General features: G+C 59.8%; 207 protein-coding genes, 1 tRNA gene and 7 pseudogenes (2 of these 215 running past the window's edge). 93 read left to right on the forward strand and 122 right to left on the reverse strand.

The features are described from left to right. On the forward strand, positions 1-329 hold the 3' portion of the coding sequence (locus tag NKK52_RS17520) for a response regulator transcription factor (protein WP_023669946.1). Its footprint begins 40 nt before the window's first position; only the last 329 of its 369 coding nucleotides appear in the window; its start codon lies beyond the left edge, outside the window; its stop codon occupies positions 327-329. Positions 330-414: 85 nt separating this feature from the next. Here the strand turns inward: NKK52_RS17520 and ctrA are convergent, their stop codons facing one another. Then, on the reverse strand, positions 415-1110 hold the full coding sequence (gene ctrA, locus NKK52_RS17525) for a response regulator transcription factor CtrA (RefSeq protein WP_006203583.1): 696 nt from the start codon (positions 1108-1110) through the stop codon (positions 415-417). Between the two features lie 449 nt (positions 1111-1559). Here ctrA and NKK52_RS17530 point away from each other — a divergent pair, with 449 nt between their 5' ends. After that, positions 1560-1937 (forward strand): flagellar export protein FliJ, encoded by a 378-nt coding sequence (locus tag NKK52_RS17530; protein ID WP_023669945.1) that lies wholly within the window; start codon positions 1560-1562, stop codon positions 1935-1937. Between the two features lie 119 nt (positions 1938-2056). Here NKK52_RS17530 and NKK52_RS17535 read toward each other — a convergent pair whose 3' ends face one another. After that, positions 2057-2446: a winged helix-turn-helix transcriptional regulator gene (locus NKK52_RS17535; RefSeq protein WP_023683627.1), complete on the reverse strand. Its 390-nt coding sequence runs from the start codon at positions 2444-2446 to the stop codon at positions 2057-2059. Between the two features lie 92 nt (positions 2447-2538). Between NKK52_RS17535 and NKK52_RS17540 the strand changes: the two genes are divergently transcribed. Then, complete coding sequence (locus tag NKK52_RS17540; RefSeq protein ID WP_023683626.1) at positions 2539-3468, forward strand: NADP-dependent oxidoreductase; 930 nt, start codon at positions 2539-2541, stop codon at positions 3466-3468. A 67-nt stretch (positions 3469-3535) separates the two neighbouring features. On the opposite strand, the gene sciP is transcribed toward NKK52_RS17540, so the two are convergent. Beyond that, positions 3536-3811 carry a CtrA inhibitor SciP gene (gene sciP / locus NKK52_RS17545; protein WP_023683625.1) on the reverse strand — a complete coding sequence of 92 codons (276 nt, stop codon included), beginning with the start codon at positions 3809-3811 and terminating at the stop codon, positions 3536-3538. A 257-nt stretch (positions 3812-4068) separates the two neighbouring features. On the opposite strand from sciP, the gene mnmA reads away from it, so the two are divergent. Then, positions 4069-5259, forward strand: a complete 1191-nt coding sequence (mnmA, locus tag NKK52_RS17550; RefSeq protein ID WP_023683624.1) for a tRNA 2-thiouridine(34) synthase MnmA — start codon at positions 4069-4071, stop codon at positions 5257-5259. A gap of 64 nt (positions 5260-5323) precedes the next feature. On the opposite strand, the gene NKK52_RS17555 is transcribed toward mnmA, so the two are convergent. Further along, positions 5324-6283 carry a Gfo/Idh/MocA family protein gene (locus tag NKK52_RS17555; protein WP_023683623.1) on the reverse strand — a complete coding sequence of 320 codons (960 nt, stop codon included), beginning with the start codon at positions 6281-6283 and terminating at the stop codon, positions 5324-5326. Positions 6284-6518: 235 nt separating this feature from the next. On the opposite strand from NKK52_RS17555, the gene NKK52_RS17560 reads away from it, so the two are divergent. Then, positions 6519-6595: transfer RNA gene (locus tag NKK52_RS17560), tRNA-Met, on the forward strand. Here the strand turns inward: NKK52_RS17560 and NKK52_RS17565 are convergent. Next, positions 6552-8180 carry a recombinase family protein gene (locus NKK52_RS17565; protein ID WP_084633984.1) on the reverse strand — a complete coding sequence of 543 codons (1629 nt, stop codon included), beginning with the start codon at positions 8178-8180 and terminating at the stop codon, positions 6552-6554. The two genes, NKK52_RS17560 and NKK52_RS17565, sit on opposite strands and share 44 nt — an antisense overlap. Continuing rightward, positions 8131-8379, reverse strand: a complete 249-nt coding sequence (locus tag NKK52_RS17570; RefSeq protein ID WP_156939271.1) for a hypothetical protein — start codon at positions 8377-8379, stop codon at positions 8131-8133. The genes NKK52_RS17565 and NKK52_RS17570 overlap by 50 nt, the downstream gene beginning before the upstream one ends. A gap of 424 nt (positions 8380-8803) precedes the next feature. On the opposite strand from NKK52_RS17570, the gene NKK52_RS17575 reads away from it, so the two are divergent. Then, on the forward strand, positions 8804-9274 hold the full coding sequence (locus NKK52_RS17575) for a Ros/MucR family transcriptional regulator (RefSeq protein WP_023683620.1): 471 nt from the start codon (positions 8804-8806) through the stop codon (positions 9272-9274). Between the two features lie 132 nt (positions 9275-9406). Here the strand turns inward: NKK52_RS17575 and NKK52_RS17580 are convergent, their stop codons facing one another. Continuing rightward, on the reverse strand, positions 9407-10324 hold the full coding sequence (locus tag NKK52_RS17580) for a LysR family transcriptional regulator (RefSeq protein WP_352629466.1): 918 nt from the start codon (positions 10322-10324) through the stop codon (positions 9407-9409). A gap of 341 nt (positions 10325-10665) precedes the next feature. Between NKK52_RS17580 and NKK52_RS17585 the strand changes: the two genes are divergently transcribed. The 3 genes and pseudogenes from NKK52_RS17585 (at position 10666) to NKK52_RS17595 (ending at position 13645) form a co-directional block, all read left to right on the forward strand. Next, on the forward strand, positions 10666-11415 hold the full coding sequence (locus NKK52_RS17585) for an ABC transporter permease (protein ID WP_352629469.1): 750 nt from the start codon (positions 10666-10668) through the stop codon (positions 11413-11415). 52 nt (positions 11416-11467) lie between these two features. Continuing rightward, positions 11468-12300 (forward strand): annotated as a pseudogene (locus NKK52_RS17590) (transporter substrate-binding domain-containing protein); the annotation flags it as partial. Between the two features lie 91 nt (positions 12301-12391). After that, positions 12392-13645 carry a CapA family protein gene (locus NKK52_RS17595; protein WP_352629472.1) on the forward strand — a complete coding sequence of 418 codons (1254 nt, stop codon included), beginning with the start codon at positions 12392-12394 and terminating at the stop codon, positions 13643-13645. A gap of 16 nt (positions 13646-13661) precedes the next feature. On the opposite strand, the gene NKK52_RS17600 is transcribed toward NKK52_RS17595, so the two are convergent. After that, positions 13662-14255 (reverse strand): helix-turn-helix domain-containing protein, encoded by a 594-nt coding sequence (locus NKK52_RS17600; RefSeq protein WP_023685828.1) that lies wholly within the window; start codon positions 14253-14255, stop codon positions 13662-13664. Positions 14256-14326: 71 nt separating this feature from the next. Here NKK52_RS17600 and NKK52_RS17605 point away from each other — a divergent pair, with 71 nt between their 5' ends. The 3 genes from NKK52_RS17605 to NKK52_RS17615 all read left to right on the forward strand — a co-directional run bounded on the left by NKK52_RS17605 (position 14327) and on the right by NKK52_RS17615 (position 17388). Further along, complete coding sequence (locus NKK52_RS17605) at positions 14327-14563, forward strand: helix-turn-helix domain-containing protein (RefSeq protein WP_031204478.1); 237 nt, start codon at positions 14327-14329, stop codon at positions 14561-14563. Between the two features lie 1017 nt (positions 14564-15580). Then, entirely contained in the window at positions 15581-16213 is a 633-nt protein-coding gene (locus NKK52_RS17610) for a type I restriction endonuclease (RefSeq protein ID WP_023685830.1), read from the forward strand. A gap of 41 nt (positions 16214-16254) precedes the next feature. Further along, positions 16255-17388, forward strand: coding sequence for a type I restriction-modification system subunit M (locus tag NKK52_RS17615; RefSeq protein WP_245263175.1), 1134 nt, complete (start codon positions 16255-16257; stop codon positions 17386-17388). 147 nt (positions 17389-17535) lie between these two features. Here NKK52_RS17615 and NKK52_RS17620 read toward each other — a convergent pair whose 3' ends face one another. Continuing rightward, on the reverse strand, positions 17536-17901 hold the full coding sequence (locus tag NKK52_RS17620; protein WP_023685832.1) for a hypothetical protein: 366 nt from the start codon (positions 17899-17901) through the stop codon (positions 17536-17538). A gap of 282 nt (positions 17902-18183) precedes the next feature. Between NKK52_RS17620 and NKK52_RS17625 the strand changes: the two genes are divergently transcribed. Next, positions 18184-18534: a hypothetical protein gene (locus tag NKK52_RS17625; protein WP_156939317.1), complete on the forward strand. Its 351-nt coding sequence runs from the start codon at positions 18184-18186 to the stop codon at positions 18532-18534. A 319-nt stretch (positions 18535-18853) separates the two neighbouring features. Here NKK52_RS17625 and NKK52_RS17630 read toward each other — a convergent pair whose 3' ends face one another. The 3 genes from NKK52_RS17630 to NKK52_RS17640 form a co-directional block, all read right to left on the reverse strand. Further along, positions 18854-20185 carry an HlyD family type I secretion periplasmic adaptor subunit gene (locus NKK52_RS17630; protein WP_023685835.1) on the reverse strand — a complete coding sequence of 444 codons (1332 nt, stop codon included), beginning with the start codon at positions 20183-20185 and terminating at the stop codon, positions 18854-18856. Then, positions 20185-21789 carry an ATP-binding cassette domain-containing protein gene (locus NKK52_RS17635; RefSeq protein WP_198031553.1) on the reverse strand — a complete coding sequence of 535 codons (1605 nt, stop codon included), beginning with the start codon at positions 21787-21789 and terminating at the stop codon, positions 20185-20187. The genes NKK52_RS17630 and NKK52_RS17635 overlap by 1 nt, the downstream gene beginning before the upstream one ends. A gap of 107 nt (positions 21790-21896) precedes the next feature. Then, positions 21897-23477 (reverse strand): hypothetical protein, encoded by a 1581-nt coding sequence (locus NKK52_RS17640; protein WP_023685837.1) that lies wholly within the window; start codon positions 23475-23477, stop codon positions 21897-21899. 271 nt (positions 23478-23748) lie between these two features. On the opposite strand from NKK52_RS17640, the gene NKK52_RS17645 reads away from it, so the two are divergent. The 6 genes from NKK52_RS17645 to NKK52_RS17670 all read left to right on the forward strand — a co-directional run bounded on the left by NKK52_RS17645 (position 23749) and on the right by NKK52_RS17670 (position 32336). Then, positions 23749-25875, forward strand: a complete 2127-nt coding sequence (locus NKK52_RS17645; protein ID WP_198031555.1) for an ATP-grasp domain-containing protein — start codon at positions 23749-23751, stop codon at positions 25873-25875. Positions 25876-25918: 43 nt separating this feature from the next. Continuing rightward, positions 25919-26398 carry a hypothetical protein gene (locus NKK52_RS17650; protein WP_156939318.1) on the forward strand — a complete coding sequence of 160 codons (480 nt, stop codon included), beginning with the start codon at positions 25919-25921 and terminating at the stop codon, positions 26396-26398. A gap of 281 nt (positions 26399-26679) precedes the next feature. Continuing rightward, a complete protein-coding gene (locus tag NKK52_RS17655) occupies positions 26680-27828 on the forward strand; it encodes a cyanophycinase (RefSeq protein ID WP_198031556.1) in 1149 nt (382 codons plus the stop codon). Positions 27829-27871: 43 nt separating this feature from the next. After that, positions 27872-30010 carry a CapA family protein gene (locus NKK52_RS17660; RefSeq protein WP_084634071.1) on the forward strand — a complete coding sequence of 713 codons (2139 nt, stop codon included), beginning with the start codon at positions 27872-27874 and terminating at the stop codon, positions 30008-30010. A gap of 175 nt (positions 30011-30185) precedes the next feature. Beyond that, a complete protein-coding gene (locus NKK52_RS17665) occupies positions 30186-31067 on the forward strand; it encodes an alpha/beta fold hydrolase (protein WP_156939319.1) in 882 nt (293 codons plus the stop codon). 63 nt (positions 31068-31130) lie between these two features. Next, positions 31131-32336, forward strand: a complete 1206-nt coding sequence (locus tag NKK52_RS17670) for a Tad domain-containing protein (protein ID WP_023685843.1) — start codon at positions 31131-31133, stop codon at positions 32334-32336. Positions 32337-32948: 612 nt separating this feature from the next. On the opposite strand, the gene NKK52_RS17675 is transcribed toward NKK52_RS17670, so the two are convergent. The 3 genes from NKK52_RS17675 to NKK52_RS17685 form a co-directional block, all read right to left on the reverse strand. Further along, positions 32949-34361, reverse strand: coding sequence for a hypothetical protein (locus tag NKK52_RS17675; protein ID WP_156939320.1), 1413 nt, complete (start codon positions 34359-34361; stop codon positions 32949-32951). Then, positions 34351-35556 carry an MFS transporter gene (locus NKK52_RS17680; protein ID WP_023673783.1) on the reverse strand — a complete coding sequence of 402 codons (1206 nt, stop codon included), beginning with the start codon at positions 35554-35556 and terminating at the stop codon, positions 34351-34353. The genes NKK52_RS17675 and NKK52_RS17680 overlap by 11 nt, the downstream gene beginning before the upstream one ends. A 106-nt stretch (positions 35557-35662) precedes the next feature. Then, the gene (locus tag NKK52_RS17685) at positions 35663-36550 is read right to left on the reverse strand and encodes a helix-turn-helix transcriptional regulator (protein WP_031204483.1); all 888 of its coding nucleotides are present in this window, start codon (positions 36548-36550) and stop codon (positions 35663-35665) included. A gap of 274 nt (positions 36551-36824) precedes the next feature. Here NKK52_RS17685 and NKK52_RS17690 point away from each other — a divergent pair, with 274 nt between their 5' ends. Both NKK52_RS17690 and NKK52_RS17695 read left to right on the forward strand, forming a co-directional pair. After that, the gene (locus tag NKK52_RS17690; protein ID WP_031204484.1) at positions 36825-37820 is read left to right on the forward strand and encodes a class I SAM-dependent methyltransferase; all 996 of its coding nucleotides are present in this window, start codon (positions 36825-36827) and stop codon (positions 37818-37820) included. 11 nt (positions 37821-37831) lie between these two features. After that, positions 37832-38767 (forward strand): LysR family transcriptional regulator, encoded by a 936-nt coding sequence (locus NKK52_RS17695; protein WP_084634072.1) that lies wholly within the window; start codon positions 37832-37834, stop codon positions 38765-38767. A 57-nt stretch (positions 38768-38824) separates the two neighbouring features. Here the strand turns inward: NKK52_RS17695 and NKK52_RS17700 are convergent, their stop codons facing one another. The 11 genes and pseudogenes from NKK52_RS17700 to trbB form a co-directional block, all read right to left on the reverse strand. Continuing rightward, positions 38825-39052: a DUF2274 domain-containing protein gene (locus tag NKK52_RS17700; protein ID WP_023716200.1), complete on the reverse strand. Its 228-nt coding sequence runs from the start codon at positions 39050-39052 to the stop codon at positions 38825-38827. Position 39053: 1 nt separating this feature from the next. Further along, positions 39054-40298 (reverse strand): TraB/TrbI/VirB10 family type IV secretion system protein, encoded by a 1245-nt coding sequence (locus NKK52_RS17705; protein WP_023685850.1) that lies wholly within the window; start codon positions 40296-40298, stop codon positions 39054-39056. Next, entirely contained in the window at positions 40295-41434 is a 1140-nt protein-coding gene (gene trbG, locus NKK52_RS17710; protein ID WP_245263174.1) for a P-type conjugative transfer protein TrbG, read from the reverse strand. The genes NKK52_RS17705 and trbG overlap by 4 nt, the downstream gene beginning before the upstream one ends. Continuing rightward, positions 41431-42112 (reverse strand): annotated as a pseudogene (trbF, locus tag NKK52_RS17715) (conjugal transfer protein TrbF). The gene trbG and the pseudogene trbF overlap by 4 nt, the downstream one beginning before the upstream one ends. 2 nt (positions 42113-42114) lie before the next feature. Continuing rightward, positions 42115-43476: a P-type conjugative transfer protein TrbL gene (gene trbL, locus NKK52_RS17720; RefSeq protein ID WP_352629486.1), complete on the reverse strand. Its 1362-nt coding sequence runs from the start codon at positions 43474-43476 to the stop codon at positions 42115-42117. A 1-nt stretch (position 43477) separates the two neighbouring features. Then, positions 43478-43873, reverse strand: a complete 396-nt coding sequence (gene trbK-alt, locus NKK52_RS17725) for a putative entry exclusion protein TrbK-alt (RefSeq protein WP_023685981.1) — start codon at positions 43871-43873, stop codon at positions 43478-43480. Positions 43874-43883: 10 nt separating this feature from the next. Next, positions 43884-44642, reverse strand: coding sequence for a P-type conjugative transfer protein TrbJ (gene trbJ, locus NKK52_RS17730; protein ID WP_023808388.1), 759 nt, complete (start codon positions 44640-44642; stop codon positions 43884-43886). After that, a complete protein-coding gene (gene trbE, locus NKK52_RS17735; protein WP_352630530.1) occupies positions 44639-47092 on the reverse strand; it encodes a conjugal transfer protein TrbE in 2454 nt (817 codons plus the stop codon). The genes trbJ and trbE overlap by 4 nt, the downstream gene beginning before the upstream one ends. A 14-nt stretch (positions 47093-47106) precedes the next feature. After that, positions 47107-47403 (reverse strand): VirB3 family type IV secretion system protein, encoded by a 297-nt coding sequence (locus NKK52_RS17740; RefSeq protein ID WP_023694928.1) that lies wholly within the window; start codon positions 47401-47403, stop codon positions 47107-47109. Beyond that, the gene (locus tag NKK52_RS17745) at positions 47403-47735 is read right to left on the reverse strand and encodes a TrbC/VirB2 family type IV secretion system protein (protein ID WP_023694927.1); all 333 of its coding nucleotides are present in this window, start codon (positions 47733-47735) and stop codon (positions 47403-47405) included. Before NKK52_RS17745 ends, NKK52_RS17740 begins: the two co-directional genes overlap by 1 nt. Then, positions 47732-48748 (reverse strand): P-type conjugative transfer ATPase TrbB, encoded by a 1017-nt coding sequence (trbB, locus tag NKK52_RS17750; protein ID WP_031204538.1) that lies wholly within the window; start codon positions 48746-48748, stop codon positions 47732-47734. The genes NKK52_RS17745 and trbB overlap by 4 nt, the downstream gene beginning before the upstream one ends. Positions 48749-49006: 258 nt before the next feature. On the opposite strand from trbB, the gene NKK52_RS17755 reads away from it, so the two are divergent. Then, positions 49007-49135 (forward strand): hypothetical protein, encoded by a 129-nt coding sequence (locus tag NKK52_RS17755; protein WP_023685976.1) that lies wholly within the window; start codon positions 49007-49009, stop codon positions 49133-49135. A gap of 228 nt (positions 49136-49363) precedes the next feature. On the opposite strand, the gene NKK52_RS17760 is transcribed toward NKK52_RS17755, so the two are convergent. The 21 genes and pseudogenes from NKK52_RS17760 to NKK52_RS17865 form a co-directional block, all read right to left on the reverse strand. Beyond that, positions 49364-49681, reverse strand: coding sequence for a helix-turn-helix domain-containing protein (locus NKK52_RS17760; protein WP_023685975.1), 318 nt, complete (start codon positions 49679-49681; stop codon positions 49364-49366). After that, positions 49678-50052 carry a type II toxin-antitoxin system RelE/ParE family toxin gene (locus NKK52_RS17765; protein WP_023685974.1) on the reverse strand — a complete coding sequence of 125 codons (375 nt, stop codon included), beginning with the start codon at positions 50050-50052 and terminating at the stop codon, positions 49678-49680. The genes NKK52_RS17760 and NKK52_RS17765 overlap by 4 nt, the downstream gene beginning before the upstream one ends. A 168-nt stretch (positions 50053-50220) precedes the next feature. Then, the gene (locus NKK52_RS17770; protein ID WP_023685973.1) at positions 50221-50673 is read right to left on the reverse strand and encodes a ribbon-helix-helix domain-containing protein; all 453 of its coding nucleotides are present in this window, start codon (positions 50671-50673) and stop codon (positions 50221-50223) included. Between the two features lie 7 nt (positions 50674-50680). Next, positions 50681-52666 (reverse strand): conjugal transfer protein TraG, encoded by a 1986-nt coding sequence (locus tag NKK52_RS17775; protein WP_023685972.1) that lies wholly within the window; start codon positions 52664-52666, stop codon positions 50681-50683. A gap of 26 nt (positions 52667-52692) precedes the next feature. Further along, positions 52693-54432 carry a relaxase/mobilization nuclease domain-containing protein gene (locus tag NKK52_RS17780; protein WP_031204536.1) on the reverse strand — a complete coding sequence of 580 codons (1740 nt, stop codon included), beginning with the start codon at positions 54430-54432 and terminating at the stop codon, positions 52693-52695. 243 nt (positions 54433-54675) lie between these two features. Beyond that, a pseudogene (locus NKK52_RS17785) lies at positions 54676-55448 on the reverse strand (lytic transglycosylase domain-containing protein). Between the two features lie 3 nt (positions 55449-55451). Beyond that, entirely contained in the window at positions 55452-55787 is a 336-nt protein-coding gene (locus tag NKK52_RS17795) for a DUF736 domain-containing protein (protein ID WP_023685968.1), read from the reverse strand. A gap of 69 nt (positions 55788-55856) precedes the next feature. Then, on the reverse strand, positions 55857-56402 hold the full coding sequence (locus NKK52_RS17800) for a S26 family signal peptidase (RefSeq protein ID WP_352629495.1): 546 nt from the start codon (positions 56400-56402) through the stop codon (positions 55857-55859). Then, on the reverse strand, positions 56399-56920 hold the full coding sequence (locus tag NKK52_RS17805; RefSeq protein ID WP_023685966.1) for a DUF2840 domain-containing protein: 522 nt from the start codon (positions 56918-56920) through the stop codon (positions 56399-56401). The genes NKK52_RS17800 and NKK52_RS17805 overlap by 4 nt, the downstream gene beginning before the upstream one ends. Next, a complete protein-coding gene (locus NKK52_RS17810; protein WP_023685965.1) occupies positions 56917-57159 on the reverse strand; it encodes a hypothetical protein in 243 nt (80 codons plus the stop codon). Before NKK52_RS17810 ends, NKK52_RS17805 begins: the two co-directional genes overlap by 4 nt. Beyond that, the gene (locus NKK52_RS17815; RefSeq protein WP_023685964.1) at positions 57156-58316 is read right to left on the reverse strand and encodes a replication initiator protein A; all 1161 of its coding nucleotides are present in this window, start codon (positions 58314-58316) and stop codon (positions 57156-57158) included. Before NKK52_RS17815 ends, NKK52_RS17810 begins: the two co-directional genes overlap by 4 nt. 17 nt (positions 58317-58333) lie before the next feature. Then, the gene (locus tag NKK52_RS17820; RefSeq protein ID WP_023685963.1) at positions 58334-58615 is read right to left on the reverse strand and encodes a helix-turn-helix transcriptional regulator; all 282 of its coding nucleotides are present in this window, start codon (positions 58613-58615) and stop codon (positions 58334-58336) included. Between the two features lie 141 nt (positions 58616-58756). Continuing rightward, positions 58757-59302, reverse strand: coding sequence for a DUF2285 domain-containing protein (locus tag NKK52_RS17825; RefSeq protein WP_023685962.1), 546 nt, complete (start codon positions 59300-59302; stop codon positions 58757-58759). Next, complete coding sequence (locus NKK52_RS17830) at positions 59274-59522, reverse strand: transcriptional regulator domain-containing protein (RefSeq protein WP_084634080.1); 249 nt, start codon at positions 59520-59522, stop codon at positions 59274-59276. The genes NKK52_RS17825 and NKK52_RS17830 overlap by 29 nt, the downstream gene beginning before the upstream one ends. A gap of 134 nt (positions 59523-59656) precedes the next feature. Further along, positions 59657-59917, reverse strand: a complete 261-nt coding sequence (locus tag NKK52_RS17835) for a DNA -binding domain-containing protein (RefSeq protein ID WP_023685961.1) — start codon at positions 59915-59917, stop codon at positions 59657-59659. 175 nt (positions 59918-60092) lie between these two features. Continuing rightward, complete coding sequence (locus NKK52_RS17840) at positions 60093-60443, reverse strand: DUF736 domain-containing protein (protein ID WP_245263177.1); 351 nt, start codon at positions 60441-60443, stop codon at positions 60093-60095. Positions 60444-61088: 645 nt separating this feature from the next. Beyond that, complete coding sequence (locus NKK52_RS17845; RefSeq protein ID WP_023685959.1) at positions 61089-62432, reverse strand: hemolysin family protein; 1344 nt, start codon at positions 62430-62432, stop codon at positions 61089-61091. A gap of 480 nt (positions 62433-62912) precedes the next feature. After that, positions 62913-63629, reverse strand: coding sequence for a HoxN/HupN/NixA family nickel/cobalt transporter (locus NKK52_RS17850; RefSeq protein WP_023669894.1), 717 nt, complete (start codon positions 63627-63629; stop codon positions 62913-62915). Positions 63630-63649: 20 nt separating this feature from the next. Continuing rightward, entirely contained in the window at positions 63650-64294 is a 645-nt protein-coding gene (locus tag NKK52_RS17855) for a DUF1007 family protein (RefSeq protein ID WP_023685958.1), read from the reverse strand. A gap of 87 nt (positions 64295-64381) precedes the next feature. Next, a complete protein-coding gene (locus tag NKK52_RS17860) occupies positions 64382-64909 on the reverse strand; it encodes a hypothetical protein (protein WP_023685957.1) in 528 nt (175 codons plus the stop codon). 154 nt (positions 64910-65063) lie between these two features. After that, positions 65064-65876 carry a class I SAM-dependent methyltransferase gene (locus NKK52_RS17865; RefSeq protein ID WP_023685956.1) on the reverse strand — a complete coding sequence of 271 codons (813 nt, stop codon included), beginning with the start codon at positions 65874-65876 and terminating at the stop codon, positions 65064-65066. 204 nt (positions 65877-66080) lie between these two features. On the opposite strand from NKK52_RS17865, the gene NKK52_RS17870 reads away from it, so the two are divergent. Continuing rightward, the gene (locus NKK52_RS17870) at positions 66081-66674 is read left to right on the forward strand and encodes a TetR/AcrR family transcriptional regulator (RefSeq protein ID WP_156939323.1); all 594 of its coding nucleotides are present in this window, start codon (positions 66081-66083) and stop codon (positions 66672-66674) included. A gap of 63 nt (positions 66675-66737) precedes the next feature. On the opposite strand, the pseudogene NKK52_RS17875 reads toward NKK52_RS17870, so the two are convergent. From NKK52_RS17875 to NKK52_RS17890, 4 genes and pseudogenes are all read right to left on the reverse strand, one after another. Then, positions 66738-67933, reverse strand: a pseudogene (locus tag NKK52_RS17875) (IS256 family transposase). Positions 67934-68249: 316 nt separating this feature from the next. Next, complete coding sequence (locus NKK52_RS17880) at positions 68250-69287, reverse strand: Cj0069 family protein (RefSeq protein ID WP_031203999.1); 1038 nt, start codon at positions 69285-69287, stop codon at positions 68250-68252. 86 nt (positions 69288-69373) lie between these two features. After that, entirely contained in the window at positions 69374-70789 is a 1416-nt protein-coding gene (chrA, locus tag NKK52_RS17885) for a chromate efflux transporter (RefSeq protein ID WP_023683315.1), read from the reverse strand. Between the two features lie 17 nt (positions 70790-70806). After that, positions 70807-71784, reverse strand: a complete 978-nt coding sequence (locus NKK52_RS17890) for a chromate resistance protein ChrB domain-containing protein (RefSeq protein ID WP_023683316.1) — start codon at positions 71782-71784, stop codon at positions 70807-70809. Positions 71785-72355: 571 nt separating this feature from the next. Here NKK52_RS17890 and NKK52_RS17895 point away from each other — a divergent pair. Beyond that, positions 72356-73330: a Fe-Mn family superoxide dismutase gene (locus tag NKK52_RS17895; protein ID WP_031204003.1), complete on the forward strand. Its 975-nt coding sequence runs from the start codon at positions 72356-72358 to the stop codon at positions 73328-73330. Continuing rightward, entirely contained in the window at positions 73327-73797 is a 471-nt protein-coding gene (locus tag NKK52_RS17900) for a chromate resistance protein ChrB domain-containing protein (RefSeq protein WP_023669885.1), read from the forward strand. The genes NKK52_RS17895 and NKK52_RS17900 overlap by 4 nt, the downstream gene beginning before the upstream one ends. 34 nt (positions 73798-73831) lie before the next feature. Here NKK52_RS17900 and NKK52_RS17905 read toward each other — a convergent pair whose 3' ends face one another. From NKK52_RS17905 to NKK52_RS17945, 9 genes are all read right to left on the reverse strand, one after another. Beyond that, positions 73832-74815, reverse strand: a complete 984-nt coding sequence (locus tag NKK52_RS17905) for an oligopeptide/dipeptide ABC transporter ATP-binding protein (protein WP_023683318.1) — start codon at positions 74813-74815, stop codon at positions 73832-73834. After that, the gene (locus NKK52_RS17910; protein WP_023683319.1) at positions 74808-75818 is read right to left on the reverse strand and encodes an ABC transporter ATP-binding protein; all 1011 of its coding nucleotides are present in this window, start codon (positions 75816-75818) and stop codon (positions 74808-74810) included. The genes NKK52_RS17905 and NKK52_RS17910 overlap by 8 nt, the downstream gene beginning before the upstream one ends. Further along, positions 75815-76726, reverse strand: coding sequence for an ABC transporter permease (locus tag NKK52_RS17915; RefSeq protein WP_023669882.1), 912 nt, complete (start codon positions 76724-76726; stop codon positions 75815-75817). Before NKK52_RS17915 ends, NKK52_RS17910 begins: the two co-directional genes overlap by 4 nt. Positions 76727-76730: 4 nt before the next feature. Further along, positions 76731-77672 (reverse strand): ABC transporter permease, encoded by a 942-nt coding sequence (locus tag NKK52_RS17920; RefSeq protein ID WP_031204005.1) that lies wholly within the window; start codon positions 77670-77672, stop codon positions 76731-76733. A 28-nt stretch (positions 77673-77700) separates the two neighbouring features. After that, positions 77701-79263 carry an ABC transporter substrate-binding protein gene (locus NKK52_RS17925; protein ID WP_023683322.1) on the reverse strand — a complete coding sequence of 521 codons (1563 nt, stop codon included), beginning with the start codon at positions 79261-79263 and terminating at the stop codon, positions 77701-77703. 130 nt (positions 79264-79393) lie between these two features. After that, positions 79394-79834, reverse strand: coding sequence for a YqaA family protein (locus NKK52_RS17930; RefSeq protein WP_023683323.1), 441 nt, complete (start codon positions 79832-79834; stop codon positions 79394-79396). Positions 79835-79843: 9 nt separating this feature from the next. Further along, the gene (locus NKK52_RS17935; RefSeq protein WP_023683324.1) at positions 79844-81166 is read right to left on the reverse strand and encodes an MFS transporter; all 1323 of its coding nucleotides are present in this window, start codon (positions 81164-81166) and stop codon (positions 79844-79846) included. Positions 81167-81230: 64 nt separating this feature from the next. Next, the gene (locus NKK52_RS17940; RefSeq protein ID WP_023683325.1) at positions 81231-82571 is read right to left on the reverse strand and encodes a cation diffusion facilitator family transporter; all 1341 of its coding nucleotides are present in this window, start codon (positions 82569-82571) and stop codon (positions 81231-81233) included. Positions 82572-82579: 8 nt separating this feature from the next. After that, the gene (locus NKK52_RS17945) at positions 82580-82861 is read right to left on the reverse strand and encodes a metal-sensing transcriptional repressor (RefSeq protein WP_023669876.1); all 282 of its coding nucleotides are present in this window, start codon (positions 82859-82861) and stop codon (positions 82580-82582) included. A 103-nt stretch (positions 82862-82964) separates the two neighbouring features. Here NKK52_RS17945 and NKK52_RS17950 point away from each other — a divergent pair, with 103 nt between their 5' ends. Genes NKK52_RS17950 through NKK52_RS17960 form a run of 3 tightly spaced genes read left to right on the forward strand, consistent with a single transcriptional unit; the run spans position 82965 to position 84819 of the window. Then, positions 82965-83354, forward strand: coding sequence for a hypothetical protein (locus NKK52_RS17950; RefSeq protein ID WP_023683326.1), 390 nt, complete (start codon positions 82965-82967; stop codon positions 83352-83354). A 48-nt stretch (positions 83355-83402) separates the two neighbouring features. Beyond that, complete coding sequence (locus tag NKK52_RS17955; RefSeq protein WP_031202371.1) at positions 83403-84137, forward strand: HupE/UreJ family protein; 735 nt, start codon at positions 83403-83405, stop codon at positions 84135-84137. A 34-nt stretch (positions 84138-84171) separates the two neighbouring features. Beyond that, positions 84172-84819 carry a hypothetical protein gene (locus tag NKK52_RS17960; protein WP_023683328.1) on the forward strand — a complete coding sequence of 216 codons (648 nt, stop codon included), beginning with the start codon at positions 84172-84174 and terminating at the stop codon, positions 84817-84819. Positions 84820-85029: 210 nt separating this feature from the next. Here NKK52_RS17960 and NKK52_RS17965 read toward each other — a convergent pair whose 3' ends face one another. Then, positions 85030-86100 carry an NAD/NADP octopine/nopaline dehydrogenase family protein gene (locus NKK52_RS17965; RefSeq protein WP_031202372.1) on the reverse strand — a complete coding sequence of 357 codons (1071 nt, stop codon included), beginning with the start codon at positions 86098-86100 and terminating at the stop codon, positions 85030-85032. A 231-nt stretch (positions 86101-86331) separates the two neighbouring features. Here NKK52_RS17965 and NKK52_RS17970 point away from each other — a divergent pair, with 231 nt between their 5' ends. The 8 genes from NKK52_RS17970 (at position 86332) to NKK52_RS18005 (ending at position 92952) form a co-directional block, all read left to right on the forward strand. Then, the gene (locus NKK52_RS17970; RefSeq protein WP_023669872.1) at positions 86332-87303 is read left to right on the forward strand and encodes a LysR family transcriptional regulator; all 972 of its coding nucleotides are present in this window, start codon (positions 86332-86334) and stop codon (positions 87301-87303) included. After that, positions 87300-88769 carry an NAD(P)-binding domain-containing protein gene (locus NKK52_RS17975; RefSeq protein WP_023686266.1) on the forward strand — a complete coding sequence of 490 codons (1470 nt, stop codon included), beginning with the start codon at positions 87300-87302 and terminating at the stop codon, positions 88767-88769. Before NKK52_RS17970 ends, NKK52_RS17975 begins: the two co-directional genes overlap by 4 nt. Then, positions 88766-89248: a CMD domain-containing protein gene (locus tag NKK52_RS17980; RefSeq protein WP_023669870.1), complete on the forward strand. Its 483-nt coding sequence runs from the start codon at positions 88766-88768 to the stop codon at positions 89246-89248. The genes NKK52_RS17975 and NKK52_RS17980 overlap by 4 nt, the downstream gene beginning before the upstream one ends. Beyond that, positions 89245-89808 (forward strand): peroxidase-related enzyme, encoded by a 564-nt coding sequence (locus NKK52_RS17985; protein WP_023669869.1) that lies wholly within the window; start codon positions 89245-89247, stop codon positions 89806-89808. Before NKK52_RS17980 ends, NKK52_RS17985 begins: the two co-directional genes overlap by 4 nt. A gap of 57 nt (positions 89809-89865) precedes the next feature. Further along, positions 89866-90606 (forward strand): amino acid ABC transporter ATP-binding protein, encoded by a 741-nt coding sequence (locus tag NKK52_RS17990; protein ID WP_023669868.1) that lies wholly within the window; start codon positions 89866-89868, stop codon positions 90604-90606. Positions 90607-90630: 24 nt separating this feature from the next. Further along, positions 90631-91458, forward strand: coding sequence for a transporter substrate-binding domain-containing protein (locus NKK52_RS17995; RefSeq protein ID WP_023669867.1), 828 nt, complete (start codon positions 90631-90633; stop codon positions 91456-91458). A 67-nt stretch (positions 91459-91525) separates the two neighbouring features. Further along, positions 91526-92242, forward strand: a complete 717-nt coding sequence (locus tag NKK52_RS18000) for an amino acid ABC transporter permease (protein WP_023686267.1) — start codon at positions 91526-91528, stop codon at positions 92240-92242. A 17-nt stretch (positions 92243-92259) separates the two neighbouring features. Next, positions 92260-92952, forward strand: coding sequence for an amino acid ABC transporter permease (locus NKK52_RS18005; protein WP_023669865.1), 693 nt, complete (start codon positions 92260-92262; stop codon positions 92950-92952). A 277-nt stretch (positions 92953-93229) separates the two neighbouring features. On the opposite strand, the gene NKK52_RS18010 is transcribed toward NKK52_RS18005, so the two are convergent. The 6 genes from NKK52_RS18010 to NKK52_RS18035 all read right to left on the reverse strand — a co-directional run bounded on the left by NKK52_RS18010 (position 93230) and on the right by NKK52_RS18035 (position 100024). Beyond that, positions 93230-94234 (reverse strand): ABC transporter ATP-binding protein, encoded by a 1005-nt coding sequence (locus NKK52_RS18010; protein ID WP_023683333.1) that lies wholly within the window; start codon positions 94232-94234, stop codon positions 93230-93232. Continuing rightward, on the reverse strand, positions 94227-95255 hold the full coding sequence (locus NKK52_RS18015; RefSeq protein ID WP_031202375.1) for an ABC transporter ATP-binding protein: 1029 nt from the start codon (positions 95253-95255) through the stop codon (positions 94227-94229). Before NKK52_RS18015 ends, NKK52_RS18010 begins: the two co-directional genes overlap by 8 nt. After that, positions 95252-96127, reverse strand: coding sequence for an ABC transporter permease (locus tag NKK52_RS18020; protein WP_023683335.1), 876 nt, complete (start codon positions 96125-96127; stop codon positions 95252-95254). The genes NKK52_RS18015 and NKK52_RS18020 overlap by 4 nt, the downstream gene beginning before the upstream one ends. A gap of 2 nt (positions 96128-96129) precedes the next feature. Next, complete coding sequence (locus NKK52_RS18025) at positions 96130-97068, reverse strand: ABC transporter permease (protein WP_023686269.1); 939 nt, start codon at positions 97066-97068, stop codon at positions 96130-96132. A gap of 64 nt (positions 97069-97132) precedes the next feature. After that, a complete protein-coding gene (locus NKK52_RS18030; RefSeq protein ID WP_031202376.1) occupies positions 97133-98695 on the reverse strand; it encodes an ABC transporter substrate-binding protein in 1563 nt (520 codons plus the stop codon). A 171-nt stretch (positions 98696-98866) separates the two neighbouring features. Further along, on the reverse strand, positions 98867-100024 hold the full coding sequence (locus NKK52_RS18035) for an NAD(P)/FAD-dependent oxidoreductase (protein WP_081727304.1): 1158 nt from the start codon (positions 100022-100024) through the stop codon (positions 98867-98869). Between the two features lie 227 nt (positions 100025-100251). Between NKK52_RS18035 and NKK52_RS18040 the strand changes: the two genes are divergently transcribed. Continuing rightward, entirely contained in the window at positions 100252-101262 is a 1011-nt protein-coding gene (locus tag NKK52_RS18040; RefSeq protein ID WP_023683339.1) for an ornithine cyclodeaminase family protein, read from the forward strand. 4 nt (positions 101263-101266) lie between these two features. Further along, positions 101267-102403, forward strand: a complete 1137-nt coding sequence (locus tag NKK52_RS18045; RefSeq protein ID WP_023683340.1) for an aminotransferase class V-fold PLP-dependent enzyme — start codon at positions 101267-101269, stop codon at positions 102401-102403. A 39-nt stretch (positions 102404-102442) separates the two neighbouring features. On the opposite strand, the gene NKK52_RS18050 is transcribed toward NKK52_RS18045, so the two are convergent. Both NKK52_RS18050 and NKK52_RS18055 read right to left on the reverse strand, forming a co-directional pair. Next, positions 102443-102898 (reverse strand): RidA family protein, encoded by a 456-nt coding sequence (locus tag NKK52_RS18050; protein WP_245261772.1) that lies wholly within the window; start codon positions 102896-102898, stop codon positions 102443-102445. Between the two features lie 40 nt (positions 102899-102938). Further along, entirely contained in the window at positions 102939-103907 is a 969-nt protein-coding gene (locus tag NKK52_RS18055; RefSeq protein WP_023683342.1) for a LysR family transcriptional regulator, read from the reverse strand. Between the two features lie 684 nt (positions 103908-104591). Between NKK52_RS18055 and NKK52_RS18060 the strand changes: the two genes are divergently transcribed. From NKK52_RS18060 to NKK52_RS18085, 6 genes are read left to right on the forward strand one after another with little or no spacing between them, the layout of a single operon-like run. Further along, entirely contained in the window at positions 104592-106163 is a 1572-nt protein-coding gene (locus NKK52_RS18060) for an ABC transporter substrate-binding protein (RefSeq protein WP_023686273.1), read from the forward strand. Between the two features lie 21 nt (positions 106164-106184). Further along, positions 106185-106517: an ABC transporter permease family protein gene (locus NKK52_RS18065; RefSeq protein ID WP_352629518.1), complete on the forward strand. Its 333-nt coding sequence runs from the start codon at positions 106185-106187 to the stop codon at positions 106515-106517. After that, on the forward strand, positions 106514-107119 hold the full coding sequence (locus tag NKK52_RS18070) for an ABC transporter permease (protein WP_352629521.1): 606 nt from the start codon (positions 106514-106516) through the stop codon (positions 107117-107119). Before NKK52_RS18065 ends, NKK52_RS18070 begins: the two co-directional genes overlap by 4 nt. After that, positions 107116-108036, forward strand: a complete 921-nt coding sequence (locus tag NKK52_RS18075; RefSeq protein ID WP_023683345.1) for an ABC transporter permease — start codon at positions 107116-107118, stop codon at positions 108034-108036. Before NKK52_RS18070 ends, NKK52_RS18075 begins: the two co-directional genes overlap by 4 nt. Continuing rightward, entirely contained in the window at positions 108033-109022 is a 990-nt protein-coding gene (locus tag NKK52_RS18080) for an ABC transporter ATP-binding protein (protein ID WP_023683346.1), read from the forward strand. Before NKK52_RS18075 ends, NKK52_RS18080 begins: the two co-directional genes overlap by 4 nt. 5 nt (positions 109023-109027) lie before the next feature. Further along, positions 109028-109999 carry an ABC transporter ATP-binding protein gene (locus tag NKK52_RS18085; RefSeq protein ID WP_031198302.1) on the forward strand — a complete coding sequence of 324 codons (972 nt, stop codon included), beginning with the start codon at positions 109028-109030 and terminating at the stop codon, positions 109997-109999. Positions 110000-110155: 156 nt separating this feature from the next. Here the strand turns inward: NKK52_RS18085 and NKK52_RS18090 are convergent, their stop codons facing one another. Next, a complete protein-coding gene (locus NKK52_RS18090) occupies positions 110156-111355 on the reverse strand; it encodes a trans-sulfuration enzyme family protein (RefSeq protein WP_023683349.1) in 1200 nt (399 codons plus the stop codon). A 741-nt stretch (positions 111356-112096) separates the two neighbouring features. Continuing rightward, complete coding sequence (locus NKK52_RS18095) at positions 112097-112972, reverse strand: LysR substrate-binding domain-containing protein (RefSeq protein ID WP_023686274.1); 876 nt, start codon at positions 112970-112972, stop codon at positions 112097-112099. Between the two features lie 416 nt (positions 112973-113388). Between NKK52_RS18095 and NKK52_RS18100 the strand changes: the two genes are divergently transcribed. Continuing rightward, positions 113389-114789: a M20/M25/M40 family metallo-hydrolase gene (locus tag NKK52_RS18100; protein WP_023683351.1), complete on the forward strand. Its 1401-nt coding sequence runs from the start codon at positions 113389-113391 to the stop codon at positions 114787-114789. Between the two features lie 1339 nt (positions 114790-116128). On the opposite strand, the gene NKK52_RS18105 is transcribed toward NKK52_RS18100, so the two are convergent. From NKK52_RS18105 to NKK52_RS18125, 5 genes are read right to left on the reverse strand one after another with little or no spacing between them, the layout of a single operon-like run. Continuing rightward, positions 116129-116512, reverse strand: a complete 384-nt coding sequence (locus NKK52_RS18105) for an acyl-CoA thioesterase (protein ID WP_081731284.1) — start codon at positions 116510-116512, stop codon at positions 116129-116131. 41 nt (positions 116513-116553) lie between these two features. After that, entirely contained in the window at positions 116554-117489 is a 936-nt protein-coding gene (gene kce, locus NKK52_RS18110) for a 3,5-dioxohexanoate:acetyl-CoA acetone transferase (protein WP_023683354.1), read from the reverse strand. A 31-nt stretch (positions 117490-117520) separates the two neighbouring features. Next, the gene (locus NKK52_RS18115; protein WP_023683355.1) at positions 117521-118627 is read right to left on the reverse strand and encodes an ABC transporter ATP-binding protein; all 1107 of its coding nucleotides are present in this window, start codon (positions 118625-118627) and stop codon (positions 117521-117523) included. Further along, positions 118627-119364, reverse strand: a complete 738-nt coding sequence (locus NKK52_RS18120) for a GntR family transcriptional regulator (protein ID WP_023683356.1) — start codon at positions 119362-119364, stop codon at positions 118627-118629. Before NKK52_RS18120 ends, NKK52_RS18115 begins: the two co-directional genes overlap by 1 nt. Then, a complete protein-coding gene (locus NKK52_RS18125; RefSeq protein ID WP_023686277.1) occupies positions 119364-120698 on the reverse strand; it encodes an aspartate aminotransferase family protein in 1335 nt (444 codons plus the stop codon). The genes NKK52_RS18120 and NKK52_RS18125 overlap by 1 nt, the downstream gene beginning before the upstream one ends. A gap of 121 nt (positions 120699-120819) precedes the next feature. On the opposite strand from NKK52_RS18125, the gene NKK52_RS18130 reads away from it, so the two are divergent. From NKK52_RS18130 to NKK52_RS18160, 7 genes are all read left to right on the forward strand, one after another. After that, the gene (locus NKK52_RS18130; protein ID WP_023683358.1) at positions 120820-121875 is read left to right on the forward strand and encodes an ABC transporter substrate-binding protein; all 1056 of its coding nucleotides are present in this window, start codon (positions 120820-120822) and stop codon (positions 121873-121875) included. Between the two features lie 115 nt (positions 121876-121990). After that, positions 121991-123106 carry an ABC transporter permease gene (locus NKK52_RS18135; RefSeq protein ID WP_198031496.1) on the forward strand — a complete coding sequence of 372 codons (1116 nt, stop codon included), beginning with the start codon at positions 121991-121993 and terminating at the stop codon, positions 123104-123106. Continuing rightward, on the forward strand, positions 123103-123912 hold the full coding sequence (locus tag NKK52_RS18140) for an ABC transporter permease (protein ID WP_023683360.1): 810 nt from the start codon (positions 123103-123105) through the stop codon (positions 123910-123912). The genes NKK52_RS18135 and NKK52_RS18140 overlap by 4 nt, the downstream gene beginning before the upstream one ends. Then, complete coding sequence (locus NKK52_RS18145) at positions 123909-125087, forward strand: M20 aminoacylase family protein (RefSeq protein ID WP_023683361.1); 1179 nt, start codon at positions 123909-123911, stop codon at positions 125085-125087. Before NKK52_RS18140 ends, NKK52_RS18145 begins: the two co-directional genes overlap by 4 nt. Next, positions 125087-126520, forward strand: coding sequence for an NAD(P)/FAD-dependent oxidoreductase (locus tag NKK52_RS18150; RefSeq protein WP_023683362.1), 1434 nt, complete (start codon positions 125087-125089; stop codon positions 126518-126520). Before NKK52_RS18145 ends, NKK52_RS18150 begins: the two co-directional genes overlap by 1 nt. Positions 126521-126523: 3 nt before the next feature. Then, positions 126524-126886: a EutQ-related cupin domain-containing protein gene (locus tag NKK52_RS18155; protein WP_023683363.1), complete on the forward strand. Its 363-nt coding sequence runs from the start codon at positions 126524-126526 to the stop codon at positions 126884-126886. Between the two features lie 413 nt (positions 126887-127299). Next, positions 127300-128199, forward strand: a complete 900-nt coding sequence (locus NKK52_RS18160) for a LysR family transcriptional regulator (protein WP_198027037.1) — start codon at positions 127300-127302, stop codon at positions 128197-128199. Here NKK52_RS18160 and NKK52_RS18165 read toward each other — a convergent pair. The 10 genes from NKK52_RS18165 to NKK52_RS18210 form a co-directional block, all read right to left on the reverse strand. Beyond that, positions 128183-128887, reverse strand: a complete 705-nt coding sequence (locus NKK52_RS18165) for a peroxiredoxin-like family protein (RefSeq protein ID WP_023686283.1) — start codon at positions 128885-128887, stop codon at positions 128183-128185. The genes NKK52_RS18160 and NKK52_RS18165 overlap by 17 nt on opposite strands. A gap of 30 nt (positions 128888-128917) precedes the next feature. After that, complete coding sequence (locus tag NKK52_RS18170) at positions 128918-129124, reverse strand: hypothetical protein (protein ID WP_210164782.1); 207 nt, start codon at positions 129122-129124, stop codon at positions 128918-128920. 54 nt (positions 129125-129178) lie between these two features. Continuing rightward, positions 129179-130573, reverse strand: coding sequence for an NAD(P)/FAD-dependent oxidoreductase (locus tag NKK52_RS18175; protein WP_023683366.1), 1395 nt, complete (start codon positions 130571-130573; stop codon positions 129179-129181). A 39-nt stretch (positions 130574-130612) separates the two neighbouring features. Further along, entirely contained in the window at positions 130613-131770 is a 1158-nt protein-coding gene (locus NKK52_RS18180; protein WP_023683367.1) for a patatin-like phospholipase family protein, read from the reverse strand. A 22-nt stretch (positions 131771-131792) separates the two neighbouring features. After that, entirely contained in the window at positions 131793-132575 is a 783-nt protein-coding gene (locus tag NKK52_RS18185) for a 3-hydroxybutyrate dehydrogenase (RefSeq protein ID WP_023686285.1), read from the reverse strand. 370 nt (positions 132576-132945) lie between these two features. Continuing rightward, positions 132946-133410: a DUF302 domain-containing protein gene (locus NKK52_RS18190; RefSeq protein ID WP_023683370.1), complete on the reverse strand. Its 465-nt coding sequence runs from the start codon at positions 133408-133410 to the stop codon at positions 132946-132948. A gap of 99 nt (positions 133411-133509) precedes the next feature. Beyond that, positions 133510-134712: an MFS transporter gene (locus tag NKK52_RS18195; RefSeq protein ID WP_023686286.1), complete on the reverse strand. Its 1203-nt coding sequence runs from the start codon at positions 134710-134712 to the stop codon at positions 133510-133512. Positions 134713-134803: 91 nt separating this feature from the next. After that, positions 134804-135286, reverse strand: a complete 483-nt coding sequence (locus NKK52_RS18200; protein ID WP_023683372.1) for a cupin domain-containing protein — start codon at positions 135284-135286, stop codon at positions 134804-134806. A gap of 192 nt (positions 135287-135478) precedes the next feature. Further along, positions 135479-136393, reverse strand: coding sequence for a LysR family transcriptional regulator (locus tag NKK52_RS18205; protein WP_023683373.1), 915 nt, complete (start codon positions 136391-136393; stop codon positions 135479-135481). Between the two features lie 237 nt (positions 136394-136630). Continuing rightward, a complete protein-coding gene (locus NKK52_RS18210) occupies positions 136631-137062 on the reverse strand; it encodes a hypothetical protein (protein WP_245261696.1) in 432 nt (143 codons plus the stop codon). Positions 137063-137138: 76 nt separating this feature from the next. Between NKK52_RS18210 and NKK52_RS18215 the strand changes: the two genes are divergently transcribed. The 5 genes from NKK52_RS18215 (at position 137139) to NKK52_RS18235 (ending at position 140811) form a co-directional block, all read left to right on the forward strand. After that, positions 137139-137978, forward strand: a complete 840-nt coding sequence (locus NKK52_RS18215) for a patatin-like phospholipase family protein (protein WP_031204019.1) — start codon at positions 137139-137141, stop codon at positions 137976-137978. A gap of 229 nt (positions 137979-138207) precedes the next feature. Further along, on the forward strand, positions 138208-138477 hold the full coding sequence (locus tag NKK52_RS18220) for a BufA1 family periplasmic bufferin-type metallophore (RefSeq protein WP_023683376.1): 270 nt from the start codon (positions 138208-138210) through the stop codon (positions 138475-138477). Between the two features lie 45 nt (positions 138478-138522). Continuing rightward, on the forward strand, positions 138523-139551 hold the full coding sequence (gene bufB / locus NKK52_RS18225) for an MNIO family bufferin maturase (RefSeq protein ID WP_023686289.1): 1029 nt from the start codon (positions 138523-138525) through the stop codon (positions 139549-139551). Further along, complete coding sequence (locus NKK52_RS18230) at positions 139538-140323, forward strand: HvfC/BufC N-terminal domain-containing protein (protein ID WP_023683378.1); 786 nt, start codon at positions 139538-139540, stop codon at positions 140321-140323. The genes bufB and NKK52_RS18230 overlap by 14 nt, the downstream gene beginning before the upstream one ends. A gap of 11 nt (positions 140324-140334) precedes the next feature. Continuing rightward, complete coding sequence (locus tag NKK52_RS18235; protein WP_023686290.1) at positions 140335-140811, forward strand: DoxX family protein; 477 nt, start codon at positions 140335-140337, stop codon at positions 140809-140811. 355 nt (positions 140812-141166) lie between these two features. On the opposite strand, the gene NKK52_RS18240 is transcribed toward NKK52_RS18235, so the two are convergent. The 3 genes from NKK52_RS18240 to NKK52_RS18250 all read right to left on the reverse strand — a co-directional run bounded on the left by NKK52_RS18240 (position 141167) and on the right by NKK52_RS18250 (position 144051). Beyond that, a complete protein-coding gene (locus NKK52_RS18240) occupies positions 141167-142525 on the reverse strand; it encodes a chloride channel protein (RefSeq protein WP_031204020.1) in 1359 nt (452 codons plus the stop codon). 188 nt (positions 142526-142713) lie between these two features. After that, positions 142714-143013 carry a hypothetical protein gene (locus tag NKK52_RS18245; RefSeq protein WP_023683381.1) on the reverse strand — a complete coding sequence of 100 codons (300 nt, stop codon included), beginning with the start codon at positions 143011-143013 and terminating at the stop codon, positions 142714-142716. A gap of 132 nt (positions 143014-143145) precedes the next feature. After that, the gene (locus NKK52_RS18250) at positions 143146-144051 is read right to left on the reverse strand and encodes a LysR family transcriptional regulator (RefSeq protein ID WP_023683382.1); all 906 of its coding nucleotides are present in this window, start codon (positions 144049-144051) and stop codon (positions 143146-143148) included. Between the two features lie 172 nt (positions 144052-144223). On the opposite strand from NKK52_RS18250, the pseudogene NKK52_RS18255 reads away from it, so the two are divergent. The 5 genes and pseudogenes from NKK52_RS18255 (at position 144224) to NKK52_RS18275 (ending at position 148861) form a co-directional block, all read left to right on the forward strand. Next, positions 144224-145299, forward strand: a pseudogene (locus NKK52_RS18255) (class I SAM-dependent methyltransferase). 42 nt (positions 145300-145341) lie between these two features. After that, positions 145342-145641, forward strand: a complete 300-nt coding sequence (locus tag NKK52_RS18260; protein WP_023686292.1) for a putative quinol monooxygenase — start codon at positions 145342-145344, stop codon at positions 145639-145641. Positions 145642-145783: 142 nt separating this feature from the next. After that, positions 145784-146422 (forward strand): DUF1326 domain-containing protein, encoded by a 639-nt coding sequence (locus NKK52_RS18265; protein WP_023683386.1) that lies wholly within the window; start codon positions 145784-145786, stop codon positions 146420-146422. Between the two features lie 9 nt (positions 146423-146431). Then, positions 146432-147310: a DUF2182 domain-containing protein gene (locus NKK52_RS18270; protein WP_023683387.1), complete on the forward strand. Its 879-nt coding sequence runs from the start codon at positions 146432-146434 to the stop codon at positions 147308-147310. Between the two features lie 105 nt (positions 147311-147415). Then, complete coding sequence (locus NKK52_RS18275) at positions 147416-148861, forward strand: adenylate/guanylate cyclase domain-containing protein (RefSeq protein WP_023686294.1); 1446 nt, start codon at positions 147416-147418, stop codon at positions 148859-148861. Positions 148862-149175: 314 nt separating this feature from the next. Here NKK52_RS18275 and NKK52_RS18280 read toward each other — a convergent pair whose 3' ends face one another. From NKK52_RS18280 to NKK52_RS18295, 4 genes are all read right to left on the reverse strand, one after another. Continuing rightward, entirely contained in the window at positions 149176-150888 is a 1713-nt protein-coding gene (locus NKK52_RS18280) for a recombinase family protein (RefSeq protein ID WP_023683389.1), read from the reverse strand. Next, on the reverse strand, positions 150885-151016 hold the full coding sequence (locus NKK52_RS18285; RefSeq protein ID WP_023796138.1) for a hypothetical protein: 132 nt from the start codon (positions 151014-151016) through the stop codon (positions 150885-150887). The genes NKK52_RS18280 and NKK52_RS18285 overlap by 4 nt, the downstream gene beginning before the upstream one ends. Before the next feature lie 465 nt (positions 151017-151481). After that, the gene (locus NKK52_RS18290; protein ID WP_023823367.1) at positions 151482-152009 is read right to left on the reverse strand and encodes a helix-turn-helix domain-containing protein; all 528 of its coding nucleotides are present in this window, start codon (positions 152007-152009) and stop codon (positions 151482-151484) included. A 95-nt stretch (positions 152010-152104) separates the two neighbouring features. Continuing rightward, the gene (locus NKK52_RS18295) at positions 152105-152749 is read right to left on the reverse strand and encodes a hypothetical protein (protein WP_023823366.1); all 645 of its coding nucleotides are present in this window, start codon (positions 152747-152749) and stop codon (positions 152105-152107) included. 119 nt (positions 152750-152868) lie between these two features. Between NKK52_RS18295 and NKK52_RS18300 the strand changes: the two genes are divergently transcribed. The 7 genes from NKK52_RS18300 (at position 152869) to NKK52_RS18330 (ending at position 159708) form a co-directional block, all read left to right on the forward strand. Then, positions 152869-153114, forward strand: coding sequence for a helix-turn-helix domain-containing protein (locus NKK52_RS18300; RefSeq protein ID WP_031199205.1), 246 nt, complete (start codon positions 152869-152871; stop codon positions 153112-153114). 461 nt (positions 153115-153575) lie between these two features. Further along, entirely contained in the window at positions 153576-154292 is a 717-nt protein-coding gene (locus NKK52_RS18305) for a pentapeptide repeat-containing protein (protein WP_023683394.1), read from the forward strand. Positions 154293-155421: 1129 nt separating this feature from the next. Next, the gene (locus tag NKK52_RS18310; RefSeq protein WP_155923210.1) at positions 155422-156084 is read left to right on the forward strand and encodes a hypothetical protein; all 663 of its coding nucleotides are present in this window, start codon (positions 155422-155424) and stop codon (positions 156082-156084) included. Then, positions 156081-157448, forward strand: coding sequence for a hypothetical protein (locus tag NKK52_RS18315; protein ID WP_031199203.1), 1368 nt, complete (start codon positions 156081-156083; stop codon positions 157446-157448). The genes NKK52_RS18310 and NKK52_RS18315 overlap by 4 nt, the downstream gene beginning before the upstream one ends. Positions 157449-157455: 7 nt before the next feature. Further along, on the forward strand, positions 157456-158775 hold the full coding sequence (locus NKK52_RS18320; RefSeq protein ID WP_156939264.1) for a hypothetical protein: 1320 nt from the start codon (positions 157456-157458) through the stop codon (positions 158773-158775). A 10-nt stretch (positions 158776-158785) separates the two neighbouring features. After that, on the forward strand, positions 158786-159223 hold the full coding sequence (locus NKK52_RS18325) for a hypothetical protein (RefSeq protein ID WP_023683397.1): 438 nt from the start codon (positions 158786-158788) through the stop codon (positions 159221-159223). A 74-nt stretch (positions 159224-159297) separates the two neighbouring features. After that, positions 159298-159708 (forward strand): hypothetical protein, encoded by a 411-nt coding sequence (locus NKK52_RS18330; RefSeq protein WP_155923208.1) that lies wholly within the window; start codon positions 159298-159300, stop codon positions 159706-159708. A 100-nt stretch (positions 159709-159808) separates the two neighbouring features. On the opposite strand, the pseudogene NKK52_RS18335 reads toward NKK52_RS18330, so the two are convergent. Beyond that, positions 159809-160658, reverse strand: a pseudogene (locus NKK52_RS18335) (transposase family protein); the annotation flags it as partial. 251 nt (positions 160659-160909) lie between these two features. Here NKK52_RS18335 and NKK52_RS18340 point away from each other — a divergent pair. The 6 genes from NKK52_RS18340 to NKK52_RS18365 all read left to right on the forward strand — a co-directional run bounded on the left by NKK52_RS18340 (position 160910) and on the right by NKK52_RS18365 (position 168438). After that, positions 160910-161584 carry a hypothetical protein gene (locus NKK52_RS18340; RefSeq protein WP_023683402.1) on the forward strand — a complete coding sequence of 225 codons (675 nt, stop codon included), beginning with the start codon at positions 160910-160912 and terminating at the stop codon, positions 161582-161584. A gap of 425 nt (positions 161585-162009) precedes the next feature. Further along, complete coding sequence (locus NKK52_RS18345; protein ID WP_156939265.1) at positions 162010-162408, forward strand: hypothetical protein; 399 nt, start codon at positions 162010-162012, stop codon at positions 162406-162408. A 955-nt stretch (positions 162409-163363) separates the two neighbouring features. Then, the gene (locus NKK52_RS18350; RefSeq protein ID WP_196813573.1) at positions 163364-164509 is read left to right on the forward strand and encodes a C40 family peptidase; all 1146 of its coding nucleotides are present in this window, start codon (positions 163364-163366) and stop codon (positions 164507-164509) included. Positions 164510-165088: 579 nt separating this feature from the next. After that, entirely contained in the window at positions 165089-166096 is a 1008-nt protein-coding gene (locus tag NKK52_RS18355) for a nucleoid-associated protein (RefSeq protein ID WP_031199201.1), read from the forward strand. Beyond that, positions 166089-167297, forward strand: coding sequence for a hypothetical protein (locus NKK52_RS18360; protein ID WP_023683408.1), 1209 nt, complete (start codon positions 166089-166091; stop codon positions 167295-167297). Before NKK52_RS18355 ends, NKK52_RS18360 begins: the two co-directional genes overlap by 8 nt. A 112-nt stretch (positions 167298-167409) precedes the next feature. Continuing rightward, positions 167410-168438, forward strand: coding sequence for a hypothetical protein (locus tag NKK52_RS18365; protein ID WP_156939266.1), 1029 nt, complete (start codon positions 167410-167412; stop codon positions 168436-168438). Positions 168439-168611: 173 nt separating this feature from the next. Here NKK52_RS18365 and NKK52_RS18370 read toward each other — a convergent pair whose 3' ends face one another. The 3 genes from NKK52_RS18370 to traA form a co-directional block, all read right to left on the reverse strand. Further along, the gene (locus tag NKK52_RS18370) at positions 168612-169562 is read right to left on the reverse strand and encodes an IS630 family transposase (RefSeq protein ID WP_280800227.1); all 951 of its coding nucleotides are present in this window, start codon (positions 169560-169562) and stop codon (positions 168612-168614) included. 84 nt (positions 169563-169646) lie between these two features. Next, complete coding sequence (locus tag NKK52_RS18375; RefSeq protein WP_032885734.1) at positions 169647-169862, reverse strand: helix-turn-helix transcriptional regulator; 216 nt, start codon at positions 169860-169862, stop codon at positions 169647-169649. 128 nt (positions 169863-169990) lie between these two features. Next, positions 169991-173038 carry a Ti-type conjugative transfer relaxase TraA gene (gene traA, locus NKK52_RS18380; protein ID WP_023683411.1) on the reverse strand — a complete coding sequence of 1016 codons (3048 nt, stop codon included), beginning with the start codon at positions 173036-173038 and terminating at the stop codon, positions 169991-169993. Positions 173039-173210: 172 nt separating this feature from the next. On the opposite strand from traA, the gene NKK52_RS18385 reads away from it, so the two are divergent. Next, positions 173211-173537 (forward strand): conjugal transfer protein TraD, encoded by a 327-nt coding sequence (locus NKK52_RS18385; RefSeq protein WP_023823357.1) that lies wholly within the window; start codon positions 173211-173213, stop codon positions 173535-173537. A 1-nt stretch (position 173538) separates the two neighbouring features. Continuing rightward, positions 173539-173778, forward strand: a complete 240-nt coding sequence (locus NKK52_RS18390) for a conjugal transfer protein TraD (protein WP_023683413.1) — start codon at positions 173539-173541, stop codon at positions 173776-173778. A gap of 260 nt (positions 173779-174038) precedes the next feature. Here the strand turns inward: NKK52_RS18390 and avs3b are convergent, their stop codons facing one another. Further along, positions 174039-174806 (reverse strand): AVAST type 3 anti-phage protein Avs3b, encoded by a 768-nt coding sequence (gene avs3b / locus NKK52_RS18395; RefSeq protein WP_050591973.1) that lies wholly within the window; start codon positions 174804-174806, stop codon positions 174039-174041. Positions 174807-174813: 7 nt separating this feature from the next. Further along, positions 174814-181119 (reverse strand): AVAST type 3 anti-phage nuclease/ATPase Avs3a, encoded by a 6306-nt coding sequence (gene avs3a, locus NKK52_RS18400; RefSeq protein WP_023683415.1) that lies wholly within the window; start codon positions 181117-181119, stop codon positions 174814-174816. A gap of 183 nt (positions 181120-181302) precedes the next feature. Here avs3a and NKK52_RS18405 point away from each other — a divergent pair, with 183 nt between their 5' ends. Continuing rightward, complete coding sequence (locus tag NKK52_RS18405; protein ID WP_155923206.1) at positions 181303-182475, forward strand: hypothetical protein; 1173 nt, start codon at positions 181303-181305, stop codon at positions 182473-182475. Between the two features lie 16 nt (positions 182476-182491). Here the strand turns inward: NKK52_RS18405 and NKK52_RS18410 are convergent, their stop codons facing one another. Next, complete coding sequence (locus NKK52_RS18410) at positions 182492-183148, reverse strand: hypothetical protein (RefSeq protein WP_155923204.1); 657 nt, start codon at positions 183146-183148, stop codon at positions 182492-182494. A 123-nt stretch (positions 183149-183271) separates the two neighbouring features. Here NKK52_RS18410 and NKK52_RS18415 point away from each other — a divergent pair. Then, positions 183272-183497: pseudogene (locus NKK52_RS18415) on the forward strand (hypothetical protein); the annotation flags it as partial. A 535-nt stretch (positions 183498-184032) separates the two neighbouring features. On the opposite strand, the gene NKK52_RS18420 reads toward NKK52_RS18415, so the two are convergent. Continuing rightward, entirely contained in the window at positions 184033-184779 is a 747-nt protein-coding gene (locus NKK52_RS18420; protein ID WP_023683420.1) for a hypothetical protein, read from the reverse strand. Positions 184780-184975: 196 nt separating this feature from the next. On the opposite strand from NKK52_RS18420, the gene NKK52_RS18425 reads away from it, so the two are divergent. After that, positions 184976-187147, forward strand: a complete 2172-nt coding sequence (locus NKK52_RS18425; protein ID WP_031204031.1) for a nuclease-related domain-containing protein — start codon at positions 184976-184978, stop codon at positions 187145-187147. A 21-nt stretch (positions 187148-187168) separates the two neighbouring features. Here NKK52_RS18425 and NKK52_RS18430 read toward each other — a convergent pair whose 3' ends face one another. The 3 genes from NKK52_RS18430 to NKK52_RS18440 all read right to left on the reverse strand — a co-directional run bounded on the left by NKK52_RS18430 (position 187169) and on the right by NKK52_RS18440 (position 189743). Further along, a complete protein-coding gene (locus NKK52_RS18430) occupies positions 187169-187969 on the reverse strand; it encodes a TIGR02391 family protein (protein WP_023683422.1) in 801 nt (266 codons plus the stop codon). Between the two features lie 168 nt (positions 187970-188137). Continuing rightward, positions 188138-189091: a hypothetical protein gene (locus NKK52_RS18435; protein WP_155923202.1), complete on the reverse strand. Its 954-nt coding sequence runs from the start codon at positions 189089-189091 to the stop codon at positions 188138-188140. 106 nt (positions 189092-189197) lie between these two features. Continuing rightward, positions 189198-189743, reverse strand: coding sequence for a DUF6650 family protein (locus tag NKK52_RS18440; RefSeq protein ID WP_156939267.1), 546 nt, complete (start codon positions 189741-189743; stop codon positions 189198-189200). 272 nt (positions 189744-190015) lie between these two features. Between NKK52_RS18440 and NKK52_RS18445 the strand changes: the two genes are divergently transcribed. The 3 genes from NKK52_RS18445 (at position 190016) to NKK52_RS18455 (ending at position 193397) form a co-directional block, all read left to right on the forward strand. Further along, positions 190016-191758, forward strand: coding sequence for a UvrD-helicase domain-containing protein (locus tag NKK52_RS18445; RefSeq protein ID WP_198031497.1), 1743 nt, complete (start codon positions 190016-190018; stop codon positions 191756-191758). Continuing rightward, positions 191755-192777, forward strand: coding sequence for a UvrD-helicase domain-containing protein (locus NKK52_RS18450; RefSeq protein WP_023683428.1), 1023 nt, complete (start codon positions 191755-191757; stop codon positions 192775-192777). The genes NKK52_RS18445 and NKK52_RS18450 overlap by 4 nt, the downstream gene beginning before the upstream one ends. A gap of 164 nt (positions 192778-192941) precedes the next feature. Continuing rightward, positions 192942-193397: a Ros/MucR family transcriptional regulator gene (locus tag NKK52_RS18455; RefSeq protein WP_081726813.1), complete on the forward strand. Its 456-nt coding sequence runs from the start codon at positions 192942-192944 to the stop codon at positions 193395-193397. A 477-nt stretch (positions 193398-193874) separates the two neighbouring features. On the opposite strand, the gene NKK52_RS18460 is transcribed toward NKK52_RS18455, so the two are convergent. The 3 genes from NKK52_RS18460 to NKK52_RS18470 all read right to left on the reverse strand — a co-directional run bounded on the left by NKK52_RS18460 (position 193875) and on the right by NKK52_RS18470 (position 198228). Further along, entirely contained in the window at positions 193875-195029 is a 1155-nt protein-coding gene (locus NKK52_RS18460) for a GNAT family N-acetyltransferase (protein WP_023683429.1), read from the reverse strand. After that, a complete protein-coding gene (locus NKK52_RS18465) occupies positions 195026-196018 on the reverse strand; it encodes a sterol desaturase family protein (RefSeq protein WP_023737711.1) in 993 nt (330 codons plus the stop codon). The genes NKK52_RS18460 and NKK52_RS18465 overlap by 4 nt, the downstream gene beginning before the upstream one ends. A gap of 203 nt (positions 196019-196221) precedes the next feature. Next, the gene (locus NKK52_RS18470) at positions 196222-198228 is read right to left on the reverse strand and encodes a heparinase II/III family protein (protein ID WP_023683431.1); all 2007 of its coding nucleotides are present in this window, start codon (positions 198226-198228) and stop codon (positions 196222-196224) included. Between the two features lie 16 nt (positions 198229-198244). On the opposite strand from NKK52_RS18470, the gene NKK52_RS18475 reads away from it, so the two are divergent. Further along, positions 198245-199486, forward strand: coding sequence for a glycoside hydrolase family 5 protein (locus NKK52_RS18475; protein ID WP_031197597.1), 1242 nt, complete (start codon positions 198245-198247; stop codon positions 199484-199486). Positions 199487-199708: 222 nt separating this feature from the next. After that, positions 199709-201598 carry an asparagine synthase (glutamine-hydrolyzing) gene (gene asnB, locus NKK52_RS18480; RefSeq protein WP_023713988.1) on the forward strand — a complete coding sequence of 630 codons (1890 nt, stop codon included), beginning with the start codon at positions 199709-199711 and terminating at the stop codon, positions 201596-201598. A gap of 18 nt (positions 201599-201616) precedes the next feature. On the opposite strand, the gene NKK52_RS18485 is transcribed toward asnB (NKK52_RS18480), so the two are convergent. Next, positions 201617-202735 carry a glycosyltransferase gene (locus NKK52_RS18485; RefSeq protein ID WP_031197598.1) on the reverse strand — a complete coding sequence of 373 codons (1119 nt, stop codon included), beginning with the start codon at positions 202733-202735 and terminating at the stop codon, positions 201617-201619. A 168-nt stretch (positions 202736-202903) separates the two neighbouring features. Here NKK52_RS18485 and NKK52_RS18490 point away from each other — a divergent pair, with 168 nt between their 5' ends. After that, positions 202904-204343, forward strand: coding sequence for a lipopolysaccharide biosynthesis protein (locus NKK52_RS18490; protein ID WP_023683435.1), 1440 nt, complete (start codon positions 202904-202906; stop codon positions 204341-204343). Between the two features lie 40 nt (positions 204344-204383). On the opposite strand, the gene NKK52_RS18495 is transcribed toward NKK52_RS18490, so the two are convergent. From NKK52_RS18495 to wecB, 3 genes are read right to left on the reverse strand one after another with little or no spacing between them, the layout of a single operon-like run. After that, positions 204384-205187 carry a WecB/TagA/CpsF family glycosyltransferase gene (locus NKK52_RS18495; protein ID WP_023713989.1) on the reverse strand — a complete coding sequence of 268 codons (804 nt, stop codon included), beginning with the start codon at positions 205185-205187 and terminating at the stop codon, positions 204384-204386. After that, positions 205184-206521, reverse strand: a complete 1338-nt coding sequence (gene wecC, locus NKK52_RS18500; RefSeq protein WP_023683437.1) for a UDP-N-acetyl-D-mannosamine dehydrogenase — start codon at positions 206519-206521, stop codon at positions 205184-205186. The genes NKK52_RS18495 and wecC overlap by 4 nt, the downstream gene beginning before the upstream one ends. Further along, complete coding sequence (wecB, locus tag NKK52_RS18505; protein WP_023683438.1) at positions 206514-207668, reverse strand: non-hydrolyzing UDP-N-acetylglucosamine 2-epimerase; 1155 nt, start codon at positions 207666-207668, stop codon at positions 206514-206516. The genes wecC and wecB overlap by 8 nt, the downstream gene beginning before the upstream one ends. 353 nt (positions 207669-208021) lie before the next feature. Between wecB and NKK52_RS18510 the strand changes: the two genes are divergently transcribed. Next, positions 208022-209317: a glucosamine inositolphosphorylceramide transferase family protein gene (locus NKK52_RS18510; RefSeq protein WP_245263090.1), complete on the forward strand. Its 1296-nt coding sequence runs from the start codon at positions 208022-208024 to the stop codon at positions 209315-209317. Positions 209318-209359: 42 nt separating this feature from the next. Here the strand turns inward: NKK52_RS18510 and NKK52_RS18515 are convergent, their stop codons facing one another. After that, entirely contained in the window at positions 209360-210565 is a 1206-nt protein-coding gene (locus NKK52_RS18515) for an acyltransferase family protein (RefSeq protein WP_156939268.1), read from the reverse strand. 227 nt (positions 210566-210792) lie between these two features. On the opposite strand from NKK52_RS18515, the gene NKK52_RS18520 reads away from it, so the two are divergent. From NKK52_RS18520 to NKK52_RS18540, 5 genes are all read left to right on the forward strand, one after another. Further along, positions 210793-212052 (forward strand): VpsF family polysaccharide biosynthesis protein, encoded by a 1260-nt coding sequence (locus NKK52_RS18520; RefSeq protein ID WP_023683442.1) that lies wholly within the window; start codon positions 210793-210795, stop codon positions 212050-212052. Between the two features lie 218 nt (positions 212053-212270). Beyond that, complete coding sequence (locus NKK52_RS18525; RefSeq protein WP_031204038.1) at positions 212271-213869, forward strand: GumC family protein; 1599 nt, start codon at positions 212271-212273, stop codon at positions 213867-213869. Position 213870: 1 nt separating this feature from the next. Further along, positions 213871-214977 (forward strand): glycosyltransferase, encoded by a 1107-nt coding sequence (locus NKK52_RS18530; RefSeq protein WP_023683443.1) that lies wholly within the window; start codon positions 213871-213873, stop codon positions 214975-214977. Between the two features lie 169 nt (positions 214978-215146). Then, positions 215147-215875 carry a N5-glutamine methyltransferase family protein gene (locus NKK52_RS18535; RefSeq protein ID WP_023683444.1) on the forward strand — a complete coding sequence of 243 codons (729 nt, stop codon included), beginning with the start codon at positions 215147-215149 and terminating at the stop codon, positions 215873-215875. Further along, the gene (locus NKK52_RS18540; protein WP_023683445.1) at positions 215872-216987 is read left to right on the forward strand and encodes a hypothetical protein; all 1116 of its coding nucleotides are present in this window, start codon (positions 215872-215874) and stop codon (positions 216985-216987) included. The genes NKK52_RS18535 and NKK52_RS18540 overlap by 4 nt, the downstream gene beginning before the upstream one ends. 69 nt (positions 216988-217056) lie before the next feature. On the opposite strand, the gene nadE is transcribed toward NKK52_RS18540, so the two are convergent. Genes nadE through asnB (NKK52_RS18560) form a run of 4 tightly spaced genes read right to left on the reverse strand, consistent with a single transcriptional unit; the run spans position 217057 to position 221852 of the window. Beyond that, positions 217057-218061 carry an NAD(+) synthase gene (nadE, locus tag NKK52_RS18545; protein WP_023683446.1) on the reverse strand — a complete coding sequence of 335 codons (1005 nt, stop codon included), beginning with the start codon at positions 218059-218061 and terminating at the stop codon, positions 217057-217059. Beyond that, the gene (locus NKK52_RS18550) at positions 218058-219605 is read right to left on the reverse strand and encodes a class I adenylate-forming enzyme family protein (RefSeq protein WP_023683447.1); all 1548 of its coding nucleotides are present in this window, start codon (positions 219603-219605) and stop codon (positions 218058-218060) included. Before NKK52_RS18550 ends, nadE begins: the two co-directional genes overlap by 4 nt. Positions 219606-219628: 23 nt before the next feature. Next, the gene (locus NKK52_RS18555; protein ID WP_023671787.1) at positions 219629-219892 is read right to left on the reverse strand and encodes an acyl carrier protein; all 264 of its coding nucleotides are present in this window, start codon (positions 219890-219892) and stop codon (positions 219629-219631) included. Between the two features lie 22 nt (positions 219893-219914). Further along, positions 219915-221852 carry an asparagine synthase (glutamine-hydrolyzing) gene (gene asnB, locus NKK52_RS18560; RefSeq protein WP_023725130.1) on the reverse strand — a complete coding sequence of 646 codons (1938 nt, stop codon included), beginning with the start codon at positions 221850-221852 and terminating at the stop codon, positions 219915-219917. A gap of 627 nt (positions 221853-222479) precedes the next feature. Here asnB (NKK52_RS18560) and NKK52_RS18565 point away from each other — a divergent pair. Next, on the forward strand, positions 222480-223349 hold the full coding sequence (locus NKK52_RS18565) for a hypothetical protein (protein ID WP_023683449.1): 870 nt from the start codon (positions 222480-222482) through the stop codon (positions 223347-223349). Between the two features lie 207 nt (positions 223350-223556). On the opposite strand, the gene amaB is transcribed toward NKK52_RS18565, so the two are convergent. From amaB to NKK52_RS18595, 6 genes are all read right to left on the reverse strand, one after another. Next, a complete protein-coding gene (gene amaB, locus NKK52_RS18570; protein ID WP_023671784.1) occupies positions 223557-225071 on the reverse strand; it encodes an L-piperidine-6-carboxylate dehydrogenase in 1515 nt (504 codons plus the stop codon). A 175-nt stretch (positions 225072-225246) separates the two neighbouring features. Continuing rightward, positions 225247-226521: an RNA polymerase sigma factor gene (locus NKK52_RS18575; RefSeq protein WP_023683451.1), complete on the reverse strand. Its 1275-nt coding sequence runs from the start codon at positions 226519-226521 to the stop codon at positions 225247-225249. Then, positions 226518-226892 carry a YciI family protein gene (locus tag NKK52_RS18580; protein WP_023671781.1) on the reverse strand — a complete coding sequence of 125 codons (375 nt, stop codon included), beginning with the start codon at positions 226890-226892 and terminating at the stop codon, positions 226518-226520. The genes NKK52_RS18575 and NKK52_RS18580 overlap by 4 nt, the downstream gene beginning before the upstream one ends. Positions 226893-226974: 82 nt before the next feature. Then, positions 226975-228075, reverse strand: a complete 1101-nt coding sequence (locus NKK52_RS18585) for a DNA topoisomerase IB (RefSeq protein ID WP_023683452.1) — start codon at positions 228073-228075, stop codon at positions 226975-226977. A gap of 63 nt (positions 228076-228138) precedes the next feature. Beyond that, the gene (locus NKK52_RS18590; RefSeq protein WP_023683453.1) at positions 228139-228900 is read right to left on the reverse strand and encodes a hypothetical protein; all 762 of its coding nucleotides are present in this window, start codon (positions 228898-228900) and stop codon (positions 228139-228141) included. Then, on the reverse strand, positions 228897-229604 hold the 3' portion of the coding sequence (locus tag NKK52_RS18595) for a glycosyltransferase family 2 protein (RefSeq protein WP_023741010.1). Its footprint extends 171 nt past the window's final position; 708 of the gene's 879 nt are visible here — the last part of the coding sequence; its start codon lies off the right edge, out of view; the stop codon is at positions 228897-228899. Before NKK52_RS18595 ends, NKK52_RS18590 begins: the two co-directional genes overlap by 4 nt.

The raw sequence follows: 229604 nt of genomic DNA on the forward strand, positions 1-229604 counted from the left end.
GAAAGGTTGCAAAACGGATTCTTGGCGGCTCCGACATGGTGGTCATCGAAGCGGCAACTGGACTTGATGCTGTCGAGATGTGCGCTGCCGAGATGCCTGATGTGATTGTCGTCGACGGCGCCCTGCCGGACATGCAAGCGGTCGACGTCATTCGCCAGGTTCGCGCCATGGAGAGCACGATCAAACCACAGATTCTGATCTCACTGGTCGAGGTCGATGTTGCCTCGATCATGAAGGCAAAGCGCGCCGGCGCCCAGGGTTATCTGTTGAAGCCGTTCAACCGGCCGCAACTGCTCGAACGTTTTCGTACCTTGAAGGTTGCCGCCTGATTCGGCTCGTTTTCGGCCAAAAAGGACAGCAAAAAACCCGGCCTGAGCCGGGTTTTTTGCATTGATTCAATGGGATGATGTTCGCTCAGGCGCTGACGCGGATGTCTTCCGGCTCGCGCAGCACATAGCCGCGACCCCAGACCGTCTCGATGTAGTTCTGGCCACCGGATGCTGCGTCGAGCTTCTTGCGCAGCTTGCAAATGAAGACGTCGATGATCTTCAGTTCCGGTTCGTCCATGCCGCCATAAAGGTGGTTGAGGAACATTTCCTTGGTCAGCGTGGTGCCCTTGCGCAGCGAGAGCAACTCCAGCATCTGGTATTCCTTGCCGGTCAGATGCACGCGCTGGCCGCCGACTTCGACGGTCTTGGCGTCGAGATTGACCACCAGGTCGCCGGTGGTGATGACCGACTGGGCATGGCCCTTGGAACGGCGCACGATGGCATGAATGCGGGCGACCAGCTCGTCCTTGTGGAACGGCTTGGTCATATAGTCGTCGGCGCCGAAGCCCAGGCCGCGCACCTTGTCCTCTATACCGGCCATGCCGGACAGGATCAGGATCGGCGTCTTCACCTTGGACAGGCGAAGTGTCCGCAAGACTTCGTAGCCGGACATATCGGGAAGGTTGAGGTCGAGAAGAATGATATCGTAATCATAAAGTTTACCGAGATCGACACCTTCTTCGCCGAGGTCGGTCGTGTAAACATTAAAACTTTCAGATTTGAGCATCAGCTCGATGCTCTGAGCGGTTGCACTGTCGTCTTCTATCAGCAGAACGCGCATTTCATTCCCCTTTTCTGCCGCCGGACCATGTCACGACCCATCCGGGACCGGAGCAGTGATTGCCTGAACAGAGGCTGCCATCGAATGGTTAACAAAACCTAATTCCGCACCAAGGACGGTACCAGATTTTTTAACCCCTTTCTACACCCTCTTGAATCTAATGATGAATCACAGAACCAAATCGCTAATGCAACACATTAATAAGTCGGACTAAGTGACTCAAGGGACTCGCTGGCCGGCTTCCGTATCGGGAGCCGGAATTTTTACCCGGCCTTAAGTCCTCGCCCTTATGATTAACAATGCGCGTAAACGAATGGTTACCGCCGGCAAAAAACTTTAGGGATTTGTTTCCCATAGTTCGGGGAATGCCGGTGGATACGGGCGGCGCCAGGCCCTGGCGGACGGATTGGACGATATGTGCAGGTGTGCGTTTCCGGGAGTACCGAATCATGAAGTCACGTGAAAACCTCGTTCGGCTGAAGCAATTTCAGGTGAATGAGAAGCGGCGGCAGCTGCTGCAGCTCGACATGATGATCGCCGAGTTCGAGCGCATGGCCGTTGAACTGGAGCTTCAGATCACCGCCGAGGAGAAGAAGGCCGGCATCACCGACATCAATCATTTTGCCTATCCGACCTTCGCCAAGGCGGCGCGTCTGCGCCGTGATAACCTCAGAAACTCTCAAAGCGACCTCGCCCAGCAGCGAAGCGCTGCCGAATCATTACTCGGCGAAGCTGAAGCGGAGCTTTCCAAGGCCGAGATGCTGGAATCGCGCGACACCAAGATCCGCGACGCGGAACTCGGCGGTCGCAGCGCCATGATCGGCTGACGGCAGGGTTTTAACCCGACCGGCGCCGCCTGACGCCGCGCTTTGCTTTGCGTGTAGCGCGCCAAAAGGCTCCGGCGCTGCTGACCTGGCCGCAAGGCGGCCGCAGCTTCAGGCCCGTGTCAAATCCCGTCCTGGTTCGCCGCTGCCCTCGCCCGCGCTTGCTTGATGTCAGGCACATGCTCTTCCGACCAGGACCGTATTTGGGTGAGCAGCCCCGCCAGGTTCTGGCCAAGTTCGGTCAATTCATATTCGACCCGCGGCGGGATCACCGGAAAGATTTCGCGCCGCACCAGCCCGTCGCGCTCGAGGACGCGCAGGGTCTGCGTCAGCATTTTGGGTGTGATGCCTTCGAGCTTACGCGCCAGTTCCCCATTGCGCATCCGGCCACGGCGCAGCGCACAAACCGTCAGATAGACCCATTTGCTGGCCAGCATCTCGAGCACGGCGTGCGAAGGACACGTCCGCTGGAAGGCGTCATAGCCGGAGCCGCAATCATTATCACTATCCATGAGGTGCCTATATATGGAAAAGGTACATACTGGACAAGGGAATGTTACTATCGAAATGATAGTGGCTCAGAAAACCCCAGCAGGAGCCTCCCATGCGTGCCGTTATCCAGAATTCCGTCGGCGGGCCCGACGTCCTCGTCATCGCCGATCGCCCCGCGCCCTCGCCCAAGTCAGGCGAAGTGCTCGTGCGCGTGCATGCCGCCGGCATCAATCCGGTCGATGGCTCGGTGCGCGCCGGTTACTATCCTTTGCTGGGCGAACCACCCTTCACTTTGGGCTGGGATATTTCAGGCACGGTCGAGGCGGTAGGCCCAGGCGTCGATGGCGGCCTCAAGGTCGGTGACGCCGTGTTCGGCATGCCGCATTTTCCCAAGCAGGCCGCGGCCTATGCGGAGCTCGCTGTCACCCCGGCCGATGAAATCGCACCGAAGCCGCAAGGCATTGACCACAATCATGCCGGCGCGCTGCCGCTGGCCGGTCTGACCGCCTGGCAAGGCCTTGTCCGCCATGGCGGCCTGAAGCGCGGCCAGCGCGTGTTGATCCATGCTGCGGCCGGCGGCGTCGGGCATCTGGCGGTGCAGATCGCCAAGGCGCACGGCGCTTATGTCATCGCCACCGCCAGCCCGAAGAAACTCGATTTCGTCCGCTCGCTCGGCGCCGATGAAGTGGTCGACTACACCAAGCGAGATTTCACCGCCGAGGTCAGCGAAATCGACCTGGTGCTGGAGCCGATGGGCGGCGACCATGCCGACCAATCGCTGACAGTCCTGAAGGGCGGTGGCGCCCTGGTGTCGCTGCTCAATGTCCACGACACCACCCGAGCCAAGGCTGCTGCGCGTGGGATCCGCGTCGAGCGCATGTCCGTCGTGCCCGACCGTGAAGGCCTCGTCGAACTTGGCAAACTGGTCGATGCGGGAAAGCTTGCGGTCCATGTGGCAAAGAGCTTTCCGCTCGAACAGGCGGGCGCCGCGCACGCCTTTCTCGCCACCAGGCCGATCGGCAAGGTGGTGCTGACGGTCTGAAGCAGCAGGCATTACCGACAGGCAAAAGGGCGCGGTTACTGCGCCCTTTTCTATTGTGGTCCTGGCTCTAGTGCCGGTATTGCTGGATGCGCGTCGTGCGCAACCCGGCAAGGCCGTATTCGTCGATCGACGCTTGCCAGGACAGGAATTCCTCGGTGGTCAGCTTGTAGCGCTGGCATGCCTCGTCGAGGCTCAAAAGCCCGCCGCGCACCGCAGCAACCACTTCCGCCTTGCGCCGGATAACCCAGCGACGTGTATTCGTCGGCGGAAGATCGGCAACCGTAAGAGGGCTGCCGTCAGGCCCAATAACATATTTGACTCGCGGTCTAACAAGATCGGTCATCGTACTCTCTACTAAAAACTCAAAGACCCAATCCCCACCACATTACCGCCACAGCTTTAAAAATTGCCTAAGCGAACCCTAATGAGTAGGTAAGGATCATGAACGCCGCGTTAGTCTTTTCGTCGGCATTTGAGGCAACGGCGGACAGACGCGCGATTTTCCCGCAAAATCGGCACCGCCGCAAAGCTGGCGCCGCTGGTGTGGTTGACCTATATTCGCGCCACTGCCATTGAAGCGCCGCGCAGAACGAAAGAACCATGAACAGCCTCGACCTTCCCGCCAGCCCGCAAAACACCCGCATCGTCGTCGCCATGTCGGGCGGTGTGGATTCGTCTGTCGTTGCCGGCCTTTTGAAGCGCGAAGGCTATGATGTCGTCGGCGTCACGCTGCAGCTCTACGACCATGGCGCCGCAACGCACCGGGCCGGGTCGTGCTGCGCCGGCCAGGACATTGACGATGCCCGCCGCGTTTCCGAGACACTGGGCATTCCGCATTACGTGCTCGACTATGAGGAGCGCTTCCGCAAGGCGGTCATCGACCCGTTCGCCGAGAGCTACGTTGCCGGCGAAACGCCCATTCCGTGCGTCTCTTGCAATCAGACGGTGAAGTTCGCCGACCTTTTGGCCACCGCCAAGGACCTTGGCGCCGATGCGCTCGCCACCGGCCATTATATCCGCTCCGGCGCCAATGGCGCCCACCGCGCGCTATTCCGGCCCGTCGATGCCGATCGCGACCAGAGCTATTTCCTGTTTGCCACCACGCAGGCGCAGATCGACTATCTGCGCTTTCCGCTGGGTGGGCTGTCCAAGCCTGCGGTGCGGGCCATCGCCGAAGAAATGGGGCTGACCGTTGCCGCCAAGCAGGACAGTCAGGACATCTGCTTCGTGCCGCAGGGCAAATATTCCGACATCATCGCCAAGCTGAAGCCGGCTGCCGCCAACCCAGGCGACATCGTCCATATCGACGGCCGCGTGCTCGGTCGCCATGACGGCATCCTGCGCTATACGATCGGCCAGCGCCGCGGCATCGGCATCGCCTCGGGCGAGCCGCTTTACGTCGTCCATCTCGACGCCGACCGGGCCCGCGTCATCGTCGGTCCGCGCGAGGCGCTGGAGACGCACAAGATCTATCTGCGCAACATGAATTGGCTGGGCGATCGCGCGCTGTCCGACATTCCGGCCGCCGGCATGGAGCTGTTCGCCAAGGTGCGCTCGACGCGGCCGCCGCGCCCGGCCGTGCTGCATCACCGCGCCGGCAGCACCTTTGTCGAACTGGTCGACGGCGAGTCCGGCATCGCGCCCGGACAGGCGTGCGTGCTCTATTCCGACGACGGCAACGAAGCCCGCGTCTTCGGCGGCGGCTTCATCGAGCGCTCCGAGCGCGGCGCCGAGGCCGAAGCCATGCTCAGCCGGCTCGCAGCCAGGCCGGCGCAGATTCCCGCTGAGTAAACACTACCCTCTCGGAGACAGTTTTAGTTTCGATCTGCCTTAAGAGCAGGGTTTCGAAACGGTCTCAGGACTTTGTGTGCGTGACTGTACCCGCCGTCAGGATGCGCAGCACCCTGATGGCTTCCTCGCCGCTGGTGCGCGGCTCGGCCCGCGTCTCGATACACTGGATAAAGTGCTCGAGCTCGCGCGTCAGCGGCATCCCCTGGCCGACCGCGACATAGGACGGCTCGTTGGTGGTGAAGGCCCACTGGCCGCTGTCCTGCCACACCGCGTGGCGGTAGACGGCCAGCTTGCGCTCCCAGGGCTCGACATCGTCGAACACCGCCATTGCCTTGGTGCCGACCACGGTCAGCCGCCGCTCGCGGTAGGGATTGAGCCGCGAGGTGAAGAGATGGCTGCGCAGCCCGTTGGGAAAACGCATGTGCAGATGCGCGAAATCGCTGAGATTGTCGAGGAGTGCCGCCCCCTCGCCCCTGACCTCGATCGGCTCGGTGCCGGTGATGGCCAGGATCATCGACAAATCGTGCGGCGCCAGATCCCACAGTGCGTCGTTCTCGGTGTGGAATTTGCCGAGGCCGAGCCGGTGCGAGTGGATGTAGCGGACCTCGCCGAGCTCGCCATTGTCGATCAGCGCCTTCAGCGTCTCGAAGGCGGGATGGAAGCGCAAGACATGGCCGACCATGAACACGCGGCCATTGTCCTTGGCCGCCTGCACGGCGCGCTCGGCGTCGGGCACGGTCAACGCAATCGGCTTTTCCACCAGCACGTCCTTGCCGGCCTCAGCGGCGCGCACGGCAAGATCGGCATGGAATTGCGGCGGCAGCGCCATGACGATGGCGTCGATATCGTCACGCACGAACAGCTGGTCGGGCTCGATCGCCAGGCAGTCCTGCTCGCTGGCAAAGCCTTCGGCCCGCGCCCGATTGGCATCGGAAACCGCATGCAGCGCGCCGAGCGCCTTGAGGGTGCGGATGTGGTTGCTGCCCCAGTATCCGCAACCGAGGACTGCAATGCGCGGCTTCATCAGCTTCAAACTCTAATTTCTTGGCCGAGACATAGCGGCGTGCCCCGTCGAACTCAACCCCGGTGGCTTACCGGAGATGCCAGCCCGGCAAAGCTTTTGCCGGCGACAATATGCCGGCGCCCCTCGCGCATCGATGCTTGACAGGCTCGCCCTCCCAACCTTATATCCGCGCGACCTTGGCGAACGCCTCGAAATGCCTTTCGATTTAAGGCGATTTCGGGCCTTTCGCCGCCCTGGCGGGGTAGCTCAGTTGGTTAGAGCACGGGAATCATAATCCTGGGGTCGGGGGTTCAAGTCCCTCTCCCGCTACCACCATACCCCCCGACGCTCTGACGCCGTTGGGGAAGGCTTTCTCCCCCAGGAGTGCCATTAGACGTCCGGCGATTTCCACTTCGACTCCGCCGAGCCTTGATGGATCGCGAAACACGGTCACGGTTTCGATCAAGTCCCGCATCGCCTCTGCGGATTCGGAATCGCCGGCCATAAGGCCTTTTGCAAGTCCGGCCTGCAGTTGATTCAATTGTTGTTCGTAGCTTGCCAACACTGCAGGATGCAGTGCGATCACGGTGGCCGCCGCGGGCACCTGATCCAGTTCCGTCACAATCGCTTTCCGCTCTTCATTCAGCGTTGTTGATTGCGGTCCCAAGACTGCTGGATCGCCATGGCCCTTGGCGATGGCGGTGACCAGGCGGTCGATCTCGCGCGACAGTTCTCCGAGCCGTCGCTCCAGGCGAGCACGCCGTGCATCGGTATCGGCTGCAAGGCGCCTTCGTTCCTCTTGATAGGTCTGGACGTAATGGGCAATTACGTCAGGATGGCGCAACTCGGCGGCGAGGCCGGTCAGGACCGCAGTTTCGACGGTATCCAGATAGAACGTCTTGGGATCAGAGCAAATTCCGCTTTCCGTGGCGGCGGAACAGCGGATGCGAACACGCTTGGTCTTGTCGATACCCTTTGATGACATACCCGCACCACAAGCACCGCACTTAAGGAGTCCCGTTAGCAAGTGCTGCGGTCGGCGCTGATGGCTTGGATGAGTGATTGCCCGCGCCTTCTTCCTTGCTTGTGCCGCATCGAACAATGCAGCCGAAACAATGGCAAGATCGGGAACTTCGACTGTTTGCCACTCGCCCCTGGAATTTGGACGCGAGACACGCTTGCCAGTATCAGGATCTTTGACCATTCGGACCCTGTTCCAGATCAAGCGACCGGCATACAGTTCATTTTGAAGCAGCCCCGTACCTCTTTGCACATTGCCATTGATAGTTGAGGCGTTCCAGGTTCGGCCGCGAGGCGGCGGCACGCCATCTTTGTTGAGTTTGTGGGCGATATCGCGTGGCGTCTGACCCTCGACATATTCGCCAAAGATGCGACGCACGATCCGCGCTTCCTCTTCTACGATCATGCGCTTCCCAGGATCGCCCAACACGTAAGCGTAACCATAGGTCAATCCGCCGGCGTGAAGGCCATTTTTGATGCGCCCTGCTTGGCCTCGGCGGACTTTGTGAGCAACGTCCTCGCGGTATAGTTGGCCGACAAGGCCACGAAGCCCGACCAAAACCGTATTGACCACACCCTCGTGAACCGCACGAATTTCGATGCCAAGAAATGAAAGGCGCTTGTGAATGCCTGCAAGGTCTTCCATGTCGCGAGAGAGCCGATCAAGCGCCTCCACGACGAGAACATCAAATTCGTGCTCACGAGCTTTGTCCATGAGCTGCAGCAGACCATCACGCCCCAAGACCGAACCGCCGGAGCGGGCTCGATCGTCAAACGTTGCGACAACGTTCAAACCCTCACGCTCTGCGTACGTCCGGCATAGTGCGAGTTGATCGTCTATCGATCGCTCATTCTGAAGGTCGGTTGAGAAGCGTGCGTAGATCGCGGCTCGATTCATGATGTGTTTTCTCGGCCTGTTGGCGCTCGTGATCCTCGCGGGCAGATTGGCGCGCGAGAGCGCTTGCAAGACGAAGAATCGCCCTATCAGGCGGCCGATGCAAGGCCTGATTGTGGATTTTCACCACCATTGCGGGTAGTGCCCGGTACGGGTCGAGAATGGCGATGGACTTGAAAAATATGCGGACAGCTTTCCGCAAGATGCGTGGACTCCTTTGAGCCAACCGAGACCGCGATCTTTCTCCATACCTAGCAAGATGTATCCAGTCGCGAGATGACGGAAGCACTTAAAGCGGTCCGTCGCAGAAACGGACAGCGTGGCGTGCTATTCGGAAACCTGCCCGTCTGACCTGTTGCTTTCGTTGAACATCAGAAAAGAGAAAAAGAGCGTCCAATCATGCACGGCCGGGCCACCAGCATCCGCCCTCCTGCCCAATTGCGCTCGCACCTTCATCGCTGGGCGGTGCCGCGCTCGAACTGGTTCATGCAGAGTTTCATGACCCATGCCCCACCGCGTTGCTCTTTGTAACTTCTTGTCTTGTGCACCCTGTGGGCTTTGCTGTAGCGAAGCTGCTGACGTAGATCGGGGCTACGCAATTGAAGAGCAAATGAAGGGTTGGCCAAATGCCTGACGATCTTATCAAGTCCGACGCGGAATTGCTCGAGATGACCGCCGACATCGTTTCCGCTTATGTCAGCAATAACCCGGTTCCAGTTACGGAACTCGCTCGCGTAATTTCCGATACCTATGGAGCGATCAGCAAGCTGCAGGGAGCACCCGCACCCAAAGCGGAAGAGAAGCCTACACCCGCTGTCCCGATCAAGAAATCGGTGACGCCCGATTTCATCATCTGCCTGGAAGACGGCAGGAAGTTCAAATCGCTCAAACGGCACTTAGGCACTCACTACGATCTGTCACCGGATGCCTACCGTGCGAAATGGAGCCTGCCCTCCGACTATCCGATGGTCGCGCCGAATTATGCCGCGGTGCGATCGGCGATGGCGAAGTCGATCGGCCTGGGACGGAAGGCCGTATCGCCTGAGCCTGAAGCGGCGCCAACGAAGCGCCGCAAGATCGGCATCAAGACAACCTGACAGCGGGGCTATTTTGCGCAAAAGCCCGCATTCTGTTGAATGGGCGCGGGCCGATTGCTTTCCGTCAGAAAGAACCCCTGCCCCTTGTTCAAGGGCAGCGGCTGCCGAGGACACCCATCCCTCAAGGGATGATCACCCTCTCGCAGACGGCATCTGGGAAAACGCTGCGATGATCGCCTCAAGTGACACGTTCAGTGCATTCGAAAAGGTCCTGCCCTTCTGCCAAATCGCAACGTAATGATAGAGCGCGGATGGTTCCACCGGTTTTGCTTCAAGGTTAAACGCCGCGTACTCACGCGCGATGATCTCGTTGGTTATCGAAATGCCCAGGCCAGCCGAGACGTATCCGGCTTCGTGACCGTTGCAATCGAATTCCACGAGTATGTCCGGCTCAACGCCGGCGAAGCGCAAGGCATTGAAGTTCATCTGGTGGGCGGCAAACTGGGGATCGATATCGACGATCGTTTCGTCTGCCAGGTCTTGCGCCTCGATACAGGTCTGTTTTGAAAAGCGGTGGTCGGGATGAAAAATGCATACGTTTCGTGCCGACCCAAGCGGCGCCCATTCAAACAAGCCTGGATCCAGAGGCAGTCTCGAAATTCCAAGATCGGCGCGGCCGGCCAGGATGTGTTCGCCGATCTGCTCGTAGCTTCCAGAAATCGACCGGACATTCGAAGCGGTCTGTGAGCGGATAATCGCCACGACCTTGGGCAAGGTCACGAAACCGAAAACAGAAGGCGCGGCAATCGCGATCCGCTGCTTTTCCTCGTTCTTCATCGCGAAGATCGACGCTTCCAGCCGATCCAGGGACGTCAGGGCAAGTTCTACGTTTCGCAGAAGCTCCCAAGCTTCCTGCAAGGGGACGATGCGGTTGGCTGATCGCTTGAACAGTGTGATGCCGAGCGTGGTCTCGAGTTGCTTCACATGTTGACTGACGGCCGGCTGGCTTATCCCGAGCGCAACTGCAGCTCGCCTCGTCGATCCGGCCCGCAACACTTCCCGGAAGACCTTCAGTTGACGGAGCTTGAGGTCGCTCTGCAACAATTCCATTCCTTGCGCGCCTTTCCCTGATAACCACCCGGCGGCAGACAACGCCAACCTGGGGAGCAACGAACTGCCTCAGTATATAACGACGCGTTATAGATAAAATAATAAAAGTTATAGATTGAGTGTGTAATTTCAAGCGTTAGAATTGGCCAGTATCTCAAATTAGCTCCACGTTTTTCAGCGGTTATGCGACCGAAGTGTTTCGCGGCGGATCCTTGCGCGCACCATTGACCTTCTACCTTGCGGCCTCCGCTCTCTATCTGTCGCTGACCACCGTCACGTTGCTGTCGATCCGGCTGACTGAGCGGCGCTATCCGGCTCTCGGCCGGTAGGAGGGAAGGCCCATGAACCTCGGCTTGATATTTGACGCACTGGTTGTCTTGCCCTCGGGCATCGGTCTTACATTGATCCTGACGGTGTTGTCGCTGACGGCCGGATTTCTTCTGTCCGTGCCGCTGGCCTTCATGCGCGCTTTCGGACGCCCCGGCCTCTCGCTCGCAGTGCTCTCATACACCTATGTGATCCGCGGAACGCCGATGCTTGTTCAGCTCTTCCTGCTCTATTACGGCCTCGCTCAGATCGAGGCGGTGCGGGCCAGCATCTTCTGGGTGATCCTGCGCGACCCCTTTTGGTGCGCCCTTCTGACATTTTCGCTGAACAGCGCGGCGCACACCACCGAGATCCTGTGCCGCGGTCTCCAGTCGGTGCCCAAGGGTGTCACCGAGGCAGCCACGTCTCTCGGCTTGAAACGCTTCCAGATCGCTCGCCTGGTCACCTTCCCGATCGCTTTCAGGATATCGCTCCCGGCCTACGGCAACGAGATCGTCGGAATGATCAAGGGCTCGTCGCTCGCGAGCACCGTAACGCTGCTCGAGATCACCGGCATGGCGAGACAGATGGTGTCGACCACGTTCGCCCCATACGAGATATTCATCGTGGCCGGAGCGATCTATCTATCGCTCACGTCGATCGCGGTGAAAGCGATCCAGTTGCTGGAGCAATGGCTTTCGACCGACGGCCACCCTGCGCGTCGACGAAAGGCGCGATTGCGCTCAGCCCTATCTGACCCAGAGATCACGACGCCCCTGCCCTGACGCCGCAGGTTCTGGGCTCCCCTTGCCATCCAAACCAACGAAAAGGTGCATCATGCGCATACCCCTGGCTATTGCTGTTTCTATCGCATCCCTGATGTCGGCATTCCCCGCCGGCGCCGAAAGCGAGCGCGTCATTTCAATCGCCACTGAAGGCGCCTCGCCGCCCTGGGATGGCACCGATGCGAATGGTCAACTCTACGGTTACGATATCGATGTTGGACAGGAGCTGTGCCGTCGCATCGAGATCAAATGTACCTTTGTCCCGCAGGATTGGGACGGGATCATCCCGGCACTGCTTGTCGGCAAGTTCGACGTGATCATGTCCGGCATGGCGATCACGGAAAAACGCAAGCAGTCAATCGCGTTCTCGATCCCGTACGCCACCGGCTTCAACCAGTTCGTCGTGCGCAAGGACCTGGGCCTCGACGCCGGCGATATCAAGCAGAAGGTCAACCTTTCGACCATCGGCGACAAAGAGAAGGCAACCATCGAGCGCCTCAGATCGACACTCGCCGGCAAGGCGATCGGAGCCTTGCGCTCGTCCAATTCGGAAGCAGTCGTGAAGGAAATGCTGGGCGATGTCGTGACCATTCGCAGTTATGACAGCCAGGACAACATGAAGCTCGATCTTGCCGCGGGTCGCATCGACGGCGCCCTCGCCGACTATTTCACCTGGCGGGATTTTCTGGAGACGCCTTCCGGTTCGGATGTGGTGTTTTTCGGGCCTGAACTGAAGGGCGGGCTCTGGGGCCGGGTGTCGGCGCCGGCATGCGCAAGGACGATACCGAGTTGCTCGCCAAGTTCAACGCGGCGATCGACGCGGCCACCAAGGATGGGACGATCAAGGCGCTGAGCCTGAAATGGTTCAAGAGCGATATCTCACCCTCTCGCAATAGGCGGCAACCGACTTCGACATTGACGTGGCGCTGGCCGGAACGCCGGCGCCTGCGCCCTACCCTCCTTCAAGGCGAGTTCCATGAAAGACCAGTTCTGCGCGGTCGTCACCGGCCAATCCCTGATCAAGCACGACATCCGTGACGTCAAAGACGAACGTTTCATCCGGGTTACGGACTTCCTGCGCCAAGGCGACGTCGTCTTCACCAACTTCGAGTCGACGATCCTCGGCAAGCATGGCGGGTGGCCGACCAAGGGCAAATACTTCGGCTATTCCAGGGCTGAAGTGCTCGACGCATTGCAGGCCACCGGTTTCAACGCGCTTGCGCTGGCAAACAACCACGCCTTCGATCTCGGCGCTGGCGGCATCCTCTCGACGCTGGAGGAGGTGGAAGCGCGCGGCTTCCTCCATGCCGGCATCGGAGCCGACGAGACGGAGGCCAGGAAACCGGGCCGCCGCCGGCTGGGCGCGCGCGAAGTCGCGCTACTTGCGATGGATGCGGGCCCCGGCCCGACCAACATGTATGCCGAAGACCGCACGGCCTTCCGGCCGGCTCGGCCCGGCGTCAATCGCCTGCACACGGTTCGCAAGATGGGGGTGCCGGATGGGCATTTCAGCAGACTGGCAAGGCTGGGCGCTCATTTGCAAAGCTCCCCCTTTGAACTGGCCAACTATGCGCAACCGGAGGACCCGGTGGCGGTGTCGGCGGGCACGGAGATTAATTTCTACGGCACCGTGTTCACGCAAGCCGCCGATTTCGGCCGCCTGATCGAAGTCGATCAGACGAGCGCGAGTGTCCATCTGTCCGTCATCCGGCACGCGGCGGCACAAGGCGATTTCGTCATCGCCTATCTGCACCACCATCATTGGGAACCAGGTTGGCAGGACGTGCCGCGCTGGGTGCAGACCTTTGGGCGGATGTGCATCGACGCCGGCGCGAACCTGTTCGTCAGCCATGGCGCTCCGGTGCTGCAGGCCGTGGAGATCTACAATGGCTCGCCGATCTTCTACGGCCTCGGAAATTTCCTATTCCACGTCCACCCCGGCGAAACCGAATGGAACCCACCGGAAGTCTGGCAAAGCATCGTCGCCGCGTGCCGCTATGATGCGGGCGGAAACCTAGCGGGGATAGACCTCCTGCCCGTTGCGATCGGCGCGGAAGCTCAGTCCCTCGAATCAACAGCAGGCAGACTGGTGCCCGTCGCAGTGACGGGAAGCGCGGCGCGAGCGATCCTTGAGGGATTCGCGACCCGCTCGCGGGCGTTCGGCGTCGAAATCGAAGTGTCCTCGGCTTGCGGCCGCATCGCCGTGCCCGCTGCACGAAAATTTGGCTGACGAGCGCAACCGGCTGTCAGACGGTCTTGCATTCGGCTGGCGCGGACTCGCCAGCCGTCTCGCTATCCGCCTTTGTGTCTGGCAGGGCCAGTTCTTCTCCTAACGCTGCGATCAGCGACGAGAGGCGACCGCGCACACGCGGCGGAAGGTTCACAAGCCTCTCGATCAGGCGCCGGCCCTCCGCGCTGGCAATGAAATCCAGGCGCTCATCGACCGGCAGGGGCCGCGCCTCGACGCGGGTCTCACCATTTCCCGGCAGGCCTTCGAAGAAGCGGCTGACGGGAACGCCGAGCGAGCTGGCGATCTCGTAGAGCATCGAAGCGCTCACGCGATTCCGCGCGTTCTCGTATTTCTGTAGCTGCTGGAAACTGATGCCGATGGATCGGGCGAGCTGGGCTTGCGATACGTCGGACTGGACGCGAACGGTCGCAATCTGCCTGCCGACATATTGATCGGCGGGATGAGGGTCACTGTCGATCTTTGGCTTCGGCCCCGTCCGAAGGAGGACGGAGCGTTGCGGTCTCAACAAGGCCTTTCGATGCTCCGCTAGAGAGTCTATCGCATACGCGCCGGTTGTTCGCGCCGACGTGATCCGAAGTCGAATCGCCATTTAATATACCTTATAGGGTGCAAAATGACCCTATAGGTGGCGAAGAAGATCGGCCTGCCGATTGTGGACCCATGGTCAGTCCACGACAGATTCGAGCCGCACGGGCTTTGCTTGGTTGGTCGCAGCAGGAGCTTGCTGACAAGGCAATTGTGTCGCTGAATGCGCTGGTCCGGTTGGAAAATGGCAAGGTAGATTCCCGGATCAGCACTATGCAGGCAATTGAGGCGGCTCTGATAAAAGCGGGTATCGAATTCTTGTCTGCTGGTCAAAAGGGTGAAGGCGTACGGCTCCTAGATCCTCTGGTTTGAATGTTCAGTTAGCGGAAAGACGGGATCCGGGCCGCATTGGACTGTGATCTCGCCATTGCAATTGACGTTCGCCTAGATACCCTCCTGCGCGTGACGAAAGGCAAAGTCGTGTTATTGTCGGAATCAGTCATGATCCGAGCTCCAGACAGCTTGGGTTGTGGTTAGGTCGAACGATGTGTTGGAGCACGTCGTTCGGCCGCGATAGCGAACCACAAATTACGTACATACCGTACATTACGGACACCATCGTTGTCAAACACTCCTGATCCTGTCGACACCAAAACCGAACGCTTCGAATTGCGACTCTCGACTGACTTGCTTGCTCGCGTTGACGAATGGCGTCGCACTCAGCCAGATCTGCCCACTAGATCGGAAGCGTTCCGCCGATTGGTGGAGGCTGGTCTAGCTTCAAAATAGCTTACGCCTTGGTAAAAACATCTCGCTTACAAACTGGAGCGTCTCAAGGATGCTTACGCGTTCGACGGGACGGTCGACTTTATTGGATTCGAAATTGCGCACCCAAACCAGTGACAAGCAGGTCTGAGAAATCTGTGGCTCACGGAGCGAACACGTTCATGACGTGGGCGCAGCATCGCGCCATCCAATCGCCCCCAGCTTGATAGCCGATGTGGCATTCGTTTGATGATTTACAGCCACACTGGTTGGGCGGACGCTATCCCGACCGCGGGTCAGGCTGGGCGTCTGCAAACCACGTGGGCTCCCGGCAGCTTCGGGGCCGATTCCGGACCGCGCTTTCGGGTCTCAAGGGTGGAGTAGCTGCCGTTAAACGCGGGCGGGCCTGGTTGCTGTCTAGCCAAGCAGAGTACTCCCGTGTCAGCTATGATTTGACCGCCCGGTTGTTGATCATGGTGAGCGATCTGCGCCCAATCCCATCTGCAGCCTGCCTGGGATAGCAGGCCGATTGCAGGCTCCCCTTCTTGGCGATCTACAGCTACAAGTATCGAATCCTGGAAAGGGCCCTGTATGCCTTTGTGACGGTGGAGTGGCATTCTCACTATGAACACAACAGAAAGCGGCCTCGAGAAGTCACTTGTTACAAAACTGCAGGACCTAAAATATGAGTATCGTTCGGACATCCGCGACCGCGCCTCGGTGGAGCAGAACTTCCGGAAGAAGTTCGAAGGGCTGAATCGCGTTCGCCTTACAGACGCGGAGTTCTCTCGGCTTCTCGACGAGATCGTCACACCCGATGTCTTCACAGCCGCTCGCATCTTGCGCGAACGCAACAGCTTCACTCGCGATGACGGGACGCCGCTCAACTACACCCTCGTCAATATTAAAGACTGGTGCAAGAACACCTTCGAAGTCGTAAATCAGCTACGTATCAATACAGACAACAGCCATCATCGCTATGACGTCATAATCCTGATCAATGGCGTCCCCGCCGTTCAAATCGAACTGAAAACCTTCGGTAACAGCCCCCGCCGAGCTATGGAGCAGATTGTCGAATACAAGAACGACCCGGGCAACGGCTATGCCAAGACGCTCCTCTGCTTCCTTCCGATTTTCATTGTCAGCAACCGAGACCGCACTTTTTATTTTGCAAATAACAACTCCCGACATTTCGCCTTCAATGCTGAGGAGCGCTTTCTGCCCGTCTATGAATTCGCAGCTACTCGGAAAAGCTAGGTAAGACCCAAACCGAGAAGAACAAGAAGCTCTGTGCCATCATCGCTGAGATTGCGAGGGGGCTGGCGAAATTCTCCTCCGAAGTCGATAATCTAGGGGATGCCTATGAATATCTCATCGGCCAGTTTGCTGCCGGTTCGGGCAAGAAGGCGGGCGAGTTCTACACCCCGCAGGAGATCTCGGACATTCTGTCGGCGGTCGTCACCTTGGACAGCCAGGAACCGGCCACGGGCAAGAAGGACCGGCTCGCCAGCGTACTGGACTTTGCCTGCGGATCGGGGTCGCTGTTGCTCAATGTTCGGAAGCGCATGGGACCCCATGGCATAGGAAAGATTTACGGACAAGAGAGCAACATCACGACTTACAATCTGGCGCGCATGAACATGCTGTTGCACGGAGTGAAGGACACCGAGTTCGAGATATTTCACGGCGACACCCTGGCCAATGATTGGGACATGCTGCGGGAGATGAACCCCGCCAAGAAGCCCGCGTTCGATGCCATCGTGGCGAATCCGCCCTTCAGCATGCGGTGGGAGCCCACCGACGCGATGGGCGACGATGTGCGATTCAAGAATTACGGGCTCGCGCCCAAGTCGGCCGCCGACTTCGCTTTCCTCTTGCACGGCTTCCACTATCTGAAGGATGAGGGCGTGATGGCCATCATCCTTCCTCACGGGGTGCTATTCAGAGGTGGGGCAGAGGAGCGAATTCGCACGAAGCTGCTGAAGGATGGCCATATCGACACCGTCATCGGCCTGCCCGCGAACCTGTTTTATTCGACCGGAATCCCTGTCTGCATCCTAGTGCTCAAGAAGTGCAAGAAGCCGGACGACGTGCTCTTCATCAACGCTGCCGGACCTGAGCATTTTGACACGGGGAAGCGTCAGAACCAACTTGCAGAGAAGCACATCAACAAGATCGTCGAAACGTACCAGTTCCGGAAGGAGGAGGACCGCTACTCCAAGCGCGTCAGCATGCAGCGGATCGCCGAGGAAGGCTACAACCTAAATATCTCGCGATTCATAAGCACGGCAGAGCAAGATATTGAGATCGATCTGACAACCACGCACGATGAGTTGACGGAGATCGAGAAGCAAATCCATCAGGCAACGGCTCAGCACAACGCTTTTCTGGAGGAGCTGGGATTACCTCTTTTGCCAACCGAAGGTAGATGATGTGGGACTTCAGCCCATTGTGGGATGCGAGTCCGGCGCATGCCTCGAGAATCGTTTGGTCGCGAGGTCTGCTCTACGGACCTCAGTTCCTCGAATATCCCGTCGTAGACCGCGTCCAGAATTGATCCCCAGCCTCCCGCCGCAGCGTCAACAGCAAGGCCGAACCGCTCCAGCGCCTTTGGCACTCTGCGTCGATCTCCGGCTTTCGATGCTCTTCATCTGCCTGAGATCGGACATCGCGAACAAGCGGTCGAGCGGCGGCGGGGCAGTCGCGTCCCGATGATATCTACTGATGAACTCTGAGCTGGCCTTGGTGAGACTGAGCCCTCCAGCGTTGGCCACCTGCGCCAGACGGGTGAGACGGTCGAGAACCTTCAATCCCCGCACGCCATCAATGTTGTCCTCCGGTGCTCCAACGGCGCGGACGATCGCGCGAAGGTGGCGTTCGACAATTGGTTCGATCACCAGCTTGTCGAGATCGAGGCAGCGGCCCAGAAACTCGAGGCGTGCCATCTCGATCGGGGAATGGCGCGCTACCGGCTCGACGAATGGCCCGGTCCAGACACGAAGGTCTGAGATGCTACGCAGAGCTGGCAGGCGGCTTTGGGGCCGAAAGCAGACCGTCCGCTTGCGGTGAGCAAACGCATTTCCAGGCCGGCGATCCGCCCGATCAGTCTGCGGAAAAAACCAAATCCTCGCGGGCAAATGGATATTGAGTTGACTTTCCCCAAGGCCACGCGCAGCAGTTTGAGGGACTGAAGGCATAAAGGTCTGAAAACGCTGACGAAGGCTGGGTTGACTTCCGACGAATGTAATATTTTAATTGCGATTGGAAGCAATGTCTTACGACTGTGGCTCGAAAGCGGGGCGATGTTGAAAGGTGAACTCGCTGCCTTCTGGCAGTCTGATCAGCAGATATGCCAGCGCGTTTTCGACCGGTTTTGTGTCGAGCGACATTTCGAACGCGACAGCGAGGAAGCACGGGATCTCGCCACGATCCTGCTAATTCTGTTTCAATGTGGCCACACTGAAGAAGCAGACCTTCTTGGTGCGGCCTCTGCCGCTTTCTATTTCTCAGCTCCGGCGAGCCCAGCGGCAGCGAGGGGAAAAGCTTTAGGCGGGCGCACCGTCAGTTGGATGCCTTAATTAACTGGGCGCTTCCCTAGTTCGGACTGCACGGGAGCTAGAACCCGTGAAGGCTCCCCTTATCACTTTGATCACGCCTATGTCGGAACCCGCACAGATGTTGATCGTCGATCACCGGCCTATCGAAAGCTCAACGATCAGCTGCTTCGGGATCGCAGCGCCGTACCGGTACCGCCCCACGCCGTTCGTCTATGAGCGTGGCAAGACGGGGCTCTTCTCTCACCCCAGCAGGTGCACGCTATCTTTTGAGATGTGGAAGCGCTGACCTTGCGCACCGCTCACAATCCCATCCCAAAGGTGCCTGCCCGATGGCCAATCCCTATTGTTCGCGAAGAGCCCGACCCATGGCAGTGTATACCGGAGCGCTGAGATACTCCCATGCCGACCTCGCTCCAGTTTCGATCATGACCTGTGTGCTCATTCCAGCTTGCAATGCTACAGGCGATGCCTTCAAAGACTCCGGTCTCAGAACAATTCGAACCGAATAAAAAGCCTGACCGGTCCGAGCGTCTATCAGCCGATCCGCTGAAAGGGTGCGAACGTCACCGCTCATTGGTTGCTGGTAACGTTTGCTCACAGAGCTAAGCCAAACCGTCGCGTGCAGCCCCACTTTCACCTGATCGACGTCAAGAGGGTCAACGTTTGCCACAACCACGAAGTTATCCTCCTGGGGGACGATGTCCATTAGCGGCTCTCCCGCCGCAATGACCCCCCCAATTGTGTGGACCTTAACTCCCACTATGGTACCTCCGATAGGGGCGCGTATCGCGGTACGCGTTGCCACGTCATCAGCGGCAGCCATTTTTTGCTTGTATTCGTATATTTTGGCACGAGTTTCTCCTAGTCCCTCGACAATGTCAGCCGTCGTAGAGGCACGTAGTTCGGCAATCTTGAATTTCGTCTCCTCCATCTTTTGTTTCGTCGCGCCGATCGACGCTATATACCCGCTTAGGGCGCCTCCCACGTCTGCCTTTTCCCTCTCTAAGTCTATAAGGCGTGTCCTGACCACCAACTTCTTTTCATACAGGGCGCGGACATCACCTAATTGCTCCTCGATAAGCTCGAGTTTCCGAGTGGCTGCTACTACTTGCCCTTCAAACCCCTCTATTTCCTTCGCCATGCTTCCGGTCGCTTGCTGCAGCAGAGAGAGTTGTTCTCTGAAGAGGTTTTGACGTGTCCGAAAGACGCTTTCCTGCCCGGAAACAGCATCTGCTGCCAATTTGCCCGACCCCTTCAATTCTGGCGGAATATCTATCGAATCCTTTCCGTCTCTTTCTGCGACCAAGCGCGCCTCTGTAGCCTTGGCATCATACCACTGTGCCTTGATCTCATTTGCAGCGGCGGTCGAAGCAGTGCTCTGCAACCGTATCAGGACCTGGCCCGGCGCTACGCGATCTCCCTCTTGAATGAAAATCTCCGATATGATGCCGCCTTCGAGGTGCTGAACTGTCTTTACGTTTGACGCTACATTCACCACCCCTGTGGCCACAACAGCGCCCTGGATGGGAGCTCCGACAAGCCACATGCCGGTCAGGGTCGAGAAGGCGGCGATTATCGCGAAACCGATGATGACAAAACGCTTACCAAACGGCGGCGGGTCTTCGGCTTGGTGAGTGGCGGGCTGTTTGGTGCCAAGGGCAAGCGAGACCATCACTTGACACTCCGCAATTCAGTTTTCCCGGGGCGTATGGGACGAACTGAACGTTCGGTATGATCGGCGAGCTCAGGTGTTCGGCCACCGAGGATCAGTGACCTGTCAACCAATCCAGCAAGGCGGGTCGACCGGCTGGACATTGTCACAACTACCGAGCACCCTGAACTCTTCATGTACCCCACGGCGGACTCAAGCGCTTTTCTAGAAGAGCTATCCAAATTAGCGAACGGCTCGTCCAGCACAATGAGCCTCGGCGACCGGAACAGTGCTCTGGCAAGTGCTACTCGCTTCCGCTCGCTTCCGGACAGCCCGACCGAGTCATTCAGCAGAGTGTCATACCCTTGGGCCAAACGAACGATAACTTCGTGAATTCCAGCAATTTTCGCAGCTGAGACTACGTCATCAACAGAGGTTTCTTGAAAGCGTGCAATGTTCTCGCCCACGGTTCCTTCAAACAGTTCAACCTGCTGGGGTAGATAGCCGATGACTTCCGCTCGAATGTGATCCGGAAGACGGGTTATGTTCATGTCTCCCAAACGGATCTGACCAGTGCGTGGCTTGAGAAGGCCAATGAGAAGACGACTGAGTGTTGTCTTCCCGGAGGCTGCACGCCCCATGATCACCAGCAATTCGCCAGGAGCCAGCGCAAAAGTCAGTCTTCTGAATACGTATGTTCCAGATCCGGCATGCTTGAAAGTGACTTGATCCAAATTTAAAGTACCTTGCGGTGTTCCAGGAAGCAGCGAAGGCTCCAAGTCCAACGGCTTGGTAAGTTCCGCTTTGATCTTAAAGTAACCTGCGCGCGCTTCCTGAAGGCCTCGGATCTCACGAACCGCACCTGCCACCATCCTATAACCGAAGCCAGCAATAAGCCGAGCTGCAAACACGCCGCCTAAGGAAGCCAGGTCGTTCAAGAACAGCCATATGCCAGTCGCCAGCAGAATGATATTGAGGCCTCGCCGCAGCGCACGGATCGCCAAGCCAAGTAACGTTCCCCTGGCGCTTAGCCGTTCCCTTTGCAAAAAGCCGTCCAGCCTATTCCTAGTCCAACGGCCTGCAATCGCGTCCGCCATTGCAAAAGCACCGACAATGTCCTTGTGCCTTTCCGCTGAAACCAACACTTCTTTCGCCTGCCTGGCAGCTTCACTGTGCGCTTGGCGGGGTTCTTGGGTGAGCTTTTCCTTGAGCAGGCTCATACAAACCAGCAAAACTACTCCTGTAAAAGCGACCAGCCCGAGAACCGGATGAATAAGGTATGTACATAAAAGGAAAACGGGAGCCCAAACCACATCAAGCCAAGAAGCTAGCCCTCTCTCTACAAAGCTAGAGACTTTCTCGATGCTGGCCAGAAGCGGCGGATTGGCAACGCCTGCCGTCAACCCGGCTCTCACCGATTGGCTCGTTAGCTCGTGCTCGATCCAGACGCTCCATCGGGAAAGCATGCGGCGCCGGACGGTTTCCAGCGCCGCGCCAGTTACCAGAGCGAGCAAGGCAGCCAAGGTCAGAATAATGAGGGTTTCCACGCTGCGGCTGGAAATGACCCGGTCGAATATTTGTATAAGAAAAAGCGGCCCGGCAAAGCGCAAGGCATTGATAAACACGCTGAATACCACCAGAGCCGCAAGGCCGGGTATCGACCTGCGCCACATTTCGCGAAGGGGGGCGCTATAGCGACGCTTGCCTTGTGTTCTCATGGGGACACCGTCTTTCACGCGCGCCCAAGGGGCGCGTGCCGATCGGCATGCTCATTGAAGAGTCCAGAGAAATTCATGATCACTGCATCAATGTCGTCATGAGCATCCAACGGCGGCGCCTCAAGTGCGTTTTGCAGAGGCCGATCATGGTGATCGGCCGCCTCCAACATCGACCAAGTTTCGTTCAGCAGGTTGGACATCCGGGCCGTCGGCAGCGGAGGGTACCCGAGGGCCTGTACGATGCCGCCGAGCGACGACTTGAGGACACCGCGGCTTTTCGCCAAGACTGCTGCCTCTATCAGTTCCACGGGCGCCTGCACCGACATGAGTGTGGGGACAGTACCCCGGGGAGATCGCTCAGGCAGAGTGACCAAAATGCTTCCGAATGGACTGGGCCACATCGCCAGGCTGCCATTGGCATTTACTTCTCCAAACTCGGCCAAAATCAACTCGCGCGCGACCTTTGCCAAGAAATCAATCCGGAGTTGATGAGAATGGGTTCGATCCACGCCGACCGGCATGGCTGCCTCCGACGATGCCGCAATGCGCCGCAGGTACGGGTTGTTGCTCTGTCCATTGGCCAGTTTTTCCGCAGCGCGAGCCCTAAACACAGGACCGAGCGCGCCATCCTGGAGGTCCCACGGGGAATAGCAATGCAGCCCGGTAGCTTCCTCAGCCTCCCTCACGCCAAGCGGCGATCGGCCAAGTCTGCCGCTGATGGCCAGCACCTTGTGGCCGGCGGCGCGCAAAGTATCCACTCCATACTTTGCTCCCATCGCGTCGTAGGAAGCGAATATCGTGCCGAGAGCCATGCTGCGAAACGATTCCGCCAGAATTAACTCGGACGTTTCCTTCTGCTGCAGCCCGTCGGCAATCTCTATGACGGCAACGTCGCATCCGTTCTCGGCTGCATGGTTCAGCAGGCGGAAAGCGCCTTTTTCGATCATTTCCACTGAGGCAAGATAGGTGGTTGCAAACCCGGCGTCGGTGAAATCAAGAACGATGTCAGCGCCCGCATCGCGCACAATCCAGGTGTCGCCGCCGGACCCGGTCCCGGTAATCTTCAGGGCGGCAACCTTCAGCCCTGCTCTTTTGAAACCTCTTACCAACGACGTCGCCGTCAATGTCTTTCCCGCGTTCATCGATGTTCCGAGCGACAGGACAATCGGCAGAGAGGGGCGAAGGTCGTCGGACCTGACCTTGTAATCCCAAACATTCAATCGGCGACCGAACTTGTCCCCGATCAGTCCGAGAGGGGTGATCTTCGTTGGCGCGATCATGCGATCATGTCTGGAAAGCTCACACGCAGCGATGCCCCCCCCCGCCACCAGGTCACATGGTCCGAGATCAGGGCCTATAACGGCTTCGAACTGGTCCGGTGCGTATCTGTTTCCATAGCAAATGATTATCTCATCGCCGGGAAACATAATCGCCTTTCTCCCGTTGATCAGCTCCAACCTGCTGTGATTACCGAGTTTGTCGACACGAGCCAAAACAAGATCGCCTGCGACCGGTTGCAAGGATCCTGTGATCAACGTGCGCATATGCGAGGCCGCGACCCGGCGAGTCGCGAACGAACGCTTGGCTTTCTTCATGCGCCCGCGCTGAATTCTACAAATCGACATGATACCTACCCCAACTCTACTTTCAAATACGTAGTCCGAGTCTTTTTATTTAAGATTTTACTTAAGTTTTATTTTCCTTTCACTCCCACCTTTATTTATTTTTTTGTTGCCTTAACCATTAGCTAACCATAATATAACGCAGGGTTGCGCGCAAGCCGTAGAGGCAGGAACCTTTCGTAAAGCAGACGGAAGGTTAATTCGGGGGGCAAAATGTATGGCTATGGTATGCCCAGTTGGGGAATTGGAGTCGCTTGAGATCACCGGGTTCAAGACGCTATCCGGCCTCAACGTGTATAATACGAATACAGTTGTTAGATTAACGCTGAATTTAGGGCTATTGGCTACTGCCCGTGTGTCCGGTTTTTCTGACGAGGCCCGCTCGGTACTTTCCGGTCTGTTTCCGGAGTGCGAGCAGGATGCTTTGGTACCGTCGTATCTAGCCGATGCGATCCTGGCCGCGGACCTCGAGCTTCGCCGCGCGATGAATTTCTATTCGTTTCCAACCGTGGCAACGTTGTTGAGCGATCCGACCGAGAGCAATTCAGTGATCGTCTGGGAGTCGGATGACCCGCAGATGTCGCGCGCTGCGGCTGCGGCTGTCGTGGAGGCGGTCAGCGAGGCGGCGCGAGACGGGGACGCGGCAGCGAAGTACTCCCTTGCCCGGGAATTGAACCTGGAAAGAGCAAAGAAACGGCGTCTTTCAAATTCGACCGCAGTGCTGGTCGCCGCCGCCAAGAGGAACCGCATCCCGTTCGAGTTTGTCGCGCGCAACCACCTTCGTCTCGGCCATGGCAAACACCAGAAGCAGCTCTTCTCCACGATATCCGGCTCGACATCGTTTGCGTCGGCGAAAGTGGCCCTGGACAAGAGGCTGGGCAACAGGCTTTTGTCGCAGGCCGGCTTGCCCGTACCGCGCCAGCTTACGGTTCGCAGCAAATCCGAGGCGGTCGCTGCCGCCAAGCAGCTGGGCAAATCAGTGGTGGTGAAACCTGCCCAAGGCAATCAGGGGCGCGGAGTTTCAGTCAAGCTGCGGGGACGCCGCGCTGTTGAAGCCGCGTTCGACATAGCGTGCCAGGTGGCTCAGTCTGACCGGTATGGCGTGCTGGTGGAAGAGTTCATCGCCGGCCCGGAGTATCGAGCGACGATTGTTGATTTTCGTGTCGTGGCGGCAGTCCTTTGTTGCCCGCCCCAGGTTACTGGCGACGGCGAAAAAACGCTGCGCCACTTGATCGATGATTTGAATCGGGAACCAGACAGGGACGGCAGGCGTCTGTCGCGTCTGGAAATCGACGACGACCTGCTTAGACACCTGTCATTGCACCATCTTACGATGGAGACTGTCCCCATTGCCGGGCAGCAGGTGGTTCTGCGACCAAACGGTCACCTCGCACGCGGAGGCGTGCCGATCGACGTTACAAACTCCGTCCATCCGGACAATCATAAGCTATGCGAACGCATCGCGAGGGTCATCGGGCTCAGTATTGCCGGATTGGATCTGATCATGCCCGACATCGCGCAATCTCACAAAGACGTCGGGTGCACTGTCATCGAGGTGAACGCTCGACCAGGCATCGAGTTTCATCTTTGGCCGCGGGCCGGCACGGCAAGGGATGTGAGCGAGATAATCCTGGCCAATATGTACGACGATCCGGCTTCATCGGAAGTTGCCACGGTGCTCGTCCTTGGTGACCGGCATACCAGCATGGTGGCGAAAGCAATCGAGCACCGGTTCATGGCAGAGGGGCGGTGCATCGGCCTCCTGTCGAAGAAAGGCGCCTATATCAACACCGCGCCGCAAGAATTCAGCCAGCGGGCAACACCGCAAATGCTGGCAAGGGATCCTTTATTGGAAGCGCTGGTTTATGCCGCTTCTCCAGCAAGAATCTCGGAGAACGGTCTTGGCCTGGGCGCTTGCCACGCTGTGTCGGTGACGGCGACCGACGCCGAGAATTGCGAGATTCTCATAAACCTGGCCAAAGCAGTTTTGAATGCCGGTAACCGTGGCTATTTTATCGTCGACAATGAGGATTTAGTATCCCGCCAGGCGTTGTCGGCGTTGCCTGTTGAAAGATTGATTCTGACAAGTGCGGAGACTGAGCTTGGCGCTGATTTGCGGCGACATCTACAACGCGGTGGATTGGCTCTATCGATGCGGTGGAGCACCGATGGGTCCGGAGCCAAGATGACGCTTGCATCCGGATCTGGCGAGCTGGTTGCGGAACCTGCCACGTTTGCGTCGCGACCGCCGCAGGTCAAGGCTGCCATGCATGCAATGGCAATTTCGTATCTGGCAAAAAAGAATGGTTGGTTCGATGACGTGGCCTCAATTCCTTCGAATCAGCCTGAGACGATCGAAATTCGACAGTAGTGAGGAGTTTTTCGGTTCTACCGAAGTAAAGGGGAGTAAGGATATGAATATGGATATGGATACTGTTTCGCCGACTGCCGCACCGAATGTTTCGCTAAGTGATGCAGCGACACTCGTTGCCTTGACCTTGAAACGCACCACGAACAAATCGGGACAGCTGCGAACCCGTGTAGGAATGTCACACAACACATTTAGGCGCCTAACCGGACGCCGTGTCGGCGGCGCGGCATTTGTGAGAGGATTCACCAAGGAATTGATGAAGCTAGGGTGGCTGATGGTCCGTACGTCGACCGGTTACGGCTTCATCCGCGCTGACTCCCTCGACAAGTGGGCTCTGACAAAGTCGGCCGTGGTAGCGGAAGAACTCAAGCTGATCGGTGAAGGATTACTATCGGAAGTGTTGGAACGCGCTAGGCAGGAACTCAGCGGGCCTGGTGACGTTGACCCCGCATCGGTCGACGCAAGTGAACTGAAGGCGGGAACTGCTAGCGGTGCAAACGGAAAGGCGACTAAAAGCGGCTGACGACTGGGCTAGTCAATTGATAGCGCCCTGACCCATAAAAGCTTACTTGAAAGGCAGCAATTCTACCAACGGTGTGCGTTAGAAAGCGGTCGGTGGGAAGCGTAAAGATTGGAGCGCCCGGTGGTTGAGATGTTGCCTGCATAGCGTAGAAGCTAGCCGCACGTAGAAATCGGCCAATCGAATTTCCGAATGCGCATCTGAATGATCCGAAGCGATTACCCGAGCCCCTCGACATGCCGCCCTCCCGCCGCGAGATAATGATCCTACTAGGCAAAATGCTTATGACCAGCAAACATGTTCGTTATACCAATGGCCTACACTTGGATCGTCGCGGCCCATTGTTTATCGCCGGCGGAAACTTTCGGCTTAGGAACAGGGCGCTCTGGCGCAAATTGGTCTCATTGGTCGAGCGCAGTAGACCCGAGGTAGCGGTAATCCCAATTGCTTCAGCCAATCCTCTTAAATCGGGCGAGAAGATAGCGTCGCATTTAGCGAAATTCGGCCTCTCCGCATTTGTTGTGCCGTTGTCATCAACGATTGGCGGAGGAACGGAGCAGTCCCAAGGCATCTACATCGCTGACCGGATCCGAAATGCGGGATGCGTCTACTTCACTGGCGGCAGGCAAGCTCGGATAACAGGCGAGTTGCTCACTACCGAAGGCCGCCCCTCCCCTACGCTTCAGGCGATATACGACTGCTGGTCAACCGGCGGGGTTATAGCGGGGTCAAGCGCCGGTGCGGCAATCATGGGTCATTACATGTTTAAGCTTCCGGCACCACCCATCGAGATTCTCCTAGGCGGAGTTCGTCTCGGAACTGATGTGGACGCCGGCCTCGGATTCCTGGATCCCAGCTGGATAGTCGATCAACACTTTCTTCAACGAGGCCGCCTCGCACGGCTGATAGCGACTATGGCCGAGTTGGATTGTCAAAGCGGGGTGGGGGTTGACGAGAATACTGCGGTCGTTGTGCACAAGGACGAGATGACAGTGAGCGGCGAGACAGGTGCCGTCATATTGAACCTATCAACTGGATTTCAAGACCAGAGTGGACCCGGCTTCTGCTACAGGGGCGCGTCACTTTCGTTTATTTCCGAGGGCGATACCTACTTAATGAACCGCAAGACGATCTCGCCTGCTCCGGGAAAGACTCTATCTGGGCCTGACAAGGAAATTTCGAAGACAATCAAGCACTGCGGCGACATCTTTGCTCCAGGCACTGTGTTGAACTGCTTGAATGCGGTTACGTTCGAAGGGAACGTCGAGAGCCTGGCTACAGCTCAATCCAAAGATTCGGATCAAGACCAATACGGTCGGCAATCGTTCGTGTTCAGATTTTATCGAGATCCCCAAAAAACGCTCTGGTACTCGGATGGCGATCGGCATCTCTTCCATGACATTCGGCTTGATGTTTATCGAGGCGCTCTCTGAATCAGAAGCGGAATTATAAATAATCGCTGGGGAAAGAACTGATATGGACATACCGTCACTTCAGCTGGATGCGGTCGACTTTCCCAGAGGAGACCGAAACGAGTATCCTAATATAGGTAAATTCTCGACGGTCGAGTATCTTCGGCGCGAGTTCGTCCAACTAGGTTTCGATGCTCGCGTGAAGCCGCCATACATGTTCGCCTCTCGACTGGGCAAGACATGTTTCGCGATCGAGACAGAAACAAGTTTCACCTCGCGCGTCGCCAGTCGATTGTTGACCCGAAAGGATTATGCCCGCGAGATCTTCATTCAAGCAGGACTAACCGTGGCTGAGGGATATAGATTTCGCAATAGGGACAAGGATCGAGCGTTCCAACGCCTAAAGAAGCTCGGCGAAGCCGTAATCAAGCCCGTGGATGGTCAGAAAGGAAAGGGCGTTTCGGTCGGAGTAAAACCCGAACAGTTCGAGACTGCGTGGGTTGCAGCAACTGCACAGACAAGACGCGGCGTGCTGATAGAAAAAAGAATCCCCGGAACGGAGGCCCGCTATCTGGTAGTGGACGGCCGGTGCGTTGCCGTCTGTAGACGCGTTCCGCCTGTCGTGTACGGTGACGGGAAAAAAACCGTCAGACAGCTCGTCGACAACCAGAATGCACTTCGGCGCCGCAATCCAAATCTTGGCCATCGGCCGATCCTTGTCGATGCGCATCGAGAGAACATAATACGAGCTCAGGGTTTCAACCTCGATTCCGTTCCGCCTGACGGGCAAAGAGTTATTATGGATCTAAAGGCGGGCATTTCCACTGGAGCCGATTCTCAGGACATTACCGAACAAGTACATCTCACCATGAAAGCGGTGGCTGAACGGGTAGCAGTAGTGATTCCAGGTCTGGACGTCGTGGGCGTGGACATCATCGCGATAGACCATTCGGCGCCCGCAGACCAAAGTGGATACGCGATAATTGAGGCTAATACTCGACCGGGGATAGGATCGCATCTTTTTCCGGTTTATGGAACGCCTATCAACGTGTGCAGATATATCGCCGAAAGCTGTGCGCGAAGAATGGGCTTTGGCTTTTCCCAATGCGAGATTCGTATTGAAGGTGAACCTGATAAACCTCAGGAAAAGGTTACGGCGGATATTCTATTTGTTGGCGATATATGTTTCGGTGAAAGCTATTTTGATCACCCACGTGTGGTTGGATTGCGTGATCTACTGGCCAAATATGGTTACGGCTACTGTTTGAAGAACTTGGCTGGGCTCATAGAAAAGGCGAGCAAAGTGATTGGCAACTTGGAAGTACCTCTCTCGCACGACAGAACACACAAACTAAGGGGGCAAAAGAACTTTCTTGCGTGGTGTGACCCTAAGCAGACCTCGCAAGCTCTAATCGACGCTCGGTTCACTGGGGTGTCACTCTCGAACAATCATATGATGGACTGCGGTCGGCAGGGATTAAAGGATACGATTCGCGCACTTGATTTAGCTGGTATCCAAGGTTTTGGAGGAGGCATTAATCTCCGGGATGCTGAGCGCCCCCTGATAATCACACTTGAAATCGGCAGTAGAAGAACAGATATTATCGTCTTTGGCGGTTTCGAGATAAGACACAAGTACTCTGAGATATACAGATGGTATGCTACTGGAAGTGCACCTGGCGTCAATCCGATTGACCCTATCCGTATTAGAGATCAGATTTCTGATCTGCGGGGCAGTTACCAGGACCCAATGTTTGTTTTTTTTGCTCATTGGGGCAGCGACTATTTAGGACCGACGAAAAGACAGACACGACTGGCGGAACAACTCATTGAGGCAGGCGTGGACCTTATCATAGGGCACGGCGCCCATATTGCTCAAAAGGTCGAATATGTTTTAGGACGCGTTGTCGTGTATGGCTTGGGAAATTTCGTCTTCAATTCGCCGGGCGGCTTTTCACGCTATGGCGCCTTCCCATGTGGCTTATCCGCCGTACTCAGGCTCGCGAGCGATGGGAGCGACTCGCTTCGCTTGTATCCGATGCTGACTGACAATTTGCAGACCGGGTTCCAGACTTGCCTTATCGAAAAGGCATCCGTTGAAAACGCGGTGGTCGCCCTAGGCCTGGAAGGTCGGCTGGGGGACGTCGGGTCTGACGAGATTGGATTTCATCTTGATTTTCCACTCAGTCAAACTAGGCCGTGACGTCCCGCCAAGTTCTCCGTCGTGAGTTCGTCAGCCGCGTTCGATTTCCCCTGATGGGCGTGGAAGTATTAGCAGAGCCCTCAAGAACCAAATCTTTACCCCATCGACAGTTCGCGGTTGGCTTTGAGGACCGAACCGGGTATATCAGCGATTGCTAATTATTGTGGAGTGGCGTGTGCGTTTTTTTGTTCGACTCCTAGCCGCCGTGGTTCTGAGCTTTGGCCTGATTTATTCAGGGCCGGTGTTTGCCTGGAAGAGCGGCAAGAGCACAGAAACGGCGGTTATTAATGGAACAAAGCTAAAGGTATACAGCTATCATCCAAAGAGCTGTGCGAACCCGTCATTTCTGTTTGTATTTCACGGTTTGAGTCGAACGGCCGATTCTTATAGGGACTACGCACAGCCGCTCGCCGATCGGCGTTGTCTGATCGTTTATGCGCCGCTTTTCGACTTGGATCGGTTTCCGAACTGGAAGTATCAGCGAGCCGGCATCGTCAACAACGGCGTAATCCAGCCGCGTGCTCAATGGACGGTCTGGTACGTGAATGGCCTCGTCAGTTGGGCAAGAGCGCGAGAGAGCTTGCCTGCTGCGCCGTACTATCTTTTTGGCCATTCGGCTGGGGGACAATTTATGTCACGCGACGCGGCATTCGGCCTACCAGCTGGCAAGAGATTAGTTGTTGCGAATCCATCTACCTATGTATTGCCATCTTTGGCTGAGGCAGCGCCATATGGGCTTGGGTGCCTTTCCTCGGGCTGCATCTACAGTGCTGATCAAGCCTCCCAGCAGCTGAAGGCGTACCTTGCTCTTCCGCTCACCATCTATCTTGGAGAAGACGATGTTGGGGATGAAAATCTGGCGGACAGTTCAGCTGCCACACGACAAGGAGCGACGCGTTTGGAGCGAGGGCAGTTTGCATTTGATCTAGGTCAGTCTGTTGCGATCGCTAACGGGTGGCCAATAAATTGGCGCTTGGTGATTTTGCCAGGTGTTGGTCATTCTGCCAAAGACCTTTTGCAGTCGGATCAAGCTGAGGAAGCCTTCGGCCTCAAGTGAAGACCTGGCGTTCTCCGCCGCTTGCGTAGTCTAAAGTTTCTCCACCAGAGGGAGTGCATCTCAATGCGAAAGCTGAAGGATCTGCTGCTCGACAGGGGCGGAAACTTTGCTGTGGCAGCGGCCTTGGTGGCGCTACCGCTTTGTTTGGTCTTGGGCGTGAGCGTCGACCTTACCAGTGCCGTCACCTGGAAATCCAGGCTGCAAGAACTAGCGGATTCGGCGGCTCTGGCAGCTATGGAGAGTGAAGGTGGAGACGAGGAGGCCGTTCTGGCCGCCAAGAACCTTGCGCTTGGCAACGGCTCTTTTGCGGTCGGCGCGGTGGTTGAAGTCGACATCACAACGCCCACTCCCGTGTCGCGGGAGGCAGCAGTTGAAATCACCGCCTCAATGCCGACGGACTTTATGAACCTTGCCGGCATTCGGGCGATCAGCCTTCACGTCACTGCAAAGGCACGAAAGGCGCCCCCGGAATACTGCATCTATGCTCTCGATCCAGACTCAACCGGATCACTGAGCGTGACCGGTTTGGGAAAGGTGTCGGTGCCAAACTGTGGCATCCAGGTAAATTCTTCCAGCCCCAAAGCAATGAGACACGTTGGGGCCGGCAAAATCACCGCGGCAAAAATCTCGGTAGTCGGCAATTACCAAGGCGGCGGATACAGTATTTCCCCGAAGGCGAACCAGCCCTTCCTCGCCGACCCCCTTGTCAGCACACCAGAACCGGTTCCGCCGACAGGTTGCGATTACAGTAACCAGACGCTCTCGGATGTCACCATTCCGGCCGGGCGGGTGTTCTGCGGGAGCATCGCCTTCGGTGGAAGGGTTGTGCTTTCCCCAGGCGTTCACTACTTTCATAATGCGGTAGTCGGCATCGGCAACAATGCGAAAATCACAGGCAAGGAAGTCACCATATTCGTCGATGCCAAATCCAGCATCATACAGGCAGGTGGGAACGGCGCCATGGAACTCTCCGCTCCAACGAGCGGCGTTTATACTGGCATCGCGATCTTCGGATCGCGTACCGTCTTGCCATTGTTGCCGACCATATCGCTTGCAACAAATAAGAATTATTCGATAAGTGGGACAATATACTCGCCCATGCACCGCCTTAAAATGAAAGGGACCGATGATAAAAAATTGGCTACCGGCCTGGGGTGGATTGTTGCTTGGCAATTTTCTTACATTGGAGATTCGAGCGTCAACCTGGATGGCTACACCGGCACTCCACCAAAGGGTCTCGGAGACGCAGCAATCGCGCTGCTGCAATAAATCGAGACGGTACCCGCTTCGTGGCTTCGAAGGTGGCCGTCCGGCGGGGTACGCGAACTCTCTCACCCAGTCCTTAAAGGGATGCGACCACGCTTCTAAAGTCACCGTCGCGGGGTGACCGTCGTTTTCACCGATCTACGCGCCTTTGCAGCCTTCGCCGAGACTGCGAACCCGAGGAGGTGATGACGGTTCTTGGCGAATACCACGTTTCGTGGGCGACGACATCGTCGTGGTTTTCAACGATCCACTAGCCTGCGCCGACGATACGGAGAGCGGTTCGCATGGCTACGGCGATGTGCGTGTTGAGGGAACAATGGCGCAAGCGATATCACCTGCTCGGCTTCGGAATCGGCATGGCCGGAGGCTATACAACTATCGGCGGACCGGTTTCGATCAGCGCCTATTATGCAGTGATAGGCACCGTGTCGAACCACGCCGCCCGATTGTGCGAGGAAGCCAGGCCACGCCAGCGGTCGCCCCGCGAAGAGGCCTTCACTCGGATGTCTGCTTTTAGGATTCTGCTATGGCGTGCTCAACGACCACATGCAGGCGCGAAGCAGCCATTCGCAACCGGCATTACACATGCCAGCTGCTGGAAGTGCATAAGACGCTTCAGGAAAAAGCCCATTCCTCATCGGCCGGCGTGACCAACCCCTGCCGCAGCCGGCTGTGAAGTTCATGCCACGACGGATCGGTCACGAAGCCTTTCATGCTTCCACATGCCTCGGCGAAGGAAATGTCGCCCAGGCGGTCGATAAGACCACTCAATCCACGGTTCCTGCCATTTAGGAATAGTTCGAGCGGATCATCGTCACACTCAATTACCCGATGTCCCCAGGCACCCGGTATGTCCTCGTTTGCGAGAGCCTGCCGAAGATCTTCATCCACACCTGCGGCCTTGAGCGCCCGGCAGACGACATAGCGCATCAGGGGGTAGTAGATCGGCTGATAGCTGCCTCCAAGCGCGCGCACGCCGGGCAGGATCGACAAAACCAGAAACATCAGCAGGAGATTCGGGACAAGGCTGCGGTTTGCCAGCCGCTCGAGAATGTCGGGGGCTGTGAAGCACGCCACCTTCATACCGGTCGCAGGATCGATGAGTTCGCCGGCGATCAGACGCAACGGACGGCGTTTGCCATTTTCATAGAACCAGAAGAAATCAGTACCCCGAGCGAGCCAGCCACTCCACGGGCCAGACGCGAGTCCGTCGAGGCCGGCAAGGATGTTGGAAGCGAACTTCGGGTCTTCCAGCAGTCTCATGCGTAGCCAGGAATTTTCCTCCGACAGATGGTTGGCCACCAGGTCGGCAACATCCTCGTCGTCGATCTGCAGGAAGGCGAAGCGGCCTCCGAACATTTTTGGCCAAAGGATGAGATTGGCTGCCTTGATGGCGTGCGCGGGCCGCTCGAATTGCGTCTTCGGCAGAAGGCTACGAAGCAGCGTGAGCGCGTCTCCGCCAGTGCTTGGCTCCGTCGGTAACAACTCGAACCTGTAAGGTCCCGGCCCGGCTAGCAGGCTGTATCCGATCATCCGGCTTCGGCTCAGGCCAAAGACGTTGACCGGCTTGCCGTCAACGGTGATCCAGCCTGGTCCCTTGCGTGGCTTTTCGACGAGACTCACCGTCGAAACGGCGTAGGAAACGTAGGTCGAACAGCCATGCGCCGAGAGACCAAGGAGGCTGAAGATATGCGTATAATAGGCTTCCGGCTCCAGGAGGAGAAACAAATGAGGGCCTGTCTGCAACACGCGGCGCCTTTGGAAATCCCTGCAGATTTCCAAGGCGGTATCGGCAGACAACCCGTTTCGTGTCGCTGCCTTCCTGATGATGTCGAGTAGTTTGGTGAAGGCTCGGAGCCGGATTTCTGGCATGGGAACCGAAGCCGGCGCCGTAAACAGGCGAAACGCATAATCACGGATCGGCCGGGAATGGTATGGGCTCATCCAGGGGTAGAGTGCCGTCAGCGACCCCAGGACTGCCTGTTTCGCATCTACGCCTGCTGTTAGCTCTTCCACCTCACGTTTCACCTTTTTCTCGTGTCTGAATTACACCCACGCTCAAACACAAAATACTGACGAGGAGCGCCACGCCAAAGCTCAAGAAAATCGTCGAAGGAAATGCTCGATCTCCGACAGCGGCGGCGATGCCGAAGATGAGTAACCCGAGCACCACGGCCACACTATGCATAATGCCTTTGGCACGGCCCAAAAGATAAATGGATACATGCGACTGCAATGTGACTTCAACGCTGACGCGTCCAAGATTGTATAGAAATCCGAGCGCGACAAAAAGGATCACTGTCCAGGGCGTGGGCAGAGATGCCAGCGCCATGAGTACCAGCGCCGTTAAGCCCAAAAGCATGAGATGCCGCACGTGGGTACTCATCGCTCTTTCAATCCGGAATAGAGAGACCGCACCGATCAGTGAGCCCGCCGACCATGCAGCCTCAAGGTAGCCGAAATCCGCGGCAGTACCCTTCTGCTCCTGGAAGACGAAGCTAGATCCCATGACGCTGACAAGCACCGCGCTTGTGTAGAGAAGCGCGTAGACGCCGATGAGACGACGCAGGCTTGGATCTAATTGTGCTGCCGAGATTTTGGCGAAGCGGACATCACGCGAAACCGGTTGCAGCCGCATCAAGGCTAGGCAGCCCGATGAAAACAAAAAGAAGGCAGCAATAACGGTGAATGGCAGGACTGGGGAGCGATCATGCAGCAAAGGCCCTGCAAGCAAAGCTGCGCCGAGATTGCCGACCTGCATGACGAAGAAGACGGCGGAATTCGAGGCTACAAGATCGCGGCCGTCAGCTATCACGGGGATCATTGATTGAGAGCTTGTAAGCGCGACACGGTCGCAAAACGAAAAGAGGGCCGCTGACAGACAGATAATCACAAACACGTCCATGTCGAGAAGCGCGCAAGCGGTAGCCAGCATAACGACGAAGCGGCTGAGGTCTGCCGCAACGTTCAAGCATCGCCTGTCAAATCGATCCGCCGCTACACCGGCCAGAGGGCTCGCGATGAATTCGACAACGCTGACGATCGCAAGGAACGTCGCCACGCCGGCGGTTCCGTACCCTCGCTCGACGAGAATCCAGGCGGATGCGATGTAGTAGCCGTTTCGGGCAACGGCCGCCGATAGCGTGCTGGCCAGGAATCCGAGGCAGGGACTGGACCGGCCGGCCCGTCCTTTGCCATGATGAACTCGAACCAGGTTTGACATGAGCGGCGTATCCGGCTGACCGCCGATGGATACCGTCTTCCGCCAAGCCTGCTTTACTGTGATGTTGGGGTTTTCCGATACTTGCTGAGAACCGACAAGCGGCGGGCTAGATTCTGCAGTTACGACGAAACTCCGTCGGGACCGCGCCGAATGCCCGCTTAAAGGCGGTCGTGAAATGGCTCGAGCTGCCGAAACCACATTCCATCGCGATTTCCGTCGCCGACAGACTGGTCGATCGCAGCATGTCCGCGGCCTGCTCCAGCCGTCGCTGCGCAATGAATGCGTGCGGCGTCATGCCTGTCGACTGCTTGAAGGCCCTCCAGAAATGGAACCGGCTAACCCCAATTTCTTTCGCCAGATCGGCGAGCGTAGGTCTGCCGTCCGACAACGTCTCGATCATGTCCACCGCCCGCTTGAGATCGAACGATGACAAACCGCCTTTTGCCGGCTCCTGATGGAAGCCGTTCAACCTCAACATTTGGCCGAGCAATTGCGTGGCGTGGCACTCCACCATCGTTGCGCTGATGGGGTCAGGCTGCTTGAGCTCCAAGGCAATCCTCTGCAACGCCAACTCTACAGTGCCGTCCCGAAACCAGATCGACGGCGGCAGCACTGCCGGGCGATGGCGAGCCGTTCCCGCAAACACATCGTCGGCGAACTCTTTTGCAATCGAGACCAGGAGGTAGGAAGCGGTCGCGTCCCCCTCGTCCCACCCATTCCAATCACTGCCGGCGGGCATGAAGATTATCGAACCGGCCCGGCGCGGCAAAAAGGCAATCCGGCGCCCATCCACAATGTCTTCTCCGCGGCACGCCGTGCCCTTGAGGTTCATCAAGAACACATGGTTTGGCTGCAGGATTCTTGTCTCCTGGCGCTCAAGCCCGGTTCTTTTGACCACGTCCGCCCGCACGCTCCCCCAATTCTCATACTTGTGGGCAAGCGATTGGTGCCGTGAACGGCGATTCTCGGTCGGGTCGAGGGCAAGAGTATTCACGTATCCGCAGCCTCCTTACTGGCGAGCGGCCAGTCGTCGCAGTGGCGAACCATGGGTTGCTGAACAACACGCAAATAACTCTGGATTGGTAGAAGATGTGACTTTAGCGAAAAAATGGCAAACGAGTGAAAGCCGCCTGTATCCGGCAGGCCTACCAGTTGGCTCAGCCAATACTTGAGCCCGGTGAAATATTAGACCCCACTTATCTTGGTGGAATTTCCCCCATCGACGTATCGGCATCTCACCAATGGAACGGTGTTGGAGGCATACTGCGATGCGTGGACTCGACGACTTTCTGGCTGAGTGCGACCACGGCCCACGGATCAACGGACTGGCAGGCTTTTTCGCGGCGACCGCCGCTGGCAAGAGCGGGATGCCAATCCGCAAGCCCGTCGCCGACGCCCGCCTTCTTCCGAGCGATGAACTGCTGCGCGGCCTGGTCAGCCTGCATGCGGCACGACAAGGCTTTTTTGACCAGCATTATCACGGCAGCATTCCCTACAGATTGGAGGAGGAGTGCCGGACGGCCTACGCAATGCTGAAATACGCACGGGATCGTGGTGGTCCGCATTCGCTATACAGCCTTGGAACAGCGGAAGGCACGATGGCGAGGACACTGTCCGAACTGTCGGAGGGACAGATACGCACACTGTCGTGCAGCCCGAACGCGGAGAATTACAATTGCTTCATGGCTTATGGCGAACCGCCGCACGCTGACTTCTTCGTCGGCCCCTTTCATCATTTGACAAAGGACGTCCTGCGTTCAGATCCGCGACTGGCAAATTTTGCCCACGGGTTCGACATCATTCTCGAAGATACCACCTTTCAGATGTACTCGCCCAACAGAGCAAGCCAGATCGAATTCGTGACCCAGCACCTCAAGCAGGACGGAATCTTCGTCTTCGTCGAAAAGTTCCGGGCAACCGAGGAGCCGGACTACAGGCGTCGCGAATACCAGAAGGATTTTGGGTTCAAGGCGCGCTATTTTCCCTCAGACGAAATCGAGAAGAAGCAAACCCTCGTTCTGGATACGATGTTCGGCAATGAGGTGACCTTGGCACAGATGGCCGACGCCATACGCCAGCATTTCAGCTACTGCTCACTGACGTGGAACAGCGGAAATTTCTGTAGCCTGGCGGCGAGCAATAGCGAGGAAAACCTAAACCGGTACCTCTCCCAGATGGCCACTCCGGCCATTCCGCACGAGTACGTCTACGAAACGAGCTTGTGTCCGCCCCTGCCCGTTAGCGTCCCTGCCGCGCAGGAATAGGCTCCTCAGCCTTGGGACAGGTCGACAACACGCTCCGCCGTTTGGACCATGTCTTCGCAGCTGTCGACCATGGCAGCCTCAGGCAGGCTGCAAGAGTTCTCAGAGTGAGGGAATCCTGTGTCAGCCGCAACGTCGTAGCTCTCGAGCAGTTGCTCGACATGCAGTTGTTTGACCGCGACGTCCATGGCGTTCGGCTGACCGAGGCAGGCCGGGCCTGGGTCGATCTTGTCCGGGCCCATTATGAAGGCTTGCAGCATGCACTGGCTGGAGGTAGTCGCGGTCAACAGGATGTCAAAACGCTCAGGATAGGATTATGCGCCCAGATGGGGCGCACGTTCGTGACACGTCTCATCGATCGTTTTGGCCGTTTACATCCAGACGTGTGCGTCGAGATCGAAGACGTTCCACTCGAACAGTGCCTGGCGGCTATACGCCGCCGGCGCCTCGACATCGTCTTCACGCACGGGCTTGAGAACGCCGCCCTGTGCCGTAGCGAGATATTTGCGCACGAGCGCTTGTTCGTTCTCCTGCCCTGCTACCATCCGCTTGCAGAAAAGCCTGCGGTCAGATGGGCAGATCTTGCAGATACGTGTCTGCTGGTTTCAGGCGAATCCTCCCGGGATCCGCAATTGCTGGAGCATATCGCTGCGAATGGTGGCCCCGCTATCCAGATATGTCGCGCCAGCGAAGCAACTGTCATCCTCAAGGTGCAACTCGGTCAAGGCGTCACTCTGGCGGGCGAGGGTTTTGCCAGGACAGTCGCCATCGACGCCACAGTGTGGAAACCGATCCGTGGGCAGAGCAGCATCAGTTGGATCAAGGCAGTGTGGCTTGAATCGAACCCAAAGCGCGCGCTCTTGCGGCTGGTTGGGACCGCAAGAAACATGGCGACAGCAGCACGACCCGGGACCTGTCAATGGAGGAGCTCGCCGCGGCGCGATTTCTGAAGTCACGCCATGAATGGGAGGCGCGACTGACCCGGTTCGACTTCGGTCCCCAGGCCCTTAGCCAGCACTTTCCGAACGCTTTGCCCTGGCAAAGCCCCGATCCGTCGCAATGAACCGCTCCAACATCGCAACGATGAGGCGCGGCGCATCGGCGGGCCGGTGCCCCGCTTCGCGGCCGAGGATCTCGGCATAAGCGGTCAGGTCACGGTGCAATGCCGCGGGAAGCTCCACCATGACCTTGACAGGTTTGTCGTCAGCGATTGGCCCCAGTTTCAGCTTGGCCATTTCAGCCTCCATAAGGTTCAAGCACGAGATCGCGCGTGACGATGACGCGCACCGGGTATCCCGGCCGGATGGTGAGTGTCGGTGCTATATTGAGCTGCCGCTGCAAGACCTGCTGGCCTGTCTGGCTGATGCTGTCCGAAGCGCCCTGGCGAAGAGCGCGCATGATGTTGCTCTCCTGTCCCGATGAGCCTGCCTGCGCGCCGATGCTCAGAACCGTGGAGAGTGCTGCAGCCTTGAAGAGCTCGCCCCAGTGATAGTCAACGCCGTCCTCGAGCCCAGCATAGCCTTCCGCGTCCGCGCCAGGCTCACGTTCCAGAATGATGGAGCGGCCGTCAGGAAAAATCAGCCTGGTCCATACCAGCAACACGCGACGCTGGCCGAAGCCGACCCCATTGTCATACTGGCCGATGAGACGCGCCCCCTGCGGAATGAGACGGACTTGTCCGGTGGGGCTGTCATAGACATTCTCCGTCACCTGCGCGGTAATCTGACCCGGCAGGTCGGAGCGAATGCCGGTGATGAGGGCGGCCGCGATGACAGCGCCCGCCTGCAGGACGTTTTTCGACGCCGGCGCCCCGACGCGATCAGGTGAGACGGTTAGCTTGTCCGCCGGCTGATCAAGCAACGCGCGCTGCCGGTCCTGCGCCGAGGGCGTCGCTGGTTGCGGCGCGAGGCCAAGGCTGGAGAGATCAGGCCGTGGCACGGTTTCTGTCGTGACTTGAGCGACGGTCGTGTCACTTGCAGGCCACGTTTGCGTGGACGCGAACAAGCGCGCCGTCCTCGCCGCTTCCAGTTCCTGCTCCCGGCGCTGCTCCTCCTGGTCCGGTCCAACGGGACCTGTTGATAGCGCGGGGCCGCCATTCTGCGCGGCGAGGATCGGGCGGCCGAGATCGCCGGGAAGCGGTGGGCCAAGCTTCGGAACGCCCGTATAATCTTTCGGCAGGCCGGCGAGCCCATCGGGGGTCGAACGATTGTCGGTCGAATACAGCTCCTGCCCCTGGCCTTGTTGACGGTTCTGCAGCGCGTAGATCAGCGCACCGCCGACAGCGAGGCTTGCGGTGAGCCCCAACGCGGCCAGCGCCTTGCGGGACAGACGCGTCACCCGCGGTGGCTCGGCGCGCAGCCGCATGGCCGCGGCCGGCTCGCCTGTCAGGGGCCGGGCGCCATCCTCGACCGACGCCTCCGGCCGGGCGTCATCCGCCGGCCCCCGGCCCTCTTCCTTCCCGGGATCCAATCTGTCGCTCATGATGACGACCCTCCCTTGTCTGTTCGGTAGAACGTCGCTTTCGGGGTCTCACCAGGGCCACGTATCAATGAAAATCGACTGCTCCGCACCCCGTCGGTGCGGGAGATGCGGATACGCTGCTGGTTCTTGCCTGCGCCGAAGCGCAACTCGGCGGCGGCAAACAGCCGGTCGACGATCATGTGGTTACCGCGCACGCGATAGTTCACCAAGTCGGACGTGTCACCTTCCGGCCCGACCACGAAGAGTGGCGGCATCTCGCCCTGGCCGATGCCGCGCGGGAACTCGATGAACACCTGCTTGCCATCGTCGAAGGCGCGCAGCGGCCGCCACGGTGCGCGATCGCCCGTCACCTCGTAGCGGAAATTGACGCGAGAAAGATCGATGCCGGTCGAGACCGGCTGTGCAGCCTCAGCCTGCTGGTTCTGCCTGCGCAAGGCGATGAGCTGGTCCTGCGGATATTGCCAGGAAACCGATGCCATATAGGTCGACGGCGTCGAGCGCAGTTCCATGTGATAGGTACGCCGATCGGTATTGATGACGAGATTGGTGAGAAGGTCGGCGCGCGTCGGCTTGACGAGGATGTGGACCTGCTTGGCGCCGCCCGTACCGCTCTCGGTATCGCCGATGATCCAGCGCACGGTGTCGCCGGCGGCGACGGGACCGGAGCCGACGAGCTGCTCGCCGGGCTGCAGCGCGATGTCGGTGATCTGCCCCGGCGAGGCATAGACCTGATAGAGCGCGCCATCGACGAACGGATAGACCTGCATCGAGTTGATGAAGCCGTTGCGCACAGGCTGGACGCGCGCGGCCGCGTTGGCCAGGCTCACCCGCGCGGCCGGATCGGTCGGTTCCGGCTCGGGCCTTGCGGCCTTGCCGACCGGCTTCAACTGGCCTGGAAGCGGCAGCGGCTTAGACAGCTCCACCACCTTGACGGGCGGGGGCGGATCGACCGCCTGCACGGCCGGGACCGGATCGTCATAGGAAATCTCCGGCGGCTTCTGCCTGGTGGCACAGCCTGAAAGCGCCAAAGTGCAAAGCAGAAGTGCTGGAAAGGCTATTTTGCGGAAGGCCGGCACAGCGTGGATGAGGAAAACCGGACGCCCCCAGGGGGCGGCTTTGCAGGGTGCGGGCGTCATTGTCCAAGCTCCTTCGACCAGTTGATGGCGTTGATGTAGATGCCAAGCGGGTTCTTCCTCAGCGCATCGGCGTCGCGCGGGGGCTGCACGACAATAGTGAGAATGGCGGACCAGCGCTCCGTGGAAGCGAGTGAGCCATCCTGATAGCGGCGTTCGACCCAGGCGATGCGGAAGCTCACCGGCGATGCGCGGATCACCGAGGACACGTCGACGGCGACCTGCTGCTTTCCGACCTTGGTGAACGGGTCATTGGCGCGCGCATAGTCGTTGAGCGCCAGCGCCCCGCCCTTCGTCGCGAAGTCGTAGGCGCGCAGCCAATTCTGCCGCACGATGACCGGATCGGCGGGGATCGACCTCACCTGTTCGATGAAGTGTGCCAGGTAGAAGGCAATCTGCGGATCGCTCGGCTGATAGTCGCCGATCGCGGGTCCCACGGCCTGCGCCTGGCCGAGACGATCGACCTGCACCACCCAAGGCACGATCGAGCCTTTCGCGGATTGCCAGATGAGCGCTGCGGAGAAGCCCGCGGCGAGCGCCAGGCAACCGAAAGCCATATACCGCCAGTTGCGCCTGCACGCGAGCGGAACCGATGCGCTCGTCCCAGACCTGCGCAGCACGCTGGTAGGGCGTCTCGGGTTGTGGGGATCTGCCGTAGTGCGTGGACGGTCGTTTGAACATGCTCAGTCACTTTCAGAGAGGTTGATCGAGGAGCCGCCGCCATGGCTGTCGCCACTGCGAACGGCGTGGGCGGCGGCCTGGACGCCATGGGTCATCTGTTGCGAGCGCTTCATGCGCTTCGCCCAGGCTGGCTGACTTTCGGTTGCGGAGGACGCGACGGGTGCGGAGCCGGCTTCGGGCGCGTTCGCGCCGATTGTGCCAGCCGTGGATGACCCGCCCGTCGTCTCGAAGGCAGCGCGAGCGCCCGACTCGTAGCTGTGCTTCATGCTGCCTGCCGCATTCTTGGCCGCGCGCTTCAGCGGTGAGATGGCACCTTGGGCGCCGGCGCTGATGACACCGCCGAGCCCGGATGCGACGCCGGAAAAGCCAGACTGTCCGGCCGCGCCGAGGCCGTAGGCTGTGGATGCCCTGCCCGCCATGGCGGCACCGCCACGGGCGGCCGCTGCAGCACTGCCGCTGACAGCCGCGCCTCCGGACACGACTGCGCCGGCGGCCGCCGCACCCACTGCTGCCATGCCGCCGGCGGCTAGCCCGGTGCCGACTGCCGCACCCGCGCCGAGCTGCGGGCCGCCGGAGACGAGGCCGTTGGCAATGCCAGGTCCAAAGATGCCAAGGCCGAGCAGCGACAGCGCGGCCAGCACGATCGCCATGGCGTCGTCGATCGACGGCGTGTTGCCGCTGAATCCAGATGTGAACTCGGAAAAGAGGGTCGAGCCGATGCCGATGATGACGGCGAGCACCAGCACCTTGATGCCGGACGAGATGACGTTGCCAAGCACCCGCTCGGCCATGAAGGCGGATTTGCCGAACAGACCGAAGGGAATGAGCACGAAACCGGCGAGCGTGGTCAGCTTGAATTCGATCAGCGTGACGAAAAGCTGGATTGCCAGGATGAAGAAGGCCAGCAGCACCAGCGCCCAGGCGAAGAACATGCAGGCGATCTGGATGAAGTTCTCGAAGAAGGACCAATAGCCCATCAGGTTCGAGATCGAGTCCAGCAACGGCCGGCCGGCATCGAGCCCGGTCTGCGCCACCTTGCCCGGGCGCATGAGATCGTTGACGGTAAAACCCGTACCCGAGGCCTTCAGGCCAAGCCCGGCGAAGCTTTCAAAGACGATGCGGGCGAGATTGTTCCAGTTGGAGATGAGATAGGCGAAGACGCCGACGAACAGAGTCTTCTTGACGAGGCGCGCCATGATGTCGTCGTCCGCACCCCAGGACCAGAAGAGCGCAGCCAACGTCACGTCGATGACGATCAGGGTCGTCGCGATGAACCCGACCTCGCCGCCGAGCAGGCCGAAGCCGCTGTCGATGTAGCGCGTGAAGACTTCGAGGAAATGGTCGATGACGCCCATGCCGCCCATGTCAGCGAGCCTCCGGTCGGGGCGGCTCGACCTGCATCGCGGGAGCGGTCACATCCGCCCGCTTCCCTTCTTTCCGGTCGGCTGACGGCGGCACATTCGGAAACAGCGTTGTCGGCGCTACCGGAGCAGGCGCGGTTGCCGAGTCACGTTGACCGAGAAACCGGCGCCGGCTGGCTGCCCACGCTTTCAGACAGCCGGGATCGCGAGGACCGGCCTCGCCGATCCCGGAACAGCGGCGCAATTCGGCCGCGAGTGGGTGTTGTGGCGCGACGGAACGGTCCCCCGTCGCAAGGGCGTCAGGCTCGTCGTCCTCGCTGCTCATCTCGATTGCGGTCACTGTCAAAGCGCCCGCGATGAAGATGACCGCACTGACACGAGCGAGGAGCTTGCCTTCCATCGCGCCGACCTCAGTTCTTGCCATAGAACATCTGCGCACTGCCGGGCTGGTAGCCCGAGCCCTGCGTCAGGAAGCGCCGGCGCTGCTCTCGGCCCTGGTCGGCAGCGGTGGCCTGTTCGGCCGATTGCAACGCTTGCGCCCGACCGTTCGCGGCGACGACAGCGGTGAGATCGGCGAGCTGCTGCACTTGGAGCGCGAGGAGCTGGTTGCCGGCCTGTGTTGCCTGAAGCGCTCCGGTCGCACCCTGGCTTTGGCCGACCAACGCCGACATCTGCGTTCGATTGGTGTCGATGTTGCCGACGACTCCCGCCTGCACACGCATGGCATCCTGAAGGCCACCAACCGTGTTGCCCCAGCGCGAGCGCGCGTCGGCGACGAGTTGCTGATCCGAAGCCGACAGCGAGACGTTGCCATATTTCTGCTGGAAGGCCTGATCGATCTGCTGCACGTCATAGGCAACGTTCTGCGCCTGACTGAGCAATTGCTGCGTGCGCTGCACGGACTGCTGGAGCTGTTGCAGCGAGGAGAACGGCAGGCTTGCGAGATTGCGCGCCTGGTTGATGAGCATCTGCGCCTGGTTCTGAAGCGAGGTGATCTGGTTGGTGATCTGTTCGAGCGAGCGCGCTGCCGTCAGGACGTTTTGCGAATAGTTCGAGGGATCGAAAACGATCAAGGCCTGTGCGGGCGTTGCCAGCATGGGCGAGAGCGCGGCGGGAGCGACAAGCAGGGCGGCAGCGAGCCGCATGCCAAGGGAGCGGTGCAGTTTCATGGGGACTTCTCCTTGTTGGTGAGGGCGGGGCTGGTTAGGGCGGGAACCAGTTCAGCGGCCCAGCCGACGCCACGGTGGCTAAGCCAGGCAGCGAGGAACCCGTCGCGGCCGTGCTCAGCGACGATGCGGGAGATCGCGGCCTGGTCGGTCTTCGCGGATACGGCGCAAAGCGCGAGCGCCACATCCGACAGTCCCAGCTCGAACAGCCGGTTGCCGCGACGGGACTGGCAGTAATAGTCGCGCTTCGGCATCGCCCGCGCGATGATCTCGATCTGCCGGTCGTTGAGGCCGAAGCGGCGATAGATCGCCGTGATCTGCGGCTCGATGGCGCGCTCGTTCGGCAGCAGAAGCCGGGTCTGGCAGCTCTCGATGATCGCGGGCGCGATTGCCGAACCATCGATGTCGCTGAGCGACTGCGTGGCGAAGATCACGCTGGCGTTCTTCTTGCGCAGCGTCTTCAGCCATTCGCGGAGCTGGCCAGCAAAACCCTCATCGTCCAGCGCAAGCCAGCCTTCGTCGATGATGAGAAGCGTTGGCGAGCCATCGAGCCGGTCCTCGATGCGATGGAAGAGATAGGATAGCACCGCGGGCGCAGCGCCCGTTCCGATCAGTCCTTCGGTTTCGAATGCCTGGACCGACGCCGATCCGAGATGCTCGCGCTCGGCATCGAGCAACCGGCCATGGGGACCCCCGACGCAATAGGGGCGCAATGCCTGCTTGAGGTCATTTGATTGCAGCAGCACGACCAGGCCGGTGATGGTGCGCTCCGCGACAGGCGCGGACGCCAGCGAACTCAACGCCGTCCAGATATGCTCCTTGACCTCAGGGGTGATCGTCACATTCTCGCGCGTCAGGATCGCAACGATCCAGTCGGCGGCCCAGGCGCGCTCGGGGACATCGTGAATGCGGGCGAACGGCTGAAGGCTGACACTGTCGATCGCCCCATCGCTGAGATCGCCGCCGAGATCATGCCAGTCGCCGCCCATGGCGAGTGCCGCCGCGCGGATCGAGCCGCCGAAATCAAAGGCGAAAACCTGTGACCCTGGATAGCGGCGGAACTGCAGCGCCATCAGTGCCAAGAGCACGGACTTGCCCGCGCCGGTCGGGCCGACGATCAGCGTATGGCCGACGTCACCGACGTGAAGCGAAAGCCGGAACGGGGTCGAGCCTTCGGTCTTGCCGAAGAGCAGAGGGGGCGCTGCAAAATGCTCGTCCCGCACCTCGCCCGCCCACACCGCGGAAAGCGGAATGATGTGGGCGAGATTGAGCGTGGAGATGGGAGGTTGACGGACGTTGGCATAAACATGACCCGGCAGGCTGCCGAGCCACGCGTCGACGGCGTTGATGGTTTCAATAATCGCCGTGAAGTCGCGGCCCTGGATGACCTTTTCGACCAGGCGCAGTTTTTCGTCGGCGATGTTGGGATCATCGTCCCACACCGTCACCGTCGCGGTGACATAGGCCATGCCGGCATAGTCGGCGCCGAGTTCCTGCAGCGCCATGTCGGCATCGGCGGCCTTGTTTGCGGCGTCGGTGTCCACGAGGACGGACGCCTCGTTGGTCATCACCTCCTTGAGGATCGCCGCCACTGACTTGCGCTTGGCGAACCATTGACGCCGGATCTTCGTCAGCAGCCTGGTGGCATCGGTCTTGTCGAGCAGGATCGCGCGTGTCGACCAGCGATACGGAAACGCCAGCCGGTTCAGTTCGTCGAGCAGACCCGGCGTGGTTGCGGTCGGGAATCCCGTGACCGTGAGAATGCGCAGATGCGACGCGCCAAGCCGCGGCTCGAGCCCGCCGGTCAGCGGCTGGTCGGCCAGCATGGCGTCGAGATACATCGGCGTTTCGGGAACGCGGACACGGTGGCGATTGGTCGAGACGCAGCCATGCAGATAGGTCAGCGTCTCGGCGTCATCGAGCCAGCGGCACTCCGGCATGAAGGCTTCGACAAGGCGCAAGACGCGGTCGCTGCGGTCAGTGAACCCGGTCAGCGCCGCGTTGGGGTCGAGGCCCTTCTTCTCGCGGCCTTCGTAGAGCCAGCTTTCCGCGCGGGCGGTGTCTTCGGCGGGCGCAAGATTGGTGAGCGTCAGGAAGTAGCTGGACTCGAAATGCGCGCCGGCCTCCTCGAAGCCCGCCTTTCGCTCCGCATCGACCAGCGTGGAGGCCGCATCCGGAAAGCTGCTGTCGGGATAGCGGGTCGAGGCATGGCGCTGCGCTTCGACGAAGATCGCCCAGCCGGAGCCGAGACGGCGGAAGGCATTGTTGAGCCGGCCGGCGACGGCAATCAGTTCGGCCGGAACGGCGCTGTCGAGATCGGGGCCGCGAAAGCGCGCGGTCCGCTGGAAGCTGCCATCCTTGTTGAGGACGACGCCGGCGCCGACCAATGCCACCCAGGGTAGGAAGTCGGCGAGCCGGCTGCTACGGTTGCGATATTCGGCAAGGTTCATCATCGGTGCGACCTCGCTCAAACAGTGAGATGCGCTGGGATGCGCAAATGCCGGCGAACGACGTCGACGAAAAGCGGATCGCGCTTGGCGGCCCAGACGGCGGCGACATGGCCGATGGCCCAGATGGCGACGCCGACGAGCCAGAGACGCAGTCCCAGCCCCACGGCGCCCGCGAGCGTCCCGTTCATGATGGCAATGGCTCGCGGGGCGCCACCGAGCAGGATCGGCTCGGTCAGCGCCCGGTGCACGAGGACCGCATAACCCGGCACTGCGTAGTCCGGCATTGGGCCGCTCTGTTCGACAGCGCCCGCCATCAGACCAGCGCTCCGCCGCCGAACGAGAAGAACGACAGGAAGAAGCTCGACGCCGCGAAAGCGATGGACAGGCCGAACACGATCTGGATGAGCCGGCGGAAGCCGCCCGACGTGTCGCCGAAGGCGAGTGTCAGGCCGGTGACGATGATGATGATCACCGCCATGATCTTGGCAACCGGGCCTTCGATCGACTGGAGGATCTGTTGCAGCGGTTGTTCCCACGGCATCGACGAGCCGGAGGCATGGGCGGGCGCGGCCATCACCAGGATGAGCGTGGCACCCGTAACTGTCATGGCGAGACGATGGCGCGTGAGGCGCAGGCGTTGGATCATGGATTTTCTCCTTCAGGGTTTTGGACGAGCAAGGTCGGGCCCTCGTCGCCATCGAGGACGGCTGGCGCGACCCGGTAATCACTGTCCGGGCGCAGGCCATCGACACGGGCGAGTTCGGACAGCCGGCGCGCGGAACCGCGGCCGGAAAGGACGGCAACCAGGTCGATCGTTTCGGCGATCAGAGCGCGTGGAACCGTGACGACGGCTTCCTGGATGAGCTGTTCCATGCGGCGGAGCGCGCCAATGGCGCTGCCGGCGTGGATCGTGCCCAGGCCGCCGGGATGGCCGGTGCCCCAGGCCTTGAGCAGTTCGAGCGCCTCGGACCCGCGCACCTCGCCGACCGGGATGCGGTCGGGGCGCAGGCGCAACGATGAGCGGACAAGATCAGATAGAGACGCGACGCCGTCTTTCGTGCGCATTGCCACGAGATTTGGCGCGGCGCATTGCAGTTCGCGCGTATCCTCGATGATGACGACGCGATCGGCGGTCTTGGCCACTTCAGCGAGCAGCGCGTTGATCAGCGTGGTCTTGCCCGTGGAGGTGCCGCCTGCAACGAGAATGTTGGCGCGGTTGGCAACGCCCTGGCGCAGCGCGTCCGCCTGTTGCGCCGACATGATCCCGGCCGCGACATAGTCTTCAAGGGTAAAGATGGCGACGGCGGGCTTGCGGATCGCGAAGGCGGGCGCCGCGACGACGGGAGGAAGAAGCCCCTCGAACCTCTCCCCCGTCTCGGGCAGTTCGGCCGAGACACGTGGGGCGCCGGCATGGACTTCGGCACCGACATGATGAGCGACGAGGCGAACGATGCGTTCGCCGTCCGCCGCCGACAGACGCTCTCCAGTGTCGGACAATCCCTCGGACAGGCGATCGATCCACAAGCGCCCATCGGGGTTGAGCATCACCTCGACGATGCCCGCATCGTCGAGGTAGCGCGCGATGGCGGGTCCGAGTGCCGTGCGCAGCATCCGTGCGCCGCGCGCGAGACCTTCTGAATTGTGATGCGAAGCTGCCATCCGGTCCCCGTTTCGATCCGGGGGAACATTGGCGGCCCCTGGACGGGGATGATTAAGAGAGCCACATCTCGAGTGGTTTCAACACCTATGTCGAGGCGTAGTGGCGTAGCGTGCAAATACAGGAGATTGGCGGTGCCGCCGTAAACGGCCGTATTAGACTGCGCATACGCCGTACAAAGGCGAATTCGCTGCGACAGCTGGAGGATTGCCCAGCGTCTCTTGATTTTGTACCCAAGATCGAAAACATGGAGGCTGATTATGGACGACTACGACAACGAAAAAGGCGCAAAGCCTGAAGACGTGCGCGCCTCGTTGAAGGGATGGGGTTGGTTTATTGCTCTGACGCTCGGGATCTTTGGTGCCGCCTACGCTTGGATTGAGGTCTAAACGCGCGCCTTAGGTGCGGGACTTAGAGAGCCGACGCTGGCGCGCTGCAACACCGTCGATAGCCTCGAAGTCGCTGCGAAGCCCAGCTGCGAAATTGTCGCCGTAGGTCTGACGAAGGGTGTCCACCTTCGTGTTCCCGTGCTTTTCGCTAATCCTACCGTCCTGGTTGCGGTGGCGCCCATCCGAACCTGGATAATCAATTGTCCGCTCGTCGGCAAAACCGTCGGATCAAGCGGCTTCAGCACGAGTTGACCGTCGAGTCTTGTGGCGAACCACCACGTCGACCTTGTAGTCGAGCCGGTCCAGACAGCGAACCAGCCTGTCTATTGAAAACTTACCCGTGCGCCCGGTGGCGATCGCGGAGACGTCGGGCTGTTTCATTCCGAGCAGTTCAGCCGACTTCGCCTGGGTCAGGCGCCGGCGCTTGATAATGGCGCGGATCTCGCGGGCCAGCTTGGCCTTGAGCAATTCCTCTTCGGGATTGTCAAAGCCGAGGTCCGCGAACACGTTGCCGCTGCTCACTTCGGCGGTGATGTCTTCCGTCATGACTTTGTTCCTTTCCCATAGTTTTCGCGGTAGTGCGTCTCGGCCGCCTTCAATCGCACTGTAACCAGATCGATTTCGTGCCTGGGTGTCTCCCTGCCCTTCTTCGACTTCTTCTGGAAGCAATGAAGGACGTAGATCACGCCAGCGAAGCGGACGGTGTAGACGGCGCGGTAGGTATCTCCGTCGAAGTCGTCGACCACCTCGAGGATGCTGCGGGCCCCAAACCCTTTCAGGGCTTTGACAGCCGGGTGCTCCTCACCATTTTGGGCGTCGTTGATTGCGACACCCATCAACCGGCGAACATCGACCGGAAACTCGCGCAGGTCATCCTTCGACGATCCCATCCATACCGTGGGCTTTTGGTTTTTCATTCTCGCTTGCCTTATAGCATACAGACTATAATTCTCAACGAAAAATCCTGACGCTCGTCTGCCACACCCGAAAGGTTGGCAACGCGCGTTCCATGACAGCATATTGTTCCGCCGCTTTGATATGTTTTGACATATCGATGCTTGCAAAATCTCAGTCCGCCCGCCGATTTAGCCCACGGGCCTGCCGGGCTGTGTGTCCAGGCCGCCATCGATATCCTCGGAGATCTCCTGCCGAAGCCTTGGACCTTTTGCTAAGCGCCGGCCGAGCGCGGTAACGAAGGCATCATAGCGCTCGCCAGCCTTGGCATGGGCTGCCTGTGCGGCGGGCTCGGGCAGAGCCGGCGTTGTCGCCAGCCAGAAGCGGACGAAAACCGCGAGCGTCTCCACGGCAATCCCGACATCGCGCTCCTGGCGTGCGATACGGCGATCGAGCTGGTCAAGCCGCTTGGTGATCGCCGCCTCCTGGCGCTCGGCGGCATCGGGCGAGAGGAACGACTCGATGGCCGCCTCCGCGACGAGCGACCGTGAAAAATCTCTTCGCGCCGCATGTTCGGCCAGCCTGCTCATGACCTTCGGATCGAGATAGACGGACAGGCGTTGTTTGCGGGGTGGCTTTGCCATGGGAGCCTCACATATCCACGCCGTCGCCGGGGTCGAGCGACACCTGTCGCGCAATGCCTTGCATCAGACGCGTCAGCCGACGGTTGCGGGCAACCTCGTCCTCCACGTCGTCCAGGTGATCGATCTCGAATTCGTTCTCGGTCGAAGGCTTCACGACCTGCTCGACGCGACTGAGCTCGGGTTGCCGACGACGCTCGGAATCAGTTGTGTCGTCATCCGTGGCCGACGGCGCCGACGTGGCTTCACCAATCTGCGGACGGGAAGGCAGAGGCAGGTTTGTCCAGTCGTCGGGCCTCCCCTCCTCCGCCGCCGCCGTCAGCACCGGAGGCGGCAAGATACGCTCCCGGAAGCTGGCATCCTCATGATAGCGAGCCTTTTTGGCTCGGATCGGCGGCGCGCCCGAGACCATGACAATCTCGTCGGTTGACGGCAGTTGCATCACTTCACCCGGCGTGAGCAGAGGGCGAGCCGTCTCCGAGCGGGACACCATGAGATGACCGAGCCACGGCGACAGCCGGTGGCCGGCATAGTTCCTCATGGCCCTCATCTCGGTCGCTGTTCCCAGCGCGTCGGACACGCGCTTGGCGGTGCGCTCATCATTGGTGGCAAAGCTTACCCGCACGTGGCAGTTGTCGAGGATCGAGTTGTTGGCGCCGTACGCCCTCTCGATCTGATTGAGGGATTGAGCGATCAGGAAGCTTTTCAGGCCGTAGCCGGCCATGAAGGCGAGCGCCGACTCGAAGAAGTCGAGGCGGCCAAGCGCCGGAAACTCGTCGAGCATCAGGAGCAGCCGGTGCCCTTGCGCCCTCACCTGCAGATCTTCCGTCAGGCGGCGGCCGATCTGATTGAGGATCAGGCGAATGAGCGGCTTGGTCCTGTTGATGTCGGACGGCGGCACGACGAGGTAGAGCGTCGTCGGATGCTTGTCGTCGACAAGGTCGCTGATGCGCCAGTCGCAGCGCCGCGTGACCTCTGCCACGACAGGATCGCGATAGAGGCCAAGAAACGACATGGCGGTGGACAGCACGCCGGAGCGTTCGTTGTCTGATTTGTTCAACAGCTCTCGCGCGGCGCTGGCGATGACCGGGTGCGGACCGGCTTCACCCAGATGCGCCGTTTTCATCATCGCGGACAGCGTCGATTCGATCGGACGCTTTGGATCGGAAAGGAAACCGGCGACGCCGGCAAGCGTCTTGTCCCGCTCGGCGTAGAGGACGTGCAGGATCGCCCCGACCAGCAGGGCATGGCTGGTTTTCTCCCAATGGTTCCGCCTCTCGAGCGAGCCTTCGGGATCGACCAGGATGTCGGCGATGTTTTGAACGTCGCGGACTTCCCATTCGCCACGGCGCACCTCGAGCAGCGGGTTGTAGGATGAGGATTTCGGATTGGTTGGATCGAACAGCAGGACCCGGCCATACCTGGCGCGGAAGCCTGCGGTGAGCTGCCAGTTTTCGCCCTTGATGTCATGGACGACGGCTGAACTCGGCCAGGTCAGCAGCGACGGGACGACGAGGCCGACACCCTTGCCCGAACGTGTGGGCGCGAAGCACAGCACGTGCTCCGGTCCATCGTGGCGCAGATAGGCGCGGTCAAACCGCCCAAGCACCACTCCATCGGAGCCGAGAAGGCCCGTTGCCTTGATCTCCTGCTTGTCGGCCCAGCGGGCGGAGCCGTAGGTCTCGACCTTCTTAGCCTCGCGAGCCCGCCAGACCGACATGCCGATGGCGACGGCGACGCAGGCGAAACCGCCGGAAGCCGCGATAAAGGCTCCCTCCACGAAGATCGACGGCGCGTAGGCATCGAAGCCATACCACCACCAGAAGAAGGACGGCGGAAGGTAAAACGGAAAGCCCAGGACATGGAACCATGGCCTGCCGAGCTCGGGCTGGAACGCCAGGCGCCAGGCCACCCATTGCGTCGCGCTCCAGATGGTGATCAGCACGATCATCAAGACCGCGAGGATCTGGCCCCAGAGTATCTTGGTGGCGGACATAGAAGCGGTCCTTTCTTCACAATGGGTTAGAGACCGAGGCTTCGCTTGCGTGCGAAGCTCCAGTCGATGCCGCCGTCATCGCGAGCGATGCCCGAGACGTGGCGGCCAAAATGCTTTTCGAGAGACGGCGTCCAGGGCACCAGTTGGAAGCCGAGGCCGTCATCGATCATGGCGAAGCGGCCCGACGCGAGCGTGAAGCGCTGCCGGTAGGAACCGGTGACATATTCGCCGCCGCGGGTGCGGTTGAAGGGCTGGCCGGTTTCGGCCGAGAGCTTTTCGCCGAGCGCCTCAAGCTCGCGGCGACGCAGCGTGTCGATCAGGCTGCGGGTGAAGGTTGTGCGTTGGCCATGTCGCTCGCCGAGGCCCTGTTCGATGAGATGGTCGGCGCGGCGCTGCATCGCCTGCCGCACCTCGGCGCCGAAGCCGCCTTCCGACAACGCAATTGGTTCGCGGGCGATGTTCTGGCGGTCGAGCCAGGTGGCGCCGGCGGCGGTTGTCTGCTGCTCAATGTTGAGATCGGAACGGACGGCGAGTGCTGCGCGCCCATGTCCCTGCGCGTCATGGAACCTGCGCAGCTCAACGATCGAACCCGGAGCGCTGTCGCCGGCGGCGTCGAGGTCGGACAGCTTGATGTGATGGGTGCGGCCGTCGGTGCCATCGACCACGGCGTAGGCGCTGCCCTTCAACTCGTCATCGAGACCGCGGTCGACCAGCCGACCGACGATCGGTGTGGCTAGGCGCTCCGCCGCCAGCACATAGGTCGCCGATCCGCGCTCGATGCCCTGTTCTGTCAAGGCGCGGTGCATCCGCTTGATGATGTCGCCGCGTTCGCCAAGCTCGCGCAGCGTCGCCTCGGCCTTGTCGTCGATCATCCATTGGCCTGGGCCGACCTGTTCGGCAAGGCCAAGGGTTTCGAGCTTGCGCGCCCGCCCGACCTTCAGCACGTGATACTCATCGGGCTGAGCGCTCGCCGGGGACGCAAGATCGACAACGCCTGTGTCGCGGCAATCGCGAACAAGCTGCCGGTCAAGCTGGGTCCAACGTTCGGCCTCGACCTGACGCTGCAGATTGCGGCGGATGTCGAGATCGGTGCGCGGGCCGAGCTCCTGGGTAACGAGGTCGGCGGCGCGGGCGCGCATTCCCTCCTTGATGTAATCGCGGGAGATCACGAGATCCTGCCCGTCATCAGTGCGGCCGCGCAGGATGATGTGAAGGTGCGGGTTGTCGGTGTTCCAGTGATCGACGCCAGCCCAATCCAGTTTTGTGCCGAGGTCCTTTTCCATCTGACCCATCAGATCGCGGGCGAAGCATTTGAGGTCCGCCATGTCGACGGCATCTTCCGGCGAGACAATGAAGCGGAAGTGGTGCCGATCATCGCTGCACCGCTCGGCAAAAGCACCGCCATCCACCTCCCCGACCCCCGGCCCGAACAGCCTTGCCTTCTCCCCGTCCCGGGTGACGCCCTCTCGGCGCAGATAGGTGAGATGGGCGGCAAGCGGCGCTGCGCGCGCGTGATGACGCACCAGCCGTGTCTTGATGATCACGGCTCGCGAGCGGCCGGTGAGGAGACGATTGGCGCGCACGCTCGCCGAGCGGCCACGCCCGAAGGTCGAGCGATTGCCCGCACTGATCCGGCCTGTGCGAGAGATGCGGGCGCCGGCCTTCTGGGCGGCGGCAAGCGCCTGCGCGATGAAGGGCCTGGCGCGCTGGGCGCCCGATGAGCGGATGCGGCCGGGCCGGATTCGGAAACCATCCTCACCGTGCATGACGAAGATCCGCACATCGTGTCAAGACACGGAAATCACAGGTAAATCGGTGCTCCGCCGAGGTGCGCGAAACCTTCGCACCTCGCGGAAATCCTGCATAACCTATTGAAACAGCAAAACCGATCGACGCCGCACCTCGCGGCCTTTTATCTCGCCATCTTCCGGTTGTTCTGCCCACCTTCCGCCTCCACCCACGCCATGGTGCGCTGGAGCTTGCGGTTGCGCGAAGACGCCCATGTGCGCTCATGGCTGTATCCCTTCGCCCGCTCGCGCCACGAAGAGGCCTTCGGACAGCGGCACGATGGCGGACACATCGCGCACGGTGGGCGCAGAGCTCGCGTCATTTGGTGGTCGCTCGGTTGGCACCCGAGCGACAGCTTGTTTGCGATCCGGCTGACCGACGAACAGCGAGCCGCGCTTCCAGGGAATGGCCTCGACAGACGTAACGGCGAAAGGGCGCATACCCTCGCTTTCACCGATCAGGGGCGCAAATGCGGCGACATAGGCGCGGGTCTCGGCCGGTAACGGACGCCCAGTGAGGTAGGCTTGGTAGCGTGCAGGTCCCGCATTGTAGGCGGCCAGAAATCCCGGAGAGCCGAAGCGATCGTGCAGTTCGCGCAGATACGCCGTTCCAGCCAGGATGTTGTCCCGGGGATCGAATGGATCGCGGCCAAGCGACCAGCGGGCGCGCAGATAGTTCCATGTTCCGGGCATGATCTGCATCAAGCCGCGGGCGCCTGCGCTGGAGACGGCGCGCACATCACCCGCACTCTCCTTGCGCATGATGGCGCGGATCAGCGCGCGCGGGACGCCGAAGCGCGGTGCGAGGCTTCTGCGATATGCGCGCCGAACGGATCGCGTTGGGAAGACCGGGCAACGGCCAGGTCCTGCGCCTCTGCCGCCGGCATGACGGTCGCGACGGACAGGCCGCAAAGGAGGAGCAGAGCCATGCGCCAGGCAGCGCGAAGCGGCCCGGGCGCACCGCGATGGCTCGTCGACGGACGGCGAGCGCGCATCGTTCAATCCTTCTCGCTGCGGTCGCGCGGCCGCGCCCAGTGCAGCGACCAGGACGTCTGGTCGTCTCCATTGCGAAAGAGGTTCGCGCGTATCGGCTGCGCGAAGGTCGGGTCGTCGAGCTGGATCGAGACATAGTCTCCGGCCTTTTCGCTGGAGCGTTTCCAGCCGGCGCCAATCTCGGGGCCGTCCTCGCTTCCGACGTGAACGCGGTAGTCAGGCGCATTCTCCGTTTCGCTCGCCTCTGCCGCCACAATGGCGATATCCAGGTTGAGGCTGAGCGTGTGGATGCGCCCGCTATAGCCAATCTTCTGGCGCGTGAATTCCCCTATCTGTTGCATGTCTGGCTCCTGTTTTCAGTGGTGCGGTGATGAAGGCTGGTGGCACGACGCGCGCCGCCGGTCGCGCGCTCACCGCATTGGCGCGCGCCATTCGAAGCGGCCGTTGCCGCCCTCGTCCGTCCACAGTGGGACGGCGCGGCCGATGATCTGGCTGGTGGCGAGGAGGCCGAAGTAGCGTCCATCGAGACTGTCGCGGACCTGCCAGTTCATCAGGAAGACTTCGCCGCTCGCGATGCGGCGGCAGCCCTGCCAGACCGGCAGGTCACGGCCGGCCCGATCACGCTCGAGCGCCGCGCCCGCCTCGATACCGTCGACGGTGATGGTGAGGTTCGAGCGACAGACTCGTTGCCCGGAAACGCCAAGGATGCGCTTCAAGAGTGGCACGCCCCTCGGCAGATAGCCGCGATCGGCGAGGAACGCCGCGAGTGGCTCGGGGGCGTCGACGGCGACAAGATCGGTGACCTCGAACGGTCCGTGAAAGTCGATCGTATAGAAGCCGATCGGTGCGCTGGCTGACGCATTCCAGATGAGCTTCCTGGGCATCGAAGTGAGGCCGGGATAGCCGACGCCCATGGTTGCGACAACGCTGGCGAGGATGATCCCGGCGCGCGTCACGGCTCGGTCCTCTTGCGCAGCAGGAAGGCGCGATGTTGGTCGAGTGTGTAGCTGCGCGGCTCGTGGCCTGCGGTTATCCGGTTGTGGATGTGCCGCCAATGATCGGGCGACACCAACTCAGGCTCGATGTCGAGGCGCTGGATGGCGTCGATCGCCTGCAGCACGCGTTCGACCTTGGGCCAGCTCTCGACCTTCAGAAGGATGTCGCCGCCAGGCCGCACGAAGGGCAGTGTCTGATAGGCTTCGCCACGTGATACCGCACGCACGATATCGATGCGTGAGATGATCGTTCCGAAGTCGTTCGCGGCCCACCGCACGAAGGCGAAGACCGCGCCGGGACGATAGGACTGGATGCGCCGGCGACGATCAACAATCTGTTCGTGGGCGTGCGTGCCGAACCGTATCCAGTTCTCGATCCTCTTCTCGACCCAGGTCAGTTCGACATGAACGAGTTCGTCGCGAGCGTGGTGCATGGCCGGGAACGCGTCGCGCATGCGGGGAGCCGCGGTGCCAGTCATTTCGGTTCTCCTGATGCGGTGGGAAATGCGCGCGCGAGCCTCGCGGGCAGCGTGTTGGCGACGAGGACGTCGTGCTCGAAAGCGGCGATGCGTGCGCGCTCCTGAGTCGTCATGTCGGTGGTCGGGCGCACGACGAAGGTCGCGAACTGATTTCCCTTGCAGGTCAATTCACCGGCGAGAAGCAGCGTCAAAGTTGCCTTGCCGACACGGCTCTTTTGATTGCGGAGTGCGGCGATCATCGGGTGGCTTTCGAGCGCGGATCAAAAGGCGGATTCGGGGCGTCAGAGACGCTGGTTGCCGTGTTGCGACCGCCAGAAACCGTCGACGTTTTGGGGGTGTTGTTGGTGGTTACGCTGAGTGCGTGGCTGGCTCGCCGGACGAGCCTCTGCACATCGCGCGCGCGCTCTTCAGAGTTAGAGTCGGGGTTAGAGTCTAAGTTAAGGGCGCGATTTCGGCTTTGCTTTCCAAGGGTTAGGCCCCGTTTGGGTTCCTGATAGCACGAGCCTGCGGTTCCCGATGGCACGATAGTTCCGGTTCCGGATAGCACGATGCCGCCCACAGGCTTTCCACAGGAGCCGATCCGCTCGAAAGCGAGCAGCGTCCGGCCGCCCATCTCCACTTCGAGGAAGAGCGTGTAGCCGGGCAGCGGCTGGCGGCGGATGATGTCGCGTAGCTCGAAGGCAAAGCGCTTGTGGGGTGACAGGCTGCCGGATTTCTGGTGCAGGTGACGGAAGTCGAAGCGCCAGCCGTCGGGCTGGCGTCCGCCATGCTTGCGCACCAGCCGATAGAGCCAGCGCTCCAGCCCGCCAGTGAGGTCGAAATAGGCGCGATCGATCGTCAGCACGAGCGCGTCATCGAGGACTGCCTGGTAGAACCAGTCGGGGACGATCAACTCGATCCCCGCGGGTTTGCCATGGCGATCGATGCGCTCCTGCCACTCATTGATCCATGAGAAGCGGTGACGCCGGCCTTCGGCGGGCTGACGAATCGTCGTCGAGACGGTGGTCGACTGCAGCCGGTCAAGCCCCGCCTTCAGGCGCTGATAGTCGCGCAGGCTCTTGCCGCGGCCAACGAAGGTCAGAATCTCATAGGGCGTGGCGGCCATCAGGCGCGAGGTGCGAAGGCCCGCGTCGCGCGCCTCGACGATCTGGCTTGCGGCCCAGATCAGGATGTCGGCGTCCCAGATGGTCGCCATGCCATGATCGGGTACGGCTTCGACCCGGATCGTGACGTTGCCGGCCGTGAAGTCGATTGGCGCGACGCGATGGGTCTTGGAGAGGGAGAAGAACGGATAGGCCATGAGATCCTGCGCATCTCGTGGGGCGAAGTCGCCAGGCAGCGCCCTGAACAGGTCAAGCTGCCCGCGCTCCGAAAGGGATTGGTTTCGCGTCGCCATTTGGAATCCGCGCGCGATCAGCGTGCGTATCGTCCGCCGTGCGTCTGCGGCGTCGGCGTGTGACGCTTGGCCGGCAGGACCGACCCACGCGGGTCGGATGTTGAGGTGACAGCGCCGCGTTCGGCCCAAGCCTGAAGATCGTCGACGGCATAGACGACACGGCCGCCGAGCTTGCGGTAGGAAGGGCCAGTGCCATAGGTACGGTGCTTTTCGAGCGTGCGGGCGGACAGGCTGAGGAAATCCGCGGCTTCCTTGGTGCGCAGGAAGCGCGGCGGCAAAACGGCGATATCGGGTCGCATGGGGCGGACCTCCGTGGGGTTTTGGGCAACCGCTGGCGTTCAGCGGTGGGCGGAGACCACGGTGGCGGAGAGTAAGCTTCGACAGGGATGGGGAAGTTGAGGGGGGCTAAAACTCCACCCCCCTTTGCGCGGCCAAACCCGCTAGGATCGACGGCGATGACGCAGGATTTGCAAATAGCCGCCGCCGATCATGGCGGTGGCGCCTTCGACCAGGCCGATCACCGCATCGCGCAGCGCCGAGGTCTTCCAGGGATCGGCGGCGACGCGCTTAGACCCGTAAAGCGCGATCGCAATGTCGCGGTAGCTCGCGCCATTCGAGTGGCCGTCAGCGGCCTGCATCATCAGTCGAAAGCGGCGGCGCTGCTGCGGAGTCATCCGCGTGTCCGAAGGTGTGGGGCGCCCCTGCAAGGAACGCCAGAAACGGGCGAGTGCTTCGATCCGTCCCAACGTCTCTGCATCCAGGGGGATCAGCGCCGCCAGGTTGCCGTGCGGGTCACTGTCGGGCAGAAGGAGAAGTTGGGTCGCGACACCTGCACTATGGACACTGTGGCGTCCTTCCGGGCTGTCATGGACCACGCCCAGGCCGGTCAACGGCACCGATCGCAAGGACGACAGGAATTCCGGCACCGGCACGAGTGAAACCACAGCTGGGTCGGCGTCAGGCGACCACAGCACGTCTTGCGCCAAAGCGGACAAATCCGGCCTGGCCGGGAAATCGCAACCCCCACTGCCGCTGTGCCTCAGGGTGGAAGGGTGTCTTTTCGGCTCTTGTGGTCAGGAGCGCTTGGTAGTGCCGTTGATAGGGTTCGTGACGCCGCAGACACTCCCAGGCGAGCCCTTCGATGGGTAATGTATCGAAATAGTCGTAACTGTCATTGTCTCGCCAATGCGACGTATCCGGCCTCATCCAAGAGCTCCTCGCAAACAACGCGTAAACCCCGCCTCCGAACGATTCCGTGTTGTAGCGATTGGCGGAAGACTCTTGCTGGGCATCGGGTGATGCCGCTTCGGCATCACCCGCGAACCACAGGTGCTGAGGTGCTAGCTGCCGGGTCGACGCAAGAGATGACGGTAGCCTGCACGCGCCATCCAGCGCGCTCGCGCCAGATGGCTGTCGTGGATGCGCCGGGCGCGTTGTGGCTCCTTCGTCAGATCAATGCCGAAGAGGATTTCGACCACCTCGCGCCAGTCCGCACCGTCGTCGGCGGCGTCAAGCAGGCGCATATAGAGCTTGACGTGGTCCCGATCGTATTCGGTGAGTTCGTCACTGGTCGGCGCGGTTTCGTCAAACGGCTCGATCATCGCTTGCCTCCTCTTCACACAGTGAGCCTGCATTTTATAGAAGCAATTTTGCCAGCGGAGGATGGTTGATCAGCATCGGGCGATGCGGTTTCGGCATCGCTCTCGGCTTGGGAGAACCGAACCGGACGTCCGCGGAAGAAGGCCCCGGCCTTCCGGCCGGGGCCTGCGCGGGTCCTTAGTCACCCCGCCGTGCGTTCGGGCGGGACCAGATAAGCGAGAAACCCTCACCTTCCTCGTCGTCGAAGAGGTTGGCGTAGATCGGGGCGTTGAAGCTCGGATCGTCGAGCTTGAGACCCAGGTAGTCGCGGCCCTCGTTGGAGGTCTTCGACCATGCGGCACCGATCTCGGCGCGGCCGACCAGCACCCGGTGGCTGGGAGCGTTCTCGCCAGTGGCGCGTGTGTCTGGGACGATGCGCACGTTCTTGGCCTGGACGCTGAGGGTGGTGATCGACAGCAGATGTCGTTTCGTCGAAAGAAATTCGGAGTCGCTGCAATCGGCCACAGCGCGCTTGAACAGGGCTCGCATGGCGAATGAGCGCGACCTCGCCGTTACCAGATCACAGACCAGCGAGGCATCTGTCGGCGCAAGTTGATTTGCGACGGCCTTTCGGATCGCAAAGCTTCGCGAACTCGGCTTTCTCAAAGCGGGTCAACGGCGCGGCGGCGGAAAATCAGGGGATTTGGGATTGGTCTTGGCCATGACTTCTGTACACGATTCAAAAATCATTCTTCGCCGCAAAAATTGCCGCATGCCGCATTCTGTGGTCGTTCGTCGACACGCAACCGACATGTCCCTCCGTCGCGCAGTCGCTGTGGTAATGGGGGTGCCACCGCCCCGGCGCCACTTGTGGCGAGTGTCGATCAGCCTGGCTGACTCATAGCAGCCCGAATGCCATTGCGGTGAGAAAGGCCACCACTAGCACCACCAGGACCCCAATAATCAGCCAGACGGCGCTCTTGGCGTCCATTTAGACCCTCAACTGTCGGTTCCATTGATCACATAGCGCGACGCGAAGACGCTCACCAGCCACTGTGACTCCAGCGGAGACGCGTCCTGGGCGAACTGACGGGCGTTTGTGGATAGGGACTACTGTGGGAGCGTGGGTTCGAAAGGTGGAAATATTCGCGCGCAAAAGGCCGGCCGGCTTACCGGCCTGTCGCGCGGTCAGTCTCAACTGGTTGCCGGCTTGGATGTAGGCGGCTCACGGCGAGCGAGCAGCTTGTCGATCCGCCTTCCATCCATATCGAGGATCTCGAAGCGCCAGCCCTCGTAGTCAAAGTGCTCACCGGCTTCCGGCAAGTGCCCAAGGCGGGACAAGGCGAACCCTGCGATAGTGTGAAAATCCCCTTTGGCAGACCCCGATCGGAATCCTAGGCGAGCGAACGCATCGTGCGCCAGCATCATTCCGTCGATGAGCAAGGACCCGTCATCGCGCTCGATGACATCAGGGTCCTCATTGTCCAGGTCAGGAAGGTCGCCTGCGATGGCTTCGAGCAGATCGGTCTGGGTGACGATCCCCTCCAGAGCGCCATATTCGTCGATGACGATCGCCAGGCGCACCGGCGTCCGCTTGAACTGATCGAGTACACGGAAAATCGGCGTTGCCTCGTGAACGATCAAAGGTTCTCGGATGACCGCCATCGGGTCAAGCGTTTTGCCGTCGAGCACCTGGTCGAGAAGGTCCTTCTTCAGAATCATGCCAAGCGGTTCGTCTATCCCCCCACGGCCGACCAGAAGCTGCTCATGGCGACATTGCCGGATGGTTCGCAGAATCTCGTCAGGGATGTCGTCGGTATCGATCCAGTCGATATCGCGTCGCGGTGTCATAATGTCGGCAATCCGCCGATCGCCGATGTTGAAGACACGCTCGACCAGTTCCTGTTGCGTCTGATGAAGGAGCCCTGCCTCCTGGCTTGCCGCCACGAGCAGCTTCAGCTCTTCGGGCGAATGCAAGGACTCCTCGCCTGTGCCCGGACGCAGACCGCACAGACGCAGCACCAGATTGCCTAGACCGTTGAGAACAAGAATCGCCGGCCTGAGCAGGAACAGGAACAGACCGAGAGGGCGGACGACCCGAAGTGCCGTGCTCTCGCTGCGCTGGAGCGCCAGACTTTTCGGCGCTAGTTCACCCAGGACAATGTGTAGCGCGGTTATGATGATGAAGGCGATTGCGACGGCAATGGTGTGCGAAGCTGCCGTGGCCAGCGACCCCATCACTCCCAAGAGGAGTGGCTCGATCAGATGAGCGAGTGCAGGCTCGCCGACCCAACCGAGCGCCAGCGATGAGATGGTGATGCCGAGCTGAGTTGCTGCAAGGTTCGCATCGAGATTCACCAAAGCCCGTTGAAGGAGGCTGGCGTTCGAGCGTCCAGCTGTAGCCAATTCGTCGACGCGGCTTCGTCTAACCGCGACCAGCGCAAATTCGGCGGCGACAAAGAAACCGTTGGCGCCTACGAGTAGGAGAACCAACAGAATTCCAAGAATGTCGCGTAGACTACCATCGTCCGCAGGCATGATATCCTCTTCATGAAACAGCCACTCTCATCTCTCAAGCGCGTATGCCGCCGTCGAGGAACCGCCGTTGGCCATCATTGCGCAGCGATCACCGCAGCTCCGCCTCTGACAATCAGGGGCAAGATAGCCAAATCCGCGCTGAGTATCCTACCCCCGCAAAAAATCCGCCGGCGCGAACCGGCGGGCCAGAAATCGGATAGAAAAAGAACCGGTCATGCCGGCCGAACTAAATGTGGCGTCTGGGTAGTCGAAGTCAATGGACCCGCCGCGTAGAGATCGCCTTTGATCCAGTGATTTAGCAATATCACCCCGATGCCGGCGAGGATCGCCAGCGCTATCATCCAAATGATCTTCTGACGGTCGCTCAATGTTCTAAACCCAAACCCGAACCGCGCGTGCCGGCACTTAATGGCACGACGTCGTTAATTGCAATGTGATCCCTATGAGAATCGCTGTGGCCTTTGCGGTCGGTCAAACTTCTCATTTCGACGAGATTTGCCAGACAGCCACGCCAGTAAGAATAAGGCCGGCGGTACCTTCGATAGTTCGCGATATCACATCGAACAGGCGCGGCCGACGGTCGAAGAAATGCACCAGCCGTTCCCGAAACAGGATCGACAGAACTGCCACGCAAGACAACGTCAGTGCCACGCCGGCCATCATGGTGATTGCAAAGAGTATGCCCGCGACCGGAACACCTCTTGAGATCGCGAAGGTCATCGCGAAGAGCGTCAATGGACATGGGATCAGGCCGGCCATGACGCCCACAACCTCGCCTTCATGCTGATGGTGATGACCGTGGCTGAGCGCCCGCCAAAGCATCCACAGACCAATTAACCCGAGCAGGCCACGACTGACATCCTCCAAAAGCGGCGCCCGGCCGACGCTGCCCAGCGCAATCGAGACCAATGGCAACGAGAGGGCTGCAATCACAACTGCAATCGTGACATGGGTGAAGGAGAGTGTCAGCGACACCAGTAGGCCGCGACGGATGCTGGCATCCGATCCGGCCAAATAGGTAGCCAGCACGGCTTTGCTGTGTCCGGGTGTCAAAGCATGCGCAGCTCCGAACAGGACACCCATCGGCAGGAAGGCAGTGAACGCCAGCCAGTCGCCCCCGGCTGACAGCAATTTGATCTGTTCGGCGAGCGCCAAGTATATCGTGCGTTGAAACTCGACCAGGGTTTGGAAAAACACGTTCTATCCGTTCCGCCGCTTCAACTGCACGTCAATTCAAGGCGTGTCGCGAATATCTTGCCGAGATCGGTTCCGGTCGGATCGCTGAAGAAGGCATCCGTCAATTTCGTCTGATTCTGTGCGATTGCGGTATTCGGATCGGGGCGGACGACGGCCCTCGTGCAATCTTTCGGTAGGCCAGCCACGGCGATCTTATCGTCATCGGTGAAATCGATCGCGGTGTAGAAGGTCGGATCGTAGACGCCGATGCTCACCTTGCCGGCGAGCGCCAACGTGTCTTTCGGCTGCGTCTCGAATTGGATGACGAGTTGATTGTTCTCGTAGCTAGTGACCAGCCTCGCCGGCGGCGTCATCGCCACGTCCTTGCCTTCCACAGTGACCATTTGGAAATAATTGTATTCTTCCAGTGAGGCATGGATGGTGAGGGCGGCGGCGTCGAGTTCTTCGGCGTCGAGAGTAAGGTCGGAATTCTTGTCGAACTCCATCAGCACCGTCGAGGAGAAGAGCTCGTCGAACCGCCAGAGATGCTTGAGCGACTTGACCGACTTGTCAGCGCCAACCGTTAGGTCCAAACGGGCTTCCGCGAAGACATGAGGATGAGCGCCGGCCGCGACGGTGGAGGCGAGCAGGAGCGCCATGCCAAAAATCGTGCTGGTCAGTCGCATTTGCGCTCGCTTTCTCGTCATTGCGCGCCAACCGAGTGATCTGGCAGCGCAAGCAGGCTAAATTGGGACGCGGCCCGCGAAGCCTTTTCAATCATCGACGATCGAACTTGCTATGATGGCGTTCGCTGTGCCCCGAACGGCTGGCGACGTCAAATGCACGAGCTGCTTGCGATTGCCCGCGATCAGTATGAACAGCCGGGAAACCTGCCTGCCCTTCCTCTCCTCGCCGATTTTTTCGGCGTCGGTGCGGTGGAAGAACCGTTTTTCAAACTCGGCGCGGTCGACATCAAAAAGCTTGAGCGAGCAGGTCTGGACGGACCTGCCGTCCATGGTCGCCCTGGTCACCGCGACCATCGTTCCGGCCGGAAGGTCGTCGCCGGTGACCTGCCATCCGCGGAACGCCTTCATGGCATCCACAGGAGCAAGTGCCGCGCCGTCGACGAGCGGCGTCCATCCGCGCGTCTTTGCCAATGTCGCGGTTCGCTCGAAGTCGGGGCCGTGCGCCAGGCATGTCGCGTGGAAGGCATCCAGCGCCCGGTCGACGCCATCGGCATGCGCAAGCGGTGATGCCAACCATGCGGCCGCAAGCGTCAAGGACAAGTAGGTCTTGGGCATTCGGTAGACTCGCGTATCGAAGCAGGCCGGGATAGCCAATCGGCAAGATAGCGCCGCGGCGGCTACGCACGCAATGCAGCGCGGCCCGCGACTACCGGCCCGCGCGTCTTCCTGGCGGCGGCGCGCCCGGTCCGGTCGCCGCGGCATGCCGCGCTCAGGCAGGCAGGATCTTGTCCGTGGTCGCGCGCACATAATCGAGGTTCATGGTCACGACGGCGCCGGTATCGTCGACCCTGAAGCCTGTCTCGACCAGTAGAGTTCCGACCGCATTCATGTCGATATGCCCGTGCCGATGGAGCCTCGGCAATCTGGATTCGTGCAGCGGCCTTCCGAAGTCGATCAGCAGCAGTCGGCCTCCCGGCTTCAGAACCCGCTCCGCTTCACGGAAGAAGGTCGATCGGTCGGGTTTCGGCAGGTGATGCAGCATGAGCGTACCGATCACGATGTCGAATTGGCCATCCTCGAAGGGAAGCTCCTGGGCCGTCGCCTGGACGAAGGTCAGATCAACGCCGGCTCGCGTAGCCTTGACGCGCGCCCTCTCGACCATTTCGACGGATGCGTCGACGCCCGTGACGCGTCCGACCGCTCCGACCAACCGTCTCGCGGCTATGGCAAGCGTGCCCGTACCGCAGGCGACATCGAGCATCGCCTCGCCGGGCTGGAGCCTTGCCAGACGCAGCATGACTTCACGGAACCGGTCCTCGCGGCCCCAAGTCAGGACGCGCGCAAGCAGGTCATAGCCGACCGCCCTATGCAGGACGATGCCGATGCCCCTTTCGCCGGCGCCATGCGCGCCGGCAGTCCGCATGTGATGGAAGCCGCCCCAGAGTGCGAATGCCGCGACCGCAGCGAGGATGAGGCCGTGGACTGCAGCCGTCCAAGCACCGGCATTGAGATAGCCGTCCCCGAAATGAAGCATTAGCAGAATACCGGCGACCAGCGACAGTTTGACGAGCACGGCAAGCATAATAACACCCTTTCGCGAATGCTGTCCGTTTCCAGCCCGATGACCAAATTGGTGCATTTCCTTTTGCCTCCTCGTCCGTTTCCGGAGTGCTCAAGGCATTCTTGAGCTTCTGAACTCGGCGTATCATACTGGACAAATTGTCCAGTAGCGCTGTTGCTGGACAACGGACCGCTGAACGTCCGAAACCGCACGGTGGAAAGAGCAATGACCATTAAAATCGAGCGGCCCCACGACAGGAGTACGATCGACCGTCGTGTCGCGCGCACGCGCGCCATGCTGCAGGACGCGCTGATTGCCCTGATCCCAGAGTGCGGCTATGCGGCTCTCACCGTGGAAGACATCTGCCAGAAAGCTGATGTCGGCAGGTCGACCTTCTATACGCACTATGCCGGCAAGGACGAATTGCGCAGCGCGGCCCTTGAGGCGCATCTGCTCTCGCTGAGCAGGCGCGTGTCGGCAGACGAAAAGACAGGCAACCGCCTGTTCGAATTCAGCCTGCCGCTGTTCGAGCACGCGCGGGCGTTCCGGTCGCTTCACAAGGCGCTACTTGCGAGCAGCGGCGACACGATCCACGATCAATTGCGTGAACGCATACGGCGCGCAGTGCGAACCGAACTGTCTGGCAAGCGGATCGGCGACGCGGGCGTGCCGCTGGGATTCGTCGTCGAGTTCATATCGGGAGCCTTTCTCTCGGTGCTTGCCTGGTGGATCGCCGAGGACTCCAGCCTATCGCCGGCCCAGGTGGACAACCTGTTCCAGCGGATGGCGGGTTCAGCTCTTCCGGGGCGGTCACCCTAGCAAGAGCTTCCAAATCCAGGTTGTGTGCGTCAAGTTCTGCAAAATGGGCGATCATGAAACTGGTCATGCGGCTTGGCGTAGAGCGAGCTTCTTGTGCTCGCGCAGATCATCCATGTTGATATAGCGGTTGGCCTCCATCCAGTTTTCGTTGGTTTCGACGGCCAGCGCCCTGACCAGGCGCAGGCAGCTTTCGGCGTTCGGGAAGATGCGCACGACATAGGTGCGCCGGCGGATTTCCTCGTTGAGCCGTTCAAGCATGTTGGTGGACTTGAGGTGCTTGTGATGCTGACGCGGCAGCCGGAAGAAAGTCAGCGTCTGTTCTATGGCTTCTTCCGCCCAGGTGGTCAGCCGCGGGTAGCGGGCGGACCATTTGGACAGCCACGCGGCGAGATCGGCCTTGGCCTCGGCGAGATCGCGCCGGTCGTAGAGCCAGCGCAGTTCCTGCAGACAATCGTCGCCGTGCTTCCTGGGCAGGTGATCGAGCGCGTTCCTGAGGAAGTGGACGTAGCAGCGCTGCCATGCTGCTTCCGGGATCACCTCGCCGATCGCCGCGACCAGGCCGGCATGGTCGTCGGACACGGCCAGTTCGACGCCCTTGAGACCGCGTCGTTTCAAGCCGACGAGGAAGTCCTTCCAGGCCGAGCGGCTCTCGCGATTGGCCATCTCCACGGCCAGGATCTGCCGGCGCCCGTCCCAGTCGATGCCGACCGCGATCAGCACCGCCTGGCTCATCACGATGCCGGCTTCGCGCACTTTCTCGTAGCGGGCATCGAGAATGAGGTAGGGGAATGGCTCCTGAAGCGGTCGTTCGGCAAACGCCTTCAGGCTCTCGTCCAAGCGCTTGTTGATGGCCGAGATCGACGAAGCCGAGAACGCATACCGCACAGCTCTTCCGTGATCGCCTTGACCTTGCGGGTCGACACGCCCTGCACATACATCTCCGCAAGCGTCGCAACCAAGGCCCGCTCCGAACGCTGGTAGCGCTCGAACAGCTCGGTGGAGAAGTGACCCGCCCGGTCCTGTGGAACCCGCAGCTCAAGCTTGCCCACCCGGGTGACCAGGGTGCGGCCGTAGTAACCCGAGCGATACCCAAGGCGCTCAGGCGTGCGCTCGCTCTTCGAAGCACCCAGCGCCTCCTCCATCTCGGCCTCGAGAACCTCCTGCATTACCGCACGGATCACTTCGTGCAGCCCCTCCGGGTTCGAAAGCAGAATGTCTTTGACGGCAGCGCTGGTCGATTTACCTTCTGTCTTGGTCATGGTGGCGTTCCTTCCAGGGAATCGGTGACGTTGAACATCACCAGCCTGCCATGACCGCCCTCTCTCAGCGAATTTGCAGAACTCTCAGCACACTACCCAAATCCAGATCTCGCGCCGGTTGAGGCTAACGTTCCTCGGGCGGCCGAATCTTGCGAAACGTCGTGAGCAAAGGATTTCGTAGATGGTGTTCAAGCCACCGGCGACGAGAATTGGTCAGCCGAAACCGGAAACGGCAAGCAGAGGTCCGGCGACCATCGGACTGACCGCCGAACCGCGTTCGGCCAGAGCCCCACTCGGACCGCCAATCTTCGTCGATTCAAAATCGCATGGCAACGAGTCGAGCTATTTCGGCCGGCGCTTGATCGGGGATGGCAAAGACGGAGCTGACGTTGATCTCACAAAGCGCATACGTGTCTTCACCTGACACAGTCCGTGGTCCGTAGAGAAAATCGGCATCCCAAATGATCGGCAGCGACCTGGCATCGATGCCTAGCACAGCCATCATTTGCGGCGTCCACCCGGTTTCCATATTGGTCCGCAGCGCCTGAAACGGTTCGGCCGTGGCGGGATGCATTATCCGCGGCCCTGGTTGCGCAGCCTCGGAACCTGGCCCTTCAGGAGGTGGTGGGATTAGGGCCTTGATGAACTGGTGGCCAAAGCCGACCACCTTGTCGGCGCCCATGTAACAGCGGATCATCCCGTCGGGTAAACGCGGTTGGAATGGCTGATCCACGATGCAGCCATCGGGTGTCAAATACACCTTGCAGCGCGCCATGAAATCCGGCAGTGCGAGTTCTTCCGGCATACTGCCGCGTCGCGCGTGCAGCACCCGAACCGCCGGCTCTCCGCCAGGAAGCGAACCGATCAGCTCGACCTTCCATACTCCCTGGCCGCCATTGCCGCGGTTCTGCTTCAGCACCCGTGGACCGGCCGTCCGAAGCCGCTCCGGAAAGGCCTCGCGAAAAGCCTCGGCGGAGCCGTAGAGGTAAGTATCGGTTCCCCATCCGAGATGCTTCGTACGGTGCAGAACTTCCTTCACGCCCATTTTCAGGATCACGTCTGGATGTGCACTCACCCAGGGGCCGCGTGCCGCCACGTCGCGCAGCAGCGGGTCGAGCACCGCACGGGTTTTTCCCTCGTGCAAGGGATCGACCCAGACCAGCACGCCGTCCGTCGCCAGGAGCTGGGTCCGAACCTCCTCGGCAAACTCTTCGTCATAAACGGCCGGTTCGGCGTGAACACCGATCGCAGCGAGTTCCTCGAACACGCGATGAAACCGGTTGTTCTGCGGTGTCGCCGTGCGACGCGCCTCCCGGTCACCGCGCCAGACCACAGCCACTCGCCTCGTGCCCATTATACCTCGCCTCCTACTTGCTCGCCCATCAGGCAGCCCCGATACGAAATAGACTGCGATGCTCGCATCCGAGCAGAAAGATCGCCCTAGACCGAGCCCGCCGCGACGCCGAAAAGCACGCCCAGGATCGAACATGCCGCTAGCACCGGAATCACGCCGACCTTGAAGCGGAATACCGCCAGCATCGCACCGAGGGTCAGTACGAGAGACGGAATGTTGAGGGAACCGAGGACTGGCACGTCGAGCCTCATGCCCAGCAAGCCGATCTCATGCAAATCGCGAAACAGGACATGAAGCGCGAACCACACCGCGAGGTTCAGGATCACTCCAACCACCGCTGCCGTGATGGTCGACAGTGCGGCTGACAGGGCCTTGTTGCTGCGCATCGTCTCTATGTACGGCGCGCCGAGAAATATCCACAGGAAGCACGGGACGAAGGTCACCCACGTCGTCAGAAGGCCGCCGAGCGTTCCAGCGACCAACGCGTTAAGAACCCCCGGCTCCCGGAATGCTCCCATGAAACCAACGAATTGAGTGACCATGATCAGCGGACCCGGCGTTGTTTCGGCCATACCCAGGCCATCCAGCATTTCTCCAGGCTTCAGCCAGCCATAGTGCTCGACTCCTTGCTGGGCGACATAGGCAAGCACCGCATAGGCCCCGCCGAACGTCACCACCGCCATCTTGGAAAAGAAGATGGCGATGTCGGTGAAGACATTGGCTTGCCCAAGAAACAGCAACAAGAAAAGGACCGGAACGAACCATAGCAGCAGAAACACCGCCGCAATCTTCAGCGACCATTCGATGGATGGCCGGGCATGCGCCGGCATCCCTTCGCCAAGCGCCGAGTCGACATCATCGACCTGCTTGCCACCAAGCTTGCCATGTCCATTGCCTGGCTGGAATGCGGCCCAACCCATCTTGCCCCCGACGTAGCCGATCACGGCCGCAACCAGGATGACCAGCGGGAACGGTGCATGGAAGAAGAACAGGGCGATGAAGGCTGCCGCAGCGAGGCCGACCATCACATTGTTCCTGAGCGCCCTCCTGCCGATCCGCAGGACAGCTTCGAGCACGATGGCCAGAACCGCCGCCTTCAGGCCGAAGAAGAGCGCCTGGATAGCGCCAACGTTGCCGAAGATGGCGTAGATCCAGCTCAGGACCATGATGGCGACCGCGCCTGGCAGCACGAACAGGATTCCCGCGACGAGGCCGCCTTTGGTCTTGTGCATGAGCCAGCCAATATAGATGGCCAATTGCTGCGCCTCCGGACCGGGCAGCAGCGTGCAGTAGTTGAGCGCATGCAGGAATCTCGTCTCGCCGATCCAGCGCTTTTCCTCAACGACGATCCGATGCATCATGGCGATCTGGCCGGCCGGGCCGCCGAAGCTGAGCATTGCAACGCGGGCCCATACTCGCATGGCGTCCGCAAACGAAATGTCATGGTCGTGGGTTTCGGCCAGAGATGGCGGCGTCGTGACGGACTGCTCCAGATTGGCCATAGTTTGAGTCCCTGCGGTCATCCGCGTTTCTTGCGGAAATACTGATAGAGGTTGTCGAAGACAGGAGCGCCCTGCGCGATCCGCTGTTCGTCGCTCTCGTTCGCCATGGCAATGCCTGCAATCAGACTGGCAATCCCAGTCGCCTCCTCGCGACCGAACTTGTTGTCCTTGAGGTCGATGTCATGGACGATCTCGGCGATGGCCTGGAGTGCCGGATCATTGATGCCGGCGCGGGTAAGCAGAACTTCGAAGCTGCAGCGATCGCCCTCATGGGTGATTTCGCCTTCGAACATGTCGAAGCGCAATTCCCCCTCCTTTGGCACGTATCCCTTGCCCGCTACGAAGCGGATGATCGCGTCAGCATCGATGAACCGGCGGATCAGCCAACTGCAGGCGATGCGGTCGACATGCACGTCCCGGCGCGTGACCCAGATTCGGCCCTTGAGCTCGCTCGGCTCGGCGGCCTTCTTCGGTTCCTTGGTCATGGCCTTGTCCTCTGTAAGCTGTGTTTCAAGTTCGGCGATCAGTCCCTCGATCGTGAGGCGACCGCTGGCACCAAAAAAGTCGATCATCACCACTTCAGTGAGCCGCTTGCGCAAGCGACCAAGTTGCGGACGCGCTTCTGCATGTTTTTCCGATGTCGCGTCGGCCCCAATCGCTGCAGCCAGCTCGCGCGCTTCCCCAGCGATCTCCGCATAGTCGGCATCACGGGCCGCGTCGAACATCGCCCGCACCTGCGCGTCCGACAGACCGTCGACAAGGCGCGCCTCGCAAATCATGGCCTCGCCGCCGCCGGCGACGATCTCCTTCAGAAGCCATTCGAAATCCTCCTGCATCTCGGTATTGGCCGGCAGGGCGTAAACGGTGCTTTTGACTGCGACCGCGCCGATGCCTTGCAACCGTCGCCAGATCTTCACCCGGAAATAGGCGGGCTTGCTTGGCAGCTGATAGATCAGGAGCAGCCAGCGCTGCTCCTGCGATTGCCCCTCACTCATAAGTGAACCGTATCATGGACTGAATTAGATGCAACACTTGTATCATGGCCGTGCGCAAACCATACTAAATGGCCGCAAGATCCGCAGAGACACCATACTTCAATGCGGGCGAAGCTCATCGTCGGTTGTCGAACCGCCCCAGCGCACTTCCGGGCGATGAAAGAAAGCTCATGTGGCGCCCCTCGAACGTCGTCCGGCAGGAATGGAGGCCCCGGAAGTAATGGCGACGGCACCTTCGTGTACACAGTCACGGACAATCTCATCACACGCCTCGCCATCAAGGCTGGTGTCACCGACAACGGTCGCGTCGAGGTGACCGCGGGCCTTTCGGAAGCGACATCGGTGGTGACAACCACCCAAGGCGTGCCGCCCCTGAGGACTGCGGTTCAGCCGCAGATGGTTCGCTCCTCGTCCTTGGTGGAATACCCGGCGCAGCTGGGATCGATTCCCTCTCGCCCATAAGTGACCCGTATCAAACGCCTGAGCAAGATGCAACACTTGTATCATTTCTCGTTTGGGCATAACGTGCGCCTGCTCACGGATGGGCCGTGCCGCCGAGCGAGGAAATCCAATGCCGCACCAGATCATGCCGCTGCCGTTCAAGCCGCCCAGGCTCGTCGGACTGTCCGAACGCCTGCTGGCCAGCCATTATGAAAACAATTACGGCGGTGCGGTTCGCCGCCTCAACGCTATCGAACAGCGGCTCGATGAACTCGACTGGGGCGCAGCACCCGTCTTCGACATCAACGGGTTGAAGCGCGAAGAGCTGGTCGCGGCAAATTCGGCGATCCTGCACGAGATCTATTTCGATGGGCTCGGTGGTTCCGGCGATGCCGGAGGCGATCTTGCCGCAGCACTGGAGCGCGACTTCGGCAGCGTGGCGGCATGGCGCGCCAAGTTCATGGCTTGTGCTAAGGCGCAGGCCGGAGGCTCGGGATGGACGCTGCTGACCTGGTCGGAGCGCCGCGATCGGCTGACGATTCAATGGGCGGCGGATCACACCAATTGTCTCGCCGGCGGCATGCCGATCCTCGCGCTCGACATGTACGAACATGCCTACCACCTCGATTTTGGCGCCAAGGCTGGCGCCTATGTCGACGCGTTCATGAAGAACATCCATTGGGAGCGGGTCGCCGCCCGCCACCGGCGGGCTGTCGCGCAGCGCGATCCTTCAACAGGACCTGCATCGGACAATAAGGTTCCAACTGTTGCGCCAGAGGAACTGCGGGCCCGACTCGACCAGGGCGAAGATCTGGTCTTGCTCGACGTCTGCCTGGCCGACGATCTGGCAAAACGCAGCGATATGCTGCCGGGCGCCAAGCTCCGCGCTCCCGAGACCATTGCCGATTGGGCCGATGAACTGCCGAGGGACAGGCCTGTCATCGTCTATTGCGTCTACGGCTTCCAGGTCAGCGGCGACGCAGTCGCCGAACTGCGTCGCCGCGGCGTCGATGCAACGGCGCTCTCAGGCGGCATCGCCGCCTGGCACGCCATCGGCGCGCCAACCGTCCCTCTGGTGATGAGCGAAGAAAGGATTGCGTCATGAAATGGGTTACCCGTGAACGCCCGGTCATCGACCGCATCGCCTGCCCCTGGCTGATTGCACGCTTCATCGACAAGGAACCTGATTTCCTGTTCGCGGCACCTGATCAGGTGATCCGTGTTGCCCAGGAAGCGGGCGCGACACCCTACGACGTGCCCGGCGTCGAATTCACCCATGTCGGCGACGGTTGCAGCTTCGACACCTTCGTCTCGAAATTCGGCCTCGATCGCGACCCGGCGATCGTGACCATTGCCGCGATCGTGCGCGGCGCCGACACGGATCGGCACGATCTCACGCCACAGTCTGCAGGACTGCTCGCGATCTCCATGGGGCTGCGGGACGTGACGCCCGACGACCACGAGATCCTGAAGCACGGCTTCGTCATTTACGATGCGCTTTATGCCTGGGCCTCACGACGCAAGGCGGAGACCCATAGCTGGCCACCCGTCACGAAGCCGGCGGCGGCCTGAAGTAGCGGGCAACGAGGGCAGATCAAGTCGGCACTCAAATCACCGGCCGCCGCTCGCCGTCGGCCAGGTGGCAGGCCGCGACCCCGCCATGCGGCACCGAGCGCAACATCGGCTCCTCGGTCCGGCAGACATCGATCGCCACAGGACAGCGGGTGTTGAAGCGGCATCCCGGTGGCGGCGCGCTGGGGCTTGGAGGGTCGCCCGCGAGGATGATTCGGCGACGGCCGGCCTCGATACGAGGATCCGGCGAAGGAACCGCCGAAAGCAGTGCCTGGCTGTAGGGATGGGCCGGCTCGCGAAACAGCGGCCGCGTCACGCCGGCTTCCGCGATGCGGCCAAGATACATCACCGTCACGTTTGAGCAGACCTCGCGCACGATCGCCAGGTCATGCGCAACGATGACGATGGTAAGGCCAAGCTGTATCTGCAATGATGTGAACAGGTTGACGATCTGCGCCCGGATCGAAACGTCAAGCGCGCTGAGCGGTTCGTCGCAAACCAGGATCGATGGCTTCAGCGCAAGCGCGCGAGCGATCGAAACGCGCTGGCGCTGGCCGCCGGAAAGCGAACGCGGCAGGCGGTCGAGCACGGTCGCTGGCAGCGCCACCAGATCCAGCAGCTCGCCGATACGGCGCCGGCGGTCGGCCGGAGATCCGAGGCGATGGATCTGCAGCGGCTCTTCCAGCGTCTGGTAGACGGTCTGGCGACGGCTCATCGAGCCCAGCGGATCCTGGAAGACGAACTGGACCTCGCGGCTGAACGATTTGCGGTCCGACTTCAGCCACTGGGCGCGATCCCGCCCCGAGATCAGCACCGTACCCTCAGTCTCCTTCTGCAGGCCGACGACGCTGCGAGCCAGCGTGGTCTTGCCACAACCGGATTCGCCAACGATGCCATGGAAGGCACCACGCGGAATGGTCAGGTCGATGCCGTCGACCGCCCGCACGGCGCCTGTGCCGGAGCGGTTGGCGAAATGGACCTTCAGGCCCTTGACCTCAATCGCCGCAATGTCAGCCATGGACTGCTATCCCTTCCCGCCTCAGCACCACCGGGCATCCCACCTTGTGCGGCGTCCCGCCCGTCGAGATCGTCTGGAGCGGCGGCCGATGCACGCGGCATTCGGGCTCAACCAGTTCGCAGCGGGCGGCGAAACGGCAGCCCGGCTCCAGCCTGATCTGGTTCGGCGGCAAACCTGGTATTTCCTTGGTCGCGGCGCGTTCGTCGGCGCGGAAATCCGGTACAGAGGCAAGCAGCCCGCGTGTATAGGGATGCGTCGGCCGCGTCAGCACATCCATCGCGGTCCCCTCCTCCGCCACCTGCCCGGCATAGAGCACCATGACCCGGTCCGCGACCGAGGCGACGACGCCGATGTCGTGCGTGATCAGCACGACCGCGATGCCTTCCTCGCGCTGGATCTGGCGGATGAGCTCCAGGATCTGCGCCTGCACCGTGGCGTCCAGCGCAGTGGTCGGCTCGTCGGCGATCAGCACGCGCGGCCGGCTTGCCAGGGCCAGTGCGATCATGGCGCGCTGCAGCATGCCGCCAGACATTTCATGCGGATAGCGATCGTAGCGGTCTTCCGGGTCAGGGATGCCGGTGCGGGCGAGCAGCGAGACCGCTTCCTTGCGGGCATCCGCATGCGAGAGATTGGCAAAGCGGCGCGCCTGGCGCGCCAGTTGCGGTCCGATCTTCAGCATCGGGTTCAGCGCGCTCATCGGGTCCTGGAAAATGACGCCGAAATAGCGGCCGCGAAGGTCAGACAAGCGCCTGGACTCCATTCCGACCAGTTCGCTCGCTTCGGCTCGGGCCGATCCCTTGATGTCGACGGTGACGCCCTCGGGCAGCAGGCCGAGCGGCCCAAGCGTCATGACGGTCTTGCCCGAACCGCTCTCGCCGACGACGGCGACTGTCTCGCCGGGACGGACGTTGAACGACACCCCATCGACCGCGCGCACGGAAACGGTCGTGGCGTAGAGATCAATGACCATGTTTTCTATGGAGTAGATCGGCTCGTCGCTCATGGCGCGGCTGTTCCCGTTTCGACGGCGTTCCGCTCCGCTTCCTCAACGGCGCGCGCCTTGCGACGCTTGCGCAGCAAACCGCCGCGCACCGGCCTCGGCACCTTTTGCAACGCGAAGGTCTCGCCCAGCAGATTGAAGCTGACCACCACCAAAGTGAGCGCAAGGCCCGGAAGGACGACCAGCCTCGGGTATTCCTCAATGTAGCTCATGCCGTCGACCAGCATCTGGCCCCATTCCGGCGCCGGCGGCGCGACGCCCAGGCCGAGGAAGCTCAGCGTCGCGATGGCCAGGACAAGGGCGCCAGCATCGGCGCTGGCATAGACCACGACGAGGGCCAGGACATGCGGCAGGATATGGCGCACAAAGATCCACAGATGGCTGGCGCCCATCACCCTTGCCGCTTCGATATAGGGCTGTTGCAATTCGGCGGTGACCACTGCGCGGCTCATGCGGGCATAGTTCGCCCACCACGCCAGCGTCAGCGCCGTGATCATCGACCAGTAGCCGGTGCCGAGAATGCCGATCAGCGCCAGCGCGATCACCAGGCTTGGCAGCGCCAGCGCGATGTCGATGAGGCTGATCAACACCAGCTCGACGCGCCCGCCGACATAACCGGCGAACGAACCGATGCTGACGCCGATGGCAAGTGCGGCCACCAGCACGATCACCATCGCCACCAGCGATATGCGGGCGCCGCCGATGATGCGGCTCAGAATATCGCGGCCGAGATAGTCGGTGCCCAGCCAGTGAGCCCAGCTCGGTCCCGCAAGCGTGACGTCGTAGTCTTGCGCGCCGGGATCGTAAGGCATGATCGAGGGACCGAGCACACCGACCGCGACAAAGAAGACGACTGGCAGCAGCACCAGCCAGGGCCAGTCCTTCATGCTCCTGAACAAGGACGTGTTCATCGGATCAAGCTCCTCTCGCCCTACGCATGCGCGGGTCGACAAACATGCAGATCACGTCAACCATCAGGTTGACGACAACGAAGAACACCACGAACAGCAACAGAACCGACTGCATGCCGACGAAGTCGCGGAAACGGATTGCATCGATAAAGAAGGCGCCGACGCCGCGCAGCGCAAACACCGTTTCAACCACGATCGAACCGATGATCATCAGCGTGAACTGGGCGCCGAAGGTGGTCAGGAACGGGATGGCGATGTTGGGCAGAGCCTCGCGCATCAGCACCTGTGTCCTCGTGTAGCCCTTCGCGAACCCCGTCGTGGCGAAGGGTCGCGACATGGCCTCCTGGAGGTTGACGCGGACGACGCGGCTCAGCACCGATGCCGGAAACAGGGCGATTGTCACCCACGGCAAGAGCCACGAGGTGAAGCCGCTGACGCCGAAGGTGGGCAGCCAGCCCAGCATCACCGAAAAGACGATGACCAGCAGCGCCGCCACGAAGAAGTTCGGCGTCGAGGCGCCGACCAGCGAGAAGGCGTGGAGGAACCGGTCCAACGCGCCACCATTGCTGACCGCACCGGCAACGCCGAGCGCCAGCGACAGGAAAAAGGCGAGAATGCCGCCGCCCGCAAGCAGCGCCGCCGTCATCGGGATTCTGGCGGCGAATTCCTGCGCGATCGGCTTGCCGGTGCGCAGCGAGACGCCGAGATCGCCGGTGATAGCGCTGAAAAGCCATCGGCCGTAGCGGACCGGCAGCGGATCATAGAGCCCGAGGTCCTCGCCGATCTTCTTGATCATTTCGGCATCCGCGCCCGGGCCTGCCGCACGCTCGGCCATGAGCGCGGCGACGTTGCCCGGCGCCCCGGCAACCAGGGTAAAGGTCAATGCCGATGCCGCCACGACAAGCAGACAGGCAAGCAACATCCTTCGCAGAATCGTGCGTCTCATCGGAACTCCCCCAGGAGGTTCGAGGCGTTCAGGCCTTCAGCGTGATCGCCTTGAACGGCAGGTCGTAGTCCGTCGCGGGAAGCGCGAAGTTCTCGACGCGAGGATTGTGCGCCCACAGCCGCTGGCTGACAACGAGCGGGCAGATCGCCCGGTTGTCGTGCAGCCAATCGTAGAGCGCCTGCATCTTGGCTTCGCGTTCGTCGCCGCTCGCTTCGAGCGCGGCCTTGACCACGCCATCAAGCTCCGGGGAAACATAGATCTTGCCGTCCGGCCCGCTGTCGGCGGTGGATACGAACGCGTTGCCGAGCGTGCCGTGCGGATCATAGGGCGCGCCATAGGTGGTGAAGAAGGCAAGATCATATTCGAACGCCGGGCGACGGTCGTGCATGGTGGCGTTGTCGACTGACGAGACCTGAACCTGGAAGCCGACCTCGGACAGCTGACCCTGGATCATCTCGGCGATGCGGCGCGAACCCGGCAGCGATTCCTCCGATACGAGGAAATCGATCGCCAGCGGCGCGCCCTCCTTGCTCCAGGCGCCTCCGCTTTCGCTCCAACCGCCATCGGCAAGGATTTTCCTGGCCGCGGCGACGTCGCGTACCGGCACGTCATGCCGCTTGCCCGACGAAGGCACGTTGGCCGGGAAGAGATCCGCCGCCGGATCTGCGTAGCCTTCGAACAACACCTTGGCGATCGCGGCGCGGTCGACCGAGACATAGATGGCCTCGCGCACGGCCTTGTCGGCCATCATCTTGGCCTTCGGCGAATAACCGAGCAGCATGGTTGCGGTGCCGGCCTCGGCCACCACTTTCATACCGTCCTTTTCAAGCGCGCGGGCGCGGCGTGGCGACAGCGTCGCCACCCAGTCGCCGCCGATCACGTCGAGGTCGCCGGAACGCAGGGCGTTGGCGCGGGCGAGTTCGTCGGGAACCACCTTCAGCTCCATGCGAGCAAACAGTGGCTTCTCGCCCCAGTATTTGTCGTTGCGCACCAGCACGGTGCCGGAGGAATCGTAGCTTTCGACGATCCACGGTCCGGTGCCGACCGGAGCGGTCTGCTTGCCGCCGGCGTCGACAGCCTTCGGCGACAGGAAGCGCACCGGACGCACGATGGTGAGCTCCAGCAAGGCGGCGGGCACCGGACGCTTCAGCTTGATCGTCAACTTGCTGGGTCCATCGGTGACGATGCTGTCGAATCCGTCGGACACACCGATCCATGAGAAATCCGCGACGCCCAGCCAGCGTTTGAGATTCCATTCGGCGGCGGTCGAATCGAAGGGCGTGCCGTCACTGAAGGCAACACCTTCGCGCAGGTCGAAGGCGATCGAAAGCTGGTCGTCGGCGACAGCCCACTTGGTGGCGAGCCCGGGCTCGAGCGCGCCGTCCTGGCCATAGTGTATGAGGGCGTCGAACACGACCGTGTAGGAACTCAGCGTGGAGACGTTTTGCAGCAGGTCGAGATCGCCGGTTTCGGCGGCAATGGCGACCTTCAACGTTTCATGCCCCTCCGAGTACGCGGCGCGCGGAAACGCGGCAATGAAGGCCAGGCCGGCTGTGGAGGCCAGGAAATTGCGGCGGTCGAGAGTCATCATGTTAGTTCCCCTTTTTGTTTGATTGGCAACGATCATGTGCACGCTTGCTAATTTGTATAGACATAAGACATAAAGTCGGAAAACCGTTTGAGAGTTTTACCCCAGCGACCCACTTGGTCGCGGTTGCGGCCTACAGCCAGTTCAGCACCGCCGCTGAGAGCGCGAGATAGCGGCCGGCTTTCGCCATCGTGACGATCGCAACGAAGCTCCAGAGCGGCTCGCGCAGAACACCGGCCATCATCGTCAGCGGATCGCCGATGACGGGAACCCAGCTCAGCAACAGGCTCCATCGTCCGTAACGGCGGTAGCGCGCCGCGGCGCGATCGAGCGCAGTGGGCTTGACCGGAAACCATTTGCGGTCGCGAAAGCGGTCGATGCAGCGGCCGAGCAGCCAGTTGACAACCGAACCAAGGACGTTGCCGATCGTCGCGACCAGGATCAGCGCCGCCGGTGACTGGCTTCCGGTCAGCAGCAGGCCGGCCAGCACCGCCTCTGACTGCAGCGGCAGAATTGTCGCTGCGGCGAACGCGGTGAGGAACAGCGCGCCGAAGGCACCAACATCTCCCAGCATTGGGGCCGCTCAGCTCGCTTTCGGCCATTTTGGGTGCCTATCGTTAACGACATAACCATGCGCATGCTCGAAGCCTGCTTCGGTCCAGACGGCGTCCTCGAGGTGCGAATGCCCGTCAGACAGATCGTCATGGGCGTGGCTGAGAACGTCGGGATCGTGACGCGGCCACAACCACATCGCGGCAAAGAGTGCCGCGGCGCCAATGACGCCAAGCAGGATAAAGGTGAAGGGCAGGCCCATCGCCGCGCCGACGAGTCCGGCGATCGGATAGGTGATGAGCCAGCAGGCGTGCGAAAGCGCGAATTGCGCGGCAAACAATGCCGGCCGGTCGACGGGATCGGCCGAGCGCTTGATCAGCCGCCCAGACGGGGTCTGCGCCAGCGAATAGCCGAGCCCGAGCACGAACCAGAGCGGCAAGAGCAGCTGATAGCTGATGGCGAACGGCCCTGCGAACACGCCGGCAACCAGCAGGCCGGCGCCTGACAACATCGCAACCCGATCCGGGATGCTGTCCAGCAGCCGCGGCAGGACCAGCGCCGCGATCATCGAGCCGCCACCGAAGGCGGCAAGGGCAAATGCCGTGTCGCTCTGGGAAAGGCCGAATTTTGCCTGAACCAGCACGACCGTGTTGACGATCACCATGGCACTGGCGGCGGCGACAGCGAGGTTGAGCGCCAGCAGGCCGCGCAATCTCGGCGTCGCCAGATAGTTACGGATGCCGCGTGTGGTGCGCTCGTAAATGCCGCGCGGCTCAGAGGGTTTCGGGCTCGGCAGAACCACCGACACCACCAGCGCGGCCGACGCCAGGAAGCCGATGACCGTGCCTGCGAACAGGCTATGGAAGCTGATGACCGAAAGCAGTGCCGCCGCCAGTATCGGACTGACCACGCTCTCCAGATCGTAGGCAAGCCGCGACAGCGACAAGGCCCGTGTGTAGTCCTTCTCTTCGGGCAGCACGTCAGGGATCGAAGCCTGGAAGGTCGGGGTGAAGCCGGCTGACGCCGACTGCAGGATGAAGATGAGAAGATATATCTGCCAGACTTCGGTGACGAAGGGCAGGAATACGGCAACCCCTGCCCTGATGAGGTCGAGCGAAACCAGCATGGTACGGCGTGGTAGGCGCTCGGCGAACGCGGCGGAAACGGGCGCCACGCCGACATAGGCGATCATCTTGATGGCAAGCGCCGTGCCGAGCACCGTGCCGGCATCGGCGCCGGCAAGGTCATAGGCCAGCAGCCCGAGCGCCACGGTGGCAAGGCCAGTGCCAATCAGGGCGATGACCTGGGCCAGGAAAAGATGGCGATAAGTGCGATTGGCAAGGACTTGCAGCATATGTCTGTCTTCTTGGAGGAGCGATGGGTCGTTGATCCGTGGCGATTGAATGGCGGGCCTGATCTCAGTGATGGTGGCCTTCCGGCTCGACCATTTTGAACGGCAGCACCTGCTCGCGACCCTTCGCGGTCAAGACCAGCCTCGCCTGGAACTCATGCGGCTCAGCAGGAGCCACGGTGCTCTCAAGGCGATGATGGTTGTCGGCGACGGGTTCGAGGCGAAGCGTCTCCGGCCCGCCAGGCCTATCGATGATCACCGTTGCCATCAGATCGTCGGCATGCCGGTCGATGGTCAGCCGCATCCGCTCGCCAGCCGGCGTGTCGACGATTTCCAATGTCCCGGCAGCCAGATCGCAGTCGACCTTGAAGGGCTCCGGCGCATGATGACCATGTGAGTGAGAGGGTTCCGTGCCCGTCGCGGCAGACCCGGCCGAACTCTCCAGACGAACATTCGCTTCAGCCAACGCCGGCAAGTGGGCGAACAGTTCCTCCTTGAGGGCTTCGGTGACGCCCATCACGTCCTTGGCCGTCGCCGCGTCGGCGACACTGATGGCGACGTCGGCATGCAGGCGATGGCCGATCCAGCGCGCCTGCACGCTTTGGACACGTTCGACACCGGACACATGCTCGGCGGCATGATGGATTTCATCGACGATGCCGGGCTCGACGCCGTCGAGCATGCGCGTGAGGACTGCCTTCGAAGACTGCCAGACGATCGCGAAGATGGCCACCGTGATCAAGAGCCCGATGATCGGATCGGCCAGCGGAAACCCTAGCCATACGCCGATAGCACCCAGCACAACCGCCAGACTGGTAAAGCCGTCGGTGCGCGCATGGTAGCCGTCGGCGATCAGCGCCGCGCTGTTGATCTCGCGGCCGACCCGGATACGGAACACTGCAACGGCCTCGTTGCCTAAGAAACCTATAATGCCGGCTATGGCGACCCAGCCAAGAAATGCGATCGGCTGCGGATTGATCAACCGGTCGATCGCCTCGTAGCCGGCAACGATGGCGCTGAACAAGATGATGAGGACAATCAGAATGCCGGCCAGATCTTCGACGCGGCCCAGCCCGTAGGTGAACGTCTTGCTCGGTTTGCGACGGGCCAGCATGAAGGCGACCCACAATGGGATGGCGGTGACCGCGTCGCCGACATTGTGGATCGTGTCGGCCAGCAGCGCCACGCTGCCGGAGAGGAACACGACCACCAACTGCAGCGCCGCCGTGATGGCCAGAACGACGAATGACCATTTGATCGCCCAGATGCCGCGCGTCGTCGTGGCGATCGTCGGGTCGATGACGCCATGCGTGTGGCCATGGCCGCCCTCGCCGTGATCATGTCCGTGGCCGCCCATGCCTTGCGTCATCGGGCCGAACCCGAACCAATCGCGAACTTTGTCCATCATGGCGCTTCTCACAGGTACTTGGTGATATCCTTGAACTCGTCGATCGAGCGGCGCTGCTCGAGCGCCAGCGGTCCGACGACGTCCTCAAGGCAGTGGTTGAGGTGGTCCTGGATCAGCGTCTTCTTGGCCTGGGCGATGGCCTTCTCCACGGCATGAAGTTGCTGGGCGATGTCGAGGCACGGTCGCCCGGCCTCGATCATCTCGACGATCCCGCGCAGATGGCCGTCGGCGCGCTTCAGCCGCTTGATGATGGCAGGATGGGTTTCGTGGACGTGGGGACGCTCATTCATGCCCTCGATGCTATCCCCCCAGAGAGGATATTCCAAGCCTCAAAGTGGCCTCGATTCTGGTGCATGCCACCATTCGTTAGATTTTAGAGAATAATCGTTAAGCATGCCGAATTGGATCCCTAGCACAGCCTTTCGTCTCATCGTCGCGTTCGCGATGACTCTCGGCGTGCTGCTCTCCCCAGTGGGTAGTTCGGCCTCGCATAGCCCGATTGCGCTCGCTGCCGCCGAGGCAGCGCGTCACGCAGAGCTGACAGCACAGATCGAAAAACACGGCCACAGCCATGACGATGGCGAAGCCGATGAGCAGAGCTTTGGTCATACCCACGGCCACAATCCGGCCGACCACACCCATGAAACGGCGAGCACGCTTCCGGGCTTCGCGCAGCCAGCACCGCCGATAGGCCGGAGCTGGCTGGTTTACCCGCCTTCGTTTGCCGACCTCGAAATCCGTTTCCGGCTTGAGCGCCCTCCCAGGCAGATCGTCATCGCATGATCGCGGCCGCACGCGCGGCCATCCTCAACGACGACGATTGGAATTCTCATGCAAGGATCCTTCTACAAGGGTCCGCCACGCACGCCTTGCGCGCGCTGGCGGTTGGCCCTTCCTGTGCTCATTGCTCTCCTGACCCTCCCATTGCTTGGGGGGACTGCCCTCGCCCATGCCGTTGCCGAAGGCGACAAGGGCTATATCCAGGAGATCACGGGCATCAATCTGCTGCCCTTCATCTATCTCGGCGCCAAGCACATGGTGACGGGATACGACCACGTCCTGTTCCTGTTCGGCGTGATCTTCTTCCTCTACCGGATGAAGCACATTGGCATCTATGTGAGCCTGTTCGCGCTCGGCCATTCCACGACCATGCTGCTTGGCGTCTATTTCAACGTTGGCATCAACAGCTACATCATCGACGCGATCATCGGCCTGTCGGTCGTCTACAAGGCGCTCGACAATATGGGTGCCTTCCAGAGGTGGCTCGGCTTCCAGCCGAACACCAAGATCGCGACGCTGATCTTCGGCTTTTTCCACGGCTTCGGCCTGTCGACGAAGATCATCGAATACAACATCTCGCCCGACGGGCTCGTGCCCAACCTACTTGCCTTCAACGTCGGCGTTGAGGTCGGTCAGCTTCTCGCGCTCGCTGCTATCCTTATCGTCATGGGCTACTGGCGCCGGACCGACAGTTTCTGGCGCCACGCATACACCGCCAACACCATCATGATGACCGCCGGGTTTGTGCTGATCGGCTATCAGCTCACCGGCTGGGTCGTCTCCTGAACCTCCAAGTAAAGATCAAAAAAGGAATTCTCCCATGTACAACACAGACATCCCGACCCGCGCTGAACTGCCGACATCCATGCAGCTCCTCCGATCTACCCTCATCGCCATTGTCGCGGCAGCGGCCATCCTTGTGACCATCGTGCTGCCGGCCGAATACGCCATCGATCCCACCGGCGTTGGGCGAGCGCTCGAGCTCACCGAGATGGGCGAGATCAAGACACAACTCGCCGAAGAGGCCGAGCAAGACCGCCTTCGCGAATTGCAAAACGGCACGCCGACCGCAGTGCCAGGCCAAGATCAGCAGTCGAGTCTTCTGGAGCGCGTCTTCGCTGAACTGGTGATTGGTTCCGCCTCTGCCCAGGAACTGCGGACGGACGAAATGTCGGTCACCCTCAAGCCCGGCGAAGGAGCTGAGATCAAGCTCGTCATGGCCAAGGGCGCAAAGGCAAACTACTCTTGGACAGCCAATGGCGCGGCGGTGAACTTCGACACCCATGGTGACGGCGGCGGCGAAAGCATCTCATACGAGAAGGGACGCGGTGCTGCAGAGGACGAGGGCGTACTTGAGGCAGCCTTTGACGGCAATCACGGTTGGTTCTGGCGCAACCGCACCGGTGCCGACGTCACCGTGACGCTGAAGACGAATGGCGCGTACACCGACATCAAACGCATGATGTGATCGATACGGCACGTCTTATCCGGCGCCGTTTGGCGCCGGGGGAGATCAAGCAGGTGAAATAGCCAACTCGGACCAACACAGTTTGATAATATCCAACCTGTGTTGGTCCCCTTCGGATGTCGTTGGTTAGAATCAGCTCGCAATGATGTAACAGGAGCGTCGCGCTAGCTTCCCCAAAGCGTAATCACGCCGCATTGGCCGCGAGCGCGCTCAAAACCCCTTGCGGCAAAGGGCTTCAAGATCCGTCTTTGTCATTTTCTCGATGCCGAGCCCAGGAAGAATATCATTATCTCCCTTGAGATCCCGGCCATAAGCCGCCGACAATATGGAAATTCCGGATTCATGGAGAACCGCCGGATTTCCGCTGATCTTCCCCAGGACTGCGGTTGGTAACAGGCCGAACGGAACGTCCTCGAGAATATAGCGGCTCTCGATAGTCGTCGGGCCAAAGCCGCCACGACCTTGGCGATCCATCTCCAGGTTCATTTCCGAAACGGTGCTCATGGGGACGTGGAACGACAATGAAAAATGTTCCTGGACGGTACGAACCGCGATACCGAAATTGCCAGCTATGGCCAATCGTTCGGCATCCAGAGCCTCGATGAAGCGACCAACGGCAGGAGTGACATTTCCCCCCTGGCTCCATCGCTCGGCCTTCTCCATTCGTGTGAGATTGAGAAGGGCAATTCCCAGATGGTTCTGCGGATTGAGGTTGCTGAGCGCAATTGCCAGCAGACCATCGCGCTTGACGAAACGATCGCCGAACAAGGCCGTGCAAAGCTTGTACCCTTGATCGAGCGCATCGAAAGGCAGCGTCGCAACATCAAGCTTCTGGCGAATGGAAGTGACCTGGACTTCTGCTGGTCCGAGCTGGCGGCCGGTCAAGAGCGTTGTGCCCCAAACGACGATCGGCAACCTGACCTTGCGCTCGGCTAACCGCTTGGAGAGATACAGCGCGCCGAACGAACTGTGCGAACTGACGATGACAGGAATACCATCTGCCAGGTGAGGGACGGCGGCATCCATCACTATCTTGTGGCCGTAAGCGGGAAGCGCGATCACCACCACATCCGCGTGATCGATGGCATCTTTACAATCATTGGCAATACGCACCGGCACCGTCGCCTCGATATCCCCCGTCGCCTTCAATAATTCGCCAGTCGCCAACGTTCTGGTGCGGTCTCCCGACGGTGACCAAAGTGTTGGCGTATGTCCCGATTGTGCCAAATAGGCCGCAAGGCCATAGGCAATTGCTCCAGCGCCCAGAATACTCACGCGCATAACATTCCTCCTGTCGCCGGCTTTATGGTTCGAGAATCCTTGCCGTCCCCGCCTACAAGTTTTTTCATCGGGAGGATCCGAATTGAAGTCACGTCGGTTGCCATCAGCCGTTTCGATCAGGACTCCGGCTCTGAGCCGGCAAACGCCGCAACGACTATTAGTTTCCGCTTGACATATATCAAAAATGAATGAGACGATGTCAATCATACGAATTACGCATGTAGGGAGAACATGGAAACCCGGGACCTTCAGACCTTCCTTGCGGTTGCTGCCAGCGGCAGCATTACCAAGGCGGCTGACATGCTCGGGCGTTCCCAACCTTCGGTGACACGCACCATTCAGGAGCTCGAGGCCGAACTTGGCTTCGAATTGCTGCATCGGATCGGTCGACGGGTGCAGCTGTCTGAAGAGGGTGTCGCATTCGAGGAGGAAGCGCGGCGATTGTTGATGTCTTTCACCGAACTTGCAGCGCGGGCCAAGATGATCGCCGCCGGCCGTGGGCGGATCCTGCAGATTGTCACAACCTCCGCGATCGGCACCGGCTTGATCCCGGCGGCCCTGGCCGAGCTCAAGGGTGTCGAGCTTCCGCACGAGACGCATCTCGGGCAGTTTCTTCCCTCGATCGTCGCCCAGGAAGTGCGCAGCGGACGTGCCGAGATCGGGTTTTCAAGCCTGCCGCTCGATACGCCCGGTCTGGATGTCCTACGGCTCTATTCGGCGCCTGATGTTGCTGCCGTGCGGGAGGACGATGCGCTGGCTGAACTTGATGTCATACCGCTTTCGGCTTTTGCGGGTCGTCGCGTGGCTACGTTGCTCAATCCGCTGCGGTTTCAGTTGCATGTCGCCAAGGCACTCGCTGCCCGGGGCATCGACACCGGCCCGGTGATCCGGACCAATACTGCCTACGGCGCGTTGCAGATCGTGCGCCATACTGGTGTCGCGGCCGTCATCGATCCCCTCACGGCCTATGGCGTCGCCCTGCCTGGGGTCGTCATTCGCCCGATCGATGTAACCGTTCTCTTTTATTGGGGCGTTGTGGCTGCCTCAAAACGTCCCCTTCGCCCAGTCGCGCAGGCGCTGATGGATGCGGTCGAAGCGGTGGCTGAACGGTCGATCGTCGGTTTCAAGAAGCTCGATCCAGCTTTGGCCAGCCAATTGGTGAACGATCCCGCGTCGGGCACAAATAACGGAACTGGAATATGAAGCATACTCCCACCCCGGCAGCATCGACGGGCCTTGCCGCGTTGGAAGCCCAGCTCGCGCAGGATCTCGACTTTGTCGAGCTGCCCGCCAAGCCCTGGGTCCCCACACGCATGCATGAGGGCGCCCCGGTCCGTGATGTCGTGGTCATTGGCGCTGGCATGTGCGGACTTGCTGCCACGGCAAAGCTGGTGCTGGCAGGGATCACCAATGTCGTCGCCTATGATGCGGCGCCGGCTGGGCTCGAAGGACCGTGGATAACGTTTGCCCGCATGCAAACACTCCGGTCGCCGAAGACCCTGCACGGTCCGTCGCTCGGCTTGCCGCAATTGACGTTCCGCGCCTGGTTCACGGCGCAATGGGGCGTCGACGCCTGGCGGTCGCTGGACAAAATCCCCAAGGGCCAGTGGATGGATTACCTGGTCTGGTACCGCAAGGTTCTTGCTCTGCCTGTGCGCAACGGCGTGCGCATGACCGGCGTCGCACCGGTTGGTGATCTGATTGCGATCGATATCGAAGGCGCGGAATCCGGCCGGGTTCTCACCCGTCATCTCGTTCTGGCCACCGGCCGCTCTGGTCTGGGCGGTTTTGCCGTGCCCGATTTCCTCAGGGGCATCGATCGCGCTTATTGGGCCCATTCTGCGGACGAGATCGATTTCGACGCGCTGCAAGGTAAGCGTGTGGCGGTCATCGGCGCCGGTGCCTCGTCCATGGACAATGCCGCAACCGCACTCGAGGCGGGCGCCGGATCTGTGGACATGTTGATCCGGCGCAAGGAAATGCCGCGCGTCAACAAGCTGACCGGAATCGGCAGTCCGGGTGTTGTACTCGGCATGCATCAATTGCCCGATGCCTGGAAGTGGAAGTTCTTCGACTACACCGCCTCAACCCAGACGCCGCCGCCGCGTTCATCGACGCTTCGCGTTTCTCGCCACCCCAATGCCCGGTTCTTTCTCGACTGCGGCATCGTCGCGGTCACGGAAGATGCGGGAGGCCTGCTTATCGAAACCACCCAGGGGCTGATGCGCTACGACTTCCTGATCGCGGCAACCGGCTTTTCAAACGACTTCAACGGCCGCCCGGAATTTGCAGCCATCGCGCCACATATCCGCACCTGGTCGGATGGCCGATATACACCGGACATGGGGCCGGCGCGTGCAGGCATGTCCGACGCACCGGACCTAGGTCCCGCCTTCGAGTTTCGTGAGCGCGTCCCCGGCTCCTGCCCGATGCTGTCGCATATCCACTGCTTCAACGACGCCGCCATGCTGACGCACGGCAAGGTCTCCGGTGATATCCCAGCCGTCAGCGCGGGTGCCGACCGTTTGGTCCGCGGCATTGCCGCATCGCTGTTTGCCGAAGATGTCGAAACCCACTTCGCCAACCTGATCGCTTACGACACGCCCGAACTTCTGGGCGACGAATGGGTCGATTCAACACCCTTGTTGGAGAAGGAGGCCGCGCTGTGATCGACGCAATGGACAAGGCCGCCGGTCTATCACCGCACGATGCGCTTTTCAGCGCGCGTCGGTTTCGGCCTGAATTCGTGCTGGGGGCCGAGGAATGTCGCCTCTCCGTCCTGCAGCCAGCAAACGACCAAGGGCTTGCGCCTAATTTGCGGGTTGCTCTGGCCCGTCGCATGGCCGCTCTGAATGCCGATCCGGTCCTGATGGCCGAATTTGATGTGCAGCTGGCTCAGCTCGATCCGACTGAGCAGCTTCTGGCCTTAGCCCAGGGGGAAACGGATTTGGAAGAGCCATTGGCGACCATCGCACGTCATGTGGACCTGATTACGCTGACACCGAAAAAGGCGGAAGCGGGCCACATCGCCCTGCTCGCCCAAGCTGGATTGAACAATCCTCAGATCGTCGCCCTTTCCGAGCTCATCGCCTTCGTCAATTTCCAGACGCGGGTGGCAACCGGCCTGCGATTGTTGAGGACGGCATGATTTCCGCGGTGCGCCTGAAGCCATTGAATTGGCATCCGTACATAGCGCCGGTCGAGCTATCCGAGGCCACGCCGGAACAGCTTGAAGCGATGAAGGTCACGCCATCAGCCAAGAAAGTTTCGGAATATGTGCGCACCCTTGCGCATGACCCTGAGAGCTACCTTGCCCGCACCATCTTGTTCAACGCCATCATGTATGTCGAAGGCGGGCTTGCCCGCCCTGACCGCGAGCTTGGTGCATTAGGTGCGTCCATCGTCAATGGCTGCAAATTCTGCGCCGTTGTTCACGCCCGCAGGCATGCAGAGCTGACCAAGAACGACGAAGTGGTCACCGCGCTCTATCTCGATAAACCTGAAGCGCTCGGCCCACGCGATGCGGCAATCTACAGTTTTGCCCGCCGCCTGTCGGCGGCCCCGTCGGAAGCAACGGCAGACGATATCGCCGCGCTTCGATCAGTCGGCATGGACGACCGCGAGATTATCGACCTGATCCACGCCATATCGATCTTCGGCTGGGCAAACCGGCTGATGCACGTTCTCGGCCATGCGGAGAGCGGGTGATGATGTCGCATGCGGTCGAAGCAGTCCGTCTCACACTTTCCGAAGGGACAACCAGCAATGCTTGAACTCAAAGATGTAAAGCTGTCTTACGGAAGCACGCAGGTTCTGAACGGCGTCAATCTCTCGGTAAAGCGGGGTGACGTGGTTTCGATCATCGGCCCCAGCGGCACCGGCAAGACCACGTTGCTGAAATGCATCAACTACCTGGCCAAGCCGTCGTCAGGAACCATCGCGTTCGATCAGATCCGGATGGATTACCAGCGTGCCGACAAGGTCGCTGTCCAGGCGATCCGGTTGCGAACGGCGATGGTCTTTCAACAATTCAACGTCTTCAAGAACATGACGGTCCTGCAGAACGTGATGGATCCACTGGTCGTCGTGCAGCGCAAGTCCGCGGACGAGGCGCGGGAGATCGCCTTGCGGGAGCTCGAGCGGGTCGGCCTCACCCCGAAGCGAGACAGCTATCCCTCCCAACTGTCGGGCGGCCAGCTCCAGCGCACCGGCATTGCGCGCGCCCTGGCGGTTCGTCCCGACGTGATACTCTTCGATGAGCCTACGTCATCGCTGGATCCAGAACTCGTCGGTGAAGTCCTGAAGGTGATCAAGGACGTCACCTCGTCAGGGATCACTTCGCTGCTTGTGACCCATGAGATGCAATTCGCAAGGAACATCTCCAACCGGATCGTCTTCATGGACCGTGGCGTGGTCGCCGCCGATGGCAGCCCGGCTGATATCTTCGACGCGCCTTCCAGCCCACGACTTGCTCAATTCCTGCAGTCAGAACTCGCTTTTCAATAATCCAACAACAAGGGAACCTAAGAAATGTCTGTAATCACATCCCGCTTTTCCCGTCGTCATGCCCTGGCTGTCGTCGGCGGCATCGCAATAGCCCTTGCAACGGCGGGGGTCAGCTATGGCCAGACCGTTCGGACAATCAAGATCGCGACGTCTGCCGAATCCAAGCCGCTGGCATGGGGCGCGATCGGCGTCGAGCCGCAAGGCTATGAGCCCGATCTCCTGAGGGCGATCAACGCAAAGCTGCCGCAATACAAGTTCGAAATGGAAGGCGTCTCCGACATTGCCCAGGAAACCGGTCTCGCTACGGGCAAGTACGACATCGCGGTGGGTGGCTACTACAAGTCGCCCGAGCGCTCCAAGCAGTTCTTCATTCCGGAAAATCCCATGGGCGCCAGCCTGATGAAGATCTACAGCAAGAAAGACAGCGGCATCAAGGAAATGAAAGACCTGGTCGGCAAGAGGATCGTTCCGACCACGGCCGGCGGTGGAACCTACAAGTTCATCATGAACTGGCAGAAAGAAAACCCGCAATACAAGCTCGATGTCACGGCATCGAGTGCAGGCATTCCCTACCCGAACCGGCTGGACGAAGTTCAGAACGGTAAGTTCGACGCTCTCGTCTTGCCGTCCAATCTCGGTGAGCAGACCGTCATCGAGCAAAAGAAACTCGATATCGTGGCGTCCGAACCAGTGTTCAGCAACAACACCTACATGCTGATCCACAGATCAGACGAGAACAAGGTTCTGGCTGACGATGTGAACAAGGTTCTCAAGGAATTGAAAGACGACGGCACGATCGAGAAGCTCTCGCAGAAGTGGTTCGGCGAGGGCATCGTCCAGTACATGAAATAGCACGGCCGTCGAGGGCCATATTCGCTAGTCAGCGGCAAGGCTGAATTGCAAAAAGGAGCGTTTCAAAGTGGATGTATCTGCTATGATTCCCGAGTTGCTCTCGGCACTGCCGCTGACGCTCGCCATCACGTTTACGGCCCTCATTTCCGGGTTCTGTCTGGCTCTCATCGCGACAACACTCCGGGTTCGCAGGGTGCCACTGATCAGTCACCTGGTGGACCTCTACGTGTCCTATGCCCGGAGCGTTCCTGTCGTCCTGCAGCTGTTCGTCGCGTTTTATGGGCTTCCGCTGTTGGTGATCCTGTTCGGCGCCAAAGATTTTATTTCGCCGACGATGGCTGCCATGGTGGGGTTGAGCCTCTACCATGGAGGATATCTGTCGGAAGTCATGCGGCCTGCATATCTTGCCGTCGATCGCGGCCAGCACGATGCGGCCGATAGCCTTGGATATACGTTCCGGCAGAAAATTACTCGCGTCGTCGGCCCGCAAGCGGTGCACTTCGCACTACCGGGCTACGGGAACTCCGTCATCTACCTGATCCATAACGTTGCGCTGGTCATGTACATCGGCGCCGCCGACGTCATGGCGACTGCGCATTTGATCATGGAGCGCGACTACAACCAGTTCCAGTTCGAAACCTACCTCGTCCTGGCGGTCATCTATTCGCTGATGTGCCTGGTCGCATGGCTCATCGTGCGCTTCTTCGAGCTTCGATCACCGATGCAAGCGCCAGAGTCAACGACAACAACTCCGATCAAGAACGAGCTCCTCGCGAGCGTCTGACGTAAGGGTATTCAACCATGTTTGATACCGATATTTTGCTCCAGGACACGCAGGAAATTCTGAGTGCCGTACCCGTGACCGTTGGAATGGCACTCTTGATTTTCGTCCTGTCGACGATAGTCGGCAGCATATTCGCGCTGATCGAATACAGACGGGTGCCGGTTCTGCGAGAGCTCATCATGACTTACAAGATCGTCTTCAAGGGCGTTCCAATGGTCATCGTTATTTTCCTCGCCTATTTCGGTCTGCCGCCCGCATTTCAGTTCCTGTTCTCGTTGCTCGGGATCAACTTCAACGCTCACGAAACCCCCAATTGGGTCATTCTTGTCGTCGCGATTACCGGCTGTGTCGCCGCGTTCCAATCCGAGATTATCAAGGGAGCCCTGAATGCATTCGACACCGGTCAGTCGGACGCGGCCCATTCGCTCGGCTATACGGGCGGCCAACTGTTTCGACGTATCCTGTTTCCCCAGGTGGCCCTCACCGCAATTCCCGACCTGACGACTTCGATGATGGTCATCATGAAGGCGCTTTCTCTCGGATTCGCCATCGAGGTCGTCGATATCTTCGCCCAGTCCCAGCTGACCGCCGCCCTGAACTACTACTACCTCGAAGCCTTCGTGATTGCCGTCGTGATCTACATGGTGATTGCCTATATCGTCACACAGATTGCCGACAGGCTGGAGCAGGCGCTGAGGGTGCGGACGTGAGGCGGATGTGGGATAGAATCGTCAAGCTTCGGATATCGAGCCGCACCTGGGAGGCAATTCTTTCGGGGATGAAAAGCTTGAGGAGAAACCCAAGTAGCCGATGTATGTACCGCTGAATGCCGACTGAAGCACCGATCGCGCCGACGCAACGTTGCGACTGTGCCGACCAGAGGAATCCGGTCTCCGGCTACTGGCATGGAGATCCCCAAGCCGTATTCGGCGCCGCGAGTACGCATCAATATTGGAGAACCTGGGCCTCTCCGTCTCCCACGCCGGTTTATCCGACTTGTCTCACGTCGTATTCCTGCAGGATACCCGCTTTGATCCGACCAGCGAAATGACAACTTGCGAGATGCGATTCCGACAAGCTGTTGACCGGAGGCGATGTCTCACAAACACTTTGCACGGCAGGGCAGCGCGTACGAAAACGGCATCCGGTCGGCGGATTCACAGGGCTTGGCACATCTCCCTTTAGAATGATCCGCTGACGTTCGCGCTCCTCAACTGGATTTGTCGACGGGACCGCGCTGAGCAGCGCCTGTGTATACGGATGTGCGGGCTGGCTATAGAGCGCGCCGCTCTCACCTTCTTCCATGACGCGGCCGAGATACATCACGTAGACGCGCTGTGCGGCCTGGCGAACGATGGCCAGATCGTGCGCAATGAGAAGATATGACATTCCGAAATCATCGCGCAGCTTCAGAAACAGGTTCATGATTTGCGCTCTGATGGAGACATCGAGCGAACTGACAGGCTCATCGCATATGAGTACGGTTGGGTTGGCAGCAAGCGATCGCGCGATACACACGCGTTGACGTTGGCCACCCGACATCTCGCGCGGATAGCGCTCCATTATCTGTTCGGGCAGCCCCACTTGGTCCAAGAGTTCTTTGACATGTGCCGCCCGCGCGGAATGGTTGTTCTCCCCATTGATGAGCAGCGCTTCATCGATCGCCTGACCAATCGTCTGTCGGGAACTCAGCGAGGAAAGCGGATCCTGAAAGATGTATTGGATCTTGCGCCTTCGTTCGAACAAATGCTTGCCGCTCATAGCCAGGAAATTTTCGCCCTTGAATCGGATCTCTCCGGATTTGGCGCTCTCGAGACCGACGATCGTGCGACCCAGTGTCGATTTTCCGCATCCCGACTCCCCGACCAATCCTACAATCTCGCCCGCGCCAATCTTCAGGCTCACGCCATCACAGGCCTTAATCTCAGCCCCTGTGTGGCGGTCGCGAAAGTGAGTTTTGAGGTCGACGATCTCAATGAGGTTCTCAGGCATCTTCCATCACTCGCGCAAGCTTGTTGATGATGACCGGGCATGCGGCGACGTGCGTCGACGACTCTCCTGGTACTGAAAGCAAGTGCGGTTGAGTGGCGCTGCAGCTCTGCAGCGCCGAAGCGCAGCGTGGCGTGAACGCACAACCGCGTATCAACCGAGACAGATCTGGCGGCTGGCCAGGAAGACCAATAAATTTCGAACCAATGTCTGCATTTAGCGATGGAACTGAACCGAGCAGACCTTTGGTGTAGGGGTGGACCGGCGTCATCAGCACGTCGTCCACCGGACCCAGTTCTGACAGCCGGCCGGCGTACATCACCGCCACCTTGGTCGCCATGCCGGAGACCACACCAAAATCGTGAGTGATGATGACGATGGCCATCTGCAGGCGCCTCTGTAGGTCTTTCAGCAGCTCCACGATCTGAGCCTGAACCGTGACATCGAGCGCGGTGGTAGGCTCATCCGCTATGAGGAGCTTGGGCTCGCCGGCAATGCTCATCGCTATGCCAACGCGCTGGCGCATACCCCCGGAAAGCTCGTGCGGATACTGCTGCAGTCGGCTTAGTGGATCGGGTAGCCCGACCAACGCCAGCAGTTCGGCGGCTCGTTTGTCGGCCTGCGCCGCAGTCATGCCAAGGTGCAATTCCGAGACCTCGGCGATCTGCCTTCCAATGCGTCGGACCGGGTTGAGAGAACTCAACGGATCCTGAAATATGACGCCGATCTCGCCGCCACGCAGTTTGCGCATTTGTTGCTCAGGCGCTCGCAGGATGTCGAGGCCGTTGAATTTCACCGTCCCCTCTATTTCAGCGTCGAGTCCCGTCGGAAGCAGAGATAGCGGCGCCATGTTGAGGATGGTCTTGCCGCTGCCGCTTTCGCCGACAATCGCCAGGACCTCGCCTTCGTTCACACGGTAGCTCACGCCATCGACCGGCTTGACGCTGGTTCTCGCCGTATGGAGCGTCACCGACAGATTGGAGACTTCGAGCAATGCAGGTGTTGGGGAACTCCCAGTGCTCATGTCGCGATCTCCTTCATGAACAGTTTCTTGCGGGCGGCCAAGCTCCGCTTGGTCATCCGGCGCGGGTTCTTGGACAGCGCGATCTTCTCGCCGAACAGGTTGAAACCTACGACCATGATGGTAAGCGCGAGCCCCGGAAGGATCACCAGGCGCGGTGCTTCTTCAAGATAGGGCAGGCTCGAAACCAGCATCTGTCCCCACTCCGCTTGCGGCGGCTGCACACCGAGCCCCAGAAAGCTCAAGTTAGCGATCGCGAGGGCCAAAATACCGACGTCCGCGCTCGCGTAGATCAGCACGGATCCCAATGCGACCGGCACCAGATGTTTGAATATGATCCTGAGTCGGCTGGCGCCCAAAACGCGAAGGCTTTCGATATGCGGCTGGTTTACTGCCGCCGCCACCACACCTCGCGTCAGCCGGGCATAGATTGGCGTCCAGGCGATCGCCAGCGCAATGATCATATTCCAATAGCTAGGACCGAATACACCAACGATCGCCAGCGCCACCACGAGACTAGGCACACTGAGGCCGAAGTCGACCATACGCATGAGGATTTCGTCGATCCAGCCACCGAAATAGCCGGATATGGTCCCAACCAACATTCCAAATATGCCGGCAAGAAACAGGACAATGGTCACACCCACGAGCGTGGTCTGGGCACCCGCAATAAGTCGGCTGAGCACGTCGCGCCCGAGGTTGTCGGTGCCCAGCCAGTAGACTCCTGAAAACGATTCAGTTGGAGCAAGGAGGTTTTGCGTATTCGGGTCATAAGGGCTGACCAGTGAGCCGAAGGTCGCGATGAAGACAAAGAACCCGATCATCAGCGAGATCGGCCAGCCGACGCTGCGAAAGAATGATTTTATCGAACTCATGATCAGGCCCTCGCAGCTCGACGTTGAAGCGGATCGACGACAATGACGATCAGGTCGACGACGAGATTCACCACAATGAACAGCACGGAGAAGATCAGCAGGCACGCCTGCAGTACTGGGAGATCCCGGAAGCGAGCTGCCTCAACAAAATAGGCGCCAAGACCTTGCCACGAAAAAATCGGTTCGATGATGAACGCGTTGGGCACCATCTGGGCCAGCGCCATTCCAAACGCTGTCAAAACGACCGGGACGATATTCGGCAAGGCGTCGCGAAACAGAATTCTTCGTCTGCTGAAGCCTTTGCTGATCGCGGTGATGACATAAGGCTTGCTCATAGTTTCCTCCAGCGCGACCCGTGCGACGCGGCTGAGGAGCGCACCTGGAACAACCCCAATGGCGATGCTCGGCAAAATCCAACTGGAAAGTCCCCTGAAGCCGAAAGTGGGAAACACGTTCCACGTCACGCCGAACGCATAAATGAGCATTGATGCTAGGAAAAATTTTGGGATCGACACGTTCAAAACGGCGAAGGCGCGGATCATCCGGTCTGTCGTTCCGTTAGGCCACATGGCACCCATGAAGCTGAGCCCGACACCAACGATCAGCATGACAATGCCGCCGCCAGCAATAAGAACCAGAGTGGGCTCAAGGCGTTCCATTATGGCTTCTGAGACCGGCTGACCGGTTCGCAGCGACCTTCCGAAATCGCCCTGCAACACATCGCCGAGCCAGTGCACATATCGCAATGGCAGCGGATCGTTCAGGCCGTATTCGATCGCCACCTGCTCAACGACCTTGTGCGACACAAAGCCGCCTCTCAACTCAGCTATGAGCGCGGCCACGTTTCCGGGAAACGCTGCGATCAAGATGAAAGAGAACACAGAGGCGATGGCGATGAGGATGGCGGCGGAAACACCGCGCTTCATGGCTATTCTCAGCATGGCGAACCTTTGGCTTTCCTGAGACTGCGGGTGCCTCGGCGCGAAGCCGAGGCACAGGTACAGCTTAAAGAGATATGCCTTTCAGCGGCATCTCGTATTCTGTCGCGGGTATGGCAAAAGCCTTGACGCGATCATTGTGCGCCCAGATTCGCTGGGCGTGGAACAGCGGCATCATCGCCCAGTTGTCATGCAGCCAGGTGAAAACGGCCTGGAATGCCTCAGCCCGCTCGGGCTCCGGAGCCGAGAGGGCCTTGAGGATCAGTGGGTCAACCGCCTTGTCCTCGTAGATCTTTCCGTCCGTTCCCGGTTCGATCGTCGAGAGGACCATCAAACCAATTGAATTGAAGGGGTCATACGGCGCGCCGTTGGTTATAAACAGCGAGAGATCATACTTGAACTCCGGAATATCACCGTGACGCGTAGCGTGGTCGACGTTGCGCAACTTCACGCCGATACCGGCTTCCGAAAGCAACGCCTGTATAACCTCGCCTAGGGCCCGGGAGCTCGGGACCGCGTCTTCGGATATGACAAGATCGATGTTCAGCTGCTTGCCGTCCTTGGATCGGACAGGCTCTCCAACCCAACCGGCCTCGTCGAGCAGGCTCTTAGCTTTTTCCAGGTCACGCTTCGGAACTTCAAATCGGGTTCCCGAATAGGCGATCACCTCGGGATAAAGGTTCATCGTAGGCGTGGCAAAACCCTTCATCACTGCCTTGCAGATGCCCTCGCGGTCGATAAGCAGGTTGAACGCCTCGCGAACACGCACATCCTTAAAAGTATCGATGCGCGGGTTGAAGCCGAGCACAATCGTATCCGTGCCCGTGTCGGTCACCACGGTCATGCCGGAAGACTCAAGGGTCTTCGCATCCTGAGGACTGACGGGAGCGATGAACTGTCCGCCCATCGCGTCGATGTCGCCTGCTCGTAGCGCCGACATCCGACTGCGTGCGTCCGGCATGACAATCAGCGAAACCTTGTCAACAGAAGGCTTTGCCCCCCAGTACTTTTCGTTGGGAATGAGGTCGGTGCCCTCAGGCGCGTCCTTCTCGATCTTCCACGGACCGGTTCCCACAGGAGATGCGTACTTACCCTCTCCATCAACTGCTTTAGGGCTCAGGAACCTTACGGGCCTGACATAGGAAAACTCTACGAGAGCCGTGGGAGTCGGCTGCTTGAAATGGATTGCGATCGTCATCGGGTCGACGATCTCGATCTTGTCGAGATTCGCGCTGATACGCATCCAGTTGTAGTCTTCCTTCGGAAGCCAGCGATCCAGATTCCACTTTGCCGCTTCGGCGTTCCAAGGCTCGCCATCCGTGAACGTCACCTCGGGGCGAAGCTTGAACGTGTATACTTTGTCATCGGGTGACTTGTCCCACGAGGCAGCCAGAGCCGGTTCGATCTTGCCGCCCGAAGAGTAGTGCACGAGCGGGTCGAAGATCATATCCTGCACGGCGAAGATGCCGACATAACGCTGCGGATCGAGATTTCCCGCTGCGCGACCGATCGGCAGTCGCAACGTGTTGCCTTCTTCTGCCGAAGCTTGATTCGTACCAACACCGGTGACCAAGAGGCCGCCAATGGCCGCCGATCCCAGCAATAGAGTTCTGCGTGAAAGAAGTGTCATCTGAGTTCCCCTGTTATGGTTATGACCTGTCTTCTGCGTAGCCTTCGACCCTTGCGCTTCCTTTTGATTGTCGCCCCTTTCCGAGGCTGCGCTCATTTGTTCGATTCGAATTCCGGACTGGTTGATCTCCTACGGCAGCGCCACACCTCGGTGCTTGACTTGCCTGAATGCTCAGTCGTGGCTGGGGCCGGCAACCGCGGATTTGGGTACGACGCTGCCAGGGGCTCCGCCGAAGAAGCGCGCTGGTCTGAACATGGCGAGTTCTTCGCGGATGTTCCCGTGAACAATCTCATCAGCCAGCAACCGCGCCATCTGCGGGGCGATCGTGACACCGCTATGTGTCACGCCAACATAATACCCATCGACTTGCGGCATCGGGCCGGCGCAGCTCAATCCGTCGCCGGGAATCGGGCGAACCGTCGTCCTGACGGCCTCGATGCTGACTGCCTCGAGCGCTGGAAGCAGCTCACGTGCAGCATTGAGGATGGTGGTCGCTTCGATGCCATCGGGCCGAAGCAGTTTCGGTTCGGAGAGCTGATCGTCGACTGATATTTTATGAAGCATCAGGCGGCCTGCGCCGTCGGGACGGACATCGAGATCGTCAGCGTGGAACTGCCGTCTCAAGGTCATCGCCACTGGCTGAGTGAACGCCAGAACGCCGATTGACGACTTCATTGGGATGCCGGGAATCTCGCCCAAGCTGTCTTTGGATGCCCCCCCTGCGCAATTCACCACAATGTCAGCTTCAAATCGTTCGCCGGCCGCCGTGCGCACGCCTGAAACGCGTCCAGACCGCGTCTCCAACGACTTGACTTGCGTGCCGGTGTACACCTGCGCGCCCCAGCGTTCGCACGCACTGCGCAACAGGCAAGCTGCGTACAGAACTGGATCGATCCAGCCCTCTTCGGGGTAATAGACGATAGGCGCCTCACCTATCGCCCGAACATCGAGGTCGGGCTCCATCGCGGCAACGCGATCCCGGGAGATGAAATCGACGCCATACCCCCATTCCTGTTCAAGCTTTACTCCCGCCAGCTGCTTTGCCTGTGCAGCCTCCGTGGTCCACCATTCGAAACTGCCTGTTTGGTTGAACCAGCCCGCGCCCTCGAACTCACGGGCGAGATCGATATAGGCGCGCATACCAGCGACATTGAGCGCATGGTATTCGCGAGGTCTTTTGCCGTTGGCATTGGTCCAAGCAAAACTTACCGCGGAAGCGCCAGAAGCAACTCTACCCTGCTCAAGGACAGAAACTTTCGCTCCCGCTTTCGCCAACTCGTATGCAACGGAGGTACCAATAACTCCTGATCCTATAACGATAGCACGCATATATTATTGCTCCGAGCGCTTTATCCCAGGAATGCTTTCGGCATCTCAGCATGCAGCCGAGTTCGTCTTGGAAGCGGCTGTCTCTGCTGGCGTATTCTGCTGAGAGCGACATGCATCGTCAACGATCCAGCAACGTGTGGTTTATGCTTTAAAGTTATGAACTTCGCGGATGAGTCCGGTAGTGCCGGTGATAGGCTGCACGAAAATTGCCCAGGGACGCATGCATCATGAGTGCCGATCATCAAGCACCAGCTTTTATGGTGCTCGACAAAAATGCCATTCGAGCTGCGCTCTCGATCGAACTGTCGCTCGAGATCGCAGAAGCAGCCCTACGCAAGACGTCGAACGGCGTTGCGAGCCAAGATGTCCGACGAACGCTGACGCTGCCTGGGTCGGAAGGAACTTGCCTATCCGTAATGTACGCGGCGCTCTCCGACCGTGACCTGTTCGGTGCGAAAGTCCTCTCTATCTTTCCTGACAACTTCGCCCTGGGGCTGCCTTCTCATCGAGGAGCTATCATCCTCTTTGATAAGGAAAATGGCAGTCCGGTTGCACTGGTCGATGGCGGGGAATTGACCGCCTGGCGCACAGCGGCAGCGAGTGCCGTCGCTACCAGAGCACTATCTCGCGCCGACTCCTCAATCCTTGCGATCTTTGGATATGGCGAACAGGCGCGACGCCACATAGAAACGATCTCGAAGGTGCGGCCTATCAAGCGGCTTCACATCTGGGGGCGAAATCCTGGGAAGGCGTCGCGTTTCGCCGAAGAACAGGCGAGCGCAGGCTTTCAGACATTGGTCTTCCCATCCGCAAGAGACGCCCTGGTAGAAGCGGACATTGTCTGCACCACAACCTCGGCGCAGGAGCCGGTACTGTTCGGCGAATGGCTGCCTCCGGGGATTCACATCAACGCCGTCGGCGCAAGCGTGTCTCAATGCCGCGAACTCGACCTGGAATGCGTGCGCAGATCGAGCATTTGGGTCGACTACATGCCAATGGCGCTCATCGCGGCCGGAGAGATGGTCGAAGCTTTCAAGCTCGGGGTTGCTAGCCGAGACGACATCCGCGGAGAAGTCGGCGCGATGTTGGAAGGCGCCATCCCCGGCCGCACTACCGATGCGGAGATCACTCTATACCGTTCTCTCGGCGTCCCGGCGCAGGATATCGAACTTGCGAATTTCGTTTACTGCGTTGCCCGCGAAAAGTCGCTTGGCACGCCCATTGATTTCGAGGTGTGATCGTATGCTGGACTGCCAACGTGATCTTTTCGATCTCCCAAGGTCGATCTCCTATCTCGACGCCGCATACATGTCTCCAATCCCGAAAATATCGCTGCAGGCTGGCATAGCCGGGACGGCGGTGAAAGCGTCGCCCTGGAAGATGTCCATCGGGTCGTACTACGACGAGGTCGAGGATGCACGGACACTGGCCGCTTCGATGATCAACGCGGATGCGGACGATATCGCAATCGTTGCTGCCACAAGCTACGGTACAGCAGTTGCCGCGGCCAACGTGCCTGTGGAGCCCGGCTCGACGATCATCCTCATGGAGAACGAACATCCGTCGCATCGGTATGTCTGGTACGAACTTGCGGAGAAAAAAGGTGCGTCGATCACAATCGCGAAACGGCCCGCCGACAATGACTGGACGTCTGCGATCATCTCGACGATCGGGTCGTCCAGCGTGCCGGTCGCTGTCGTCGCAGGTACGATGGTGCACTGGTTCGAGGGAATGTCGGTTGACCTGGAGGCAATCGCATCCGCCGCACGGGAGGTTGGCGCCTGTGTCGTCGTCGATGGAACCCAGTGGGTGGGAGCGCTGCCTTTCGATGTCAAGACGGTGCGTCCGGATTTTCTCGTTTTCGCGACCTACAAATTCCTTCTCGGGCCATATCGGCTCGCGTTTCTTTACGCGGACCGCCGATGGCATTCGACAGGCAAGCCTCTCGAACACCATTCGTGGAACCGTGTAGGCGGCGATAAATCGGACTTCTATGCGGTAGATGTGGCTGAGTTTCTACCAGGCGCCCGGCGATTTGACATGGGCGAACGCTCCGATTTCGCGGTACTGCCAGTTGCGACCGCTTCTCTTCGCCTCTTGAGTGAGTGGAGCGTCCCAACCGTGTTTTCCCGGCTTGATTACCTCAACCAATTGATCTGGGACGAAGCTGCGAAGCTCGATCTAACGGTGTCTGACAACCGCTTTCGAGCCCCGCATATTGCAATCGTCGATCTTGGCGACAGGCCGATAGAGGGACTTTCCGAACACCTCAAGAGCCAGGGAATTTTTGCGACCGTGCGTGGAAAGAAACTACGGATCTCTCCTCACGTCTATAACGACGAAGAGGATGTGAAGCGCCTCTTCGCAGCTATTGCATGAATTGCGGGGCCGCAAGACCCCTCCCCTTCGCTGACACGGTCAGACGGCGGCAGTGAATTGGATTTCCACATGGATGTCCGGGAGCGCGAAGGTCGCGCCCACGGTAGCGCGTGCGGGAGGAACCGTGCCTTCGAGCCATGTGATCCATGCCCTGTTCATCTCATCAAACTCGTTGATGTCGCGCATCCAAATTTGCGCTGACAGAATTTTCGATTTGTCCGACTGAGCCTTGCCAAGAAGCGCGTCAGCCTTCCGCAGCACCTGTAGAGTCTGCCCGAAAGCATCGGCACTTCTGTCATCGGCTGTCAGGCCCGAGAGATATGCCACCCCCTGATGGATAACCACACGGCTCAATTTTTCGTTTGTTTCTAGCCTTTGGATGTCTGACATCAATTTGGTTTCCATTGCTGTTGCATCGGCGGCCAGAGCTTGCTGAACTAGCTTTTTGCTGCCGCCAGATGCGGCGACAGTCGCTTCGGGATCAAAATCGGTCAATTGAGTTGGGGCCGCACGCATCGGGCGAAAAGTTATGAACTCAGCGCACGAGGTTCAGGATGCCTTCCTCTACCCCGTTCATATAGCTGCGCGTGCCCTGGATGAGATGTTCGGTGAACGCATCGGCTGCCGTGGATGCGATCACGCCCCATGGTCGATAGACACTGAGATTGAGATCGAGATGAGGCCGGAAATCCCTGATCTCGATCGGTAGGTCGCGCGCCGTCCAGGCGGACAAGCGATCAACGACGGTTACGCCCATGCCGCACGCCACAAGACTGATGCAGGTACTTGAAAGGCTCGACTCCACTTTGAGTGAACGGTTCACCCCACGCTCCACGCACAAGGCGTCGAGTTGCCGCCGCATTGGATCTGATGATCCCATCGAAATGAAGTTGATGCCGTCGAGATCGTCCGCCTGAATGACCTGCAATTGTGAGAGCTTGTGGCCGGCAGGCATCACGCAAACCGGCGGAGTTGCCGTCAAGGCGCGGCGAACGATTGATGGGTTTTCTTCCGATGAGGTAACGCCGATTCCGATGTCCAACTGGTTACGGCTCGCCCGCTGGATAACGGTTATCGAGCTCCGGATCTCCAGCGAGATCGAGACTGATGGATGAAGTTGGGAAAAGCTGGTGATCAGCGACGGAAGTAACGTGAGTCCAAAAGCTGGTAATGCACATACGTTCAGCCGGCCGCTGCGTAGTTCACGGATATCTCTAGCCGCACGCGAAATACCTCGTGCCGACTCAAAAACCCGTTGCACTTCAGCGTGCAGCATATGCGCCTCCGGCGTCGGAATGAGACGTTGCCGGGTCTTCCTGAAAAGCTGGAAGCCGGCCTTCTCCGCAAGGTGCTGCAGCATCTTGCTAACGGCCGGTTGCGTGATGTCCAGAGCGTCCGCTGCCTTCGTCGTTGTTCCGTGCAGCATAACCGAGGCGAACACCTCGATTTCGCGGGGAGTGAATTCCTCGTGTTTCCCTGGATCAGTGGCACTTCGATTGCCCATCCAGAACCACCCTTGTTATCAAAAACCAGATACTTGACGCTATGGCCAGGCGAGTGTCTCTACTAATAACTTTGGGGAATAATCTCATGCAAGCAGTTCATAGATAATGAGATCATTGCCAGCCGTTCGTATCTTTGGCCCTTTTTGCAGGCGAACATGAGGGTGCGTTGTGGCCGCGCTGCCTCAAGGATGCGCCCGCAAGCCTTGCGATCCTGATCGGCGATCACACAAAATCGGAGAAAACCTCACGGGCGCTTGGGGCGATGCCTCGCCATTTCGCCTGCCCGTTACCTCGGAGAGCGGGCGGAGGGAGGCCAATCATCCCTGCGGTATGGGAGATTCTGCCAGGGTCAACGCAATCTCATTGCCCCGACTTTATGAACGTCGATGATCCCATCCTATAACCCTCGAGAATAGCTCGTGCTGATAAAAATATTAGACGGCATGATCTGCGCCATGTCACCTTCCTTAAAATTACATGTGACAGCTGGAGTGGATACCGGCCGTGCCGAATTGGAAAGAGGTTCTGCCCTTGGTTCGGACGGCGTTTGCGGAAACGATCGCGGCAACACCACTTCGGCGACTCACCAAAATAATCCGGCAAGAGGAAAGATCGGAACCGCGCGGAGGCAGCCCGTCCGGCTCGCGAGGTAAAATGGGGAAAAGGGCGATGGAGAAAGCTCAATGACACTTACGCGTCGCAACATTCTAACGTCTTTCGCCACTGCACCACTCCTGTTGGGGTTGGACGGCCTGATCAGGTCTGCCATGGCCGACAACCACACGGGAACCTTGCGTGTCGCGGTGGCCAAAGCGTCCACCAATCTGGACGCGCGTGACTATGTCGCCCAGTTCCAACTGCAAGATCTCATTTACGAGCCATTGATCAGATATGGGGAAAGGGGTGCTCCGGTACCCTGCCTCGCAGAATCCTGGAGCCTTTCCGACAACGACACTCGATTGACGCTGAATTTGCGGAAGAATGTAAGCTTTACCGACGGGCATCCCTTCGACGCGGATTCGGCTATCTGGAACCTGAAACTCTGGATGGGTGTTGCGGACAATTCCTGGATCAACGCCTCCAAGTTTTTCTCGGGTGTCCAGAAGATCGACGAGCACACGATCGAGATCAAGTTTACGCAGCCCGTACCGGGGCTCATGTATGAACTCAGCTATGTTCGGCCCGTACGTTTCCTGTCTCCCATTTCCGTCAACGAGGACGGAACCCTCAAGGCACCGGTTGGAACTGGGCCGTGGATTGTTCAAGCAAATTCGACCTCCGGCAGTTCTTTCATCCGCAATGATAAATATTGGGGAGATAAGCCATCTTTTTCCGGGATCGAGATTACCGTTATGCCGGATTCTCGTTCCCGTGTTGATGCCATGCGTTCTGATGAACTGGACATTGTCGGCGGCGGAGCCGCTGCGCTGACATCGCAGGAGGCGGACACCTTGCGGCGGGCGGGAATCAACGTCATCACCGCGCAGGGCTCGATGACGATGGTGCTTTCCTTCAATACTCAAAGGAACCCCGCCCTTGCGGAGAAGGCCGTACGACAGGCGATTGATGTTGGCTACGACCGGACTGCCGTATCGGCTGTGCTCTTCAATGGCGACGCCGCTCCGGCTGGTGATCTTCTCGGGCCCACCGTGCCCTTGTCTGGCACGAGGCATGACGCACCCGTTCGCGACGTCGAGCAAGCGAAGCAACTGCTCGAGAACGCCGGTTGGACGGGCGCGCCGTACCGCTCGAAGAGTGGCAAGAACTTGTCCCTGGAGCTTCTAGTTTCAGACGATTTTATCGCCGGCTCCAAGGTGTTTGGCGAAATTCTTCAGCAGCAGCTTGGTGAAATAGGCATAAACGTCACGGTGCATTCCGTCGACCATGCCTCCCGCCATTCCGAGATTCCTAAGCGCGAATATGACATCGCAATCTTTCAGACCTATGGCGCTCCCTATGATCCATTCGGCTCGGTGACACTTCTGTTCCTATCCACGATAGAAAGCGGGTCCGACGGCAAGGTCGCGCTCGATCCAAGTCTGGATCCACTCATCGCAGCTGCCACTGAAGCGGTGGGAGTTGAAGCTCAGTTGGCCGCATTGCAGGTCTTCTACGACAAGCTTCGTGAAGATGTCCTATATTCACCAGTCCTCTACCCGCCGACATATTGGGCAGCTTCGAGTCGGGTCGAAGGCTTCAACGTCCCTCCCACCGATACAGAATTCCCCTATCGAGGTATGGTGTTGAAGTCTTAGTTTCGGGGAGGTGGCTTGTTCATGTTTATTTATCTGAGGCGCCGATTGCGAAACTCAGCACTGCTGCTGCTGATGGCGTCAGTATTGTGTTTCGGGCTCGTCGTGGCTGCCCCGGGAAATGTCGCGCAGCTCATCGCCGAGCTGCGCTTTCCGGGCGCATCCAAGGCTATGGTAGACCAGGTCGCGCAGGAGCTCGGGCTGAACGATCCTGTTCCTGTTCGCTATTGGCACTGGTTGCAAGGCGTCGCTCAAGGTGACTTCGGCATTGCCTATATAACAGGCGAAGATGTCGGCAACGCCATCAGAGACAGGGTTCCGACCACGATGAAACTCATTCTCGGGGGAGCATCGTGACGATAGTCTTGTCGGCAGCGATGGGACTGATCGGTGCGGCTTGGCCAGGACGTTTCCCCGACCACATAGTGCGGCTCATGGCTCTGCTAGGCGCGTCGACACCAGTGTTTTTCGGAGGCGCAGTTCTGATCCTGATTTTCGCCGTCAATTTGCGATGGTTGCCTTCGTTTGGCGACAGCTCCATTTTGAGTTGGGTACTCCCATCAATCGCGATGGCGGCGCCTTCCGCTGCTGTGCTTTCTCGTGTGCTCCGGATCGGCATTTCCGAAGCGATGACACGGCCTTATGCCCTGACGGCGCGCGCGAAGGGGTTCTCGGTCCTGCATATCATGCTCCGCGATGCCTTACCCAATGCAGTTCCCGCATATGTCAGCGCGCTGGGCAACATGATCGGCTCGATGACTATCGGAGCGATCATCGTCGAACCGCTTTTCGCCCTTCACGGCATAGGCGAGCTCTTTGTATCAGGCGTTCGCACCAGAGATTTCATGGTCATGCAGGCCTGTCTCCTGGCGTTTGTACTGTATGTCTCGCTGGTGAACCTGATAGCCGACTTGCTGATGATTGCGGCGGACCCTAAGCTGCGGAGGCAGGTGGCATGAAGCGCTTTTGGCATTCCGTTGGAGAGGCGTTCAGCAACTTTCCAAAGTCCGCGCTGATTGGGGTAGGTCTGTTTCTCTTTCTAGGAGCATTCGGTCCGTGGCTGGTCCCCCACGACCCCAACCTACAGGATCTTACTGCTCGCTTCGCCGGTCCCTCAGCCGATCATTGGCTCGGGACGGACCATATCGGCCGCGATGTCTTCTCGCGCTTGATTGTATCGGCTCGAACAACAGTCGTCGCAATGACCATTGTCGTGACTTTCAAGCTCCTTATCGGAGTCACGCTGGGTACTTTCGCCGGCTTCGTCAAAGGGCGGACCGAAGAGATCCTGATGCGCTTCGTGGAACTCTTCATGGCGCTTCCGTCGCTCATCATAGCTCTCGCAATCATCGGCATGCTCGGAACGGGCTACTGGAACATGGTGCTGGCGCTGATCCTGGCGTTCTGGGCAGGTTCCACTCGCGTCGCCCGCGGCGTGGCGATCGGGATATTGAACCGGCCGCATATCGAAGCACTCCGGGTTCTTGGGGCCAGCCCGCTGCGAATCTATTTCCGTCATCTGCTTCCATCAACGCTAGGAATGGTGCTGGTCTATGTTTCAGCGGATGCAGGAGGGATTGCACTATCAATTGCGACTCTTTCGTTTCTCGGACTGGGCATACAACCGCCCACTCCGGAGTGGGGGCAGATGCTCGTTGATGCGTTGCCGTACCTCGATCTCAATCCGTGGATGGTATTGCTTCCCGGCTTTGCGATCACAGGAGTCGTCGTCAGCTTCAACTTGCTTGGCGAAGCGATTGCACTGAACCGTGTGCCGCGCGACTTGCGACGTTCGGTTTTGCGGCGCGGCCGGCTTGTCGCTGCCTCATGGGAACGAGCACCAATCGAAGATCCGAAAAAGCGGATTGCGACATGAGCACAGATAAAGTTCTGGAGGTAAGAGACCTCAGTGTCGATCTCTTCACCAAGAATGGTGCACTTAGGCCTGTTGACCGGGTCAGCTACAGCGTGCGCAGGGGAGAGACGCTAGCCATTGTCGGCGAGAGCGGCTCCGGCAAGACTGTGATGAACTTCGCGCCACTCGACCTTATGCCAGTTGGGCTGGCGGTCCAGATCAGCGGTTCATTCAACATCGCCGGTACTAATATTGCAGCCTTGCCGCCTTCCAGCCTGCGCCATGTTCGTGGGAAATCGGTTGGAGTGATTTTCCAAGATCCGATGAGCGCCCTGAATCCGGTCAGGCGGGTGGGCCGACAGATCGCGGAGGTGGCGCAAAAGCAGCTAGGCTTGACCACCCGGCAAGCTGAGAAGCGCGCTGAGGAATTGCTCTCCCTGGTAGGAATGTCGGACCCAGTCCAGCGCATGAGACAATATCCTCATGAACTGTCGGGGGGTCTACGACAGCGCGTCATGATTGCGATTGCGGTTGCGAGCGAGCCGCCTCTGCTAATCGCGGACGAGCCGACAACGGCGCTGGACGTGACGATCCAGGCGCAAATACTCAAGCTCCTGCAAAGCCTTCAGAAAAGATTGAACATGGGTATCGTGCTGATCACGCACGATATGGGCGTCGTTGCCGCCATCGCGCATCAGGTCGCCGTGATGTATGCGGGACGTATTGTGGAGTACGGCCCCGTAGCGGACGTACTAGTGTCACCCTCCCATCCTTATACCTGTGGTTTGGTCGACGCGATTCCAAGAGAGGAAGATCCTTCCGGGTCACCCTTCAGGGGAATTGCCGGGCTTCCGCCGAGCATGGGAGCGCCTCTGGAGGCATGCGCATTCGCCGAGCGGTGCGCATTTACCCAGCCGGTTTGTCTCAACGGCCGGCCCCAACTGCACTCCATTCCGCAATCATCTGTTTCGATGGCGTGCACTGTAAAATACGAGCAACTGAGGTAGGGACAGTGAAAAGCATCCTCGAGGTAAAGGACCTGACCACCCGCTATAAAAGCGGGGAACGGGACAAATGGATCACCGCTGTCGATAACGTTTCAGTTCACCTAAATGCCGGCGAGATCGTTGGACTTGTCGGCGAATCCGGGTGCGGCAAATCCTCTCTCGGACGAACCATAGTTGGTCTCGAGAATCATCAGCATGGCAGCGTAGTGCTGGACGGCACCGATCTTTCAACCCTCCGGGGGCGCGCGCTACGAGATCGGCGACGTACAATCCAGTACATCTTTCAAGATCCCTATGCCAGCCTCTCCGAACGTCAGACCGTCGGTGAGACCCTGGCCGAGGCACTTGTCATTGCCGGCAAGGTTTCGGCCAAGCAAATCGACACCAAGGTCGGCAAGTTGCTCGATCAGGTTGGGTTACCCTCCCAAATGAATAGCCGGTTTCCTCGCGAACTGTCGGGTGGACAAAGGCAGCGGGTCGCAATCGCCAGGGCCTTGGCGGTCGAACCGAAGGTGTTGATATGCGATGAGCCTGTGTCCGCTCTTGACCTGTCAATCCGGGCTCAAGTCATGAATCTTTTCTTGGAGCTGCAGCGTGATCTGGGGGTGGCGATGCTTTTCATTGCTCACGACCTAGCGCTGGTTCGACAGGCCGTGACGCGGCTCTATGTGATGTATCTCGGGAAAATCGTCGAGGAGGGTACGAGCGAGGAGGTCTATCGGACACCTCAGCACCCTTACACCCGGGCTCTGTTAGCTTCGGTTCTGCAATCGGATCCTCGTGTTGCCGCTGAACGGGGACTTGTCACGCTGGCGGGCGAAATCCCCAGCCCGATCAATCCTCCCTCCGGTTGCCGGTTCCACTCGCGATGTCCGATTGCGCAGAGCATTTGTTCGCAGACCCCTCCTGAGATGAAGAGTGGTGGCCGCGGACGTCAGTTCGCGTGTCATTTCGGCACCGATTTGAAGGCGGCGTGACCGACAGGAACTGTGCGCTTCCAGAATGGATCGCAAATGGGGAGCGGCCTGCTGGCTCCGGTCTCGCCTCGATCGCGTTGTCATGCCTGCGGAGAAAGTCCGGGCGCACCAGCTTTCTCCCCTCTCTCCATGAGTCACGTCGACGACCGGAAACAACTAGCCGTGGACGGCGCTGCGCGGTTCATTTCTCTCGCCGTCGATCAACACCGCGAAGAAGCGCTGCAAATCTTCCTCAAGATCGTCAGGGTGTTCAAGCCCGACATTCAAGCGAAAGAGATAGTCCGGACCCGTCCAAGGCCGAACCGTTCGCAGTGCCTTCACGGTTGATGGCGCGATCAGGCTCTTGGTTCCTCCCCAAGAAGCGCCAATGGAAATTATCTGTAAGGCGTCCAATGCAGCGAATGCTTGGCCCGCATACTGTTCCTTCAGTATGAACGTGAAGACACCGCAGGAGCCGCTGAAATCTCGCTTCCAGATTTCGTGGCCAGGGCTGCCAGGCAGCGCAGGGTGGATCACCGTTTCCACGCATGGATGTTCGGCTAGCCAAGCCGCGATGCGAAGGCCGGATGTGTCGGATCTTGCGAGGCGTATTGCCAAGGTCTCCAGTCCGCGAGCCAGAAGCACACAGTCGTCAGGCGACGTGCCGATGCCCAGTCTTCCAAGAGAGGCTTTGATTTTCAGGCCCAAGGCGTCGTCCCTTGTGGTGATCGAGCCCAAGACCAGGTCGGAGTGACCGGAGAAATGTTTGCTGAGAGCTTCCGCAACAATATCCACGCCATGGCGGATCGGCCTGAAATTGAGGGGAGAAGCCCATGTGTTATCGCACCCGACGAGTGCGCCTTTGGCGTGAGCTATCAGGACAATCGCCGGAATGTCTTGCATCTCCAGCGTTATTGACCCTGGAGACTCTGTCCAGACGAGGCGCGTGCGCGCATCAATCAGGGAATCCAGTGCGCGCAAGTCGACGGGATCGTAGAAGACGGCCTCAATGCCAAGCGACGCCAACTCATGGGTGGCAAAATCGCGCACGGGGCCATACACGGTGTCGGGTATGAGTACTTTCTCGTGTGCGGCAACAAGGGCCAGCATGGAACAAGCGACAGCAGCTTGACCGGAAGGGACCAGCAGTGTGCGGGCGCCCTCTTCCAGTTCGGTGATCTTCTTCTCCAAGTACCGATGAGTGGGCGTTCCATAGAGCCCGTAAACATATCCATCAGCACTGCGCTCGAACCGGGCGGCGAAGGACGCGGCATCCGGATACCGGATTGTCGAGGCGCGATGTATCGGAACGGTCAGGCTGTCATAGCCTTCCAGGCTCACCGCGAACCTCGCCACCGATCTTGTGTCATCATGCATTCGATCCCGTCTCCGTTAATGACGCCATTGTTGACATGCGGGGATGTATCCCGTCCAATAGCAACAAATGGCGCTGCTATTCTCTTAGGTTATGGGCCTACGGAGTTCTCTGGAGCGCGGGTCGGCTTCAAGTCCGCCATTCGGCGCTTTGCCGTCGCAACAAGAGCATGCGATGCATGCGAGTGCTGCACTTAGCAGAAGGCATCATTTCGAGACCTGTTCGCAACAGCTTGAGAGACGCAATTCGAGGTCATCCAGAAGACCTTGCGTGCGGCCCGAGCCAATTGTGAGCTACGATGGGGCACCGTTGGTGTGCCTTCCATTGTCGAGCGCCGAGCCCGTGTAGGAGGTCGTGATCGCGCATCCCGGTGAGGCGACGCTTTCTCAGCCGCCGGCCACCCAATAACCTGACGGAATAGGAGGCCTAAATCTTACCATTGGACGAACCTGTGCGTCCTTCCCATGATGCAGTCGATGGACGAGTGGTGGGAATACTTTCAAGCTTGAGCAGCCGATACTCGCAACGGCACGCCGCTTCTCTTCATCAACTAGTTGGATGCATCTCAGCCGGGAAGCGTGTTGGTGAAAGGTGGGTTGCAGGGTTTCGTGGAGCGGGATGTGAGCCGTGGAAGTGTGATGGAGGGAACTCTTCACGTAAAGGACTGGTCATCGGAGCAGGCAAGAGCCGATGCAGATCCACTCATCCGGAAGCAACCTGACGCACGAGTGTGTTCGACCATTTCAGATCGCGGCTCGCAAATCCTCGAGGAACTCCGCAATAATACGAGAGGGGAGACGATTGGGCGGCCTGATCAAGAGGGTTCGAAAGTAAAGTGCGGGCTCGAACGGCCGCAAGGTCAGCCCGCGGCCCTCATACGGCTGTGCGGTCAAAGGATCGACAAGGCCGACGCCGACACCAGCAGCCACCATCGCACAGATCGTTGTCGAATAGGGCGTTTCCATCACAGTTCGCACCGCGACGCCGGCTTCCTTGAGAACGTGCTCGGCGTCGCGTCGGGTCGTGTCTTCCGGGGCGAGAGCGATAAATGGACAGCCGGCAAGATCGATTGGGCGGATGATGTCCAAGGACTCGAGTGGATGTCCCTTGGGCACCGCCACGGCTACTGGAAACTGCGCAAACTCGCTCACCTCAACACCCGTGCGATCGATCTCGTCAGCGACAATCCCGAGGTCGAACTGGCCGGAAGCGACGAGGTCGCGCACATTAGAGGACATGCGCGTCTGGAAGGTGACGGCGATGTTCGGATTTCGATCCATAAAGGCGCGAAGGGCGCGCGGAAGAACATTGGTCGAGAGCGCCGAAAGACAAGCGATCCTGAGTTCGCCGGAGCCGTAGTCTCGAATGCGGGCGGCCGCCCCCCTGAGATGGCTGAGGCCAACAAAAGCCTGTTCGACCTCGCGGAAGAAAAGCTGTCCCTCGGGAGTAGGGTGGAGTCTACCCTTGATCCGCTGGAAGAGATCGAAACCAAGCGAGCGTTCCAGCTCTTGGATCATCTTGCTGACCGCTGGCTGGGACACATGCAAAACGTCAGCCGCGCGGGCCGTGGTACCGTTGGTCATCACTACCCGGAAGACCTCAACCTGCCGAAAATTCATCGATGCCGCCACTTCAATTCAATAACTCACGCGAATAGATGTGCGGAAAATTCGCGTCCTTTTCGATCGAAATCCGTACAGCGTTCACAGTGGTTTGGAAAGGCGCTCTCATCCAATTCGTTGTTACACCCCAAGGGCCAACCGAGGACTTTGCATCTCTTGGTGTTGGAGTGCATCCAGCGCCTGTCCATCGACGGCTTCCGAAGCGCGACGTCATGGCCAGGGGCCCGACGCAACATTGCGCCTGAGTATCGGCCTGGAGGACGAAGGCGAGCTCTGGGGCGATATCGAGCGCCTCCTGACAACAAGCATGGGATCAACGGGAACGAAAAGCGCGAGCGAAGGATCTCTCAAGGTCGTCCGCTGCGTCTGACGGCGTCCGCGATAAAAATTTTTGCGCACTTAAGGTGATCAACATGCCGGATGTGGAAAATGTGCTCCGTGACATTGACGACAATTTTGAGGTTTCAGTCCGCAAACTTCTGGAGTTAATCTCTATCCCGTCGGTTTCGAACGAGATTTCGGGCGAACCAGAAATTCGTCGCGCGGCTCACTGGCTCAAGTCGGAGTTGTCAGCGATCGGGCTTTCCGCGGAGATCATCCAGACCAACGGTCACCCGGTTGTCCTCGCCAGTTCTCCCGCAGGCTCCATGATCGAGCGCCCACGTTTGCTGTTTTACGGACACTACGATGTGCAGCCGGTCGGCGACTTGAAACAATGGACGCATTCGCCGTTTGAGCCGCGCGTGATCGAGGAAGAAGATGGCGCTCATCGCTTTTACGGCCGAGGTGCATCGGACAGCAAAAGCCAGCTCTGGACGTTCATCGAGGCTCTCCGTGCATGGAAAAGTATCGAGTGCAGTTTTCCAGCCGACATCATCGTGATGCTGGAAGGGGAAGAGGAGTCGGGTTCGGCAAGTTTGCCTGCCTTCATCGAAGCGCATCGGCATGATCTTCAATGCGACGTCGCGTTCATCTGCGATGCAGAGATGTGGTCGCCCACCCAGCCAGCCATCACGACACGACTCAAGGGGCTGGTCCACGAGCGAGTGACCATCTTGGCGCCCAATCCCGATCTTCATTCAGGCCACTACGGTGCCGTGGCCGCGAACCCCATCCGCATACTGAGCAACATTCTGACAGACATTCATGACAAAGCTGGGCGAGTGCGCATTGAGGGGTTTTACAACGGAGTTCGCGAGATTCCGGATAATCTGCGTCGGCGATGGCGGGGGCTCGAACAAGACGCAGGCCGGTTTGAAGAGGTCAACCTGAGCGGCGGCATAACGGAAGAAGGATATACCACGCTGGAAGCAATGTGGGCACGCCCCACCGTCGACATGAACGGCATCACGGGAGGCAATCAAGGACCGGGCGGACGGTCAGTCTTGCCTGGAAGTGCAACAGCACGTCTCAGCTTCCGGCTCGTCGATGCACAGGAACCGGGGAAGATCCGTGCCGGGTTCAGGGCCTACGTTGAATCGAAGCTTCCGAAGGGTTGCACTGTGGAATTTGAGGGTGATGACGGCAGTCCGGCGGTAGTCCTTTCGCACGACAGCCCTTTCGTAGCTGCCGCTGCGCACGGACTGGAACGCGAGTGGGAAACACCTGCCATTCTGAGAGGGACAGGTGGTGCGATACCCTTAGTCCACCAACTAAGCGAGGTTCTTGGCGTTGAGTGCGTCGTCATCGGCTTCATCTTGCCCGGTGACTTCATCCATGCGCCAGACGAACACTACGATACGCGACGTCTACGAAAGGGCGTTCGCAGCTGGGTTAGGATCTTTGAAGAAATCCAACTGCGGATCGCAGGATAGACGCCGTGAGAGGTTCATAAGTAAAAAACCGCAGCTTTCGAAAGGCGGCGCTGACCCGATCGTTGCCGTCGGTCGGCAGCGGGAGGCATCCACACCAATCGCTGCCGGCCGGTCGGCACAATTAGCAACCTTCGGCAGTCGTTTTCATCTGCCCAGGGGCGGCGGACTTGGCGCTTGTGTCATCCTGCTGACCAGGAGCCGCCTGCTTCGCACTGCCACTCTGCTGGCCAGGCGCACAGTCCTTCGCAGAGTTCGAGTTTGTCGACTTCGTTGTGGTCGAATCCGTGTTGCTATCTGTCGTCGGCATCGTTGTGGTTGTAGTGGAGGAACCACTCGACGTCGTCCCTGTTGTCCCTGTCGTCCCGGCTAAAGCAAGCCCGGTGGAAAGAGCCATCATGGTAGTAGCAAAAAGAAGCCGTTTCATCGTTCATCTCCAAATGACAAAGCAATGTCCCTTCCGTTCGATAACAAGGGTGCCAAGGATCGGTTCCGTGCGCTAATGGATTCTAGCGCAAAGTGGTGGGCTTTTCGGTCGGGTTTGCCCCTGCCCCCTGGCCTCGCGATGTGCTGTTTCGGCAGGGCTTGGGGTCAGGCTTCGGAATAACCATCGGCAGCCGCTTGCGCACCGTTGCGATGCGGATAATGCTGGGTATGGCTGGGCTGGAGCGGAACTCTTTCCAGCCTGGCCCGGCTGCTTTCCCCCTCAGGCGGCAGCGTCTCTGCGGCGGGAGGGCATGCCCATTTGACCGTTTCCGCCCCCTACAGACGCACGGCGGCCTGCGGTGTTTCGGCCAGACAAGGGCTGCGTGTTGACCTGGATCGTGCCCGGCGTATCAATATTGTTTCGAGGCCGACTGCTTGGCGACGCGATATGATTGGGTTGTGGGAACCCTGCGATTTCTCGAAAGTACCGGCATAGGGTATCCTGGGGACGATAGGGAGCGGCCAAATCGTCGGCAGAAGAACGTCCGAAAGGGCTATCGGCAGCTCCGTCGTGGGAACGAAAAAAGTAGAGAAGCAGAACTTTCGTGTGCGATTTTTGCACACGCCTTCCGACAACCATCTGATAGACGTATCTGCCCCGTCCATCATTGCGACGAGTCTTGTTTTTCAACGTCGTGACACTCGATACCGAATTGCCGTCACGCTGGCTGACGATAGCAAAAGAGCGCCCTTGCGAATGTCCCGCTACCAATTCAACCCCGCTATCGTACGCAACGGCCCGATTGTGTCGGCCGCCCAATGCGGTGTCTATGCAATTGCGGCTATATTTTGCCCTTCCTATGGCGAGTAGAAGCCTTCCGCGACCTACCGCATCTCGCTCAAGACATTCTCGCCGTCACCCATGCGCATCGGCTTCACCCCTCGGGAGATTTGCGCTCGCTTGTCGGGCCTTGCCTTCGATCTCGATCTTGCTCCGCGCTTGAAGATCGAAGCGCACCGTTACGGTGCGCATGCGTGCATGCAGCACATCGTCCAGCGTGCCGCGCATTTCATGCAGATAGGTCAGCGACGACTTCCCAAGCTTTTCTATAACGGTGCGAACGGTGACCAGAGTTCCCACCTCGGTTTCGTGCACGTAGTCGATCTCCATCCTCACATCCGCCCAGCCGAGCGTCGGCGTCAAACGGGGATCGGCGATCCTGCCGAGCAGCTGGAAACTGGCGTCGTCGAACATAGCGACGTAGTGACGGACGTTGAGATGGCCCATCGCGTCACACATCCAAGGATGGACGACGCCGACATAAGTTTCAATCGGGGGCGTCAAAACCCGACCTCGTTTCCGCCCTTGAGATCCAGCAACTGGCGGGCTTCGTCGGGGGTTGCGATTTCAAGCGACAGTTCGCCAAGGATGCGCTTGATCTTGGCGACCTGCTCGGCATTGCTCTTGGCAAGCGCGCCCTTGCCGATATAGAGACTGTCTTCCAGCCCGACACGCACATTGCCACCCATGATCGCACCCATCGTGCAGAGGTTCATCTGGTGCTTGCCGGCGGCAAGGATCGACCAGAGATAGTCGTCTCCGAACAGCCTGTCCGCCGTCCTGCGCATGTGCATCATGTCTTCGGCGTCGGCGCCGATTCCGCCCAGAAGCCCGAAGATCGTCTGGACGAAAAGCGGCGGCTTCAGCAGCTTGCGGTCGAGAAAGTGCGCCAGCGTGTAGAGGTGACTGACGTCATAGCACTCGAACTCGAACTTGGTGCCGTAGGCCTGGCCAACCTCGAGGATGATGCGCTCGATCTGCTCGAACGTGTTGGAGACGATGCCCTTCTTCGTGTCTTCCAGGTAGCCCTTCTCCCAGTCGTACTTCCAGTCGGTGTATTTCGGCGCGATGTGGTGCAGGGCGAAATTCATCGATCCCATGTTGAGCGAGCAGAGTTCGGGCTTGGCGGCATGGGCGGCTTCGAGACGTTCGTCGAGCGTCATCTTGAGGCCGCCGCCGGTGGAGATGTTCATCACTGCGTTGGTTTGCTGCTTGATGCGGGGCAGGAAGTCCATGAAAAGCCTGGGATCGGGGGTGGGTTTGCCCGTCTCGGGGTCGCGGGCATGTAGATGGATTACCGAGGCGCCAGCTTCGGCTGCGCCGACAGCGGCATCGACGATCTCGCTCGGCGTTATCGGCAAATAGGGACTCATGGTCGGCGTGTGGATCGATCCGGTGACCGCACAGGTGATGACGACTTTCGGCGATTTCTTCATAGCTGGAGCCTCCCTTGTCTGCCTTTTGTTGTTATCGATCGAGCGCGAGGCAATCCTCGCGGCCACAACCCAGCCGGATCGCCGTACCCGGATCGAGCTTCGGTTGAGACGATGAAGTGGCTAGCTTGACGATGAGTTTCTGGCCGCTCGCGGTCGCGGCGATGAGCCGGACATGATCGCCGACATAGATTGACTGAACGACCGTCGACGGGATCTCGTTGAGTGCCGTGACGCCGTCCTGCAGAACGGACAGGCGCTCGGGCCTTATCGACAGCGTTATCTTGGTGCCCGCGGCAAGCGCAGCGCCGCAGGACATGGCGTTCAACACAACGTCGCCGTCGTCGAGACGGACGGATACGCCGCCATCCTCGCTCCCGGCCAGCACGGCGCCGAACATGCGGTTGTTCTCACCGATGAAGCTTGCGACAAAGCTCGCCGCGGGACGCTCGTACAGTTCGCGCGGCGTCGACAGTTGCTCGATGCGGCCGGCGCTGAACACCGCGATCCGGTCCGACATGGTTAGCGCTTCGGTCTGGTCGTGCGTGACGTAGACGAAGGTCACGCCCAGCCGGGCGTGAATATCCTTGATCTCGAACTGCATCTGCTCGCGCAGCTGCTTGTCGAGGGCGCCAAGCGGTTCGTCCATCAAGACAAGATTTGGTTCGAAAATTAGGGCGCGGGCAACCGCCACACGTTGTTGCTGCCCGCCCGAAAGCTGCGCTGGCCGCCGATTGCCGAATTCGGGCAACTGGACCATGTCGAGAACGTTCCCGACACGTCGCCTGACCTCCTCGCGGCCAAGTTTGCGGACCTCGAGCGGGAAAGCCAGATTTTCGGCGACCGTCATGTGCGGGAAAAGCGCGTAGTTCTGGAACACCATGCCGATGCCGCGACAATTGGCGGGAACGTTGTCGATGCGCTGACCGTCAATGAGAATTTCGCCCTCGGTCGTATCTTCGAATCCTGCCAGCATCATCAACGCCGTCGTCTTGCCGGACCCGGAAGGGCCTAGCAGCGTCAGGAATTCGCCGCGCATGATTTCCAGGTCGAGCTGGCGCACCGCCTGGACCGCATGCCCGTAGCGCTTGCTGACGCCGCGAAACTCGACGTGAACCGGCCCACGCGGAGATCCGCCCATCACCGCGCCTGCGCCTTCGGATCACGGCGCACCGAAGTCGGGCGCTTTCGAGCAGGCTGCACCTCAGCCGCCGCCGCGGCGCGAAGAATGATGTCGGCGGCCTCGCGCAGATCGGCCACCAGGGCCTTGCGCGCAGCCGCGCCATCGGCGCGACGCAGCGCCGCGAGCATTTCGTCGTGATGGTCCAGGCCCAGGCCGTAGGTCACGTCCGAGCGGACGATGTTCAAGAACGGTCCTGCCTGCAGCCACAATTTCTCGATGATCTGCTGGATGAGAGGTGACCGCGCGGCATGGTACATCGTGAAATGGAACCGCCTGTTCAGGCCGAGATAGTTAGCCATGACGTTGCTCTCGACGCACTCGCGCATCAGGCTGTTCAGCTTCGCCAATTCATCGAGTTCTTCGGGCGTGATGGTCGTCGCAGCCCATTCGGCCGCCGTCCCTTCGACGCTGCAGCGCACACGCACGAGATCCGAAATACGCGCCACCGTGGCCTCGGGGACGATGACGCCCCGGTTTGGGTGGTCGAACATCGCCTCGTCGCTGACGAGTTGCCGCAAGGCCTCGCGCACCGGCATGGCGCTGGTCCGGTACTGTTCGGCAAGCTGTCGCACGACCAGTCTTTGGCCGGGCAGGAAGTCACCGTTCATCAGTGCTTCCTTCAAGCCCGTATGGACACGAACATGAGCTGTCTTTTGCGCGGCCGAGCCGGCGGTGGCATCCTTGCGATCAAGCATCAGTTTGTCCGGCGGGGCAGTATTTTGAGGTTGCTCGACAGGAAATCGTCGAATGCGGCGGCGAAGCCGTCGAGTTCGGCGTCGCCAAATGGCAGTGACAACGCCAGCATGCCGCGCGGCGTCACGTAGTACCCTCGCAACAGCATCTCGATATGCCAAAGCGCAATCACCGATGGATCGGCATCGTCGAGCCGCGCCGGCGTGTCCACCGGCCCCCTGACGAAATGCAGGTTCATCAACGACCCGCGCCCTATGACGATGCCCTCGACGGCATGTCGTTCAAGTGAGACGTTCATCGCTTCACGCAAGCGATCGCCGCGCGCATTGATGGCGCGGCTTGCCTCTCGCGTCAGCACCTGCGTCAGACCGGTGAAACCAGCAGCCATGCTGAGAATATTGTTGTTGAACGTCCCGCCATGCGAGAACGCATCAGGCAAAGCCGGATCGAAGCGGTCGACGAGGTCGGCGCGTCCACCGAATGCGCCAAAACTCGCACCGCCGCCGATGTACTTTCCGAGCGTCACGAAATCGGGAAAAATTTCATGCGCGCCATGGAGCGCTCGATAGTCGAGGCGCGAGGTCATGACCTCGTCGAAGATCAGCAGCGCGCCGGTCTCCTTCGTCGCTGTGCGCAGCGCTTGCAGGAACTCGCAGGTCGCCGGGATGCAGCCGCCACCGCCCATCATCGGTTCGACGATGACGGCGGCAAGGTCGTCGCCCTGTTCCTTGATGAGCGCCACGGCGCCTGCACTATCGTTGTAGTCGGCGAAGACAAAGGGGAAAGGCAAATTGAGCGGTGAGCCGCCATGCGCAAAAGTCAGTACGCCGCCGTGATAGCCTTCCCGGAAGGCGAGTATCTTCGAACGCTTCGTGATGGCGCGAGCGGCGGAAATCGCCATGATGTTCGCCTCGGTGCCCGAGTTGCAGAAGCGCACGCGCTCGATGGCTGGAAAACGCTCGACCACCGCCGCTGCCAGGCGCGCCTCGTAGCGGTTGGGTGCACCCAGCATGATGCCGCCCTGTATGACGTCCACAAGGGCCGCCGAAATCGCCTTGTCGGAGTGGCCGTAGAAGCCGGCGCTGTATTCCGAGACCAAGTCGACATAGGTATGGCCGTCGAGATCGGTGACCCTGCAGCCCTCGCCGGAGACGAACGAAACAGGGAATGGCGGGTACCAAAGTACAGCCCTCGTATTGCCGCCCGGCAAGAATGCCGCGGCCTCGTTCTGACGCGCCAGGCTGTTCGGGTTGGCGTCAGCGAAACACTGTCGCGCCTCGTCCAGAACAGCAGCGAGACTGACATTGGCGCGCACGTCTCTAGTGCCTTGCAGCATTCGATCAAATCCCCTTATCTTTTTAACTTTTTTGCACCCTATCGCAAATTCCTGTTGCTAATCAATCCATTTTGCGTTTGAAATTTGATCAAATCTACAACGATAAGAAAGGGGAACTGCAATGAGGACTTATCTGCAAGCCGTATCTGCCGCCGCGATCTGCCTCGCGACCTCGACTTTTGCCGCGTCCGCGGCCGATCCCGTCACGGTGGTCGGCTGGGGTGGTACATGGGACAAGGCCTACAAGGATGGAGTCTGGGACAAGTACACCGAAAAGACGGGCGTCCCGATCGTCATGGAAGAGTGGGGCGGCGAGGTCGCCAAGGTGCGTGCCCAGGTGCAAGCGGGCAACATTACTTACGACGTCGTCTCGGTGGAAGCGCCCGCCATGGAAGTCGGCTGCGCCGAAGGCCTGTTCGTCCCGCTGACACCCGAGATCACAGGCGACGCAGCGAACTATCTCCCAGGAACCCTGCACGAATGCGGTGTCGCGTCCGACACATGGGCAACGGTTCTTGCCTACAACACGGATGTCTATAAGGGCGACGCCGCGCCAAAGAGCTGGGCGGACTTCTGGAACGTCGAGAAATTTCCAGGAAAGCGCGGCCTCTACCAGCAAGCGCAGTTCACGCTGGAAAATGCGCTCATGGCCGACGGCGTGAAACGCGAGGACATGTACAAGGTGCTGGCCACGCCGGAAGGTGTCGACCGGGCTTTCGCCATGCTCGACAAGATCAAGCCGAACGTCGTCTGGTGGTCCACCACGACGCAGGGCATCCAGAACCTCGACAGCGGCGAAGTGACGCTCAGCGACGCGTTCAATGCACGCATCACCAACGAAGCCATCAACGAGAAGAAGCCCTACGCCATCGCGTGGGACGCCGGCTTCTTCTACGGCACCGACTACTGGGCCGTGGTGAAGGGCGCACCACACCAGCAGGGCGGGCTGGATCTCCTCAAGTGGTTTTCCATCCCTGAAAACCAGGCCGGCTTCTCCAAGCTCTATGCCTATGGCACCGGCCGCAAGGAAGCCGCCGACCTCATTCCCGCGGACTGGAAGGCCAACCTGCCGACGTCGCCGGAGCACCTCCAGTACGGCGCCGCCTATGACAACGACTTCTGGACCGAGCACAAGGAAGCGTTGGAAGAACGCTTCAAGGCCTGGCTCGCGAAGTAACTTGGGCATGTTGGTCGGGACAAAACCGGCTATGAAGCGACGCCAACGGGGCGGCATGCTCGCCCTGTTGACGGCTCCGCTTATATTATTCGTCGTCATTCTGTTTCTGTGGCCGGTGGCGCGCTTCCTCGCTCTGGCCGTCGACAACTCGGATTTCTCGAACAACCTGCCGCGCACCATTGCCGCTCTGGCCGGCTGGAAAGCAGAGAGCGGCCTGCCTGGCGAACCCGTCTTTGCAGCACTCGTCGAGGACCTGGCCGACGCGCGGCGCGCCGGGAAGGAAGGCGTCCTGGCGCAACTCGTGAACCAGCGCGTTGTCGGTAGCCGTTTCCTCGTCATCAAGACGGCAAAGGATGCGGCCGACGGCAAGCTCGGCATGCGCCCCGTGCGCGACGAGGTGCTCGCCAAACAGGCCGGCTGGAAAAACATCGATCTCTGGCAGGTCATAGCGCGTCAGCAAAGCGCGCGAACGGACTATTATCTGCTTGCGAGCCTCGACCTGAAGCGCGGCGCGGACAATTCGATCGAAGCCGTTTCGGCCGACCGCGCCATCTTCGTCGACGCGCTGCTGCGTACGATCTGGATCAGCATCGTGGTGACGGTCATCTGCGCGGTGCTCGCCGTGCCGCTGGCGCAGGCGATCGTCAGCGCGCCGCCTGCCTGGTCGAAGCTGATGTTCGCGCTGATCCTGTTTCCGCTCTGGACATCGCTGCTGGTGCGCACCGTCATCTGGATCATCGTGCTGCAGAAGAACGGTCCCGTGAATTCCACACTGCTCGGATTGGGTATCGTCAGCGAACCCCTCGACCTCATCTACACCCGCTTTTCGCTGTACCTGGCGATGGTTCAGGTTCTGCTGCCCATGATGGTCCTCTCCGTCGTCGCCGTCATGCGGCGGGTTCCGACCACCTACATGCGCGCGGCGCTGTCGTTGGGTGCCCCGTGGCTCACGGCGTGGCGCCGCGTGCAGTTGCCGTTGATCCTGCCCGGGATCCTGTCCGGCGGGGCGATCGTTTTTGTCTTCGCGCTCGGCTATTACATCACCCCGACGCTTGTCGGCGGGCCGACGGACCAGATGATCTCCAGCTCCATAGCCTTCTACACCAACAGCACGCTGAACTGGGGCATGGGCGCAGCGCTTTCCCTGCAACTGCTCATGATCCTCGTGTTGTTTGCGTTCCTGTTCTGGACGGCATCCGTCCTCTTCCGCAGCAAGGCGCATGTCGCATGAGCGCCGACCGCTTCCGGAAATGGCTGATGTATGCCTATGCGGCGACGTTGCTGGCTTTCATCATCCTGCCCCTGCTGATCGTGGTCCCCATGTCACTGACCTCGAGCAATTCGCTGGCATTTCCAACGCCGGGCTGGTCGTTGCGCTGGTATGCCGAGCTGTGGGTCGACGAGCGCTGGCCGAACGCGCTGTGGAACTCGGTCGTCATCGGGCTATCCACCACGGTTCTGGCTTTGCTGCTCGGCATACCTGCGGCGATCGGGCTCGCCTGGGGTGATTTTGCCGGGAAACGTATCCTCTACGCGATCATCGCCGCGCCTTTGGTGACGCCGGTCGTCATCGTCGGCGTCGCGGCCTTTTCATTCTTCGCCACGCTGGGACTCGTTGGCAGCAAGCTATCGATCATTCTGGTGCACACGGCGATGGCCGTGCCTGTGATGCTGACCACCGTCGTCGCCAGCCTTTCGACCTTCGACCGGACGCTGGTTCGTGCGGCGGCATCGCTGGGCGCCGGCGCCATGCGCACCTTCTTCAAGGTGGTGCTGCCGCTGATAGCGCCGGGCGTCGTTACAGGGGCCATCATCGCCTTCATCATTTCTTTCGACGAAGTCGTCGTCGCAAGCTTCCTCTCGACGGGCGCGGAGCGAACCTTGCCCCGCATGATATTCTCCGGGTTGCGCGAGTCCATCAGCCCTGCCATCGCGGCCGTCGCCGTGCTGCTGATCGCTTTCTCGGCGATCCTGCTTGGGGTCATCGCCATCCTGCAGAGCCGCTCGCAAGCTCTCCGCGCAAAGGCATCGGCATGAAACTGGTTCCGTCGGTGCAGCAACTCGAGACCGAGATGACGGCATGGCGGCGGCATCTCCATGCCAATCCCGAACTCGGTTTCGAAGAGTTCGAGACGGCCCATTTCGTGGCGGACAAACTGCGCGCGTGGGGCATCGAGACGACCGAAGGCGTCGGACGCACAGGTGTAGTCGGGACGCTCAGGGGCAGGCTCGGCGCTGGTCGGAGCCTTGGCATCCGCGCCGACATGGATGCCCTGCCGATGACAGAGGCACGGCCGCTGGCGCATGCGTCCCGCACCCCCGGGCGGATGCATGGCTGCGGCCATGACGGCCATACCACTATGCTGCTCGGCGCAGCCTCGGCGCTTGTTCGCTCGCCCGACTTCGCCGGCACGGTGCATTTCATCTTCCAGCCGGCCGAGGAGGGTCGAGGTGGGGCGCTTGCCATGCTGAACGAGGGCCTTTTCGAGCGTTTCCCCTGCGATGAAGTCTACGCGCTGCACAATTGCGAACGGCCGCTCGGCGAGATCGCCGTCCACCGCGGAACGGTGGCCGCGGCGGCCGATCGCTTCGAGATCCTCGTCCACGGAAGGGGCGGCCATGCGGCGATGCCGCATCTGGCGATCAATCCACTCCCCATCGCCGCGCGCATCCTGCTGGCAATCGAAGCCCTGCCCGGCCGCGTCACCGATGTGCATTCTTCCGCAATCGTCACCGTTGGCAGCCTGCGCGCCGGCGAAGCCTTCAACACCATCCCCGATACGGCGTTTCTGACCGGCACCGTGCGCACCTTTGACCATCAGGTTCAAAAGACGCTGGAGACGGCAATCCGCCGCATCGCGAAAAACGAAGCTGAAGCTTTTGGCGCCGACGTCGACATCCGCTACGAAACGCCCTTCGCACCGACGATAAACACTGCGGCGCAAGCCGACGCGATGATCGCAATTGTGAACGAGGTGATGGGACCGGCAAGTCTCGTCATCGATCCGCCTCCCGAGATGGGTTCTGAAGATTTCTGCTACATGCTGGAACAGCGGCCCGGCTGCTATTTCCTGCTCGGCCAGGCCGACGATGCGCACCAGGCTGCGGCTCACGACACCAACTACGATTTCAACGACGCAATCCTGCCGATTGGCGCGAGCCTTTGGGTCAGGCTCGTGGAGCGCCGCCTATCAGCCAGAGGCGCATCGTGATGCAACTGACGGAAAAGGACATCGTCTGGCGAAGCCATTGGCTGCGGCAGGCCCTGCCCGAGGACCCAGACCTTGCGCCTCCGCTCGAAGAGGCGACCCAGGCTGACATCTGCATCGTCGGCGGCGGCTATCTGGGCCTGTGGACCGCCATACGCCTCAAGGAGCACAATCCCGCCTTCGATGTTGTCATCGTCGAGCGCGACATTTGCGGCGGTGGCCCGAGCGGCCGCAACTCCGGCATGGTGCTCTCGGCATGGACGAAATACAGCGCGCTCGCCGCGCTGCGCGACGGAAACGATGCACTTTCGATCATCAAGGCATCCGAAGCCGCAATCGGCGGCATCGAGGCTTTCTGCAAGGCCGAGGGAATAGACAGCTGGTTTGATCGCATCGGCTGGATCTGGGGTGCGACGTGCGAAGCCCAGCTTGGCGCCTGGGACGACGCGTTGAACAAGCTGGCGGCGCATGGCTACGTGCCGGCGCGACGAGTTTCGCGCGAGGAGATCGCAGCGATGGCCGGCACGACGAGCCACTTCGGCGGCGCGTTCGATGCGTCGTCGGCAACCGTGCACCCCGGCTACCTGGTGCGCGGCCTGCGCCGGGCAGCACTGAAGCGCGGCGTGCGCATCTACGAGAAATCGCCGATGACGCGTTTTTCACGCGGCGGCAAGCTCAAGGTGGAAACGGCGAGAGGAACTGTGTCCTGTGGCAAGATCGTGCTTGCCATGAATGCATGGTCCGGCGCCATTCCCGAACTTGCGCCGGCAATCTTCAACATCTCCAGCGACGACGCCATGTCGAAGCGCATTCCAGACCTTCTCGACAAGGTCGGCTACCGCCGCGCGCCGCTGATGATCGATTCCCGCGTCTTCGTTGGCGGTTGGTCGCCGACCCGCGATGGCCGGCTGTCTGTTGGCGTCAGTGGCGGCGTCATCGGCCTCGGCGGCATCGTCGACCAGCGATTTCATGGCCAATCGCCACGGGTTGCCGACATGCGCCGCGTGTTGCGGGACGGTCACCCGGCGCTCGCCGGCTTTCCGCTCGATACATCGTGGAACGGACCCATCGACCGGACCGTCAGCGGCGTGCCGCTGTTCGGCGCCCTGCCCTCTAACCGCGACATCATTTACGGCTACGGCTTTTCAGGCAACGGTACGACGATGGCCTATCTCGGCGGCAAGATCCTGACCACCCTGTTGACCGCAGGCGAATCCGAACTAACCCATTCGGCGCTCGTGCGTCCGGTGACGCGAGGCTTCCCACCCGAACCATTCCGTTTCGTCGGCGCGCATTTCGTTCGTGGCGCGGTGCGGCGGCGCGACGATCTCGAACATGCCGGCCGAAAACCCGACCTCTTGACCAGATGGCTCGCGGGACTGGCCCCGTCCGGCGTCACCCCTTCGAAAGCCAACCTCCGCGCAAGGAAAGGATAAACGGTGTCCAAGGCCAAGATCTTCAAGCACAGCGAATTGACCCTGAAGCCGTCCATCACACCGACCGGCACATCCTCGATTGCCCGCGTCATCAATGCCGATATCAGTCGGACCATGGGCGGCGGCATCGAGTATCTCGAGAACGCCTCGATCGACTGGACCGTGACCTACGACGAGGTGCTGTTCATCCACGAGGGCACCTTGACGATCGAACTGGACGACGGTCGCCATGAGTGCAATCCCGGCGATATCGTCTGGCTGCCAAACGGCACCCACCTGAAATACATCGCCACCGAGCGTACCGGCTATTTCTATTGCCTTTACCCGTTCGACTGGGCAGCGCGGCAGGGAACGGTAGAACCCTGAACTGACAGGCACTCCTTTTCCATGCGTTGGCCATCCGCAGCGCAGTTCCGAACCCGCGGCGTCCAGAAATCGACTCCGGCTCCCACTCCTTGGGTTGTCACCACACGGCTTAGACGTGCAATCTCAAGTGACTCTTTGCGACCTCAGCTTGCCTGGAAGGGAGGTCTCGTTGTTACGAGACCTCTGCACAGCTGAGCACGACCTTCGGAACTTCAAAGCTGGAATCCAGGCGAGGATGTGCCAAGTGCCCGACAACCCGCCGGCCAAAGCCGGCGGCACTTCAGAGCCCGATTGCACCGTTTCGCCTCCGCAAGCCCTCCGCCTTTGCCTTAGCGTCCTGTTGCGCTAGCATAGATAGAAGCTAGCTACGCCTGACGAATCGGATTTCGCTGAGGGGGCGGAAATTCATGGAGATGCAGCAGGTTCGCTATTTTCTGGCCCTGTCCAACACGCTTAATTTCACCAGAGCAGCGGAAGAGTGCAATGTCACGCAGCCGGCTCTGACGCGCGCAATCAAGACCCTCGAAGACGAATTGGGCGGTGAGCTGCTTCGGCGCGAGCGCCAACATTCCCATCTGACCGAGCTTGGCCGACGCATGCTGCCCTTGCTGCAGCAGTGTTACGATGCTGCCACTTCCGCTAAATCGCTCGCCAAGGCGGTGCAAAGCAGCGACGTGGCCCCGCTTAATGTCACCATTTCCAACAGCGTCAACATCGCACTTCTGGTCTCGCCGTTTACGGAGCTTTTCCGGGCCTATCCCGGCGTGCATCTCAAGATCAACCGCGGCTCGCCGAACGCTGTGATTGATGCGCTGAAGAACGGCGATGTCGAACTCGCCGTTGCCGGTCCGCTGGGGGCGGCATGGGACCGGCTCGACACCTGGCCGCTGTTCCAAGAAGGCATAGAGCTCGTGGTGAATTCCGATCATCCGCTTGCACGCCGCAACGAGGCCGATGTCGCGCTGATCCAGCTTGTCGCGGAGCCAGTGTTGAGCAGGATCGACTGGGAAACGAGCGAGGAGCTGTCACGCTGCCTGTCGGCAAATGGACTGACGCCACGATCCGCGCATGAGGTCGAGACCGATCATGATCTCTTGGCGCTACTGGAAGCAAACGCCGGCGTTGGTTTTGTCTCGGTGACTGCGCCACGCTCGCCAAACGTCCGTAGGCTAAAGCTCCGCGACTTGGACATCTCGCGGGTCGTTGCCGTCTATGCAGTCGCCGGCCGCCACCGTTCCCCAGTGGCAACGACGCTGCTAAACCTGTTGCGATCGACCGACTGGTCGACCTTTGGCGTCAGTGAGCCCGCCTAAGCGCCCCGATCAAGTCTTCAATGTCCATCCGCCGGCGGTAGTCCGGATCAACGAAGCGGTCGGTGATGATGCCGTCCGTGCCGACGACGAAGGTCGCGGGGATCGGCAGGAACCAGCTGGAGTTGCCTTGAAAGTTTGGGATGTCATAGGCAACGCCCATCAACCGCTCCATCTCGGCCCCGATCCAAATCGCAAGGTTGAGCGAGAGGGCATAGCCATTATCCATGTCGGTGAGGAATGGAAACTTGGCGCCCACAGCTGCCTTCATCGCCTTCGCGAACCTGCGCCGCTCCGGCATAATCGCCACAATCTGGCCGCCCAAAGTGGTAATCTCCTCCTGAGCTTCAACGATGCCAATCGCATTCAACCGGCAATATGGACACCAGTGCCCGCGCTGAAAGGTGATCACGGCCGGACCTTGGGAGAGGATGTCGCCCAGGCCAATCAGTCTCCCCTCGTCATCGGGCAGCAGGAATCCCGGCATGATATCGCCGGGAGTCGGCGCCATGGATCCAGCCCCTTGCTGCCCTAGGCGCGTCACCAGGCGGTCCACCGCATCCGCAAAATCCGAGTTTAGTCGGCGCACGGCACCGGCAATCACCGCCAGCCGGTCGTTGAGAGGTGCGTCGAGTTCGATGGCAGCCTGCACGGACTGTTCAAACGTCATTGCCTGGTCGTCGGCGTCCATTTCTGCACTTTCGCAATTGCATACAGCCTATCATTGAAGCCCCACGGGCACGGCCATGCTTTTCTTGCATGGAGTCGATGCCTTGCGTGCATCGAAACTGCACGGATTCACCTTCTGTTCGTTATTTCCGCTCGAGTTGTTACGTCCGGTCTGGTTGGGACAGCTGCTGCCGAGATCGCGCGCCTCGACTTTTGCCTCCGACAGGCCGGCAGCAGGTCTAGCGACCTTCACAGCCATACCGCCACCAAGGATCGCGACATCAAATTCTCCACCGTCCCGGCCTATCGAGATTCAATGCAATTTGACCCGCGGTTTGGTGCGGTGCGACAGGATTCCGGTGACCGTGTCCAGCACGGTCTTGAAGGTCCCGTGCACTGCCTTGAGATGCATCTTGTAGAGCGAGCGATACATCAACCGGGCAAGCAGACCCTCAACCTTCAATCCGCCGATCAGGTTGCCGAAGGTGCCGTAATCGGCCAGTGAAACCAGGGAACCGTAGTCGCGGTAACGGAACGCCGGCGCCACCTGCCCTTCGAGGCGCGCCGCGATCACCTTGACCATATGATCGGCCTGCTGATGGGCCGTCTGGGCGCGCGGCGGCAAGGGAGCTTCGCTGCCGGGGAGGACACAACTCGCGCAGTCGCCGATCGCAAACACGTTTTCATCCCCTAGCGCTTGCAGGGTCTCATCCACGACCAGGCGGTTGATGCGGTCTGTCTCGAGGCCATCGAGTTTCTTAAGGAAATCCGGCGCCTTGATCCCCGCAGACCAGACGACGAGTTCGGCCGGCACGAATAGCTTCTCGCCGAGACTGACACCGCCCTCCGTCACTTCGGTGACCTTGATCCCGCACCGTATCTGAACGCCGAGATCACGAAGCAGATGCGCCGAGGCGCGCGCCAGGTGCTCGGGCAAGGCCGGAAGGATTCGTGGCCCGGCCTCGACGAGGGTGATGCGGATAAGTCTTTTGAAATCAATGTTGTCGAGGTTGTGCGACGCTATCTCCCGCATCGACCTGTGCAACTCGGCCGCCAGTTCGACGCCGGTGGCTCCAGCGCCAACCATGACGCAATGGAGTTGGCTCGGCGACAGCTGCTCGTATTGAGCGTTGGCCCTCAGGCAGGCGTCTATCATGCGCTTGTTGAATCGAACGGCCTGGGTAGCCGTATCGAGTGCGATTGCGTGGCGGGCCGCCCCTGGCGTGTCGAAATCGTTGCTGACGCTGCCGACGGCCAGCACCAGCGTGTCGTAGCCCAGCACGCGCGGCGGTATGATCTGCCTGCCTTCGTCGTCGAAGCTTGGCGCAACAAAGATCTGCCGCTTGGCGCGGTCGATGCCGACGACGTCGCCAATCCGGTATCGATAGTGATGGCGACTGGCATGGCCAATGTATTCCACCGCATCATTCGACGCGCTCAGTGCGCCCGAGGCGACCTCGTGCAGAAGCGGCTTCCAGATGTGCGTGCGATTGCGGTCGACAAGCGTAACGGAAAGACGCCGCTTGCCGAATTTACGGCCGAGGCGCGTTGCCAGTTCCAACCCGCCGGCACCGCCGCCGACGATGACCACGCGATGCCGAGACCTGTCCGCATGAGATGGTGTCTCCGGTATCGCGCGAAAAAGCGCGGCGTTGTTGGCGAGCACGGCTTCTGGAACCAGCCGCATCCCGGGAGTGATGATCTGCATCGGTATTCTCCGTCTTTCTTCCCGCCGCGCTCGAAGATGTCACTCTTGCGATTCGTGGATGACGATGCCCTGCAGCATGTCGACTTCGCACTCCCATGGCTTCTCCGCGAGAACGCGCTGGCCATGCTCGTAGCCGGCCTGCCAGCGGGTACGGATGCCGGCGCGGGTGAAGTCGATATCCTTGGTGTGGTCCTCGCCGTCGAGGCGCGGTGAAAGCAACCGCACAAGGTGCATGACCGACGGGCAGCCATAGGAGGCCAATTCCTTGAACATCGGATCCTCGCGCCGCTCGTCCGGGACGAGCTTTCCCATTTCACGCACGACGTGGCGCAGACGATGCAATTGCTCCTGCCGGGCCACGTGGCTCTTGCCGCGACTTGCGAATTGAAGGTCCTTTTGCCGGCCCATGACTTGCCAGATCGATTTCGGCTCGGTGGCGCGGGGCTGCCACATGTTGACGGCAAAGATCAGCGCGTCGCGGCGCGGACGCGCGTCGAGCACGACCTCGATCGGCGTGTTCGAATAGATGCCGCCATCCCAGTAAGGCTCGCCGTCGATACAGACCGCCGGAAACGCCGGCGGCAAGGCACCCGACGCCATGATGTGCGCCGCCGACAGGGTCATCTCGCGGGTGTCGAAGTATTTGAGTTCACTGGTGTTGACGTTGACCGCCCCGACCGTCAGCCGGGTATGGCGCCGGTTGAGATAGTCGAAGTCGATCAGGTCATTCAGCGTCCGCTTGAGTGGATCGGTCGTGTAGTAGGAGGCGTTCTCGACACCCACTTCGCGGTTCACTCCGAACATGGCACTTGGATTCGGTTCGAAGAACCCCGGTATGCCGCGCATCACGGTGCCCATATTGGCAAAGACGTTGCTCGGAACCATCATTGCGAAAAACTCATCGAGCGGGCTGATCCGGCTGACGCCTTCCCAGAACTCTTGAAGCCTCGCGAGCCGAACCGTTGGTTCGTTTCCGGCGATCAACGCGGCGTTGATAGCCCCGATCGACGTGCCGATAACCCAATCCGGTTCGATGCCACCCTCGACCAGCGCCTGGTAGACGCCGGCCTGATAGGCGCCGAGCGCGCCGCCGCCCTGAAGAACCAACACCGTCTGCCGCTTGGCGGCGCTGTCTGCCAGACGGTCGATCTTTGGCTCGGCCTCGGACACGGGCGGATTGCGGGTGATCTTGTTCATGGTCTTTATTCCTCGTTCGGGTTCAGTGAGCCGTCCAACCGCCTTCGATCGGGATGATGGCGCCGGTGATCGAAGCTGCATCGTCCGAGGCCATGAACAGGCAGAGCGCCGCAACCTGAGCAACTGTCACGAATTTTTTGGTCGGTTGGGCAGCGAGAAGGACGTCCTTGATCACCTGCTCCTCGGTGATCCCGCGTGCCTTGGCCGTGTCCGGTATCTGCTTCTCGACCAGCGGGGTCAGCACATAGCCCGGGCAGACAGCGTTAACGGTGATGCCCTGCTCGGCGACTTCCAGCGCGACCGTCTTGGTCAACCCGGCAACGCCGTGCTTGGCGGCGACATAGGCTGACTTGTATGGCGAAGCGACGAGAGCGTGTGCCGAGGCGACATTGATAATGCGGCCCCATTTGCGTTCTTTCATGGCCTGCAACGCGCGCCGGATCGTATAGAACGACGACATCAGGTCGATCGCCACGACTGCTTCAAATTTTTCGATCGGAAAGTCATCGATCGGCGCGACATGCTGGATGCCGGCATTGTTGACCAGGATGTCGATCGCGCCGAACTCGGCGATCGCCTTGTCCATCATCGCGGTGATGGCGTCGCCCTTGCTCATGTCCGCGCCGTCATAGCGGACGGTCACACCGTGCTCCGCGGCAATACCCGCCCGCAGCTTCTCGATCTCCTTGGCATCGCCAAAACCGTTGAGGACGATATTGCAGCCTTTGGCGGCAAATGCTTCGGCGATCCCCTGGCCAATGCCACTGGTAGAGCCTGTTATCAGCGCGGTTTTTCCTGTGAGCATGGTGATCTCCTTCGATCTGAGCGCGAGCTGGTCATGACCGCCTGCCGCCGGGTGGTTTCCGAGTTCTGTCTGTTGATGAAAAGTATGACCCCTGGCCCCGGACATCGGAAATGCCGTTGAGACATGGATTCGATAGCCGACGGTCAGATCCGGTCTCATTCCTCCGGCGGGCTGAGACCCCAGCCGGCTGGCTTTTTCACCGGCCGGCGAACCACCTTTCGTTCGCGTGAAGGACATGAGGTCAATCTCGTCACGGCGCGGCCGCAGACACCGCCGGCGGTCGGCGCGCTCCTGCAAGAGAAATGGTTCGGGGAACCGGCGAGCACTCTGCCCGCCGCTGTCGCCGAATAATCTCGCTGGATCCCGGGCGCTAGTTCTTCTTGATCGTCGAGGTAACCGACTGGATGACTTCCGTGGCCATTTTGAACTGCGGCGCCCGGTCGGTGATGCCATGACGCTTGGCGATCCAGTCGAAATCGGTATAGGCGGCGTAGACCCCGCCATCGGCCGTCTGATAGACCAGCACGCGCACCGGCCAGTCGAGGCCGGCTTCGGGGTTGGCCGTGATGAAGGTCGTGCCCAGGGCCGGATTGCCGAACATCACAAGACGCGACGGTTTGACATCGTTGCCTGCTTTGTTGCCAAGCTTCGCTTGGTCGATGACGCCGAAGAACATAATGCCTTTCTTGAGGACGTCCTTCTTGATGCGGGCAACGGTTTCAGCGACGGAGTAGTCGCTCTTCACCGTCACGACGCCATCCGAGGCGGCGGCAGGGACGACGATCGCCACCAGTATGGCAGCGCCGGCAATCAGGGTTTTCATATAAGTGGTCATGTCAGTCTCCTTGGGTTTGTCGTGACGTTAAGTTGAGCGATGGAATTCACAGCGCCTTGCTCGTCGGCGCGACTTTCTTCGGCTCACCGTTCGTGCCGGTCAGACTGTTGGCGTCTTCAGCACCCCCGCGACAGCAACCGCACAGGCAAGCACAGCGACAAGCACGGTCACACATGCGGTCCAGCCAATCCGGTCATAGATCTGGCCGAGGACGAAACTGCCCGCGAGCCCGCCCGCATAATAGGATGCGAGGTAAATGCCGCTTGCCGCGGTGCGATCACGCGATACGGTCCGGCTGACGTGGCCGGTGGCTATCGCCTGCGCCAGGAAGGTGCCTACGGCGACAAGCGCCATCCCGGCAAGAACGATCGGCAGACTGGTCGCAAGCAGCAGAAGCAAACCGAGGATCGCCAGCGCAAGTGTTGCACCGATCCCCACCCTGGGGCCTAGGCCGGCAGCAACGCGCCCTGCCAGCGGCGTGGTCAGCATGGAGGGCAGGAAGACGAAATAGACAAGACCCAGTGCCATCGGCGACAGCGATAGCGGAGTGGCGACAAGCTGGAAGTTCACATAGGTGAAAGTGCCGATGAACACGAAGAGGATCATGAAGCCGATCGCGAAACAGGCGCGTAGCTCGGCGTCCTTCAGTGCGCCTTTCCAGGCCGCGCGCGCGGGTTGGCCCATGGCGTCGGCGCCCATAGTTGCGGATGTCTTTTGCAGCGTAAACCATACAAGAGCCGCGCCAATCAGATTGAGGGCGGCGAACGTCAGGAAGTTGGTGGAGATGCCGAACGTATCGGCGACGGCGGCCGACATAAGCCTGCCGAAGAAATTGCTGGCGACGTTGCCGGTCACGTAGGCCGCAAGCGCGCCGGTCGTTTGGCGCGATGAAAAATGTTCGGCCAGATAGGCCATCGTCAGCGTGAAAGCGGTTGACATGCATAGGCCCTGTGCGACCCGCAGCAAGGCGAACACGATTATGTTGTCGGTCTGCGAAAGCAGCGTCGTCGGTATCGACAGGACGGCCAGGCTGATCCAGATGCCGTTGCGGCGATCGATGCCGCGCCCGAAAAGCGCGACCGCGATGCCGGCCACAGCCATGCCGAACGTGCTGGCATTGACCGCGAGACCCATCGTGGCGCGGCTGACGCCGAACTTGATGACCAGCGACGGCAGTATGGCCTGAGTGGCGAAGAGATCGACAAGCGTCAGGAACGCAATCAGGGCGATCAGGCCGAAGCGCCGGCCATCCGCAGCAACCATTCGGAGCCGCGTTGGTTCACTCAATCCACTGGTCGTCATGACAGGGCTCCGTGGCCACACGTCCCCAGGCGGCTGCCCGAGGACGCGCTTCAATGGGGGGTTACGGGAAGACGTCGTCGAAAGACGCGGATCACATCATGTGGTCGTCGGGCATCGCGGGCGGCAGGACGTCGGCGGAATAGAGCACGGCGGGCACCTTGCCGTTGTTCTTCCACCAATGGGCGAGCTGGCCGAACTCGGCAGTCACATCGCCAGCCGGGTGCTCGATGCCCACTTTACAGGTGCTGCGGTATTCGGTGATCGAGCCTTCGATGATGAGGATGTTGGCCGGGCGGACGTTGTGTTCATGCCATGGCACGACGCCGCCGGGCTGAACGACGAGCTTGCGAAGGCGCAGCATATTGCCCTTCCAGGCCTCGCCCTTGCTGCTCAGATCGATCGCAGAGAGAACCGTGTCGACAACGCCAACCGGTTTGCTGGGATGTTCCTGGATATCAGTCGTTGCGGCCTGGCCGGCTGGGCAGTCGCCGGCGAAGGCCGGGGCAGAGGAAAATGCAGCGGTTGCCGAAAGCAGACCTGCCGCAAACGCCAGAGTGAGTTTCTTGGTAGCCATCTTGTATCTCCTTTGTCGGTGCCCAAACGCGGGAGGCGGGGCATGACGAGGAGAGTGACGGGAGCGATCAGAAAAGAGAAATGCTGACTGGCTTTCAATTCGATACCTGAAAACTATCGTCGAACGACGCGAGCGCATAAAAAAGCGCACGACAAGACTTGTCGCACGCTCCCAGAATTTGGTCGTTTTGCTTCAGGCTGCGTTTTTGTGGATCGCCTGGGCTATTGGGCTCTCAGGCCAGCCATGCGCCTTGACGCTGTTCACGAAAGCCGACGCCGCAGGCGAGAACCTGCGTCCCGCAACGACGACCAGGGATACTTCCCGCCAGACCTCAGGATCGATGACGGGACGGACCTGCAGGCCCGGAATCACCGCACTGAATTCAGGGATGAAGCAGATACCTAGCCCTCCGGACACCATGTTCTGGATCCAGTCCTCGCGCTCGCTGGCGTAGGAGATCCTGAGCTTGACGCCACGATCATTGCAGAGACCAGCAAGATGATCGCGATACTCACAATTCAGGCGCCTGAGATAATTTTCGCCATCGAGTTCGGAGATGGCAACGTTGTCATTGCGGGCCAGCCGATGGCCATTTGGAAAGGCGAGGACAAAGCGCTCGCGATAAAGCGGTGTGACGTCAAAGCGGTCCGGGAAGCTGTCGCTCGAGGCCATGATGGCGACGTCGATCTCGCCGGACTCCAGAAGCTGGGAGAGCGATGCCGGGACACCCTCAACCAATTGCAGCTGGATGCCCTGCTGACGCCGGTTGAATTCGGTCAGAAGACCGGTGAAGCGACGGGGGCCGATTGTGCACATGACTCCGACCTTCAGGTTGGCGTTTTCCAGGCACAGGAATCTCGATGCCTCCTGCCGCACTCCAGTCAGTTCGTCGAGAATCTGCTGAAAACGGGGGCGAAGCAGCACACCCAGGTCGGTCAGGTGGGTCAAGCTTCGTTCACGGCGAAACAGCAGCCCTCCGACCTCTTCCTCGAGTTGTTGAATCGCGCGGGACAGAGCCGGCTGAGTGACGTTGCACTTTTCGCCCGCGCGCGTGAAGTTTCGTGTCTCGCACACTGCCAGGAAGTAGCGGATGTGGTGAACGTCCATGCCGATTTATCCCCAATTGCACGAGGTTGTTCGCGCTTCGGAGACTGCCGCAAGGCTCGCTTTGGCGCCAATGCACTGCGGCTATAAAGTCGATAGCGGTCCGTCATGGCGCCGCGACAGCGCGCGCTGCGGACTACTTGCGTTGCGCAGCAGCTGGCCATCACCAAAAGACGGTGGCGAGCAGACCGCTCGCCATTGTGACATCATTCCTGTGTTGCCCGGCACAGTCGGTGCAGCTCAGTTGGCGCCGCCAAGCGCCAATACATTGGCGCAGAACGCTGCGTGCGGCTTGCTCATGGCTGCGTCATTGCACATCTTCATCATCTTGTCCCGATCACCCCGGGGCGCAGTCAGCCAAGCCTTTTTGAAACCGGCCATCGGCTTCATCGTTTTCATGCCGGCATCGCTATAGAATGACGGCAGCGACGCCAGATCGCTGAAGGCATCGGCGGATGCAGGCCCGGCTAAAAGAGCGAGGGCGAACGCCCCCAAACAGACATTTCGTATTCTCATGACACGCTCCTTTTGGTGCTGAAGGCCTGCCGGCGAAGGTCGTGGCGCCAGCTCCAAAGCGAGATCGTCGGATACTCGCCAGCCTCGCAAATCTTGCGGCGCGGAAGAGATTGCCGCCAATGCAATCTGACTATGGAGTTCATGCCAGCTTGGCATTTCGCCAATGAAGGATCATGCGGCAGTGTCTCCATCAAACGCCTTCCCTGGCGTTCTTCGGGAGGAGATCCAAAAGATGCAAATCCAGGCCGCAACCGACCATGGCTTTGTTGCCGTTGCAAGACCGGCGACGGAAGACAGCCAGCTGATCGACATTACGCTGACAAACGACGCACACGGCGCATTTGTCTGGGGCGTGCTCGATCGCTTGCTGGATGAGCCTCGCCTTTCCTTCCGCAGCATCACTGCATCCGGTTTCGGAGGCATGGAGGCAGCGGTTCTTGCCTACGGACTGGCTCTGGGCGGCAGGCGTGGGGCAAGGACGGCGCTTACCAATTTCTGGCGGCGTGTCAGCCATGCAACGATGTTCGCGGCCGATACAGCCAAGCCGCTGAGATCGATCCTGGAACAGTCCATCGACATTGCCGAGATCCGCAAGGAAAGCTGCCCGTTGAAGCTCAACATCCTGGCTTCGAACGCCCTCACCGACACCGTCACGATTTTCTCCGGCGACCAGTTGTCGATCGACGCGATCCTGGCGGGAGCGACAGTCCCATTCCTCTTTCCCGCCGTGGAAATCGATGGCGATCCATATTGGGGTGAAGGCGATTTTTCGGCCTTGCCAGCAGTGCAGCAAATCGAGGCTGGGCATTGGCTGATTGTCAGCGGCAAACCCTCCGAGGGCATGACGCCTTGTGCTCACCGCCTCGCCGCAAATGCCTTGAACTCTGCATCTGTCCTCTTCGACAGTCATCACAGAACAAGTGCTGCGCTGTTTACCAGGCCCTGGACCGACTGGGGCGAATTGACCGACATGCGTGACCGTGGACGGCAGCGGGCCGAGGAATGGCTTCTCGCTGACCATCCAAGCTTGAGCGAAAGCTCAGTCGTCGACAGCAAAAATCGATACGTCTAGGCGCCTCCCTCCGCTTGGCCGCGCCTGCCTCTCCGCGCTCACGAAGTGTAGGCGCCAAAGCCCTCCGGTTCCCCGCCGGAGGGCTTTGGTCGTTACCCTCCTCAACATAGTGACCGCGTATCAAATCCATGCCGAGACAGCATTTCAGCTTCATCGCGCATTGGACAACACTGCTTGCAGACAGGCCGCCAGGTCAGTCTTCCCTCTAAACGCAACCAGGAGAACGACCGTGATCAACACCAAGACCCTCATCGGATCGGCCCTCGCAGCCGCCACCTCGCTTGCTGCATCTGCAGCCTATAGCGGCCCGGCTGCTCAGCCCAGCTTCTCGTTCGAGAAGTGCTATGGCGTCGTCAAGGCCGGCCAGAACGACTGCCAGACCGCGACGCATTCATGTGCCGGCACCTCGACCGCCGACAACCAGCCGGACTCGTGGCTCTACGTGCCGGCCGGCAGCTGCGCCAAGATCACCGGCGGCAGCGACAAGCCGAAAGCCTGACCGACCCAGACTTCAAGCCAACCCCCTTTGGAAGGGAGCAGACCGATGCCCCGTGCATTTCAAGGTGTCGCCATCCCCGCAACCGCGGGCATCGGTCTTCGCTCTCCTCATATCAGCGAAATGTTGAGCCGCAGGCCCTCCGCCGGCTGGCTCGAGGTGCATGCCGAGAATTATATGGGCGACGGCACCGCCGTCGAGGCGCTTGAACGGCTGCGCCAGATATATCCGCTGTCAGTTCACGGTGTTGGCCTGTCTCTGGGCAGCGCGCAAGGCGTGGACCGCGATCATCTGGAAAGGCTGCGAAAGGTCTGCGAGCGGTTCCAGCCCGATCTCGTTTCGGAGCATCTTGCCTGGAGCGTTGCCGACGGAGCCTATCTCAACGACCTGCTGCCGCTTCGCTATGACGAAGAGGCGCTGGCGATCGTGGCGCGAAACATAGCGACCGTCCAGGATACGTTGAAGCGACGTGTGCTGATCGAGAACCTGTCCGCCTATGTCGCGTTTGCCGACTCCTCCATGAATGAAGCTGAATTTCTGGCCGAGCTGGTGGCGCAAACTGGCTGCGGCCTGCTTCTGGACGTCAACAATGTCCAGGTTTCGGCGCACAATCTCCAATACGACGCAAAGACCTTCATCGACGCTTTGCCTGCCGATGCCATCGGTGAGATCCACCTTGCCGGCCATGCGACCAATCAGGTCGGCGGCGACACCGTGCTTATCGACGACCACGGCTCTCGCGTGCCGCCGGTTGTCTGGGGGCTCTATCACCATGCCATCAGCCATCTCGGGCCGCGCCCTACGCTGATCGAATGGGATACCGATGTTCCGGTTCTCGACGTGCTGCTCGGCGAGGCTATGTGGGCCGACATGCTCTCCGCTTCGATCATGTTCGGCCGCAAGCAGGCCGCGAGGCAGACCGCCCCAACCACGGTCCTGCCGGTGTCCAGCCTGCCAGCTTTCGAAAGCACGCGAACCAGCATGCCTGTGCTTGCGGCATTTGCCGCTGCCAGAGCCAGACCGGCCATGCACATGGCCTTGCCGACAATCGAGGGAGGATATCATGCTGCCGCTTGAACATCTGCAGACCATGGTGGCGCGCTCGGTGCTGGCCATGGAGCCACTGATCGACGCGAAAATGCTGACCGCTGGCAAGGCCGACCCAATGGCTCGCCTGCGCATCTACCAGAACAACACGCGCAGTTCCTTGACCGCCGTGCTGATGGCCGTCTTCCCCGTTACGGCCCGCCTCGTGGACGAACGTTTCTTCCGCTTCATGGCGAGCGAGTTCATTCGACGGCATCCGCCGGCGGAGTCACGCCTGGCGCGTTATGGCGCGGGCTTCCCTCGCTTCCTGAAGACCATCGACACCCTGTCAGACATGCCGATCGTCGCCGAGACGGCTCGGCTCGAATGGGCCATTGCCGAAGCGCTCGATACAGCTTCGCTGCCGGCCCGCAGTCTCGCAGAATACGACAGCACCGACCTTGGGCTGTCGCCGGATATCCTGCTCCAGCCCTCACTGCGACTGATGGTCTCCCACTGGTCGATCCTATCGGTATGGATGGAGCATCAAAAGGAGACTGCGGTCGATGAAAAAATCACCTGGACAAGACGCCCTGAACGGGTGGCGCTGTGGCGATCGGGGAACTACGTGCGGCTTTTTCTGCTCGACCGCGCGAGCTTCGGCTTCTGGCATTCGCTGAAGCACGGCTTCGGCCTTGAGCATGCCACTGGCCGCGCCTTGGCGCTCGACCCGGCCTTCGACCTGGTTTCAGCGCTTGTGCGTCTGTTCCGCGACAGGCTCGTCACCGACGTGCGCGTCCCGGTGCCCCCTCTCTCAAACTGAAGGAGACGATCATGACTGCGATACCAGAATATTCCACGCCTCGCCCTGCCGGCCTTGTTGGTGTTTACCGACGAGTGATCAGCTTGCCGGAGCGTATACCATTTTCGCTGGTCCAGCTCGCGGCTCGAGTGGCGATTGCGCATGTCTTCTGGCAGTCTGCACAATCGAAGCTGGCGTCTTGGCCGGTGACGCTGCAGCTGTTCGCCAGCGAATACAATCTACCCCTCATCGATCCGTCGATCGCGGCGCCGCTGGCGACAACGGCAGAGATCACCGGGGCGGTGCTGCTTTTCCTGGGGCTGTTCTCGCGTCTCGGCGCGCTGATGCTGCTCGGCGTCGTTTCGGTTATCCAGATCTTCGTGTTCCCTGAGAACTGGGCCGAGCATCTGCTGTGGGCATCGCTGTTGCTGCTGGTGCTTACGCGTGGTGCTGGGGTTTTCTCACTCGACTATATAGCCGATCGAATCTCTTCGGCCTCCAAAACCTGAATATTTCAGTCGAGGAGGCTGACCTGATGTGCATCTTCACCCGTGCACTGAAAGCTGGATGAAGGAGCCTTGTCCAACCCACTGGACACCGCGTCGCAGTCCGCCGTTCCTAAGCTAACACCTCTCACCTGAGCTAGGTGCACCTCAAAGGTTGACGTATCGATCTTCGGTCTTGCCGTCGCCACTAACTCCGGCAACGGTCGCGTTGCTGTGAGGCCGTAACGGGCACTCGCCGCGGGGCGAATACGGATTTATGCAAGTCGTCTCGCCTCTTCAGACGATGTTGATTCTCGCACACCGGATCCACAAGAAAGTTCGCCAGCATGTCTTTCAATCGACAAACTCAAGCTGGGCTCTAAGCGGCAGAGCCGGATGTTTCGAGATTTCTGGATCTTCTCCGCCGGATCGCCTCGGCGATGAAAAGGCGAGATAGGGCGTGGTAGAGCGGCTCGTTCGAAATCAATCGCGCTGTCCCATAGCCCAGCATCGATGCGCACATCAGCGCAATGACATTGTCGTGGTTGCCGGTCATTTCGAGGATGATGACGAAGGCTGTCATCGGAGCCTGCACAACGCCGGCGAAATAGCCGGCCATGCCAAGCAGCGCAGCGGTGCCGGTGGCGCCGCCGAGGAGTAGGCCAAGCGTGCTGCCAAGGCCGGCTCCTACGGCCAGCGATGGCGCGAAGATGCCGCCCGGAATGCCCGAAACCATCGAGAGCAGGCCAGCTGCGAATTTCCCAGCAAAGAAGAACGCCGGCAGCGGCGCGCCTTCGATGGCTCCCCGCGCCTGCGCATAGCCGGTGCCGAAGGTGAGGCCATTCGAGGCGATCCCGATCGCGGCCACCGCCAGCCCGCAAATGCCTGCCACAACCATTGTGCGCCAGAGCGGCTGGAACGCGTTCCAGCGCCGGATGCGGCGCATCGCGTTCAGCGCCAGCAGAGAAAATAGCGCGCCGACACCGCCGCCGATGATGCCACAGGCAAGCACCAGCGGCCAGTCGCTGGCAAAGGCCACTGTTTCTTTGGCGACTCCGAAGTAAGTGTAGTTTCCGACCAGGCCCAACGAGGCAAGTCCAGCGAGGATCACCGCCGTTAACACCAGCCCATTGGTCCGAGATTCATAGGCGCGACCCATCTCTTCGATAGCGAAGACAATGCCGGCAAGCGGTGTGTTGAAGGCTGCCGCTATGCCTGCCGCCGACCCGGCCAGGATCAGCCCGCGCGCCTGCGCCATGCCACCCCAGCGCGCGACCTGCAGCATCAGAGAGGCGCCGACCTGCACTGTCGGTCCCTCGCGGCCAATCGAGGCCCCGCAACCTAGACCGACGACGGTGAGCGCGATCTTGCCCACTACCAGCCGCAACGACAGGATATGGCCGCGGTCGTCGTCATCACGCAGATGGCGCGCGGCGATCGCCTGCGGAATGCCGCTGCCCTGCGAGCCTGGAAAGAAGGAATGCGCAAGCCAGGCGCAGAGAACGAAGCCGAGCGGCGTCAGCACGAGTGGCAGGTAAAAGCGCCAGCCGCTATCGGTGTCGATGACGGAATGGAATAGCGCCTGCGCTTGATCGGCAAGCACCGCGAACAGCACGCTGATCAGTCCGATCGAAATGGCGCCTGCCCAGAAGACAATGCGCGGCTGCCAGACGCGACGCGAAACCCACATCGCCTGCGAGCGTCGCAGCATCGGATGTCGCCGCGATATGCGTGCCATGTTGGGTCCCTTCGTAATAGACCCGGCCTAACACACCCACCGAGCCGATCAACCTTGCGAAGCAACAGCTTTGGCTGGCGAGGACAGCAACCACGGCAGTGACATGGTCTCGATGGCGGAGGATCGATGGGACATCCCGCCGGCGCGCGTGCCGGCGGGATGGAAGCATTGACGGGCGCGATGGCTCCTCACATCGCCATTTTTTCACACTCGGCCTGGGCCTTCTTGGTCGATGTATCGACCATGTAGGTTTTGCCCTTGGCGTCGGTCATCATCATCATGCAATGCTTGATCGGCTTGGCCATTTTCATCATTTCGGCGCTCATCTTGGCGTCCGGCATCATGGTGCCCATATGCCCGTCGGGCATGACGGCTGTCACTTGCCCGCCCTTCATCATGGACATCGTGCCCATCGTGTCCTCGGCGAATGCTTGCGAGGCGCAAAGAGCGGCAATGCTGGCGGCGACGAAGATTTTCAACGAATGCATTCGGAATACTCCCATTTTTGCGGGGCACAGTTGCCCCATTCGTGGGTTCGCCCGACATTGCGGTCAGTTACATCGACACGAAGATGTGATCGTATGGCGCATGTTTGCTGACGCGGAAGGCGGACTGTGGACTTAGAGACCAGTCGATCCCGCCGTCATCGGTATGTGCCAGTCATACTCCATCACCGCCTTGGCAAATGCAGAGATGGCGGGCGAAGGCAGTCGATCCGCGACGGAGACCAGTGACACCTCGCGCACGATCTCTGGGTCGACGACCAGCCTGTGGCAGACGCCCGGCTGGCTGGCGGAGAATTCCGCGATGAAGCAGACGCCCATTCCCGCGGCTACCATAGCCAGGATCCAGTCCTCGCGCTCGCTGCGATAGGCGCTCTTGATCTCGAAGCCGAGGTTTTGGCAGAGCTCGTCGATGCGATTCCCATATTCGCAGTTGATACGCTCGAGATAGGGCTCGTTGCGCACATCCGTCAGTTGCAGCGTATTCCGCGTCTCGAACGGATGCCCGGTTGAGAAAGCGAGCCCGAAGCGTTCCGTATAGACCTGCTCCGCCCTCAGCCGATGATCGAATGGCTCCGGGCGCGCCAAGAGCGCGATGTCCAGCTTGCCTTGCAGCAAAAGGTCGGTGAGGTGGTCAGCGGCGCCTTCGATTACGGTCACCTCGATTCCGGGAAACCGTTCGCGAAATGCATTGAGGAAGCCGATAAAGCGCAGCGGCCCGATAGTGCACATCACGCCGAGCGTCACCGGCGCCGTCTCGAGCGACAGAAAGCTTCTGGCGGTGCGCTTGGCATGCTCCGAGCGCTGCGCGATTTCGTCGAGATGACTCCGCATCAGGCGACCGAAATCGTTGAGCTGGACATGGCCCTTGTCGCGATGGAAGAGCAGTCCGCCGAGTTCCGCTTCCAGCTTCTGTATGGCGCGGGTGAGCGCAGGCTGAGTGATATTCACAAGGTCCGCCGCCTGGCGAAAGTTGAGCGTCTGGCAGGCGGCCAGAAAATAACGAATTTCGTGCATTTCCATGACACATCCCCGCTGATGCCCGGCATGCATCGCCGCAATCAGAACTCGGCATTATCGGCAGGTGCTATCCTTAGGTAAACTTTCTCCGCTGTCCATGGCCAGCCCATCCCGGCGGCGGGATCAGGCGTCCAGCCTTGGGCCGATGTTTGGGATCGAGCCGGAGGAAAAGCCGATGCTGGAGCGCAACAAGGACAAACAGCCCGACCAGGAAAAGCTGGAGGCCCTGCTGGGAAAGATGGTCGGCGATCTCGGCGCCATCACCACCGGGGCGGCCGTGCTGCTGGGAGACAGGCTCGGCCTGTTCTCGGCGATGAGCGAGGGCGGCAAGATGACCGCCGGGCAGCTTGCCGCAAACACCGGCACGCAGGAGCGGCTTGTGCGTGAATGGCTTTCGGCGCAGGCGGCCGCCGGCTATGTCGAATACGACGAGGCCAGCGACAGCTTCTACCTCAGCCCCGAGCAGGAACAGGTCTTCGTCAACGAGGACAGCCCCACCTTCATGGCCGGCGCCTTCGAGGTCGTCTCGACGCTATGGCTTGACGAAGAAAAGGTGCGGCAGGCGTTTCGTTCGGGCAAGGGCCTGGGCTGGCACGATCACAGCGCCTGCCTATTTCGCGGCACGGAACGGTTCTTCCGCCCGGGCTAAAACGCCAATCTGATCGGCTCCTGGCTGCCGGCGCTCGATGGCGCGGTCGAGAAGCTGGAGCGTGGCATAGACGTCGCCGACGTCGGCTGCGGCCACGGCGCATCGACCGTGCTCATGGCCAAGGCATTCCCGAATTCGCGCTTCACCGGCTTCGACTATCATGCCCCGTCGTCGAACGGGCGCGCGCCGCAGCCAGAGAGGCCGGCGTCGCCGGCAACACCCGCTTCGAAGTGGCGGCGGCCAAGGATTTTCCTGGCACCTACGGTCTTGTCGCCTTCTTCGACTGCCTGCACGACATGGGCGATCCGGAGGGTGCGGCCAGGCATGTGCACAAGGCACTGAAGCCGGACGGCACATGGATGATCGTCGAACCCTTCGCTCATGACAAGCTTTCAGCGAACCTCAATCCGGTCGGGCGCATCTATTACGCCGCCTCGACCTTCATCTGCACGCCTGCCTCGCTATCGCAGGAGGTTGGGCTCGGCCTCGGCGCCCAGGCGGGCGAGGCAAGGCTGCGCAAGGTGGTTACCGGCGGCGGCTTCCGCCGTTTCCGTCGCGCCACCGAGACGCCGTTCAACATGGTTCTGGAGGCTCGCCCGTAAGCCTGGTCGATTTATTAATTTGGCTATGGATTGGAGGAAGGCATGACCGCTTACAATGTCGTTCGGTTTCGCACCAAGCCCGGCAAGGAACAGGCCTTCATCGACGCGCACAAGAAGGCAACGCTCGACGTCAAGGGCTTCCGCAAAGCCGCGCTCGTCAGGACCGGCGACCGGACCTTCTGCGTCGTCGGTGAATGGGACGACATGAACAGCCTCGCCGCGGCCCGGCCGCATATGATCGGCCTTCTCGATACGATGCGCGATATGCTGGAGGATCTCGGCGCCGAGCTCGGCGTGACGGATGCCGTCTCCGGCACGTCCGTCGTCGAGATCCGGACCTGAAGCGCCCCAACTGCAGGTTTTGGCATGCACAGCTCGACCACCGGGGTGGGGCCAATCCATCAAAGTCAGTGGCGACGCACGAACTGCTGGAGCGCGACCAATCTTCGGCGTATAACTAGGCCCAATCTCCGGAGGATGAGCCATGAATGCAGTGCCTCAATGGCGGCTCGCAGGCGACTGGTTCGACATCTGCAGCTGCGACATCCCTTGCCCTTGCGAGTTCGCCCAGCGGCCAACCGGCAATCACTGCCAGGGCGTGCTCGCCTGGCATGTGCGCGAGGGTCAGTATGGCGGCGTGAAGCTCGACGGCCTGACGCTGGTGGCGCTCGGCGAGTTTGAAGGCAATCTGTGGGCCGGCGAGGCAAAGGCCGTGATGGGCATGTATCTGGACGAGAAGGCTGATGAGCAGCAGCGCGAAGCCCTGCAGGTGATCTTCGGCGGCCACGCCGGCGGCTGGCCAGCGGGTTTTGCCGCCAATATCGGGGAGATGCGTGGCATGGAGTTCGTGCCGATCACTTTCGAGGTGGCGGGCGACCTGGCCACCTGGCGGGTCGAAATTCCTGGTCTCGTCGTTGGACGCGCAGAGGCGCTTTCCGGTCCCACCACCCCGCCCGGCAAGCGAGTGCAGACGATCAACCCGCCGGGTTCGGAGGTCGGCCCGGGCCAGGTTGCCACCTGGGGGCGTTCTGTCGAGGTGAGCACCAAGGGCTTCGGGCTCGACTGGACTGGCACGGCCCGCTCGAGCAAGCACATTCCGTTCGACTGGACCGGCCCGAACTAGGGCGTGACAATGGCTGACGCGTTCCCCAGGAAATCGCGGCGGTTCACCCGGAATCTGCGCGGCATCCCGCTCGGCCTTCTCGCATCGCTCGTCGTGCTGACGGCAGCGGCGTGGACGCTCACCCTCTACCAGACATTCAGCATGGATATGCCCATGGGCATTGCCGCGCGCGGCGGTATGGAGGGTATGGAAGGCATGGCTGGCATGGCGATGGCCGGAATTGCCGCCGACGACTGGTCATTTGCCGGCGCCGCCGCTTTTCTCGCTGTGTGGACCGTGATGATGGCGGCTATGATGCTGCCAGCCGCGGCGCCCATGATATTTATGTTCGCGGCGGCGCAGGCTAGGCGCGAACAACATGTGGCCATCCCGACGTGGACCTTCGTCGCGGGCTATCTGCTCGTCTGGGCGGGGGCGGGCCTTGTCGTATATGTCCTGGTCCAGTTCGGTAGCGACGTTGCAACGAGCCTCGATCCGCCCCAGCGTGCGAAATGGGCACCGCTCGCGCTCGGTGCCACGCTTGGCGTCGCCGGGCTCTATCAATTCACGACCCTCAAGCACATTTGCCTCAGCCATTGCCGTTCGCCGCTCGCTTTCGTTGCGCAGCACTGGCGCGACGGGCGTGTTGGCGCGCTCAAGATGGGGCTGCGCCACGGTCTCTATTGCTTTGGCTGCTGCTGGGCGCTGTTTGCCGTGCTGGTCGCGACCGGCGTCATGAGCGTCGCCTGGATGTTGCTTTTGACGTGCTCGTCTTCGTCGAGAAGCTGCTGCCCCGTGGCCGCCGCTTCGAAGGTAGTTTGGGCATTGCTTTGGTGGTCCTCGGGATCGTTGTATCGCTCGGGGCGATCGATATGCCTTGGATGGTCGGTTAGACGAGTAGGAGCATAAGCATCTCAGCTGTGCCGGCAGACGCTTTCGATGGCAATCCATTCGCATCGCGCTGGTTTTTTAGTAGGCTGTCGCACGGCAAGGCGGCAAGGTTGAGGGTCCGATGTGACGGTAGTCGACGATCGTCTTCTCGAAAGCAGGATGACCAAAGTAGAGCAGGCGCGAGTCTGGAGCCCACGCGTCATCTCGAAATTCGAGACGCTGATCAGGAGCGCCGACGATCAGGCGCTCTATCGTGTCAATCCGCTGGCCTTCGCCCGCGACCGCGCAATCGCCGAACCTGAAGCGATCGACCTCTTCCTTCATGCCGCCCGCTGTGGCTTATTCGACATGAGCTGGGATGTGCTGTGCCCCCAGTCTGGGATGGTGCTCGATAGTTTCGGCGCCTTGCGCACGCTGAAGACCCACTATGTCTGTGGCTTGTGCGATGTATCGGGCGACACCGACCTAGACGACTTCATCGAGGTCACCTTCTCGGTATCGTCGAAGTTACGGCGCCTGCCGCACCACGATCCCCAGACGCTTTCCGTCGAGGATTTTCACTGGAAGCTCCACTTCGGACATGACGGGCGGCTACCGGGGCAAGACGTTCGCTTTCTTGACGTTCTGCGTGGCTTGGTTCGGGGCATGACGTTTCTGCAGCCCGGCACCATCACAGTGCTCCGCACTGACTTGGGACTAGGCGCCCTTTCGGGAGTCAACGTCCGGACGCAGGCTGCATTCGCCGTGCCAATATCAGGCGATCCGGTGTCGGCACCCACAGTTCTGAAGATCGATTATGACGGCAAACGCTTCCTGCCGGCATTGCCCGCCGTGCCACCCGGTCCGATCGTTATAGAGGTAGCAAATAGGGGGCCAGCGCGTGGTTCGCTGCTTGTCATCAACTGGCCGCCCGAGCTTGTCGCGTTGACGACCAAGCCGGCCCTCGATTTCGATCCTTATGTTTCCGGTGGAGCGCTGCTTGCACGGCAAACCTTCCGCCAGCTCTTCCGGTCCGAACGCGTCGACGAGAATGAGGGGCTCGGTATCCGGCAGATCACCTTCCTGTTCACGGACCTCAAGGGTTCGACCGCCATGTATGAGCGCCTTGGTGACCTCAACGCCTATGCTTTGGTCCGCGAGCATTTCGCTCTGGTCAACGCGGCGGTTCAGCAACATTGCGGCGCGGTGGTCAAGACGATTGGCGATGCGGTGATGGCTGTATTCTCGCAGCCGTCGGATGCGATTTCGGCTGCACTCCACATCTTTGAAGAAATCGATCGCTTCAACGGCGACCATGACGGGCCGGGGATCATTCTGAAGATCGGAGCCCATTGTGGCCCATCGATCGCCGTGACGCTCAACGACAACCTCGACTACTTCGGTCAGACCGTGAATGTCGCCGCGCGCGTGCAGTCCCTAGCAGAAGCCGGACAGATCTGCATTTCCGAAGCGCTCTATTCCGCGCCCGGGGTTAGCGAAATGCTTGCCGGCCATCGCGTCGAGGCGTTTGAAGCGCCTCTTCGGGGTGTGGAGGGTGATGCAACTGTCTATCGTATTATGCGGGGATAGACTCGGTCGCATGCCAACTCCCGAGGAACTGCTCGACCATCTTAGATTCAAATCGCCTGCCCCAACCTTCGTATCAAGCACGCACCAGTTCGCCTCATTTCGCAATGCTCTGCGAACTGCCGCCTTGCATCGGTCCGACGATGATTGGCGCAAAGCTGGCTGTGCCCTGGATTTAGCGATGTCGGCTTTTGGGTGCAGGACGGGACGGCAGGAATGTCTGATATGGGGCGCAAAGCTGCCGTTCGCATCGTGGATAGCTTCCGGGTCAGACTCTCCCTTTGCCTACCGGTCTTTGCAGCACCGAGAAGGGCCCACTACGCCCGACACTGTAGAAAATATCGCATGGTCTCCGAGTGGGGGGAAAGGCGGTAGCGCTCTCCCGCTACCACTTCCAACCCACTATCGTACGTAACGGCAGCGTTGAAGCGGCTGCCTAGTCCGGTGGGCTTTTCAGAATACCGTGCATTGGGAAATGCGACCCCGCCTATAAGGGCGGCAAGCTTGCCCTTGACCTCGATTTCGAAGCCCTCACGTGCCCGCTTGGGGTGCACGGTGACACTATGAACAAGTCCTCGAAGGTTTTGGATCAGCGGGCCACGGTCGTCAGCAGCAGTTGCGTGGTCGGCCAACGCCTTTGAAAGGCCGTCGACGGTTTCGATGTAACGCTGCAAGGTCGCAGGGTGGAGAGCTACGGGTGACGGCGGCTCATCGAGACCGGAGAGCTGTGCCTCTACCTCGGAGAGCTGCGTCTTGAGTTCTGCAATACGCTGCTTGGCATCCTCTTCAGCAATGACGCTCCTGATCACAAGATCGATCGTGCGCTGCCGTTCGCCTTCTATCCGATCGCGCTTGCCTTGCAGCGCTGTGCGCATCGCATTCGCCTGTGCGGACAATTCTCGGCGCTCTTGGTTGTATCTGCGGATGTATGCCTCGATGAGGTCGGGGGCTTTCAGTTGGTCGCGCATGCCATCAAGAACCGCCTTTTCGATCTCGGGCAGATAGATGATGCGCCGATTGGAGCAGCTCCCGCTTTCTCGAACTGCCGAGCACCGAATACGCGTCTTGCCTGTCTTATCACGATCGTGAACCGACAGACCTGAACCGCAAACGCCGCAGCGGAGCAGACCGGACAACAGGTGAGCTGGCCGACGCTTGACATGAGAGGTTGCGTTCAACCTCACTGCTTTGCGAGCCTGCGCCTTGTGCCAAGTTTCGTCTTCGATGATGCGCAAATGCGCAACTTCTTTCGTCTGCCATTGGTCCTTTGGATTTGGCCTGGAGACACGCTTGCCAGTATCGGGGTTCTTCACCATTCGGACCTTGTTCCAGACGATCCGACCGACATAGAGCTCGTTGAAGAGCAGACCTACGCCGCGCTGTGCATTTCCGTTGATGGTGGAACCGTTCCACCGTATCCCGCGCGGTGGCGCTATCCCATCCCGGTTGAGGTCACCGGCTAGGTCGCGTGGAGCGCGACCGGCCGAATAAGCGGCAAAAATACGCCGGATAACGTCTGCCTCCTCTTGGACGATCTCGAGTTCGCCAGGATGGCCCAAGACCGGTCGATAGCCATAGGCCCGGCCTCCGGCATGACGTCCATCACGGACGACTCCAGCCATACCCCTACGGACTTTCTTTGCGCCATCCTCCCTCTGCATCTGACCGACAAGTCCACGAATACCAATGAGCACCGCATCGGCGATACCGTCATGAACAGCCTGGATTTCAATGTCGAGAAAAGAGAGACGTTTGTGAAGACCTGCGAGATCCGCCATGTCGCGCGATAGGCGATCGAGCGCCTCGACGACGACGATGTCGAACGCGTTCTGGCCCGCAGCTTCCATCAGGCGCATCAGCGCGTCGCGACCCAATATAGATGAGCCGGAGCGCGCCTTGTCCTCGTAGACCGCAACGATAGCCAGACCGTTGCGCGCTGCGTAAGCACGGCACAGCGCAATCTGGTCTTCAGTGGATTTTTCGTTCTGCAGCTCGGTCGAAAAGCGTGCGTAGACAGCGGCCCGCCTCATGTGTCGGAAGCCTTCTTCTCGCAGCGATCTGCATCCATGGCAGCATTTCGGCCAGCCGAAGCGCCGACGGATTTGAGATGATCGCCTCTGGCATCGGCGATGGCGAGTGCTTCGACAAACTTAAGCATGGCTGTGCGAAGCTCCTCCGGCGTTACCGCTGGGGCGGTTTCGCGCAGCAATCCACCATCGCGTCTGTGTCGTGCCGACTTCACGAAGCCGAGCATCACTAACACGACCGGCGATAAAAGGGGCACACCCCTTCGATCGTGCACTTGGGACCCTTCGGCGCGGAAATCGGATAGTCGCCGAACTGGCGAATCTAGATCGCACGGGCTGCAGCCGTGCTGCTGGGAGGCCTATGGCAGGAACTTGGGATGCGTTCGGAAGCTTTTTCATGCAAGGCTCCCATCATCGCCATAGGCAACGACAGGGCCACTTTCTCCCTGCCTGCGGCGATGTAGCCGTTGTCGAGGTCTCTTCGGGAAACACTCGCTCGACCATCCCCTCCTTGGCGGTGCGGATCGAAGCGACAGCGCGAACTTCGCCATTCCAGCCGTCGAAGGGAACTCGTTGAGCTTTGCCATAACTGCCGGTCAAGCCAGCCTGCATTCGACCGGCATGGGTTCGCTGGACCTAGCGCTCTCCTGCTTTGGGTCGATGACTGCCAGTTCCTCTCCTAATGCTGCGATTAAAGACGACACCCGACCTCGCACTCGCGGATGGAGATGCACAAGCCTTTCAATCAGGCGTCGACCTTCCGCGCTGGCAATAAAATTGATGCGTTCGTCGACCGGCAGCGGAGGAGGATCACGATCGGTCTCATTGCCCGGCAGGCCTTCGAAGAAGCGGCCCACTGGAACGCCTAGCGACCTGGCGATCTCGTAGAGCATGGAAGCGCTCACGCGGTTTCTCGCGTTCTCATATTTTTGAAGCTGCTGAAAACTGATCCCTATAGATCGGGCAAGCTGGGCCTGCGATACGTCCGACTGCACGCGAACCGCAGCGATCTGCCTGCCCACATATTGATCAGCAGGATGCGGGCCACCCTCGATTCCATGGTTTACCGGTGCGTTGAAGACGCTGCGGCGCCCTGGCTCCGCAAATGCTTTTCGGAACTGCATCAGTCGCTCCATGTGTAGAGAGTTTGTCTCGGTAAGCCCTGCGAAAATCACCAAACCGACGAATGATCGCGATTCCGATACCTTAGTGCCGAAGTTCAGCTCGAGACTTCCTGCTCTCTAATCCGAGCTATATCGTCTAAGGCCGAGCGGATCTGTGGCCACGGGGGCTCACTGTCATGCAGCGAATACTCCCCTTCCCTAAGCGCTGCATTTAGCTTGGCAGCAATACCGGCGAGCGACGTTGCAGGAACTTGGGATAAGGCTTCGAGTAATTCCTTCGCCCGCTCGCCAGCTTCGCGCTCAGCAAGTAAGGCTGTCGAATAACCAATCTCCCTAGCGGCGGCATCCCAGCGCGCCTGATTGGCTACGATTTCAGCTTCAGCTTGGGTGCGGGCCACTGTGTTAGCGGGACGAACACCGAGCAATTCCTGGAGGGCTTCAACGGAGTGAACTGTCACGCTCTCGCCGTCGGACAAGGTAACTGTCGTGCAAGGGAAGCCAACGGTCTCGATAAGTACCCTCTCCAGCCGCTGCTGCTGATTGCAAAGCCGTTCAGCCTCTTCCCAAGCCGCCTGCCATCGTTTCCACACCGCCACCGCAGGATCAATGGCGTCATCACCCTCCAAGTCGATTCGAGCAAACGATGTAGCCTGCGTCGCCGCCGTTGCGGTTGCTGTTCCCGCAAGCACCTTCCTGCGGGTGACGAAAGGCAAAGTCGTGTTATTGTCGGAATCAGCCATGATCCGAGCTCCGCAAAGCGTGGGCGTGGTTAGACTGTTGGAAGCGGGGGAACCACTTCCAACGGTCGTTTCCTAAAACAAGCATATTTGCACTTTTTGTGCAACAAGGCATTTGAACAATGAAGGTAAGTGCGGCCCAAGTTCGCGCGGCCCGTGGGCTTCTCGACATTTCTCAACAGGAACTGGCGGATCTATCCAAGGTAAGTTTGAGGACGATCGTGCAGTTCGAACGTGGTTCGAAACCAGCATCTGAATCAATCCTGCAAGCGCTGAAGCTATCGCTCGAAGCAGCCGGAATAGAATTCATTCCAGAGAATGGCGGTGGCGCTGGTGTGCGCTTGTCACGCGGTACCGCGAACACTTAGACGAAGGCGGCATCTACAGGCGACTTTAGGATTATCTGTTTCTCAATCAATGTCAGCAATGCGCAGCATATATCGGTCATAGCCCAAGCCCAGGCTTCATCCCCAAAGAGGACATCCTCTCCAGGCGATGCAACACTTTCCTGACCTTGCTGCAGACTGGCGTTACGGGTGAGACGTTCGTACCGCTCCCCGCGCTAAAAGTCGCTAGTTCGGCACCGTCCCGGTCATTTTACATTTTATGGGTTCACGACGTGGCTGGTGACAGATGAAATCTCTGCCGGACCGCCGATATGGGGAGGCGCTCGCAAATCGCGCCCCTACGCGCGCGGGTTGATCGTTGATCAACATCAAAGCTTGAATATGAGAAATGCGCCAACTGTGACGGCGGTCGTCACCGTGGCTCGAGTGTCGGCAGATGTGGTAAGGTTGATTGTCGGCGAGTAGCAGAGGTCCAAGCAACAATGACTTTGAGACGAACCATAGCTTACGGCACATCCGGCTTGGTTCTAGCGGTTTGCATTGTATTTGCTTGGCAGAACGCCACTGCCGCTCAAAATTGCGACGCAGCCGCGACGCCTGGCGTCAATTGGCAGGACTGTGACAAACAGCTTCTCATCCTAAAAGGACAGGACCTGAGCGGGGCGAACCTGATCGGTGTTGATTTCACTTCGACCGACCTCAGGAACAGCACTCTCCTTGCGGCAAATTTTGAGAAGGCAACGCTTGTGCGTGCTTCCCTGGCCGACTCGACCGCCAAAGGCGCCCGGTTCGACAAAATCGAGGCCTACAGGACCGACTTCAGCCATATGGACGCGCAGGGCGCTGTGTTTACGAGCGCGGAAGTGCAGCGCTCGAATTTCGAGGACGCCAATCTGACCAATGTTGATTTCACAAAGGCGGAATTGGGGCGAGCGCAGTTCCATGACGCCGATATCAGCGGCAGCCGCTTTTCGTTTGCCAATCTCGCACGGGCGGACTTCCGAGGAGCGACGTTCACCGCGCCGATAGACTTTGACCGCGCTTTTTTCTTTCTGACCCGTATCGAGGGCCTCGATCTTTCCAATTCAGCGGGTCTGTCCCAGTGGCAGCTCAACATGGCTTGCGGAGACGCCCGGACCGAGTTGCCTTCTGGCTTGACGAGACCTGAAGATTGGCCCTGTCAATTCCAGCAGGAATAGTTGTCGGCAGCGAACTGCGGCAATGCTGCACCCGGACAGGATTCGAACCTGGAACTTCTGCCTTCGGAGGGTGCAGATCCTCCGCCAAAGTGGCACGTTTCTGCGGTATTGCTATTGGCGAAATCGCGGCCGAAGGGTGTTTGTGCCCCTTCCGTTCACGCTACTGGGTATCGTGACACAGCGTGATCCAGCGCGCTCGAGGGGGTATGGAGTGGGATAATTGTGCATCAAACCACTATGACGAGATTCATAATATTTATCGATCGCTTGTGATCTGCTTCTGTAGACGTGGGGCCGTTAACTGGGGCATGTGTTAAGTGATCGATTGTGATCTTTTACGCTTGGGCATGATCGCAATTTCTCAGTACTCTGGCATCCCGATTGACCACGGATTCCGAACGCTTATCATTTAGCCAGTGACCTCGGAATAACTGTAAGGCCTCTTTGCTACTCTGGCAGTGAGTGCCTTTTTTCCTGCTGCAGTTCGCGTGTGGTCTGCAGACAATGAGGATCGATTTCTCCCAGGGATCCAACTCGCCGCTCGGATACAGGATTACCTTGCCGATATTGAGGAACGATGACCCGATCCGCATGCAAGCCAGTTGCGAAGAGTCCCTTCGCTCACCAACCCACGAGGGTGAGGTAGTTCGGGGCCCGGCATCGACGTTATAGGTAGCGGAGTTGTGCAATAGCTTATTGCACCTGCTATCCCATCGGATCGAGACCTAAGGCGAATGCCGGCGCCATCACTGCGGACCAGGCTCACGCGATGATGATCGCTGTGCGCCTTCCGAGGTGCTTACCGATTGCCGTCTAGCTCCAGATTATTTGGCTCAATGCCAAAGGAGTTTTCTGGCGCTTCTCGATCTGCTTGAGGCGTACTTCTCGTGGGATTCAAAGGCAAGCTGGTGCTTATTGATCAAGTCGGTGAGTCGAGCTTAGCCTTGTACGGAAATCTCTGTACAAATCGAAATCGGACATGTTTGGTGAACTGGCGCTACGGGTGCGGCCTATGAGGTCACACCCGGCGACAGTTGCGCCACAGCTGTAAGTAATATAAGAAAGAGTCATTAACGTACATTGCGACTAGCAATAAGCATGCTCTTGAAAAGCAGTGGGGGACTGCGGGATGCATTTCGTAAGCAAACGGGTTGCCGTTGGTAGGCTTTTAGCTGCGATCTCTTTGTCATTCTGGCTTGGCGGCTGCGCTTGCTCGTTGAGTGGGGGGGGCAATCAAGATCGGCCATTCACCGTGTTTCGCCCTCATAAGGTGGTGATCTATAGGCCTGTAGCTGGAACGCCACCGAGCAATGATTTGATTTATATCTACTTTGCCGTTCAAAACAATGCTCGCCCAAACGCGCCGATGTGCTTTGCGCATTTCAACCCCCAAAACTTGGCATGGCGGTCCGGGTTTGGCCATGACCTCGTTCCAAAAATTTCGATCACCGCTCGAAACGCTCCAATAATCGGTCGACCTGAGGTGCGCAACGGAGGAATTTCTGGCATCGAGCTCACGACCGGTGAAAGATTTCCCGCGGTCGCTCCGGACCCGTCTGATTTTCCGTTAAATGAAGCTAATTATCGGCGTGACTTTGCTATACTCGTGAGACCTGATCGTCGCGCCGTGGGTAAGTCTGGTAGTCTAGATGTCACTGTCACGTTTGATATCAAAGAAGGCAAACAAACGAAAAGCTTCCCTGAAGAGGTAAGCTTCTCAATTCCAATCAGCCTAGTAGACAGCTTTAGGCCTGAGACAATGGTGCCCGAACAATCGGAGCCGGTACGGTGAGCGCCAACGGCGGATTTGGGCTGGTGGTGCAGATCCCCGAGTCGGTGCTGCAGAACTTCGCCGAAGCGTTTGTGCAGCAGCAGGCCTCACAGTTTATTTTCGCGCTTAACAGGCAACTCCAACTGCCGGGTTTTGAGATTTCTGTTGCGAGTCTGTTCGGCGTGCAGTTGCACTCGCCGCGTCTAAAGCTGGTAAGCCCAGATGAGATTGATCTGGCATTCGAGATCGCCGCATCAGGAGCCCTGCATACGCAGTTGACGGCCTTGCCGAACGGGCCGGCACCGAGTCAGCCACCAGAGATTGACATAGCCCTCCTTGGAGGAATCGAAATACGGGTCAAAGGTGCGTATGTGGTGACCGGGAATCACCGCTCCTTGTATCTAGATCTCCGAGCTCTCGACGTACGCAGCTTCTCTTTGAGAATAGATAATCAAAACGTCTCACTGCCACAGCCTGCACTCGACGTCTTGAGCGCGATTGTTCGCCGTGCCGCAATTTCTATTTTGGTCAATAGGGTTGGCCTCCTTCCCATCAGTTGGTCTCTAGGGGCAACAGTACCGATGTTGGGCAGCATCGGTCTTCAGGTCAATTTCTATTATACGATTGTCGAATCAGGTGGTAACCGTGCGCTCGCCCTGTGCTTGCAGGTTATGGGGGAAGCGGTTGATCTGCGGGCAGTACAGTACGCCCTAGCAATGCCCACTGATGTAGGCGTGTTCATCGGCCTTTTTGTTGTTGATTTCGCGCTTCGAAGGCTGGAGCAGTCGCTTGAAGGCTACCCTGTAAAGCCGGGTGCAGGAGGGATCACAGGCGACTTGATCTTTCATGACGCACATTTTTCAGTGCAGCCCCCTTTCCTCGTGATCGATGAGATCAAAGTGCAATCCCGCACGCTCCAACGTGTCGAGGAAACGGTCGAGCGTGTGATATGTACTGCCCTCGATCCTTGCAATTCCTGGTGCCGAAAGGTGGTCGAGACAATCATTAAATGGGTTCAGCTCGATCAGCTATTTCACGCAAGTGGCAGAGCGCGACCATACATCTTGCATGGCCAAGTTCGGGTTGACGCGACTGGGGTAGACATAGACCCGTCCTTTCCATTCGCACTGGCCGTTTTTACTGCTGCAGATGCACTCATACCGCTGGGCGGGATAATATCCATTGTCTTGATGGTAATCGGGAAGGTCTTGGCTGATAAGACTGTCACCGGGATCGTTGATCGGCAGTCCTGGGATCTTGTTATCGATCGGCCGCTAGAAGGGACAGGCCTCCGAGTGCATGCCGAAGCAAGAGAAATTATCTGGCCCGCTGGATGTCTCGGTCTGATGAATTCAATCGCTCTTTCACAAAACGCTATTGCGTGAGGTTCAAGTGGCCCCTCTCAAAAAGAGCGCAGGAAATTTCGACCTCGAAGCAAGTATTGAGCATAAATTTCTGTCCGACGTATTGATGCACGCACTTTCGTCAGGATTGATTCCGTCGGATTTTGAAACGGGGTTTTCGTTTTCGGAGGGCAGTCTCGGACTAGATGTTAAGAGCAGGCTACTAGCGCATATTGACGATGCTTCCATAGTTCATGTTCGCGGACAGGACCGGGTAATAGGATTGGAGTTAAGCTACTCGGGCGTGATTGAAAATACAATCGGTCTATCGGAGTGGACTATAAATTTACCAGATGGCGGCACTTATGTGGACCCCGCAATCAACCATACCTTTCGGCTTCCGTTCAAGGGCAAGTTGACTGCGGCAGCCTCTCTGAATTTCCACACGCTGGGAAATTCGAATCTCCTCGTCATCGCCTTTACGGGCCTTACGGATCTTTCCCTTCACAACATTGGTGACCTTGCTATCGGCGCCAGGTTCAACGAGCTGATTCGGCAGGTTTTCGAACGTATCTGGGTTGTGACACTGCGCACCCAAATAGCATTACCCAATCTGAACGGCTTGGCTGGTTCGCTCCCGGCCCCCGCCAACGAGATATTTGGCTCCGATGCCGGCCAACTCGGGCTATTGGATGTCAAGGATGTTGTTGGAGGAAAACCGAGTCGAGAGGAACTTCACGTCTTGCTCGAGGCGGATCAAAACCTGGGCCATCAGTCCTACGCCAGCGTTGCCGTTCTCCCTCGGGGATTCGCCTTTGCAGTTGGGGTGGGAAGCCGCTGGCTGAAGCAGATTCTGCAAGACCTTTGGATCGGCGGGGTTATTCCAACAACGTTTGACAACTCAGGGAAACCTGATCCGGCAGGGGACGTCTTCCTCACCGAACTCGACGTTACCTTGTTCGATGGTACAATCCAGTTTTCTGCTACCCTACAAAAGACCATCATAATCCCAATCGCGGTTAAGGCCGTTATCGAACTTGAGCCGAAAGCGGCTGCTGGGCTCATAAGCTTTCGTGTGGTCGCCACGAATATCGATATTAGTCTGCCGTGGGCAGTTGCTGGAGGATGGGCTGCGGTCTTTTTTGTTCTCTGGGAGGCAATACTCAAAATGGTCTTGCGCGGTGCAGACGCGGTTCTGGCTCCTTGGGCGCAATCCCAACTCCAGAAGTTCCTCAATGACCAAACTATCGAACTAAAACCGTCTATCCAATGGACCGGCACTCCGTACACAGTTGACCTGGCGGTTAATGGACTTCTCGCTGGGCGGGAGCGCCTGATCGCTGGCTTTGCGGCCACCCTGAGCCACTGAGGATACGAACATGGAATTCAATGAGATAACATCGACGACAGACGGCGACATTCTGGCCCGCGCCACCATCGAAGTGTTTGGCTTTGCGTTACTTGCTTCAACATCGATTTCGGGGGGCATCGTCAACCTTGTTCCGAAGTTCATTAATAATACGTCATCGGTTATAAGCGTAGACTGGGTGAACAGCCATATCTTTCTTGTCAAGGTTGTGGCATCTAACGGCGATGTCTTCGATGTGAATCAGTTGCTGCCGCCACCGATACCACAGCCGCCACTTGATATCCCGCCGGGCGGCGAATTCGAAGTTCAGTACACAGTTGACACCAGCAAATATCCATACCTTGGGAACTTGATGTTTGATCCCAAGTTTTCTCCGTACACTTTTGTCTTCGAGTGCAACTCGATGTCGTACCCATTCATCGCATCGTGCAGGCTTCCAGTAGTCTGAGGCTCCAAAGGAGATTTGGGATGCAATCGTTTCGGATCGCTGGCCAGTGGGACCGAAGGACGCGACCATCCGTCGTGACTAACAAGATCGACTGGGTTCTGTCGAAGGGGATGCCTGCGCATCCGAGCACGCTACGATGTCTAGTTGTCGATAACGTAAACGGACCCTATCCTTTTTTGGGAGCGGCCTTTTCATTCTTTGCTGAAGGCTCAGTCTTCGCCGGACAGGTTACAGTTGGCAGCGTAGCTGTCGGGTCTGTTCTTTACTACGATGACATTCTAAAGGCGGGAGCCGAACTCCAGGCGAGCCAATTTCAAACTATCCTGACGTTCGCAACCGGGAAGTCAGCAAATCTAACTGTCAACGTTAATACAGATGGCTTGGCAAAATCAGCAATCTTTGACACTCTTAAGCTCTATTTTCTTCCTGATAGGGCCAACGGTGTAGCCGTGTCTGTGGCGGCGATTGCACGAACCGCGATTTGATAAACACCGTCAACTGTGAAACCTGCAGGCGTGCTTTCTGCAAAATGAGCAGGGCGGTTTTGGCGGTAGAATATTTGGCCGACCGTGAACAATCCCGTCTCTAAGCGGCGACCGGCTTGGGCCGGAGTTGAAGCAGAGCGATCAAGAGCGACAAAAAACCCTTCAGCCACCTGAGCAGGAGGGAGAAGTTGTAGCCGGCGGCGGCCAGGATGGCGGTGACGGCGTCGCCCTGCTGGCCGGCGAGGAAGTTGCGGCCCTGCGGTGGCTCGGCCTTGATGTGGCTGATCACGGGCTCGATCGCCGACCGCCGCCGCATCTGGCGTTTGATGGCCGGAGTGACGCGGCGTTTCTGGCCGCTGGTGAAGACCCTGACTTGTGGCTTTGCGGTGCGTTGTGGCCGCGATTGCCAGCGTCGGCGAGGATGCGGCCGATCTGGTTGCCGATGGTCTTTTCCATGTCGGGGATGACGCTTGCCAGCGTGTGGCCGTCATAGGGATTGCCGGGCAGTGCTTTTGCATGCAGGGCGAACTGGCCGTCCTTGGAGCGCTTCAGCTTGGTGGCCACCGACACCTTCACTCCGAACTCGTAGGGCATATGCGCCTGCCCTTGCCGATGCATTTCACCTTGGGGGTGTGCAGCCTGTAGATTTTGCGGCCGCGCTGGCGCTGACGGTATTCGAGAACGGTGGCGGCCTGGTAGAGCGGCCATTTGAACAGCGCGTCCGGTTCCGCATCGCCGGCGACCTGGCGAGCGATGTCGCGAATGGTCCGGCCGAGATAGGTTTTGAGCCTGCGCAGCGCCTTGTTGGCCCGCTTGAACTCTTCTGGCGCGTGCATAACGCTGGTGCTCGATCAGCGCCAGCTTGCCGACTGCACATGGCGCAAATTGAGACTTGTCTTCGTGGCCAGCCGGACCAGCCGTTCGCGCGCCCCGTGGATGAGCTTGGCCTCACAACGCTGAGGCTGCTGAGCAAAAAGAACCACAAAAGGTGGTGCTTTCGCCTCGTGGCGGGCCGCAGAGGTCCAAATCAAGGACACGCAAACAGCGATGCCGACATTCTTTGGGCGCGCCTCTTCACTGGAGTTCCAAAACAAGATGCGGCTTAGTCAAGTCGGTCCGCAGGAGTTTGTTGACGGTTTCTGTATCGTACGGCAGCATGCCAGGAAATCGGAGTTGTTGCGAACTGCGGCAAGGGGCAAATATGGCTGGCATCGACTGGGCGACCTCGCTCACCGAAGTTGGGACCGCACTCGGGCTTGTGGCAACTCTCGCCGGTGCTGGGTGGGCCGTGTTTCAATATTGGCAGAACAGCCGGGATCAGCGCGCCGAACGCGCGCGAACAAACGCCGTCACCGCAGCCAACGAAATAGAGATGTTTCACAACGACACCGCTGTTCAATCAGCAATGAGCATGATTGATTATTGCGAGGTGCCCGACACCGGGACGTCAGGCACTGCTCCTCTTTTCGTAAATCCGACGCTATTCGCTTTCGCCCTCCGCAATCATGCCGACGGCATAGTCAGTCTGACTTCCAACCCGGGTGCGGAGAAATCCGACCTTTTCACCATAAGCGAGCGCAGGATAAGAGATTTGATCGACGCCTTTCTTGGGCGCCTAGAAAGAATCGACAATCTGATCGCAAAAGGAGTGATCGACAAAGATGATTTCGAAAGGCTCTTCTTTTATTGGCTGCAGCTAATGGGCGAAGTTCCTCTGAAAGAAGACACGCTGGCGCACTTTGACGATGTGCGCCGGCGCGCCCTTTGGCGTTTCATCCGAACCTACCGTTTCGACGGCGTGGTCAGGTTGTTCGAGAGGTATGGTCGCGCTGCCTGCGTCGCCACCGATCCAGAAATAGCTTTCAAGTCACGGTAGCGACTACCATTTCGCGAGCCTTGGCTCAGCAATCACACCGCAAAATGCTGTCTAAATTTGTAACAGATTGATTATTTTTATACTAAGGCCGCCTCCATGCTGCTTCCGGCAACTGGAACAGGTAGTGGTTGCTTGGAAGCTTTTCGAACCTGCTGCCTTTCGCCTCCAGCCGAACTGCGCCCGCCTATGAAGGAAGTTGGTCGGTCTGGATCCGCATTGGTGCAAACTTGCTCGAAGCGCTCGTTGGGACCTTTAGTCGGAAGGGCGATACCGTCAATACAGTCCCGCCCTCGTTTGTTAATTCCACTTCTTGCCCTCGCCAATTGGCGAAGACACTTATCCCGCTGCCCTTAGATCGACAGCGCAGTGAGGTGGCAAGTGTGGTATGACCTTATTGTAGACCAAACACCCCCGGGAGGAACGAGATGGATAAGCGTCTTGACAGTTACCAAGTTAAAGGGAGAGGAAATAACACGCAGGAGATCAGGTGGGATCTTCGGCTTGAGTTGGAAGGGGACGTCTTAGAAGTTTGGACCGACAGCCGAATTGTAATGATCTTGCTTCAGTCATCTTTGCTGCTTGGGCGCAAAAACGAAAAATGGCCGATCTCTCTCGATTTAGATAGAGATCACCTTAAACAGGTGCATATTCAGGATATGCGAGACGAGGTCTGTAAGGGCGAGTACAGCGATGCTCCAGAGCAGGCGGTGATTCCATTCTTTCCCACTGCGCTGGTTAATGAAAAAATGGGAATTTGTATTCGCAATTGGCGACAAATGTCGACCGCTCAAGGGAGATCAAATCGACGTGTATTACCAGATTGAAGATGCATGGCGTACTGGCAGTGCGGTACTCTTGAAACTTGACGCCAACGACAACATCATAGGAATTTACTAGGCGGTTAACCCAGCGCGCCAACCAACGTGAAGGCATTGCGTCCCGCTACGAAAAGACCGCTCGACCAGAGACCGGCGCGTTCGGGGCGATGCTGGAAACGCGGGTCGAACCGGGCGCGGTTGTCGCCCCCCGGCCGGCAACCGCGCCCGGTTCGGCCGGCAAGAGCAGCCCGATCAGCGCACACTCGCATCCGCTATCCCGTCCGGTCGCCCGTGACTGCTTCTGAAAAGCAACCGGCCAAACGCAAGTCCACCTTTGTCCACGAGACACTTAGGAAGCGACGGTCGATCAGGTATTCTTTGACAATCTCGAGGTACCGGAGGACGATCGAATTCGGCGAGGAAGGTAGCCGACTTGGTACCACTACGAGTGTTGACGGGAGTAAGACCACCCAGAGTGGTGATCGCCAATGAAAGTATTTCATACAGTCCAACGCGTTCGAATGAACGGAGGCATTTGCCAAAAGGATCGAGCATGGCACTGAAGCGCCTGGCACTGCTCGCTGGAGTTGTCTTAGCCCTTGTGCCGACCGCTGTAAGCGCATCCTGCGTCTCGCCTCCAGATGTCACGTCCGGTGATTATCCCTGGCACTGGGGCGATGTGATCCGGACGACGCCACTACCAGAAGCAGGGGTCATTCGCGCCCAACGTTGCAGGACGATAGTTTTGGCGAGATCAATTTGGATTACGACGCGGTCACCTTAGATGCGAAAATGCCGGCCGAGCGCTTCTTCGAGCTGATTAGGAGCGATTTGGGCTCATTGCTGGTGCAGCTTGAGACAAACATCTCGTACAGCAATTGGCTGTGTCTAAGAAACTAGTCATAGCGTTGGAGGCAGCCAATCTTCTGACACAGTATGGGTACGGATGGGTAGGCGTGACATGACAAAGTCGACCGGTGACGACAAAGCTGTAAGCAAATTCAAGCTGGCTAACCTCATACCCGGTGACATCCTGTTTTGCACCGATCCGGATGGACACGAATCAAAAGCCATCCGGACAGCCACAGGCAGCCCATTCAGTCACGCGGCGATTTACAAAGGGGAATTGAATTTCCTGGAAGCAGCCGATTACGGGGTGAGCAATTTCAATTACTTCCGGTTCGGCATAGCATCGAAATCGAACGTAGCGGTCTATCGATTGAGAACCACGGACCAATCGGAATCCTTTGCTGCCAAGGCATCGATAGCCGTTGAGAAATACCGTGAGCTCGATTACTGGACGCCGGGCGCGGTAATGTCGGCCTTCAAGAGGTTACGCAGATTGGGGGCGTGGACTGGATTATGGCTACCAGCGAGAGAGAAGGGCTTTTTTTGCTCATATCTGGTCTCACAATCCTATGACGACGCCGGACTCGCATTGTGTCCAGGCCTCAAGCCACATGAAATTCATCCGGGCGACCTTCTTAAATCCGCCTATCTGGAAAATGTGTCCCACATGACAATCGTTGATCTTCCTGCTTGGGACACGCGCGTCGACGTTCTCGATGGCCATGGTCGCGAGTCGCCATTCCAACGCTACACGAGCGCCCGAAAACATATCCTGACTGATATCCAGAAACTGATGGCGAACTTCGGGTTGGCGAAGCCGACGACCCTGGACGACGTTCTGCAAATTATCATGTTGGACGAAGATGCTGAGCGGCAGATGTCCGTTGACGGTAAGGTCAGCGAGCAGCTCGAGAAGAGTGGCTTCGCTGCACTAACATTAGCGCACACGTCCAACATCAAGGGTCACGAACCCGGGACTATAGACGGGGTCGCCTATTCGGTATTGCCACTGGACGTTCTTAAGGCAACGATAGCGAACCACGAATTCCTCAAGCAAAAGTGGGAAATACGCCTCGGTGATGTGGAAGGGGAACGCGCGGCGGGAAAGGAGCTGCGAGAAAAGATCCCGCTTGAAATCCTAGGAGTATGGGACCGGCATCTGGAAAACTTCGGGACAGCGCTCGAAAATGCGCTTTCTTTGATTGAGGGGACGATCAAGGATCTCAAAGCAGAACTAAGTAAGTACGAGAATAAATAGTGCCAACTCATTCAATGTTTTCGGTGTCGAGTTTGACATATCCATATAGAATGCGCCAGCTCAGCCAACGCGCATCGCAAAATTGCGATTCCTTCTGTTGCTTTTTGCCGTTGCGGAGAGCCCAATCCTCGCAGGTGAATCCGCTGTTGGCGGTGGTGAGGAATGGCGCATAAACGGCGCGTATTGAACGCCGCCCGAACGGCAGGTTTCCGGCCTCCTACGCTCCGGACCTGCCATTCCGCTGACGGCCCCAACGCTGCCGGGCTGCAATGCGCCTCATGTCGGACGTTGAGATAACCGGTGCCGATCGCCATGAGCTGAGATCGCAGGCAGATACGCAGGAGTCCCCCTGCGCCGAGCTGACCTTGGCGTCCCTTTGTTTGTCTTGGTAGAGCCGTATCACACGGTTGAGCCTGGAGCCTGTTCATGAACATTCCTAGAGTGATACTGACCCGATAAATCCCATAGATCGATGAAATTCGCGCTACACCTGAGCGGTGCAGTAAAACTTTTCGTAGCGATGAGCGATTATTTTTGGTTTTATTCGGCAAAAAGGAATCGACCAAAAAGGGGGGCGAGTTGGCCGACAACATTGTTTCAGTGGCAATCCATCATCTAGAGAAGACCGACGCTGGCGCCTATCAAGTCCACCCCGGTAACGGGGCGCTCGCTGTGGGGAATACAGCTAGGCGACTGATCGATGACCTGCATCGGCTGTATGCGAGGCGGCCGTCAAAGGCCTACGGCCGTTTCTCGATGGATACCGCTAATTTCCCTACATCGCTCCGACTTGGAGAATACGTCGACGGGGGGTCAACTTTCGAAGAGACGACGTTGGCGCTTATGGACACGCTCGCCAAAGAAGCCGGTGGGCGTCCGGCTTCCGAGGGCGGGCACGTCTTCTTCGCGCATTTCAACCGTGACGAAATCCAATACGTCTTGGTGGCGATCGTCAACGACAAGATCAGCGCCGCGCTTACGGAGAACGCCAACTTAGAAGACGTGAAACATCTCGACGTAGACGGATATCGCTTCGCCGGCCGCGTCAACCTCACGGGCTGGGCGGCGAACGAGGAGCGCTACCTCAGCTTCCTAAAGGGAAAAGGGGCCGTTTCAGAGTATTTCAAGCAATTCTTGGGCTGCGAGACCACGGTGCTGGCCAGGGTCGAGACCACCCACATGGTTCAGGCGCTCAAGCAATTCGCCGACACCCAGCCGATGGAGCCTGCCGAACGGGCCGAGTTCATGGCTCGCGCGATGAACATCTGCACACGCGATGCAAAGGCCGATAAGCCGATCAACTTCACCACCCTCGCAAACGAACTTCACCCTGACGACCCTGAGGCTCTCATCGAATTACTCGCGGACCCCGATCGCGGCCTCAATGACGGCTTCGTCGCGGACCGTCGCGCTCTCAGAGGGCTGGTCGAGTTCAAAGTGAAGACTCCCAACTGGGCGGTTGAGTTTGAGCGCAAAGCACTGCACGAGGGCAAGGTGCGTTTTGATCCCGTCGAAAACAGCATCACCCTGCTGGAGGTGCCAGACCACATCAGGCAGGAACTGACCGAGGAGATCGAAGGTGGCTAAGGCGACGATCACCTGGCCGGATCTGCTGGAAGTCTATCTCAACTCCGTTTGGGACGCCGGCGACAACGGGCACATCACCGTTGCCAACCAAAGTATCTTGGAGACGCTCGGGCTCATTGAAATCTCGGAAAAGGCAGCAGAAGCAGCCGACATCACACCTCTGATCGCCCCCGACCAGGTCAAGCTGGACAGCGTCATCCCTGCTCGAATAGGTTACCCAAAGTATAGTCTCGGCTTGCTCGTCGAGACGTGGGACGGATTGCTCAGAGCCCCGGAACGTCGAGTGGAGGAGTCATCCACCTTCTTTATAAAATCCGACCGCTCACACTCGGGCCTCGTACCGGCTTCAGACGCGCTCGCCAGATACAGGGCGATCCTAAAGTTTGTCGCCACTCTAAGTGGAGCCGCGCTCTTCACCGACGTCCAACATGCGAAGCTAGTCTATTTTGGGGACGGCCGCGTAGAGGTGCCGGTCCGCTACGACGCCAGCGATTTTCGGCTCGTCGAAGCCAAACAGATCGAGGCGCTGGCGGCCACACTGGAAGGCGATATCCACCGAGAGCAAAGGCTCGGCATTCTCGGCGAAGCGGTCACAACTCTCGTGGCTAGCCAACCAGCGGCGAGGCGCTTCGTCTATCTGCTGCAGAATGCGGACGAACTTAAGAAGCGTGTCGACGAAGGATACAAACTTTTTGCGTCGAGTTTTTCGTATTCGAAGATCCGCAGCGAGATCGAGAAGAATCAAGCCGACTATGTCAACCGGGTACACAAGACCTTCACCGACATTCAGGGGCAGTTGTTGGGTCTACCCGTCTCCGCCGTCGTTGTGGCAACCCAGATGAAAGCTACGAACACCTGCGGTCCCGTGGCCATTGCGAACATCGCCATTCTTGGCGGAGCTTGCCTTTTCGTTGCCCTGCTGATCGCCTCGTGCGCAAATCAGTGGCTAACGCTTGGTGCCATCGACCGGGAAATCAAGGGCCAGCGTACCAAGCTCAATTCGGATTTCAGTGAAATCCGCGATATGTTCACGGACGCTTTCGATGCCATCGAGGGACGAATCCGCTGGCATCGCGTCGTGCTGATCGTGATATCCCTTGTTGCGCTCGCCGGGGCCTGGTTCACATGGCAGGGGTATAGTATCGCGACGAAGCTGGATGGGTGGGGGTGTCTCGTCCATGCTGGGATACGCACCGTATAACCATCAGAATGACCATAAGACTGCTGCGGGCCACCAATGGCCAACCGCCGCGATATTTTAACCATCCAAATCTTGGGCGTTTCGAGCCGGGTGCCGGTACAGGGAGGGGACGTTGGCCCACAAGAGTCTGCAGTGTACAGGATTTCCGGCGCGCTATTCAGCGGTCAATAAGTTGACCTCTATAGCCACTAACCGCATGGAATTGGCGTTGTCGCTGATCGCCCTCGGTCCTTGCCATCGACCGCATCAACTGACCGGCGCGTTTTGGTGGTCACTGCGAGGTGTTGTGACAATGTTCAGCCTTCTTGATGCCCAGTTGAAACCGACCCATGGCTTCAAGTCGCAAACGGCCTCTAACCAGAAAGCGGACGCGTTCAAGCTGGCGGAGGCGCTGACAAGATGGTTTGCCCAACGCCATTTGGGCGCCGCCGTGGTGGTGCCAGTAGAACAACACGCTGGCACTTTCACCCGCATGTCGAGCTCCGCGCCCTATCCTAAGTCGATGCCGAAGTACTTCCGACACTCTACAAAACCGGCGGCGAAAACGGAGCCCGACTTCTTCGCTTTCCGCGGCCCCGACGACATTCATGTCCTCGAGAGCAAGGGGCGGGCCGGCTTTGCGATGTACGGCGTGCCACAAAGCGTCATCAACGCAGCAAGAAACAAAGCACTGCGCCAAGTATGCGCCATCCAGACTCTCAACGGCATCGCACCCAAAACACGCTCGGCCTGTGTCTTCGCTTTTGATCAGGCTGGCTTGCAGGGTCAGGTGACCGACCCACCGTCGACCGTCCAATTCAACTATGAAGTCGCTTGGCCCCGGTTAATCACCCGAGCCTACGCAACGGTGCTGGATCCTCTTTTTGAGGCGAATCGCGTCGATATCGATAGAGATTACGTCGGCGTCGAGTTCATGCCGGGTTGGAAGTTTGGCATCCACAAGGCGGTCATTAAGCAACTTCGGGACGTGGACGACGAGGAGAGCTTCAAGAGGTTTCTTGGGCTGCTGTCTAACCTGCCAGCGAGCGACGGAGTCACCGCGTCGAAGATCGAGGATCGTAGCTATAGCCCCGATGGCTTCGTCCTAATAGGCACTCCCGATACGTTTGAAACCCCATTGCGCGACATTATCTGCATGTAGCTGCGGAATACAGAACTCTCTGGCTATTATGAGCAAGTTGAACGTCCGTTATTCGCTGGCGGCGCGAGTAATTTGCCTGCCCGCTTCCGGCCCCTTCCCAGTCGTTGAACTTACTTCAGAGAGGACTGTTCAACGATGGGTGCAACGTGCCACTCCACCGCCGCTAGAGCGTTTCAGGTTTTGACGGAAGCGTAACCGGCGTTTTCGAAGTAGTTCTTGCATTCGGCTGCCTCGATGGTTTCGACCAGGTGGCCGATGTGGCGCCAAGTGTCCTCGACGGTGCGCTTCTGAGCTTGGCGCATCCAGTGTTTGATCTTGGCGAAGGCCTGCTCGATCGGATTGAGGTCCGGGGAATAGGGCGGCAGGTACCAGAGCCTGGCGCCGGCAGCCTTGATCATCTGCCTGATGACCGCCGACTTATGACTTCCGAGATTATCCATGACGACGATATCGCCGGGTTTCAGCACGGTGACGAGCTGCTGCTCGACATAAGCGCGGAAGCACTGGCCGTTGATCGGGCCGTCGAAGACGCAAGGTGCTGTGAGCCGATCCCAGCGCAACGCGCCCAGAAAGGTCAGCGTGCGCCAGTGGCCGTGCGGAGCCAAGCCGCGCAGCCGCTTGCCCTTCGGCCCCCAACCTCGCAGCGGAGCCATGTTGGTCTTGATCCAGGTCTCGTCGATGAAGACCAAGCATTTCGGATCGAGGCCGGTCTGCCAGGATCGCCATCGCCAGCGCCTGCGGGCAATATCAGCGCGCGCCTGCTCAAGGGCGAACAGCGTTTTTTTGAAGCTTAGACCCTCGCGGCGCAGGAACATCCAGACCGTATTGTGCGAGACCTTGACCCCGCGCGCATCCAACTCCTCCTTCAGCCGATGCAGCGTCAGATCAGAGGTCTGATTGATCCGATCCACAATGAAAGCTCGATGCGGCTCCAGCACCCTCTTGCGGTGTCCGCCCATCTTGCCCGGCGCCACCGAGCCGGTGGCACGGTAACGCTGCGACCACTTCACCACAGAGGAAACTGCAACACCAAAGCGCGATGCCACCGCACGGCAGTTCTCACCCGCTCCAACTGCTTCAACAACACGCTCACGAAGATCGTTTGAAAGGGCTCGCGTCATCAGATGCTGGCCTCCATCCAGCCAGCATCTTGAATTACAAACACCCTTCTTTGGGAATCCTACGATTCTCTCAAAGGAGGAAATGCTCTAGTCGCTGTTTTTTCGTGATGCACAGGTGTGCCATGAGACAGGATCAGCGACCCACCGATTGATGTCCGACTCCCTCCATCCCGCACCGTTTAAGCTGATCTTGACCTGGGCCGGGAACGTGCCTTCGCCGATTTTTCGGTACATCGTCGAGCGGGACAAGCCGGTCCGCGCGAGGACGGTCTTAAGGCGAATGATACGATCCAGTTCAGGCATGCTGCCTTGCCTTTCGCTGAGAGCATTTGGCACCTGCTGGAACCAGACAGGACAACCCAAGGTCGCCGCGCAATCAGATTTGTCATCGCGTCGATCTGGGGCGTGGGAACGGCGGCAAATCGGAGGGTTTAGATTCCTATGCCACGCCCGCTGCCAATGCCGTGGTTGAACGCGAGTTCCACACCCAGGCGGCGGCCGGATTCGACTTGGATGCCAAGCGCCTTCTTATGATTGGCAAGCAGGGATTCAAGCTGTGGATCGCGTTCAAGGCTCTTGGCCATATCGGACATGGCCGAGCGCGTTGACTTGTAGCCGGACATGTCGCCGGCCTGATACTGCTCCCGTCCCGTCCGTTCGAGCCTTTGCCAACGTTCCACGAAGCGGTCCGCGCGGCGGCCGGGATCTATGTCCCTCCCGGTGCGGATTTCCGTTTCAAGCTGGAGAGCAAGCACGATGCGGCTGACGCGGCCGGCCGCCGCATCGCGGACAAGTTCGGGATTTTTCACATAAGCCGCTTCGGCATCGCGCCAGCCATACGGCCGAACCTTCTCGAAAGCGCCGCGGGCTTCTTTTAGTTCGCGCATCTGCTCGGGACTGCCCTGCCCGTCAGCATTTCCAGTACTGAGGATCGCGTCGATAGCGCGCGCGTGACGAACAAGCGCCTTCGTGCGAGCGCTGCGCAATGCCGCTTCCGCATCCGCCGGCACGTTCGTGTCGCGCGGCACGCCTGTGGCGAGATTTCCTCCGCCGGGCATGGGCCCCGCATCTCCGATCCGCGCCCCGACACTTTCCCTTGCCGGCCCAGGTCCACGTTCCTGGCTGGGCTCGCCGTCTCCGGGCGAGCGCAACCCGTCCAGTAGTCCGCCGATCCTGTCGCGCAGCTTCTCCGGAACGATCCGGCGCACGATCTCCACCACGCGCTCGCGGAACGTGATGCCGCGCCGCTCGGCATAGTGTTGCGCTGGGTTGACCTGCTCGTAATCCGACGCCATGTCCTTGGCGCGGTCGCGTGACAGCGTTCGGTCCAGCCGCTCCCGCGTACTGAAGTCGTCGCCGCCATAATGCAGGTCCATCCTGTCTCGATGCCGGGACAGTGCGACGTAGCTGCCATGTGCATCCATGCCTGGCGTTGCCAGGACATGGGTTCGGTCGACGGTCATGCCCTGCGCCTTGTGAATGGTCGCGGCATAACCGTGGTCAATGTGCGCGTAGTCTTTCAGGTCGAACCGCACCGACCTCCCATCGTCGACGCGAATCGTCATGCTCTGTGTGTTGAGCTCCTCCACGATTCCCAGCGTGCCGTTTTTGACGCCGAGCCCGCGCTCGTTGCGCAAGAACATGACACGGTCGCCGCTGGCAAAGGCCCTTGCACCGCGTTCCACCTTCACGTGAACCTCGCCGCCGAGTTCTCCAGCAGCGCGCAGTCGCTCGCGCGCTGCCTGGTTTAGGGCGCGCACTTCGTCGTTTGTGTGGGTAAGGATGATCCGGCGCGCATCTGGATGCGCCTGCCTGTCGCGATCCCAGCGCTCGACGAGTACACCTCGCGCTTCGTCGCGCGTTGCAGCCTGATGCACCATGCCTTGCGCGTCGTAGGCGCTGATCGCGGCACCGATCCTGCCAGTTGCCAGATCACGCGTGGCATCACGCTGCCAGTCCTCGCGCTGCCGACGCACCCGGCCGATTTCGACACCGCCATGTCGCTCGTGAATGGAACGGAATGCAGCGCCGGCTTCGATTGCCTGCAACTGCTGCGGATCGCCGACGAGGACGACTTTCGCGCCAACGTCCGCCGCATGGGAAAGCACGCGCTCCAACTGGCGCGTGCCGACCATGCCTGCTTCATCGATCACCAGGACATCACGCGCAGTGAGCAGATCCCTGCCCTGTCCCCAGCTGTGTTCCATGCTGGCAATGGTGCGCGACGAGATGCCTGAACCGCTGTCGAGATTCTCGGCTGCAATGCCGGAAAGTGCCGCGCCTCGGACTTCATAGCCCGCCGCTGCCCATGCCTGGCGCGCAACGCCCAGCATGGCGCTCTTTCCGGTTCCGGCAAAGCCGACGATGACACCAAGACTTCGGCCGTCGGTGATATGCGCAAGCGCATCGGTCTGCTCGCCCGAAAGGATAAGCCCGCGTTGCGCAGCCAGCGCCAGCGCTGCCCGGCGATGTACGTCACTGGCCGCGTGACGCCCCTCCCCAGCCATGCGTTCCGCCGCGTGGTGAAGGCGCTGTTCGGTCTCGATCATCTGCCGGGTGGTGAAGCGGTCTTCGCCGCGTCCGTCCTTGCCGAGCTCGACCAGATCAGGGGCGCTGCTGATGGCTGCCATGACCGCGTTGAACTGCTCCACTCCATCGCTGTGCCGATGCGAGAACTTCGCGATGTCCTTGACGGTGAAGGTCGATTGCTGATGGGTGATGGCATCCAGAGCCACGGACGGTTCCGCAATGATCCGCACACCATTGTTGCGCGCGATCTCGCGATGCAGTTCGGCGCGATCTGCTTGAATGTTGCCAGCAGCAAGGCCACTGCCCTCGATGCGTTGCGCCGGCGCACCAATCTGGGTCTGCGGCTCCAGAGCAATGCCCTGCGCTTCCAGACTGCGATGATCGATGCGGGCGTCGATGTCGAGTTCGGCCAGGCGCTCATTGGCCAGCTCCGCCCATCGCTCGCGCCAGCGCTCGACCAGTTCGGTGCGGTTCCAGTCTCGAACCTTGGCACCAAAACCGTTCTCGTCTGCGGACCGCATGGTGAGCATGACATGAGCATGCGGCTTGGGACTGCCATCCTCCGCCCTGTCCCAATGCACATTGAGATCGGCGACCATCCCTTGGCAGACAAACTCGGCTTGCACGAAGTCACGCGCCAGTTCGATGCCTTGCGCCTGGTTCAGTTCGCGCGGCAGGGCAAACTCCACCTCGCGGGCAAGTTGGGCATCCTTGCGCCCCTCGAACGCCTCGACATCGTTCCACAGTCGTTCGCGGTCGCTCCAGGTCGCCGGTGCGTTCTCCGGCAGCATGACCTCGGAATGAACGACACCGCGCTTGGCCGAAAAATCATGGCTGCGCTCGATCCTCTCGTCGCGTAACCGCGAGGCCGAGCGGTAGGCGGCTGACGCGACAGCGCTTGAGCCTGCCTTGCGGCCAATGACCTTGACGTGAAGATGATAGATCGCCATCGCGACAGGATCATTTGCACGTCAAAGCGCACGTCGGCACGACGTATAAGCGCGCCCTCCCTCGAAAAAATCTCGGGATGGACCAGCCCGTCCCGGGCTGTCTCGGCAACCCTGAAGCCTTCCGGCAGACGCTCCCCTATCATCGCCACATCGACAACCGATGGAGATAGCCATGCGTAAACCACGGGATTTTGACGCCGAACTGAAGGCACTGGAAGACAAGGCGCGAGAACTCAAGACGCGAAAGGTGCAGCAGCTAGGCGAACTGGTGATCGCCACCGGCGCCGATCAGCTCAGCACCGAAGAACTGGCCGGCGCGTTGGTCGCAATCACTGAGACGGAGGACGCCGCAAAGCGTGAGGCATGGGCCAAGCGTGGGGTAATGTTTTTCGACAACGGGTCCCGGCGAACTGCTCCGACACCTAAGCGCAACCCTCGCAGCGCTGCAGCGCAACTGGGCAACACACAATCGCCGGCAAGCGGCTCTGGCTCGCAATGACATGCGCACATGGCAAATCGAGCACCGCAAACGCACCCGACATCTGATCGAACTCGGGGGTCTCGTCGTGAAGGCAGGCATTGTTGATCTGATTGCCGATGATCGCGCTATCATCTACGGCGCGCTGCTCTGGATCGCCGCCAAGCTGCAGAGCCATGAAGGCGAGCATGCTCGGAACCTATGGCTAGCGAGAGGAAGGCAAGCGTTCGATGGGGAACGGCACGAGGAGCGAAAGGATTAGTAGCGAGACCGAGCCAGGAGGAGCAACAAGAAAAATCGTCAGGGGACCACCCGGTTCGCAGCGAGTGAGGCGCAGCCGAGAGATTGGGGGATGGTGATTTTGTTGTTGCCAAGGTGTGAGGGGGGGCCTCTGACCCCTATCTTGGGCAAAGGATCGTCACCCAACGGGCGGAGACGCGCAGCGGCTTCGGGCGCGTGCGCCTAGAGCCCGGTCCTGCTCAGGGGGATGACCCACAAATCGTCGAGTAGTCTACGGAAGGCTCAAAGTTTCTTCGTTGGCCTCTTGCGGCGAGACCTACGCTCTTCAACGATCAACTGTGCGGGCTTGGCCAAACGGGAAACGGCGGGCGCCTTAAGCGCTTTGAGTCTTTTGAGTTTTGCGTCAGGCTTTCCGTTGAGTTGGCTTTCATATTCCTCGATAACAGTCGTTGCTAGTTCGACAACTCCGCGTAGCTTGTCTGCGCGATCCTTCAGCAGCTTCCGCTGCTCTTCGTCGGGATCGCTTGTGTCAGCGAGATCGCCGTCCGCAATAATGATCCGCAAGATCGGCAATTCAATCTGCTCAAGGCCAGCCTTCTGGGCAAGCGCGACCCATTCCTTTGATTTGTCGATCGCGTTGTCTGCGGCGTTCGCCAGGCATTGCCTAATGAGGATGCGCGCGGAATAGTCGAGACGCTCCGCCAATTGCAGCCATTGTTGCGACGCTTTGCTTTCCTTGCGTGCATCCCGGGGCGGCAATGGCGGTTGAAAATAGCGATACGGCCCGGCGTCAGTATGGAGCGACGCCAACGTTCTTAATATTGGTTCGAGTTCCTGAAACGGACGGCTGCCAGTTGGCAGCTCGTGCCTGTGTTGCCAAAGCGCGAAGATCGCATCGCGGCATGCTATGACACGCTGCGGGTAGTCTTTCGCTGTCTTTTGCTCGGCATTCTTAATTTGCTCGGCAAGATAGTGGACCATCCAGCGCGAGAGCGTGTCATTGGTGTCGGCGAGCTTCAGATCGGCGATGAGCTTTTTGCCAAGGGCCAAGATCGCGTCAGCATGATTCGACACTTCCGTCGGCCCTGAGAAGGAAGAGTTGGACCGTGGGCGGGGTTTGCTTGCTGTCATCGTAGTCTCGGCTTTCATATCGAGAGTAGCTGCGCCGTCGCTCGATTTCCACTTCAACGATCATATCCATGTGGAGCTTGCGCAATAGTTCCCGGATGAATGGCCGCGAAGCATGAATTCGGCTTCCGCGCCTATCGCCAGCGTCCACGTCATCCTGCTCATGAAACATGCCCCAGGTCTCACTAACGATGGCGGCGGGCTCTTTGTCGTCTAACAGCCAGTTCCGGCCTTCGCGGTCGGCGGTCAATTTCATCGCAGAGATAACATCTCCCGATGGCCGCGGTGCCGGGTAGCGAATATCCCCCGCCCAGGGATCTTTGCCGTCAATGCCCCGGTCTCGCGTGCGATCAACAATCCAGCCCCGCAAGCGGAATGCGCCCGAATTGATGTCCCGCTCACCCATGGCTTCAGGGATGGCGTAGTCATGGTGGTTGTCGGCACTTTGCAATGCACGAAGCAGCGCCGATGCCCTCTCGGGCGAAACAAGGGCGCTTCGGATCGTGCACTCTTCCTGTTGCCTGCCTGACAACGCATTCCAGTGACCCCAAAGCGTTATCATTCCTGGCGATGGGGAAAACACGCGATCTATGTCGGTGCGGACAACGGATGACGGCCAATCGGCGTCTTTGATGTCATTTTTCCAAGAGAGGGTGTCGAGGGGGATGGGGTCTCGGCGGTCGGCGAGCCAATAACCGTCCTTGCGGGATAAGTCGTGGTATGATCGGAACCATTCTGAAAAATCGTCTTCGGTCGAGTCGGGGCTACGATAGGTTGGCATCGTGTCCAGAAGCCGACCGGCCACAACCATAATAGCATGGGAAGTCATATAAGAGCGGAGATCGTCGACGCTCGGAGATGATCCGTGCGAATGCCGTGTGTCGTTATAGTCGAACATTTTACGCCGGCTTCGCGCGTCTTCTTCCCAATGCAAGCGCCCGAGATAATGCCAATCGGAGGTTATGACCGCCTCCGCCCGCTGCTGAACGTCATTGCCCAAGAGGCCGAAGCACTTCGCCAGCGGCGGGAACCAGTAGGACTCCATGTCGTAATCAAAATAGAAGCGGTCGTCGCCGCCCGTCTTTTGCGACGAACGCGCGCTTCCCCGCTCATGGGAGTGTTCTTCAATCGCCGGGAACTGCGATACATTCACAGCCAAGATTTGTGCGCGTAACCCCGGATCCAGCAATCCGGCATCGATCAGTGCGAGCGCCGCCCGTTTCGCCATTTCACGAATGACGACATGCGCCTCTGACGGGGCCACATGTTTGAGGATGAAATCGGCGTGGTTGGCAACAACATCGGGGCAATCCCTGGCAGCGCGCGCGAAAGCAATCAGCAGCCACTGGCGCGCATGCAGGTTGTAGAAAAACAAGCCGGCATCGGCAAAGACGCCACCTGAATTGCCGTCGACAAACGCCACCAGGGCAGAAACGATCCTGCGATGCTGAAGCACGCAGAGACCATGAACCACATGTGCGGCCTCCCAGCGCCTTGACGCGCGGGGCGAAGCGAGTGAGCCAAAGACATATCCTGCAACGGCGCCATCGATGTCACCTACCGGCGCAAGAGCCGTAGTCCATGGCCCATCGCCGTCGGTCTCTTTAAGGACCGCATCGAAAAGTTTCAGGCCAAAGCCAAGCGCGTCCAATGCCTCAGTGCGGCTTAGCTTGCCAGCAAGCAGCCCCACAAGCGTAAACAACCGGCCAACATCGATGATCTCCGTGACTTCGCCGATGCCTGCCAGAACGACGTCAAGCACATCGCCTTCAGGAACACCGGCCAGTTGGCAGGCGGTCTTGAACGGCAACACTTCGTAATACCGGCCACGGGTTACATCCATACAGTACCGGCGGCAGAAAGTGCGCAAGGTCGTTGCAATCGCTGCTTGCGCAGAGAGCCTCGTTTTCCATGCAACGGGGATGTTCTCGAGGAAGCTTCGCAGGTGGTAAAGGTCAAATTCAGGCACTTCGGCCAATGCGGCTACAAACTCGGCTTCCTTTCCGGCGGGAATGCGCGCGATGGCCTGCTGGAAAAATTGATCCTGAAAAAATGGCGGCTCGGAGTTGCGGAACCGCTGCTGAGCTTGCGCGAGTTCATTAGCTACAGCAGGGTCGACGCCCCGGAAAATAGCGCGCCAATCCTTTTTGGCATCTTCCTTCCAGCGCTTCGACGGACGGCCTTTTCCAGTCCCCTCTTCGTCGTCGCCCTTCTTCTCGTTGCGCTCTTGATGGTCTAGGCGCTCTTGGATGTCAGGCGCCACAATTCCGTGTTTGGCGAAGAGGTCTTTTAGCTTGCGCCACGACGAGACCGTGTGTCCCTGCATAATTATGTAGTGGTAGCCCAAGTCCGCAACACGCTGCTTCTCGGCCTTCGTCCCGCAGGCATCGAGCGCGGAAGCGAGTACATCCGCCTCATCCCATTCCGCTCGGAACCCAATCAGGGGGAGGGCCTTGCGGGCGTCCAGCACTTTTCGTTCAATAAGGAACTCTACCGCTATCCGCAAAACCCTGCCGGCCCGACCAAAGGCGCGGTCGCGCCACCGGCTCAATATCGCGAAGGATGATACAGGACAAAGAGCTGCGATGGCTTCAACTGTCCGATGCCAGTCGAAATGCTTGTCTCGCGCAACATAGTCATAGGTCACTTCGGCGCAGCGAGCTAGGGTGTATGCCATTTCAGCAGAAGGCTGGGTCGGATTGGCGGCGGCCTCGGCTAAATCCAACAGCGCTGCCCAGCGGTCCGTATTTTCGTCGCCAACCTTGCTCGCTACTTCAACAGCTTGATTGAAATAAGCCTCGGCTTCCGACCGGCTCGCGGCGAGCACCGACCTTGCCAAGCTCACATACATTTCGGCTTTTGTATCAGCGCCGTCGCGTTCATCCTTTGTCAGGTTAAACGCTTGGCTTGCATAGTGAAGCGCCTGACCGGCCAGCCCCCCAACCCGTGCCATCGAGCGGGCAAGCCGCGCGAGCGTCGGCGTGTAAAGAGGCCGCTTTAACGCTGCAACCCAGTCCGTGAAATTCTGGATGGCGGTGCTGTTCGCGGCCTTGGCGCTCACGAGGATCGCCAACCACAATTCTGCAACCTGGTCCGCGGTGCGCCATTCTTCGCGGTAATTCATCCGTGCGGCTGAAGCGGACTCTTTGAGTGTCCGCGCAATCGCGCTCGCCAACCCTGCCTTACCTGCGTTCCTTACCAGGCGTTCCGCCCAAAGAGTGTGCCAGGGCAATAAGGCTCCGACGTCTTCTTTGAACTCCTGGGCTTCTTGCGAGTAGGAATGGTTTTTCTCCTTTTCAATCTCCGCACGAAGCTCGGCATGCGCAAGATCAAGTAAGTCCAGTGTCTTCCCGAGCAGTGCTGCACGTAAGGCATAAGCTCGAAGCAGAGGCGACCGTGCGTCGTTGAAACGGGTGCCCAATCCGCGCGGAGGCTCCTTGGGCAGGTAGCGCGACAAAAGCTTTGCGAGCGCGGCCTTTGTGCCGATCGATAGTTGATGGCAGGCTTCGACCAACGCCGTGACGGCCATCAAAGGGCGTTCATGGCCGTTCCAATTTTCACCCGTGCTAACCATGAATGACGGTTTGCACAGTTGCTTGAGGCACCTTGCCAGCGCCTCCTTCGGCGGCGTCCGGCAAACCTCACGCAACTCCACGACGATAGCGAGCACGAGATAGACGTTATCACCTGCCGCAAGTGCAAGCTCGTCAAGGTCCTCGTAACGGCTGTGATCGACGAAGCGATGCGCAAGGTAGCGCCCAACGCTGAAAGGAACGGAGGGCGGTGTCCATCCCTCAAGGCTATTTACGCAAGCGCGCGCACCATGGATATTAAAGTATGCGATAGCCATTTCACCGATGTCATTGTCGGCCATCGTCTCTCGCGCGCGGTCCTTGTCGGGAAGCCGTGACCAGTTGCGCACCCATTCCACCGCCATTCGCAATCGGCTACGCGCATCGCCTTGCAATTCGGCGTGGCCAGACATGAGCGCGGCTTCATAGGCATTGTGTGAGCCGACCCACCGCGAGCCAAAGATTTTACGCGAAACAAGTTCCTGAATGCGGTCCCCCTCCATAAGGGCCGAAACCAGATCCGTGTTTCCCTGCAGCAGCGCCCGCTGGCGCTCATCACCTGCCGTCTCGCCGCCAGTCTTCAATGCGAGTTTAGCAGCGTCCAGATAGCGCTTGGCCCGGAGGCTCGCCTTCAGCGCAAATTGCAGGCGCTGAAGCTCGACGTCACGCCGGTCGAGCGGGTTGAGTTCCGGTAGCCCCTCCGATGACAGTGCGAGCGCTACCAACTCGTCAAACTGCCCCGCCTCCAGCATAAGTTGCGGCAGCGCCGCTGCGACATAGGCGCTGCCGGACGATAGCGGCTTGATGCTGGCAATGAATGCGGTGAGATCGGCCGCTGTCGGTTTGAACCTCTCACGGAACCAGCTTTCGGAAGGCTCGTCAAAAAACTGGATGGTTTCGCCCGTGACGATAAGCGGGCGCCGAAGGTCATATGCAAAGCTCTTGATGGCCGAGGCCGAAACCCCTGACATCGAAGACAGGACCGAAATCGGAACAAGCGGCCGCAATGCAGCAAGGGCTACACAGATGCGGTCGATCTGGGCTTTCTCTACGGAGCCGGCCTCATCGCGCAACTTGGCAATCGCGGCGGACAGCAGATTGCCAATTGCTTTTTCGACGGTGGTCGGGTTTGGGCCAAGCTCTCGGAGGATTTCTGGGAGTGTCCCGCCGGCTGAAAGGGCGAGCGCCTGGACACGCGGATTCTTGGAGCTTAGGCGGTGAAATTCGTCGATATCCTGTTCACTAGAGTCGGGGAATACCTGACGCAGATGGGCGGCGGTCTCGTCCCGGCTGAAGGATTCCAGTTCAAGGGATAGCGTGTTCGGCGGCGGGTCCAATTTCTCCTGGCGGTGAGACCTACAAAGGGCGACGATCCGGACCCCATCCGGTATCTGCTCCCTTAGCAAATCGCGGATGAAAGCACGCGCCTCGCCAATCTCTTCCGCCGCCATCTGTGCGTTGTCGGCGGCATCGATGATGATGCAAAGCAGGGCATCCGGATTTTCCGCGCGAAGAAGGCCGGCGGCCTGCTCAAGGCGAAAGAGAAACTTCTTGAGGTAATCAACGGCCCCTGCCCGTGAAGTGGGGATCAAGAGGTGACACAGCGTCTTTCCAGCGAGTTCGTTGGCGATTTGAACGAGAGCGTCTTTGTGACGGTGGCGATAGCCGGTGGCGCTGCGGTATTGGCCGTTTCCGAAGCAATCGTAGAGGATGCTCGCAGAACCTAGTGGAAGCCCGAGATGAATGCGGCTGGCAAAGATCGACTTGCCAATACCTCCTTCGGCATGCACCACGACAGGCCGGTTTGCAGCACCGACAATAGCGTTGACGAGATCGCGCTCCTGTTCGCGCGGAACGGCGTTGCTTAACTGCTCGATGCGGCACGGCGCGGGATAAAGCCGTCCTTCGTCGGCCTTTAACGCCCGAAGCACATCCATGCGTTCAATGCTGGGATTGGATGCGGCCTGCGAGAGAGCCTTGCAGTTCACAAGCTCCTTTAGTTGGACTGGCGCATCGACATCCGCATCCGGCAAGTACTGGCTGACATCTTGGAAAAGAATATTCCTTTGATCCCATAACGCATCATGCCTGCCCTCCAGCTTCAGCAATTTGCAGAAATCCGCGAGTTTAGTTCCCTTAAGGCCGGTATATGTTTCTAGCTTCCTCAAGTCGGCCGGCTTGACCACAAGTCCATTCGCCGCATTCTCGACTGCTTTAATCACCGCCGGGCTGATTGGCCGGTTCGATACGAAAACAAACTCGAGGGTGGGATAGCTACCATTCTTCGAAAAGCCAGCGAGAATGGCTTTGTACCGTTTGGCAAAGCCGGCGATCGTGTTTTCAAGCCCGCTTGCTGGCCAAGGCTTGTTCGGCGCCTCGGTCGAATGTTTGAGCTGGATGTACCGGACAAGGGTTGCTTTAGCAAAATCACGGTCCCCAAAGTACTCCGCGAGATCGATCACTTCCTCTCCCGCTGTGATCGGTCCCTTTGCGGTCTTATCTGATGGGGATGCGCCCTCGACAGTTACCGATTTGAGGTCGGATTCAGGCGGCAGAAGATTGAGGCAGCGGCGCGCGGCCCACAGGTAGTGAAATTGGTCGCCGTCACGGCTCGGTCTGACCAAATTGGTCGTCGTGGCTTTCTTTTTCGCAGGCTTGCGCAAGGGACTATCAACTCGCCATGATGGGACTATTGGAATTTTGTGCGATTCTGATTCGCAATCATAGTCCGGGCCAATACTTCCTGACGAAAACTTTCAACTAACCGCTTCAATTGGCTATAAATTACTCCTTCCCAGCGTGTTTGGCCGGCTTACGACGGCGGTAGCCTTTGGTGAGAACCCATATTGGAAACACTTGGTCGTACGTTTCTTCTCCCGAAATTCGTTGCCTTGGATTCTTCCCATCTCGGCGCTATCGCCGGGGACAAGGCGAGCAAGGACAGCGCGCGCGTAAGGCGGGCCGAAGCCTTCGATCAGGCTTTCATGGAAACCGGTAGTGTTTTGCTGCTCTCCTGGCATCATTTTCAGGAGCTGTTTTCGCACCGAAGCGAGGAAGTGGCCGCGCAACGCGTCGCGTACCTTCAGTCGCTGCCCTTGGTCGCCGCCATCGACTCCTTCCTTAAGGAAGACATCGTTGGTTCAGTCGCCGATCTGCAATCCTTCGAAATAGCCGCCGCATTTCAAAATCCGGCGGCAAGCGCGACCTCCGTGCGCGAAGAAGCGGCGAAGACCATCTTTCGCATCACGAGCGGCGCTGAACTCGTCCGGCCATTTCTCGAAAGCTGGACGGCGCTGCGCGAAGGTTTCGGCGACAGTGAAGAACACACCCGCGAAGTGGTGGCCATTTCAAAATCCAGCTTCGCCGGGAACTCTGACGCCAAGGTAGGGGACCTCTTGAAGGATGGGATGCGGGCGCCGGGTGATATGCTACGGCAGTTCCAGCGCCTCCATCGCGGCCTTGCGGCAGATATCAGGGAGCGTGGTGATACGCGCATTCCCGATGCGGACCATACAACGCGCGCTTTCATGAAAGACGTCATACGCGTTGGCACGGAGGTCGTTCGCCCCGACAATCCCGGCCTCCGGATTCTGCAAGCCTGGGGATTTGACCTGTCGGATATCGGCCCTGACACGACCCTCGGCGACATCGGTGACATGGCGGTTTTCCGCAGAAAACTGGAAGTGCTGAACGTAAAGTTAAGGCTGCCCTGGCCGGAGCTCATTGCGCGTGTAAAGGAGGACCGATTGCCCTCGGGGATCATCTACAATGCCATTCGACGCTTCCACCCTAATACCCATGAATGGGACGGTAGTGAACTGACAGACCGCTATCTGGCCTGCCTCGCCGCTTATGCCGACGTGACCTATGTCGACAAACGAACCTATGAAGCCTTCAGGCTTGCCCGGCAGAAATCGGAAACATTTGCCGCCCTCGCTCGACATGTCGAAAAGGCCGGAAGTTATGACGCGATACCCGGTCAGCTGGCGGCGCGATTTGCACAAGTGGCGACCACCTAACTTTCAAGGCCCGCGTTCAATACGGCATGTCGATCACGGCGCCCGGCTCCCGGTCAGCCAATCCCCAAAACCGCGTTAGAGCGCGCACGTAGCGCGTGAAGTCGCTGTCGGAGAGCTGAATGCCTTCACTGAGAATGGCATGCTCTTCCGATTTTGCAGCGACGGTGTCGTCCGCATAGCGCCAAAGGTGAGGAGCACAGGCACGCAACTTGATCAAAGAACCTCCGTCGCCCTGCCGAACGGCGTTTCCTAACAGATGCAATTCCTCGATTGTTGCCCTCACCTGCCCTGTTTCCAGATCGAGGCCATGACGCAAACCCACGCCTCGGACAAGTTTATTGACTTCAACAGTGGCAATACCGGGACGCCGATCGTCCAGGACATATACCCTTGCCCAAATCCGGAGTTGGCGCTCAAAGAGGCCGTCAAGTGTGAGCGCAAAGCTGCGTCGCGCTTCGAAAGCGAGCATGTTCGACGTGTGCATTTGGGCGTGTTCGAGAAACTCCGCCATGGATGCCGCAGACCCGCTGGTCTTTACGCCGCTATGGAGTGGCAGGTTGTCCAGCGCAGGCAGCACGATGCGCTTGTAGAAACGATGGATGTCGGCCTGAAAAATTCGGGGCAGCAAATCTTGGGGCATAGACACCGCTTGAATTGAAAATCGCTGTTGCATCGACCGTAGCGAAGATGGCAGGCAGACGACCACACGTGGGCTACGGCGCCAAACCTGCTTAGCCAACCGGCCGCCATGTCATTAGCAAGCAGCTTGAACACAACCCGCCTTCACCCGCCTCCTCGGCATGGCCGTATTTGCCTGACCAGCAATGCCGCCGAGCGAGCGCCCGCAAACCCTCTTCGCCTGCTCCGACTGCGGCGGCGAACGCGCCGCCGCCATGGTTACGCTCATCGAAACCGGCAAGCTGAACGATATCGGCCCGCAAGCCGGGCTCGCCGACACTCTGCCGATCGGGCAGGCCTGCATCACCCAGCTAATGCAGCCCGACCGGAGGCCTAATGCTTAGGACCAGAGCCCGAATGGGTTCTTCGCCCGAACGGGGGGCGACGACATGGAAGCTTGCCCCGACCAGATCGGCGGCACTGTGGCAGCATGGGTGCCGATGCCGAGATATAGGGTCGAAAGTCTTCGCATAAATTCCTACTCGTCCACCCGAAGCGTGCCTTTGTGCGGCCTCAACTCACACGCCGCACCCTTCTTTGCTCCGATCCGGCGGCCACTTCAAAATTGCGTGCAAAGCAGCCACCTAACTCCGGGGAATCAAATCACCAGCTAGGTATGCTGGTGGAAGGCTAAGACCCACTCCCCGGTTTCAGGGTCTTGAACCATCTCTCGCTTACACTGCTTCTTGTAGCGCGGGTCTGGGTTATCGTGTGGGAGCATATCGGAGCGTTCGACCTGATGCACATATTCAAGGTAGGTCTCAATCTTCGAACTTCCGCGTACCTCACCATAGCGTCCGCCCATGCGTTAAAATCCCGGTTTCGACCCCGGTATAAATGGGAACGAACTGCGTGAGGCAAAAGGATTCGCAGACCGACCTAACGCGGCGACTTCAACACGCCAGACGCGAGGCAAGATACGCCAAAAAGCTTCATCTCCCGTTTGATGTTCGCCGTTTCAGCGGGGCTTGCATGAGGTGTAATCATCACTTGATTGATGAACGTCTTCGCCTCGATGTCGATATAGACACCCTCTCTCAATGCCTGCTTGTCCAGCCAAAGGAGTCTCACTTCGTCTTCGAACTTGAAGGCCCGCCGCTTGTGCAACAGCATGGTCGCGGCCATCCGGGTAACTTCTTTCTTCGATCCTTCTGCGATCGACTGAGCCAGACGAACAAGAGTTCTCTCGCCACGATACTGGACGCGGCCTAGAAAAGCGGAGCCGGCGCTGTTCTCGATGAGGGCTTTTGCCGCGTTCACCATCGCGTCCACACGACAGCGGATTCGGACAACAGGAGTTTCTTTTTCGGGACCAAAGCCTGCCATTCGCCAACGCGGTTCGTCATGTGCACCTGTGGTCCAACACGAGCCGTACGATTGAAATCCCGACAAGGGACCGGGGCGATTGAACAGACGATCGCACCACCACCGCTCATAGGGGTCCTGCCAACATCGAACGGGCGAGAGCCGCAGTTTGTTTGTTTCGAAAATCAGCTTGGCGTAACGCCATTCCAGCATGTGATAGAGGAATGGCTTTGTGATTGCGGGATCCGTCATCACTTTCCGGCCGTCGGCGCCGCGCTCGACGAGGGACCAAGAGATGGGATGCTTCTGGTCGATGATCATGACTGATTCCCAAGAGCCCGCTTGGCACTCTAATCGGCTCATTCAGTAGCTAAACCAATAATTTTCACGGTGAGCCGTGTAGAGTTCTCAACTGAATGTCGCACGTGCCCTTGCGAAAACACCAGATCTGCGCTCAGAGATTGCAGCCCATTTGGTTGAAAAGGACGCCGGCGCATTCAAGCCGCAGATAAGTCACATGGAAAAGCAACTTAGCGAAGGCGAGATCAAAGACGCCCTCGACGACTTGTCGTGGCAAAAGCTTAAGACTCACCTGGACGCGATCGAGTTCGATGAAGCGCTCGCCGGTGAACTGCTGGGCCACGTAAGGCGATGCGGGCGGTTAGTTCTCAGATATCCAGACCCGAAACGCGAGAAGCTACGAGACCAGCTGCTCGACGGACTGGCCGCATATCTCAAGGAACGCTTGGGAGACGACGCGCTGTCTCGCTTTGAGAGCGTCCGCGCGACGTTTCGGACGATCGAGGATGGCTATCGTGGCATTCTCACATTGCTCGCTCGCGCTGAGGTATCGAAGTTGCTGCCAGACGTAAGGGTAGCCGCCTACCTACAGCGCGCAAACGCTCAGTATAAGGACGTAAATAAGCGCGCCGCTGCAGCCATACGCCAGGGAGAAACCCTTGAGGCCATGGCAGGCGTTCTCCTGAAGGACGACGATGGCAACGACTTTTCGCCTGATGCAGCCTCCGACGCGATCGTCAAGACTCTGACCAGCACCCTGTTGATGGAAGGGTATACCAACGATTGGTTCGACAAGAATGGCCTGCTCGTCGTGCCAGATTTCGAACCTGCGGATGAGGAAACCATCTACAAGGCGGGCTCCACCGAGGTCCTTGGTATCTGCTGGGGTCGGTGGGAACGCACGGAGGAACACCGCAGATTTCTAGAGACGGAGTGGACCGAACTGACGGGCGAGGCCCGTCCAAAGGGGTTGCCCGACAATATTCAGCGCGTAATCGACACAGGCCCGACGGAAACGTGGCTGTGGGATTTCATCGCCAACGAACGGCTGCAGGACCGTCTGGTGCAGACATTCCTGGAGATGTCCTTTGAAACGCGAATGCGTCAGGGATTACGCGGCATCGCCGGCCCTGCTCCTCTGCTTCCAGATGCTTACGTGTCGGCCGAGGAGGCTCATTCGGCCGTATCGTTGTCCGCAATATTAGGCTACGCGGTGGTCGAGGATCTTGCTCGGCCGGGCAAACTCCGCTTGGTCGAATGGCTGCGTGGCTACGCATTCCTGAAAGGCCTGGCGGAGGAGCGCTTCGACAGTAGCCCTGCTGGCGTAATCCTTATCGAAGAGGCCGAGCTGTCCGCCAAATTGCAGCAGGTGGGGCTCTCTGCGGAGGCGACACGGATCTTTCTCGGGCATGTGTCTTTGGGACGGACCAGCCGCGATATGTATGACTGCCCGCTGGTAAGGACCTCTAGCGGCAAGCTTATTCTCTTCGCTCCGGCCGTTCTCGCAACCCATATTGTCAGCGTCGTCCTCTCAAACCTCTCCAGACTGCGCGAGCAGCTGTCACGAAAGGGAGCCGCTTTCGAGACCAGCGTACGCAAGTTTTTCACTGACCGCGAAATGGATTGCCGGGGCTTTAAGGTCAAACGCGAGGCAGAGGTATATGAATTCGATGCCGTTCTTGTCTGGGGCGACCGTGTTTTTCTGTTTGAGTGTAAGAATCGCAGCCTCTCGGGCCGAAACCCCGCACAGGCGTATTACTTCGCGCTCGAAAACCGCTCCAACGCGCGCCAACTGCAGCGCCAAGCAGACGCGCTTCGGCAATATCCAGATATCCTAACCGAGGAATTTGGCCCTGAGGCTGCGAACAAGGAGGTCGTCCCTTGCATACTAAATTCGCTGCCTTTTTCTTTGCCAGGGTTGCAGGATGGCGTCTACTTCACGGACTGGTCTGCTGTTACGAGGTTCTTCCAGGACAGGTATGTGCACGCAAAGACGGCACACCACGTCACCGATGATGTGACTTTGCTGCATCGATCCGCTCTCTACGATTTATGGCTCGGGGATCAGCCGACGCCGGATCATTTCATCCGGGCTTTGGACAACCCCTTCCAATTGGAAATCGTGGGTAACCACATCGACATCCATCGCAGCATATTTCCCGTTGGACCCGAGATGGCGGTGGTTTCTCGCGAATTCATGCGGGAAAACACCACGGCGGAATCCATAGCTGAGACTTTGGGCGCTTCCCCAGATCGGCTGCGGGCCGATATCGCCAAGGTTGGACGCGCGGTTAAGAACGTGCGTGCAAGGCATAAACAGTCACTCCTACGAAGAGAAGATCGCGCGTGGCGCGAACGTCGAAAGCGGCGCCCGGACTTAGGCGAATAGGGAGAGGCCAACCGCCTTCAATCAGCTCCGCGGAGGCATGCTGGCAGCGTCCAGGCGACGGTGAATCAACGAAACAAGCGACAGCAAGTCTTCGGCGTCTTCCTTTGACATCGCCCAGTTTATTCGCGCCTCGTGTGCGGTGGGATTGCGGAACATCCCGAACGTCCCTTTCAGGAGATTACCGAAGCCCTTCTGCTCGTCCTGCTCGCTTTTCGTAGCGAGGGCATTGATTGCCAGCATCGGAGGTGTCCCCGAGAACGCCCTGTCGACGAGCACGGCGCCGTCGTCATCGAGCCCGGTGCGGGACCGCACCTTGGCGGCGATGCTTTTCACCGCTTCGAGCACAGCGTGGAAATAGTTGTCCTGCAGCAGTTCTTGCCGACAGAACTTCATTACGTCCGGATGCACGCCTCGTGAAGCGAGGTCTTCGCGCAGCTCTCGCGCCCGCCGCTCTGCCTGCCCGAGCGTCTCGACCTTTTCTGCCTTCGATAGCTCGCCAGAAGCGGCGACCGAAAGCCCCGTGAACGCGAGCGCCCGGTTGAGGTTCGCACGCATTGGTTCGAAGCGTTCAGGCTCGCGGACAAACCGCGCCGGCTTCATGGCCTTCCGGATGAACCCAATGATGCGAGTGCGATCGCGGCGCGTATTCTGCTCATGGGCGAAGGCGTTGTAGAGGCGATGTCTTTTCGTGATGGCGGGATCGGTATCCTTGATACGACAGCTCGTCAGAAGGTGACCAATTTCGGGGCCTCTCAATCCCTCCGACGTATCCGCGAGTGCATCCGCAATTGCCTGCAGCTGTTCTTGGGAAAACGAAGCCATAACAACCCCTGTGTTCTGACGTGGTAGCGTATCAGCCCCAAATTGTCACAGAGCATGTAGAATCCCTCGATAGCCAAGCGGCGACAGGTTCGAAGCGGACAACCGCCAAAGCCTCAGGACCTGAAGCTGAAAGGCCCAAAAGGGAGGTTATTGATTTATGACGTTCAGTCATCCTCTCCGATTCAGTAACGCAGCCCAGTCGATTGCCGCAGTTCCGCCAGCGAGTGTAGGAGGGGCATCAGCCCGAAAGTAATTTTCGCCCTCTCGAAAATCCACCGCGAGGATCTTCTCATCCGCGAATATGCAATTCGAAAAATCACATTTCTCAAAAGCATATTTATAATTCGCATGAAAATTAATTGAATCAATCGAGTCGACACGAGTGATACCGCAGTTCTTGAACATGGGTCTCTCAAATCGACCGTCAACCGTTACGCGCTTCCATCCCACTATTGTTACGCCGTTAAACGATGCATTTTCCCATCTATCAATTTCGCATTCGTCATCGAAGAGAAATTCCCCTCCGAAATATCTTACTGAGGCAAACCCTGGAATGTAGTGCCAGTATACAGGATCATCGTCGTAGTGGTAATCCTGTTCTGGCTCTGCAACGTAGAAGGTGATGCTTCGGCCGGTATTAAAACCGGCCTCGTCTCCCGACCGCATGACGCCGGAAATCTCTTCTCGATGCCGGTTGCCGTGATAGTTGCGCATGTGATCTTCGACAAAATCAGCGAGCAGGTTCATTGCGCTCCGCGCGTAGTCCCCTTGCCCGCTATGAATGAGCACACTTAGAGTAGCGACACCGGCAGACACATGGGATGGTTTGCTTGGCTCGCTCAAAAGTTTAGCTCCCTCCTGAAGCAGTTTTGGGCGCCCTTCGTTCTCAGCTTGATTGGCCTGCCTAACGCTAATGGAACCTCGCCAGCTAACCGTGCAGAAAGTTACGAGCGCGAACAGTGCAACACCGAAGGGGGCGAGCGCTTGGGCCAAGCGGGTATCATGCTCGCCATCGAAGCCGTCACTGAAAATGATCAGAAAGCGATTACGATAGCTACGGCCGTGAACGTCGCACTGACGATCGACAGCACATACCAATGCTTTTCGGCGATAGTTGGCCATTCGCCGGTTGAATCCTTGCCCCTACGTTCGATCACATAGTCCCCCAGCCTTGACGTTTATCCGCACGCACATGTCAGCGTGGCGTTAGTCTTATAGCGCTACCGATTCAATCATGGCGCTCGATAGCCACGGGGAAGATCGATGTAAGGTCTTGCTCCACGTCTATCTCGAATTCGGCGGCGAGCGCCGAAAGCTGCAATCCGAAGATTGCCCGCAACTCCCCTAACGCCACGAAATAGCCGGGCGTCAACGGGCGGTAGCCATGATCATGCCACCGGATCGATGATCCACTATCGACGTCGTTGCGCAGGCGATAGGCGATGTTTCGGTAGTCCGGCAGCGCATCCTCCAGAAAACGCCGGGAGGCTGTGCGCAGATGCCGGACACGGCGTGCAGCTGGCGAATGCTCGGGAAGGTCGTTCAAGATTTGCGTGAGCTCATTGCGAATCTGAATCACCGACTGATCAACTTGGTCCGGAACCTCGAAATGCATCGGCACGTAGAGCACACGCCGATTCTCTAAGAAATTGAACAGCCGCAAGATCACCGTCCGTTGTGCGACTGGCGGATTCCAGCTCGCGCTAATACTTAGGAACCCGATGCCGGTGAGCCTGCTTCGAATGGCATCGAAGCTTCGCCGAACGATTGCCATCTACTGCCCCCCACTCCAGATTCTCATCATTGGCGCGGTAGGATGTAAAAGGAAAGCCCGGCGTTTGGCACGGCGTAACTCGCCGCAACCATCTAATGAGATCGTTGACGCGCCGACGCGCTTGCGCTGTTTCCTGTGAGAGGAGACGAAAGAGAGCCACGACCTACATTGCGGCCCGAGCAATGCCCTCCACGATGATTTGGAACATTTCAATCTGTTGCTGATATTCGCCCTCCAAGACCTCTTGTTTAGCGGGCGTATTGAATGTGGCCTTGACCAAATTGCTATCTGGCCGCTCGCGGACCTATCGCCCAGGTTTCTTTGCGCGGATGTTTCCCGCGGGAAAATGGAAGCTGACCCTTGACCCGAAAATCTCAGGACATTTCCGGCTGGCTCAAGATGGCGAGGTGGAGCTTAGCTGCCTTGATATCGTGTCGATTTCGACCAGCAAGGCGCTTCTGTGGCACACCGTCGAGATACGAGCTCGTGGCAGAACAGACACCCTTTCGGCATTGTCGGGTGACGCGGCCACACAACTGGCCGCAGACCTTCATGCCTTCATCAACACTCACCTGTTTGGGCTTATCGCCACCGAGAAGGATCGCCTGCTCGATGTCGACGAAAGGCTTCGCGAGCTTACCGAAGGCAACAGACAGTATCTTGCACAGGCCGATCTGGGCAGGGCTGTTGCCGGCGTCCCCGGCGCCGCAGCGGCCGCCCTCTCTCACCCGCTTCTAAACCCAGACATGATGCCGGTAGGACTTAAGGCCTCCCTTCCGGCCTCGTTCGCTATGATAACGGACCCGGCCGTTCGCCATGCCTACAACGAGGCGTTCGTCAGCTCGGAACTGACGAGGTTCCAGCCGTTCTTCGAAGATCTCGACCGGCGATCGTTTTCCGATCAGCAGCGCGAGGCTTGTATCCGCCTTGAGGACAACAACCTGCTGGTGGCCTCGGCAGGATCCGGCAAATCCGCGACGATGGTCGGCAAGGTCGCCTACGTCCTGGAGAAACAACTCTATCGGCCCGACGAGATCCTGCTCCTGGCCTTCAACAGAAACGCAGCCGATGAACTCAGGACGAGGATCGCGGCTCAGTTGCAGGTCGCGGAGGACGCCTTGGAGTGTCGCGTCACGACATTTCATGCGCTCGGGCGCGGAATCATTGAGGAGGTCGAGGGTCGGCCACCGCAGCTCGCCAACTGGGTGGATCATCCCGCTGGCGAAACCAGGGTCATCGAGGCGATAATCCAGAACCTTGTCGAGAGCGATCCGGAATTTGCCCGGATGTGGGCCGAGCTTCTCGTCGTGCATCCCAAAGCCGACATCCCGATTGAGGTATTTGGCGGGGAGGCCGACTATCAGCGCTACGTATCGGACACCCTTAGAAAGGGTAGCGCCACGATCGGTTCCTTGTCCGCCGTGATCGTAAAGTCGTTGCAGGAGAAGAAGATCGCCAACTGGCTTTGGCTGCATTCAGTCGCCTTCGAATATGAACGGCAAATTGCGGTGGAGGAAGACGGTGGCAGCGTCCGCCATCTGCATCCGGATTTCTACTATCCGCAGACCGAAACTGTGCATGAGCATTTCGCGCTCGATGCGGACGGAAGCTCACCCTTTGCGGACTACGCCGAGCACGCCGAGAACAAGCGGCAGGCATATCGCCGCAATGAGATCGATTTCTTCGAGACCACTTCCGCTCAAGCCAGCGACGAGACGCTGCTCAGCACGCTTGAGTCTGAACTGACGCGTCGCTCAATACCTTTCGAGCGAAAGAGCTACGCCGAAATCACCAAGGCGCTCGATCCGGTCGTTATCAAGCACTATCACCAGCTGATATCCACCTGCTTGAAGCACATACGTGCCAGTCACCTCACGCTCGACATGCTGCTCGAACGTGCCAAAAACTTGCATGACAAGGAGCGTGGGAGGCTGTTCGCGCGCGCGGTCTGGCTGATCACTCAAGGGTACTCCGAAAGCTTGAGGAAACCGGGCGGATCGACTTCGATTCGATGATCGCGGATGCGGTGCGGCTGGTCGAGACTGGCCGATATCGAAGCCCCTATTCCCTCATTCTCGTGGACGAGTTTCAGGACATTTCCGAGCCGCGCGCTAACCTCATCAAGGCGCTCAAACAGCAGAAAGCGTTCAGCAAGGTGTTCGCGGTCGGAGACGACTGGCAGTCGATCTATCGCTTTGCCGGATCGGACATCACGATCTTTACGCGGTTCGAAGCGAACTTCGGGACCAGTTGGCAGGGGCGCCTGGAGCAGACATATCGCTGTAACCAGCTCATTGCCGAGACGGCCGCCAAGTTCGTCCAGCGCAATCCCGAACAGATCAAGAAGTCCGTCCGCTCGACGCGCCCGGCCGTCTCGCGATCAATCCGTGTCATTCCCATCGATGATCAACGCGACAAGCCGGACTTTGCGGTGGCATGTCAGCGCCTGCTCGAACGGCTTGATGCCGCTCTGGGTACCATCGCCGACCGGTGGCGCGGCGAAAAGCGCGGCAAGCTCAAGGTTCTGGTTTTGTGGCGCTACAACGTCCTTGATCCATTCGAGGGGCGGCCGCCGTCCTTTGCCAACATCGAGGTGACCGGGCTGTCGTTTCACAGGGCCAAGGGCCTCGAGGCCGACTACACGGTGCTGCTCGATGTCAGCGAGGGCAACTACGGCGTACCAAGCCGCATCGAAGACGACGAGCTGTTGAACCTGGTGATTCCTCGCCCCGAGACCTTCGCTTACGCGGAAGAACGGCGCCTGTTTTACGTGGCGCTGACGCGTGCCAGCCGAGGGGTCTATATGCTCACCAACCGCCGTCAGCCATCCCGCTATATCCACGAGCTTTGCGAGATCGCCGGCGATGAAGTCCGCTTCGAGACGATTGAGGGAGCCGAATTGAGCCAATGCCCGGCCTGCCTCGTCGGCCAATTGGTGGAGCGGCGCAACAAAGACGGATCGATGTTTCGTGGATGCAATCAGTTTCCGGACTGCAAACACACTGAACCGACGAGTGTAGTGCGAAGACGGTAACCGTCTTCACCCATTGTGACGGCGAACTTGGATCCTCTACGACTCACGCCAACGAGCATTGAGCCGAGCTTTGGCCTGACAGGTAGATTTATCTCGGCATCGCCCAAAATTACGGTATACGAAAATGGGCGATGCGGATTTGACCCCATACCAGGAGCGAATACTTGAATGATCAAAACGAAGCCGTGACGGCTGATCTGGTCGGGCTGACGGCAGACATTGTCTCTGCCTATGTCAGCCAAAACCCTCTGCCCGTCGCTGCGTTGCCAGACCTCATCGCGTCGATCCATTCGTCGCTTACAGGCCTTGGTCAGCCGAATGTGCCTGGGCCGTCTCAGCAGGAACCCGCCGTCAATCCAAAAAGGTCGGTAACACCGGATCACATCATCTGCCTGGAAGACGGGAAGAAATTCAAATCGCTGAAACGTCATCTTGCGGTTCACTATGGGCTGGCTCCGAACGAATACCGCGAAAAGTGGGGATTGAAGCCAGACTACCCGATGGTAGCACCGAACTACGCGGCCCAAAGATCTACGCTCGCGAAGGCTGCGGGGCTCGGACGCAAACCGCAACCAACGCCGGCCAAAAAGGCCCCTGCCAAACGCAAACCCAGGGCTTAGTGAAGCCAAGCTGTCGGAACGTCCAATCTCGGGCGCTTCAACAGGTGCGGGTAGCCAATCGAGACCACCCGCGCGTCCACCATAATTCCGGGCGATCTTCGGCGACGTTTGCGCTTTAGACTGAGCGTCGCCGATAGCAGAAGAGTGCTTCCTCGATAGTGGGTCTCGCGAAGTAGCGGTCTCCCGCTACCAGCCCACCTTAAGCTATTGAAATAATAGCAAAGACGCGGACCTATGGTAGGCGCCCTGTCCGAAAAAGTCTTCAATGATTTTAGGACCTAGCCTGCTGCCATTGTGACGCCAACGAACGTGTTGCGACGCTTCGCAGACAACAAACTGCGCCTCGAAAGTCTCCACCTGCGGACCCATTCGGTCCCGATTCCGAGGCGCAATCGACGCGGATTTTCGAATGGCGCGCCCGTGTCGCCCGCCAAGCCCCTGACGCTCGGCGGCTTCTGCCCGAGTTATCCAGCTAAATTAAGCAGTCTCATCGGGCGGGCGCTCTGGATTCGCCGACGCCAATCCGCGTGAGCGTACGCGGATCGTCTGACAGATACGATCAGCGAGAGAAGCGAGCGCGCCCTGCACAGTGCGTGCCCCGAGAACGGATTGGAGGGTAACGGCCTGTGTTGCAAACCTATGTTTGAAGGCCTCTCCGCCACAGAGGAAATCGACCAATCCCAAGCCGTGATCAAACGACCACTGTATATACTCCGTAATCAGGACCGCACCCGGCGACGCTCGGCTAAAATCAGGGTCGTAGGTGGTAACGAATGCCATCATGACGTTGTGCTGGACGATGTTGATGGAAACCGCGACCATCGCACCATTGCATTCAAGTACGAAAATGCGCAGCACACCGGCGCGTGACAGCGCGTCCACCAGGGCGGCAAAAGCCGGCTCGCCCTCTTCGAAAAGGTCGGATTCACGCGTGTGCTTTTCCAGCCATCTGCGCTTCAGCGCCGACAGTCGCTCCAGCAATGGCTGCAGCGGCTCGTCGGCCGACAGGAGGCGGAATTTCACTTCGCCTGTTTCTTCCAGTATCTTGATGCCGCGCCGATAGTTCTGGCGCATCTTTTTCGACTGGTCCGCCAGCCACGCTGCTCCGCTGGCCCACTGTCCACCGACGCGATAACTGACTTCCTCCCGGTGATTGGCGCGAAGCTTGACGCCGCTGGAAGAGCCCGGTGTAAAAATCCTGCGGGCTGCCGCATCCGGCGACAGACGATTGATAAGAGCAAGATCGAAGCCACCCGCCGAACAGATCCGGTTCCAGAGGTTCTGGAGGGCCGATAGGGAGCATTCCGGCGCGACAAGAATATCACCATAGTCCGTATAGCTATTGGCGGCCCATTCGAGGAGCCGAAGTCCTTTTCGTCTGCCGATCGCCAGGGGAATGACAGCGACCAGCCTGTCATCGCGCCATACCAGGCCGATCCGCAGCGAGCGCCGGTCGCGGTCGCGCACGGTGCTCCACCATGCCGAAACCCAGGCATGGCTCTGAAAGATCAGTGCATGGGTACGATGCCATAGGTCTACCCATTCGGCTTCGATGGCGGCCAGGCGATCCGTCGAACTGACGATTTCCAGTCGCTCCGCACCAACAGCGTCAATCGAAGCCATTTTGTTCATGGTTGGAGACGGTCCTGCGGCCGCGCGACATCGATGCGCTTTTGAAAAAGTCGCACGATATGGTTTGCCATTTTCCTGAGCGGCAGCACGTAAAGTCCAAAAAGCGACTGATAGTCGCGTACGTCGCGATCTATCAGTCCAAACTTGAGGTCTTCGTCCGGATCCGGGATGAACTGCGTTCCGAATATGCGATCCCAGAATGAAAAAAGCAGCCCGAAATTCTTGTCGTAGTGGCGAGGGTCGACACTGTGATGCACCTGGTGCCAGTGCGGACACAAGATGACGCCGTTCAACCGGCCGAAGGAAATCTTCAGATGCGTGTGGCGAACAAAGTCCATCATGAGAATGTTGCGAATGACATAGACGTTGATGCCAAATATGGCGATCTCGACCGGATTAAGCGCAATCAGGCTCCACAAGCCGAAACTGATCCCCGGTATGACGCCGTCCCAGATCCGGTTCATCAGATCGTCCAGGGGGTGAACCCGGTCCTTGGTGATCCCAACCATCACTTCGGCCGAATGATGCACCTTGTGCAATTCCCACAGGAACGGAAAACGGTGCTGGGCAACGTGATATAGGTAGTAGGAGATATCGTAAGCAACGAGCATGGTTGCGGTGAAGAGGATGATCGTCACTGGGCCGGCGGGGCCGGGTATCAGCGGTTGCGAGATGCTGAAAAGCCAGCCGACTGCCTGGTTTGTTGCATATCCCGTGGCGGCAACGAAGGTGACACCGGCGGGAATGAGCAGGAAGGGCATCACCAGTCTTTTCGTGATCCAGAACAATGCGTCCGCTCGCGCGGATGGGTGCATGATGACTTCCGCGGGAAAGGCGAAGTCGAAAAAGTCCCGGAAGGATTTCTGTTCGACCGTTCGCCAGTAGGCGACCACCGCGCTCCCCAGCGCCGTGAGCAACAGGAGACCGAGTGTCAGCAGATCGATGTGTGAGAGTTTTTCCACGATCACTCTGGCGAATTCCGAAAACATCGATGCAGTGGCTCCTAGGTGGTGAAATGGCGATCCGGCTCGTCGCGAAGCACATATTGCCAAGCCCATCGTATGCTGCCGGCAACTGTGTATCGGGGTGCGACTGGCAAAACAATCATGGCCAAATTAGCAGATCAACAGTGTCAAAACCGCTAAATATCTGAACGTAATTAATGTCGAACACTGCGCCTGCAACCTGCCCGTTATCGGGTCTGCGGCGGACTTGGCGCGAGCCGGATGACTACTCCCTTTTCGCCTACTTGGCCACGCCATGCGAGGCGTTCGGCTGGCTGCCTTGCACCAAAACGCGGCGAAACCCAGCCGCCTTGGCCCGGTGTGTCGCCGCCGGAACGGATGTCGATCGCTGCGTCTGGAAAGTGGATAGTCATCAAAGGTTCAGCGCCGCGCAATATCGTGACAATGTTTCCATCCCTGTTGGCGTGGAGGTCGGCGGCGAGTTGGAAGACGATCTCAGCGACGCGGCTGCCGCCGAGCAGTTGGTCGGACACGAGGATGCCGTCGCCATCGCGTGTCACGGCGCGTTGATGCACAACGCCGAAGCGGCCTTTGTACCCGTCATGTCGGGCACACAGCCTCCAGTGCGGCCCCGGCTCGCTCTCCACCAATGTCGCAACCGCCTTGTGCGACCAGTTGAACGCCCCGGAGATGATGCTTTGGCTTTTACCCTCTAGGTTCAGCGTGTTGTGCGCCGGCGTCGAGCGGAACCAGTCCCGCCAGCCTCCCCCCGAACCATAGAGCCATGTGCCGGGGTCGACCAGCACCGGATCGCCGTCAATGCACAGGGTGAGCGACAGCGCGTCGGCATGACCGTGCGCCGCTATCGAAAGGTAGCCCAGCGGGCCGTGGTCGTATGTCAGATGGACGTTGCGACCATTCATCTCGCCGCGCCAGACGGAGAGCCCGCCTTGCGTGAATGTATGCAATCCATTCGGCACCGGCGCCGGCCGCGGTGGCGCGCCGAAGAAAAGCGCACGAAAATCGCCAGGCTCCGGTGCGCTGCCCGGCATCCGTAGAAAACCACGGATGGCGGCCGCGACCGATCCGACATAATCGGTTTCGCCCCCCAGCGTGATCACGCGGCCTTCATCATTGTCGCCGAAGCCGCTGGTTTTCGGCGGGAGCCAGCTTGCGAAATTGGCGAAAGCGGCCAAACGCGCTTCGACGGGCTGGGGAAAAGGCAGTCCGGCCTGGCGCGCCGCCGCAGCGCACAGCAGGAAAAGTTCGGCACTGAAGGCGGCGTAGGTCGGGGTCTGCTCGGCCCCGGCGCCATCGGCCAGGATCTGTTTGAGCACCTCAGCCAGGAGCGACTCGCGAACCACCTCGGCCCCGAAAGCCAGACCGATCAAATATTCGCCAGCCAATTCCGCGACGAGATGGTTGTTGGCGGACGAAAAACGGGAGGGAAACCGCGGCAGCCAATAGGCGCTTGCCGCCAGTATTTCACCGACTTTTTCTCGCGTCGCCGCGCCAAGCCGGTCGCCGACGAGGTCGAGCGTGACAATCAGGCTGATGGCTCGTAGCGCGACCTCGATGCCCGAGGCCCAGCCAACGCCCCGAAATGGTGGGTTGGCGAAATGCCAGCTCTCGATCGCCGCCTCGATGGCCGCACGGGATTGATCATCGCCGGTGAGAAGCAGATGGGCAGCCAGTGGCGGCAGTTGCTGCAGCCGGTTGATTTCCCAGACATATTTTACATCGCCACGGCCGGTGGCATGGCGAAAATCGATATCGAAAGTATGGGTCTTGGGGCCTGGCCAAAGCCGGCCGGTCACCGGATCAAGGCGCCAGAGCTCGGGTGGAAAGAGAGTATAGGGGTCTCGCTGTGGCCAGGTCTGCCCAAGTGCTGAAAACTGGCCCCGAAGAGTGTTTTGCGCGGCCGCCTCGATAGCTTGCCGCTGGGCTGGTGCCGCAGCGGCCGGCACAGCATTCCGCAATCCGTGCAGCACCGGGTGCAACTGCGGCGACGCATAGCGCCGCCAGCCGTTGTCGCGGCGGCGCGAAACGGTCCTCCGGCGCTGCTCGTCCAACCGATGCAATATCTCGGCCAAGTCCATGCTGCGCAATCGGTTGAAATACCACCCGACCCTCATCCGCGCTCCGCCAAGATTTTGATCCTCATACACCATCCCGTCGAAAAAGCGTGTGGCGGCATCCTCTTTTCCGTTCCCGCGGTTAATATCTTCGGCCATGACGCGGAGTTTTGCGATGAGAAAAGTTGTCTACGTCATAGCGTGCGCGCTTGGCATGGCTATGTCAGCCGAGGCGGCGCCGATCCCGCTTGAGCGCGGCGTCGGCGTCCATGAATGGCTCAACTGGTCGCCGGTGGAGAAAGATGGTTCCTACAAATGGCCGCCCTATCGCAGCGAGAAGGAATGGCTTGCGGGCGGCAGGCCGCTCACCGATTGGCCGGACGGCGACCAGTTTGATCGCATTCGATCCATGGGCTTCGACTTTGTCCGGCTGAGTGTCGACCCTGGCCCTCTGCTTGCCAGCGAGGGCGCCAAACGACAACAGGCGCTGGACATGCTTGCCGCTGCGGTGCAGCGGGTCGTTTCAAGCGGGCTCAAGGTGGTTTTCGATCTGCATGGCGTCAGCCAGGTTCCGGCTTACAGCATGGAAATGATCTATGGCGGGGCCGACAGCGAGGGTGTTGCCCGCTATCGCAAAATGGTAGTGGCGGTGGCTGCCATGCTGATCAAAATTGGCGCCGACAAGGTCGCCCTCGAGCCCTATAACGAGCCCGCCTACTACCCTTGCGATTCAAGCGGCAGCGATGACTGGCAGCGGATCATGGCAGGCACGGTTCGCGATATTCGCGCCGTCAGCAGCGAACTCACCATCGTCGCGACCGGCGCCTGCGGCGGGAGCATCGCCGGACTGGTCAACCTGGACCCCAACTTCGACGACCCCAACGTCTATTACAGCTTCCACATGTATGATCCGCACAGCTTCACGCACCAGCGGGCCGATGACAAGAACGCTTTCTCCTCCGGCCTTCCCTGGCCTGCCGACGGCAGCACGCCCGAAGTAGTCGCCGAAACCCTCAAGGCGCAGATGGACGCCGCCGGCTTGAGCCAGATCGAAGAGGTGATGAACATGGCCTCGGCGCGTGAAACGATCGCCCGATACTTTGAGCAGAATTGGGGGCAGAGCCAACTCGAAGCGGGTTTCCGTCAGGCGGTCGACTGGGCTGAAGCCCATGGCATAGCGAGCAGACGCCTGTTCGTGGGCGAATTCGGCGTTATCCTGATGTCTGCGGATGGCCGCATGGGAGCTTTCGATGCTGATCGCCTGCGCTATCTCATGGCAGTGCGCAGAGAGGCGGAACGTTTCGCGATGCCGTGGTCGGCCTGGGAATTCTCCAATCCTTACGGAATGAGTGTTCTCCAACCCAAGGGGCCTGCGATCCCGGACCGGGAGATGTTGCGGGCACTAGGCCTGCCATAACTCGTCATCGGGTCAGGATCGGTTCGAGCGGTCTGCCTTGTTGCTGGCGATCAATCGCGTGGAAACCCAAGGACTGTCGTCTCAGTTGCAGCCGAGAGGGCCTGATCGAACCAAATCAGGCTCAGTTTTAAAATCACTCCACCGAGCAGCTATTTAATATATTCGCTGTAGATTGGTGTCCTCAATCATACGCAAACAAGGGAAAAAGGGCCAAGGGAAAGAATGTGCGGAATTGCCGGCTGGATTGGGCGCAGGGTCGAGAAGCCACAAGATCGGGCCGTCGGGATGTCGAATGCCTTGCAGCATCGTGGTCCCGATGCCGAAGGCATCGAACTCTTGGACCTGAATACAGGCGAGGACCAGTTGGCATTGGTGCATCGCCGCCTGGCGATTATTGACTTAAACGCCGATTCAAATCAGCCGATGCAGACCGAGGACGGACGGCTCCGGATTATTTTCAACGGCGAAATATACAACTACATCGAGCTGCGTGAGGAGTTGATCGGTCTCGGTCACCGTTTTCGCACACGCTCCGACACGGAAGTGCTGCTCAGGGCTTATGACCAGTGGCGCCTGGCCATGTTCGACCGATTGAGCGGGATGTTCGCTTTTGCGCTGTGGGACGCTCAACGGCGCGAATTGATCCTCGCCCGCGACCCCTTTGGAAAAAAACCCCTTTACCTCATGCAAGGCAGAAATTTGCTCTCGTTTGCCTCGGAGATCAGCGCGTTGTTGTCTGCGCAGCCAGATGGCCAGCAGCTCGATCTGGATGGAGTGCGCGAGTATCTGACCTGGCGTTACGTGCCTGGACCGCGGACGCTTTTCAAACAGATCCGCAAGCTCAACCCGGGAAGCTACGCTGTGTGGTCGCAAGGGGAAGTAACGGAAACGCGCTATTATGCGCCCCCGGATCACACCGATCTGACAGCGGATATCGATCCAGGAACCGCCAAGCGACGATTTCTGGAATTGCTCGACCGTTCTGTCGAGATCAGGATGCGCAGTGATGCGCCGTTTGGCGCCTTTCTATCCGGGGGGCTCGACTCGTCGGCAATCGTTGCCCTGATGACCAGGCACAGCGACAACCCCATTCGTACGTTTTCGGTCGGTTTCAGCGAACAGGCTTACAGCGAGCTTCCATTCGCCCGGCGCGTCGCCGATCATTTCAATACCGATCATTGCGAAATCGTCATCCAGGCGGATGACCTGATGACTCATCTGCCCAAGATGGTCCGCCATCGGGGGGCACCTGTTTCACAAAGTACGGACATTCCAATTTACCTGATGTCGGTTCGAGCCTCGCGGGACGTCAAGATGGTGCTTACGGGCGAAGGGGCGGACGAGATTCTCGGCGGCTACCCCAAACATCGCGCAGAGTCTCTGGCGGGTGTCTACCGGTCACTTGTTCCAGCGTCGCTTCACAACAATCTCCTCGCCCCTTTGATGCGCGCATTGCCCGGCGCATCGGCCAAGTTCGACATATTTGCCCGAAGCGCGGGTGAACGGGACTTTGCCACCCGGATGATCTCCTGGTTTGGAGCCATGACGGCGCGGGAACGCGATTCGCTCCTCGGTGGGTTGGCCACTTGCGGCCATGACTGCAACGATTTCCCGTTCTCTTCGAGTGTGACGGAATCTCATCTGCGCCGTGTGTTGTTTTTTGATCAGACATCGTGGTTGCCCGACAACCTCTTGGAACGGGGCGACCGAGTGATGATGGCCGGTTCAATCGAGGGGCGAATGCCATTCCTTGATCGCGATCTGGTTTCCTTCGTCAGCCAACTGCCCGATCGTTACAGGCTGGGCCTCCTGCACAGCAAACAGATCCTGCGCGACTGCATGGCCGGCATGGTTCCCGACGAGGTCCTCAACCGCCCAAAGATCGGCTTCAAGGTGCCCGTCGCCGAATGGTTCCGCGGGCCGATGAGCGATTATGTACGGGACCATCTGTGTTCGTCCCATTCGGTCATCCGTAGCTATTTGAGCGCCAAGAAGCTGGACCAGATTGTCAGGGAGCACGCCGAGCGCGCCGCGGACCACGAAAAACTGATATGGGCGCTTTTGAACCTGGAGATATTCCACCGCGAATTCGCGCTTGGCCCGCCGCAGTGACGACAATGAAGGACAGCGTCAGCGCTTGACCGATCGCGCCTCGGACGCGACCGATCTCCAGACATCGCAGATCGCGTCGACAAACGGTGCAAGCTCAAGCCTTTCCCGGTGCACCGCCATGGCGGCGGCGCCAAGCCGCGCGCGCAGCGCCGTATCCTCGACCAGCCGAGTTAACGCCTCGGTCAACGCCGCCACATCGCCGGGCGGCACCAACAGACCGGATTGTTCGTGGGTGATGATGTCCTCGACCGCGCCAACCGGGGTGGCCACGACAGCCAGGCCGGCCGCCATGCCTTCGATCACCGACATTGGCAGATTTTCGGCGAACGAGGGGAGCACCAGAATATCGGCCGAAGCGATCAGTGATGCGACCTCGTCAGGTCCCACCCAGCCCGGAAAAGCAATACGGTCGGCAATCCCTAGAGCGACCGACCTCGCTCGTGCCGGCTCGACCTCACCATCGCCGGCGATCGTGGCACGCCAACCCCTGAGATGTTTCATCCGCTCCAGCGCCTCGCCCAACTGCGGCACGCCCTTTCGCTCGCCGATGCGGCCGAGGAACAGGATGTGCACGTGATCGCCTCCGCCGACATGCGCCAGGGAAGGAACTGCCGTGGCGTTGGGAACGATGACAATATTGCCGCCGCTCCCCGGTGCCCGGCTGGCGACGAAATCGCGCCAAAGCCCGCCCAGGACAATCACCCGGCCGGCATGCTCGAACAGAGCCCTGATACGGCGGCTCATAAAACTATGATCATCTTTCCAGAATGTCTGATACTGCGCCCCATGCAGATGAAGGACATATGGTATCGACAACAGCCTGGCGCAGGCGGCGATCATCATCTTGCGATAGGTGCTGCCGGAGACCGATATATTGATGTGAATGACGTCGGCGCGTCTGTCGAGGCGGGCCGCAAGCATCCGCGCGCAAAAACCAAGCATGTAGAAGATCGAAAGCCCGACATGTCCCGGGCCACGGCTGGAAAGAAAGCGCAGATCGATGTCGGCGATCTCTTGCCGTTCGAACTCCTGCTTCAGCGCCCCCATGATCCGGTCGATGCCGCCTTGTCCCGAAACGCCCGAGGGCGTTGCGACCAAGACATGTATTTTTCTATTGTGGGCGAGACGCTGCAACATGACACCATTTGGATTGCGGATGCCGGGTGACCGTAAAGCAAACGTTCCAAAAAAGGTTTACGACAAATCTTTTGGTTCAAACTGTATCCGTTCACCCTTTGCCGTCATCATGCTGGAATTCCCGTCGGTCAACGGTTAATCGACGGCAAATTTTCCGGGGACAACCCTTTGCTGCTCCGTTCCACGCTCATCTATGGCCCAGCTATTCTGCTGACGCGGGTCTCCGCTCTGCTCCTGCTGGTCGTCATGACGCGGTTGATCGACCAGACCGAGTATGGCCTGCTGACCCTGGTGGTCACCGTGGGCGAAATGACGGATGTTGCCGTTACCAACTGGCTGCGCATTGCCTTGCTGCGGCTTGGTGGAAAAGGCGACGTCAGCCGTGGCAGCCTGATGCTTGCCGGACAGGTATTGCTTGCCACCACGGTGCTGGCCCTGATCATATCCGTGATCGCCTCGGCGGTGATCGTGCCGGAGCGTTGGATCGAATTTGCAATCGCCGTCTGCAGCTATCTGATTGCCGGCTCCATCAGCCGGTTCGCGTTGACGGTGCTGCAAATGCAGCAGCGTCATTCCCTCTATTCGATGCTTGAATATCTGCGCGGCCTGCTGCAACTCGCCTTGCCGATCGCCGCCATCCTTATCTTCCAACGCTCGTTTCTGACGGTATCGCTCGGCTCGAGCCTCGCCGTGCTGATTGCCGGCATCGTGGCGTGCGTGGTGGCATCCGGGCGCGTTATTGGCGGCCCGCCGCGCTTCACCCACAAGGAGTTTTTTGCCCTCGGCGTGCCCCTGGTCATCATGGCGCTGGTCGGTTTCGGTCTCAACAGCGCTGAACGCGTCTTCCTCAAGCTCTACTACGATGCCGGCGCGGTGGCCGTCTTCGCAGCCGCCTACGCATTGGCTCGGCAGCCGATCGATATGGTCGCCAACGCAATCAACATGGGCGCATTTCCAGAAGTGGTCAGCCGCTTCGACGAAGAGGGATCCGAGGCGTCCGGGCGGTTGTTGTCGCAACTCATGGCCTTGATGATACGCCTTTGCCTGCCGGTCGCAGCAATGCTTATCGCGCTCAGCGGCGACATCACGCGACTCCTGCTGCCCGCGGAATATCATGGTCGCTTCGGTCTGCTGTTTCCGATCATCGCCTTCAGCGTTCTATGTGCTAATCTCACAAGCTTCGTTTATGGCGTCGTGGTGCACGCACATAAGCGGCCGTGGTTGCTGATCATCGCCAATTCCTTCGGCTCGGTGGCAACGATTTCACTGTCTTTTCTGTTGATCCCCACCATGGCGGAGGTTGGCGCGGCGTTGGCGTTGGCGGGCGGATCGCTGGCAGGTCTTGCAGCCTGCATCGTCATCGCCGAGAGGCTCACGCCGGTGCCGGTTCCCTGGCGCGACATCGCTGTCTCGGTCATCATTTCTATCTGCACCGGACTGGCCGCCAGCCTTGCCAGCACTGGGCTGGGCAATATGCCGGCGATCTTTCCGCTCGCGGCGGGCGGTGTCGCCGGCGCTGCGGCTTTCCTGGGACTGACCTGGTTGTTTCACCCCGCGGCCGTGACGCAGTTCATCGGCAAGCTAAGGGTACGGCTCCGGATCGCATAAATCCCGCGCTATGAGGCATGCTTGTCTGAAAGTCGCGAGCCTACGGATTGACGTTTCGGCGTCCCCGGCGAGACCAGAACTCACGCCACAGCAGCAGTGCATAGGCGGTGTTGGTATCGTAGTAGCGGCGCCACAAGCGTCGCGGCTCCTGCGCCACGCGAAACAGCCACTCCAGGCCCGCCGCCTGAACCAGTCTCGGTGCCCGGGCGACCTTTCCACCATAGACGTCGAAGCTGCCGCCCACGCCCATGACGAAACTCGGAGCGAGTACGTCGCGATAGCGCTTGAGAAAGCGCTCCTTGCTCGGCGTCGGCATCGCCACAAACAGACAGTCGGCACCTGAAGCGTTGATGGCCTCGACGATCGCGGCCTCTTCCTCCGCCTTGAAATACCCATTGCGCCGGCCGGCAATGGCCAGGCTCGGATGATCTCTGGCAAGTCGGCTTTCAACTGCGTCGAGAATGTGCTGTTCAGCGCCCAGAAGGTAGGGGCGATAGCCACGCCTGGCGCACAGCGCAAGCAGGTTGATCATGACGTCGACGCCGGTCACACGCTCCGGCAACTCGACGCCGCAGAGCCGCGCGCCCCAAAGCACGCCTTTGCCGTCGACATTGACCATATCCGCCCCGACGACATCCTCGCGCAGTTCGGCATTCTTGCGCATGTTCACAAGCTTGGCGACGTTCACGACAACATGATGAAGCGGTCGCCGCGTCGCCATCGCCTCGTCTGCGATGGCCAGCGTCTCGGCCATGGTCAGCGCATGGATGGTCGCACCGAGAAACTCGCGGCGGCGTGATGCCAATAGAGAGTGTTGCGCCCATGCCGGGTCATGCGAGTTCATGCCGCTTCTCCGGTGCGAGCGAGAGACTGCGAGCGTTCCATTTCGGATTTCTTGCCTTCGATGCGGGCGTCGGGCTTGCGCGCCTTGCGCCAGGTCCACAGGCCCCGTGTGTCGACGAGCTTCTTGTCCTTGAGCGCTTCGGGATCGATCAGATTGAATTGTCGATGGTCGACCAGCAGGACGACGATATCGGATTGGTCAATAGCGGAAAGTGCATCGGTGAACATGACGCCGCTGCCCTCGAGCTCGTGTGGCAACTGACGCGCATTGGGCTCGGCAGCGACGATCTTGATATTGGGAATCTTGGACAGAAGCTTAACAACCTCGACAGCCGGGCTCTCGCGCATATCGTCGATATTGGGTTTGAAGCTGAGGCCAAGACAGGCGATCGTCTGCTTGCGGGTCGGGTCGAGCAATGCCTCGATGTCCCTGACCACCGACAAGGGTCGCTCGGAATTGATGCGCCGTGCCGAACTGATCAGCCGCGTATTGTTCGGTGCGGCGTCGATGATAAAATACGGATCGATCGCAATGCAGTGGCCGCCCACGCCCGGGCTCGGCTGCAGGATGTTCACGCGAGGATGCCGGTTGGCGAGATCGATTACCTCCCAGACATTGAGCGACAGATCCTGGCACACCGCCGCAAGCTCATTGGCGAAGGCGATATTGACATCGCGGAACGCATTTTCGGTCAGCTTAACCAGTTCCGCGCTTTCGGCCTGGGTTATGAACAGGTCGCCGGCGACGAAGCTTGAATAGAGTGCCGCTGTCCGCTCCGAAGACTTTCGGGACAGTCCGCCGATCGAGCGATCATTGTTGATCAGCTCGGTCAGCACCTTTCCCGGCAGCACGCGCTCGGGAGAGTAGGCGACCAGGACGTCAGCTTCCTCGCCATGCGCGACGGGAAATTTGAGATCGGGTCGCAGTTCCGCGAGCAGCGCTGTCATGACGCGCGTCGTGCCGACCGGCGATGTTGATTCCAGCACCACCAGGTCGTCCCGTTTTAGCACCGGAGCGATGCTTCGCGCTGCCGCAAGCACGTAGCTGACATCCGGCTTGCGGTCCGGGGTGATCGGAGTTGGAACGGCGATAATATAGGCATCGGCCGGCTGAGGCGTGCTGAATGCCTTGAGCTTGCCATTGGCGACGACTTTCTGGATCAAACCATCCAGGTCCGGTTCGATGATGTGAATTTCGCCGCGGTTGACCTTCGCGACCACCGCCTCGTTCACATCGACACCGATGACATCGAGTCCGCGGCTGGCAAAAATGGCACAGGTCGGCAGGCCGATATAGCCCATGCCGATAACGGAAACGGTTTTGATTTCAGCCATGATTCAGCAATTCCTCAACGATCCGGCTCGCAGCTTGGCCATCGCCGTATGGGTTGTGCCTCTCCGCCATGCCGCGATAGACGCTCTCATCATCGAGCAGGCTATTGGCATTGGCCAGAATTTTTTCGATATCGGTGCCGACCAGCCGGGCAGTACCAGCGGCGATCCCTTCGGGTCGCTCCGTGTTTTCCCGCATCACCAGCACCGGCTTGCCGAGTGAAGGCGCCTCTTCCTGCACGCCGCCGCTGTCGGTCAACACCAGGTAGCTCTGTTTCTGCAGGTACAGGAATGGCAAATAGTCCTGCGGGTCGATCAGGTGGATGTTCGGCACCGTCCCGATTTCGGCGTCGACCACGGAGCGCACATTCGGGTTGGGATGGACCGGGTAGATGATCTGCACATCCCTGCGCGCCGACAATGCCTTCAGCGCGGTGCAGATTCTCTGGATGCCGCCATCGAAATTCTCACGGCGATGACCGGTGACGAGGATCATTTTCTTGGTCGGATCGATGAAGGGGAAACGAGCGGCGAGCTCGGCGTTCATCAGCTTGTCGGCATCGATCTCGCTGGAGAAATGCAGCAGCGTGTCGATCACGGTATTGCCGGTTACGAAGATGGTGTTCGCAGCCTTTCCTTCGGCGATGAGATTGTCGCGCGCCTCGGTGGTCGGCGCAAAATGCCAGGTGGCGATGTTGCCGGCAATCTTACGGTTCAGTTCCTCCGGAAAGGGAGAGTTGATGTTGTGGCTGCGCAATCCCGCCTCGATATGGGCAACCGGAATGCGCTTGTAGAAGGCAGCTAGAGCCGCGGTCATCGCGGTGGTTGTGTCGCCCTGGACGATGACGATGTCCGGCTTCGCCTTCTCCAGCACCCCCGCCATTCCGAGAAGCACGCGCGAGGTCACGTCGAACAACGTCTGACCTGGCTGCATGATGTTGAGATCGTAGTGCACCGGCAGGCCCGTCAGTTCAATGACCTGATCGACCATCTCGCGATGCTGGCCCGTCACACATATTTCCGTGGTAAAGCCCAGATGGGCAAGCGCGGCGCGCGCCACCGGAAAACATTTGAGCGCCTCCGGCCTCGTGCCGAACACGATCAGCAGTTTTCGCCTTGAGGGCAATCTCGGATGTGAAACGGCGTTCATGGTTGACCCTGGTCACCGAAAGCGTGGGCGCCCGGCTGACATGTGCTTTCAGCCTAACAATAGCGCCCTGAACCGCCTTCGTATTCAAAAAAATTAACGTATGATTAACGCTAGAGTCCGCAGCCCCCCTTGGGCAACCCTTGCCAGGAACTGTGGGGAAAGATACCAGAGCAAGCCATTTTTTGCTTTAACGAGAATAACTTGGGTTGACTAATATTTTAATCATCGGCCACGCCGTCGGATCCCGGCGCTGGGAAAATGAGCTTTTCATGCGGTTGGATGCGGCAGGTTATGTGGTCTCGAGTTGCCACGCGCCGGCGGCGGCGCCAACCGCTCGGGGGCTGGACACTGTCTTGGCGATCGAGAGCCGGCGTTTCGGTCGCTCGCTGGCGGGCCGGTCCGAGCCGCTGCCGCCCATCGATCGCGGCCCTCCGGACCTCGTCATAGATCTCACTGCCAGCGCAACGGGGCAAGGCGCGCCAGTCCTGAGGCTCGAATTTTGCGGCCGCACCAGCTTTCCAGCCGGCGTTGCCGCAATGTTGGCGAGCGGACAATTGCCTGAACTTGGCGCTCGCCTCGATGGCGTTGTCGTAGCCCAGGCTACACCGATGCTGGCAGACAGGCTCTGGCTATCTCGAAGCTGCAACGACCTGCTCGCCGGTGCCATGTCGCTGATCATGCAAACCGTCGCCCGCTTCTTTGCGGGCAAGCTTGTGCCGGTAAGCGACAACCCGGTGCCGATCCTGAAGAACGACAGTTTTGTTCGACACTATGTGCCCTTTTTCGGCAGGGCCTTGATCGATCGCGCCGTGCAAAAAATCAGGCGGGGACGACGCCCCTTCTATTGGCAGGTCGCCTATCGGGTGATCGACGGACCAGGCATCGCCGAAACCGGGCAACTCGACGGCAAACCGTTCACAGTCCTGCCGGACGATGGCCAACGCTTCTATGCCGACCCGTTCGTCTTCGAGGTCGACCGCCGCCATCATCTGTTTGTCGAGGAATTTCCCTACGCGACGAGTCGCGGCGTGATTTCCGTCGCCGAGCTCGGTGACGATGGCACTTTCGGTGTTCCAAGGGTTGTATTGGAGGAAGCGCACCACCTGTCGTATCCGCAGGTGTTCGCACACGATGGCGAGATTTTCATGATCCCCGAAAGTGGTTCGGCTCGCGAACTTGTGCTCTATCGCGCCGCGCAGTTTCCCGACCGCTGGGTCCGCGACACGGTGCTGATGGCGGACAGGGATTTCAACGACGCGACGCTGCTCGAATCCGACGGTCGCTTCTGGCTGGTTGGAACGGAGCGGTTCGGCTACGGCAGCGCGTCGGACACGATGGCGGTCTATTGCGCACCCTCGCTGCGCGGGCCATGGGTCGCCCATCCGCTCAATCCCATTGCCGTCGATCATTCGGCCACCCGGCCGGGCGGCGCCTTTATCCACCACGACGATGCCCTGGTGCTGCCGGTGCAGAACGGATCGAGGGCCTATGGCGGTGGTCTGGGGCTGATGCGGCTTGAGCGACTCGACGCGTCCGATGTCCGTTTTGCCTCGCCCCGGCCGATCGGCGCGGGTCCGGCATGGGCACGCACGGGCATTCATACGCTTAACCGCGCCGGCAATGTCGAGGTCGTGGACAGCGCGGGCTGACTGAAGCGCTGAAAGCCGTGAGCGTCCCGTTGCGTGGCCTGCTTATTTGTTCTCCGTGGCAATATGAGGAAGCGGTGTGTTTCTCGTCTTCCTTCTGCCGTTCAGGGTCTGAAGAATCGGCTTCTCGATCATCTCGTAAATCACCAGACTGACGAGGCAGGCTGCCACGATGCTGACCACCGACACCAACAATACCGTTGTCGGATGCTCGTATCCGACGGTGCGTCTGGCCAGGTACGCCACAGCGCCGATCACGAAGATATGCGACAGATAAAGCGCGTAGGAAGCGTCGCCCAACTGCTCGAGAAGGCTCCAGTGCTTGAGTTTCGGCTCCAGAATGAGGCTGAGATGAAGCAGGCCCGCCGCCCACATTGCTTGTCCCGCGAAGCTGATCTGACCCAATAGCGGCGTACCGTCATCGACGAATGAAAGCACCACGCCTGCAGCGGTCATTACGCCGAATATCCAGGCATGGCGTATGTCGGAAGTGAAATCACCGTCCAAATAGCGCCGCCCTATCCACATGCCGATTACGAATGCCACCGGAGAAGGGTTGAGATAGAACTGGATAACAGGGTTGGTGGGAGCCAGCCACAGCCCGGGTATCCACATCGCAATGAAAAAGACCGTCAGCACAAATACGCGCGAGGTCACGGACAGGAATGCGAACACCGCAAAAGCGATATAGAAAAATACCTCGTAATTGAGCGTCCAGCCGAGTGAGAGGATTGGACTGGCGCTATCCCGTCCAGGCGCTTCGTGAACAATGAAGAGGAGCGACTGAAGATAGTGGGGCCATGTAAAGACGGTCTTCTGGAAGAGACTTGGCGCGAGCGCCGCCAGAACGGCGGCGAGGCTGGTGAAAAGCCAGTAAAGGGGGATGATCCGGATTGCTCGGCGTTTCAGGAAGGTGGCAGCGGAAAACGGACCATCTCCCGTAATATGGACCATTATGAAACCGCTGATGACAAAGAACAGAACGACGCCCAGGCGGCCCGCCGTCACGATAATCAGATTGTCCACGCCAATCTGATAGGAAAAGGCGTGTGCGAACAGAACCAGCAAGGCGGCGCAGGCGCGAAGATACTGAATCGAATAGAATTTCTTCACCTTGATCTCCTGCGCTTTGCCGGCGCCTGATGCCATTGTGCCGTCCACAGGCAGCGCGTCCGGCGCCGTGCAAAGCATCGCCATCAATACGGCTGCCGATGCATGTCGCGCAAGTGCATTGCCTGCATTCGTTCCCACGCGGCGCACTTTGGTGAGATCTCAATGAGCGGTGTCCGGCTTTTCGGCAAAGCTGACATGTGGCGGCCCATGCCGGGCATCGCCACTGTTAAGATCGGGTTATCCATATTCCTTTACGTTCGTGTAGGAAAATGTACCCGGGGGCGCGTTCGTCCCCTGCCATCTCAATCGCAAGCCGCAACGCTGGTCGGATAATCGTGAGTGTCACCCCCACAGAGCAACAGTTCGTGACCGCGCAGGCCAGCCGCCAAGACGCCCTCACGCTCCTGTTCTTTCTCCTCGCGGCCTTCGCTTTCCTGCTCCGCTCGACCATCTCGCCGCAGTTGATGAATATGGTGATGTCCTATTCGACGGAGGGGGGGTCGTTTCCCGAAAAGCTGCATATCGGGACCTATGCGATCTTTCTGCTGCTTGTCGTCATCGCCACGACCCGGCCAATTCGGCTCGAAGGCGATGAAGTCAGGCTGTTCAAGGCGACATTGTTATATTCGCTGCTGCTGTTGTGGCTGGTGCCTTATCTCTTCGTGATAGGCCGTGCCGGCTCGGCCGGCTTCATAATCGATTCCTATCTGGTCTCTTGTGCCGCGGCGATGATCATGCTTGCCCTGGGTGACCATGTGCGCAGGGCGCTTGGCAATGTCATCGTCGGCATGATTGTCCTCAGCGCCATCATCGGAACGATCGAGGCCGTCACCCAGCATCGATTCCTGCCCTATCCCCTCGTTGAGCTGGACTTTCGGCCGATCGGACTGTCGGCCCATCCGCTGGCGCTGGGCGCGCTTTGCACCACCGCCATAGGTTTCGTTGCATTGACGCGGTGGCGTATCTGGGTGTGTGCGCTTTGCATCTTCATTCTCTTCATCGGCACGGCCGCTTCGGGCGCGCGCACCGCCCTGCTGCTCGCTTGCGGCGAGATCCTGTTCCTGCTCGTGTTCCTGCCTTGGCCGGACTTGTCACTCAGACATCAACGCCAGGCCAAACTCCTGGTGCTGATGCTGACGCTGGCCGGTGGCGCCATACTGATTGCGATACTCTTTTCGGCGGGGCTGCTGAACCGCTTCAGCAACACGCTCTTTGATCAAAATTACGACGCGCGCGTCAAGATCTACGATGTATTCAAGTTCGTTGAATGGAGGGACATCCTGCTTGGCATGAATCCCAACGAGTTGTTGAAGATCGTCAACGAAAAGCTCAACCTCCCCTTCATCGAAAGCACGCCGGTCGTTCTTACGCTTCTATTCGGCCTGCCGATCGCCTTGCTCTTCGCGTTTGCTTTCTTCCGGTTCCTTTTCAAGCTCCTGCGCAATACGCCTCGGGCCGCCCATATCGCAGCGGCCGCATCAATTCTCGCGGCATTGTCAAACAATGCCCTCTCTTCGAAGGCGCCGGACATCATGCTGCTCGTCATCTTGTTGCTCGCTTATCGAAAGCCGGATAGGCGCCAAACCGGCACGCTTCAAGGCCAACCAGCATCAACAGCGACATGACGCCAGGCCCGCTCCTTGTGGGTGCCCTCGCAACGACCTCTTGCACCTTCGATTTGAAACGTCTGCACGCTTTGCCAGGCTACGACGGGCGTGGCAGAACACCAACCAAGGGTGGATAGATCGCTGTCCGGAACGCGCCTGACACGCCTGGAAAATGAAATATTAACGATGTTTCCGTAAAGCAGGCTGTGCGTATTGAATATTAAAGGGTTAGCATGATGTCCGCCGCTTCCGGTCCTCCTCCAGCTGCGGCCGCCGCCGGCACTAGCCCCTATGAACGGATCGAAAATGCGCGGCGCGCCAGCAGGCCAAAGCCGCAACAAACCGCGCCGATCATGGCACATGCGGCGGCACCAGCTGTAACGTCGGCCCCTGTAGCGTCGGCCCCTGTGTCGCCTGCACCCGTGGCGCCGCCTGTAGCCGAGCCCGTCACGACGGTGACGCTCAACAAGATCGGAACCTTTCTCGAACTCGATTTCGGGCGTCTGTTTGTCTGGCTGCGCGCCGGCCTCGCTCTGGTATGCCTGCTGGCAATAGCCGGCGGGATCATCGGCGGTGCCTACGCTCTGCTGAGCAAGCAGCGCTACACCGTGACCACGGACATCCTCATCAATCCCGCCAATCTTCAGGTTGTTCCGAATGATCTTTACCCGCAATCGGCCCAGGTCGATGGACAGCTGCTCAGCGCGCGCAGCAAAGAGCGCATCTTGACCTCGGGCAGCGTGCTTTCACGTGTTGTAGACGATCTTGACCTGGCCAGTGACCCGGAGTTCTTCGACGCGGACCGAAGCCGCACAGGGACGGACGGCGCCAAACCCGACCCAAAGCTTACCGCCCTGAAGAACCTGGCGGAACGGGTTGGCAGCATCGCGGATGAAAAGTCGTTTGTCACGACCTTGATGGTATCGGCGGAAACCCCCGCCAAGGCGATCCTGATTTCGCAGGATATCGTCAAGACTTTCCAGGAAGAGCTGGCCAGCGCCGAGGCTTCCGGCGCCAGCCGTGCCGCGGCGGCGCTGGACGGGCGGCTGGGCCAGCTCAAGAGCGATGTGCAGGCGGCCGAAGAGAAGGTCGAAGCCTATAGGCGCAGCCACAATCTGGCCACCAGCAATGGGCAGCTTGTTTCCTCGCAAACCATGACCCAGCTCAACGGCCAGATCGTGGAGACGCAATCGCGCGTCATCGCCGCGCAGGCAAGTTACGACGCCCTGCTTGCCGCCGGCGCAAACGGCACCAATTCCGGTCCCGCCACGTCGGAGGCGCTTGTGGCGCTGCGCGCAACGGCCAACGGCCTGCGCCAGCAGATCGATTCGCAGTCGATGACCTTTGGCCCCCGTCATCCGTCGATCGTCAGGCTGAAGACGGAGTACAACACGGTCAGCGCGCAACTCAGCGCCGAATACGCGCGCACCCTGCGCCTGGCGAAGGTCAATCTCGATGCCGCCAAAACCTCGTCGGCCTCCCTCAATGCCAAGATGAATGACTTGAAGGGCAACGTGTTCTCGGATAGCGATTCCGAGGTCGCCTTGCGTGAGCTTGAACGTGACGCCGCGTCGAAGACGGCTATCTATGAGAGCTTCCTGTCGCGGGCACGCCAGATAACCGAGCGCGAACAGATCGACAGCACCAATGTGCAGGTGATTTCCACCGCAGTGCCGCCAAAGGGCCGTTCATGGCCCCCGCGCACCGTCGTGATGATCGGCCTGGGGGCCATTGGCGGCATGATCCTCGGCATGTTGCTCGCCATTACCCTGGGTATCGTGCGCGACATGCGGCTTCCGCCGAACCGCCCGGATGTCATTGCCAGCCGCGCCTGAAATGGCGAAGCGGATTGTCTTTCACATTGCCAGCCTCAGGGGCGGCGGCGCCGAGCGTGTGTTCGTCCTGATAGCGAACGAGCTGGCATCGCGCGGCCACAACGTCACGCTTTTTACCTGGAACGCGCAGGGGCCCAATGCCGCCCTGCTTTCGCCTGCCGTGCATCTGGTCGATTTCGGCCTCCCCATTCGCGGCGAGGGTTATGGCAAGTGGGCGACATTGAAAGGCATCGTGCGAAGCGCGGGCCTGCTTGGCCGCCTTTCTCCCGACGCGATCTACAGCGCCCCGGAATTCGCCAATCTGGTCGTGGCGCTGGCGCTTTCCCTCGCGCGAAGCAGGGCGCGGTTCTTCCCGAGTTTCCACGCCGCCGCCTCATTGCCTTCCGGCAGCCTTGGCGCGAAAATGGCGGTCTGGCTTTCGGCCCTGGTTGCGGCCCGCGCCACCAGGGCCATCGCGGTTTCTGAGGGTGTCGGCGGCGATCTTGTGGCCCGAGGCTTCCCGAAATCCAAGGTCGTGGTCATCAACAACCCGCTGCCGCCGGCTGCGGCATCCCAGCAACGCTCCTACGCCTGGCAGGCAGAGCTCGCGGCGATGGGCGACGGCCCCGTCATCATCACCGCCGGACGCCTGGTGCCGGTTAAGGATCATTGGACGTTGCTGCGGGCCTTCGCTGTGCTGCGCGCCGGCCGCCGGGCCCGGCTTGTCATCTTCGGCGAGGGTCCGCTGGCCGACGAGCTGCGCGCCTATGCCGAAGAATCCGGTATCGGCGCAGACGTTCTGTTTGCGGGCTATGTCAATGATCCGGCGGCCTGCTACGCAGTAGCTGACTTGTTCGTCCTATCATCGACCAGCGAGGGCTTCGGCAATGTTCTGGTCGAGGCCATGGCAGCGGGGATTCCGGTGGTCTCCACGGACGCGCCGCACGGCCCGCGCGAAATACTTGATGACGGCCGCTTCGGCGCCCTGGTGCCGGTCGGCGATGCCGCGGCTCTGGCAGTGGCGATGGCCAGAATGCTCGACCAGCCGACAACCGCCGCGATCCTGAAAAGCAGGGCGGCGGATTTCGAAATTGAAAAGATCGGAGACCGGTACGAGGCGTTGCTCTGAATTAGCGCATGGATCGGCTTGCGGCGGCACAGGAATTCGCCATTGATGGGACAGGACGCCGCCAACATAGGCCGGTTACTCCCAATCCAATCATGATCTTTAACATCAATTTACCCGGAGTTGGTAACAACAGGGAACCCGCGTTTTATCCTCAGGATAGGGATTTTCCTTGCCGCAGCATCACAGCCTTCCTGCCGGCCGTGCAAACGATCGCAATTGGCCGCGATTGCACCGCTTCATGCGGGTTGAGCTGGAACTCGCGCCTGACGTCCTGGTGCCGCGAGCCGAAACGGAACTGCTTGGCCGGACGGCCGCGGCCATTCTTGGCGAACAGGCGCACGAAACGATCCTGATCGACATGTGCTGCGGCAGCGGCAATCTTGCCGTGGGCATCGTCAGCGGATGTCCTCGGGCTCGGGCATGGGCGGCGGACCTGACCGACAGCACGGTTTCGCTTGCCCGCCGCAATGTTGTGCGCCTCGCCCGGCAGGACAGGATCAAGGTCCGGCAAGGCGACCTATTTGCCGCGATCGAGGGTGACGGCCTCCGCGGCGCTGCCGACATGGTTGTGTGCAACCCGCCCTATATTTCCTCATCCCGTCTCGATAGCGAAAGCGCGCATCTGTTGGAGAACGAACCTCGGGAAGCTTTCGACGGCGGCCCTTACGGTATTTCGATCCTCCAAAGGCTGGTCCGGGATGCCGCAGCTTTCCTCAAGCCAGGCGGATGGCTGCTATTTGAGTTCGGCGAAGGTCAAGATCGGCAGATAGCAACCCTTTTATCGAGAACGAAATCCTACGAAACCCCAACCTTTGCCGTGACGGCCGACGGCCAGCCCCGTGTCGCCATGGCGCGCAAACATGGTGGCCGGGTTCCCGGAACCGGGAGCCCGGCGTGAGCGTCGTCCGCGCCCTCGATCAGGCCGACCTTGCGGCCGTCGCGGGCATGTTTCAACGCATGCTGCGCAAGAAGCGGGGGCCAGCGCCGGCCTCCCTCGTCGATTACATGAGGCGGTTTTATCTGGACGCACCCGACTGGGGCAGCGGGCTCCGTTCGCTTGTCCATGTCAATGACGCCGGCCAGGTTTCCGGCTTCGTCGGCGTTCATGCGCTGCCGATGAAATTCAACGGCCGGCAGCTCTACGCTGCCATCTGCAGCTCGCTGATGGTCGAGGATCACGAGACCGATCCGATGGCCGGTGCCCGCCTGTTGAAGGCCTTCCTCGATGGTCCGCAGGACATCTCCTTCAGCGAAACCGCCAATGATACGTCCGTGAAACTGTGGACGCGGCTTCGCGGCGTTGTGCTGCCGCAATACAGCCTTGACTGGGTTCGCGTGATGCGGCCGGCGACCTTCGTGCTCAGCCTTTTTGCCAGTCACATGAAGCTTGCCTGGATGTTGAACCCGCTCGCCCGGATGGTCGACCGGCTCTACCTTCGCAAAATGGAGGGCGGTCAACGACGCTGGACCGGCGTCGTCGCCAACGCATCGAGCCGGGGGGCATTTCGGACCTCCGAGATCGACAGCGGCAGCTTTGCGGGGCTGCTGGAACCGCTTTGCGCCCAGTTTCCGCTACGTCCGCAGTGGGCGGAAGGTCAGCTCGACCATATTCTGGGCGATGCGGCGCAAAAGCCGGATTTCGGAGAGCTTGTCTGCGTGTCGGTGGCATCGCCGAACGGCGCCAATGTCGGCGCTTTCGCCTACTACGCTCGACCGGACGGGATCGGCCGCGTGCTGCAGGTCCTCGCTCTTCCCGGCCAGGCCGGGCCGGTGATCGATTGCCTGGTCGAGCATGCCGCCCGGCGCGGTGTCTCCGGCTTGCGCGGCCGCGTTCAGCCCGCGCTTCTGGACGCCATGCTTGTAAGACGCATAGCCTTCATACCGGTCGCCTCGACCGTCGTGCATTCACGCGATCCCGAGCTTCTCGATGCCATGAAGAACGCGCAGGTCTTTCTGAACGGGCTTGCGGGCGAGCAGTGGAGCCAGTTGATCGGCGGCCGCTTCACCTGAAGCGTTCCGCCTAGAGCAATTCCAGGAAAGGGTGCGCGGTTTCCGTCCGGAATGGCATAATGCATCAGGTCAGGAGCCGACTTCGTCCACGCCGTCAACAAGCTGCGGGCGCAGGTGCAGATAGCGCGTCGCCTTTCGCTTGGCGGCGATGTCGGCCCAGACGCGTTCGATCTGTGAGGCGGCCAATCCCGCCGCTTGCCCTACCACCTCGGCGGACACGCCGTTGTTGAGGCCGTAGAGACACAGATCCATCCGATCGTAAGGCAGGGAGAAGTAGAATTCTTCCTGCGTCTGCACCAGCGAGTAGGTGTCGGTGGTCGGCGGCCGGTTGCGGACCTCTTCCGGAATGCCGAGATAGGCGGCTAGCGCATAGACCTGCGTCTTGTAGAGATGCGCGATCGGCTTGACGTCGGCGGCGCCGTCGCCGTTCTTGACGAAGAACCCCTGGTCGTATTCCAGCCGGTTCGGTGTGCCGAGCACGGCGAAGTTCAGCCGGTCGGCATGATAATATTCGAGCTGCTTGCGGGTGCGCTGCTTCATGTTGGTGGCGGCAACGATGCCGAGATAGACAGCCACCGGCATCCGCAATTTCGTCTGCTTGCCTTGCGGGTCCTGCACCACCAGCGACGAGATGTTGTAGCCCTCGCCTTCGAGCACGTTCGCGATCACGATCTTCGAGGCCCAGCCGTTGCCATAGTCCGGGACCAATTCGCGGATGAAGGCGTCGCGGCGTTCATAGCAGCCCATTGCCCGCAGGGTCGGCCCGATATCCTCCACAACGGCCTCGACGCCGAAAGTGTCGGCGACCAGATGGCCGAGCCGCAGGCTTTCGGGGTCGGAATCGCTTTCCGGCATGAGGACGCACAGCACATTCTGGTGGCCGACGGCCCGCGCGGCCAATGCAGCCGAAACGCTGGAATCTACACCGCCCGAAAGACCGAGCACGAGTCCGCGCTTGCGAATGCCGCGCAACTGCTCGCGCAGGGCCGCCACGATCCTGTCCGTTTCGGCGGCGGGATCGATGGCGAGGGCTTGCGTGAAGGCCGGCGCATCCTGGGTTGAGCCGATGTTCATTGCTCGGCCTCCATCATCTCAGCCGCGAGCCGGCGGCTGACCTTGCCCGACTCCGTCTTCGGTAATTCGCTCCGGAACTCTATGATTTTGGGGACCATGAAATCCTCCAGGTGGCGCGCGCAGTGACGAATGATGTCCTTTCCGCCAAGCGCCGGATCGGACCGCACGACGAGCGCGCCAATCGCATGCCCCAGCACCGGATCCGGCACGCCGACGACCACCGCTTCCGCGATACCTGGATGGGCGTGGAGCACGGCCTCCACTTCCTTGGGGGCGACCTTCTCGCCACGCGTCTTGATGATGTCGTCCTTACGCCCGACAAAATAGAGAAAGCCGTCCTCGTCGGTCTGGAACAGGTCGCCCGTATAGAGCACCTTTTCCCAAGGGTTAGGCCCCGGCCGGAGCGCTCGTTCCGTCGCGGCCTTGTTGCGCCAATAGCCCTGCATGACGTGCGGACCGCGGATGACTAGCTCACCTGCCACGCCCGCCGGCACGCGTTGTCCAAGGTCGTCGACGACAAAGGCTTCCGTGTTGGGGATGGCTATGCCGACCGACCCTGGCCGGCGGTCAAGTTCCTCGGGTGGCAAATAGGTGCAGCGCTTGCATTCGGTCAGCCCATACATCGAATAGATCCGGACGCCGGGCAGCAGCGAGCGCAGGCGTTCTATGTGGGCTGGCGGCAAGGCGGCCGCGGTGTTGGAAATATAGCGGAGGCTGGGCAGGAAACCCGGCGCCAGATCACGCATCTGCAGGATCATCGCCGCCATGGTAGGCACCAGCGGAAGGCCGGTGACGCCCTCTTTGCGGATGCGTTCGAAGATCTCGTGCGGGAAGGCGAAGGACTTCTCGAGCACCAGCGTGGCCCCGAGCCTGACTGCCATCAGCAACTGGTAGAGGCCATAGTCGAAGGCAAGCGGGAGGACGTTCAGGATGATGTCGTCCGGCGCGTTGCGCAGATAGGTGGCGATCGACCCCGCGGCGGCGTCGCAATTGCGATGCGTCATCATCACACCCTTGGGCCGGCCGGTCGAACCTGACGTGTAGATCAGCATCGCAAGGTCGACGTCGATGCCGCGATGGTTTACCTCCGCGCCATCGAACGTCAGGCAGTCAGTCAGGGACGCGGCCCCTGCCGGGCATTGCCCGTCGGCCCCAGGGGTGGAAGCCACGAAGATGCCGGGCTTGCCTTGCGATGCGCAGGCTTCGGTGACCACGGGCATCAGCTTCGCCTGCGTCAGGACCGCCCTGGCGTCGCAATCGGCGATGACGTAACCGAGCTTGTCGGCCTTTGTGGAGGGGTTGATCGGACTGAAGGTCGCACCTGCCTTGAGTGCGGCAAAGATCGATACGGCGGCCTCCCAGCAATTGTCCATGAAGATCAGAACGCGGTCGTCGCGCCTGATCCCATTCATGAAGAGAGCGGTGGCCAGCCGGCTCGAAAGGTCGTCGAGTTCTTCGTAGCTCAGCCTTTTGCCCTTGGTGACCAATGCCGTCTTGGCCGGGTGGGCAGCAGCCTTCGCCACCAGAAAATGCTCGATCCGCACGGGACGTTCCTCGCCGTTGGCGCTTACGCTGCCAGCGTTTGTGCTCTCGCCTCGATGAAGGACGAGATGCGGTCAAGCGAGTCCAGGTTGGCCGGAACGATGTCGGCATCCACCATCGCGATGCCGAAATTGTCCTCGATGAAGGCCACCAGCTCAAGTACCGCAGTCGAGTCGATAATGTCGTTCTCGATCAGCGAGGCTGAATCCGACAGTTTGTAGGAGGTGTCGCCGAACAGGAAGTTGTCGACGATAAAGCTTCTGACCCTGTCCTTGATTGCCGTCATCATGTCTTTCCTTTTCCTCGCCGTCTCAGGCCGCTCTTGCCGCGCCGGCCGCTTGGCCGGCGAAATTCTTCTGCCACAGCTGCGTCGACAGAATGCCGACGAAGGCGGCGTTGTCGCGAAATCCGGTCGCGGTCTCAATGCGGCATTTCTCGTGGAGCTTGGCCACCGCCTTGGCGTTGAACAGGCCGCCGGCGGTAATGCTCGCCTCGCCCAGGCAGTCACGAACATAGTCTAGTTCCTCCGCCCCGACGAAGGAGCGGGCCTCCGGGGCGCGGTAAGGTTGCTTGGTGCGTTTACCGATCGCCGCCGGAAGGTGGTGCCTGGCCACCTTGCGCAATATGTGCTTCTCCATCAAGCCTTTCAGTTTCATCTCCGGCGGAAGTCTTGCCGCGAACTCTACCACGCGATGATCCAGGAAAGGAAACCGCCCTTCGATGCCGTGCGCCATGGCCATCCGATCGCCTTGGCTGGAGAGGATGTAGCCGGGCAGGAGGAAGCGGGTTTCGAGATATTGCGCCTGATGCAGCGGATGCCATAGGGAAAACGCCTCGGGTAGGCGGCTGGTCAGCTCTTCAGCTGCGTCATAACCCTTCAACGTCGCGCGCAGGTCGCCGGAAAAGAAGATTTTCGCCGCCGCCGTGGTCTTGAAGCGTGGCCGATGCGAGAACAGCGGATCGTCGAGGGCAGCGTTGCTGGTGCCGAAGAAGGCAGCCAGATACTCCACCGATTGCTGTTGCAGGCCCGGCAGATACGGGTAAAGCCGGCGGAACAGCTGCGGCCTTATGCGCGATGTGGGCTGCCGCCCGCAGAACCGGCGGACACGCGCCTCCTTGAAGACGTCGTAACCGGCGAAGACCTCGTCGGCGCCTTCACCCGTCAGCACCACCTTCAGGCCGGCCTGGCGAACCAGGGCGGACAATTTGTAGAGTGGCGCTGGCGCCGTGCGGATGATCGGCCGCTCGGCAAAGCGGATGACGTCAGGAAAGACGCTGGCGATATCGCGGGCGCCGCATTCTATGGCGTGGTGGCGCGTGCCGAGCGCCGAGGCCATTTCGGTCTGAAAGGCGCTTTCGTCATGCTCGGCGCTGTCGAAGGTTACGGAAAATGTCTCCAGTCTCCGAGGAGTCATGCCGGCGGCAAGCGCCGAAACGAGCGACGAATCGAGCCCTCCGGAAAGATAGGAACCGACCGGCACGTCGGCCCGCATGCGAAGCCTCACCGCATCGGTCAGAAGGGCTTGCAATTCCTCTGCCGCGTGGTCCTCGTTCGTGATCTTCGACGGCTCATCACGATGCGGATAGTCCAGGTGCCAGTACCGTCTGACCGTGACCTGCCCCTGCGTCGCGATCATCACACTTGCCGGTTCCAACTCGTGGATATTGCGGAACGCCGTGCGCGGAGCGATCGGCGCCCACAGCGTAAAGATCTGATCCAGCGCAATCGGATCAATTTCAGCGGAGACGCCCGGGACCTTCAACAGAGCTTTGATCTCCGAGGCAAAGTAAAGCACCCCGTCCTTACTTGTGTAGAAGAGCGGCCGGACACCCATCCGGTCTCGTGCAAGCACCATTCGTCGCTGCCGATTGTCCCATATCGCCAAGGCGAAATCACCGTTCAGGAGAGACAAGCAGTGTTCGCCCATCTCCTCATAGAGCTGAAGGATGACCTCTGTGTCGCTCGACGTCCGAAAGTGTCGGCCCTTGGCGATCAGCCCTTCGCGCAGTTCTATGTAGTTGAAAATCTCGCCGTTGAACGCAATCGTCAAATTGCCGGCCTCGTCGGACATCGGTTGCTGGCCGTCTCCGATGCCGATCACCGACAGCCGCGCATGCCCGAGCCCGGCATCGGGTGCTACGAATTTCCCTTGCTCATCCGGCCCACGATGGGCAATTGCGGCTACCATGTGCGTGAGCAAAGCTTCCGCATCCCGGATTGACCCGAAATAACCCCCGAATCCACACATCCCTTGAACTCATATTGAACGCTAAGGTACGGAACATAACCTCGATAGTGGCATCTGAGGTTAATCCGATAATTTCACCGAGCATGTGGTTAACAAGAAGTTTGCCACGATGTGGTCTCCCGTGGCTAGGACACGATGGCTCTCCATCACCTCGCGTTGCGTGTGTGGAAAACGATTTTGAGGCCGAGCCCTTCCAGGGCGTGCGGCCGTAATAGCCGGAACGATAGCCCAGGCGCTCCAACGTGGCGAACCGCCCTGGATACAAACGGACCGCGCGCAACGTGCTGCGATCTTGAGGCAAATTCAACCGCAGGCTGCCGGGCTGACTATTATTGCGGTAGGTTTTTCAACGGTTGCAATGGCTTAGCGTTTTCCGACACGCCCTAGGCGCGAACGGACCAGAGCGTTTCCAAAAAAGTGTGACACGGTTTTCTCTGCAGAAGCGCGCGGCGCTTCTCAAGCAATTTGCCTCGAAATCAAGAGATGACGGGGGTTTCAACGTGTCTGTGGAACGGTTGATCGCTCTAGGCCTTTTGTCCGGGTTGGCATGGCTGGACGCGGGCGGCTAAGGCTGGAAATGTGATTGCACGTCTTCGCTGCCGGGGGGCTGGCCGGAGGACGAGGAGGATGGCGCTGAATTTCGAATATATTGCCGGCCATCCGGCGCTGCACCGTCATGTCGAGGCGCAGTCGAAGGCGCTGCTGCATATCTATGAAACGAGCCCACGCTTGGCCGCCGTATTCGCCACGCAACAGCGCTGGCTGCTGGCTCACACCGGCCTAGCCCTGCATTTCGCCCGCGACCCGCGCGATCCCCGCACGGAACTGACACTGGCCCGCTTCATCGATGCAGTGCTTCACTATTCCGTCGCCAGCCGCAACACGGCTGAAGCCTTCATCAAGGAGATGCTGCACTATCACATCATCGAATACCTGCCGCACACCGGTGATGGACGAGCCCATCCCTTTCAGGTGACGGCAGCGACGCTGAAGGAATTCGATGGCTGGGTGGTTGCGCATCTGCGCACGCTCGACGGTCTCGACAGCGGCAACCGCCTCGCCGCGTTTCTCGAGCAGCACGGCATGATTGCCAGGCTGCAGCCGATGGTGGCGGAAGGCCTGCTCTCCTCCAACCCTGTGCGTGAGCCCAAGCAGACGTTTTCGCTGTTCATCTGGCTCAACAATGGCGGCATCGTCATGGATTGGCTGATGTCCGGCATCGATCCCGACAATGCCGCCCTCGACCGGATCCCGACCAGCGTGGTTTCGATCGGCGAATTCGCCAGTTGGCTAAAACTCTCGCGCACCCATCTTGCGCGCAAATTGCGCGACGCCGAAAAGCTCGGCAGCGTCGGCTGGCTGGGCCGGCGCGGGCATTCCGTAATGTGGGTCTCGAACAGCTTCTACCAGGAATACATGACCGTGCAGGCCGCCAAACTTGCCGTCATCGATGCCGCGTTCGAAGCCTGCCGACCGGCGTCGCCGCACGCTGGCTGAACGTTCGGCGCAGACGCTGTTGCGCAGCCGATCGTGCCGACCGCGAGGACCCGTCCGGGCGCATGGCCGAGGTGGCCTTTCCGCCGTCGGGATACGGACATCTGGACAGCGGGGGCGAAGCCTTAAAGCGGAACGATCCGCGCGAGCGGCAGCGATCCGCCCGACGGGTTCGGGTGGATCAACTGGTCAAAAGCCGGGCGCAGCATCTCAATCGATGTCGAATGACACGCCCTGCGCCAGCGGCAGCGCCTTGGAATAGTTCACCGTGTTGGTGGCGCGGCGCATATAGGCCTTCCAGGCATCGGAGCCGCTCTCGCGCCCGCCGCCGGTTTCCTTCTCGCCGCCGAACGCGCCGCCGATCTCGGCGCCCGACGTGCCGATGTTGACGTTGGCGATGCCGCAATCCGAACCATCGACGCCGAGGAAGCGCTCGGATTCCTGCAGGTCGCGGGTGAAGATCGACGACGACAGTCCGGCGCCGACCGCATTGTGCTCGTCGAGCACGGCATCGAAATCGGAATATTTCATCACGTAGAGGATCGGCGCGAAGGTTTCTTCGGTGACGGGAGCCACCTGCTTCGGCATTTCGACCAGCGCCGGATGCACGTAATAGGCATCGGGATGGCCATTCTCGACCCGCGAACCGCCGGTCAGCTTGCCACCGTGAGCGGTGGCTTCCTTGAGCGCCTTCTGCATGGCGTCGAAGGCCGCCTTGTCGATCAGCGGCCCGACGAGCGAAGACGTCTCCAGCGGATTGCCGACCGAGACGCTCTCATAGGCCTTCTTCAGCCGCGGCAGCAGCGCGTCATAGACGCTGTCATGCACGAACAGGCGCCGCAGCGTCGTGCAGCGCTGGCCGGCGGTGCCCATGGCGCCAAAGGCGATGGCGCGCAGCGCCATGTCGAGATCGGCGGTCGGGCAGACGATGCCGGCATTGTTGCCGCCGAGTTCGAGCACGGCGCGGGCAAAGCGCTTGGCCAGACGCGGGCCGACATCCCGGCCCATGCGGGTCGAGCCGGTGGCCGAAACCAGCGCCACCTTCGGGTGGTCGACCAGGATCTCGCCGACGGAGCGGTCGCCAATCAGCACCGGTGCCAGGCCCTGCGGCGCATCCGCGCCGAAGCGCTTGACCGCGCCGGCAAAAATCGCCTCGCAGGCGAGCGCCGTCAGCGGCGTCTTTTCCGAGGGCTTCCACACCACGGCATCGCCGCAGACCAGCGCCAGCGCCGCGTTCCACGACCACACCGCGACCGGGAAGTTGAAGGCCGAAATGACGCCGACGACGCCGAGCGGATGCCAGGTCTCCATCATGCGATGTCCCGGACGCTCGGTGGCGATGGTCAGACCGTAGAGCTGGCGGGAAAGGCCGACGGCGAAATCGCAGATGTCGATCATTTCCTGGACTTCGCCGAGGCCTTCCGACGGGATCTTGCCGACCTCGATCGACACCAGCCGGCCAAGCTCGGTTTTGTGCGCGCGCAACTCCTCGCCGAGCAGCCGCACCAGTTCGCCGCGCCGGGGACCCGGCACCATCCGCCAGGCCTGGAACGCCGTGTGCGCGGCATCGATGGTCTTGGCCGCATCGGCCGGCGAAATCGTCTTCAGCGCCGCGATCTGTTCACCCGTCACCGGGCTGCGCACGACGAGGTCGCCGCCGGTCAGCGCGTCCTTGGCCACACCCAGTTTCGCCAGAAGTTCGGCCGTTTCCTTCGCTATCGTCATTTTCATCCCTTTCAGATCCGCTCGCCATCATAGGGCGGCGGTCGAGCCTTGGCGCCATTATCGCCCGCATGCCGCAGGCGCTGTCATGGCGTGCCATTACTCGTTTCAGGGGAAAATCGCCACCCCGGCATGGTCCAAGCCGGGATTGCACGATTGAGCCACAGGAGGAACAGGTTTAGTGCGCTGTCTTCGCCGGCGCCTTCACGGCTCCGTCTCGCATCAGCCGGTCGATATGCATGCGGATATGGGCGGCTTCCGCTGCCGTGTTGGCCAACGCAATGGCGCGATCGAAGGCGACACGCGCCTCTTCGCCACGGCCGAGCTGCATCAACAGACCGCCCTTGAGGCCGAAGAAGTGGAAATAGCCGGACAGCCTCTCGCCAAGCGGCTCGATCATGGCAAGGGCAGCTTCCGGCCCGCGCACCTTGGCGACCGCAACCGCACGGTTCAGCGTCACCACCGGCGAAGGTTGCATCGCCTCCAGCAGGCTGTAGAGCAGGTCGATCTCTGTCCAGTCGGTCTCCTCGGGGGTTGCCGCCCGCGCATGAAGGGCGGCGATCGCCGCCTGCACCTGGTAGGGTCCGGGCTTCTGGTGGCGCAGGGCCTTGTCGACCAGCGCCAGGCCTTCGTCGATCATCTTGCGGCTCCACAGCGAGCGGTCCTGGTCGTCGAGCAGCACGATCTCGCCATTCTCGTCGAAGCGGGCCGGCGCGCGCGCATGCTGCAGCAAAAGCAATGCCGTCAGGCCCATGATCTCCGGCTCGGTCTGGAACAGCCGCAGCAACAGGCGCGCCAGCCGGATCGCCTCCTCGCAAAGCGGCGCACGCGCCGGCGCCTCGCCGCTGTTGGTGGAATAACCTTCGTTGAAGATCAGATAGACCATGGCGGCAACGGCGCCGAGCCGCTCCGAGCGCTCGACCGCGCCGGGCGTCTCGAACGGCACGCCGGCATCGGCAATGCGCGCCTTGGCGCGCGTGATGCGCTGTTCCATGGCGCTTTCGCCGACCAGGAACGCACGCGCGATCTGCTTGACGGTGAGACCGGAGACGATGCGCAGCGCCACCGCGATCTGCTGCGTAGGCGGCAGATCCGGATGGCAGCAGATGAACAAGAGCCGCAATATGTCATCGCGGTAGTGCGCGCCGTCCAGCCGTTCGGCGATATCGCTCTCGGCATCTTCCAGGTCCGAGATCTGGTCCTCTTCCGGCATCGGCGCCTGCTTGGCGCGCTTGCGCACCGCGTCGATGCCGGTGTTGCGGCCGACAAAGATCAGCCAGGCCGCAGGATCGCGCGGCGGCCCGTTCTGCGGCCAGTTCTTGAGTGCCCTCAGGCACGCGTCCTGGAAAGCTTCCTCCGCCGTATCGAGATTGCGGAAATAGCGCAGCAGCGCACCCATAGCCTGCGGGCGGGCAGCGCTGATCGCCGAGCTTATCCAGGCGAGGTCTGTCATGTGGCTACTCTGGTTGGGTTGAAGACGGAAACCGGTCGGATCTCATAGGATCCGCCGCTGGGATTGACCTCGGAAAGCTCGCGCGCGAAGTCGACGGCTTCGTCGAGATCGGCGCATTCCAGCGTGTAGAAGCCGAGGAACTGTTCCTTGGTCTCGGCAAACGGGCCGTCGATGACGACCGATTCGCCCTTGACCTTGCGCAGCGTCGTCGCGGCGGTGGTGGGCAAAAGCCGCGCCACCGGCCCAAGCCGGCCGGCTTGAGCGTATTTTTCCTGCACATGCATGAGCTTTGCCATGACCTCGTCATCCTGTGCCTTGCTCCAGGAGGAGACGACATCTTCGGAGGCATAGCAGAGGATAGCGTAGAGCATGGGACGTCCTTTTCTGTCTCAAAGGACGAAACAGTAGGGCCTATGCCGACATGGCGTCGACAAAAAAGTTACGCCATTTTTGTCAGCCTTCGCTTGCCTTCAACCATCTCAGCACAAGAGCCTCTTCATCATCGAGACCGTCTATCGATCGCTTGCGCTTGTTGGCCTCGGTCATTTCGCTAAGCAGCCGCCCTTCCACCCAGGCTTCGAAAACCTGTGGATGGATGTAGCATTTGCGGCAGACGGCGCGTGTGTTGCCGAGCCGCTCGGCCACCTTGTCGATGACGGCGTTCATTACACGCTTGGTCTGCGCCTGGCTTTCGGGAAGCTCCGTCCGCGCAAACAGCGACGCGGCATGGATGGTGCCGCCCCAGGTGCGGAAATGCTTGGAGCTGAAATTGGCGCCGATCGCGTCGCGGATATAGCGGTTGACATCGTCGGAGCGCACTCCATGCCTCTCGCCATCCTCGTCGAGATATTGGAACAGTTGCTGCCCCGGAATATCCTGCGCGCCGCGCACGACCCGGGCGATGCGGCGGTCGACCAGCTTCAATTTCCATTCCTTGCCGGACTTGCCCTTGAAGGCAAAGCGCAGGCTCGATCCCTTGATGTCGACGTGGCGGTCGCGTAGCGTCGTCAGCCCAAAGCTCTTGTTGTCGCGGGCATAGGCGGCATTGCCGACCCGGATCATCGTGTTGTCGAGCAGCCAGACAATTGCCGCCACGACGCGCTCGGCCGGCAGGCCACGGCGGCGCAGATCGGCATCGATCCGGCGGCGCAGCTCCGGCAGGCTTTCGGCAAAGGCGACAAGGCTGGAGTATTTGGCGCCGTCGCGCTCGGCGGCCCACAGCGGATGGTAGCGGTACTGTTTGCGCCCGCGCTGGTCGCGGCCGGTCGCCTGGATGTGGCCGGCGGGATCGGGCGAGATCCACACATCCGTCCATGCCGGCGGAATGGCCAGCGCCTTGATGCGGGCAATGGCTGCCGCGCCGACGGCCTGTCCTTTCGCGCCCTTGTAGGAAAAGCCTTCGCCCGCCTTCAGGCGCCGGATCCCCGGCTCGCTGTCGCTGATATAGGTGAGCGAGGCCTGTTCGGCAGCGGTCTGCGCGCCGTTCTTCGGCGCTCCATCGTCCCCCCGTCCGGCAGCCGACCGGCCGGATGGCGTCCCAGATTTGTCAAGCATGCCCGCTCCACGAAATTTTTCTCGTAGATAAGCGCTAAGCCGACTGCTGGTTCCACCCCGTTGCTATGGAATGTGGTCGGGTCCACCAATGGTGGCACCAGCCGGCACGGCCATCCAGAGGCCGCCATCGTCGACGTGAGGCGGATGGTAGTCGCGCCCGGGCGGAATCTGTTCGAACACGGCCCCTGCCTCATCGGCAAGGTAGTCATAGCCCACATCCTGCAGGAGCCCCTTTGGATCAAGGTGGTGGTAGAGATTGCGGCGGGCGATCCGCCGCTTCGGCTCCATCATCTTTAAATGATAGAGGTTGAGCCCGCTGTTGCGGGCCTTGAAACCAAGATCGGGAGGATACCAGAGCCCGTGCAGGTCCTCTGGTCGGTACTTCGCCGGATCGTAGGCTCTGAACAGACGATACTGGAACTTTTCGGCCCACAGCCCGTCGACCCGGTACTCGGTCGGCGAATACAATTCGCGGAGCCGGAACCCCCAGGCCATGCGCCTGTAATCCCCCGTCAGCTGTCCGATCCGCTCCGCGGTACCGCGTTCCAGCCGCTCATCGGGATCAATAGCCAGGATCCAGTCGGCGGCAGCTTCATGCGCTGCGACGAGCAAGATCCGCCGCCGCTGCGGCTCGCTGCTGAACACGCCGGTCGCCCCGCGATCGTCATAGGCAATCCAGCCGTCAACGACCGGATCGATATTGGTGATCAGATCGGCAACCAGATGCGCGTCATAACGATAGCTGAAAACTGCGACCGTTCTCTGGCGCGTCCAGAACAGTCGGCTCCGTCGCCAGCGTCGAGGCTTGATTTGGCTCGTTATCATTTTCTTGTTGCCGCTTTCACGCGATTTCGCACGCCAATATAGACACCCACGGATTTGACCAGCAGGGCAAGCCAGACAATTGGCATCGACATCATCGCGAAAGTTCGATCCCGATCGGAAAGCCCGATCTTCGCCAGCTTGCGGGCATTCCGCCGATCGCGAAACGTGTCGCGAAAACACCGAAACGGAGTGTTCAGGGCGGACGCTGCGAGGTAATCGCCGCGGCGACAGCCGCGCCTGTACTGATCGGCAAGCAATCTGGACAGCCGGGTTTCGTTGCGATGAACGGTTTGCACCTTAGGCTCCCAGACCGGCTGCAGTTCCTGCGGCAGCCGCCCCAGGAATTCGGTGTCTTCGGCAGCAGGCATGGTTTCATCGAACAAGCCATATTCATCGAACAGCCGCCGATCGAACGACACGCCGTAACGCAGCGCACGATCCGACGGCAGACCGGGAAGCCGTCGCATGAACATGATCAGATGAGCCGCACAGGCGATCAGATTGCGCGGATGGCTATTCACCATCGCGCTCGCCACGGCGCGGTCGCCAGCCAGATGCCGCTGCATCCGTGCCTCGGCCCAGCCCGAACAGGCGAGGCAATCATCGGCAAGAAAGGCAACGAAAGGCGCTTTGGTGGCCGCAATGCCGAGATTGCGGGCTGCGCCGACAAACAGCCTTCGACCGACCTCGATCACTGGCACCTT

The organism is Mesorhizobium sp. C277A, from assembly GCF_040324395.1.
In the GTDB taxonomy this organism is placed as follows: Bacteria; Pseudomonadota; Alphaproteobacteria; order Rhizobiales; family Rhizobiaceae; genus Mesorhizobium.

Excerpts from the sequence above, each read along its gene's own strand:
- NKK52_RS17540 (WP_023683626.1), top strand. The coding sequence starts at position 2,539 with ATGCGTGCCGTTATCCAGAATTCCGTCGGCGGGCCCGACGTCCTCGTC.
- NKK52_RS18160 (WP_198027037.1), top strand. The coding sequence starts at position 127,300 with ATGCAGCAGGTTCGCTATTTTCTGGCCCTGTCCAACACGCTTAATTTC.
- NKK52_RS18180 (WP_023683367.1), bottom strand. The coding sequence starts at position 131,770 with ATGAACAAGATCACCCGCAATCCGCCCGTGTCCGAGGCCGAGCCAAAG.
- NKK52_RS18465 (WP_023737711.1), bottom strand. The coding sequence starts at position 196,018 with ATGTTTTCGGAATTCGCCAGAGTGATCGTGGAAAAACTCTCACACATC.
- NKK52_RS17810 (WP_023685965.1), bottom strand. The coding sequence starts at position 57,159 with ATGATCGCCGCACTCCGCAATCAAAAGAGCCGTGTCGGCAAGGCAACT.
- NKK52_RS17690 (WP_031204484.1), top strand. The coding sequence starts at position 36,825 with ATGCGTGGACTCGACGACTTTCTGGCTGAGTGCGACCACGGCCCACGG.
- trbJ (WP_023808388.1), bottom strand. The coding sequence starts at position 44,642 with ATGAAACTGCACCGCTCCCTTGGCATGCGGCTCGCTGCCGCCCTGCTT.
- trbB (WP_031204538.1), bottom strand. The coding sequence starts at position 48,748 with ATGGCAGCTTCGCATCACAATTCAGAAGGTCTCGCGCGCGGCGCACGG.
- NKK52_RS17930 (WP_023683323.1), bottom strand. The coding sequence starts at position 79,834 with ATGCTGGGAGATGTTGGTGCCTTCGGCGCGCTGTTCCTCACCGCGTTC.
- NKK52_RS18035 (WP_081727304.1), bottom strand. The coding sequence starts at position 100,024 with ATGCGTGCTATCGTTATAGGATCAGGAGTTATTGGTACCTCCGTTGCA.
- NKK52_RS18045 (WP_023683340.1), top strand. The coding sequence starts at position 101,267 with ATGCTGGACTGCCAACGTGATCTTTTCGATCTCCCAAGGTCGATCTCC.
- NKK52_RS17920 (WP_031204005.1), bottom strand. The coding sequence starts at position 77,672 with ATGAGACGCACGATTCTGCGAAGGATGTTGCTTGCCTGTCTGCTTGTC.
- NKK52_RS17700 (WP_023716200.1), bottom strand. The coding sequence starts at position 39,052 with ATGGCCAAGCTGAAACTGGGGCCAATCGCTGACGACAAACCTGTCAAG.
- NKK52_RS17795 (WP_023685968.1), bottom strand. The coding sequence starts at position 55,787 with ATGCAACAGATAGGGGAATTCACGCGCCAGAAGATTGGCTATAGCGGG.
- traA (WP_023683411.1), bottom strand. The coding sequence starts at position 173,038 with ATGGCGATCTATCATCTTCACGTCAAGGTCATTGGCCGCAAGGCAGGC.
- NKK52_RS17860 (WP_023685957.1), bottom strand. The coding sequence starts at position 64,909 with ATGCCCAAGACCTACTTGTCCTTGACGCTTGCGGCCGCATGGTTGGCA.
- asnB (WP_023713988.1), top strand. The coding sequence starts at position 199,709 with ATGTGCGGAATTGCCGGCTGGATTGGGCGCAGGGTCGAGAAGCCACAA.
- NKK52_RS17835 (WP_023685961.1), bottom strand. The coding sequence starts at position 59,917 with ATGATCGAGCCGTTTGACGAAACCGCGCCGACCAGTGACGAACTCACC.
- NKK52_RS18525 (WP_031204038.1), top strand. The coding sequence starts at position 212,271 with ATGTCCGCCGCTTCCGGTCCTCCTCCAGCTGCGGCCGCCGCCGGCACT.
- NKK52_RS18375 (WP_032885734.1), bottom strand. The coding sequence starts at position 169,862 with ATGCCTGAACTGGATCGTATCATTCGCCTTAAGACCGTCCTCGCGCGG.
- NKK52_RS17745 (WP_023694927.1), bottom strand. The coding sequence starts at position 47,735 with ATGATCCAACGCCTGCGCCTCACGCGCCATCGTCTCGCCATGACAGTT.
- NKK52_RS18235 (WP_023686290.1), top strand. The coding sequence starts at position 140,335 with ATGACTGCGATACCAGAATATTCCACGCCTCGCCCTGCCGGCCTTGTT.
- NKK52_RS18555 (WP_023671787.1), bottom strand. The coding sequence starts at position 219,892 with ATGATGACGGCAATCAAGGACAGGGTCAGAAGCTTTATCGTCGACAAC.
- NKK52_RS18040 (WP_023683339.1), top strand. The coding sequence starts at position 100,252 with ATGAGTGCCGATCATCAAGCACCAGCTTTTATGGTGCTCGACAAAAAT.
- NKK52_RS17895 (WP_031204003.1), top strand. The coding sequence starts at position 72,356 with ATGCCGCACCAGATCATGCCGCTGCCGTTCAAGCCGCCCAGGCTCGTC.
- NKK52_RS17890 (WP_023683316.1), bottom strand. The coding sequence starts at position 71,784 with ATGAGTGAGGGGCAATCGCAGGAGCAGCGCTGGCTGCTCCTGATCTAT.
- NKK52_RS18080 (WP_023683346.1), top strand. The coding sequence starts at position 108,033 with ATGAGCACAGATAAAGTTCTGGAGGTAAGAGACCTCAGTGTCGATCTC.
- sciP (WP_023683625.1), bottom strand. The coding sequence starts at position 3,811 with ATGACCGATCTTGTTAGACCGCGAGTCAAATATGTTATTGGGCCTGAC.
- NKK52_RS18285 (WP_023796138.1), bottom strand. The coding sequence starts at position 151,016 with ATGCTTAAGTTTGTCGAAGCACTCGCCATCGCCGATGCCAGAGGCGAT.
- NKK52_RS17600 (WP_023685828.1), bottom strand. The coding sequence starts at position 14,255 with ATGGCGATTCGACTTCGGATCACGTCGGCGCGAACAACCGGCGCGTAT.
- NKK52_RS17940 (WP_023683325.1), bottom strand. The coding sequence starts at position 82,571 with ATGATGGACAAAGTTCGCGATTGGTTCGGGTTCGGCCCGATGACGCAA.
- NKK52_RS18460 (WP_023683429.1), bottom strand. The coding sequence starts at position 195,029 with ATGAACAAAATGGCTTCGATTGACGCTGTTGGTGCGGAGCGACTGGAA.
- NKK52_RS18055 (WP_023683342.1), bottom strand. The coding sequence starts at position 103,907 with ATGGGCAATCGAAGTGCCACTGATCCAGGGAAACACGAGGAATTCACT.
- NKK52_RS18580 (WP_023671781.1), bottom strand. The coding sequence starts at position 226,892 with ATGCTCTACGCTATCCTCTGCTATGCCTCCGAAGATGTCGTCTCCTCC.
- amaB (WP_023671784.1), bottom strand. The coding sequence starts at position 225,071 with ATGACGATAGCGAAGGAAACGGCCGAACTTCTGGCGAAACTGGGTGTG.
- NKK52_RS18010 (WP_023683333.1), bottom strand. The coding sequence starts at position 94,234 with ATGCCTGAGAACCTCATTGAGATCGTCGACCTCAAAACTCACTTTCGC.
- NKK52_RS17555 (WP_023683623.1), bottom strand. The coding sequence starts at position 6,283 with ATGAAGCCGCGCATTGCAGTCCTCGGTTGCGGATACTGGGGCAGCAAC.
- NKK52_RS18450 (WP_023683428.1), top strand. The coding sequence starts at position 191,755 with ATGATCGCGGATGCGGTGCGGCTGGTCGAGACTGGCCGATATCGAAGC.
- NKK52_RS18495 (WP_023713989.1), bottom strand. The coding sequence starts at position 205,187 with ATGAACTCGCATGACCCGGCATGGGCGCAACACTCTCTATTGGCATCA.
- NKK52_RS17580 (WP_352629466.1), bottom strand. The coding sequence starts at position 10,324 with ATGGAATTGTTGCAGAGCGACCTCAAGCTCCGTCAACTGAAGGTCTTC.
- NKK52_RS17945 (WP_023669876.1), bottom strand. The coding sequence starts at position 82,861 with ATGAATGAGCGTCCCCACGTCCACGAAACCCATCCTGCCATCATCAAG.
- NKK52_RS18100 (WP_023683351.1), top strand. The coding sequence starts at position 113,389 with ATGCCGGATGTGGAAAATGTGCTCCGTGACATTGACGACAATTTTGAG.
- NKK52_RS17995 (WP_023669867.1), top strand. The coding sequence starts at position 90,631 with ATGTCTGTAATCACATCCCGCTTTTCCCGTCGTCATGCCCTGGCTGTC.
- NKK52_RS18575 (WP_023683451.1), bottom strand. The coding sequence starts at position 226,521 with ATGACAGACCTCGCCTGGATAAGCTCGGCGATCAGCGCTGCCCGCCCG.
- NKK52_RS18350 (WP_196813573.1), top strand. The coding sequence starts at position 163,364 with ATGACAAAGTCGACCGGTGACGACAAAGCTGTAAGCAAATTCAAGCTG.
- NKK52_RS18075 (WP_023683345.1), top strand. The coding sequence starts at position 107,116 with ATGAAGCGCTTTTGGCATTCCGTTGGAGAGGCGTTCAGCAACTTTCCA.
- NKK52_RS18470 (WP_023683431.1), bottom strand. The coding sequence starts at position 198,228 with ATGGCCGAAGATATTAACCGCGGGAACGGAAAAGAGGATGCCGCCACA.
- NKK52_RS18410 (WP_155923204.1), bottom strand. The coding sequence starts at position 183,148 with ATGCAACAGCGATTTTCAATTCAAGCGGTGTCTATGCCCCAAGATTTG.
- NKK52_RS18310 (WP_155923210.1), top strand. The coding sequence starts at position 155,422 with ATGCATTTCGTAAGCAAACGGGTTGCCGTTGGTAGGCTTTTAGCTGCG.
- NKK52_RS17880 (WP_031203999.1), bottom strand. The coding sequence starts at position 69,287 with ATGGGCACGAGGCGAGTGGCTGTGGTCTGGCGCGGTGACCGGGAGGCG.
- NKK52_RS18585 (WP_023683452.1), bottom strand. The coding sequence starts at position 228,075 with ATGCTTGACAAATCTGGGACGCCATCCGGCCGGTCGGCTGCCGGACGG.
- NKK52_RS18120 (WP_023683356.1), bottom strand. The coding sequence starts at position 119,364 with ATGCTTGATCGCAAGGATGCCACCGCCGGCTCGGCCGCGCAAAAGACA.
- NKK52_RS17680 (WP_023673783.1), bottom strand. The coding sequence starts at position 35,556 with ATGTCAAACCTGGTTCGAGTTCATCATGGCAAAGGACGGGCCGGCCGG.
- NKK52_RS17855 (WP_023685958.1), bottom strand. The coding sequence starts at position 64,294 with ATGCGACTGACCAGCACGATTTTTGGCATGGCGCTCCTGCTCGCCTCC.
- NKK52_RS18140 (WP_023683360.1), top strand. The coding sequence starts at position 123,103 with ATGAGCGCCGACCGCTTCCGGAAATGGCTGATGTATGCCTATGCGGCG.
- NKK52_RS18145 (WP_023683361.1), top strand. The coding sequence starts at position 123,909 with ATGAAACTGGTTCCGTCGGTGCAGCAACTCGAGACCGAGATGACGGCA.
- NKK52_RS18005 (WP_023669865.1), top strand. The coding sequence starts at position 92,260 with ATGTTTGATACCGATATTTTGCTCCAGGACACGCAGGAAATTCTGAGT.
- NKK52_RS17605 (WP_031204478.1), top strand. The coding sequence starts at position 14,327 with ATGGTCAGTCCACGACAGATTCGAGCCGCACGGGCTTTGCTTGGTTGG.
- NKK52_RS18385 (WP_023823357.1), top strand. The coding sequence starts at position 173,211 with ATGCGTAAACCACGGGATTTTGACGCCGAACTGAAGGCACTGGAAGAC.
- NKK52_RS18095 (WP_023686274.1), bottom strand. The coding sequence starts at position 112,972 with ATGAATTTTCGGCAGGTTGAGGTCTTCCGGGTAGTGATGACCAACGGT.
- NKK52_RS17760 (WP_023685975.1), bottom strand. The coding sequence starts at position 49,681 with ATGACGGAAGACATCACCGCCGAAGTGAGCAGCGGCAACGTGTTCGCG.
- NKK52_RS18290 (WP_023823367.1), bottom strand. The coding sequence starts at position 152,009 with ATGCAGTTCCGAAAAGCATTTGCGGAGCCAGGGCGCCGCAGCGTCTTC.
- NKK52_RS17755 (WP_023685976.1), top strand. The coding sequence starts at position 49,007 with ATGGACGACTACGACAACGAAAAAGGCGCAAAGCCTGAAGACGTGCGC.
- NKK52_RS17620 (WP_023685832.1), bottom strand. The coding sequence starts at position 17,901 with ATGGCACGCCTCGAGTTTCTGGGCCGCTGCCTCGATCTCGACAAGCTG.
- NKK52_RS17955 (WP_031202371.1), top strand. The coding sequence starts at position 83,403 with ATGCAAGGATCCTTCTACAAGGGTCCGCCACGCACGCCTTGCGCGCGC.
- NKK52_RS17815 (WP_023685964.1), bottom strand. The coding sequence starts at position 58,316 with ATGGCGACGCGAAACCAATCCCTTTCGGAGCGCGGGCAGCTTGACCTG.
- NKK52_RS17830 (WP_084634080.1), bottom strand. The coding sequence starts at position 59,522 with ATGAGGCCGGATACGTCGCATTGGCGAGACAATGACAGTTACGACTAT.
- NKK52_RS18165 (WP_023686283.1), bottom strand. The coding sequence starts at position 128,887 with ATGGACGCCGACGACCAGGCAATGACGTTTGAACAGTCCGTGCAGGCT.
- mnmA (WP_023683624.1), top strand. The coding sequence starts at position 4,069 with ATGAACAGCCTCGACCTTCCCGCCAGCCCGCAAAACACCCGCATCGTC.
- NKK52_RS17575 (WP_023683620.1), top strand. The coding sequence starts at position 8,804 with ATGCCTGACGATCTTATCAAGTCCGACGCGGAATTGCTCGAGATGACC.
- NKK52_RS18025 (WP_023686269.1), bottom strand. The coding sequence starts at position 97,068 with ATGCTGAGAATAGCCATGAAGCGCGGTGTTTCCGCCGCCATCCTCATC.
- NKK52_RS18190 (WP_023683370.1), bottom strand. The coding sequence starts at position 133,410 with ATGACCACTTATATGAAAACCCTGATTGCCGGCGCTGCCATACTGGTG.
- NKK52_RS18250 (WP_023683382.1), bottom strand. The coding sequence starts at position 144,051 with ATGGAAATGCACGAAATTCGTTATTTTCTGGCCGCCTGCCAGACGCTC.
- trbG (WP_245263174.1), bottom strand. The coding sequence starts at position 41,434 with ATGACGCCCGCACCCTGCAAAGCCGCCCCCTGGGGGCGTCCGGTTTTC.
- NKK52_RS17530 (WP_023669945.1), top strand. The coding sequence starts at position 1,560 with ATGAAGTCACGTGAAAACCTCGTTCGGCTGAAGCAATTTCAGGTGAAT.
- NKK52_RS17775 (WP_023685972.1), bottom strand. The coding sequence starts at position 52,666 with ATGTCCGCCACCAAGATACTCTGGGGCCAGATCCTCGCGGTCTTGATG.
- NKK52_RS17960 (WP_023683328.1), top strand. The coding sequence starts at position 84,172 with ATGTACAACACAGACATCCCGACCCGCGCTGAACTGCCGACATCCATG.
- NKK52_RS18205 (WP_023683373.1), bottom strand. The coding sequence starts at position 136,393 with ATGGACGTTCACCACATCCGCTACTTCCTGGCAGTGTGCGAGACACGA.
- NKK52_RS18230 (WP_023683378.1), top strand. The coding sequence starts at position 139,538 with ATGCTGCCGCTTGAACATCTGCAGACCATGGTGGCGCGCTCGGTGCTG.
- NKK52_RS17985 (WP_023669869.1), top strand. The coding sequence starts at position 89,245 with ATGATTTCCGCGGTGCGCCTGAAGCCATTGAATTGGCATCCGTACATA.
- NKK52_RS17900 (WP_023669885.1), top strand. The coding sequence starts at position 73,327 with ATGAAATGGGTTACCCGTGAACGCCCGGTCATCGACCGCATCGCCTGC.
- NKK52_RS17935 (WP_023683324.1), bottom strand. The coding sequence starts at position 81,166 with ATGCTGCAAGTCCTTGCCAATCGCACTTATCGCCATCTTTTCCTGGCC.
- NKK52_RS18030 (WP_031202376.1), bottom strand. The coding sequence starts at position 98,695 with ATGACACTTCTTTCACGCAGAACTCTATTGCTGGGATCGGCGGCCATT.
- NKK52_RS18590 (WP_023683453.1), bottom strand. The coding sequence starts at position 228,900 with ATGATAACGAGCCAAATCAAGCCTCGACGCTGGCGACGGAGCCGACTG.
- NKK52_RS17585 (WP_352629469.1), top strand. The coding sequence starts at position 10,666 with ATGAACCTCGGCTTGATATTTGACGCACTGGTTGTCTTGCCCTCGGGC.
- NKK52_RS17670 (WP_023685843.1), top strand. The coding sequence starts at position 31,131 with ATGCGAAAGCTGAAGGATCTGCTGCTCGACAGGGGCGGAAACTTTGCT.
- NKK52_RS18065 (WP_352629518.1), top strand. The coding sequence starts at position 106,185 with ATGTTTATTTATCTGAGGCGCCGATTGCGAAACTCAGCACTGCTGCTG.
- NKK52_RS17535 (WP_023683627.1), bottom strand. The coding sequence starts at position 2,446 with ATGGATAGTGATAATGATTGCGGCTCCGGCTATGACGCCTTCCAGCGG.
- NKK52_RS18210 (WP_245261696.1), bottom strand. The coding sequence starts at position 137,062 with ATGCCAAGCTGGCATGAACTCCATAGTCAGATTGCATTGGCGGCAATC.
- NKK52_RS18260 (WP_023686292.1), top strand. The coding sequence starts at position 145,342 with ATGACCGCTTACAATGTCGTTCGGTTTCGCACCAAGCCCGGCAAGGAA.
- NKK52_RS17915 (WP_023669882.1), bottom strand. The coding sequence starts at position 76,726 with ATGAACACGTCCTTGTTCAGGAGCATGAAGGACTGGCCCTGGCTGGTG.
- NKK52_RS18105 (WP_081731284.1), bottom strand. The coding sequence starts at position 116,512 with ATGTGTGACGCGATGGGCCATCTCAACGTCCGTCACTACGTCGCTATG.
- NKK52_RS18175 (WP_023683366.1), bottom strand. The coding sequence starts at position 130,573 with ATGCAGATCATCACTCCCGGGATGCGGCTGGTTCCAGAAGCCGTGCTC.
- NKK52_RS18125 (WP_023686277.1), bottom strand. The coding sequence starts at position 120,698 with ATGCTGCAAGGCACTAGAGACGTGCGCGCCAATGTCAGTCTCGCTGCT.
- nadE (WP_023683446.1), bottom strand. The coding sequence starts at position 218,061 with ATGAACATCGGCTCAACCCAGGATGCGCCGGCCTTCACGCAAGCCCTC.
- NKK52_RS17820 (WP_023685963.1), bottom strand. The coding sequence starts at position 58,615 with ATGCGACCCGATATCGCCGTTTTGCCGCCGCGCTTCCTGCGCACCAAG.
- chrA (WP_023683315.1), bottom strand. The coding sequence starts at position 70,789 with ATGGCCAATCTGGAGCAGTCCGTCACGACGCCGCCATCTCTGGCCGAA.
- NKK52_RS18195 (WP_023686286.1), bottom strand. The coding sequence starts at position 134,712 with ATGACGACCAGTGGATTGAGTGAACCAACGCGGCTCCGAATGGTTGCT.
- NKK52_RS18240 (WP_031204020.1), bottom strand. The coding sequence starts at position 142,525 with ATGGCACGCATATCGCGGCGACATCCGATGCTGCGACGCTCGCAGGCG.
- NKK52_RS17650 (WP_156939318.1), top strand. The coding sequence starts at position 25,919 with ATGAATATGGATATGGATACTGTTTCGCCGACTGCCGCACCGAATGTT.
- NKK52_RS17865 (WP_023685956.1), bottom strand. The coding sequence starts at position 65,876 with ATGCTTGCCGTGCTCGTCAAACTGTCGCTGGTCGCCGGTATTCTGCTA.
- NKK52_RS18015 (WP_031202375.1), bottom strand. The coding sequence starts at position 95,255 with ATGAGCACTGGGAGTTCCCCAACACCTGCATTGCTCGAAGTCTCCAAT.
- NKK52_RS17655 (WP_198031556.1), top strand. The coding sequence starts at position 26,680 with ATGACCAGCAAACATGTTCGTTATACCAATGGCCTACACTTGGATCGT.
- NKK52_RS17910 (WP_023683319.1), bottom strand. The coding sequence starts at position 75,818 with ATGAGCGACGAGCCGATCTACTCCATAGAAAACATGGTCATTGATCTC.
- NKK52_RS17640 (WP_023685837.1), bottom strand. The coding sequence starts at position 23,477 with ATGAAGAAAGCCAAGCGTTCGTTCGCGACTCGCCGGGTCGCGGCCTCG.
- NKK52_RS18270 (WP_023683387.1), top strand. The coding sequence starts at position 146,432 with ATGGCTGACGCGTTCCCCAGGAAATCGCGGCGGTTCACCCGGAATCTG.
- NKK52_RS18200 (WP_023683372.1), bottom strand. The coding sequence starts at position 135,286 with ATGGCTACCAAGAAACTCACTCTGGCGTTTGCGGCAGGTCTGCTTTCG.
- NKK52_RS17805 (WP_023685966.1), bottom strand. The coding sequence starts at position 56,920 with ATGACTGGCACCGCGGCTCCCCGCATGCGCGACGCGTTCCCGGCCATG.
- NKK52_RS18295 (WP_023823366.1), bottom strand. The coding sequence starts at position 152,749 with ATGGCTGATTCCGACAATAACACGACTTTGCCTTTCGTCACCCGCAGG.
- NKK52_RS17740 (WP_023694928.1), bottom strand. The coding sequence starts at position 47,403 with ATGGCGGGCGCTGTCGAACAGAGCGGCCCAATGCCGGACTACGCAGTG.
- NKK52_RS18340 (WP_023683402.1), top strand. The coding sequence starts at position 160,910 with ATGGCTGGCATCGACTGGGCGACCTCGCTCACCGAAGTTGGGACCGCA.
- NKK52_RS17765 (WP_023685974.1), bottom strand. The coding sequence starts at position 50,052 with ATGAAAAACCAAAAGCCCACGGTATGGATGGGATCGTCGAAGGATGAC.
- NKK52_RS18280 (WP_023683389.1), bottom strand. The coding sequence starts at position 150,888 with ATGAGGCGGGCCGCTGTCTACGCACGCTTTTCGACCGAGCTGCAGAAC.
- NKK52_RS18090 (WP_023683349.1), bottom strand. The coding sequence starts at position 111,355 with ATGCATGATGACACAAGATCGGTGGCGAGGTTCGCGGTGAGCCTGGAA.
- NKK52_RS17925 (WP_023683322.1), bottom strand. The coding sequence starts at position 79,263 with ATGATGACTCTCGACCGCCGCAATTTCCTGGCCTCCACAGCCGGCCTG.
- NKK52_RS17905 (WP_023683318.1), bottom strand. The coding sequence starts at position 74,815 with ATGGCTGACATTGCGGCGATTGAGGTCAAGGGCCTGAAGGTCCATTTC.
- NKK52_RS17595 (WP_352629472.1), top strand. The coding sequence starts at position 12,392 with ATGAAAGACCAGTTCTGCGCGGTCGTCACCGGCCAATCCCTGATCAAG.
- NKK52_RS18475 (WP_031197597.1), top strand. The coding sequence starts at position 198,245 with ATGAGAAAAGTTGTCTACGTCATAGCGTGCGCGCTTGGCATGGCTATG.
- NKK52_RS17975 (WP_023686266.1), top strand. The coding sequence starts at position 87,300 with ATGAAGCATACTCCCACCCCGGCAGCATCGACGGGCCTTGCCGCGTTG.
- NKK52_RS18530 (WP_023683443.1), top strand. The coding sequence starts at position 213,871 with ATGGCGAAGCGGATTGTCTTTCACATTGCCAGCCTCAGGGGCGGCGGC.
- trbK-alt (WP_023685981.1), bottom strand. The coding sequence starts at position 43,873 with ATGGAAGGCAAGCTCCTCGCTCGTGTCAGTGCGGTCATCTTCATCGCG.
- asnB (WP_023725130.1), bottom strand. The coding sequence starts at position 221,852 with ATGTGTGGATTCGGGGGTTATTTCGGGTCAATCCGGGATGCGGAAGCT.
- NKK52_RS18305 (WP_023683394.1), top strand. The coding sequence starts at position 153,576 with ATGACTTTGAGACGAACCATAGCTTACGGCACATCCGGCTTGGTTCTA.
- wecC (WP_023683437.1), bottom strand. The coding sequence starts at position 206,521 with ATGGCTGAAATCAAAACCGTTTCCGTTATCGGCATGGGCTATATCGGC.
- NKK52_RS18245 (WP_023683381.1), bottom strand. The coding sequence starts at position 143,013 with ATGCATTCGTTGAAAATCTTCGTCGCCGCCAGCATTGCCGCTCTTTGC.
- NKK52_RS18115 (WP_023683355.1), bottom strand. The coding sequence starts at position 118,627 with ATGGGCGGATCTCCGCGTGGGCCGGTTCACGTCGAGTTTCGCGGCGTC.
- NKK52_RS18430 (WP_023683422.1), bottom strand. The coding sequence starts at position 187,969 with ATGGCTTCGTTTTCCCAAGAACAGCTGCAGGCAATTGCGGATGCACTC.
- kce (WP_023683354.1), bottom strand. The coding sequence starts at position 117,489 with ATGAAGAAATCGCCGAAAGTCGTCATCACCTGTGCGGTCACCGGATCG.
- NKK52_RS18345 (WP_156939265.1), top strand. The coding sequence starts at position 162,010 with ATGGATAAGCGTCTTGACAGTTACCAAGTTAAAGGGAGAGGAAATAAC.
- NKK52_RS17770 (WP_023685973.1), bottom strand. The coding sequence starts at position 50,673 with ATGGCAAAGCCACCCCGCAAACAACGCCTGTCCGTCTATCTCGATCCG.
- bufB (WP_023686289.1), top strand. The coding sequence starts at position 138,523 with ATGCCCCGTGCATTTCAAGGTGTCGCCATCCCCGCAACCGCGGGCATC.
- NKK52_RS18185 (WP_023686285.1), bottom strand. The coding sequence starts at position 132,575 with ATGCTCACAGGAAAAACCGCGCTGATAACAGGCTCTACCAGTGGCATT.
- NKK52_RS18435 (WP_155923202.1), bottom strand. The coding sequence starts at position 189,091 with ATGGCCAACTATCGCCGAAAAGCATTGGTATGTGCTGTCGATCGTCAG.
- NKK52_RS17845 (WP_023685959.1), bottom strand. The coding sequence starts at position 62,432 with ATGCCTGCGGACGATGGTAGTCTACGCGACATTCTTGGAATTCTGTTG.
- NKK52_RS18485 (WP_031197598.1), bottom strand. The coding sequence starts at position 202,735 with ATGTTGCAGCGTCTCGCCCACAATAGAAAAATACATGTCTTGGTCGCA.
- NKK52_RS17705 (WP_023685850.1), bottom strand. The coding sequence starts at position 40,298 with ATGAGCGACAGATTGGATCCCGGGAAGGAAGAGGGCCGGGGGCCGGCG.
- NKK52_RS17660 (WP_084634071.1), top strand. The coding sequence starts at position 27,872 with ATGGACATACCGTCACTTCAGCTGGATGCGGTCGACTTTCCCAGAGGA.
- NKK52_RS17565 (WP_084633984.1), bottom strand. The coding sequence starts at position 8,180 with ATGAATCGAGCCGCGATCTACGCACGCTTCTCAACCGACCTTCAGAAT.
- NKK52_RS17610 (WP_023685830.1), top strand. The coding sequence starts at position 15,581 with ATGAACACAACAGAAAGCGGCCTCGAGAAGTCACTTGTTACAAAACTG.
- NKK52_RS18390 (WP_023683413.1), top strand. The coding sequence starts at position 173,539 with ATGCGCACATGGCAAATCGAGCACCGCAAACGCACCCGACATCTGATC.
- NKK52_RS17870 (WP_156939323.1), top strand. The coding sequence starts at position 66,081 with ATGACCATTAAAATCGAGCGGCCCCACGACAGGAGTACGATCGACCGT.
- ctrA (WP_006203583.1), bottom strand. The coding sequence starts at position 1,110 with ATGCGCGTTCTGCTGATAGAAGACGACAGTGCAACCGCTCAGAGCATC.
- NKK52_RS17840 (WP_245263177.1), bottom strand. The coding sequence starts at position 60,443 with ATGCGAGCCCTGTTCAAGCGCGCTGTGGCCGATTGCAGCGACTCCGAA.
- NKK52_RS18300 (WP_031199205.1), top strand. The coding sequence starts at position 152,869 with ATGAAGGTAAGTGCGGCCCAAGTTCGCGCGGCCCGTGGGCTTCTCGAC.
- NKK52_RS18130 (WP_023683358.1), top strand. The coding sequence starts at position 120,820 with ATGAGGACTTATCTGCAAGCCGTATCTGCCGCCGCGATCTGCCTCGCG.
- wecB (WP_023683438.1), bottom strand. The coding sequence starts at position 207,668 with ATGAACGCCGTTTCACATCCGAGATTGCCCTCAAGGCGAAAACTGCTG.
- NKK52_RS18060 (WP_023686273.1), top strand. The coding sequence starts at position 104,592 with ATGACACTTACGCGTCGCAACATTCTAACGTCTTTCGCCACTGCACCA.
- NKK52_RS18265 (WP_023683386.1), top strand. The coding sequence starts at position 145,784 with ATGAATGCAGTGCCTCAATGGCGGCTCGCAGGCGACTGGTTCGACATC.
- NKK52_RS17990 (WP_023669868.1), top strand. The coding sequence starts at position 89,866 with ATGCTTGAACTCAAAGATGTAAAGCTGTCTTACGGAAGCACGCAGGTT.
- NKK52_RS18150 (WP_023683362.1), top strand. The coding sequence starts at position 125,087 with ATGCAACTGACGGAAAAGGACATCGTCTGGCGAAGCCATTGGCTGCGG.
- NKK52_RS18325 (WP_023683397.1), top strand. The coding sequence starts at position 158,786 with ATGGAATTCAATGAGATAACATCGACGACAGACGGCGACATTCTGGCC.
- NKK52_RS17630 (WP_023685835.1), bottom strand. The coding sequence starts at position 20,185 with ATGGTCTCGCTTGCCCTTGGCACCAAACAGCCCGCCACTCACCAAGCC.
- NKK52_RS18565 (WP_023683449.1), top strand. The coding sequence starts at position 222,480 with ATGGCGCTGAATTTCGAATATATTGCCGGCCATCCGGCGCTGCACCGT.
- NKK52_RS18020 (WP_023683335.1), bottom strand. The coding sequence starts at position 96,127 with ATGAGTTCGATAAAATCATTCTTTCGCAGCGTCGGCTGGCCGATCTCG.
- NKK52_RS17780 (WP_031204536.1), bottom strand. The coding sequence starts at position 54,432 with ATGCACGGTGAGGATGGTTTCCGAATCCGGCCCGGCCGCATCCGCTCA.
- trbE (WP_352630530.1), bottom strand. The coding sequence starts at position 47,092 with ATGATGAACCTTGCCGAATATCGCAACCGTAGCAGCCGGCTCGCCGAC.
- NKK52_RS17950 (WP_023683326.1), top strand. The coding sequence starts at position 82,965 with ATGCCGAATTGGATCCCTAGCACAGCCTTTCGTCTCATCGTCGCGTTC.
- NKK52_RS17965 (WP_031202372.1), bottom strand. The coding sequence starts at position 86,100 with ATGCGCGTGAGTATTCTGGGCGCTGGAGCAATTGCCTATGGCCTTGCG.
- trbL (WP_352629486.1), bottom strand. The coding sequence starts at position 43,476 with ATGGGCGGCATGGGCGTCATCGACCATTTCCTCGAAGTCTTCACGCGC.
- NKK52_RS17970 (WP_023669872.1), top strand. The coding sequence starts at position 86,332 with ATGGAAACCCGGGACCTTCAGACCTTCCTTGCGGTTGCTGCCAGCGGC.
- NKK52_RS18215 (WP_031204019.1), top strand. The coding sequence starts at position 137,139 with ATGCAAATCCAGGCCGCAACCGACCATGGCTTTGTTGCCGTTGCAAGA.
- NKK52_RS18170 (WP_210164782.1), bottom strand. The coding sequence starts at position 129,124 with ATGGCTGTGAAGGTCGCTAGACCTGCTGCCGGCCTGTCGGAGGCAAAA.
- NKK52_RS18425 (WP_031204031.1), top strand. The coding sequence starts at position 184,976 with ATGGAAAAGCAACTTAGCGAAGGCGAGATCAAAGACGCCCTCGACGAC.
- NKK52_RS18420 (WP_023683420.1), bottom strand. The coding sequence starts at position 184,779 with ATGATCATCGACCAGAAGCATCCCATCTCTTGGTCCCTCGTCGAGCGC.
- NKK52_RS18440 (WP_156939267.1), bottom strand. The coding sequence starts at position 189,743 with ATGGCAATCGTTCGGCGAAGCTTCGATGCCATTCGAAGCAGGCTCACC.